This is a genomic window from Metabacillus indicus (assembly GCF_046603695.1).
In the GTDB taxonomy this organism is placed as follows: Bacteria; Bacillota; Bacilli; order Bacillales; family Bacillaceae; genus Bacillus_P; species Bacillus_P indicus.
The window spans coordinates 572762-803447 of the sequence record NZ_CP176757.1; the positions used below are offsets into that span (position 1 = coordinate 572762).

General features: G+C 44.8%; 204 protein-coding genes, 17 tRNA genes, 3 rRNA genes and 2 riboswitches (1 of these 226 only partly in view). Of the genes, 163 read left to right on the plus strand and 61 right to left on the minus strand.

What is annotated here, in order from left to right:
* Positions 1-147 precede the first annotated feature (147 nt).
* Positions 148-960, plus strand: coding sequence for a recombination regulator RecX (recX, locus tag ACK1LH_RS02980; RefSeq protein ID WP_203289555.1), 813 nt, complete (start codon positions 148-150; stop codon positions 958-960).
* 5 nt (positions 961-965) lie between these two features.
* Here the strand turns inward: recX and ACK1LH_RS02985 are convergent, their stop codons facing one another.
* The gene (locus ACK1LH_RS02985) at positions 966-1622 is read right to left on the minus strand and encodes an SDR family NAD(P)-dependent oxidoreductase (RefSeq protein ID WP_411334447.1); all 657 of its coding nucleotides are present in this window, start codon (positions 1620-1622) and stop codon (positions 966-968) included.
* Positions 1623-1693: 71 nt separating this feature from the next.
* Between ACK1LH_RS02985 and ACK1LH_RS02990 the strand changes: the two genes are divergently transcribed.
* Complete coding sequence (locus ACK1LH_RS02990; protein WP_203289557.1) at positions 1694-2035, plus strand: YfhH family protein; 342 nt, start codon at positions 1694-1696, stop codon at positions 2033-2035.
* 37 nt (positions 2036-2072) lie between these two features.
* Here ACK1LH_RS02990 and ACK1LH_RS02995 read toward each other — a convergent pair whose 3' ends face one another.
* Both ACK1LH_RS02995 and ACK1LH_RS03000 read right to left on the minus strand, forming a co-directional pair.
* On the minus strand, positions 2073-2231 hold the full coding sequence (locus tag ACK1LH_RS02995) for a YpzG family protein (protein ID WP_081414247.1): 159 nt from the start codon (positions 2229-2231) through the stop codon (positions 2073-2075).
* A gap of 32 nt (positions 2232-2263) precedes the next feature.
* Positions 2264-2425: a small, acid-soluble spore protein K gene (locus tag ACK1LH_RS03000; protein WP_029285938.1), complete on the minus strand. Its 162-nt coding sequence runs from the start codon at positions 2423-2425 to the stop codon at positions 2264-2266.
* 99 nt (positions 2426-2524) lie between these two features.
* Here ACK1LH_RS03000 and ACK1LH_RS03005 point away from each other — a divergent pair, with 99 nt between their 5' ends.
* Positions 2525-2794, plus strand: coding sequence for a YfhJ family protein (locus ACK1LH_RS03005; protein WP_029285940.1), 270 nt, complete (start codon positions 2525-2527; stop codon positions 2792-2794).
* A gap of 34 nt (positions 2795-2828) precedes the next feature.
* On the opposite strand, the gene ACK1LH_RS03010 is transcribed toward ACK1LH_RS03005, so the two are convergent.
* Positions 2829-3809 (minus strand): metal-dependent hydrolase, encoded by a 981-nt coding sequence (locus ACK1LH_RS03010; protein ID WP_411334448.1) that lies wholly within the window; start codon positions 3807-3809, stop codon positions 2829-2831.
* Positions 3810-4045: 236 nt separating this feature from the next.
* Between ACK1LH_RS03010 and mutY the strand changes: the two genes are divergently transcribed.
* Entirely contained in the window at positions 4046-5140 is a 1095-nt protein-coding gene (mutY, locus tag ACK1LH_RS03015; protein ID WP_411334449.1) for an A/G-specific adenine glycosylase, read from the plus strand.
* Between the two features lie 28 nt (positions 5141-5168).
* Here the strand turns inward: mutY and ACK1LH_RS03020 are convergent, their stop codons facing one another.
* Positions 5169-5393 (minus strand): hypothetical protein, encoded by a 225-nt coding sequence (locus ACK1LH_RS03020; protein WP_029285946.1) that lies wholly within the window; start codon positions 5391-5393, stop codon positions 5169-5171.
* An 89-nt stretch (positions 5394-5482) separates the two neighbouring features.
* Between ACK1LH_RS03020 and fabL the strand changes: the two genes are divergently transcribed.
* The 5 genes from fabL to ACK1LH_RS03045 all read left to right on the plus strand — a co-directional run bounded on the left by fabL (position 5483) and on the right by ACK1LH_RS03045 (position 9250).
* Positions 5483-6235: an enoyl-[acyl-carrier-protein] reductase FabL gene (gene fabL / locus ACK1LH_RS03025; RefSeq protein ID WP_282034263.1), complete on the plus strand. Its 753-nt coding sequence runs from the start codon at positions 5483-5485 to the stop codon at positions 6233-6235.
* 83 nt (positions 6236-6318) lie between these two features.
* Positions 6319-6504 carry a gamma-type small acid-soluble spore protein gene (locus ACK1LH_RS03030; RefSeq protein WP_029285950.1) on the plus strand — a complete coding sequence of 62 codons (186 nt, stop codon included), beginning with the start codon at positions 6319-6321 and terminating at the stop codon, positions 6502-6504.
* A gap of 1228 nt (positions 6505-7732) precedes the next feature.
* The gene (locus ACK1LH_RS03035) at positions 7733-7900 is read left to right on the plus strand and encodes a hypothetical protein (RefSeq protein ID WP_161781223.1); all 168 of its coding nucleotides are present in this window, start codon (positions 7733-7735) and stop codon (positions 7898-7900) included.
* Complete coding sequence (locus ACK1LH_RS03040) at positions 7881-8090, plus strand: hypothetical protein (protein WP_411334451.1); 210 nt, start codon at positions 7881-7883, stop codon at positions 8088-8090. The genes ACK1LH_RS03035 and ACK1LH_RS03040 overlap by 20 nt, the downstream gene beginning before the upstream one ends.
* Before the next feature lie 239 nt (positions 8091-8329).
* Positions 8330-9250 (plus strand): glycerophosphodiester phosphodiesterase family protein, encoded by a 921-nt coding sequence (locus tag ACK1LH_RS03045; RefSeq protein WP_411335060.1) that lies wholly within the window; start codon positions 8330-8332, stop codon positions 9248-9250.
* 227 nt (positions 9251-9477) lie between these two features.
* Here the strand turns inward: ACK1LH_RS03045 and ACK1LH_RS03050 are convergent, their stop codons facing one another.
* Both ACK1LH_RS03050 and ACK1LH_RS03055 read right to left on the minus strand, forming a co-directional pair.
* Positions 9478-10986 carry a phytoene desaturase family protein gene (locus ACK1LH_RS03050; RefSeq protein ID WP_411334452.1) on the minus strand — a complete coding sequence of 503 codons (1509 nt, stop codon included), beginning with the start codon at positions 10984-10986 and terminating at the stop codon, positions 9478-9480.
* 21 nt (positions 10987-11007) lie between these two features.
* Positions 11008-11559, minus strand: a complete 552-nt coding sequence (locus ACK1LH_RS03055) for a methyltransferase family protein (protein WP_411334454.1) — start codon at positions 11557-11559, stop codon at positions 11008-11010.
* A gap of 210 nt (positions 11560-11769) precedes the next feature.
* Between ACK1LH_RS03055 and ACK1LH_RS03060 the strand changes: the two genes are divergently transcribed.
* The 10 genes from ACK1LH_RS03060 to ACK1LH_RS03105 all read left to right on the plus strand — a co-directional run bounded on the left by ACK1LH_RS03060 (position 11770) and on the right by ACK1LH_RS03105 (position 22169).
* On the plus strand, positions 11770-12021 hold the full coding sequence (locus ACK1LH_RS03060) for a YgaB family protein (RefSeq protein WP_411335061.1): 252 nt from the start codon (positions 11770-11772) through the stop codon (positions 12019-12021).
* A 137-nt stretch (positions 12022-12158) separates the two neighbouring features.
* Positions 12159-12689 (plus strand): DUF402 domain-containing protein, encoded by a 531-nt coding sequence (locus ACK1LH_RS03065; RefSeq protein ID WP_029285964.1) that lies wholly within the window; start codon positions 12159-12161, stop codon positions 12687-12689.
* Between the two features lie 132 nt (positions 12690-12821).
* Positions 12822-14564: an ABC transporter ATP-binding protein gene (locus ACK1LH_RS03070; RefSeq protein WP_411334456.1), complete on the plus strand. Its 1743-nt coding sequence runs from the start codon at positions 12822-12824 to the stop codon at positions 14562-14564.
* A 323-nt stretch (positions 14565-14887) separates the two neighbouring features.
* Positions 14888-15892 (plus strand): ABC transporter ATP-binding protein, encoded by a 1005-nt coding sequence (locus ACK1LH_RS03075; protein WP_411335062.1) that lies wholly within the window; start codon positions 14888-14890, stop codon positions 15890-15892.
* Positions 15873-16841 (plus strand): ABC transporter ATP-binding protein, encoded by a 969-nt coding sequence (locus tag ACK1LH_RS03080; RefSeq protein WP_411334457.1) that lies wholly within the window; start codon positions 15873-15875, stop codon positions 16839-16841. The genes ACK1LH_RS03075 and ACK1LH_RS03080 overlap by 20 nt, the downstream gene beginning before the upstream one ends.
* Before the next feature lie 50 nt (positions 16842-16891).
* Positions 16892-18502, plus strand: coding sequence for an ABC transporter substrate-binding protein (locus ACK1LH_RS03085; RefSeq protein ID WP_203289567.1), 1611 nt, complete (start codon positions 16892-16894; stop codon positions 18500-18502).
* A gap of 143 nt (positions 18503-18645) precedes the next feature.
* On the plus strand, positions 18646-19647 hold the full coding sequence (locus ACK1LH_RS03090; RefSeq protein WP_029567064.1) for an ABC transporter permease: 1002 nt from the start codon (positions 18646-18648) through the stop codon (positions 19645-19647).
* A gap of 17 nt (positions 19648-19664) precedes the next feature.
* Positions 19665-20561, plus strand: a complete 897-nt coding sequence (locus tag ACK1LH_RS03095) for an ABC transporter permease (RefSeq protein ID WP_029285976.1) — start codon at positions 19665-19667, stop codon at positions 20559-20561.
* A gap of 383 nt (positions 20562-20944) precedes the next feature.
* Positions 20945-21484, plus strand: coding sequence for a thiol-disulfide oxidoreductase ResA (gene resA / locus ACK1LH_RS03100; RefSeq protein ID WP_411334459.1), 540 nt, complete (start codon positions 20945-20947; stop codon positions 21482-21484).
* A gap of 127 nt (positions 21485-21611) precedes the next feature.
* On the plus strand, positions 21612-22169 hold the full coding sequence (locus ACK1LH_RS03105; RefSeq protein WP_411334460.1) for a YdhK family protein: 558 nt from the start codon (positions 21612-21614) through the stop codon (positions 22167-22169).
* Positions 22170-22209: 40 nt separating this feature from the next.
* On the opposite strand, the gene ACK1LH_RS03110 is transcribed toward ACK1LH_RS03105, so the two are convergent.
* From ACK1LH_RS03110 to ACK1LH_RS03120, 3 genes are all read right to left on the minus strand, one after another.
* Positions 22210-23292 (minus strand): aromatic acid exporter family protein, encoded by a 1083-nt coding sequence (locus ACK1LH_RS03110; RefSeq protein ID WP_282034257.1) that lies wholly within the window; start codon positions 23290-23292, stop codon positions 22210-22212.
* 939 nt (positions 23293-24231) lie between these two features.
* Positions 24232-28704, minus strand: a complete 4473-nt coding sequence (locus ACK1LH_RS03115) for a glutamate synthase-related protein (protein WP_411334462.1) — start codon at positions 28702-28704, stop codon at positions 24232-24234.
* A gap of 313 nt (positions 28705-29017) precedes the next feature.
* Positions 29018-30313, minus strand: a complete 1296-nt coding sequence (locus ACK1LH_RS03120) for a glutamate-1-semialdehyde 2,1-aminomutase (RefSeq protein ID WP_411334464.1) — start codon at positions 30311-30313, stop codon at positions 29018-29020.
* A gap of 116 nt (positions 30314-30429) precedes the next feature.
* Between ACK1LH_RS03120 and modA the strand changes: the two genes are divergently transcribed.
* The 6 genes from modA to perR all read left to right on the plus strand — a co-directional run bounded on the left by modA (position 30430) and on the right by perR (position 34528).
* Positions 30430-31200, plus strand: coding sequence for a molybdate ABC transporter substrate-binding protein (gene modA / locus ACK1LH_RS03125; protein WP_411334465.1), 771 nt, complete (start codon positions 30430-30432; stop codon positions 31198-31200).
* The gene (gene modB, locus ACK1LH_RS03130) at positions 31190-31852 is read left to right on the plus strand and encodes a molybdate ABC transporter permease subunit (protein ID WP_411334467.1); all 663 of its coding nucleotides are present in this window, start codon (positions 31190-31192) and stop codon (positions 31850-31852) included. Before modA ends, modB begins: the two co-directional genes overlap by 11 nt.
* Before the next feature lie 79 nt (positions 31853-31931).
* Entirely contained in the window at positions 31932-32336 is a 405-nt protein-coding gene (locus tag ACK1LH_RS03135) for an ion channel (RefSeq protein WP_029285991.1), read from the plus strand.
* A 63-nt stretch (positions 32337-32399) separates the two neighbouring features.
* A complete protein-coding gene (gene bcp / locus ACK1LH_RS03140; protein ID WP_320154853.1) occupies positions 32400-32867 on the plus strand; it encodes a thioredoxin-dependent thiol peroxidase in 468 nt (155 codons plus the stop codon).
* 153 nt (positions 32868-33020) lie between these two features.
* The gene (locus ACK1LH_RS03145) at positions 33021-33974 is read left to right on the plus strand and encodes a D-2-hydroxyacid dehydrogenase (protein WP_411334468.1); all 954 of its coding nucleotides are present in this window, start codon (positions 33021-33023) and stop codon (positions 33972-33974) included.
* A 116-nt stretch (positions 33975-34090) separates the two neighbouring features.
* A complete protein-coding gene (perR, locus tag ACK1LH_RS03150; protein WP_029285997.1) occupies positions 34091-34528 on the plus strand; it encodes a peroxide-responsive transcriptional repressor PerR in 438 nt (145 codons plus the stop codon).
* Between the two features lie 93 nt (positions 34529-34621).
* Here perR and ACK1LH_RS03155 read toward each other — a convergent pair whose 3' ends face one another.
* Complete coding sequence (locus ACK1LH_RS03155) at positions 34622-34975, minus strand: YgzB family protein (RefSeq protein ID WP_029285999.1); 354 nt, start codon at positions 34973-34975, stop codon at positions 34622-34624.
* A 203-nt stretch (positions 34976-35178) separates the two neighbouring features.
* On the opposite strand from ACK1LH_RS03155, the gene ACK1LH_RS03160 reads away from it, so the two are divergent.
* The 20 genes from ACK1LH_RS03160 (at position 35179) to ACK1LH_RS03255 (ending at position 42815) form a co-directional block, all read left to right on the plus strand.
* Positions 35179-36051: a nucleotidyltransferase-like protein gene (locus ACK1LH_RS03160; protein ID WP_029286001.1), complete on the plus strand. Its 873-nt coding sequence runs from the start codon at positions 35179-35181 to the stop codon at positions 36049-36051.
* 243 nt (positions 36052-36294) lie between these two features.
* Positions 36295-37832: ribosomal RNA gene (locus tag ACK1LH_RS03165) — 16S ribosomal RNA — on the plus strand.
* 203 nt (positions 37833-38035) lie between these two features.
* Positions 38036-40966 (plus strand): 23S ribosomal RNA (locus ACK1LH_RS03170).
* Between the two features lie 129 nt (positions 40967-41095).
* A 5S ribosomal RNA gene (rrf, locus tag ACK1LH_RS03175) occupies positions 41096-41211 on the plus strand.
* The 16S, 23S and 5S rRNA genes sit together here with 16 tRNA genes alongside, the layout of an rRNA operon.
* Before the next feature lie 16 nt (positions 41212-41227).
* Positions 41228-41302, plus strand: a tRNA-Asn gene (locus ACK1LH_RS03180).
* A gap of 4 nt (positions 41303-41306) precedes the next feature.
* Positions 41307-41396: transfer RNA gene (locus ACK1LH_RS03185), tRNA-Ser, on the plus strand.
* 9 nt (positions 41397-41405) lie between these two features.
* A tRNA-Glu gene (locus tag ACK1LH_RS03190) sits at positions 41406-41480 on the plus strand.
* 15 nt (positions 41481-41495) lie between these two features.
* A tRNA-Val gene (locus tag ACK1LH_RS03195) sits at positions 41496-41571 on the plus strand.
* An 82-nt stretch (positions 41572-41653) separates the two neighbouring features.
* Positions 41654-41730: transfer RNA gene (locus ACK1LH_RS03200), tRNA-Met, on the plus strand.
* A gap of 3 nt (positions 41731-41733) precedes the next feature.
* Positions 41734-41809, plus strand: a tRNA-Asp gene (locus tag ACK1LH_RS03205).
* Positions 41810-41819: 10 nt separating this feature from the next.
* Positions 41820-41895, plus strand: a tRNA-Phe gene (locus ACK1LH_RS03210).
* Positions 41896-41908: 13 nt separating this feature from the next.
* A tRNA-Thr gene (locus ACK1LH_RS03215) sits at positions 41909-41984 on the plus strand.
* Positions 41985-41993: 9 nt separating this feature from the next.
* Positions 41994-42078, plus strand: a tRNA-Tyr gene (locus ACK1LH_RS03220).
* A 17-nt stretch (positions 42079-42095) separates the two neighbouring features.
* Positions 42096-42169: transfer RNA gene (locus ACK1LH_RS03225), tRNA-Trp, on the plus strand.
* A 27-nt stretch (positions 42170-42196) separates the two neighbouring features.
* Positions 42197-42269 (plus strand) — tRNA-His (locus tag ACK1LH_RS03230).
* Positions 42270-42302: 33 nt separating this feature from the next.
* A tRNA-Gln gene (locus ACK1LH_RS03235) sits at positions 42303-42377 on the plus strand.
* Positions 42378-42435: 58 nt separating this feature from the next.
* Positions 42436-42510, plus strand: a tRNA-Gly gene (locus ACK1LH_RS03240).
* A 9-nt stretch (positions 42511-42519) separates the two neighbouring features.
* Positions 42520-42593 (plus strand) — tRNA-Cys (locus ACK1LH_RS03245).
* A 21-nt stretch (positions 42594-42614) separates the two neighbouring features.
* A tRNA-Leu gene (locus ACK1LH_RS03250) sits at positions 42615-42700 on the plus strand.
* Positions 42701-42734: 34 nt separating this feature from the next.
* Positions 42735-42815: transfer RNA gene (locus ACK1LH_RS03255), tRNA-Leu, on the plus strand.
* A 333-nt stretch (positions 42816-43148) separates the two neighbouring features.
* On the opposite strand, the gene ACK1LH_RS03260 is transcribed toward ACK1LH_RS03255, so the two are convergent.
* From ACK1LH_RS03260 to ACK1LH_RS03270, 3 genes are all read right to left on the minus strand, one after another.
* Complete coding sequence (locus ACK1LH_RS03260) at positions 43149-43568, minus strand: hypothetical protein (protein WP_411334469.1); 420 nt, start codon at positions 43566-43568, stop codon at positions 43149-43151.
* 63 nt (positions 43569-43631) lie between these two features.
* Complete coding sequence (locus ACK1LH_RS03265) at positions 43632-44402, minus strand: hypothetical protein (RefSeq protein ID WP_411334470.1); 771 nt, start codon at positions 44400-44402, stop codon at positions 43632-43634.
* Positions 44403-44880: 478 nt separating this feature from the next.
* Entirely contained in the window at positions 44881-45552 is a 672-nt protein-coding gene (locus ACK1LH_RS03270; protein WP_411334472.1) for a hypothetical protein, read from the minus strand.
* A 226-nt stretch (positions 45553-45778) separates the two neighbouring features.
* On the opposite strand from ACK1LH_RS03270, the gene ACK1LH_RS03275 reads away from it, so the two are divergent.
* The 7 genes from ACK1LH_RS03275 to ACK1LH_RS03305 all read left to right on the plus strand — a co-directional run bounded on the left by ACK1LH_RS03275 (position 45779) and on the right by ACK1LH_RS03305 (position 53685).
* Positions 45779-46594 carry a cupin domain-containing protein gene (locus ACK1LH_RS03275; RefSeq protein WP_411334473.1) on the plus strand — a complete coding sequence of 272 codons (816 nt, stop codon included), beginning with the start codon at positions 45779-45781 and terminating at the stop codon, positions 46592-46594.
* Between the two features lie 320 nt (positions 46595-46914).
* Positions 46915-47811, plus strand: a complete 897-nt coding sequence (locus ACK1LH_RS03280) for a carbohydrate ABC transporter permease (protein WP_174435448.1) — start codon at positions 46915-46917, stop codon at positions 47809-47811.
* Positions 47811-48638, plus strand: coding sequence for a carbohydrate ABC transporter permease (locus ACK1LH_RS03285; RefSeq protein ID WP_029286338.1), 828 nt, complete (start codon positions 47811-47813; stop codon positions 48636-48638). The genes ACK1LH_RS03280 and ACK1LH_RS03285 overlap by 1 nt, the downstream gene beginning before the upstream one ends.
* An 80-nt stretch (positions 48639-48718) precedes the next feature.
* On the plus strand, positions 48719-50002 hold the full coding sequence (locus tag ACK1LH_RS03290) for an ABC transporter substrate-binding protein (protein ID WP_411334475.1): 1284 nt from the start codon (positions 48719-48721) through the stop codon (positions 50000-50002).
* A 158-nt stretch (positions 50003-50160) separates the two neighbouring features.
* Positions 50161-51969, plus strand: coding sequence for a sensor histidine kinase (locus ACK1LH_RS03295; RefSeq protein WP_411334476.1), 1809 nt, complete (start codon positions 50161-50163; stop codon positions 51967-51969).
* Positions 51950-53491, plus strand: coding sequence for a response regulator (locus tag ACK1LH_RS03300; RefSeq protein WP_411334477.1), 1542 nt, complete (start codon positions 51950-51952; stop codon positions 53489-53491). The genes ACK1LH_RS03295 and ACK1LH_RS03300 overlap by 20 nt, the downstream gene beginning before the upstream one ends.
* Before the next feature lie 120 nt (positions 53492-53611).
* Positions 53612-53685 (plus strand) — tRNA-Gly (locus ACK1LH_RS03305).
* Between the two features lie 88 nt (positions 53686-53773).
* Here ACK1LH_RS03305 and ACK1LH_RS03310 read toward each other — a convergent pair.
* A complete protein-coding gene (locus tag ACK1LH_RS03310) occupies positions 53774-54439 on the minus strand; it encodes a B3/4 domain-containing protein (RefSeq protein WP_411334479.1) in 666 nt (221 codons plus the stop codon).
* 78 nt (positions 54440-54517) lie between these two features.
* On the opposite strand from ACK1LH_RS03310, the gene queG reads away from it, so the two are divergent.
* The 8 genes from queG (at position 54518) to ACK1LH_RS03350 (ending at position 63382) form a co-directional block, all read left to right on the plus strand.
* The gene (gene queG, locus ACK1LH_RS03315) at positions 54518-55651 is read left to right on the plus strand and encodes a tRNA epoxyqueuosine(34) reductase QueG (protein WP_411334481.1); all 1134 of its coding nucleotides are present in this window, start codon (positions 54518-54520) and stop codon (positions 55649-55651) included.
* 65 nt (positions 55652-55716) lie between these two features.
* Positions 55717-56613, plus strand: coding sequence for an amidase domain-containing protein (locus ACK1LH_RS03320; RefSeq protein ID WP_411334482.1), 897 nt, complete (start codon positions 55717-55719; stop codon positions 56611-56613).
* Between the two features lie 46 nt (positions 56614-56659).
* Positions 56660-57145, plus strand: coding sequence for a tRNA (uridine(34)/cytosine(34)/5-carboxymethylaminomethyluridine(34)-2'-O)-methyltransferase TrmL (trmL, locus tag ACK1LH_RS03325; RefSeq protein ID WP_411334484.1), 486 nt, complete (start codon positions 56660-56662; stop codon positions 57143-57145).
* Between the two features lie 375 nt (positions 57146-57520).
* Positions 57521-59416, plus strand: coding sequence for a PrkA family serine protein kinase (locus tag ACK1LH_RS03330; RefSeq protein ID WP_411334485.1), 1896 nt, complete (start codon positions 57521-57523; stop codon positions 59414-59416).
* A gap of 119 nt (positions 59417-59535) precedes the next feature.
* On the plus strand, positions 59536-59697 hold the full coding sequence (locus ACK1LH_RS03335; RefSeq protein WP_158001677.1) for a hypothetical protein: 162 nt from the start codon (positions 59536-59538) through the stop codon (positions 59695-59697).
* A gap of 345 nt (positions 59698-60042) precedes the next feature.
* Complete coding sequence (yhbH, locus tag ACK1LH_RS03340; protein ID WP_029285444.1) at positions 60043-61215, plus strand: sporulation protein YhbH; 1173 nt, start codon at positions 60043-60045, stop codon at positions 61213-61215.
* A 131-nt stretch (positions 61216-61346) separates the two neighbouring features.
* Positions 61347-61847: a fasciclin domain-containing protein gene (locus tag ACK1LH_RS03345; protein WP_411334486.1), complete on the plus strand. Its 501-nt coding sequence runs from the start codon at positions 61347-61349 to the stop codon at positions 61845-61847.
* Positions 61848-61993: 146 nt separating this feature from the next.
* Positions 61994-63382: a M48 family metallopeptidase gene (locus ACK1LH_RS03350; RefSeq protein WP_411334487.1), complete on the plus strand. Its 1389-nt coding sequence runs from the start codon at positions 61994-61996 to the stop codon at positions 63380-63382.
* 791 nt (positions 63383-64173) lie between these two features.
* Here the strand turns inward: ACK1LH_RS03350 and ACK1LH_RS03355 are convergent.
* From ACK1LH_RS03355 to ACK1LH_RS03370, 4 genes are all read right to left on the minus strand, one after another.
* Positions 64174-64737 (minus strand): DUF4256 domain-containing protein, encoded by a 564-nt coding sequence (locus tag ACK1LH_RS03355; protein ID WP_411334488.1) that lies wholly within the window; start codon positions 64735-64737, stop codon positions 64174-64176.
* Between the two features lie 112 nt (positions 64738-64849).
* A complete protein-coding gene (locus tag ACK1LH_RS03360) occupies positions 64850-66610 on the minus strand; it encodes a sensor histidine kinase (protein ID WP_411334489.1) in 1761 nt (586 codons plus the stop codon).
* Positions 66607-67323 (minus strand): response regulator transcription factor, encoded by a 717-nt coding sequence (locus ACK1LH_RS03365; protein ID WP_029285434.1) that lies wholly within the window; start codon positions 67321-67323, stop codon positions 66607-66609. The genes ACK1LH_RS03360 and ACK1LH_RS03365 overlap by 4 nt, the downstream gene beginning before the upstream one ends.
* 62 nt (positions 67324-67385) lie before the next feature.
* The gene (locus ACK1LH_RS03370; protein WP_411334490.1) at positions 67386-67562 is read right to left on the minus strand and encodes a hypothetical protein; all 177 of its coding nucleotides are present in this window, start codon (positions 67560-67562) and stop codon (positions 67386-67388) included.
* Between the two features lie 157 nt (positions 67563-67719).
* On the opposite strand from ACK1LH_RS03370, the gene ACK1LH_RS03375 reads away from it, so the two are divergent.
* From ACK1LH_RS03375 to ACK1LH_RS03395, 5 genes are all read left to right on the plus strand, one after another.
* Positions 67720-69126 carry a spore germination protein gene (locus tag ACK1LH_RS03375; protein WP_411334491.1) on the plus strand — a complete coding sequence of 469 codons (1407 nt, stop codon included), beginning with the start codon at positions 67720-67722 and terminating at the stop codon, positions 69124-69126.
* Entirely contained in the window at positions 69123-70304 is a 1182-nt protein-coding gene (locus ACK1LH_RS03380) for a Ger(x)C family spore germination protein (protein WP_411334492.1), read from the plus strand. Before ACK1LH_RS03375 ends, ACK1LH_RS03380 begins: the two co-directional genes overlap by 4 nt.
* A gap of 12 nt (positions 70305-70316) precedes the next feature.
* On the plus strand, positions 70317-71438 hold the full coding sequence (locus tag ACK1LH_RS03385; RefSeq protein WP_411334493.1) for a GerAB/ArcD/ProY family transporter: 1122 nt from the start codon (positions 70317-70319) through the stop codon (positions 71436-71438).
* Positions 71431-71643 carry a hypothetical protein gene (locus ACK1LH_RS03390; RefSeq protein WP_411334494.1) on the plus strand — a complete coding sequence of 71 codons (213 nt, stop codon included), beginning with the start codon at positions 71431-71433 and terminating at the stop codon, positions 71641-71643. The genes ACK1LH_RS03385 and ACK1LH_RS03390 overlap by 8 nt, the downstream gene beginning before the upstream one ends.
* Positions 71644-71708: 65 nt before the next feature.
* Entirely contained in the window at positions 71709-72134 is a 426-nt protein-coding gene (locus ACK1LH_RS03395) for a ferritin-like domain-containing protein (RefSeq protein ID WP_411334495.1), read from the plus strand.
* A gap of 63 nt (positions 72135-72197) precedes the next feature.
* On the opposite strand, the gene ACK1LH_RS03400 is transcribed toward ACK1LH_RS03395, so the two are convergent.
* On the minus strand, positions 72198-72647 hold the full coding sequence (locus tag ACK1LH_RS03400; RefSeq protein WP_029285408.1) for a hypothetical protein: 450 nt from the start codon (positions 72645-72647) through the stop codon (positions 72198-72200).
* A 159-nt stretch (positions 72648-72806) separates the two neighbouring features.
* Here ACK1LH_RS03400 and ACK1LH_RS03405 point away from each other — a divergent pair, with 159 nt between their 5' ends.
* The 12 genes from ACK1LH_RS03405 to ACK1LH_RS03460 all read left to right on the plus strand — a co-directional run bounded on the left by ACK1LH_RS03405 (position 72807) and on the right by ACK1LH_RS03460 (position 83637).
* Positions 72807-73634 carry an alpha/beta fold hydrolase gene (locus tag ACK1LH_RS03405; RefSeq protein ID WP_029567203.1) on the plus strand — a complete coding sequence of 276 codons (828 nt, stop codon included), beginning with the start codon at positions 72807-72809 and terminating at the stop codon, positions 73632-73634.
* A 121-nt stretch (positions 73635-73755) separates the two neighbouring features.
* On the plus strand, positions 73756-74766 hold the full coding sequence (locus ACK1LH_RS03410; RefSeq protein WP_411334496.1) for a LacI family DNA-binding transcriptional regulator: 1011 nt from the start codon (positions 73756-73758) through the stop codon (positions 74764-74766).
* A gap of 97 nt (positions 74767-74863) precedes the next feature.
* Positions 74864-76102, plus strand: coding sequence for an ABC transporter substrate-binding protein (locus ACK1LH_RS03415; RefSeq protein WP_411334497.1), 1239 nt, complete (start codon positions 74864-74866; stop codon positions 76100-76102).
* A 41-nt stretch (positions 76103-76143) separates the two neighbouring features.
* Positions 76144-77010 (plus strand): carbohydrate ABC transporter permease, encoded by an 867-nt coding sequence (locus ACK1LH_RS03420; RefSeq protein ID WP_029567206.1) that lies wholly within the window; start codon positions 76144-76146, stop codon positions 77008-77010.
* Positions 77007-77828 (plus strand): carbohydrate ABC transporter permease, encoded by an 822-nt coding sequence (locus tag ACK1LH_RS03425; protein ID WP_029285398.1) that lies wholly within the window; start codon positions 77007-77009, stop codon positions 77826-77828. Before ACK1LH_RS03420 ends, ACK1LH_RS03425 begins: the two co-directional genes overlap by 4 nt.
* Positions 77829-77910: 82 nt before the next feature.
* Positions 77911-78633 (plus strand): ThuA domain-containing protein, encoded by a 723-nt coding sequence (locus tag ACK1LH_RS03430; protein ID WP_029567207.1) that lies wholly within the window; start codon positions 77911-77913, stop codon positions 78631-78633.
* An 814-nt stretch (positions 78634-79447) separates the two neighbouring features.
* A complete protein-coding gene (locus ACK1LH_RS03435; protein ID WP_411334498.1) occupies positions 79448-80212 on the plus strand; it encodes a hypothetical protein in 765 nt (254 codons plus the stop codon).
* Between the two features lie 574 nt (positions 80213-80786).
* Positions 80787-81317: a GNAT family N-acetyltransferase gene (locus tag ACK1LH_RS03440; protein WP_411334499.1), complete on the plus strand. Its 531-nt coding sequence runs from the start codon at positions 80787-80789 to the stop codon at positions 81315-81317.
* 108 nt (positions 81318-81425) lie between these two features.
* On the plus strand, positions 81426-81608 hold the full coding sequence (locus ACK1LH_RS03445; RefSeq protein ID WP_411334500.1) for a hypothetical protein: 183 nt from the start codon (positions 81426-81428) through the stop codon (positions 81606-81608).
* A 525-nt stretch (positions 81609-82133) separates the two neighbouring features.
* A complete protein-coding gene (locus ACK1LH_RS03450; protein ID WP_029567214.1) occupies positions 82134-82646 on the plus strand; it encodes a DUF6843 domain-containing protein in 513 nt (170 codons plus the stop codon).
* Positions 82647-82837: 191 nt separating this feature from the next.
* On the plus strand, positions 82838-83182 hold the full coding sequence (locus ACK1LH_RS03455; protein WP_411334501.1) for a MerR family DNA-binding transcriptional regulator: 345 nt from the start codon (positions 82838-82840) through the stop codon (positions 83180-83182).
* On the plus strand, positions 83179-83637 hold the full coding sequence (locus ACK1LH_RS03460; protein WP_029285368.1) for an SRPBCC family protein: 459 nt from the start codon (positions 83179-83181) through the stop codon (positions 83635-83637). The genes ACK1LH_RS03455 and ACK1LH_RS03460 overlap by 4 nt, the downstream gene beginning before the upstream one ends.
* A 101-nt stretch (positions 83638-83738) precedes the next feature.
* Here ACK1LH_RS03460 and ACK1LH_RS03465 read toward each other — a convergent pair whose 3' ends face one another.
* Together ACK1LH_RS03465 and ACK1LH_RS03470 are read right to left on the minus strand one after the other, a co-directional pair.
* Positions 83739-84425, minus strand: a complete 687-nt coding sequence (locus ACK1LH_RS03465) for a response regulator (RefSeq protein WP_411334502.1) — start codon at positions 84423-84425, stop codon at positions 83739-83741.
* A complete protein-coding gene (locus ACK1LH_RS03470) occupies positions 84426-86003 on the minus strand; it encodes an ATP-binding protein (RefSeq protein WP_411334503.1) in 1578 nt (525 codons plus the stop codon).
* A gap of 102 nt (positions 86004-86105) precedes the next feature.
* Between ACK1LH_RS03470 and ACK1LH_RS03475 the strand changes: the two genes are divergently transcribed.
* From ACK1LH_RS03475 to ACK1LH_RS03490, 4 genes are all read left to right on the plus strand, one after another.
* Positions 86106-87137, plus strand: a complete 1032-nt coding sequence (locus ACK1LH_RS03475) for a DctP family TRAP transporter solute-binding subunit (protein ID WP_411334504.1) — start codon at positions 86106-86108, stop codon at positions 87135-87137.
* A 1207-nt stretch (positions 87138-88344) separates the two neighbouring features.
* Complete coding sequence (locus ACK1LH_RS03480) at positions 88345-89607, plus strand: dicarboxylate/amino acid:cation symporter (RefSeq protein ID WP_029285360.1); 1263 nt, start codon at positions 88345-88347, stop codon at positions 89605-89607.
* A 203-nt stretch (positions 89608-89810) separates the two neighbouring features.
* On the plus strand, positions 89811-90431 hold the full coding sequence (locus ACK1LH_RS03485; RefSeq protein WP_029285358.1) for a DUF47 domain-containing protein: 621 nt from the start codon (positions 89811-89813) through the stop codon (positions 90429-90431).
* An 11-nt stretch (positions 90432-90442) separates the two neighbouring features.
* Positions 90443-91441, plus strand: a complete 999-nt coding sequence (locus ACK1LH_RS03490) for an inorganic phosphate transporter (RefSeq protein ID WP_029285356.1) — start codon at positions 90443-90445, stop codon at positions 91439-91441.
* Positions 91442-91515: 74 nt separating this feature from the next.
* Here the strand turns inward: ACK1LH_RS03490 and ACK1LH_RS03495 are convergent, their stop codons facing one another.
* Both ACK1LH_RS03495 and ACK1LH_RS03500 read right to left on the minus strand, forming a co-directional pair.
* Positions 91516-92295, minus strand: a complete 780-nt coding sequence (locus ACK1LH_RS03495) for an alpha/beta hydrolase (RefSeq protein ID WP_203289591.1) — start codon at positions 92293-92295, stop codon at positions 91516-91518.
* Entirely contained in the window at positions 92295-93533 is a 1239-nt protein-coding gene (locus ACK1LH_RS03500) for a M14 family metallopeptidase (RefSeq protein ID WP_411334505.1), read from the minus strand. The genes ACK1LH_RS03495 and ACK1LH_RS03500 overlap by 1 nt, the downstream gene beginning before the upstream one ends.
* 121 nt (positions 93534-93654) lie before the next feature.
* Between ACK1LH_RS03500 and ACK1LH_RS03505 the strand changes: the two genes are divergently transcribed.
* The 3 genes from ACK1LH_RS03505 (at position 93655) to ACK1LH_RS03515 (ending at position 98084) form a co-directional block, all read left to right on the plus strand.
* Positions 93655-95163 (plus strand): methyl-accepting chemotaxis protein, encoded by a 1509-nt coding sequence (locus ACK1LH_RS03505; protein ID WP_411334506.1) that lies wholly within the window; start codon positions 93655-93657, stop codon positions 95161-95163.
* 59 nt (positions 95164-95222) lie between these two features.
* Positions 95223-95813: an NAD(P)H-dependent oxidoreductase gene (locus ACK1LH_RS03510; protein ID WP_411334507.1), complete on the plus strand. Its 591-nt coding sequence runs from the start codon at positions 95223-95225 to the stop codon at positions 95811-95813.
* Positions 95814-96164: 351 nt separating this feature from the next.
* The gene (locus tag ACK1LH_RS03515) at positions 96165-98084 is read left to right on the plus strand and encodes a S8 family serine peptidase (RefSeq protein ID WP_411334508.1); all 1920 of its coding nucleotides are present in this window, start codon (positions 96165-96167) and stop codon (positions 98082-98084) included.
* Between the two features lie 682 nt (positions 98085-98766).
* Here the strand turns inward: ACK1LH_RS03515 and ACK1LH_RS03520 are convergent.
* Both ACK1LH_RS03520 and ACK1LH_RS03525 read right to left on the minus strand, forming a co-directional pair.
* Entirely contained in the window at positions 98767-100533 is a 1767-nt protein-coding gene (locus tag ACK1LH_RS03520; RefSeq protein ID WP_411334509.1) for a glycoside hydrolase family 66 protein, read from the minus strand.
* A 60-nt stretch (positions 100534-100593) separates the two neighbouring features.
* Complete coding sequence (locus tag ACK1LH_RS03525; RefSeq protein ID WP_029285342.1) at positions 100594-103128, minus strand: glycoside hydrolase family 31 protein; 2535 nt, start codon at positions 103126-103128, stop codon at positions 100594-100596.
* A 473-nt stretch (positions 103129-103601) separates the two neighbouring features.
* Here ACK1LH_RS03525 and ACK1LH_RS03530 point away from each other — a divergent pair, with 473 nt between their 5' ends.
* Positions 103602-104000 carry a DoxX family protein gene (locus ACK1LH_RS03530; protein ID WP_029567225.1) on the plus strand — a complete coding sequence of 133 codons (399 nt, stop codon included), beginning with the start codon at positions 103602-103604 and terminating at the stop codon, positions 103998-104000.
* Between the two features lie 20 nt (positions 104001-104020).
* On the opposite strand, the gene ACK1LH_RS03535 is transcribed toward ACK1LH_RS03530, so the two are convergent.
* The gene (locus ACK1LH_RS03535) at positions 104021-104860 is read right to left on the minus strand and encodes an EcsC family protein (RefSeq protein WP_411334510.1); all 840 of its coding nucleotides are present in this window, start codon (positions 104858-104860) and stop codon (positions 104021-104023) included.
* Positions 104861-105003: 143 nt separating this feature from the next.
* Between ACK1LH_RS03535 and ACK1LH_RS03540 the strand changes: the two genes are divergently transcribed.
* The 3 genes from ACK1LH_RS03540 to ACK1LH_RS03550 all read left to right on the plus strand — a co-directional run bounded on the left by ACK1LH_RS03540 (position 105004) and on the right by ACK1LH_RS03550 (position 107312).
* Positions 105004-105834: an aldo/keto reductase gene (locus ACK1LH_RS03540; RefSeq protein WP_411334511.1), complete on the plus strand. Its 831-nt coding sequence runs from the start codon at positions 105004-105006 to the stop codon at positions 105832-105834.
* A gap of 450 nt (positions 105835-106284) precedes the next feature.
* Positions 106285-106872: a class D sortase gene (locus ACK1LH_RS03545; protein WP_411334512.1), complete on the plus strand. Its 588-nt coding sequence runs from the start codon at positions 106285-106287 to the stop codon at positions 106870-106872.
* 17 nt (positions 106873-106889) lie between these two features.
* A complete protein-coding gene (locus ACK1LH_RS03550) occupies positions 106890-107312 on the plus strand; it encodes a GNAT family N-acetyltransferase (protein ID WP_411334513.1) in 423 nt (140 codons plus the stop codon).
* A gap of 42 nt (positions 107313-107354) precedes the next feature.
* On the opposite strand, the gene ACK1LH_RS03555 is transcribed toward ACK1LH_RS03550, so the two are convergent.
* The gene (locus ACK1LH_RS03555) at positions 107355-108266 is read right to left on the minus strand and encodes an RluA family pseudouridine synthase (RefSeq protein ID WP_411334514.1); all 912 of its coding nucleotides are present in this window, start codon (positions 108264-108266) and stop codon (positions 107355-107357) included.
* Positions 108267-108431: 165 nt separating this feature from the next.
* Between ACK1LH_RS03555 and ACK1LH_RS03560 the strand changes: the two genes are divergently transcribed.
* Positions 108432-108824 carry a DUF5365 family protein gene (locus ACK1LH_RS03560; RefSeq protein WP_234703469.1) on the plus strand — a complete coding sequence of 131 codons (393 nt, stop codon included), beginning with the start codon at positions 108432-108434 and terminating at the stop codon, positions 108822-108824.
* A gap of 48 nt (positions 108825-108872) precedes the next feature.
* On the opposite strand, the gene ACK1LH_RS03565 is transcribed toward ACK1LH_RS03560, so the two are convergent.
* Both ACK1LH_RS03565 and ACK1LH_RS03570 read right to left on the minus strand, forming a co-directional pair.
* Complete coding sequence (locus ACK1LH_RS03565; RefSeq protein WP_029285324.1) at positions 108873-109337, minus strand: thioredoxin family protein; 465 nt, start codon at positions 109335-109337, stop codon at positions 108873-108875.
* Position 109338: 1 nt separating this feature from the next.
* On the minus strand, positions 109339-109776 hold the full coding sequence (locus ACK1LH_RS03570; RefSeq protein WP_029285322.1) for a disulfide oxidoreductase: 438 nt from the start codon (positions 109774-109776) through the stop codon (positions 109339-109341).
* Positions 109777-109957: 181 nt separating this feature from the next.
* On the opposite strand from ACK1LH_RS03570, the gene ACK1LH_RS03575 reads away from it, so the two are divergent.
* The 10 genes from ACK1LH_RS03575 to ACK1LH_RS03620 all read left to right on the plus strand — a co-directional run bounded on the left by ACK1LH_RS03575 (position 109958) and on the right by ACK1LH_RS03620 (position 122617).
* Positions 109958-110620: an HAD family hydrolase gene (locus ACK1LH_RS03575; protein WP_029285320.1), complete on the plus strand. Its 663-nt coding sequence runs from the start codon at positions 109958-109960 to the stop codon at positions 110618-110620.
* Positions 110621-110721: 101 nt separating this feature from the next.
* Positions 110722-112227, plus strand: a complete 1506-nt coding sequence (locus tag ACK1LH_RS03580) for a GNAT family N-acetyltransferase (protein WP_406818037.1) — start codon at positions 110722-110724, stop codon at positions 112225-112227.
* 398 nt (positions 112228-112625) lie between these two features.
* Positions 112626-113186 carry a glycerol-3-phosphate responsive antiterminator gene (locus ACK1LH_RS03585; protein ID WP_029567229.1) on the plus strand — a complete coding sequence of 187 codons (561 nt, stop codon included), beginning with the start codon at positions 112626-112628 and terminating at the stop codon, positions 113184-113186.
* 162 nt (positions 113187-113348) lie between these two features.
* A complete protein-coding gene (locus ACK1LH_RS03590) occupies positions 113349-114164 on the plus strand; it encodes an MIP/aquaporin family protein (RefSeq protein ID WP_282034955.1) in 816 nt (271 codons plus the stop codon).
* Between the two features lie 24 nt (positions 114165-114188).
* Complete coding sequence (gene glpK / locus ACK1LH_RS03595; RefSeq protein ID WP_029285312.1) at positions 114189-115679, plus strand: glycerol kinase GlpK; 1491 nt, start codon at positions 114189-114191, stop codon at positions 115677-115679.
* Positions 115680-115826: 147 nt separating this feature from the next.
* Complete coding sequence (locus tag ACK1LH_RS03600) at positions 115827-117497, plus strand: glycerol-3-phosphate dehydrogenase/oxidase (RefSeq protein WP_411334515.1); 1671 nt, start codon at positions 115827-115829, stop codon at positions 117495-117497.
* Positions 117498-117727: 230 nt separating this feature from the next.
* Positions 117728-119458 carry a phospho-sugar mutase gene (locus tag ACK1LH_RS03605; protein ID WP_411334516.1) on the plus strand — a complete coding sequence of 577 codons (1731 nt, stop codon included), beginning with the start codon at positions 117728-117730 and terminating at the stop codon, positions 119456-119458.
* An 840-nt stretch (positions 119459-120298) separates the two neighbouring features.
* Positions 120299-121420, plus strand: coding sequence for a GAF domain-containing sensor histidine kinase (locus ACK1LH_RS03610; protein WP_411334517.1), 1122 nt, complete (start codon positions 120299-120301; stop codon positions 121418-121420).
* 13 nt (positions 121421-121433) lie between these two features.
* Positions 121434-122075: a response regulator gene (locus ACK1LH_RS03615; protein ID WP_029285304.1), complete on the plus strand. Its 642-nt coding sequence runs from the start codon at positions 121434-121436 to the stop codon at positions 122073-122075.
* A 14-nt stretch (positions 122076-122089) separates the two neighbouring features.
* Positions 122090-122617, plus strand: a complete 528-nt coding sequence (locus ACK1LH_RS03620; protein ID WP_411334518.1) for an NADPH-dependent FMN reductase — start codon at positions 122090-122092, stop codon at positions 122615-122617.
* Between the two features lie 671 nt (positions 122618-123288).
* On the opposite strand, the gene ACK1LH_RS03625 is transcribed toward ACK1LH_RS03620, so the two are convergent.
* Both ACK1LH_RS03625 and ACK1LH_RS03630 read right to left on the minus strand, forming a co-directional pair.
* Positions 123289-123540, minus strand: a complete 252-nt coding sequence (locus ACK1LH_RS03625) for a YhdB family protein (RefSeq protein WP_029567235.1) — start codon at positions 123538-123540, stop codon at positions 123289-123291.
* Between the two features lie 214 nt (positions 123541-123754).
* Positions 123755-124408, minus strand: a complete 654-nt coding sequence (locus tag ACK1LH_RS03630; protein ID WP_411334519.1) for a M23 family metallopeptidase — start codon at positions 124406-124408, stop codon at positions 123755-123757.
* 204 nt (positions 124409-124612) lie between these two features.
* Here ACK1LH_RS03630 and ACK1LH_RS03635 point away from each other — a divergent pair, with 204 nt between their 5' ends.
* The 9 genes from ACK1LH_RS03635 (at position 124613) to ACK1LH_RS03675 (ending at position 134399) form a co-directional block, all read left to right on the plus strand.
* Positions 124613-125965, plus strand: coding sequence for an acyclic terpene utilization AtuA family protein (locus ACK1LH_RS03635; protein WP_411334520.1), 1353 nt, complete (start codon positions 124613-124615; stop codon positions 125963-125965).
* Positions 125962-126273, plus strand: coding sequence for a DUF4387 domain-containing protein (locus tag ACK1LH_RS03640; protein WP_411334521.1), 312 nt, complete (start codon positions 125962-125964; stop codon positions 126271-126273). Before ACK1LH_RS03635 ends, ACK1LH_RS03640 begins: the two co-directional genes overlap by 4 nt.
* Before the next feature lie 11 nt (positions 126274-126284).
* Positions 126285-127181, plus strand: a complete 897-nt coding sequence (gene rbsK / locus ACK1LH_RS03645) for a ribokinase (protein WP_411334522.1) — start codon at positions 126285-126287, stop codon at positions 127179-127181.
* Positions 127174-128073 carry an ABC transporter permease gene (locus ACK1LH_RS03650; RefSeq protein WP_029285291.1) on the plus strand — a complete coding sequence of 300 codons (900 nt, stop codon included), beginning with the start codon at positions 127174-127176 and terminating at the stop codon, positions 128071-128073. The genes rbsK and ACK1LH_RS03650 overlap by 8 nt, the downstream gene beginning before the upstream one ends.
* A gap of 2 nt (positions 128074-128075) precedes the next feature.
* Complete coding sequence (locus tag ACK1LH_RS03655) at positions 128076-128954, plus strand: carbohydrate ABC transporter permease (RefSeq protein ID WP_029567239.1); 879 nt, start codon at positions 128076-128078, stop codon at positions 128952-128954.
* Between the two features lie 25 nt (positions 128955-128979).
* On the plus strand, positions 128980-130437 hold the full coding sequence (locus tag ACK1LH_RS03660) for an extracellular solute-binding protein (RefSeq protein ID WP_029567240.1): 1458 nt from the start codon (positions 128980-128982) through the stop codon (positions 130435-130437).
* A gap of 126 nt (positions 130438-130563) precedes the next feature.
* A complete protein-coding gene (locus tag ACK1LH_RS03665; RefSeq protein WP_411334523.1) occupies positions 130564-132669 on the plus strand; it encodes an ADP-ribosylglycohydrolase family protein in 2106 nt (701 codons plus the stop codon).
* A gap of 15 nt (positions 132670-132684) precedes the next feature.
* Positions 132685-133821: an ADP-ribosylglycohydrolase family protein gene (locus ACK1LH_RS03670; protein ID WP_029283432.1), complete on the plus strand. Its 1137-nt coding sequence runs from the start codon at positions 132685-132687 to the stop codon at positions 133819-133821.
* A gap of 119 nt (positions 133822-133940) precedes the next feature.
* A complete protein-coding gene (locus ACK1LH_RS03675) occupies positions 133941-134399 on the plus strand; it encodes a hypothetical protein (protein ID WP_051827411.1) in 459 nt (152 codons plus the stop codon).
* Positions 134400-134574: 175 nt separating this feature from the next.
* Here ACK1LH_RS03675 and ACK1LH_RS03680 read toward each other — a convergent pair whose 3' ends face one another.
* Complete coding sequence (locus tag ACK1LH_RS03680) at positions 134575-136476, minus strand: alpha/beta hydrolase (RefSeq protein WP_411334524.1); 1902 nt, start codon at positions 136474-136476, stop codon at positions 134575-134577.
* A 115-nt stretch (positions 136477-136591) separates the two neighbouring features.
* A complete protein-coding gene (locus ACK1LH_RS03685) occupies positions 136592-137026 on the minus strand; it encodes an Rrf2 family transcriptional regulator (RefSeq protein WP_029283436.1) in 435 nt (144 codons plus the stop codon).
* A 185-nt stretch (positions 137027-137211) separates the two neighbouring features.
* On the opposite strand from ACK1LH_RS03685, the gene hmpA reads away from it, so the two are divergent.
* From hmpA to ACK1LH_RS03745, 12 genes are all read left to right on the plus strand, one after another.
* Positions 137212-138423, plus strand: a complete 1212-nt coding sequence (gene hmpA, locus ACK1LH_RS03690; protein WP_411334525.1) for an NO-inducible flavohemoprotein — start codon at positions 137212-137214, stop codon at positions 138421-138423.
* A gap of 212 nt (positions 138424-138635) precedes the next feature.
* The gene (locus ACK1LH_RS03695) at positions 138636-139838 is read left to right on the plus strand and encodes an MFS transporter (protein ID WP_203289619.1); all 1203 of its coding nucleotides are present in this window, start codon (positions 138636-138638) and stop codon (positions 139836-139838) included.
* 773 nt (positions 139839-140611) lie between these two features.
* Positions 140612-142021, plus strand: a complete 1410-nt coding sequence (locus ACK1LH_RS03700; protein ID WP_029567244.1) for a SpoVR family protein — start codon at positions 140612-140614, stop codon at positions 142019-142021.
* 111 nt (positions 142022-142132) lie between these two features.
* A complete protein-coding gene (locus tag ACK1LH_RS03705) occupies positions 142133-142582 on the plus strand; it encodes a MarR family winged helix-turn-helix transcriptional regulator (protein WP_411334526.1) in 450 nt (149 codons plus the stop codon).
* A gap of 62 nt (positions 142583-142644) precedes the next feature.
* On the plus strand, positions 142645-143988 hold the full coding sequence (locus ACK1LH_RS03710; protein ID WP_411334527.1) for an FAD-dependent oxidoreductase: 1344 nt from the start codon (positions 142645-142647) through the stop codon (positions 143986-143988).
* 22 nt (positions 143989-144010) lie between these two features.
* Positions 144011-144211 (plus strand): hypothetical protein, encoded by a 201-nt coding sequence (locus tag ACK1LH_RS03715; protein ID WP_411334528.1) that lies wholly within the window; start codon positions 144011-144013, stop codon positions 144209-144211.
* 12 nt (positions 144212-144223) lie between these two features.
* A complete protein-coding gene (locus ACK1LH_RS03720; RefSeq protein WP_411334529.1) occupies positions 144224-145468 on the plus strand; it encodes an MFS transporter in 1245 nt (414 codons plus the stop codon).
* Between the two features lie 133 nt (positions 145469-145601).
* On the plus strand, positions 145602-145949 hold the full coding sequence (locus ACK1LH_RS03725; protein ID WP_411334530.1) for an ArsR/SmtB family transcription factor: 348 nt from the start codon (positions 145602-145604) through the stop codon (positions 145947-145949).
* Between the two features lie 15 nt (positions 145950-145964).
* Positions 145965-147260 carry an arsenic transporter gene (locus ACK1LH_RS03730; RefSeq protein WP_411334531.1) on the plus strand — a complete coding sequence of 432 codons (1296 nt, stop codon included), beginning with the start codon at positions 145965-145967 and terminating at the stop codon, positions 147258-147260.
* A gap of 39 nt (positions 147261-147299) precedes the next feature.
* Positions 147300-147719: an arsenate reductase (thioredoxin) gene (gene arsC / locus ACK1LH_RS03735; protein WP_411334532.1), complete on the plus strand. Its 420-nt coding sequence runs from the start codon at positions 147300-147302 to the stop codon at positions 147717-147719.
* A gap of 21 nt (positions 147720-147740) precedes the next feature.
* Positions 147741-148172 carry a dual specificity protein phosphatase family protein gene (locus ACK1LH_RS03740; protein WP_411334533.1) on the plus strand — a complete coding sequence of 144 codons (432 nt, stop codon included), beginning with the start codon at positions 147741-147743 and terminating at the stop codon, positions 148170-148172.
* Between the two features lie 57 nt (positions 148173-148229).
* Positions 148230-148715 carry a GNAT family N-acetyltransferase gene (locus tag ACK1LH_RS03745; protein ID WP_411334534.1) on the plus strand — a complete coding sequence of 162 codons (486 nt, stop codon included), beginning with the start codon at positions 148230-148232 and terminating at the stop codon, positions 148713-148715.
* Positions 148716-148739: 24 nt separating this feature from the next.
* Here the strand turns inward: ACK1LH_RS03745 and ACK1LH_RS03750 are convergent, their stop codons facing one another.
* Genes ACK1LH_RS03750 through crcB (ACK1LH_RS03760) form a run of 3 tightly spaced genes read right to left on the minus strand, consistent with a single transcriptional unit; the run spans position 148740 to position 150609 of the window.
* Positions 148740-149825: a M42 family metallopeptidase gene (locus ACK1LH_RS03750; protein WP_411334535.1), complete on the minus strand. Its 1086-nt coding sequence runs from the start codon at positions 149823-149825 to the stop codon at positions 148740-148742.
* 38 nt (positions 149826-149863) lie between these two features.
* A complete protein-coding gene (gene crcB / locus ACK1LH_RS03755; protein WP_411334536.1) occupies positions 149864-150217 on the minus strand; it encodes a fluoride efflux transporter CrcB in 354 nt (117 codons plus the stop codon).
* A complete protein-coding gene (gene crcB, locus ACK1LH_RS03760; RefSeq protein WP_411334537.1) occupies positions 150214-150609 on the minus strand; it encodes a fluoride efflux transporter CrcB in 396 nt (131 codons plus the stop codon). The genes crcB (ACK1LH_RS03755) and crcB (ACK1LH_RS03760) overlap by 4 nt, the downstream gene beginning before the upstream one ends.
* 573 nt (positions 150610-151182) lie before the next feature.
* On the opposite strand from crcB (ACK1LH_RS03760), the gene ACK1LH_RS03765 reads away from it, so the two are divergent.
* The 4 genes from ACK1LH_RS03765 (at position 151183) to ACK1LH_RS03780 (ending at position 155267) form a co-directional block, all read left to right on the plus strand.
* Positions 151183-151857, plus strand: a complete 675-nt coding sequence (locus tag ACK1LH_RS03765) for a response regulator transcription factor (protein ID WP_411334538.1) — start codon at positions 151183-151185, stop codon at positions 151855-151857.
* Between the two features lie 3 nt (positions 151858-151860).
* On the plus strand, positions 151861-153258 hold the full coding sequence (locus ACK1LH_RS03770) for a sensor histidine kinase (RefSeq protein WP_411334539.1): 1398 nt from the start codon (positions 151861-151863) through the stop codon (positions 153256-153258).
* Positions 153259-153332: 74 nt separating this feature from the next.
* The gene (locus tag ACK1LH_RS03775) at positions 153333-153488 is read left to right on the plus strand and encodes a lmo0937 family membrane protein (RefSeq protein ID WP_139015520.1); all 156 of its coding nucleotides are present in this window, start codon (positions 153333-153335) and stop codon (positions 153486-153488) included.
* Between the two features lie 132 nt (positions 153489-153620).
* Positions 153621-155267, plus strand: a complete 1647-nt coding sequence (locus tag ACK1LH_RS03780; protein ID WP_411334540.1) for a ribonuclease J — start codon at positions 153621-153623, stop codon at positions 155265-155267.
* 21 nt (positions 155268-155288) lie between these two features.
* Here ACK1LH_RS03780 and ACK1LH_RS03785 read toward each other — a convergent pair whose 3' ends face one another.
* Together ACK1LH_RS03785 and ACK1LH_RS03790 are read right to left on the minus strand one after the other, a co-directional pair.
* Complete coding sequence (locus tag ACK1LH_RS03785) at positions 155289-156596, minus strand: MFS transporter (RefSeq protein ID WP_411334541.1); 1308 nt, start codon at positions 156594-156596, stop codon at positions 155289-155291.
* A 115-nt stretch (positions 156597-156711) separates the two neighbouring features.
* Complete coding sequence (locus ACK1LH_RS03790; protein WP_411334542.1) at positions 156712-158184, minus strand: SulP family inorganic anion transporter; 1473 nt, start codon at positions 158182-158184, stop codon at positions 156712-156714.
* 362 nt (positions 158185-158546) lie between these two features.
* On the opposite strand from ACK1LH_RS03790, the gene ACK1LH_RS03795 reads away from it, so the two are divergent.
* From ACK1LH_RS03795 to ACK1LH_RS03810, 4 genes are all read left to right on the plus strand, one after another.
* On the plus strand, positions 158547-159464 hold the full coding sequence (locus tag ACK1LH_RS03795) for a proline dehydrogenase family protein (protein WP_411334543.1): 918 nt from the start codon (positions 158547-158549) through the stop codon (positions 159462-159464).
* A gap of 28 nt (positions 159465-159492) precedes the next feature.
* Entirely contained in the window at positions 159493-161034 is a 1542-nt protein-coding gene (gene pruA, locus ACK1LH_RS03800) for an L-glutamate gamma-semialdehyde dehydrogenase (protein WP_411334544.1), read from the plus strand.
* A gap of 182 nt (positions 161035-161216) precedes the next feature.
* Entirely contained in the window at positions 161217-162671 is a 1455-nt protein-coding gene (gene putP, locus ACK1LH_RS03805; RefSeq protein WP_029283485.1) for a sodium/proline symporter PutP, read from the plus strand.
* A 128-nt stretch (positions 162672-162799) separates the two neighbouring features.
* Entirely contained in the window at positions 162800-164020 is a 1221-nt protein-coding gene (locus ACK1LH_RS03810) for a PucR family transcriptional regulator (RefSeq protein WP_029567254.1), read from the plus strand.
* Positions 164021-164276: 256 nt separating this feature from the next.
* On the opposite strand, the gene ACK1LH_RS03815 is transcribed toward ACK1LH_RS03810, so the two are convergent.
* Complete coding sequence (locus ACK1LH_RS03815; protein ID WP_029283490.1) at positions 164277-164684, minus strand: YkvA family protein; 408 nt, start codon at positions 164682-164684, stop codon at positions 164277-164279.
* Positions 164685-164816: 132 nt separating this feature from the next.
* On the opposite strand from ACK1LH_RS03815, the gene ACK1LH_RS03820 reads away from it, so the two are divergent.
* Positions 164817-165497: a zinc metallopeptidase gene (locus ACK1LH_RS03820; protein WP_029283492.1), complete on the plus strand. Its 681-nt coding sequence runs from the start codon at positions 164817-164819 to the stop codon at positions 165495-165497.
* A gap of 52 nt (positions 165498-165549) precedes the next feature.
* Here the strand turns inward: ACK1LH_RS03820 and ACK1LH_RS03825 are convergent, their stop codons facing one another.
* Positions 165550-167556 (minus strand): sigma 54-interacting transcriptional regulator, encoded by a 2007-nt coding sequence (locus ACK1LH_RS03825; protein WP_411334545.1) that lies wholly within the window; start codon positions 167554-167556, stop codon positions 165550-165552.
* Positions 167557-167834: 278 nt separating this feature from the next.
* On the opposite strand from ACK1LH_RS03825, the gene ACK1LH_RS03830 reads away from it, so the two are divergent.
* The 8 genes from ACK1LH_RS03830 (at position 167835) to ACK1LH_RS03865 (ending at position 178048) form a co-directional block, all read left to right on the plus strand.
* A complete protein-coding gene (locus tag ACK1LH_RS03830; protein WP_411334546.1) occupies positions 167835-169262 on the plus strand; it encodes a YfcC family protein in 1428 nt (475 codons plus the stop codon).
* Between the two features lie 35 nt (positions 169263-169297).
* Positions 169298-170473, plus strand: a complete 1176-nt coding sequence (gene iadA / locus ACK1LH_RS03835) for a beta-aspartyl-peptidase (protein ID WP_411334547.1) — start codon at positions 169298-169300, stop codon at positions 170471-170473.
* A 56-nt stretch (positions 170474-170529) separates the two neighbouring features.
* The gene (locus ACK1LH_RS03840) at positions 170530-173055 is read left to right on the plus strand and encodes a cyanophycinase (RefSeq protein ID WP_411334548.1); all 2526 of its coding nucleotides are present in this window, start codon (positions 170530-170532) and stop codon (positions 173053-173055) included.
* 527 nt (positions 173056-173582) lie between these two features.
* Entirely contained in the window at positions 173583-174248 is a 666-nt protein-coding gene (locus ACK1LH_RS03845; RefSeq protein WP_411334549.1) for a type 1 glutamine amidotransferase domain-containing protein, read from the plus strand.
* Between the two features lie 141 nt (positions 174249-174389).
* Positions 174390-175370, plus strand: coding sequence for a zinc-binding dehydrogenase (locus ACK1LH_RS03850; RefSeq protein ID WP_411335063.1), 981 nt, complete (start codon positions 174390-174392; stop codon positions 175368-175370).
* 21 nt (positions 175371-175391) lie between these two features.
* Positions 175392-175679 (plus strand): putative quinol monooxygenase, encoded by a 288-nt coding sequence (locus ACK1LH_RS03855; RefSeq protein WP_411334550.1) that lies wholly within the window; start codon positions 175392-175394, stop codon positions 175677-175679.
* A 123-nt stretch (positions 175680-175802) separates the two neighbouring features.
* Positions 175803-176660, plus strand: a complete 858-nt coding sequence (locus tag ACK1LH_RS03860) for a LysR family transcriptional regulator (RefSeq protein ID WP_411334551.1) — start codon at positions 175803-175805, stop codon at positions 176658-176660.
* 61 nt (positions 176661-176721) lie between these two features.
* Positions 176722-176825, plus strand: a riboswitch (purine riboswitch).
* Between the two features lie 188 nt (positions 176826-177013).
* Complete coding sequence (locus tag ACK1LH_RS03865; RefSeq protein ID WP_203289637.1) at positions 177014-178048, plus strand: PTS sugar transporter subunit IIC; 1035 nt, start codon at positions 177014-177016, stop codon at positions 178046-178048.
* Positions 178049-178119: 71 nt separating this feature from the next.
* On the opposite strand, the gene bla is transcribed toward ACK1LH_RS03865, so the two are convergent.
* Entirely contained in the window at positions 178120-179046 is a 927-nt protein-coding gene (bla, locus tag ACK1LH_RS03870) for a class A beta-lactamase (RefSeq protein ID WP_282034908.1), read from the minus strand.
* A 261-nt stretch (positions 179047-179307) separates the two neighbouring features.
* Here bla and ACK1LH_RS03875 point away from each other — a divergent pair, with 261 nt between their 5' ends.
* The gene (locus tag ACK1LH_RS03875; RefSeq protein ID WP_051865797.1) at positions 179308-181110 is read left to right on the plus strand and encodes a BlaR1 family beta-lactam sensor/signal transducer; all 1803 of its coding nucleotides are present in this window, start codon (positions 179308-179310) and stop codon (positions 181108-181110) included.
* Positions 181091-181471 carry a penicillinase repressor BlaI gene (gene blaI / locus ACK1LH_RS03880; protein ID WP_411334552.1) on the plus strand — a complete coding sequence of 127 codons (381 nt, stop codon included), beginning with the start codon at positions 181091-181093 and terminating at the stop codon, positions 181469-181471. The genes ACK1LH_RS03875 and blaI overlap by 20 nt, the downstream gene beginning before the upstream one ends.
* Positions 181472-181617: 146 nt before the next feature.
* On the opposite strand, the gene ACK1LH_RS03885 is transcribed toward blaI, so the two are convergent.
* Positions 181618-183009 carry a sigma-54 interaction domain-containing protein gene (locus ACK1LH_RS03885; RefSeq protein ID WP_411334553.1) on the minus strand — a complete coding sequence of 464 codons (1392 nt, stop codon included), beginning with the start codon at positions 183007-183009 and terminating at the stop codon, positions 181618-181620.
* 193 nt (positions 183010-183202) lie between these two features.
* Between ACK1LH_RS03885 and ACK1LH_RS03890 the strand changes: the two genes are divergently transcribed.
* From ACK1LH_RS03890 to ACK1LH_RS03900, 3 genes are all read left to right on the plus strand, one after another.
* Positions 183203-184405 carry an ornithine--oxo-acid transaminase gene (locus tag ACK1LH_RS03890; protein ID WP_203289639.1) on the plus strand — a complete coding sequence of 401 codons (1203 nt, stop codon included), beginning with the start codon at positions 183203-183205 and terminating at the stop codon, positions 184403-184405.
* A gap of 31 nt (positions 184406-184436) precedes the next feature.
* On the plus strand, positions 184437-185717 hold the full coding sequence (locus tag ACK1LH_RS03895; RefSeq protein ID WP_411334554.1) for a Glu/Leu/Phe/Val family dehydrogenase: 1281 nt from the start codon (positions 184437-184439) through the stop codon (positions 185715-185717).
* A gap of 130 nt (positions 185718-185847) precedes the next feature.
* A complete protein-coding gene (locus ACK1LH_RS03900; RefSeq protein WP_411334555.1) occupies positions 185848-186414 on the plus strand; it encodes a GNAT family N-acetyltransferase in 567 nt (188 codons plus the stop codon).
* A gap of 47 nt (positions 186415-186461) precedes the next feature.
* Here ACK1LH_RS03900 and ACK1LH_RS03905 read toward each other — a convergent pair whose 3' ends face one another.
* A complete protein-coding gene (locus ACK1LH_RS03905) occupies positions 186462-187112 on the minus strand; it encodes a phosphatase PAP2 family protein (RefSeq protein WP_029567269.1) in 651 nt (216 codons plus the stop codon).
* Between the two features lie 117 nt (positions 187113-187229).
* Between ACK1LH_RS03905 and ACK1LH_RS03910 the strand changes: the two genes are divergently transcribed.
* Positions 187230-188042: a YihY/virulence factor BrkB family protein gene (locus ACK1LH_RS03910; RefSeq protein WP_035207743.1), complete on the plus strand. Its 813-nt coding sequence runs from the start codon at positions 187230-187232 to the stop codon at positions 188040-188042.
* 857 nt (positions 188043-188899) lie between these two features.
* Here ACK1LH_RS03910 and ACK1LH_RS03915 read toward each other — a convergent pair.
* Entirely contained in the window at positions 188900-190171 is a 1272-nt protein-coding gene (locus ACK1LH_RS03915; RefSeq protein WP_411334556.1) for a uracil/xanthine transporter, read from the minus strand.
* A gap of 199 nt (positions 190172-190370) precedes the next feature.
* Here ACK1LH_RS03915 and ACK1LH_RS03920 point away from each other — a divergent pair, with 199 nt between their 5' ends.
* The 5 genes from ACK1LH_RS03920 (at position 190371) to chrA (ending at position 194608) form a co-directional block, all read left to right on the plus strand.
* Positions 190371-191264: a LysR family transcriptional regulator gene (locus tag ACK1LH_RS03920; protein ID WP_411334557.1), complete on the plus strand. Its 894-nt coding sequence runs from the start codon at positions 190371-190373 to the stop codon at positions 191262-191264.
* Between the two features lie 2 nt (positions 191265-191266).
* Positions 191267-192484, plus strand: coding sequence for an amidohydrolase (locus ACK1LH_RS03925; RefSeq protein ID WP_081414261.1), 1218 nt, complete (start codon positions 191267-191269; stop codon positions 192482-192484).
* A gap of 81 nt (positions 192485-192565) precedes the next feature.
* Complete coding sequence (locus ACK1LH_RS03930; protein WP_029283539.1) at positions 192566-193006, plus strand: FixH family protein; 441 nt, start codon at positions 192566-192568, stop codon at positions 193004-193006.
* 127 nt (positions 193007-193133) lie between these two features.
* Positions 193134-193436 carry a PadR family transcriptional regulator gene (locus tag ACK1LH_RS03935; protein ID WP_320155107.1) on the plus strand — a complete coding sequence of 101 codons (303 nt, stop codon included), beginning with the start codon at positions 193134-193136 and terminating at the stop codon, positions 193434-193436.
* Positions 193436-194608, plus strand: a complete 1173-nt coding sequence (chrA, locus tag ACK1LH_RS03940) for a chromate efflux transporter (protein WP_029283543.1) — start codon at positions 193436-193438, stop codon at positions 194606-194608. The genes ACK1LH_RS03935 and chrA overlap by 1 nt, the downstream gene beginning before the upstream one ends.
* Positions 194609-194696: 88 nt before the next feature.
* Here the strand turns inward: chrA and ACK1LH_RS03945 are convergent, their stop codons facing one another.
* The 6 genes from ACK1LH_RS03945 to ACK1LH_RS03970 form a co-directional block, all read right to left on the minus strand.
* Positions 194697-195560 (minus strand): DUF6612 family protein, encoded by an 864-nt coding sequence (locus ACK1LH_RS03945; RefSeq protein WP_029567273.1) that lies wholly within the window; start codon positions 195558-195560, stop codon positions 194697-194699.
* Between the two features lie 265 nt (positions 195561-195825).
* Positions 195826-196791, minus strand: a complete 966-nt coding sequence (locus ACK1LH_RS03950) for a cation diffusion facilitator family transporter (RefSeq protein WP_411334558.1) — start codon at positions 196789-196791, stop codon at positions 195826-195828.
* Between the two features lie 60 nt (positions 196792-196851).
* Positions 196852-197976, minus strand: coding sequence for an AI-2E family transporter (locus ACK1LH_RS03955; RefSeq protein ID WP_029283549.1), 1125 nt, complete (start codon positions 197974-197976; stop codon positions 196852-196854).
* A gap of 99 nt (positions 197977-198075) precedes the next feature.
* The gene (locus tag ACK1LH_RS03960; protein ID WP_411334559.1) at positions 198076-198447 is read right to left on the minus strand and encodes a DnaJ family domain-containing protein; all 372 of its coding nucleotides are present in this window, start codon (positions 198445-198447) and stop codon (positions 198076-198078) included.
* A gap of 88 nt (positions 198448-198535) precedes the next feature.
* Positions 198536-199279 carry an STAS domain-containing protein gene (locus ACK1LH_RS03965; RefSeq protein ID WP_029567274.1) on the minus strand — a complete coding sequence of 248 codons (744 nt, stop codon included), beginning with the start codon at positions 199277-199279 and terminating at the stop codon, positions 198536-198538.
* Positions 199272-199913 carry a B12-binding domain-containing protein gene (locus tag ACK1LH_RS03970; RefSeq protein ID WP_029283554.1) on the minus strand — a complete coding sequence of 214 codons (642 nt, stop codon included), beginning with the start codon at positions 199911-199913 and terminating at the stop codon, positions 199272-199274. The genes ACK1LH_RS03965 and ACK1LH_RS03970 overlap by 8 nt, the downstream gene beginning before the upstream one ends.
* 314 nt (positions 199914-200227) lie before the next feature.
* Between ACK1LH_RS03970 and ACK1LH_RS03975 the strand changes: the two genes are divergently transcribed.
* The 6 genes from ACK1LH_RS03975 to ACK1LH_RS04000 all read left to right on the plus strand — a co-directional run bounded on the left by ACK1LH_RS03975 (position 200228) and on the right by ACK1LH_RS04000 (position 205221).
* Complete coding sequence (locus ACK1LH_RS03975) at positions 200228-201697, plus strand: potassium/proton antiporter (RefSeq protein WP_411334560.1); 1470 nt, start codon at positions 200228-200230, stop codon at positions 201695-201697.
* 69 nt (positions 201698-201766) lie between these two features.
* Positions 201767-202384, plus strand: coding sequence for a DedA family protein (locus ACK1LH_RS03980; protein ID WP_029283558.1), 618 nt, complete (start codon positions 201767-201769; stop codon positions 202382-202384).
* Positions 202385-202387: 3 nt separating this feature from the next.
* A complete protein-coding gene (locus ACK1LH_RS03985) occupies positions 202388-202864 on the plus strand; it encodes a hypothetical protein (RefSeq protein ID WP_029283560.1) in 477 nt (158 codons plus the stop codon).
* Positions 202865-203038: 174 nt separating this feature from the next.
* A complete protein-coding gene (locus tag ACK1LH_RS03990; protein WP_203289648.1) occupies positions 203039-203611 on the plus strand; it encodes a copper resistance protein CopC in 573 nt (190 codons plus the stop codon).
* Positions 203612-203617: 6 nt separating this feature from the next.
* On the plus strand, positions 203618-204688 hold the full coding sequence (locus ACK1LH_RS03995; RefSeq protein WP_411334561.1) for a copper resistance D family protein: 1071 nt from the start codon (positions 203618-203620) through the stop codon (positions 204686-204688).
* A gap of 80 nt (positions 204689-204768) precedes the next feature.
* A complete protein-coding gene (locus tag ACK1LH_RS04000) occupies positions 204769-205221 on the plus strand; it encodes an OsmC family protein (protein ID WP_029283565.1) in 453 nt (150 codons plus the stop codon).
* Positions 205222-205253: 32 nt separating this feature from the next.
* Here ACK1LH_RS04000 and ACK1LH_RS04005 read toward each other — a convergent pair whose 3' ends face one another.
* A complete protein-coding gene (locus ACK1LH_RS04005) occupies positions 205254-205823 on the minus strand; it encodes a thioredoxin family protein (protein WP_029283566.1) in 570 nt (189 codons plus the stop codon).
* 221 nt (positions 205824-206044) lie between these two features.
* Here ACK1LH_RS04005 and ACK1LH_RS04010 point away from each other — a divergent pair, with 221 nt between their 5' ends.
* The 5 genes from ACK1LH_RS04010 to ACK1LH_RS04030 all read left to right on the plus strand — a co-directional run bounded on the left by ACK1LH_RS04010 (position 206045) and on the right by ACK1LH_RS04030 (position 209895).
* Complete coding sequence (locus tag ACK1LH_RS04010) at positions 206045-207133, plus strand: mechanosensitive ion channel family protein (RefSeq protein ID WP_242524663.1); 1089 nt, start codon at positions 206045-206047, stop codon at positions 207131-207133.
* Between the two features lie 36 nt (positions 207134-207169).
* Positions 207170-208009, plus strand: coding sequence for a pyrroline-5-carboxylate reductase (proC, locus tag ACK1LH_RS04015; protein ID WP_411335064.1), 840 nt, complete (start codon positions 207170-207172; stop codon positions 208007-208009).
* A 335-nt stretch (positions 208010-208344) separates the two neighbouring features.
* Positions 208345-209232 carry a YitT family protein gene (locus ACK1LH_RS04020; RefSeq protein WP_029283574.1) on the plus strand — a complete coding sequence of 296 codons (888 nt, stop codon included), beginning with the start codon at positions 208345-208347 and terminating at the stop codon, positions 209230-209232.
* Between the two features lie 264 nt (positions 209233-209496).
* Complete coding sequence (locus ACK1LH_RS04025; RefSeq protein ID WP_087946378.1) at positions 209497-209607, plus strand: YhdX family protein; 111 nt, start codon at positions 209497-209499, stop codon at positions 209605-209607.
* A 102-nt stretch (positions 209608-209709) separates the two neighbouring features.
* Positions 209710-209895 (plus strand): hypothetical protein, encoded by a 186-nt coding sequence (locus tag ACK1LH_RS04030; protein WP_342826414.1) that lies wholly within the window; start codon positions 209710-209712, stop codon positions 209893-209895.
* 54 nt (positions 209896-209949) lie between these two features.
* Here the strand turns inward: ACK1LH_RS04030 and ACK1LH_RS04035 are convergent, their stop codons facing one another.
* The 5 genes from ACK1LH_RS04035 to ACK1LH_RS04055 all read right to left on the minus strand — a co-directional run bounded on the left by ACK1LH_RS04035 (position 209950) and on the right by ACK1LH_RS04055 (position 220930).
* Positions 209950-215892 carry a lamin tail domain-containing protein gene (locus tag ACK1LH_RS04035; protein ID WP_411334562.1) on the minus strand — a complete coding sequence of 1981 codons (5943 nt, stop codon included), beginning with the start codon at positions 215890-215892 and terminating at the stop codon, positions 209950-209952.
* 212 nt (positions 215893-216104) lie between these two features.
* Entirely contained in the window at positions 216105-216866 is a 762-nt protein-coding gene (locus tag ACK1LH_RS04040; protein WP_411334563.1) for an anti-sigma factor domain-containing protein, read from the minus strand.
* Positions 216859-217422: an RNA polymerase sigma factor gene (locus tag ACK1LH_RS04045; protein WP_029283581.1), complete on the minus strand. Its 564-nt coding sequence runs from the start codon at positions 217420-217422 to the stop codon at positions 216859-216861. Before ACK1LH_RS04045 ends, ACK1LH_RS04040 begins: the two co-directional genes overlap by 8 nt.
* A gap of 176 nt (positions 217423-217598) precedes the next feature.
* On the minus strand, positions 217599-218642 hold the full coding sequence (locus ACK1LH_RS04050; RefSeq protein ID WP_411334564.1) for a ribonucleotide-diphosphate reductase subunit beta: 1044 nt from the start codon (positions 218640-218642) through the stop codon (positions 217599-217601).
* A 17-nt stretch (positions 218643-218659) separates the two neighbouring features.
* The gene (locus ACK1LH_RS04055) at positions 218660-220930 is read right to left on the minus strand and encodes a ribonucleoside-diphosphate reductase subunit alpha (RefSeq protein ID WP_411334565.1); all 2271 of its coding nucleotides are present in this window, start codon (positions 220928-220930) and stop codon (positions 218660-218662) included.
* A gap of 184 nt (positions 220931-221114) precedes the next feature.
* Positions 221115-221299, minus strand: a riboswitch (cobalamin riboswitch).
* A gap of 206 nt (positions 221300-221505) precedes the next feature.
* On the opposite strand from ACK1LH_RS04055, the gene dat reads away from it, so the two are divergent.
* A complete protein-coding gene (gene dat, locus ACK1LH_RS04060) occupies positions 221506-222363 on the plus strand; it encodes a D-amino-acid transaminase (RefSeq protein WP_029283587.1) in 858 nt (285 codons plus the stop codon).
* A 37-nt stretch (positions 222364-222400) separates the two neighbouring features.
* Here dat and nhaC read toward each other — a convergent pair whose 3' ends face one another.
* Both nhaC and ACK1LH_RS04070 read right to left on the minus strand, forming a co-directional pair.
* Complete coding sequence (nhaC, locus tag ACK1LH_RS04065) at positions 222401-223777, minus strand: Na+/H+ antiporter NhaC (RefSeq protein WP_029283589.1); 1377 nt, start codon at positions 223775-223777, stop codon at positions 222401-222403.
* 217 nt (positions 223778-223994) lie between these two features.
* The gene (locus tag ACK1LH_RS04070; protein ID WP_051827417.1) at positions 223995-224510 is read right to left on the minus strand and encodes a universal stress protein; all 516 of its coding nucleotides are present in this window, start codon (positions 224508-224510) and stop codon (positions 223995-223997) included.
* Between the two features lie 187 nt (positions 224511-224697).
* Here ACK1LH_RS04070 and ACK1LH_RS04075 point away from each other — a divergent pair, with 187 nt between their 5' ends.
* Complete coding sequence (locus ACK1LH_RS04075) at positions 224698-227025, plus strand: transglycosylase domain-containing protein (protein WP_081870258.1); 2328 nt, start codon at positions 224698-224700, stop codon at positions 227023-227025.
* A 552-nt stretch (positions 227026-227577) separates the two neighbouring features.
* Here the strand turns inward: ACK1LH_RS04075 and ACK1LH_RS04080 are convergent.
* Both ACK1LH_RS04080 and ACK1LH_RS04085 read right to left on the minus strand, forming a co-directional pair.
* Positions 227578-227733 (minus strand): hypothetical protein, encoded by a 156-nt coding sequence (locus ACK1LH_RS04080; protein ID WP_168713779.1) that lies wholly within the window; start codon positions 227731-227733, stop codon positions 227578-227580.
* Positions 227734-227903: 170 nt separating this feature from the next.
* The gene (locus ACK1LH_RS04085; RefSeq protein WP_411334566.1) at positions 227904-228218 is read right to left on the minus strand and encodes a hypothetical protein; all 315 of its coding nucleotides are present in this window, start codon (positions 228216-228218) and stop codon (positions 227904-227906) included.
* A gap of 506 nt (positions 228219-228724) precedes the next feature.
* Between ACK1LH_RS04085 and ACK1LH_RS04090 the strand changes: the two genes are divergently transcribed.
* Positions 228725-230482, plus strand: a complete 1758-nt coding sequence (locus ACK1LH_RS04090) for an ABC transporter ATP-binding protein (RefSeq protein ID WP_411334567.1) — start codon at positions 228725-228727, stop codon at positions 230480-230482.
* A protein-coding gene (locus ACK1LH_RS04095; protein ID WP_411334568.1) for an ABC transporter ATP-binding protein crosses the window boundary here: on the plus strand, positions 230479-230686 show its 5' portion. 1811 nt of this gene lie beyond the right edge of the window; the window shows 208 of its 2019 coding nt (coding positions 1-208); the start codon lies at positions 230479-230481; its stop codon lies beyond the right edge, outside the window. Before ACK1LH_RS04090 ends, ACK1LH_RS04095 begins: the two co-directional genes overlap by 4 nt.

Sequence of the window (230686 nt, forward strand, 5' to 3'; positions counted from 1 at the left end):
TATTCTCTTTCCTTATAATTCAGCACTCAAACCCCAATAATCCTTTTTAATATGCTCTGGTCCGGAAAGTTTTTTGTCCAATGTGCAGCAGTTCTTTTTAAAAGGTGCAAAAAGGGAAATGTGATAAAATAAAGGGGAGGTGTTCCTATGCCAACAATATCGAAAATAACGACTCAAAAGAGCAGTGAAGAACGGTTTAATGTGTTTTTAAATGATGGCAAAGGTGAAAAATTCGCCTTCAGCGTCGACCAGAACGTTCTATTGAAGTTTGGCCTTAAAAAAGGCCTTGAACTGGATGAGATGGAAATCCTCGAGATCCAGTACGGGGATTCGGTCAAAAAGGCGTTTAACAAAGCGATCGAATTTCTCGGATTCAGAATGAGATCAGAGAAGGAAACGGCCGATATGCTTTTGAAAAAAGAGTACCCTGAATCGGTTGTGACTGAGGTTATCCATCAGCTTCGGCATTATAAATACGTTAATGACAGTGAGTTCGCGGATGCATTTGTGCGGACGCACTGGAAAACCGGGGGTAAGGGACCGGGCGTGATTAAAAGGGAGCTTTCCTTAAAAGGAATTGATAAAGCAACGGCGGAAAAGGCTTTGGAGCAGTATACAAAAGAGGATCAGATTGAACAAGCAATGGTCCATGCGGAGAAAACAGTGAGAAAAGAAGCGAAAAGCTCTACTGTTCAGACGAAGCAAAAAATTGAGCAGACCCTGCTTCGAAAAGGATTCAATTTCGACGTGATTTCAATCGTCACGGAAGAAATGACATATGAGAACAATGATGATGAAGAATACCAGTCTCTGGTGAAGCAGGCGGAAAAGCTGCAGCGGAAGTACGCCAAAGAAAAGCCGTCTGCATACCGTCTCAAAATGAAGCAGGCCCTATACAGAAAAGGGTTCCAGATCGACATGATTGAACGGTTCCTGAATGAAGAAGAGGAGCAGGACTGAACGCCCTACTCCACAATGATTTCAGATCTCCCGTCATCAAGACTGTATATTTTTTCAGCAATAACGTCGGGTGATCGGAGCCGTGATTTATCTTTAATATGATCGCTTTCGTTCCAGAACGGTGTGTCCATGCCGCCCATGTATGCTCCTGACAGAACGATGCCAGTTCCCTCATATTCTTTTACGAGGCTCTCAGTAAAGCCTCTCAGGGCAAATTTGGAGGCGCAGTAGGCACTTTCATTCACTTTTCCTCTGAGGCCTGCTGTTGAGATAATGTTCACGATTTTTCCTTTTTCTTTGTATTGCTTCAGGAATGCCTGTGTTAAAAGAATGGTACCGAATACGTTAGTATCCAGCATTTCTTTGATCTGATCAGCCGGCATGTCCGTGATTGGACCAAAGTGGCCCACTCCTGCGTTATTGATCAGCGCAGTGACAGGATGACGGCTGAAGAGGGTGTCTGTCAGCCGTTCAATCTCCGCATGAGACCTGATGTCAAGCTCATATGTAAATACCTGCTTATCAGGCAGCAGCTGTTTTGTTTCCAGCAGCTTTTCCGTGCTGCGCCCGAGAAGAATGATCTCGGCAAAATCTTTGCTGTAGGCCAAGGCGAGTGAGCGTCCGAGTCCTGAGCCTGCACCTGTGACGACTAGTGCTGTCATAAAATCACTCCTATAGATGTCATACATTTATTTTATCCTTTTAAAGGGCAAAAAAGAAAGGAAGTACCATCATGCAGACAAAACGCTACAGCACGATGACAGAATATGAACTGAAAACAGAAATCGCCGCTCTTTCCGAGAAAGCCCGTAAAGCTGAGCAGCTTGGCATGGTCAATGAATTTGCGGTGCTTGACCGCAAGATTACGATGGCAAAGGCCTATTTGCTTAACCCTGATGATTTTAAGCCTGGGGAAGTGTATGAAATAGAAGGTGCACCGGGCTCATACTTTAAAATTGACTACATGAATGGTGTATTTGCGTGGGGGAACCGTCTTGAATCCCCGGACTTAGAAGAGGAAGGCATTCCAATTTCGATGCTTGGCCGAAAAAAAGAAGAAAACGAACCACGCTGAATCTGATTCATTCAGCATGATTCGTTATGCGTTTAGCCTATGATCTTTTTCTTGTCTGACGCTCGAGAATGATTAAGTCCTGAGTCTGCTGCGTCTGCCCGTTCACCTGTGCATGCGCATGCTTTGGGTTGGCCCAAGGCTGCTGAAACGGATTAGCCATTCGATTTTCAAAAAACTTTTTGTGTGTTGACCCCATTATAAGCACCTCCGCAAAATGTGTGCAGTCTTTTAAAACTGATTTTCGCGCTCGCCGGAAGCTCTCATGCGTTCCTGCGGATGTGTGTTGATGGTTCCGTCGGCCCGTTTGGACGCGAAATCATCTTTTGCTCGTGGCTCTCCTTCAAACTTATTGCTTGACTGGATCGGAAAGTCTTTCGCTTTGTTCCGCATTCGTATGACCTCCAATGGGTTTAAACTAGCTTCATTAGAAGCCTACTTATAGTATGTGATGCTTCCGCAAAAACTATAAACCGAACGGGGTGATGAAAAATGGAAATGTATCACGACCGGCTTGCCCGGCTGCTTATGGAAAAAAATCCTGCCCTGTCCTATGACAAGGCGAGAACGTGGGTTGAACTGCTGTGGGATGACTTTGAGACAACGTACGCCAAAGCGGGGGAGAAGTACCGCGGGAAAAACATGACAGAGAAGATTGTCACGCAGTGGATTGTCAACTACGGTGACAAACTGCATCAATTTTTGGCGACGAACCCGAAATACAGCCATCTTCTGAATGACAGCGACGGCATGCTCCATTAAAAAAACTTGGCCCCATTCTTGGGAGCCAAGTTTTTTATTCCGGCAAAAGGTCTAATTTTTTCCGTAGCTTTTCTTCACTGAAAATCCAGCCTGTATAGGAGCTGACAATATTCAGGTTCTGATCGAGCTGGACGATCGCGACAAAGGGGTAATGGCCTTTGCTTCTGTATCTCAGGTCGATGAATTTTACTTCATAGTGGTCTGTATACTCATCCACTTCCCACCGGTACACGGGAGAAAAAGACAGAAAGGCCGAGATGTTTTCATCCTCTTCAGCTGCCTGAATGATTGCCGTCTGAGGGACGGGAACACGGTCATACTCGTCAAGAATCGTTAATTTGCCGTTCAGCGACCGTCCCACATAGAAATGGGATTTTGTAATAATCGCCACGCGCCAACGTCTGAATTTCATCGTCGGGGAAATGATGATTTTTTCCACTTCGCTGTATTTTTCATGGATTTTTTTCACAATGCTTCTTTTCATAAAGAAGCGTAAAATGTAATAGAAAAAGACGACGATAAATACGGTCAGAAACGTGTACCCGGCAGGTGTGCCGAAAACCCAGAACAAGATGCCAACGCAGTAAATGGCAAACAGGATCGGGTCGAACGTGTTGATCATGCCGAGCGCCACCCATTTGTGGGAAAAAGGCCGCAGAGCCTGTGTGCCGTATGCGTTGAAAATATCAACAAATACATGCAGAACGACTGCAATTGTTGTCCATATCCCGAGATGCAGCAAATCAGAGCCGGGGTAAAACCAGTACAGCAAGCCCGTGATCAGCACCGACCAGAGAATCACCGCCGGAATGGAATGAGTAATGCCGCGGTGATTGCGGATATATTTTGCGTTATTTCGGAATTTGAGTATCGTATCAAGATCAGGAGCCTGTGAACCGGCAATCGCTCCGATCATGACTGCCTGAGCTGTTACCGGGTCAGTACCGACAGCGGGATCCAGTGTCGCAAGTCCGCCAAGGGCAATGCCCATCACAACGTGTGTGCCTGTATCCACTTTGCAAAACCTCCTGTCACATTCTTATGAAGACTGAGCTTTTCCTATCCCTTTCTAAAAAAGAATAAGTGTGCTCTTTATGGCATTTTGCATGGAACGGCATGAAAGAGTCAAACACTAACATGCTTTCCCTTTTTAAATACGGATAAATGCTGTATGATTTCTAAGTTGAAAAAAAAGATACCCTTTTATTTTCCCAAATATCCAATAAAAATAACATGAGAGGAAAGATAAATATGCTTGATGCAGCCGACAAGAATCTGCACTCATTACATATAGAAGATTTCAGGCGCGATTTAATCTCATGGTACCTGCGCGAGAAAAGAGATCTGCCGTGGAGGCTTGATCAGGATCCCTATAAGGTGTGGGTTTCTGAGATCATGCTGCAGCAGACAAGGGTGGATACGGTCATTCCTTACTTCCTGAACTTCACCGAGAAATTTCCGACCCTTGAAGCACTTGCAGCTGCCGATGAGGAAGATGTGCTGAAAGCGTGGGAGGGACTTGGCTATTATTCACGTGTCCGGAATCTCCAATCTGCTGTAAAAGAAGTCGTAAGTACCTACGGAGGCGTCGTGCCGAATACGCCTGAGGAGATCAGCAAGCTGAAAGGCGTCGGTCCCTACACAAAAGGGGCTATCCTGAGCATCGCATACGGGGTGCCGGAGCCCGCTGTTGACGGAAATGTGATGAGAGTCATGTCGCGGATTCTTTCAATCTGGGAAGACATCGCGAAACCGAAGACAAGAACCATTTTTGAAAAGATTCTTTATGAGGTCATTTCAAAAGAACAGCCGTCTGAATTTAATCAGGCACTCATGGAGCTTGGTGCAATCGTATGTACGCCGACATCCCCTTCCTGCCTGATCTGTCCTGTAAGAGAACACTGCCAGGCGTTTGAAGAAGGCGTTCAGACAGAACTTCCGGTAAAAAGCAAAAAGAAAAAGCCAAGACCGGTATCGATGGCAGCGGCTGTTTTGAAAGATGATGCCGGAAATTTCTATATCCACAAACGCCCGTCATCCGGTTTGCTCGCAAATTTGTGGGAGTTCCCAAATTGTGAAACGGAAGTTGGGCTGATTTCTCAAAAAGAACAGCTTGTTAGGTACTTGCATGAGGAATATGAAACAGATGCTGAGCTTGAGCCCTTGTCAGGAACCATTCAGCATATTTTTTCCCATCTCGTCTGGAATATCTCTGTCTATGCAGGAAAGCTGAAGCCGGGCAGCAGCCCCAATAACCTTCTAAAAGTAACAGAAGCAGAAATGCAGAAATATGCCTTCCCCGTTTCCCATCAGAAAATTTATCAGTTGACGGAGGCACACAAATAAAATCCGGCCGGATGCGGCCGGATTTTTCTCAATCATAGCTCACTCTGGTTCCGTGCGTGTAATCCGCCTCACCGCGCTTCAGGCCTCCGCGGGCTTCAATCTCCTCGATGATTTCGCGGTGGATCGTCTGGCCCTCGGCGTTTAAATATGGCATCATCTGCTGAAGCCCGTGGTGAAAGTATGCAAGCTCACTGTCTTTCCATTCGTGTATGGACATCATTGACAGTTCCGTCATATCTCTGCCTACGTACATGATGAACTCCTCCTCTACTACTCGCTTTTCCTATTGTTTGATACAATAAGGGCAACTATACGAACTACTGCATTGAAGGAGATGTCAATATGAACCAGAACAAAACCGCTCTAATTACAGGAAGCAGCCGCGGCATCGGCAAGGCAATCGCCCTCCGTCTTGCCAAGCAGGGCTATAATATCGTGATCAACTATGCACGCAGCAAAAGCGCCGCCCTGCAGACAGCGGAAGAAATTGAAGCACTTGGTGTAAAAGCGCTTGTTGTGAAAGCGAATGTGGGCAAGCCTGACAAAATCAAAGAAATGTTTGCCGAAGTCGATGAGACGTTCGGCAGACTTGATATTTTTGTTAACAATGCGGCATCCGGCGTTCTTCGTCCTCTTATGGAGCTTGAAGAAACGCATTGGGACTGGACAATGGATATTAACAGCAAGGCCCTTTTATTCTGTGCCCAGGAAGCGGCCAAGCGCATGGAGAAAACGGGCGGAGGAACAATTGTGAGCATCAGCTCCCTCGGCTCCATCCGTGTCCTTGAAAACTATACAACTGTAGGCGTTTCAAAAGCTGCGCTGGAATCATTGACGCGCTATCTGGCTGTAGAGCTTGCGTCCAAAAACATCGTGGTCAACGCCGTATCTGGAGGGGCGGTCGATACAGAAGCACTCAAGCATTTCCCAAATCGCGAAGAATTGCTTGCTGATGCAAGAAGAATGACCCCTGCCGGAAGAATGGTCGACACGGAAGACATGGTCGATGCCGTTGAATTCCTCTGCTCGGAAAAAGCCTCGATGATCAGAGGGCAGACCATTATTGTAGATGGCGGCCGTTCTCTTTTGATGTAAATCGATCCTGAAAAAAAGATCGAAAAAAAAGCGGATATAAAAATCACCTCCGGGACATGATAAATTTCGTGGAGGTGATAAACATGGCAAACCAACAACAACCAAACAAATCACAAGCAGGCACAAGCGCACAACACGTGAAACAACAAAACGCTCAAGCTGCTCAAGGTCAACAACAATACGGTGCTGAGTTCGCAAGCGAGACTGACGCTCAACACGTAAAGAAGTACAACCAGCAAGCTGAAGCTAAAAAGAACCAAAACTCATAATCGAACCGTTTAAAAAACGAAAAGAGACACTTCTCCCCTTGTGTGGAGAGGTGTCTTTTTTTGTTGTGGGGGGAGCGGGCTGAATAAATGAGAGCTGAAGGGTCAAAACAGGATCGCATGTGACTCTTCAGAGCAAATCAAAGGAGATGAAGGGTCAAAACAGGGTCGCATATGACCCTTTAGAGCAAACCAAGAGAGCTGAAGGGTCAATACAGGATTGCATATGACTCTTCAGAGCAAACCAACAGAGGTGAAGGGTCAAAACAAGGTCGCATATGACCCTTTAGAGCAAACCAAGAGAGCTGGAGGGTCTAAACATGATGGCATATGACCATACAGAGCAAACCAACAGAGGTGAAGGGTCAAAACAGGGTTGCATATGACTCTTCAGAGGAAACCAACAGAGCTGAAGGGTCAATACAGGATTGCATATGATTCTTCAGAGGAAACCAATAGAGTTGAAGGGTCAAAACAGGATGGCATATGACTCTTCACAGCAAACCAATAGAGCTGAAGGGTCAAAACAGGATGGCATATGACCCTTCACAGCAAATCAAAGGAGATGAAAGGTCAAAACAGGAACGCATATGACCCTTCACAGCAAACCAACAGAGCTGAAGGGTCAAAACAAGGTTGCTTATGGTCCTTCAGAGAAAAGCAGCGGATATCGCTTAGTTCGTTGTACTTATCGGGGAGAAAGGAACCATCAACAGCGGATTTTGTATGGTTGGTGGTACTTATCAGGGAGAATGGAACCAACAACAGCGGATATCGCTTGGTTGGTGGTACTTATCGGGGAGAAAGGGACCCTCAACAGAGGATTTCGTATGGTTGGTGGTATTTATAGAAGAGAATAAGACCACCAACTGCGGCTCTCGCTAGCTCGGTGGTACTTATGTCAGAGAATAAAACCATTAACGGAGGATTTCACTTGGTTGATGGCAGTTATTGCAGAAAATAAAAACACCAATGTATATCATTGACTTATACCAAACAAAACGTTTGTAATTAGTTATACTAATTTAATGAACGTTTGTTATACTGTTTGTCGAAAAGGTGAGAACATTGAATGAGCAATCAAAATAGAGCATTATACGAACTAACAATACATTTCAATTCAATATTTTATGGCAATTGCTAGAATATCACATTGCTTCACTTAATTTGTGGTGCAGTTTTTTAAAAGGTATTAGGGAATAGTGGACCGTAAACCCGATGGAAGTGAGTATTGGATAAAAAAGTAATGGGAAGCAGCAGGTGGAGATCAACGAAAAGGAAAAAAGAGCTAAAACAGCAACTTAATGAAACTCCGCCTGAAGCAGCTATTTATCAAATTAGAAATAAGAAAGAAAGTTACAAAAAGGAGGGAAATTCAATTGGAATTTCAGGTATCTGAATTAGTTGAAGCAAAACGTCAAATTGAATCAACTATACACAAACTAAAAGAAACAGTAAAAACGCTGGAAGGCAAAGAAAATCCTGACCGATATAAATCTCAAATTACCCTGGCTAAAAGACGGTTAGAAGCATTTAGTATTTCAATATCTCTTATTGAAAGAGAAATAAGTGATCTTGATAAGAAATAGTTAAATCATCACTCGCAAAGTTTTAGCAAACTGCTCAAGGATTGTTGTTAATCGATAAAGGAGCTAATCGTATTCTCCTTTTGTATGACGAAAAATGATTATTGTTTATTATTCTACAGCTATTGAGGTCATTTTGCTCTCGACAACTCTTAGCATATAAATGAGAGGGTTATAATCAAGTGAACGTTAAAAAAATAGCAAAAAGAACTTTATTCATTATATTATTACTGGCTTTGTTTATGTTTGTTAATAATAGTTCACTTTTTACAAAGGAACGTAGTGGCGAGCCTATGCTTTTAGCGCATCGTGGATTAGGACAGACCTTTCGCATGGAGGGGATAACGGCAGAAACCTGTACGGCGGAAAGAATGTACGAACCAGAACATCCATATCTCGAGAATACCATTCCTTCTATAAAAGCGGCATTTGAAGGGGGCGCAGACATCGTTGAAATTGATGTCCAACCTACTTTAGATGGAGAGTTTGCGATTTTCCATGACTGGACTCTTGATTGTAGAACGAATGGTAAGGGCACCACTCGGGAACATACGATGGAAGAATTGAAACAGCTGGATGCAGGATACGGATATACGGCTGACAACGGAAAATCCTTTCCTTTTCGGGGCAAAGGAGTAGGGTTAATACATACACTCGATGAGGTACTGGAAGAGTTTCCAAACGGATCTTTTCTTATTCACATTAAAAGCGATGATCCAAAAGAAGGAAGTCAACTAGCAGATTATCTCTCAAAATATCCTGATGATAGGTTAGAACATCTTTCAGCATACGGCGGTGATCAGCCTATTGCTACCCTAAAAAAAGCCATACCAGACATGCGGGTAATGTCCAAAGAAACATTGAAAAGCTGCCTGCTCACATATATAGCAGCCGGCTGGACTGGCTATATTCCAGCGGCGTGTGAAAATACGCAGTTACACATACCAGAAACTTATTTTTCTTACTTGTGGGGGAGTTCAGACAAATTCCTCAATAGAATGGATAGTGTCGGTACGAGAGTTATCTTAGTTGCAGGTAGTGGCGGATGGTCAGAAGGGTTTGATGAAGAACAAGATTTAGAGCGTCTGCCAAAAGGATATACTGGTGGGATCTGGACAAATCGTATAGATATTATTTCTAAAGTTATTCAGGAAAGAGATTAGCTAATAGCTGGATGTAAGTTAGGCAACAATCAATAAATTCAAAAATAAAATGATCATTTCATACAAATTTTCAGGTTGCATAAGCGAACAAATCGAGACAGCCTGGGGTGTAGGGGACTGTTTTAAAGCTAATAATTTCATCAAAAAAGAGCGCATGATATCTTATGCGCTCTTTTTTGATAGGAAATTTAGCCGGATGGGATTCAATGTTAAATCTCTGAGATAACCTATTTCACAGCAGCAAGCTCATTTTCTTTAATCAAATCCGCGGTCAGCTGGCCGGAGAGGGTGACCATCGGCACGCCTCCGCCGGGGTGGGTTGAGCCGCCGACGAAGTATAGGCCTTCGTACAGCTGGCTTTTGGACGGGATTTTGAAGCCGCTGTTTTTCTTCTTATCAGATGCGACTCCATAGATGGATCCGCCGTTTGGACCGTAAAGCTCTTCAAGGTCCTCAGGGGTAAAGCGGTATTCAAATTCAATGGAGTCCCGGAGTCCGGTCATGCCCATGCGCTCGAGTTTGTTCAGGACAAGTTCTCTGTATTCATCCCAGTCGATGCTTGTTTTTGCTCCTTCTTTAAGAGGAGGGACGTGCGTCAGCACAAAGAGGTTGTCTTTTCCTTCAGGCGCCTGGCTTGCGTCAGACCGGGCAGAGATGCCGATGTAGATGGTTGGGTCATCTGCCGGTACTCCCTGATCAAAAATTTGCTGGAATTCTTTTTTCGGATCTTCTGAGAAGAAGAAGTTGTGGTGTTTTAAGTTTTCAAACTTCCGGTCTGTTCCAAGCAGAAGCACGAGTCCGGATACGCTCGGTATGAATGACTTGCCGAGTTTTTTCACTTCACGCTTCACTTCTCCTGTTGACGGGGCGAGGTTCCGGTAGGCCGGAATGGCTTCAAGGTTTGAAATGACGACATCGGCACGGTAAACATCTCCGCTCTCTGTCACAACGCCCGTTACTTTTTTGCCTTCGAGTTCAAGGTGGGCAACAGGTGTGTCTGTTTTCACTTCGATTCTCAGTTCGTCCATGACTTTCTTCATGCCTTCTGCGATCTCGTACATTCCGCCTTTTACGTAGTGAATGCCGAGGCCGAGCTGCACATAGATCAGCTGATTCAATATCGCCGGGGCGGAGTATGGGTTTGAGCCGACGTACATGACAAAGAAGTTGAAGAGCTGCTGCAGGTGCTTGGAATCCAGGTATTTCTCTGTTCCGTCGGCAACCGTGCTGAGCGGGTCCATTGCCAACAAGTCTTTCAGTGTGTGGTGTTTTTTCAAATCCTTCAAATCTTCAAGGCTGTATTTGTAAAAGCTTTTCAGACAGAGGTCATACATTTTTTCGCTGTAGGAAAGAAGGCTGCTCATGCTGCCGTGCGGTTCGTTCGACACCTTTGCCATCTCGGCAATCATCGTCGGCAGGTCGCTTGATACATCAATGGACGTGCCGTCTTCGAAAAAAGTGCGCCACTGCGGTTCGACACGCACGACGGTTATGTAGTCTTCAAGGTGCCTGTTGACGCTTTTAAAAAGCTTCTCAAGCACCCACGGCATTGTCAGGATGGAAGGGCCTGTATCAAACGTGAAGCCTTTCCCGGACCTGCGGTTAAGCTTGCCTCCGACATTGCTGTTTTTCTCTAAAACGGTAACATCATAGCCGTCTGCCGAAAGTCTGATTGCAGCAGACATGCCTCCAAGTCCTGCTCCGACTACAACGGCTTTCTTTTTCTGATTTAACATGCAAGCACCTCCAGGTAATGGTTAATATATAGGCGGAACAAGGCGGTATCTTTTCTCTGCCCAGCTCCGGTATTCCTCTCCGTAAGCTTCAATCAGCATCTTTTCTTCAATGCGTATCCGTTTAAGAATGCCAAGTGCGGCGGCTGTCCCGCCTGCTCCTGCAAGTACAGCATTGCCGAGAGAAAGGCATATGCCGATGATAATGAGCAGGAGTCCTGTATAGAGAGGATGCCTCAGCCTGCGGTACGGGCCGGAGCTGACAAGCTCATCCCCTTTGCGGAATGAAACATGGCGGGTAAACTGCTCTTTCAGGTGAAAAATACCCCAGTATCTCAGAAAAACCCCAGATGCATATAGAACTATGCCCGCCGCATGAACAAGGGTGCTGCCGACATAAAAGATGTTCCATTCCCTCATCAGGACAGCCATTGTAATCGTGAGGGCAATGACCAAAAGCAAAAAAGGGTAGGAGCGCCTTTCCTGCATTTCACCCTCAGAAGTTCCCCTGTTCCGGAAAAGAATGAATTCTGCCATCCAGCTGACGGTGATTACTAAAAAGAGAACAGAAATCAAAGAGCGGCTCATCTCCTTTATATGGCATTACAACTTTTATCCAATTCCCCTATTCTATGACCGGCAAACCAGTTAAAACGCATGGAATGTGCTAAGCCGCCCATAATTTTTCCGACAAAACCTCTGATTCCTCAACAGATTAAGTCAAAGGAGAAGCGCCTTGAAAAACGAATTGGTATAGCGGACAAATAAGCGGAGGTGCAAATGAACTTGAAGGAATTTGATGCATTGGTGGGCCGCCAGCTTGAGACAATGGATAAGCTGCTGGATCTTCAGGGAGAGATTGAGAGGTGCCAGGAGCTGAAAGAGCAGCTGAACAATCTCCCGGGTGAGGCGTGCGGGGAGATTCAGGCAGAGATTGAGATTATGAAGGAAGAGCTGCAGTCCATTCAAAAGGTATTTCAAAAACAGACAGAAGAGGTTATCCGGTCCTATCAGATCAAGGAGCCTCTGCATAAATAACAGACAATGGGAGTCTCCGGTATACGGACGGCTCTTTTATTTTCTTTTTTAAACGGCAGGCGGTATAATGGTAAAAACGAAAAGTTGACAATCTTTGCTTATTTGCGGAGCGGCGATATAGAAAGTAGGGGAGCAAAATGGGATTTCCCAAGGAAGGAGACAGCATACAGATACATAGTTATAAACATGACGGGCATATCCACAGAATCTGGGATGAGACCACTGTCCTGAAGGCAAGCGGTCACTGTATCATCGGCGGAAACGACCGGACGATTGTAACGGAATCTGACGGAAGAACATGGATTACCCGGGAGCCGGCCATCTGTTACTTTCATACAAAATACTGGTTCAATGTAATCGGCATGATCCGGGAAGACGGAATCTACTATTACTGCAACATCAGTTCGCCATTTGCATGGGATGATGAAGCCCTTAAATATATTGACTATGACCTGGATGTGAAGATTTTTCCCGATATGACGTACATCATTCTTGATGAAGATGAGTACGAATATCACCGTAAGAAAATGAATTATCCGAATGTGATCGACTTGATATTAAAAAGCAATCTTGAGAAGCTGCTTCGCTGGATCAGACAGCGGAAAGGTCCTTTCTCGCCTGACTTCATCGATGAGTGGTACGAGCGCTATCTGACTCATGTGAAATGACAGGCACAAGACAAATGAATGGGTTGTTTTTTTAAGAGCCTGTTTTACGGAGCAGGCTCTTTCTGCATGGGGTCGGCATGAACTCCGTGCAAAAGCACAGAATAAAAAGAAATGAGAGGGGGAGACAAAACCTTGAGTTCAGTTAAACGCTACATGAAATTTGTTAAACCCTACAAATGGCAGATTACAGGGACAATCGCAATTGGAATCATTAAATTTTCCATACCTCTTCTTACGCCCCTGCTTCTTAAATATGTAGTAGATGACATTCTCGGCGGAAACATGTCCGCTGATGAAAAAACGGGAAAGCTGTTCACGATTATGGCCGTCATGTTTGCGATCTTCCTGCTTGCAAGACCGCCGATTGAATATTACAGACAGTACTTTGCGCAGTGGACAGGCAGTAAAATCCTCTATGATATAAGAGACAGTTTGTTCACCCATCTTCAAAAACTGAGTCTGCGCTACTACGCGAATACTAGAGCGGGAGAAATCATCTCCCGTGTCATCAACGATGTGGAGCAGACGAAAAACTTTGTCATCACGGGTCTTATGAACGTATGGCTCGATATCTTTACGATTGTGATTGCCGTCATCATTATGTTCACAATGGATATTAAGCTGACACTTGTCTCCATCGTACTGTTCCCTCTGTACGGTTTTTCGGTGAAATATTTCTACGGAAGACTGAGACATCTGACAAGAGTGAGGTCGCAGGCGCTTGCTCAGGTTCAGGGCCATCTTCATGAAAGAGTGCAGGGGATGCCTGTCATCCGGAGCTTTGCGATTGAAGATCATGAACAAAAAGAGTTCGATAAGGAAAACCATAACTTTTTAAGCAAAGCCATTGATCATACTAGCTGGAACGCAAAGACCTTTGCCGTGGTGAATACGATTACGGACGTTGCACCGCTGCTTGTCATTGCCTTTGCAGCCTACCAGGTCATTCACGGGAACATGACAGTCGGAACCATGGTGGCGTTTATCGCCTACATTGATCAGCTGTACAATCCGCTGAGACGCCTTGTGACATCTTCCACAACGCTGACGCAGGCTCTTGCTTCTATGGACCGCGTGTTTGAGCTGATTGATGAAAAATACGATATTACAGACAAGCCCGATGCGAAGGAAGCAAAAGACATCAGCGGCACCATTAAGTTTGACCATGTTTCCTTTAAATACGATGAGAAGGAACCGATGATTCTTGAAGATGTATCGCTTGAGGTGAACAGGGGAGAAACCGTTGCGCTTGTTGGAATGAGCGGCGGCGGAAAGTCCACATTCATCAGTCTGATCCCGCGGTTTTACGATGTTACGGAAGGGAAGATTCTCCTGGACGGCACAGATATTCGCGAGTACCGCGCTCAAAGCCTGAGAGATCAGATCGGCATGGTGCTTCAGGATACGTTCTTATTCAGTCAGTCTGTGAAAGAGAATATCCTGATCGGCAAACCGGGAGCCACCGATGAAGAAGTGTTTGAAGCTGCAAAAGCCGCGAATGCACACGACTTTATCCTTGGTTTTCCTGAAGGCTACAACACAAAGGTCGGCGAGAGGGGAGTCAAGCTTTCGGGAGGGCAGAAGCAGCGCCTTGCCATTGCGAGGGTCTTTTTGAAAAATCCGCCGATTCTTGTGCTTGATGAAGCAACCTCGGCGCTGGACCTTGAAAGCGAACATCTAATTCAGGAAGCTCTCGAGAAGCTTGCTGAGGACAGAACGACCTTCATTGTCGCTCACAGGCTGTCGACCATCACACATGCCGATAAGATTGTCGTGATGGAAAACGGGAAGATTGTCGAAGAAGGGACCCACGCCGAATTAATGGAAAAACAGGGCCACTATTATTCCCTGTTCCAGATTCAGCAGCTGGATTAACCCATATTTTTCTATCATAATAAAAATACTTTTCAGCAGATATAAAATGCTAAATTAAGTAAAAATAAGCAGTCCTTTGAGGACTGCTTATTTTTTATGCTTCAAATGACATGAATTTCACCATATTCACCGTCTTATGGAAAAGATAGGTACGGATGGAAATAGGAAGAATGAACTATTTTAATATTTAGAATTTTTAGTCTATAATTTGTACATATCCAAATTTTAAGTAGTTTTAATAGTATCTTACAGAAATAACATGACATAGCGGGTCACCCGGCATCATATGCTGCTTCAGGGTGTCCAAACTGGGGGTGAGCGGTCTGTCGCGGGAAAAGATTTTAGAAATCAAAGATTTGAGCATTACGTTCCTGCAGGGAAAAGAAGAAGAAACGCGTGTCGTTGATTCGATCAGGTTTGACGTACATAAAGGGGAAGTTCTCGGCATTGTCGGGGAATCCGGCTGCGGAAAGAGCGTAACCTCCCTATCCATTATGGGGCTGCTGCCCAAAAAAACTTCAAAGCTTTCAGGTGAGATCCTGTTTCAGGGGAAAGATCTGCTGAAGCTGAACGAAAAATCGCTGCGCAAACTGCGGGGAAATGAACTGGCGATGGTTTTTCAGGAGCCAATGACTTCTCTTAATCCGCTGTTTAAAATCGGGAATCAGCTTGAAGAGTCTCTCCGCGTTCATTTAAGCCTGACGAAAAAACAGGCGAAAGAGCGGGCGATTCAAATTTTGAAGCTCGTCGGCCTGCCGCGCCCTGAAGAGCTTTACGGGGAGTATCCGCATCAGCTTTCAGGCGGAATGAGGCAGCGCGTCATGATTGCCATGGCGATGATCTGTGATCCGAAGGTGCTGATTGCAGATGAACCGACAACGGCGCTTGATGTGACGATTCAGGCTCAGATCCTGAAGCTGATGAAGGATCTGAACAAAAAAATGGAGACCTCGATTGTCTTTATCACACATGACCTCGGAGTTGTGGCGGAAATGTGCGACCGCGTCATGGTCATGTATGCCGGACAAGTTGTGGAGGAAGGCAGCGTCAAAACCATCTTTAAAAATCCGAAGCATCCGTACACAAGGGGCTTAATGAAATCTGTTCCGGACATCCGGAAGAAAAATGAACGGCTGTATTCCATCTCGGGCCAGGTGCCGCGTCCGGGCACTGTGCAGACAGGCTGTCTGTTTGCAGGCCGCTGCGAGTATGCGATGGCAGAGTGCGTGAAGCATTCGCCTCCGCTGTATAAACTGCAGGATTCGCACCAGTCGAGATGTTTTTTAGCGAGAGAGGAGGCTTTAGAGCATGACGAAGCCTTTGCTTAAAGTAGAAAAGCTCACAAAGCATTTCCCGATTACGGGAGGGGTTCTCGGCAGAAAAGTGGGAGCGGTAAAAGCGGTCAATGACCTGTCCTTTGAAGTGTTCGAAGGAGAAACTCTCGGGATTGTCGGGGAATCCGGCTGCGGCAAATCAACGATGGGGCGCCTGTTGCTTAAATTGATTGAGCCGACAGACGGATCAGTCGCCTTCCGCGAGGAGCAGCTGCTGACGAAATCTCCCAAAGAAATGAGAAAAATGAGGCGGGAGCTGCAGATGGTCTTCCAGGATCCTTATGCTTCCCTGAATCCGAGGATGACCGTTGAACGAATTCTTGAAGAGCCGCTCATTGTCCATGGAATCGGAAGCAAAGAAGAGCGCCGCCAAAAGGTGAAGGAGATGCTCGGGATTGTCGGACTTGATGAAGCCTACGGAAAGCGCTATCCGCATCAGTTCAGCGGAGGGCAGCGCCAGAGAATCGGGATTGCAAGAGCGCTGATGACCAATCCTAAGCTCATCATTGCAGACGAGCCGGTTTCTGCCCTTGATGTATCCATCCAGTCGCAGATCCTGAATCTGCTGAAGGATCTGCAGAAGGAATTTTCCCTGACGTATATCTTCATCTCCCATGATCTCGGGGTTGTCCGCCATATTAGCGACAGACTCGGAGTCATGTATTTAGGCAGTTTAGTAGAGCTTGCAGACAGTGAAAAGGTGTATGCAGATCCGCTGCACCCGTACACGAAGGCGCTTCTGTCCGCTGTGCCGCTGCCTGACCCGGAAGCGGTAAAAGAGCAGATTGTGTTAAAAGGGGATCTTCCAAGCCCGTCTGACCCGCCAAAAGGGTGCGCGTTTCACACGAGGTGCCCGGCATGCTTTGAACCATGCACGGTCAAGAAGCCTGCCTGGAAGGAAGTTAAAGAAGGTCATTATGTTGCGTGTCACCTGTATGAGTGACACAAGGCGTGATTGATAGATTCATCACTAGAAAATAGGGGGATGTATGCGTGAAAAAGAAAAGCCTGTTAGTCTCAATTATGTTTGTGCTGCTTTTATCAGCGGCCTTGATGGGCTGCAGTTCTGACAGCTCTTCATCAGATGGCGGCTCAGATGGCGGAAGCAGTGAAAAGAAACAGGACAGCCTCGTTTTTGGACGCGGCGGTGACTCTACTTCGCTAGATCCGATTACAACAACTGAAGGGGAAGCCTTCAAAGTAACAGTCAACGTTTTTGAAACACTCTTAAACTATGGTGAACAGGATACAACGGTGCAGGAAGGCCTTGCAACGAAATGGGAAGTGTCAGAGGATAACCTGACTTACACGCTTACTCTCAGAGAAGGCGTCAAATTCCATGACGGCACAGACTTCAATGCAGACGCGGTTGTCTTCAACTTTGAACGCTGGATGAACGGGGATGCAGACAAATTCCCTTACTACACAATGTTCGGCGGCTTTAAAAAGGACGAAGGACACGTCATTAAAGAAGTAAAAGCAGACGGCGATTATAAAGTTGTTTTCACATTAAAACGCCCTCAGGCTCCGTTCTTAAAGAACCTTGCCATGTCTCCTTTCGGCATTGCGAGCCCGGCAGCTATCGAGAAGCACGGCGACAAATTCAGAGAAAATCCAGTTGGAACTGGCCCGTTCAAATTTGTAGAGTGGAAGCCAAACGACAGAATCGTTCTTGAAAAGAATGAAGACTACTGGATGGAAGGCTATCCGAAATTAAATCAGGTTATCTTCAAATCAATTCCTGAAAACTCAGCACGCTTAAATGCCCTTCAAACAGGCGAAATCGACTTAATGGATGGTGTAAACCCATCTGATACGAAATCTATTTCAAGCAACAGCGACCTTCAGACGTTCGAACGTCCGTCTATGAACATTGGCTACGTTGGTTTGACAACAAACCGCAAGCCGCTTGACAACAAGCTTGTGCGCCAGGCACTGAACCATGCTGTTGACAAGCAAGGCATTATCGATTCATTCTACGGCGGACTTGCAGAGCCTGCAAAAAATCCAATGCCTCCGTCACTGGAAGGATATAACGATGACATTGAGCCATACCCGTACGATCTTGAAAAAGCAAAAGCCCTTCTAGCAGAAGCAGGCTTCCCGGATGGATTCAAAATGGAGCTTTGGGCAATGCCTGTACCGCGTCCATATATGCCTGAAGGAATGAAAGTAGCCGAAGTCATCAAATCAAGCTTTGCCAAAATCGGCGTTGAAGCAGAAATCAAAACGTACGACTGGGCAACTTACCTTGACAAAGCGGCAAAAGGGGAAGCTGACTCATTCATGCTTGGATGGACAGGCGACAACGGAGATGCCGACAACTTCCTTTACACGCTTCTTGACAAAGACAGCATCGGCAGCAACAACTACACGTACTACAGCAACGACGAGCTCCATGACATTTTAATTGAAGCACAGTCCAATGCTGACCAGGAAAAACGTAATGAGCTATACAAAAAAGCACAGGAAATCATTAAAGAAGATGCACCTTGGATTCCACTTGCGCACTCTACGCCAATCCTTGCGGGAAGCAGCAAGCTGACGAACTTCAAGCCGCATCCAACAGGTTCTGACATCCTGACAAAGGTCGAATTTAAGTAATGAGTTGGGAGGAGGACCTGTCCTCCTCTCTTTTTTAAAAGGTGAAAACAATGGCGCAAGGGTGCCAAGCTCAGGAAGCAGGAAGTTTTTATCTGGAATGTCTGAAGCGGCGCTTACGCTTTTCGAATGAAAGAGGTGAAAGAATGGTTTCATACACAATTAGAAGAATCGGTCTGCTCATACCTGTTCTGATCGGGATGACGCTCGTTGTCTTTTCCATCATCAGAGCCATACCGGGGAACCCGGCACAGGTCATTCTCGGGCAGCGCGCAACACAGGAGGCCATTGAAAAATTAACACAGCAGCTTGGACTCGACCAGCCTTGGTACATACAGTATTTTGACTATATCGGCGGACTTCTGACGGGTGACCTTGGACAATCGATTCGGACAGGTGCCGCCATCAGCAAAGAGATGACGCCTTATCTTGCCGCTACAATGGAACTGACTTTTTTTGCGATGGTCATTGCCATCGTTGTCGGCATTAATGCGGGGATCATTAGTGCGTGGTTCCGCAATTCATGGTTTGATTACTTGGCGATGATCATTGCCCTTATTGGTGTATCAATGCCGATTTTCTGGCTTGGCCTGATGGAGCAGTACGTGTTCTCGATCAAGCTTGGCTGGCTGCCGACAACAGGCAGGGAGGAAATTAGAAATCCTGTAGACAGCATCACAAATCTGTACCTGCTTGATACTCTTCTTCAGGGAAGGTTTGATCAGTTCGTTCAGGTGCTGAAACACATTCTTATGCCGGGAATTGCCCTCGCTACAATCCCGATGGCCATTATTGCAAGAATCACAAGATCAACCATGATTGAAGCGATGGAATCTGATTTTATCAGAACAGCCAGAGCGAAAGGCCTTCATATGTTCTGGGTTGTGTACAAGCACGCTTTGAAAAATGCAGTCATTCCAATTTTAACGATTATAGGTCTTCAAACAGGACTTCTTCTCGGAGGAGCGATCCTGACAGAAACCATCTTCGGCTGGCCGGGGATGGGCAGGTATATTTTCGATGCCATCAGCTACCGGGATTATCCGGTCATCCAGTCAGGCATTTTGATCATTGCCGCCATCTTTGTTTTTATCAATCTGATCGTCGATCTCTTGTATGCAGCCATTGATCCGAGGATTAAATACTAGAAAAGGGGGAGAATGCCATGTCACTGCCGGCACTTCAAGAAGAAAAGACAGCCATCATCAAACAGGAAAAGGTCATCACCCCTTTTCAGCAGAAACTCCGTTTGTTTCTGCAAAATAAACTCGCGATCGCAGGAAGTGTTCTCGTTTTATTCTTTGTCTTCATTGCAATAGCTGCTCCGCTCATCGCATCGCAGGGCATTGATGAACAGGAGCTCTCAAAGCGCCTGCTTCCTCCATCATCCGAGCACTGGTTCGGAACAGATGACTTCGGGAGGGATATTTTCTCAAGAGTATTATTCGGGGCGCGTATTTCCCTTTGGGTAGGATTTTTCTCGGTCCTTGGATCCGCTTTGATTGGAACGCTGCTTGGAATCCTTGCAGGATACTACGGACGCGTCATTGACAGCATCATTTCCAGACTGTTTGACATCATGCTCGCGTTCCCAAGCATCCTGCTTGCCATCGCAATCGTAGCCATCCTTGGGCCATCCCTTCAAAATGCCCTGATTGCCATCGCCGTCATCAACATTCCGAACTTCGGGAGACTGATCCGGGCAAAGGTACTCAGCGTTAAAGAGGAAGAATATATCATGGCCGCCAAAGCACTTGGCACAAGTGATACCCGGATCCTGCTCGTGCACGTCCTGCCAAACAGTCTTTCGCCGATTATTGTACAAGCCTCCCTGGCCATCGCAACGGCCATCATCGAGGCAGCGGCCCTTGGCTTCCTTGGACTCGGAGCACAGGCACCAAACCCGGAGTGGGGGAAAATGCTCGCCGACTCCAAACAGTACCTGGTGCAGGCGCCATGGACCCTGTTCTTCCCGGGCCTTGCGATCATGCTGACGGTTCTCGGCTTTAACCTAATGGGTGACGGGCTGCGTGATGCGCTTGATCCTAAGGGGAAGCATTGAGGGCAAGTCGTTGCTCATATATTTTTTCACTTGTGAAACGGTTAATCTAGAAGGACGCTGACTCAGTCAGCGTCCTTCTATTGTTTAATGCGATAGTTTAAAGAAACTCTAGAATGATATTCTTCTTAAAGAGCGTTAACCATTGCTGCTAAAATCTCTTTGATTTCATCAATACGATATACTATTTGAAAACTGTTCCAAGCTAATAGAACAAGACTTATAGCAATAATCGTATTTATAATGTTCTTGTACATATAATCATTCCATTCTATGAAGTTTATATAAATTATAGTATAAAAGGGTTTTTATGGATATTATTAGACGGAGTCTACTGTATAATATTTATGTACCTCAGCAACCTAAATGACAATAAGGAGCTATTTATGAACAGAGTAAAAACAAGGTTATGGATAAGAACAGTAATACTCGGTATTCTTCTGGGCGCTGTGATTTATACAATCTATACGAATATCATTCATAAAGATCCAAATAAGACAGTAGTGATGGCCGATGCAGAAGCCCCCGACTTTATACTTCCAAATTTAAATGGAGACTTAGTCAAATTAAGTGATCTTCGCGGAAAGGCTGTACTTGTGAATTTCTGGGGGAGCTGGTGTGGACCGTGTAAGAGGGAAATGCCTGCCTTACAGGATTCCTATAATCAGTATAGAGAACATGATTTTGAAGTGATTACTATAAACATAGAAGAATCAAATTTCGCAGTAGAGAATTATTTTGAGGAAAATAATCTTTCTTTACCTGCAGTGTTGGATAAAGAGGGTCAAGTCTATGATGCGTATGGAATATATAATCTTCCTGCTTCTATCTTTATTAAAGCCGATGGTACAGTAGAAAGAACTTACATAGGGGAAATGAGCAGGGGTGATATTGACAAATGGGTTAAAGAAATATTACCAAAATGATAAATTGATGTTCATGAAGACAATTGAGTTTCTCTGATTCGTTAAGAGAAGGCTGTACATTTTATGCACAATTTCTGCACAATCTACCTTTAAAATGACTTTAGACGATGACGAAAGGATGATTGAGATGAAAAGATCAATGATGCTTGCTCTTGCTGCAGCTTTTTCGCTGACGCTTGCGGGGTGTGCGAATGAAAATGAAGGGCAGAAGAAGGAGGAGTCTTCTGAGCATGCCGGTCACGAGGGCATGAATCACTCAGGTTCGGGCGAGGTGCCGGAGGGATTGAAAGAGGCTGAAAATCCAACGTTTGAAAAAGGAAGCAAAGCAATCATGAACGCTGATCATATGGAAGGCATGGACGGTGCAGAGGCGACAATCGCAGGTGCATATGACACAGTTGTTTATACCGTGTCTTATACGCCTGAAGGCGGGGGAGAACCGGTCACAGACCATAAATGGGTCATTCACGAAGAAATTAAAGATGCAGCTGAAGAGCCATACAAAGAAGGAGACAAAGTGACCCTTGCAGCCGATCACATGGAAGGCATGCAGGGAGCTGAGGCAACGATTGACTCAGCCGAAGAAACGACGGTCTATATGGTAGACTTTGTGCCTGCAGACGGCGGCGAAGAAGTGAAAAATCACAAGTGGGTGACAGAAAGCGAGCTTTCTGCCGCTGAATAACATAAAAAGGACTGAACGATTTCCGTTCAGTCCTTTGTGTTTAGCTAGGTTCTTCCTGCTCCGATATCTGAAGCTCATTTTCTTCTTTATGATAACTGTGGAAGCTGTTAATCAGCGTATCAAGGTGCTCCAACTGTTCACTGTAATCGATAATGATAGCGATGAGCGGCAGCAGGTGGTAGAAGCACTCCTGGTCAATGCAGTTTCCTTTAAAATCCATGAAGGTATCAACAAGCTCCTGTTTATTGAACTGCCCTTCTTTAATAAACTCAACCGGTGCCTCAGGCTTGATTTTCCCGATGAATTTCAGCAGGCTTCGTTCGTGAAAATCAACGAGATAGTCCAGCTCATTTGCAAGAATGCTCTGAAATTCCTCCGGCAGGTGATGGAGTTCGTTTTCCAGGCGGTGCAGCTTTTTCAGGGTATCAAGCGACCTGTTCGTAGTCACCAGCATTTGCCTGAAAAGTACCAGCTTGCGTGATTTTGCATAAATATTGCGCTTGAAATAGGCGCGTTCTTCCTTATACATGAGATAAAGCTGATCGAGCTTCATCATTTTTTCTTTCAGTCTTTCAATGTCCGTTTTGAGCTCCGTATATTCCGACACCTGTCTCGTGTTAAAACGGATCCACTTAATGATTTCCTCTGTATTATCCACAATTCGGTAATACAGCTTTGTTTCATATTTTGGCGGAATGAAAATCAGATTCACGATAAATGCTGATAAGACGCCGAGGAGAACCGTTCCAAAGCGGATCAGGGCAAATTCGATGAAATCTTCGCCGGGACTCTCCAAAATCGCAATAACGGTCACGACTGAAACCGGAATTGTATTTTCAATCTTTATTCTTAAATTAATCGCAATGACGATAATGACAGTTAAACCGATAACAAACGGATGGGGACCGAAAATCAGCCCGAATAAAATGGCAAAGGCTGCTCCGATGACATTTGCCTGAACCTGCTCGATAACAGAAAGATAAGAGCGGTAAATGGTAGGCTGTATCGCAAAGATAGCTGCGATACCGGCAAAGGCTGGAGACGGTATGTTTAAAAGAGTGGCCAAAAACAGAGCCAGTGTAATGGCAATCCCCGTTTTGATAATGCGGGCACCAAGTTTCATTGGGTGTGTTTCTACATTCCCTTCTTTACTGATATGATATTGGACCTTATGACAGAAAAATCTGTCTGGTAAACAAGTAATGACTATACAATGTTAAAAGAAATTATTCAAGTTACTTTTTCCCGTTTTTGTGAAAAAAATAAGCCTTTTTCAAAAGATTTTCTGAAAACATTTATATGTATGCAACGGTGATGAGATAGATGTTCTTTTGGGTATCTTTACTTGGAAAATTTGTGGACCAAAATCCGCGCTCCACTAAAAAAAGGTCATCTCAAAGTCTCCAATCGAGCTAACAATCCAAAAAGCCTCTCTAACAATCGCAACGGCCGGTCTAACGATCCAAATTGGGCATCTAACAGTCCAACACGCGATTCTACACCAACTCTCAATAAAAACACCAAACAACGGCAGCAAAAAAAGCCGGAATGCCTCTTTTCTAGAAACCTTGTGACCAGGATCCGCGCTCCACTAAAAAAGAGGTCATCTCAAAGTCCTCAATGGAGCTAACAATCCAAAAACAGCGTCTAACAATCCAAATACCTTGTCTAACGATCCAAAAAAGATGCCTAACAGTCCAAATCGCATTCAGCTCCAATTCTCATCAAAAACAGCAATCCCCTGCAGTAAAAAAAGCCGGAAAGCCTCTTTTTCTAGAAACCTTGTGACCAGGATCCGTCTCCCGCTAGAAAAAGAGGTCATCTCAAAGTCCTTAATGGGGCTAACAATCCAAATACAGCGTCTAACAATCCAAACCGCCGCCCTAACAAGCGAAACACGGTGTCTAACGATCCCAACTTGATGCCTAACAATCCAAACGCCATTTCCGGTCGGTCCAGCTTCGAGCAGAAAAAAGACCCGTCACCACATCCAGCAATAAAAAAATCCGAACTGGCATAAATACCAGTTCGGATTTTCAAATGGTTCAAATCTAAGCCGCAATCACTCAGTCGATACAGATGGATCGGCCTGTTCTTTAACTGGAACTAGCTGAATGAAGTGATCTCCGACTGCGTTCAGCAGCGTCTTCAGTTCATTTGCTTCATCTTGCTGTCCGTGTTTTTCAAGTGATTCGATATAAGTTGTCAGAAGCTCTGTTACATCTGATTTGCCTTTGGTATTCAGAGATGAGATCTCGATTTTGGCGCCTTTGGCTACACGGCGCTCGAGCGCTTGTTTTGTTAAGCCGAGCTCAGGCTGGTGTCTGACATACACGACGCCGCCGGTCATGCCTGCACAGATCCATGGTCCAGGATCGCCGAGGACAAGTCCGCGTCCGTTCGTCATATACTCAAATGCAAATCCTTTTATGTTGGCATTTACCCCGATATTGCCTTTTTCCTCTGCCGGAATCGGTTTGGTGATTTTACCCCCGATGATCATGTCGGCACCGGATAAGCGGATGCCTGCACGTGCGTCTGCATTCCCCTGAACAAGAAGGAGGCCGCTCTGTGCGCCGTACCCGAAGCCTTTTCCGACAGAACCGTTGTAGTAGTTTCCGTCTGCTCCTTTTGATTTGAAGACCTGAATCGTACCGCCAAAGGACGTTTTACCCGTGCCGTCCTGGGCGCCGCCTTCTACACGGATATTGATGCCGCTTGAGTTGTAGGCGCCAAGTCCGTTGCCCGGAATAGAACCTTCTTTGTAGTGAAGCTCAATGTCATCAAGTTTGCGGTATGAACCGTCAAGACGTCCGCGGACCCTGTGACAGGAAACACGGCTGCCGAGAATGCGCTGCTCGGATGTAACGCTTGAGAATTCTCTTGAGCTGTGAAGTTCGCTGTCGTCGTAATCAAGGTACTCTGCTCCTGCAGCAACGGCAAGACGCTTGCTTTCAAGACTTGCTGCCACTTCTTTATGTGAGAGGTTCTGAATTTCAAGCGTCTCAAGGAGAAGGGACAGGTCCATCTCATCCTTGCCTCGGGTCTGTTCAAGAAGATCAGAGCGTCCGACAAGGTCCTGGAGATTTGTAAAACCAAGGGAAGCAGTCAATGTCTCGAGCTCAGAACCGAACGCGCTGAACAGGTTCACAAGCCCTTCTACAGACGGGTCGTACTTTCTTGGGACAAATCGGCGGAGACCGTGCTCTTTCGCCTGTGCTTCTGATTCAATCTGGGTTGCGATTCCCACATGGCATGTATCCAAATGACAGCCGCGGCATGTTGTACAGCCGATGGCAATCATCGAAAGGGTGCCGAAGCCGACGCGGTTTGCGCCGAGCAGCATGACCTTCATGACATCCATCGCACTCTTGATGCCGCCGTCTGCCCAAAGCTCCACTTTTTCGCGGAGACCGGCTTCAAGCAGGGCGTTGTGCGCCGCCTTTACCCCGATTTCAACAGGAAGACCGACGTGCTGAAGGGCATGAATACGCGCCGCACCTGTTCCGCCGTCAAATCCGCTGAGTGTGATGATGTCAGCGCCGGCTTTTGCAATTCCCACTGCGATTGTCCCGATGTTTGGAACAACAGGAACCTTAACAGAAACCTTTGCCTGATCGTTGGCTGTTTTCAGCTCTGAAATCATCTGCGCCAAATCTTCAATCGAATAGATGTCATGGTTGTTTGACGGAGAAATAAGGTCAGAACCGATTGTAGCATTCCGTGATTCAGCGATCTTGGCTGTTACCTTTGAGCCTGGAAGATGTCCGCCTTCACCAGGCTTTGCACCTTGGCCTATCTTGATTTCAAGCAGGTTTGACGAGTTCAGAAGCTCGGCGTTTACGCCAAATCGTCCGGACGCAATCTGCTGGCCGCGCGTGCGCGGATATTTGCCCAGCATATCTTTGATTTCTCCGCCTTCACCGTTTAAGCTCACCATGTTCAGCTGCTCTGCCGCTTCTGCATATGCGCGGAACGCGACTTCATTTTGAGAACCGAATGACATGGACGCGATGACAAACGGAAGACTGTGATCGCCGACGCCAATATTGACTTTATCTTTAGGTACAGAAGACTTTCCTTTTTTCAGATCTGTCAGATGACGAATCGTGATCGGATTGCTTTCTTCCTGTTCCGTCAGCTTTTCGCGGTAGCCTTCGTAATCTCCTGATTTCGCGACATCGCCGATTGCTTTCCAGATCCGCGGGAAGATGTGGAACGTCTTGCTCGGACGTGCTTTTTCATTTTCAAAATCACTGCTTCGTTCTACAGCATCTGCCTTCATGCTTTCAAAATTGAATTTCAAAGAAGGAGAGCCAAGGAAGTTGACGATGTTCAGTTCTTTTTCAATTTCTTCATTTAAGCCGATGGAAGAGAAGAGTCTGCCGTATCCGCGCAGCTCATGAATTCCGATCGTTGAAATGACCTTTTCAAGGCCTTTATTTAATGACTCATACAAGTTGACCGCAGGCTTCGCTGAGTCTTCTTCAGCAACCGTCGCAAACAGAATGTAAGGGCTGATCAGGTTCGCACCAAGGCCGTAAGCCACCATAATGTCATGCAGAGATCTGACCGCACCTGTGCGAAGAAGAATCGAACAGTTTCTGCGCAGGCTTTCCTTTACAAGAGCCTGATCAATCACCGATGTCACTAAATGCGGATCAATCCAGAGCTTGCCGTTCTGATGTGCTTCTCTGTCATCAAGGACAAGAAGGACAGCGCCGTCATTTACTGCATGAATGGCTTCAAGCTTCAGGCGGTTAAGAGCGTCTTTCAGAGTTTCATCTTCTGTGTAAACCGCTGAAAGGACGTGAAGCTGCTTTTCTTTTGAAAAATAGTCTATCACTTCTTCATATGGCAGCTGGTCAATCTGCTCAGAAGCCATAATGCCAAGCTTACCTTCGAGCAGAAGCGGTGACGGCAGTTCAATCATCGCCGTTTTATCATGCTGCTCTGTCAGAGAAGGACGTTTGCCGACTACTGAGCGGATGGAAAAGTGCTCGGACTCACGGTCACGGTCAATCGCAGGGTTTGTAACAACCGCAACACTTTCTTTAATGAAGTCTGCTATGTTTTTCCGGTCAGGATGGATGGCTGCAAGCGGTCCGTCGTGTCCAAGCGAGCGGATTGGCTCAGCGCCTTTTTCAGCCATCTGCTCAAGCAGCTGGATGTGCTCGCGGTCCCAGCCGAATGCTGCATAATGTCCGTTATGGACTTTGAAAATAGGCGAAGCAGAGCATTTGCCTTTGCTGACAGGGTGCAGCAACCGTTCTCTGTAGCCGTCCACATCAAGTCTGCTTGAGAAACGCTTGTAGACTTCTTCCTGTAGGGATGGATATTCAAACAGCTCCATCTCATCTTCCTTCCACTTAAGGCCGAGTTTTTCCCCGGGTCCAAGCGGCTTTGGTTCCCCCGCATAGAGGGAGTTCGGAATGATTCCCGGCTCTGATGCGAAAATATAGGAAGAAACAGATTCTACTTTCCAAAGCGGTCTGAGGCCGAGTGCATCAACACTGAAGACAGCTTCATCGGCAAATCTTGAGATAATGCCCGCAGGTCCCTGTGCAAAGTGTCCCCACGCCTCGCGGATATACGTGTACAAATCCTTCAGGTGCTCAGGATAAGCTTTGATTTCATTAATAATAGGAGGGAACAGAACATCAAGTGCTTCAAAGAGGCTGTATCCTTCTCTTGCAACAAGCATTTCAATCGTTCTGTTCAGATCCTGGGAATCACTGCCTCCGTCTGTAAGCGGGACATCCATGATTCTTGCTTCATCGCGAAGCTTGGCAATCGTATTGATTTCTCCGTTGTGGCCAAGCAGGCTGAATGGCTGCACGCGAAAAAAAGTAGAAAGCGTATTCGTAGAATACCTGTTATGGCCAAGAGTCATTGTCGACGCTGCAAGCGGGTTTGCAAGGTCATGATAGAACTTCGGAAGAACATCTCCTGCTCCCATTACTTTGTAGACGGCTGCATGCTGGCTCAGCGATGCCACATGCACATGGTGATTTTTCTCGATTTGAATGGTTAATTCAAAGAGATCCTTATTAAGGGAATCAGGGTTTCCAGCAGGAATCACGGCAAATTGCCAAAAGAGAGGTTCTTCTTGTAAAGCGATGGGTCCAAGTGCAGATGAAGTTGTTACTTTGTCAGTTTCAAATAGAAGTTCGAAGTTTTTATCAGAAAGAAGCTGCCTGATTTCTTTTTTTAGTGTATCCGGGTTTTCGTTTTTGGATAGAAACAGGTGGCCGACAATGAAATCTTTGCGTTCGGCAAGCGCCGGGTCAAGGCCTGCATTCTCAAGCTTTTCCTTCCAAAGAGCTCTTGGAATGTCGATATGGATGCCGACTCCGTCACCTTCGCCATTGATGAAACCTGCACGATGGTTCATCGTCACGAGGGCATCAATACAGAGGTCGATATTTTCTTTTGTCGGAACTTTCCTTTTCTCAATGACTGACACAATGCCGCAAGCGTCATGCTCTGCGTTGTGAAAATCCTTAAACTTACTTGGGCTCCAGTTTTCTCTCATAAAAGCGGCTTGAAAGGGGAATTCGTTTCCCGCTTATAGCCTTCACCTCCCGGGTAAAATATGAATCTATCATGTAAAAACATAGATTTCTTTGTGAGATTTAATAACAAAATTTTCAGAAATGTAATACTTATCATATCATTTAGATTATGAAAATTCAATTATTTATACATTTTTTTGGAGGAGTCATACATGGCAGAAAAGTTTAAATATTCATACAAAACGCTTAATAGCTTATTTGTAAACGTTTTCAAACACGTTCAAAAAAAGAAAAAAACAGGGAGTGAAATCCCTGTTTGAATAAATTGTATATTTATACAGTCCTTAATTGTTTAAATGAACGCTCCACCGCTGCGAGTGTCTGTTCGATGTCTTCTTCCGTGTGAGCTGTAGTGAGGAACCACGCTTCATATTTGGACGGAGCAAGGTTGATGCCTTCATGAAGCATCAGCTTGAAGAACCTGGCGAACATTTCACCGTCCGTTTTTTCAGCCTGGTCATAGTTTACTACTTTCTCAGTCGTAAAGTAGATGGTGAGGGCTCCTTTTAACCGGTTCATCGTAATCGGGATGCCGTGTGTTTTTGCATGTTTCAGGATGCCTTCTTCAAGCATCTGCCCAAGTCTGTCCAGTTTCTCATAGACGCCTTCTTCTTTCAGAACTTCAAGACAGGCAATGCCGGACAGAATGGACGCCGGGTTTCCGGCCATGGTTCCTGCCTGATAAGCAGGTCCAAGCGGGGCAACCTGTTCCATGATTTCTTTTTTGCCTCCGTAGGCGCCGATTGGGAGGCCTCCGCCGATGATTTTGCCTAAGGCAGTAAGGTCAGGAGTGATGCCGAGCAGGTCCTGCGCTCCGCCGTACATGAAGCGGAAAGCTGTTATGACTTCATCATAGATGACGAGCGCTCCTGCATCGTGTGTCAGGTCATTCACTGCTTGAAGGAATCCAGGCAGCGGCTCGACGATCCCAAAGTTGCCGACGATCGGCTCAACAAGCACAGCGGCGATTTGATCTCCCCATTTTTCAAGTGCTTCTTTAAAAGGTTCGATATCATTAAATGGTACTGTGATGACTTCATTTGCAATGCTTTTCGGCACGCCTGCAGAATCGGGGGTGCCAAGTGTAGAAGGACCGGATCCTGCTGCAACTAGCACAAGGTCGGAATGTCCGTGATAACAGCCTGCGAATTTAATGATTTTGTCGCGTCCTGTATAAGCGCGGGCTACACGGATGGTCGTCATGACCGCCTCTGTACCTGAGTTGACAAAGCGGACTTTATCCATGCCCGGCATCGCTTCTTTCAGCATCTTTGCAAATTTCACTTCATGCGGAGTCGGAGTTCCGTAAAGGACGCCGTCCTCTGCCGCTTTTTGAATCGCTTTTGTAATATGAGGATGGGCATGTCCTGTGATGATCGGCCCGTACGCAGCAAGATAATCAATGTATTTGTTGCCGTCCACATCCCAGAAATAAGCTCCGTTCGCTCTCTCCATCACAACCGGCGACCCTCCGCCAACCGCTTTATAGGAACGGGAAGGGCTGTTCACCCCGCCGACAATATGTTCTAATGCTTCTGAATGAAGCTGTTCAGATTTTGTGAAATTCATAGAATCCTCCTGAAAAATAAGTCTGCTGTCTATTCTAGCACGTTTAAATAAGATGAAAAACGTCAGATGACACTAGTATAATAGAAATAATGAACCTATGAAAAGGATGGGCACCTGTGCGCAAAAACTATCTCTTGATTTTATTATGCCTTGTTCTTGCTGCCTGCGGGGGACAGGCACCCCCCGAAAAGAAAACCGTGCTGCTGATTTCGGCTGCAGCGAGCCTGAAGGAATCCCTGCAGGAGGTAATAGAACAGTTTGAAAAGGAAAATCCTTCTATTGAAGTACAAATGAACTTCGGCTCAACCGGTTCCCTTCAGAAACAGATCGAACAGGGTGCTCCCGCAGACCTGCTGATATCTGCATCTAAACCATTTTTCACAGAGCTGAGCAAAAAAGGATACATAAGCCCTTCCCTGCAAATGGACTATCTGGGAAATGAACTTGTTATGGTTACAGCCAAGGAGGACATGGAAATGAAGGATTTGCCCGAGGCAGGAAAAATCTCAATCGGCATTCCTGAAACCGTGCCGGCGGGAGCTTATGCAAAAGAAGCCCTTGAATATCACGGGATATGGGACATGGTGGAAGCGAAAACCGTCTTTGCTAAGGATGTCAGGCAGGTTCTCTCATATGTAGAGACAGAAAACGTGGATGCAGGGATTGTCTACAAAACAGATGCCATGCAGTCCGAAAAAGTGAATCAGGAAAGCCTTGATCCTGAATCCTATGGCGACATTGTCTATCCGGCAGGTGTTCTGGAGAGAACGAAGCACCAAAAAGAAGCAGAAGTTTTTTATGAATTTTTAAAAACAGACAGGGCAAAGCAGGTATTTGAAAAGTACGGATTTACCGTCCTGCCTGCAGGTGACGAACATGTGGACTGATGCAAGCGGACCGGTCCTGCTGTCTGTTCAGGTTGCGGTGATTTCAACGATCTTTGTGGCCGCAGCAGGGATTCTCGCTGGGAGACTGATGGCGAGAGCTTCGTTCAAGGGGAAGACCCTCCTTGAAACCGTCCTGATGCTGCCTCTTGTCCTTCCGCCTACCGTTGTCGGCTTTTTGCTGATTGTCGCATTCGGTGTGAACAGTCCGGCAGGCAGGTTGATTGAACGGGTCATGGGATCTCCGCTGATATTTACAGTGTGGGCTGCTGTCATCGCTGCAGGAGTGGTCTCTTTTCCCCTTATGTATCAGGCGGCAAAGCTCGGTTTTCAGATGGTGGACAGGGAGATCGAGGATGCATCCAAGGTGGACGGGGCTGGAGGAATGCAGACGTTTCTGCATATTACTCTGCCACTGGCTGTTCCGTCTCTTATAACCGGAGTGGTCCTTTCTTTCACAAGAGCCCTGGGGGAATTTGGGGCGAGTTTGATGTTTGCGGGAAATATCCCGGGTCAGACCCAGACGGCGGCAACGGCGATTTATATTGCCATGGACTCGGGTGATATGAACCTTGCATGGCTTTTAACGGGAGTCCTGATCTTGCTGTCGTTCAGCCTGTTATTTTTCGTTCAGATGCTGAAGAGACAGCCGTAATTTTCAGACAGGCCGAATAAACAAAGCCTTCCTGTATATATTGTATCATTACCTGTTTTGGACATGGGGTGCTGCATACATGGGAGGGCTTTTTGCGGTAGCTGTAACGCTGTGCCTGCTGATGAGCTTCAACATTTTCATCCGGACGTTTTCGAGAAAAAACTTTCTCTCCATTGATACACTGCTGATCGTGATCTTTCTATATCTTTCGATTTTGATCGGTTTTAGCATGATGTACCTGATCCTTGACGCAAGCGGTTTTGAGGTGCTGGTGGATAACGGTGTTATTTTGGAAGGAACGTATCTTGAACGGCTGCATACATGCTTATATTTCAGTGCTGTGACCCTGTTTTCCCTCGGATACGGGGATGTTGTGCCCATCGGGTTTGGCCGGCTGCTTGCCGTACTTGAAGCGCTGATCGGCTATGTTCTTCCGGCGGTGTTTGTAGCAAGAACCGTATGGGGCATGGATAAAGTGTCATAAGTTGTATCCTGCCGCTGAATTGGGTAGTCTTTAAGTAAACCTATTTTAGCGGAGGATGATAAGATGACAATCGAAGCCGGCCAAATGGCTCCTGATTTTGAACTGACAGCAGATAACGGGGAAAAAGTGAAGCTGTCTGACTTTAGAGGGAAAAACGTAGTCCTTTATTTTTATCCAAAAGACATGACGCCTGGCTGCACGACTCAGGCGTGTGATTTCAGAGACCAGCACAAAAGCTTTGAAGAAGTGGATGCCGTCATTCTTGGCGTAAGCACGGATCCTCAAAGCCGTCACGAAAAATTCAAAGAGAAATACGATCTTCCGTTTCTCCTGCTTGTGGATGAAGAACATGAGGCTGCAGAAAAATTCGGAGTATGGAAGCTTAAGAAAAACTTCGGCAAAGAGTACATGGGGATTGAACGCTCTACTTTCATCATCAACAAAGACGGCGAGATCGCCAAAGAATGGAGAAAAGTGAAAGTAAAGGGACATGTAGAAGAAGCGCTGCAGTATATAAAAGAAAATATGTGAACATTGAGGCAAACGTCCAGACAGAACCATTCATCCGTGAGTATGCTGTATGGAAGGCATAACCTCCTCATTCGTTAGCGCAATGTACGTGCAGGAATTCAGATTCCTGCACGCTTTTTATTTTGGTAAACTAACAAAAAAGGGGGATAAACAGTGAACGTATTTTCTACAGTGAAATTGCCAGTACATATGAAAGAAGACCTACTAAATGGATTTCCTGAAGCGCAGTTCAGCTTTGACAACAAAATAGAAGAAGCTGGAGATGAACTGCGCAATGCGGAAGTTATTTTAACCTACGGGGAAGATTTAACGGCTGAAATCATTGCAGAGGCGTCTTCCCTGAAATGGATCATGGTCGCATCTGCCGGAATGGACAGAATGCCGTTTGAAGCATTGCGCGATAAAAAAATTCTCGTGACAAATGCTAAAGGTGTACATAAGATCCCGATGGCTGAATATACACTATCAATGATGCTGCAAATCTCAAGAGACGCCGCCAAGCTTTCTGAAAATCAGCAGAAACGAAAGTGGGACCGAAGAGTCGTGATGAATGAAATTCACGGAAAAACCATTTTTGTTCTGGGAGCGGGAGCGATCGGCACGGAAATCGCAAGGCTTGCTAAGGCTTTTGGCATGACGGCAGCGGGAATGAACCGCTCCGGCAAGTCTGTGGAATTTTTTGATGAGATTCTGACGTTTGAAGAGATGAACCGGGGTCTTCAGGAAGCGGATTTTGTGGTATCAGTCCTTCCGAGCACAGGAGAGACAAGGCATATCCTTAACCTGGATGCTTTCAGGCAGATGAAGAAGGAAGCGGTTTTCATCAACATCGGGCGAGGGGATGCCGTTGTGGAAGTGGATTTGATCACAGCCCTTAATGAAGGTTCCCTGAAGCATGCTGTTCTGGATGTATTTGAAGAAGAGCCTCTTAGAGAAGATCATCCGTTCTGGGGGATGGAAAAGGTGACGGTTACGCCTCATTTGTCTGGAATTACGAAGAACTACCTTCCAAGAGCAATGGAGATCTTCAAGAGAAATTTAAGGCACTACCTGGACGGGGACCCATCAGCGTTTGAAAACCCGGTTGATTTAGAGAAGGGATACTGAGCCATCTTTTAAAGGAATTCCCGGGGCATCTGATTGACAAAAGTCCCAGACACACTGTACACTAATTATAAATATTATAAAGTAAGAATGTTTTTCAGAAAAGAGGTGCATAGCGGATGTCAGAACATCAGTTAAAAGAAGCCCTTGACACGCTGAAGCAGACTGGAGTAAGAATCACACCCCAGCGGCATGCCATTTTAGAATATCTTATCCAATCAATGACCCACCCTACGGCAGATGATATTTATAAATCCCTCGAAAGCAAATTTCCGAACATGAGCGTTGCGACTGTCTATAACAACCTTCGTGTCTTCAGGGAAGTTGGCCTTGTGAAGGAGCTTACCTACGGAGATGCCTCAAGCAGATTTGATTTCGTCACAACAGAGCACTACCACGTGATCTGCGAAAAGTGCGGCAAGATCGTAGATTTTCATTATCCGGGACTGGACGAGGTAGAACACCTTGCTTCTCACGTGACAGGCTTTAAAGTCAGCCACCACCGTATGGAAATATACGGCGTGTGCGGAACCTGCGAAAAGAGAGAGACTCATTAATCGTACTGAATGCTGCATGTGGCATTCAGTTTTTTCTTTCTATACGAATAAAAGCGGAGGGCTGTCGCTCTCCGCTTTTGTGTGTAATTTTTTTTATTCCACTGTCTTCCGATTGTATTTTTCATCAAAGTCTTTGCCTTCAAGGTTCGGATCAAGCGTCAGCGGTTCATTGCAGTACATGCACATGTCTACCCTTCCGAGGATCTTCGTGGTCTTCCCGCAGGACGGGCAAGTGACCTGGACGGCTTTAGTGGAAAGCATGCCGATCCAGAAATAAACAACCGTGCTTCCTACTATTGATAATAATCCAAGCATCATGAAGATGGTCATAATGATCGGAGATGTTCTAAAGAAGATACCGATATACATAATGAAAAAGCCAATAAAGATGAGACTGAGCGCGAACGTGCGGATTTTATTAATCTTGCTTGAATATTTCAGTGCCATTATTCCGACCTCCTATTTACCAATATAGCACAAATGTAAGGGATTTCGGACAACTTACCTGAAGCTTTTGACGAGAAAATATCAGAAAACGATAGATTCTCTTTCTTCCTTCCCTTATAATTTTGAAGTGCTGAATGCAAAAGGAGTTTTTTCGCCTTTGTAGAATTGTGATATATAGTCATAAATATAATGGGGGAATACCAATGGAAAATCTTCTCCGTCCTATTTATCAAGAAAGAGCGAGCCATCCGGATACGCTTGCAATCGTCATGATTGAAAAAAGAAACCAGACATCACCGCTTACTGATAATTTGGATGTCGCGCTGCTTGTCATCGTGAAAGAGGCGAAGCAGCCTGTTTTTATTAAACACTATGAATTTGACGGACAAAAGGCTTCTCTTACGATTGTTTCAGATCAGCAGGTGCAGGAGTGGATCCTGCTTGGAACAAACCGGAGAATGGTCGACTGGATCCTGAACGGAAAAGTATTATTTGACCGCAATGAGTATTTAGGCGAGCTTGTAGACCGCCTGAAAGTATTCCCGTTCTCAGAGCGCAGGCTGAAAATCGGCCTTGAATACGGCAAGCTGATCAGAAGGTATCTGGAAGGAAAGGTCTTCTTTGAATCAAGACAATTTCTTGATGCCTACAATCATATCGTCCATGCTCTTCATCATCTGGCAAGACTTGAAGTCATCGACCGCGGATTTTATCCCGAAGTAACGGTATGGAACCAGGTCCGCCAAATGGAGCCGCAGGTGTACAAGCTCTACAAAGAACTGGTTGAAAGTGAAGAATCTCTAGAAAAAAGACTTGAGCTGCTGTTTTTGGCGAGTGATTTTCTTATCCATTCCAAGTCGGAAATTGGAGCGGGGCATCTTCTTGGCATTCTTTCAGAGAAAGAAGTATGGCTGTATGCCGATCTGATGGAGCATCCGGAAGCGCGCTATTATTCAGTTGATTTAAGTGTTTTACTTGAGTTTCTTGTTGATAAAGAATTCGTTGAAGTCGTGAAGATTGAAACGAAGGGACAAAGAATTTTCCATCGCGGATATTCTGTTACAAAAAAGTATTGACTTTGATATTTTACGGTGATATATTAATAAGCGTCGCTGCTGAAGCAAGTTCACTTTTGACGGCGCAGACAGCGACTTCTCATAAAAAAACTTCTTAAAAAAGTTGTTGACACTGAGTTAACGAAATGATATATTAAGAAGGTCGCTTCAAGAGCGAAAATGATCTTTGAAAACTAAACAAAACCAAAAGCGTACCAAACGTTTTAAATTTTTAAGTCAGCAACATTTATGAGTCACAAATTTTCTTCGGAGAGTTTGATCCTGGCTCAGGACGAACGCTGGCGGCGTGCCTAATACATGCAAGTCGAGCGGACCTCTTCGGAGGTCAGCGGCGGACGGGTGAGTAACACGTGGGCAACCTGCCTGTAAGACTGGGATAACTCCGGGAAACCGGAGCTAATACCGGATACTATGTCAAACCGCATGGTTTGACATTCAAAGACGGTTTCGGCTGTCACTTACAGATGGGCCCGCGGCGCATTAGCTAGTTGGTGAGGTAATGGCTCACCAAGGCGACGATGCGTAGCCGACCTGAGAGGGTGATCGGCCACACTGGGACTGAGACACGGCCCAGACTCCTACGGGAGGCAGCAGTAGGGAATCTTCCGCAATGGACGAAAGTCTGACGGAGCAACGCCGCGTGAGTGATGAAGGTTTTCGGATCGTAAAACTCTGTTGTCAGGGAAGAACAAGTGCCGGAGTAACTGCCGGCGCCTTGACGGTACCTGACCAGAAAGCCACGGCTAACTACGTGCCAGCAGCCGCGGTAATACGTAGGTGGCAAGCGTTGTCCGGAATTATTGGGCGTAAAGCGCGCGCAGGCGGTTTCTTAAGTCTGATGTGAAAGCCCCCGGCTCAACCGGGGAGGGTCATTGGAAACTGGGAAACTTGAGTGCAGAAGAGGAGAGTGGAATTCCACGTGTAGCGGTGAAATGCGTAGAGATGTGGAGGAACACCAGTGGCGAAGGCGACTCTCTGGTCTGTAACTGACGCTGAGGCGCGAAAGCGTGGGGAGCGAACAGGATTAGATACCCTGGTAGTCCACGCCGTAAACGATGAGTGCTAAGTGTTAGAGGGTTTCCGCCCTTTAGTGCTGCAGCTAACGCATTAAGCACTCCGCCTGGGGAGTACGGTCGCAAGACTGAAACTCAAAGGAATTGACGGGGGCCCGCACAAGCGGTGGAGCATGTGGTTTAATTCGAAGCAACGCGAAGAACCTTACCAGGTCTTGACATCCTTTGCCACTTCTAGAGATAGAAGGTTCCCCTTCGGGGGACAAAGTGACAGGTGGTGCATGGTTGTCGTCAGCTCGTGTCGTGAGATGTTGGGTTAAGTCCCGCAACGAGCGCAACCCTTGATCTTAGTTGCCAGCATTCAGTTGGGCACTCTAAGGTGACTGCCGGTGACAAACCGGAGGAAGGTGGGGATGACGTCAAATCATCATGCCCCTTATGACCTGGGCTACACACGTGCTACAATGGATGGTACAAAGGGCTGCGAGACCGCGAGGTTTAGCCAATCCCATAAAACCATTCTCAGTTCGGATTGCAGGCTGCAACTCGCCTGCATGAAGCTGGAATCGCTAGTAATCGCGGATCAGCATGCCGCGGTGAATACGTTCCCGGGCCTTGTACACACCGCCCGTCACACCACGAGAGTTTGCAACACCCGAAGTCGGTGGGGTAACCGCAAGGAGCCAGCCGCCTAAGGTGGGGTAGATGATTGGGGTGAAGTCGTAACAAGGTAGCCGTATCGGAAGGTGCGGCTGGATCACCTCCTTTCTAAGGATATGAGGTCGCTTTTGGTTTTTGTTTAGTTTTGAGAGATCATTCTCTCTATATGAAAGAAGGCGATCATTTCTGATCTGCCGGTTGTTCTTTGAAAACTGGATAACGTAATTGATAACAAGTAATTCACTGAGATTTACGCTTACCATAGTGATTTTCTTAGACTTTACAGTCTAAACAAACGATTGACCAATTTTGGTTAAGTTATGAAGGGCGCACGGTGGATGCCTTGGCACTAGGAGCCGATGAAGGACGGGACTAACACCGATATGCTTTGGGGAGCTGTAAGTAAGCTTTGATCCAGAGATTTCCGAATGGGGAAACCCACTGTTCGTAATGGAACAGTATCTTTACCTGAATACATAGGGTACTGAAGGCAGACCCGGGGAACTGAAACATCTAAGTACCCGGAGGAAGAGAAAGCAAATGCGATTTCCCAAGTAGCGGCGAGCGAAACGGAATCAGCCCAAACCAAGAGGCTTGCCTCTTGGGGTTGTAGGACACTCTATACGGAGTTACAAAGGAACGGGGTAGATGAAGCGGCCTGGAAAGGCCTGTCATAGAAGGTAAAAACCCTGTAGTCGAAACTTCGTTCCCTCCAGAGTGGATCCTGAGTACGGCGGGACACGTGAAATCCCGTCGGAATCCGGGAGGACCATCTCCCAAGGCTAAATACTACCTAGTGACCGATAGTGAACCAGTACCGTGAGGGAAAGGTGAAAAGCACCCCGGAAGGGGAGTGAAAAGATCCTGAAACCGTGTGCTTACAAGTAGTCAGAGCCCGTTAACGGGTGATGGCGTGCCTTTTGTAGAATGAACCGGCGAGTTACGATCCCGTGCAAGGTTAAGTTGATGAGACGGAGCCGCAGCGAAAGCGAGTCTGAATAGGGCGAATTAGTACGTGGTCGTAGACCCGAAACCAGGTGATCTACCCATGTCCAGGGTGAAGTTCAGGTAACACTGAATGGAGGCCCGAACCCACGCACGTTGAAAAGTGCGGGGATGAGGTGTGGGTAGCGGAGAAATTCCAATCGAACTTGGAGATAGCTGGTTCTCTCCGAAATAGCTTTAGGGCTAGCCTCGAGTATGAGAGTCTTGGAGGTAGAGCACTGATTGGACTAGGGGCCCTCATCGGGTTACCGAATTCAGTCAAACTCCGAATGCCAAAGACTTGCTCCTCGGGAGTCAGACTGCGAGTGATAAGATCCGTAGTCAAGAGGGAAACAGCCCAGACCGCCAGCTAAGGTCCCAAAGTATACGTTAAGTGGAAAAGGATGTGGAGTTGCTTAGACAACCAGGATGTTGGCTTAGAAGCAGCCACCATTTAAAGAGTGCGTAATAGCTCACTGGTCGAGTGACTCTGCGCCGAAAATGTACCGGGGCTAAACGTATCACCGAAGCTGCGGACTGTTCTTACGAACAGTGGTAGGAGAGCGTTCTAAGGGCGTCGAAGCCAGACCGGAAGGACTGGTGGAGCGCTTAGAAGTGAGAATGCCGGTATGAGTAGCGAAAGAGGGGTGAGAATCCCCTCCACCGAATGCCTAAGGTTTCCTGAGGAAGGCTCGTCCGCTCAGGGTTAGTCGGGACCTAAGCCGAGGCCGAAAGGCGTAGGCGATGGACAACAGGTTGATATTCCTGTACCACCTCCTCACCATTTGAGCAATGGGGGGACGCAGGAGGATAGGGCAAGCGCGCTGTTGGATATGCGCGTCCAAGCAGTTAGGCCGGGAAGTAGGCAAATCCGCTTCCCATATAAGGCTGAGCTGTGATGGCGAGGGAAATTTAGTACCGAAGTTCCTGATTCCACACTGCCAAGAAAAGCCTCTAGCGAGGTGAGAGGTGCCCGTACCGCAAACCGACACAGGTAGGCGAGGAGAGAATCCTAAGGTGAGCGAGAGAACTCTCGTTAAGGAACTCGGCAAAATGACCCCGTAACTTCGGGAGAAGGGGTGCTTTTTAGGGTGAATAGCCCTGAAAAGCCGCAGTGAATAGGCCCAGGCGACTGTTTAGCAAAAACACAGGTCTCTGCGAAGCCGCAAGGCGAAGTATAGGGGCTGACGCCTGCCCGGTGCTGGAAGGTTAAGGGGAGAGGTTAGCGCAAGCGAAGCTTTGAACCGAAGCCCCAGTAAACGGCGGCCGTAACTATAACGGTCCTAAGGTAGCGAAATTCCTTGTCGGGTAAGTTCCGACCCGCACGAAAGGCGTAACGATCTGGGCACTGTCTCAACGAGAGACTCGGTGAAATTATAGTACCTGTGAAGATGCAGGTTACCCGCGACAGGACGGAAAGACCCCGTGGAGCTTTACTGCAGCCTGATATTGAATTTTGGTACAGCTTGTACAGGATAGGTAGGAGCCTTGGAAGCCGGAGCGCAAGCTTCGGTGGAGGCATTGGTGGGATACTACCCTTGCTGTATTGAAATTCTAACCCGCAGCCCTTACCGGGCTGGGAGACAGTGTCAGGCGGGCAGTTTGACTGGGGCGGTCGCCTCCTAAAATGTAACGGAGGCGCCCAAAGGTTCCCTCAGAATGGTTGGAAATCATTCGCAGAGTGTAAAGGCACAAGGGAGCTTGACTGCGAGACCTACAAGTCGAGCAGGGACGAAAGTCGGGCTTAGTGATCCGGTGGTTCCGCATGGAAGGGCCATCGCTCAACGGATAAAAGCTACCCCGGGGATAACAGGCTTATCTCCCCCAAGAGTCCACATCGACGGGGAGGTTTGGCACCTCGATGTCGGCTCATCGCATCCTGGGGCTGTAGTCGGTCCCAAGGGTTGGGCTGTTCGCCCATTAAAGCGGTACGCGAGCTGGGTTCAGAACGTCGTGAGACAGTTCGGTCCCTATCCGTCGTGGGCGCAGGAAATTTGAGAGGAGCTGTCCTTAGTACGAGAGGACCGGGATGGACGCACCGCTGGTGTACCAGTTGTCTTGCCAAAGGCATCGCTGGGTAGCTATGTGCGGAAGGGATAAGTGCTGAAAGCATCTAAGCATGAAGCCCCCCTCAAGATGAGATTTCCCATCACATTTGTGAGTAAGAACCCTGAAAGATGATCAGGTTGATAGGTCTGAGGTGGAAGCGCGGTGACGTGTGGAGCTGACAGATACTAATCGTTCGAGGACTTAACCACAGTCTAACTAAGTGTAAGTTGCATGTGAATCTTGTTATCAAACGTTATTCAGTTTTGAAAGAATAACTTCTTTCAAAAAAAAAGCTTGAAATCTTCGGATTTCATAGTATAATAATTTTTGTCACTATGTCTGGTGATGATGGCAAAGAGGTCACACCCGTTCCCATGCCGAACACGGAAGTTAAGCTCTTTAGCGCCGATGGTAGTTGGGGGTTTCCCCCTGTGAGAGTAGGACGTTGCCAGGCTGGTGAAAATTATTATTCCGCAGTAGCTCAGTGGTAGAGCTATCGGCTGTTAACCGATCGGTCGTAGGTTCGAGTCCTACCTGCGGAGCCATTTTGGAGAGCTGTCCGAGTGGCCGAAGGAGCACGATTGGAAATCGTGTAGGCGGTAACCCGTCTCAAGGGTTCGAATCCCTTGCTCTCCGCCACAACTTTATGGCCCGTTGGTCAAGCGGTTAAGACACCGCCCTTTCACGGCGGTAACACGGGTTCGAATCCCGTACGGGTCACCAACATATTTTCACTGCGGAGGATTAGCTCAGCTGGGAGAGCATCTGCCTTACAAGCAGAGGGTCGGCGGTTCGAGCCCGTCATCCTCCACCATGAAAATTTAAAGCAGCAGCGTAACGGTCAAGCAGGTTTAACACCAACTTATCGGGACGAAAAAGAATTACCTTATTATTATCGCGGGGTGGAGCAGTCTGGTAGCTCGTCGGGCTCATAACCCGAAGGTCGCAGGTTCAAATCCTGTCCCCGCAACCAAATGGTCCCGTGGTGTAGCGGTTAACATGCCTGCCTGTCACGCAGGAGATCGCCGGTTCGATCCCGGTCGGGACCGCCATTTTTATAAAGGCTTGGTAGCTCAGTCGGTAGAGCAAAGGACTGAAAATCCTTGTGTCGGCGGTTCGATTCCGTCCCAAGCCACCATTTACACTTATATGCCGGTGTAGCTCAATTGGTAGAGCAACTGACTTGTAATCAGTAGGTTGGGGGTTCAAGTCCTCTTGCCGGCACCACTGAAATGTGGAGGGGTAGCGAAGTGGCTAAACGCGGCGGACTGTAAATCCGCTCCCTCAGGGTTCGGCGGTTCGAATCCGTCCCCCTCCACCATTTTTAAAAAAGAATACAGGGGTATAGTTTAAAGGTAGAACAGAGGTCTCCAAAACCTCCGGTGTGGGTTCGAGTCCTACTACCCCTGCCAATTTAATTAATCTTATATAGTATAATGGCGGCTGTGGCGAAGTGGTTAACGCACCAGATTGTGGCTCTGGCATTCGTGGGTTCGATTCCCATCAGTCGCCCCTTTTTACTTAATAGGGTTTTTATTTTTGTTTTGGGCTATAGCCAAGCGGTAAGGCAACGGACTTTGACTCCGTCATGCGCTGGTTCGAATCCAGCTAGCCCAGCCATTTTCACTTTAACAGTCATCTTTGTGCACCAGCTGCATAAGATACAATTACGGCGAATGCGGAAGTAGTTCAGTGGTAGAACACCACCTTGCCAAGGTGGGGGTCGCGGGTTCGAATCCCGTCTTCCGCTCCAGAATCTTAAGGCGGCATAGCCAAGTGGTAAGGCAGAGGTCTGCAAAACCTTTATCCCCGGTTCAAATCCGGGTGTCGCCTCCAATTTTTATGAACTCACCCTTAGCCGGGGTGGCGGAACTGGCAGACGCACAGGACTTAAAATCCTGCGGTAGGTGACTACCGTACCGGTTCGATTCCGGTCCTCGGCATCAACCAGTATCCAGTTCAAAAAATGATCAATTTGCCGGTGTGGCGGAATTGGCAGACGCGCACGACTCAAAATCGTGTTCCTCTGGAGTGTCGGTTCGACCCCGACCACCGGTATCTAAAATAGCTATAGAAATCAAGACTTCAACGGTTATGTTGAAGTCTTTTTTTTGCGTTTATTTTCGCGACATAAATAATATAATATCGTGTGCGTAAGAGGTTGGTGTGGGTAGAAGAGAAAAACTTTCAGATGAAGAAGCACGAATTATTAAAAAGAAAATTACGGATGATTAAGCTTACGAATTTTTCTTCAAAGATTGTTATTTGAGAAATTTAAAATAAAAAAGGACCTTAGTGGTCCTTTAGCTCCTTCACTAAAGCTATTTGAAGAAGATTATATATTATGGTAATAGAATAGAGCTGTTTACTCCTATTTTCATACCCAAAACCCTATAGTTTTATTGAAATATTTGGAAATGATAGTAAAGCAAAGACAACTACAATTAAAACAGGTAGGTAGAATATTAAAAGTGTCTTTGAAATGATAGCTTTAAACCAATTACCTGTTTTCCCTTCAAAAGGTTTTGTGCTCATCGAAAAATTTATTTCCGTTTCTTTTAGAGTAACAGCATGTTCATACAGCTTCCTAAATAACCACTCTTGATGAATAAAAAATCCATCCAATAACCAAAAGAAGAATACAGGTACCAATGCTAAAATAATATACTTCGTATTCATTTCATCAATATTAGCGAAAGCAAGTAATCCAACTACTAGGGTAACCGTCCAACCTTTTAATAAAAATGAATTAGATGCCATACGCGTTATTACATTTTGGATCATTTCAAGATAACGTATTTTGCTTTCCATACAACATTCCTCCTACTGATAAACAAGTTAATGATTCAGTACTTTTCTTTAGAAAATACTCAATTAAATCTTGACTTGAATATCAATTAAATCATGTTTTTCATACAAAACATCTAAGGCATGTGAATCACCATTCGGATTATAAGCCTTTTCCCATTCTTGAAGGTCATTTTGAGATATTTCACAAAGATGTCCTATATCCAGCTTATACTTTATGTCTAATACTTGAGCATGTTTAAGATAATACCCTTTTTTTATTAAACCGAATCTAATAGGGTCCTTTTTTCTGATAGATTGTGTCATAGCTAATTCATAATAAATCCAAGGAGATTTTGTTTGTTTAATCACCTCGTTTGTTACAATGGAATTTGGAGTATTTAAAAAAAGGACACATTCAGTTTTATCTATCATCTTAGTTAGTGCCGTTGACAGCATCATATAAACATGGCTTGTTGAAAAATTTCTTTTTTCATAATTGTAAGTATTGCTGTCTTTATTTTTACAATAAATGTCATCTATTTTTTTTAGAAGGTTTGCAGCATATCCCCACACACAAGAATCAATGAAAACTGTTAAACCGAATTTTTCATATAGCCAACCAGCCACTGCAATAGCTTTCTCTTTATCTGCATGAGAGTGAGAAATAAAAACATCAGCATTTATTTCTGGAAACCAATCGTTTTGCATCTTTGTTCCATCTATGCTTCCATCACTGAGCAAAAAGCTATCAAATTCTTTTTCTATATGTTCTTTATTCTCTTCTAAAATAGTGTTACCTATATTACTATAAGAAAGAAACTCGCTATTCATCTTTAAATTAAATCCAGCAAACATTATTTATTCCTCCTTTATTTCCTATCTATATTCAATAAAATTATCCATCTATAATTTACCAAATGTTCTTCATTTTGTCAAAAAAGGTCAAACTTTTAAAGATACTTATTAGACGATCAAGATTAATCGCTGATAAATAAGATGTGTATTCTTCAATTATTCTGCCCTGTTAGTTCAATAAGATAAAATTCTCATTTTATTATATGGTTTTTCTAAAGAGCTTCCGTTGCATTAATCTTTTTCTTTATGAGTGATAATATTTTATGTGCAAAATTAAGACTGATATGGTTAAAGGCAAAGCCATTGCCATGCGACAAGCGAAGCTTGATCGTAATAAGTTTTTTCTCTTAATAGGAAGTTAAAAATAAACCAGTGTTGATTCTATTTATTAATATATAGAATCAACACTGGTTTATTTTTATTGGTACTTACTCGAGTGGGCTTTTACAAAACTAAGGCACAAGTTTGTACTGCTAATTTAAGAACTACAATTATCATCTTCTTTTACAACTGCCACCTGTTTATTAGTTTCTTCATTTAGTTTCAAAAATATATCAATCTTCCCAGTCAAGATTTCACTGTACTCGATTTGTTTATTAAATGCCTCTTTTAACAGGTGGTTCTCCTTATCTAAAGTCTTATGATGAAAATGTAAGGATTCTTTTACTTCTTCTATAATTTGATTTTGTTTATTCAATTTAGTTAGTATAGCCTCTTGTTGTTTCCCCATGTGTATAACATCTTTTTTACGCCAAAAAAGAGACACTCCAAAAATAAAGATGGTTATAGCTAAGGATACATATGAAAGTAAGTTAAATATTCTAGAATCTAATTCTTCTTTTCTTTGTTTGGTTATTTTATCAATAATAGATAACTTTTCAATTTGCATTTCACGTAACTTGGAATCAATCTCTCTTTGAATTATCTCTTTTTTTGTCGGCTCATTTTCTAATTTAAATTGAACTTTTTTAATACTTATAGAAGTCATTTCTAATGATAATGATAAATTTGCTAAATTTTGCTGAATATCATATTTAGCATTAATATTTATTCCTTGTTGTTGATAATCTTTAAGACCAACAAATAAAATGAAAGTTGCTAAAACGAAAACAATAATACCAGCTAAAGAAATCCTTCTGATTTTTTCCATAAATCTCTTTTCTCTCCAATCTTTAATATTAAACTACAACAATTATCTATAGAAAATATTTACAAGTTAATTTTACCACCAAATAGGCCATGACTTGAAACTTCATTTTCATATTTCATGAATAATATCCTTTTACACTTGTTAATTCTTTGATAGAAGTGTTCAAGTACCCCCGCCCACCTCCCTGCATATAATGCTTTCATATGCGCTGAAAGGGTGGAGAAGAATGTATTATTATCCGAATCACTGGTATCCAAATCCTTATTATCCTCAGGTTCATGCACCGATGAACAGTTATTACAGAGAACCGGTCTATTGGAATTATCCAGGCAGCTACCCCTCTGAAATGAGTGAGTACAGACTCTCATTAAAGGATTATGGGCCAGAACCGTTTGTTATTAATATTAATGAAGCGACGCTGCAGAACAATACTTTCCGTACGGCCTTATGGACAGGAACTCACCTGCAGCTTACGTTAATGAGTCTCAATCCCGGTGAGGATATCGGTTTGGAGATGCATCCTGATGTTGATCAGTTCCTGCGGGTTGAAGAGGGGCAGGGGATTGTTCAAATGGGCAAGAGCAAGGATCAATTGCCTTTCATGAGGAACGTCTTTGATGATACGGCGATCTTCATACCTGCTGGAACATGGCACAATGTCACCAATACAGGAAAGTCTCCGCTGAAACTTTATTCAATCTATGCTCCTCCTAACCATCCGTTTGGTACGGTTCATGAGACGAAAGCGGATGCGGAGGCTGCTGAAGAAGGCTACGGCAAAAATGGCGGGAAAACGGTGATTGATGGCAAGACTCCGGATGAGTGGGTAAAGCACACGGAGTTTTTGGTGAAGGAAGGGCTTGAGGATGTGAAGAGAGGGATCAATGCGGTTCACATTCTTCAGGAGTTTATTTTGATGGGCGTGCTTGTCGGGAAGGGGTACACTCCTGAGAAAGCATATGAAACAGTGGAAGAGTGGGAGCGTACGGGAGAGTCGAAGCTTCTGCAGCAGAGCAAAAAAATGGGGGGACAAAGCGTATAGAGATTGTTGTACCCTTGAGTATTCGTATAGCAATGAGGAAGAATCTGGAGCTCACCAGGTTCTTTTTTTTGCTAAAATACATTTATTACAGCTGTTGTTGTGCATTTCTTAAGCATATATATGATTTTTGAACTGTCATACAAAAAAAGGACAAGCCTTTCTCCCCACATCTAGTCAAAATAGTGCACCTTCTTCGTCAATTGAGTATCCCCTTTTTAGTAAGCGCTATCATTATAATAAAAGAAAGCGATTACAAACTAAGGGTGGTGAGACGGTTGGAAACGAAAATTCAAACGGGGCCTGTGAGCACGAAGGCTCAGATGCAGACCGTTCCTAAGAAGAAGTTTAAGGTGAAGAGCCTGCTTGGATATGCCGCCTTTGTAGGTCCGGCGCTGCTGTTCTTCCTTGTGATCCAGATACTGCCGTTCTTAATGGGGCTTTATTATTCGTTTACTTCATGGAATGGAGTCAGTTCGGCTGTTGAGTGGGTAGGTTTGGAGAACTATCTGAAGATCTTTACGAACGATCCGGCCTTTTTTAATTCTTTCATTTTCACAACGAAGTTTATGTTTGCGGCTGTTATTATCAGTAATGTGATTGGGTTTGCTTTTGCACTGATGCTGAATGCAGCGCTTAAAACGAAGAATGTTCTGCGGACTGTCTTTTTCCTTCCGAACGTCATCGGGGGATTGTTGCTCGGATTTATCTGGCAGTTCATTTTTGTAAAAGGTTTTGCATCACTCGGAAATATGACGGGTCTTGAGTTTTTCAAAATGCCTTGGCTTGGCGATGAGACGACTGCGTTTTGGGGAATCGTCATCGTGTTTGCCTGGCAGACGAGCGGCTATATGATGGTCATCTACATTGCAGCTCTTCAGGGTGTGGATACTTCCCTGCTTGAGGCGGCGAAAATGGACGGAGCATCTGCTTGGACGCTTCTGACGAAGATTATTGTTCCGCTGATTCTTCCGGCGTTTACGATTTGTCTGTTCCTTACAATATCAATGGCGTTTAAGATTTTCGATCTGAATATTTCTCTTACAGGCGGCGGGCCGTTCAACTCGACTCAGTCTGTAGCGATTAATATTTATCAGGAAGCCTTCCAGAATAACCGTTACGGTCTTGGTACGGCGAAGTCAATTCTGTTCTTTGTGGTTGTTGCCATCTTTACAACCGTTCAAGTAATGATGACGAAGAAGCGGGAGGTTGAGGCGTAATGGGCAACCGGTATACAGGCAAAACATTTGTCCTTGAAATCATAGCAATCGCGATTGCGCTCATCTTCCTGATTCCGTTTTACTTCGTTCTCGTAAACTCAGTTAAGCCGTTTGCAGCTATTTTAATAGATGCTGCAGCATGGCCGAAGGAATTTATGTTCTCTAACTACGCCAAAGTGTGGGAGGTTATCAACTTCCCGCGGGCTTTTTGGAATTCGCTTATCATCACGGTTTTCAGTAATATTGGGTTAGTGATCATCAGTTCGATGGCTGCGTGGAAAATGGTCCGCACGCCGGGCAGATTCAACAAAATCCTGTTTGTTCTGTTTGTAGCGGCAATGGTTATTCCGTTCCAGACGGTGATGATTCCGCTGATGAAGCTTGGAGGTACCCTTGGTCTGACAAACAGTATTCCAGGTCTGATTATCATGTATTTCGGTTTTGGTGTTCCGCTTTCGCTGTTCCTTTATCACGGGTTTGTGAAAACAGTGCCTGTTGAAATTGAAGAGTCAGCGAAGATTGACGGCTGCAGCGAGTTCGGCGTGTTCTGGAGAATTGTTTTCCCTCTTCTGAAGCCGATCACGGTAACGGTAGTCATTCTGAACACGCTTTGGATCTGGAATGATTATCTGCTTCCATTGCTTGTTCTGCAGGATGCGGAGCTGCGCACGATTCCGCTTGCGGCAAGTTCATTCTTTGCCCAGTACACGAAACAGTGGGATATGGGACTCGCAGCGCTGGTGCTTGGCATCACGCCGGTCGTCATTTTCTTCCTGTTCCTGCAAAAGCACATTATTAAGGGAATTGCATCAGGTTCAATCAAGTAGATATAAAGTTTCTGCATTCTATAGATTAAGAGTGCAGAAATTTATATAAAATAAAAAGATTCAAGGAGGTCAATCCATCAATGAAACGCTTTCTGTTATTATGTATGTCATTCGTTTTCGTATTCGGCATTATGGCGGGCTGTTCGTCTAAAGAATCATCATCAGGCGGAGATTCAGGCAAGGATTCAAAATCAGGCGATGAAGTGGTAACGCTTAACTTCTTCCAGTTTAAAGTAGAAATTGCTGACCAGCTTCAGGCAATGATCAAAGAATATGAAGCAGAGAATCCAAACATTAAGATCAAACTTGAAACGGTAGGCGGCGGTGCTGACTACGGCGCGGCTCTTAAAGCGAAATTTGCATCAGGCGAAGAGCCGGATATTTTCAACAACGGCGGTTTTAAAGAGCTTGAGCTCTGGAAAGAAAAGCTTGCTGATCTTTCTGGCGAGCCATGGGTTGAGCATGTTCTTCCAATCGGAAAAGTGCCAATGACAGATGCAGACGGCAAGCTTTACGGAATGCCTGTCAACCTTGAAGGATACGGCTTTGTTTACAACAAAGACCTGTTTGAAAAAGCAGGCATCACTGAGCCTCCTAAAACAATCGATGAGCTGAAAGAAGCGGCTAAAAAGCTTGAAGCTAAAAAGATCACTCCATTCTCTGCTGGATACGGCGAGTGGTGGGTAATCGGGCAGCATTTACTGAACATTCCATTTGCACAGCAGGAAGATCCTGAGAAATTTATCGCAGGTCTTTATGACGGATCAGAAAAATTCACTGACAATGAGCAGTTCAAGCAGTTCAAAGAAGTTCTTGATACAGAGCTTAAATATGCAAACGACAATCCATTAACAACAGACTACAATACACAGGTTACACTTTTCGCTTCTGGCGAAACAGCTATGCTTCAGCAAGGAAACTGGACAGAGAACATGATCACAGAAATCAATCCTGAGATCAACATGGGCTTCCTTCCAATTCCGATCAGCAACGACGAGAATGCAAACAGCCTTCCAGTCGGCGTACCGAACAACTGGGTACTGAACAAAAATTCAGAGCACCTTGAAGAAGCGAAAGCATTCTTGAACTGGATGGTTTCCTCTGAAACAGGAAAACGCTTCATCACAGAAGAGTTCGCATTCATCCCGGCATTCGATAACATCGAGCCAGCTGGACTTGGCGATCTTGGAACTTCGATTCTTGATTACTCTAAAGAAGAGAAAACAATCCCTTGGACTTGGTTCAAATGGCCGGACGGAGCGAACAAAGAATTCGCTGCTGCCATGCAGGAGTATGCTGCAGGCAAAATCGACTATGATACAATGCTTGAGCGTTTCCAGACTTCATGGGATAACTTGAAGTAATAGATTGATAGAGAAAGCATGCCCTCATGGGTGTGCTTTCTTTTTGTATCCTTTTGCAATCCCCCCAAGGTATTTGAAGGAAGATTCCAAAAAGTGCTTTCAAGCCTATGAAACTGGCTATATACTAAAGAATAAGCTAGTCCTGGAGGTCAGACCCCATGCTGAAACGAAGCATCCGCAACAAATTGATTGTTCTTCTGATGATTACGACCATCGTGCCGTTCGGCAGTTCTATTTTAATTACGTACCTATATACAAAAGAGTCGCTTGAAGACCAGGTTGTGAAAGAAAGCAGCAACCTGCTGTATCAGGGGAAAATAAACCTCGAAAGCTATCTGAATGAGCTGAACGGTCTTACACTCTCCCTGTACAACAATCCGGATTTTATTAACTATCTCAGAGCGCCTGATGATAAAAACGACTATCAGAATATCGGCATTGTGAAAAATATTATGCAGACCATTCTTTATACGGGAGATACGATTAACGAGGTGAAGATCTCGTTTGCCAAAGATGACAGGGTGATTTCTGCTACTAAACGGTCGACTGTTGTCTTTTCAACGAGTATTGAAGATGAAAAAAATGAGGCCTTCAACAGCGCTGAGCGCAGCCCCTACAACATGTATATCGAGCCCATGTACGCAAGCCATGAGGACAGCCCCAGAAAGGGAAGAGACATCGTGATGATGCACAGGGCGCTTACGAATGTGCCTGGGAGTGATGTGCTTGGATATATCACTCTCGGTATTTCGCCTGATACGATCATTGATATGAGCCGGAATCTGTACAACCGGGAATCAGAGGAGTTTTTCCTGCTGTCATCAGAGGGGAAGATGATTTACAGTTCAAACGCCGAGATTCCGGACGGGTCGAATCAAAAATGGATTGAGACCGTGATGGATGCGGATACTGCATCAGGAACGTTTGAGTGGGAAGAGGATTCTTTTAACGGAGTGATGATGTACGACAGGCTTTCTGAATCGTCCGGAGGCTGGATACTGGTCAAGCGTGTGCCGTTTCATATCCTTTATGACAGCGCATACAGCGTCGCTAAAATCAATATTCTTTTTGGCGTGATCGGTTTGTCGCTTGTGGTGCTTGCTGTTCTGTTCGTTTCCTTTAAAATGACCTCCCCAATCAGAATTCTGCTTCAGAATATTGAACAGGTTGAAAAAGGGAATATGAAGATTGCCTCCCAGTCCTTCGGATCAGATGAAATCGGGATTCTGGGCTCCCGTTTTCAGCAAATGATCGAGCGGATCAATCAGCTGATTACGAGAGAGTACAAGCTTGAGCTTGAAAATAAGACAAACCAACTTAAAGTGCTGCAGTCTCAGATCAACCCGCATTTTCTTTATAATGCGCTGCAGTCCATCGGAACGGTTGCCCTTAAAAATAACGTTCCGCAAATCTATTCTCTGATCACCCACCTGTCAAAGATCATGAGATACGGGATGAATATGGAGGAGGATCTTGTTCCTCTGAGGAAAGAAATTACCTACACCAATGCTTTTCTATTCCTGCAAAAAGAGCGGTTTGGCGAGCATCTGCAGGTGCATGTTGAAGTTGATGAGGATGTCCAGGATATTCCCGTGCCGAAAATGATTCTGCAGCCCGTTATTGAAAACTACTTTAAGCATGGCTTTGATATCCGTGAAGGCATTGGGAGCATCGAGCTGAAGTGCTTCAGGGACGATGATGAACTGGTCATGGTAATCAGCGACAACGGTATTGGCGTCACGCCGCAGAGGCTGAATGAGATACATGAGCATTTCAGAGCCGAGGCGCTGAATAGAAAGGGACCGGGGACAAATATAGGTCTGAAAAACGTTTATTCACGGCTGAAGCTTTATTATGATCACAAAGCAAAGCTTTTTCTGGAAAATAAAGAGGACGGCGGCTTCATGGTGACGATGAGGCTGCCGGTCATGCTGGAGGGTGAGACGGGTGAAAGCAATCATAGTTGATGATGAAAAGCATGTAAGGGAAGGGCTCATGCTGCTCGCTGACTGGGAAAAGCACGGGATCGATCTCATTATGGAAGCGGAAGACGGCGAAGAGGCTGCAGCGCTCATTAAAGAACACAATCCTGAAATCATTTTTACAGACATGAGAATGCCGAGGCGAGACGGGATCAGTCTTTTAAAATGGCTTCATGCAGAGAACACGGCAAGCAAAACCATTGTTGTGAGCGGGTATGATGACTTTGAATATATGAGGCATGCGATCACTTATAAGAGCTTCGATTATATATTAAAGCCGATTGAGCCCGATGTGCTGAACGAGACGCTTGAGCGGGCTGTTCTTGAATGGCGGGAGCAGGCGCTATCAAAGTCTGCTCAGGCTGAAGAGAGCCGCGTCATCAATGAAGTCAGGCCCCTCTATTGGGATCAGCTTTTTTCAGGGCTTTGTCTGAAAAAAGAACTCTCAAAGGATGCTGAAGAAAAAATACAGAAAGAATACGGAGTGCATTTTTCAAGCGTTCAAAAAACGGCCGCAGTTCTCTCGCTGAAGGCATGTGAGGGAGACCGGGAAGCTGCTGCGGCCTCTATATCAGGCCTCTGCAGCGAACATTTGAAGGACGGGGTCTGCTTTAAAAACGTAAATAAAGAGGATGAACTTGTTCTCCTACTATGGAAAGAAAAAAATCCCCTTGGTGCTGCGGAAGAATTCATCAGGCTTGTCAAACAGAAGCTTAAGCTGAACGTGCTTGCTGCAGCGGGCAGCACCGGTTTTCAAATGAATGAAACGTACGGAGAGGCGGAGGCGGTTCTCCTCACACATGATCTCCGCCTGAAAAAAACGCTTGCCGTACCAAGGGATAAAGGAGATAAACCGCTGCTTCACCTGTTTGACTTTTCAAATGAGCTGAAGTGGGCCGTGCAGTCAGGCAGCATCCCTCAAACGGAAGCTCAGCTTGTAAAGATATTTGCAAAGCTTGAACAGCAGCATCATCTTTCCCTTGAGCAGATCACGCTGTGGGAAAAACAGTTTGAGCTCCTGCGAAGCAACTGGATCAAGGAATATGAAATCAGCCACAAGGAAGGCTTTTATTCGGGAAAAGCGTACTGGGATTCAGACGGACATTTTTCCATGGCGAAATTTAAGGAAGAAAAAACAAAGGAATTTACAGAGCTGATCAACATTCTTTCCACCGTAAAGTACCAGAAGGAAAAAAACAACATGCAGCAGATTGAAGAATATCTTCAGCAGCATTATCAGGAGGACATTACGCTCCAGGAGATTGCAGATAAATTCTATTTAAGCAGGGAATACATCTCCCGAAAGTTCAAGCAGGATTACCAGACAACACTAACGGACTATTTGACCGGCATCCGCATGGAAAAGGCAAAATCGCTGCTTGAAAATCCTTATCTCAAAATCTATGAAGTTGCATACGGCGTCGGCTACCAGAACGAAAAGTACTTCAGCAAAGTCTTCAAAAAGTACACTGGCCAGACGCCGAACGAATACAGGCAGACGAAATAAGGGGTCAGTCCCGCTCCGCTTTAACGCGGTGCGGGACTGACCCCAATTTTCGACAAAAATTTTGATTTTGTGTTGAAGAATGGTTAAGAATTTGTTAAGATATTTTTATCGCTTCTTCTTGCGGGTGTAGTTTAATGGTAAAACCTCAGCCTTCCAAGCTGATGTCGTGGGTTCGATTCCCATCACCCGCTCCATACATATACAACGCAGTGTTTCGTTTGTCAGAAAAACGGGGCATTGCGTTTTTTCATGTTCAAAAAAATCCCTCCGGAAAAGAGGGATTTACTGTATCACTTTATAATCTCCCGTCCCGCCGTGAATTTGCGTGAACATTTTCGTTAAAGATGATAACATCTCGAGTGCCTGTTCTTCATCCATGCCTGGTCTTAAGTAGATCAGATGCAGGGCATTGTGCGTGTTCTCCGTGACAGCCGTTCGCCTGGAGTCAACAAATGGGCTCCCAAACGGTCCGTTCTCATCCGCAGATACAAGTTTGCCGGCCATGTTTACTTCCCGTCCGTTGATGGCAAGATAGGAATCATCTGCAGCCCCAACCTTGATTTCAACCGGACCCGACAGTTCATCTGCATCGTAAATGCCAAAAGGGATCTGATGCTGCAGCGAGAAGAAGTTATTCAGGTCGACTGCAGAATGAAACGGTTCAAGGTACTGCTGCTTTTGGATTCTGCGGTACAGCGCCTCGCTTGAAGGACGGTAGCGCCCTGGATCTGTGCCGAGTTTTTTGAAAATGGCCCGCCACTCTTTAATCGGTTCAAGATCCTGGACTTTTTTATCTTCCATTTCAAAGAAGATTGACTCCTGGAACAGACGCATTCTGCCTTTCAGCATTTGCGGCGATTCTGATACTTCAATGTTTGCATAGGAGATCACGCCGATTTTAAAACCGGGTATCTCGCGGGTGATTTCGGGACTGATTGAAGTTTCCATCATTTTATCCTCCACATTTTAATGACATTATTTTACCATAGAAGAAGTGACCAATCGAACGGAAAGGAGGGATAGACCATGAATGCAGCCGAGTTAAAGCAAGATTTAATTGCATACAGCAAGAGCATCGGCATTGATAAGATCGGATTTGCGCAGGCAACCGTTTTTGAGGAGCTGAAGCAGCGCCTGATTGTGCACGAGCAAAGAGGCTATATGTCAGGCTTTGAGGAGCCGGATATTGAAAAAAGAACGAACCCTGATTTGCTTGTGCCCGGAGCAAAATCGATCATATCGATCGCCCTTGCGTATCCTTCAAAGCTGAAGGACGCCCCGAGAAGCACGAAAGAAGACAGACGGGGAATATTCTGCCGCGCATCCTGGGGACAGGATTATCATGATGTGCTGAGAGATAGGCTAAAGAAGCTTGAAGCCTATATCCTTGAGAAACTGCCGGATGCAGAGCTCAAGTCCATGGTTGATACCGGCGAACTGTCTGACCGTGCGGCCGCTGAGAGAGCGGGAATCGGCTGGAGCGGGAAAAACTGCGCGATTATTACACCCGAATTCGGGTCGTATGTCTACCTTGGTGAAATCATCACAAATATCGCTCTCCCTCCTGATACACCGATGGAGGACCGGTGCGGCAGCTGCTCGATTTGTGTAGATGCATGCCCGACAGGTGCCCTTGTTCAGGGCGGCCAGCTTGATTCATCCAAGTGCATCGCTTTTTTAACGCAGACTAAAGGATTTCTTGAAGAAAGATACCGCAAAAAGCTTGGAAACCGCCTGTACGGATGTGATACCTGCCAGACGGTCTGTCCGGAGAATAAAGGCAAGGACTTTCATCTGCATGCCGAAATGGAACCGGACCCGGAAATTGCAAAGCCGAAGCTGAAACCGCTCCTTACGATGAGCAACCGCGAGTTTAAAGAGAAGTTCGGTCATGTGTCAGGCTCCTGGCGCGGGAAAAAACCGATTCAGCGCAATGCGATTATTGCTCTTGCTCATTTTAAAGATACGACGGCTGTTCCTGAATTAACGTCATTGATGCAGAAAGATCCCCGCCCTGTAATCAGGGGAACGGCAGCCTGGGCGCTTGGTGTAATCGGTGAAAAAACGAGTCTTCCTGATTTGGAGAAAGCTCTTCAGCAAGAACAGGATGAAGAGGCGCGCGGTGAAATGGAAAAAGGGCTGACGCTTCTTCAGCAGTAGAGTTCATACTTCCCGGCCGGTTTTCATAGAGTCTTACTAAAGACACTTATGGCGGTGAGGCGTATATGAAAAAGGAACTTGCGGCTGCAGTAAAGAGCAAACTGGAGATGCTGGTCAACAGCAGAAGTGCAAGGGATCTTTATCTTATCGAAGACAGTGAAACGCTGCTCAGAAAAAAGCAGATCTTAAAAGACCGGGAAGTGGAGCTACTTAAAGGAAGAGCGGATGTGCAGGTGATTCAGGTTGAGAACGTCACGGCCGAAGAAATGCACGTGACGTATAAGTGCCATTATAAATATTTTCATAACGACCGGAAATCGTTCTATATGGAAGAAAAAACCGAAGATCGGATGGCCATTTTTCAAAATGGCATGATTGTCAGCGATGATAAGATTGAAGTGAACCGCGAAGATGAGATAGATGAAAACAGGGAAGACGAGTCAGATGAAAGGGTTTCGTTCCGGTATGACAGGCTCGCTGCGGTTCAGTATGCAGAGAGATGGTGGAACACGCACAATCCGAAGTATAAAAACTTTGATGTGAACTGCACAAACTATGTCTCACAATGCCTCCGGGCCGGAGGAGCACCGATGCGCGGCTATCCCGGTCGCTCAGCCGGATGGTGGATGCAAAACAGCAACTGGAGCTACAGCTGGACAGTTGCCCATTCCCTTACGATGCATCTCGGACATTCGAAAACAGGGCTGCGCGCATCAAGAGTCTACAAACCTGAAGCGCTTATGCCAGGCGATGTGATTTGCTACGACTTTCAGGGCGACGGCAGATTTGACCATACAACGATTGTCGTATCAAAAGATAAATCAAACATGCCCCTGGTCAATGCCAATACGTACAACAGCAGAATGCGCTATTGGGATTATGAGGATTCCACAGCCTACACGCCAAACATTGCCTACAGGTTTTATCATATTGAAGATGATGCAGGCTCAAAGAAACAATAATGAAGTGGTATAATAAAGGCAACAGATTTAGATGAGGTGAAAATAAGTGGCTTTACATGTCGTACTCTACCAGCCGGAGATCCCGGCTAACACAGGAAACATCGCACGCACCTGCGCGGCAACCAACACCGTTCTGCATTTGATCCGTCCGCTTGGATTTTCAACAGACGACAAAATGCTGAAGCGTGCAGGACTTGATTACTGGGAATTCGTCACCGTCGTGTATCACGATTCTCTCGACGAACTATTTGAAGCCTACCCCCAAGGCGATTTCTACTTTATCTCGAAATTCGGCGAACAGCCCCATACAACCTTCGACTACAGCAGCGTGGAAAAAGACACGTTCTTCGTGTTCGGAAAAGAAACGACCGGCCTGCCGAAGGATCTCATTGCAGCCAACATGGAAAAATGCCTGCGCCTGCCGATGACCGGCAACGTGCGCTCTCTTAACTTATCCAACACCGCTGCCATTTTGATTTACGAGGCATTGAGACAGCAGAATTATCCTGGCTTACTAAAAAAAACGACCTAAGCGGCCGTTTTTTTTTATTATTTTTTCACGCCTGGCTTATCATTGTACCCTGCAGTAAATATCGAAACTAAAAATGTAATGCATACCCCTAGCACTAATGCTGTTTTCATCGCGGCAATTCCTCCCTTTTATGTAAATGATGACCCTTACATAGATAGTCTCATTATAGCTTATCCCTATAGGCATGTGAATAAAAATGGGGGGATTTTGTGAAATATCTTTAAATTGGTTTCATTTTTTTAGGTATTTCTTATCTGACTGAAAGGGTTGAACAGTTGTCTGTGCTTTTCTAATTAATTTTAGAATGTTAAAGGACATCCTCGCATAAAGTGTATTAATCGCGCTCAAGTATCACCAATGATGGAGGAGGTCCTTATGGATATCTTAAAAAAAATTGAAAAGTACAGAGAAGATGAACAGCGACTGAAGTGGGAAGGAACCTTCGTTGAGTATTTAGAGATGCTGAAAGAGAAACCATGGGTTGCACAATCGGCTCATTCACGAGTTTACAATATGATCAAAGATGCCGGTATAGAGGAAGAAAATGGGTCAAAGCGCTATAAGTTCTTTGATCATAAATTGTTTGGGCTTGAAGACTCTCTTGAACGCCTTGTGGAGGAGTACTTCCATCCTGCTGCCAAACGGCTGGATGTCCGCAAGCGGATCCTGCTGCTGATGGGGCCGGTCAGCGGCGGTAAGTCCACGCTTGTAACGATGCTGAAGAGAGGTCTTGAGTCGTATTCCCTTACTGACCGCGGTGCTGTTTATGCCATTAAAGGCTGCCCGATGCACGAGGATCCTCTGCATTTAATTCCCCATCATCTGAGAGAAGACTTCTTTGACGAATACGGCATACGGATCGAAGGAAATCTTTCGCCTTTGAACCTGATGAGACTTGAGCAGGAGTACGGCGGACGGATTGAAGATGTGACGATTGAGCGGATCTTTTTCTCGGAAGACAAACGGACCGGAATTGGAACGTTCAGCCCATCTGATCCAAAATCCCAGGATATAGCTGATTTGACAGGGAGCATTGACTTTTCGACGATTGCGGAATTCGGTTCAGAGTCTGATCCGCGCGCGTACCGTTTTGACGGGGAACTGAACAAGGCAAACCGAGGAATGATGGAATTCCAGGAGATGCTGAAGTGTGACGAGAAGTTCCTCTGGCACTTGCTTTCTCTGACACAGGAAGGCAATTTTAAAGCGGGAAGATTTGCCCTTATTTCGGCCGATGAGCTGATTGTTGCACACACGAATGAAACAGAGTATCGCTCCTTCATTTCCAACAAGAAGAATGAGGCACTGCATTCACGGATTATCGTCATGCCTGTGCCGTATAACCTGAGGGTTTCTGAAGAAGAGCGAATCTATGAAAAAATGATTATGGAAAGTGATGTTTCAAATGTTCATATTGCACCGCATACGATGCGGGTTGCTGCGATGTTTACCATATTAACGAGATTGAAAGATCCAAAGCGCGGAGATATTGATCTTGTAAAGAAGATGCGCCTGTACGACGGCGAAAATGTGGAAGGCTACAACACGGTCGATGTGGAAGAGCTGCAGAAGGAGCATGTGGATGAAGGGATGAGCGGAATCGATCCGCGGTATGTCATCAACCGGATTTCCTCTACCATTATCCGCAAGGAAATCCCGTCGATTAATGCGCTCGATGTCCTCAGGTCGCTGAAAGAGGGGCTGGATCAGCACGCATCGATTTCGAATGAAGACCGCGAACGATACTTGAACTTCATCTCTGTTGCGAGAAAAGAGTATGATGATCTTGCGAAAAAAGAAGTGCAAAAAGCGTTTGTCTACTCGTACGAAGAGTCTGCAAAAACATTGATGGATAACTACCTCGACAACGTGGAAGCTTACTGCAACAAAAATAAGATCCGCGATCCGCTGACTGGCGAGGAGATGAATCCGGACGACAAGCTCATGCGCTCAATTGAAGAGCAGATCGGCATTTCCGAAAATGCGAAAAAGGCGTTCCGTGAAGAGATTCTTATCCGGATTTCAGCTTATGCCCGCAAAGGGAAACGATTTGATTACAACTCGCATGAACGTCTCCGTGAAGCGATACAGAAAAAGCTGTTTGCCGATCTGAAGGATGTAGTCAAGATTACAACATCTTCGAAAACGCCGGATGAGCAGCAGCTGAAGAAAATCAATGAAGTCGTTAAGAGACTCATTGATGAGCACGGCTACAATTCTACGTCTGCAAATGATCTGCTGCGGTATGTAGGAAGTCTCTTAAACAGATAAAGGGAAAAGCCGGGCATGGGAGTCCGGCTTTTCTGTTTTGAAAAAGAGAAAGAGGATGCAGCCATCATGTTTCAACTTTTCCTCCGGCGGGAAAACTAGAAGCATCGGAGGTGGTTTTCATGACAAAGAAGACTGAGACGGAAACAGAAAACGGCACAATGGTGCGCGACATGAAGGATTTGGTCGAGCACTCCAAAATTATGGAACATATGAAAACGAACAAAGAACTTGAGAAGGAAGGCAAAAGGCCTGATCCGGTTCAGCACAAAGAAGACAAATAGAACTCTCTGACACATTTGTGCCAGAGAGTTTTTTTTCTGTCCTTTATCTCGCTCATTCCGATCAGTTTACAAAAATATGCAGGAAGATTTGAGAGGAATACCGGAATACGGCGACCGTTGTGAATAGTGACAAGGTGTATGTAAATAATTATGCATCATGAGACTTGTCTATTTTTAACAGGGTCAAGCCTAATTTTCTAAATTATTTGTCAATTATCTCTTTTTTCAGCATAGGATAGAGTAATCTAAACAACACCGGAAATCGACCCAAAGCTATTGTATGTATATAGGTGCAGTTTGGTGAAGAATCATTCCAAAATAATTTTTGGAGGGGGAGAGTAGAAGATGAGTATAGGAAATGGGCGCAACTTTGTCATTTCGAATGAAGATTGGTCCCTCCACCGCAAAGGCCATGATGATCAGAAACGTCACCAGGAGAAGGTTCAGGAAGCGATTAAGAGCAACTTGCCTGACTTGATTACAGAAGAAAATATCGTGATGTCAAACGGCAAAGATGTAGTGAAAATTCCGATCAGGTCACTGGATGAATATAAAATCAGATACAATTATGATAAAAACAAACATGTCGGCCAGGGGGACGGGGAAAGCAAAGTCGGGGATGTTGTCGCACGCGACGGTTCTCCGCAGAACGCGAACGGTCCGGGCAAAGGCCAGGGCGCAGGAGACCAGGCAGGCGAAGATTACTACGAAGCAGAGGTCAGCATGCTGGAGCTTGAAGAAGCTCTTTTCAGCGAACTTGCGCTGCCTAATTTGAAGAGAAAAGAAATGGATCAGATTATTGTAGAAAATATCGAGTTTAATGATATTCGAAGAACAGGGCTGATGGGGAATATCGATAAGAAACGAACCATGCTTTCTGCGTACAAACGGAATGCGATGTCCGGCGCACCGAAGTTTCATCCGATTTACCCGGAGGATCTGAAGTTTAAAACATGGAATGAAGTATCAAAGCCCGAATCCCGTGCCGTTGTCATCGCGATGATGGATACGAGCGGTTCGATGGGAATCTGGGAGAAATATATGGCCAGGAGCTTTTTCTTCTGGATGACAAGATTTCTCCGCTCGAAGTATGAGAAGGTCGACATTGAATTTATCGCCCATCATACAGAAGCGAAGGTTGTTTCAGAGGATGATTTCTTTTCTAAAGGGGAAAGCGGAGGGACCATTTGTTCATCTGCCTACCGGAAAGCACTTGAGATCATTGAAGAGAAGTATCAGCCAAGCCGCTATAATATTTACCCTTTCCACTTTTCAGACGGTGATAACCTGACTTCCGACAACGCCCGCTGCGTAAAGCTTGTGGGTGAGCTGATGAAGGTTTCCAATATGTTCGGCTACGGGGAAGTCAATCAGTACAACCGCCACTCTACTCTCATGTCCGCTTATAAAAATATCTCTGATGAACGTTTCCGCCACTATATCCTCAAGCAAAAAGCCGATGTGTTTCACGCGATGAAAGGCTTCTTCAGAAAAGAAGAAGAACAGATGTATGCCTAAAAAAGAGGACGAATTCCGTCTTCTTTTTTTGTTCCAATTTTTGTATAAAATCCTCCCTGTGAAAAATAATACTCATGGCGGCACTTACAGACGTAAGCTGGCAGATGTATTTATTAAAAGGAGGAATGGTTATGAAAAAGAAGTGGTTTGGGATCGTGATGATTCTCACGATGGTCTTTTCGTTTTCGACAGGTGCGTTTGCTGCTGAAACAGGCGGCGGTGGCAGCGAGAAGGATATCGTGGATACAGCGGCAGCGGCAGGCGATTTTAAGATACTTGCGGCAGCACTGGAGAAAGCGGGTTTGGTCAGCACCCTTAAGGAAGCAGGGCCATACACAGTATTTGCCCCTACAGATCAGGCATTCGAAAAGCTTCTGAAGGATTTGAATATTACTGCGGAGGAATTATTGAACAGAGAAGACTTAAAAGATATTCTTCTGTATCATGTTCTCTCCGGAAAAGTTCTTTCAAGTGATCTGAAAGACGGCATGAAAGCGAAAACTCTTGCAGGGAAAGAAGTGACAATTACTCTTGACCCTGTGAAGGTGAACAATTCCACTGTTGTAAAGCCGGATATTGAGGCATCAAACGGGGTTATTCATGTTATTGATACGGTATTGATACGGTATTGATTCCTTAGGTGCAAGCTTTCAGGTAAAAGCATTTCTTCTAACAGGAGAAGTGCTTTTTATTTTGAACGGGAACCAAAAAGCTCTTCCCATATTCTTGAAATCTAGGTAAAATAGGATAGTCCATAACACATATAACGGAGGAGAAAATGTCAGTCTACGTTCATAGAAAAGAAGAGATTTACTTTATATTGCTGCTTTTAGTTACAATTCCAATGTACTTATTGTTTATTTTCACAGGTGTAGGACTCCTGATTCTGCTTCCTTTCATCCTTATTCCTCTGATTGCCCACTGGATCAATACAGGTATCATTCGAGGGAATGGTGTGAAGGTTACAGAAAAGCAGTTTCCTGAAATCCATGCAAGGGTGAAGGAAATCGCTGAGGTCATGCAGGTGAAAAAGCTGCCGGATGTTTTTATTGTTCAGTCAGATGGAATGCTGAATGCATTTGCCACCCGATTTTTCGGCAAGAACATGGTGACTCTCTACTCTGGAATAGCCGATTTGCATGTGAAAGGTGCACAAAAGGAACTTGATTTTGTCATTGCGCATGAGCTTGCCCATATTAAAAGAAATCATATTTTGAAAAATTTCCTTGTGCTATTTGGAAATTGGGTTCCGTTTTTCGGAAGTGCCTATTCAAGAGCATGCGAGTATACGTGTGATGCGATGGCACATGCCTGTACAGAAGATCTTGGCGCTTCAAAACGTGCTCTGACGTTTCTTGCCGCGGGACCTGAGCTATACAAACATGTGAATGAAGAAGCCTATCTGGAAGACAGCAGCAGGGAGAAACATTTTTTCGTCTGGTTCAGTGAAAAAATTTCAACACATCCAGCTCTGCCAAAGAGAATTTACCGTTTGAATCAGGTATTTGGCGGGATGAATCCTGCTGTATCGTTTAAAACGACCGCTCTTTTTAAAGCAGGTCTGGCCGGTGCCGTTGCTCTTGTTCTCCTTCTTGGAGCAGGCGGGGCCGTTCTATTCAGTTTTCTTTCTACTACGAGTCTATACAGCGACTTCGTTCTTGACAGCGAGGGAACAACCGAGCTGATGGCAGCTGCTTCTGAAAATGACTACGACCGTGCTCGCGAACTGATTGAGCAGGGAGAGGACGTCAATGTCCAGGATGAGTCCGGCATGACGGCTCTCATGTATGCCGTTTATGCGAACTACGACCTTGAATTTGAAGAAGAAGCCGAAAGCTATGATGATATGATTGCCCTGCTTCTTGAAAACGGAGCCGATCCGGACCTGAAGTCGGATGAAGGAGATATTGCCACTGTGGACATCATCTCACTTGGGAATCTTGATCTCGCCAACCTGCTGATTGAAAAAGGTGCAGACATCAATCAAGAAGACGGCTACGGACAAACACCCCTGACCACGGCAGTATACCAGGAAGATGCAGACATGGTTGAGCTACTGATTAAAGCCGGAGCCGATCCTTTTTATGTCACGAGTGAAGACGAATCTGCCCAGTCCATTGCGGAGGATGCGGAACTGACTGAAATTACGGCTCTTTTATATCAATAGACTGTTAGATTCATATAGAAAAATTGGAGTGCAAATCGCAGAGGATTTGCGCTCTTTATTATGGGAAATGCGCGGGGAATAATAGGTATGGAGAGCAATCGTACCCTGCTAAACTGTAAAACGATTTGGGAGGGTAAGCAAACGCCGGAATCGTACCCTGCGAAACCGTAAAACGATTTGGGAGGGTAAGCAAACGTTGGAATCGTACCCTGCGAAACTGTAAAACGATTTGGGAGGGTAAGCAAACGTTGGAATCGTACCCTGCGAAACTGTAAAACGATTTGGGAGGGTAAGCAAACGCCGGAATCGTACCCTGCGAAACTGTAAAACGATCTGGGACGTTATTATGGACACTTACTCTCACCCCACCACCCTTGAAAGTGCTCCAAAGCCCGGAATAGAACACTTACTCTCACCCCACCACCCTTGAAAGTGCTCCAAAGCCCGGAATAGAACACTTACTCTCACCCCACCACCCTTGAAAGTGCTCCAAAGCCCGGAATAGAACACTTACTCTCACCCCACCACCCTTGAAAGTGCTCCAAAGCCCGGAATAGAACACTTACTCTCACCACTCCACCCTTGAAAGTGCTCCAAAGCTTCGAATAGAACACTTACTCCTCACACGCCACCCCGGAAAGTGTTCCAAAACCCCGAATAGAACACTTACATCTCACCTTCCAATCTAAAAACTGCTCCAAAGCTCGTTAACGAATCTCCACATTATTAAAGCCCAAACCCCAAAAAAGACCATCTTCACGCAGATGGCCTTAATCATGTATTCTTTAATCTCAAACCTTCAATAACCCGCGAAATCCTCTCGCAGCATAGTAGGAATCTGCACCGTTATGGTACACAAAAACATGACCGTAGCGGTAATCGCAGAATAAGGCGCCTCCGAGATTGCGAATAGCAGCCGGTGTCTGGATCCAGCTTGATGTTTTTCTGTCGAAAGGACCAAATTCCTGCAGGCTGCGGTACTGCTCTTCGTTTAATACTTCTATGCCCATGGAAGCTGCAAGGTCCATGATGCTGTTCTCCGGCTTGTTCTTTTTGCGTGCATCAAGGGCTTTACGGTCATAGCAAAGGCTTCTTCGGCCAGTTGGACTTTCAGCTGAGCAGTCACAGAAGTGGTACTCACCATCCTCAAACGCAATCACATCCGGCTCTCCGCCTGTTCGTTCCATTTCATGCAGCGACCACATTTTTTCAGGACTTGCAGACAGCTTTGCCTGAACGGCTGCCCACTCCAGACCGGGATGCCTGTTCATGTTTTGCTCGAATCGTTCAGTCAGAGTTTCAAGCAGAGTGCTTTCTTCTTCTTGCGACAATTCCTTTTTCACTGTTTCTGTCATACGGTTTCCTCCTTATTTGAGTTCCTGTTTTCAGCTTACAGCAAATTGCCAGGAGAAGTAAATTTTTTATTAAAAAAACACGCCGTTTAAAAAAACAGCGTGTTCCAATATATTACCGATCCTGCTCCTCTTTTTTCTTATCAGGAGACAGAGGGAATTCTAGGTGAATCACGGTACCTTTGCCGGTTTCGCTCCAAACGCTGATTGTGCCGTTGTGTGCGTGGACGAGCTGTTTGGCAATTGCAAGGCCTAGGCCTGTGCCTTTCGTGGATTCTTCTGTATTGGTTCCCCTGAAATAGCGGTCAAACAAATTGTTCCGGGTGGCCTCATCCATCCCGACTCCTGTATCTTTTATAAAGATAGAGAAGGAATCTTCTCCTTTTTTCAGGGAGATTTCCACTTCTGTTGATGGAGGATTATGTTTATATGCGTTGGCGGCAAGGTTTTCAATTATGCGATGAAACCACCGTTTGTCGATCGGGTAAAAAATCTCTTCTTCTGAAGCCCGGTAATCGATTTCGCGGTCCTGATACATCGGATCGTTCAGGAAATGCACGATGGATCTTCTGATCGTCTCATTCATTTCCTGTTCTTGTATTTCAAGCGGCAGGGCATTGTTTTTCAGTCTGTACGTCAGATTAAAATCTTCGATCAGGGATGTCATGTAGCTTGCTTTGTCTTTCATAATACCGGCAAACTCCCGGACTTCCTCTTTTGACCAGTCATATTGCTGTGATTCCAGCATGTATGCATAACCGTACAGGGAGCTCAGCGGTGTTTTTAAATCATGGGAAAGGCCGGTAATCCAGTCTTCTCTCTTTTCATCCATCAGCGCTCTGTCTTTGTCTTTCTGTATGAGGTTGGAGGTCAGGACGTTCAGTGAGTAGATAATATCATGATAAATCTTAAATGATTTTCTCAGCTTCCCGTTTTGCTTGGAGCTTGCCCGGATGCCCTGTTTGGTCAGAGGCTCGGCGTATTTGCCGGTCGCCAGGTTTTCAAGCCAGAGTATTATATGGAGCAGCGGTTTGCCGAGTTTATTCGAGTACCAGATGGAAATCAGGATAAACAGAACGGCAGTAAAAAGAATAAAAATGATCATCCACTTTAATAGTGCTGTCATCAGTGAATTGTCATATTGCTCATCCGGGAAATATTCCTTATTCGGCGAACCGATAATGTATTTAAATCCGGTTGAAGGGTCGGCATAGGTTGAATAGGACGTCTTGTGGTTCCAAGGTTCTTTCTTGTATGCCATCACTTCAAAATAGCGGGGAAGCTTCTTGCCTTTGTCATTATAGGAATAGATCAGATTGGATGATGAATCATAGACGGCGAGCCATGCTTTTTTGCCTGAAAAAAGGCTGCGGACTTCCTCGGCAAGATCTGGTTTTCCATCTGCAGGGATCCCGCCTTCCACAAGCTTTGTCATCAGGTGTGCATTTGCGGAGTGCTTGCCGTAAAGCACAATATACGATTCCTTCTCCTGGTTAAGCACCCAGTAGGTCTGGTCATAATGGAATGCTTTATCAATATCGTCAAAGAAGTTTTTTAGAGAATACGATGCCGGCACGTTGTCAGGTGTTAAATACGAGTAGACGACCTTGCCTTTTTCATTAATGACCTGCAGCCATCCGTTCTGATTTTTTATGGCGTTTTTGGCAGAGTCGTCAAGAGCGATTTTATCATCTGACATTTCAAAGATATCTCCGATATAGAGGGGGTCCATCCGCTTAACTTCTTTTTCGAGCATGTTGTTAAAATCCTGCGTGATCAAAACGGCAAGCGAAATGCCGACAAGTGTCATAAAGAGGAGAAACCAGACAATCATATGAAAAATAAAAAAACGGGTAAGCTTTCCTTTTAAATTCATTGTCTTCGCCCATCATCAACAAATTTATAGCCAAGTCCCCGGATGGTTTTTATGTAGGAGGGCTGGCTTGGATTTTTTTCGATTTTTTCACGAAGCTTGCGAATATGCACCATGACGGTATTGTCATCGACCATATAATGCTCGTTCCAGACATTTTCATAGAGCTGATGTTTTGTAAAAACCCGGTTGGGGTGCTTGCAGAAAAAGATCAGCAGCTGAAACAGCTGGGCTGAACAGTCGACAGGCTTTTGGTCAACGAATAGCTCGGCTGATGACACATTGACGGTGAAGCGGTCATATTCATAGATTTCCTCAATTGCCGTTTTCTTAGCGGTCTGCGGCATCGTCCGTTTTAAAAGAGCTTTTGCGCGGGCTGCAACCTCAAGAGGATTGAACGGTTTTGTAATGTAATCATCTGCTCCGTAGGCGAAGCCGGAAAGTTTATCAAGGTCACTGCTCTTGGCGCTCAGAAACACGATCGGCGTATTCGTTTTCTGTTTGATCAGCGGACACAGATCAAATCCGCTGATATCAGGCAGCATGATATCAAGCACGATCAAGTCATATTCCTTTGTTTCAACGGCCTGCAGGGCAGCTGCGCCTGACAGGCATTCATCTATATGTGTAAATCCTTCTTTTTGCATAACGGTCCGGACGAGCTTTAGTATTGCTTCTTCATCGTCGACCAATAATACTTTGCAGTTCTGAAACAATGAATGTCCCCCTTTCTTTCTCTCATTACCATAATGCATTACCGGGTGTTTGTTAAGAAAAATTATTTGGCAGGCACTTTTCTTTTTTCAGCAGCCCAGAAGAGGAACTGACCAAGAAGTGCAGCGATAAAGACAGAGGCAATCCACCAGTAATAATCATTTACAAATGACAATCCAACATGTCTTGATAACAGCAGCAGACACGCTGCAGTCGATACCCACCATAAAAAATTCTTCAAAAGATCCAGCTCCTCATCCATTTTCATACAGTCTATCACTCCAAGCTTTCTCTCCCGTTATGAAAACCTTAAAGTTCTCTTAATTGTTAAAAACAGGGTATCTGTACATAACTTAGCAGGAAAAACACATACTAACGAAAAAAAATGCGGTGGTTACATGACCATAAAAGAAGGATCCATCTCAAGCGTTTTAAAAGAAAATATGGATTATATCGAGTCATTTGCCAAAATCAACGCTGACTTGATCATCCATAGAATTCAATCGTTTCAGCATTCCGGCATAAGCGGGGTCATGCTCAGGATTGAGGGCATTTCCGATGACCTTAAAGTGTATGAATTTATGCTGAAGCCGCTGATTGATTCGCTTGCTGCCAAACAAAAGTACGCATCAGCTGAATTTGTGAAAGAACTGAAGGAATCCATTCTTGCCATTGATTCCATTAATATCGAAACAAAGTGGGAGAACATCATGCAGGAGCTTCTTGGCGGAAACACAATCCTGCTGTTTGATCAAATTGCTCTCGGCTTAACTGCAGCGACTGCAGGAGGGGATAAGCGGGAAATCTCCGAACCTACCTCCCAAACGGTTATCCGGGGGCCGAAAGACAGTTTTATAGAAGAAATCCGGGTAAATACGTCCCTGATCAGAAAGCGGCTGAAAAGTGCAGAGCTGTGCCTTGAAAAGCTTGAAGAAGGAAAGTACTCCCATACAAATGTGGAGCTGATGTACATACATGACAAAGTGGATCAAAAAGCGCTGAAGTCCCTAAAAGAAAAACTTGAGGCGAAAGATCCCAATATTATTATCGAGTCTGCTTATATTGAAAAGATGATTCAGAACAAACAGATGACCCCTTTTCCCGTCATCAGCCACACAGAGAGGCCGGATGAAATTGTCACTAATCTTCTGGAAGGAAGAATTGCGATTTTTGTTGACGGGACGCCGTTTGTTTTATACTGTCCAGTCGAATTCAGAAGTTTTTTTCAAACGACTGAAGATTACTTTCAGCAGTTCAATATCGATAAAATCATGCAGGGCCTTCGTTATTTCGCTTTTTTCCTGTCCCTGTTTGCACCATCCATTTATATTGGTCTCGTTACCCATCACCAGGCACTGATCCCAAACAGCCTGCTGCTCAGCCTTTATGCACAGAGAGAGGGCATTCCTTTCCCATCTTTGATTGAAGCGCTATTCATGGAAACCACCTTTGAAATCTTGCGGGAGGCAGGGATCCGGATGCCAAGAGCCATCGGCCAGGCCGTATCAATTGTCGGCGCGCTTGTTATCGGCCAGACAGCTGTTGAAGCGGGTCTTGTGTCGACTGCTGTCGTCATCGTTGTATCCATTACGGCGATTTCAAGCTTTACAACGCCAAATTACAGCCTGGCTACTACTGCAAGGCTGCTGCGTTTTATCTTTATGTTCGTTTCATATTTTCTCGGGTTCTACGGTCTGCTTCTTGCCATGATGGTTCTTTTTGGACACTTGATGAGCTTGAAATCACTCGATAAACCGTATTTTACCTACCAATCATCCAATAAAGTCGGGAAGAATGTTCTATGAAAAAGGTGATGATCATGTTCTGCTGTCTTTTGCTGCTGACAAGCTGCGGAACGCAGAGAGAATTGAATGAGCTTGCCCTGATTCTTTCTTTGGGAGTGGACGTTTATGAGGACACAGGATATCAGGTGACCATGCAGATTGCTGATCCAAGTGAAATCATTACAATAACCGGTGCTACAAGCGGCACTTCATCCATTCCGATTGTTAACTACACAGGTGTCGGGCCAACCTTTGTAGAAGCACTCGAAAATGCAGCAAGACAAGTGTCCCGGACAGCGTTTTACACGCATATAGCCCTGATTGTTGTCGGGCAGGATCTTGCAGAAAGAGGGATTTTTCCTCTGCTTGATACCCTTGAACGGGAAACGGAAATCCGAGAAAACGTTCCGATTGTAATCGCAAAAAAAGAATCTGCTTTTCATATTCTGAATTCACTCACGATGATTAACAAGCTTCCTGCTTATTCTATTAAAGGGAAGCTTAAAATGAACGAAGAAGGCTTTGGAACGACGATGACGGTCACTATCAAAGATTTTCTCGTGAAAAAAGACAGCGAAGCTACGTTCCCTATCATCAGCGGTGTCATCTCTCCTCACTATACAGAAAAAACATCAACAAAAGAAAATCTGGAGCAGGCAGCTCCTAAATCAAGTCTTGTGTCAGGTCTTGCTGTTTTTGACCAAGGCGGAAAATTACTGTACTGGATGAAGGATGAGCATAAGCGCAGTGTCCTGTTTCTTGAAAACCGGATTAAGCAGGCTTTTGTCATGCTTCCATGTGATGAAGAAAATCAGACAGCCATCAAGATCATGTATGCAAAAACCAAAAAAGAAACTTCAGTTGAAAAAGGCAAGGCAAAACTGAGCATCTCCATAAAAGCTGAGGGAGAGATTGACGGTCTGGGCTGTCCGAATAAGGAGATGACTAAAAAACAAATCATTACGGGCTATGAAAAAGAATTGGAAAAAAAGATAGAGGAAGAAGTCGAGGCTGCTTTAAAAGAGGCTCAGGAACAGGAGACAGACATATACGGGTTCAACGATGTGCTTTACAGAAGCAAACCGGATCAATGGAAACGTGTAAAGGATTCGTGGCCAGAACTTTTCTCTGAGGCGGAAGTCCGTGTAGAAGCAGAGGCGGAAATTAAACGTACAGGCAACATTACAAATTCAAACTAAAGGATCGATACTATGCAAAGGCCTTCGATTACAGCTAATCAGCTGCTCGTTACTATTTTTATATTTGAAATCGGAAGCGCCATCTTGCTTGATGCGGCGAAGGGAGCCAAGCAGGATGCGTGGATTGCCATTCTTCTTGGCTTTACTTTGTCCATACCGGTCATTGTCCTTTACCTGGTCCTAATGAAAAAAAATCCCGAACTGACCTTGTCAAACCAGCTAAAAAAGGGCTTTGGAAAATATGCGGGCATGGTCTTCAGTTTTGCTTATATGCTTTATTTTCTGTACATATCTGCAAGGGTTCTCAGAGATTTCGGGGAGCTCCTGATCATTTCCGCCTACGACGATACATCCATGATCGTAATCAACAGTTTTATGATCCTGTGCGTCATCTACTTCTCCTTAAAATCGTTTCAAGTTGTTGCTAAGCTGAACATCATTCTATTCGTTCTCATTTGGGCGCCGTTTGTTGTGATTATTCTCTTTGAAGTTCTATCAAACCTGGTGCATCTCGAGTATGTAAAGCCTGTCCTTGGAAACGGATGGATGCCTGTCTGGAATGCTGCATTTCCGACTGTTTTAACATTTCCTTACGGAGAAATGGTTGTTTTTCTAATGATTTATCCTCTTCTCGACAAAAAACATAAGGCGGTAAAACTGACATTCGTATCCCTGCTCCTTGTAACATTCGTTTTAACAACGACAGCTTTTCTGCATGTAGCCGTTCTTGGGCCGGCGATGGTTGAAAGATCAATGTTTCCAATTCTTACAAGCGTATCGCTTGTCAGCATTTCCGATTTCATTGAGAGACTGGATTCGTTCGTGGTCATCCTGATGATTGTCACAGGATTTATGAAGGTATTTATCTTTTTTTACGGAGCAACGAGAATTGCCGAGGAGACGATGCCCACACTGACGATGAAGCAAATTTCCCTGACATTCGGGATTTTCGTCATCCTGCTTTCCGTGCTGATTGCGCCTGATTATATCGAGCATATAGAGGAGGGAATCAGGGTCGTGCCTTATTACCTTCATCTCCCGTTTCAGATTGGACTTCCGGTTTTGCTGCTTGCATCTCTCCTGATAAAAGATTTCCTTGCAAAGCGGCAGGCGGCAGGTGGCAAAAGTGGTTAAAAAAATCCTTTTTGGCTTGCTCAGCTTCTGCGGATTATTCGGAATGGCCATTGGACTGGATCTGCTGCAGGGTATAGACCTGTCAGATTTTTTAAAAGAGGCTAAATTTTACTTTGGGACATTGAAGCTTGATGATTATTTTTCTCTGAGCCTATGGGCGGTCATCATCGGCTTCTACCTCTACAAAGTCCCGAACGATCTTTGACAGGCATAATCCCCCATTTGAAAAATATATTATGAACAGTGACCTTCTAAGGGGGAGAGGGAGTTATGTATTACTACGATTATTACAGGCAGAATCAGGATGAAATCAAGAATATCGCTAAAGCGCTGGAAGGCGAATACAATGCCATCCAGTGTTATGAAAAGCTTGCCATCCAGGCAAAAACACCTGAAGAGAAAAAGACAATTCAGGAAATCAGGCAGGATGAGGCAAAACACTATCAGACCTTTGCAGGCATCTATCAAAGTCTGACCGGCCAGCCATACAGTCCGAAACAAACCGAAGAATGCCCGGCAGATTACCTTTCAGGACTGAACGCTGCAATTAAAGATGAACAAGAAACGGTCGACTTTTACCACACAATTTCAGACAGCGGCAGCACGCCATACATTAAAGAAGCATTTAGAAGGGCTGCTTTTGATGAGCAGAATCATGCTGTCTGGTTTCTGTATTTTCTGACGCAGAACAAATAAACAGAGCATATATTTGCATCAAATAAAAAATCCGGCTGCTTTCTGCCGGATTTCATGAATTTTCTATTTCAGCTCATATTCAACTTTGCTGTAAAGCCTTGTGCCGTTATGAAGGCCAAGTTCTTTTTCCTGTTTTTCATTCAGGCCGCTGATGCTGACGACGATTTCGTCGCCGCGGAGGGAAATGGTCCCTTCGACAGGTTTTTCGAGAGCAGGAACTTCAATCGTAAACGGGCCATCGCCATTGCCGCGGATGGTCGTTTTTGTTTTGTGCTCCTTGAGAATTTTGCGGTCCTTCGATTTTAAACCGAGAGTTAGTTCAGCAAGCTGGCCCCCGTCCTCAGGGAAGTTCACAATCAGAAAATTACCTTCTTCCTTTACTTTCACTCTGTCGACCCATGTTCCATTATAAATGCTCTGCATGCTGTATTCTTCATTATTCATCTGCGGGCGGTTGCAGGCAGACAAAATCATAAAAGCCATAATCAGCAAAGCTGCAGTCCGTTTTTTCATAGCAAATACCTTCCTCTTTCAAATCTTTCTTTTATTATCGCCTAAAACAGGCGAAAGAAGCAAAAGATAGTGGTTAGCGTCAGGATGAACCTTCCAGTTTATGCGCATGCAGCCTGGGGTATATTTTAACCTTACAGCCAGGTCAAGAAAGGACTTTTTATGACTTCTAAAAAAAATATCGCTTTATTCGCAGCAGCCGCCATTCTTTTAACAATCCTGATCATTCAGGTGCTGGGCCCGGACGAGCCTACCCGGGCGAGCGACGAACAGACGCCGACTGTCTTTATACACGGATACAGAGGAACCGTGAATTCGTTCGAGGGCATGCTCGACCGCTTTCAGTCAGACTATGAATGGGGTGAAAAAACGCATATCTGCACATCCAAAAAAGGGACGGCAGCATGTACACCTCTAAACATCACAAAAGCTGAACGCCCTATGATACAGGTGTACTTCGAGGATAACGACGCCGATTTTGAAAATACGAGTGTTGAGCTCGGTAACATCATGAAGCTGCTGAAGGAAGAATACGGCTATGACAAGGTCAACATTGTCGCTCATTCTATGGGGGGCCTCGTTTCAGTCAATTATATTCAGGAAACAAAGCAGGAAAAAGAATTTCCGAAAGTTGAAAAGCTTGTGACCATCGGAACGCCGTTTAAAGGCATTGAGAGGGAAGTGTTTGAAAAACGGTACAACGAAAAAGAACACGATCTGATTGCAGGTTCAAAAGCCCTGCAGGAGCTCTATGCAGAAGAAAATGCTTTCGATCCCCGCACTAAGGTTTACTCACTGGCAGGAAAAATCAGTGAAAAAGAAGATGGCGACGGACTCGTTTCTGTTCAAAGTGCTACAGCCTTTGGCGATTATCTTAAAAAGAGCCAGTACCGGGAGCATGTTGTCGTTTCAAAAAAAGCAACTCATAATGGTCTCCATGAAAACAAACAGGTGGATGCAGAAGTCGGCCGTTTTCTATGGGAAAAATAAGGGTCCTTTCAAAGGGCTCTTTTTCATGTAAAAAAAAGATATTGTAAATGCTTTCATTTGATGGTACGATCATTTTACGAAAACGTTTACTCTTAAGGCAGAGCGGGAGAGAAGGTGGGAAATGGCTTATACCATAAAGGATGTTGCAAAGAAGGCAAATGTCTCAATTGCAACGGTATCCAGAATTCTCAACAATCAGAAGGGCTATTCAGAACAGACGAAGAAAAAAGTCCTCAAAGCCATTGAGGAGCTTGATTATCATCCAAATGCGATTGCAAGAGGGCTGATCAACAAGAAAACCTCGACCATCGGCGTTCTTTTTCCCGCGCTCTCAAGCATGCTTGCTACAGAGCTGCTGGCAGGCATTGAGAAGACGGCACACGAGCTTGGATCGAGTGTGATTGTCTGCCATACAGAATCAAACGGTCTAAAAACGATGAAATATTTGCAGCTGCTGAATGAAAAACGTGTAGACGGCATTATTTTCACAAGTGAAATTTTAAAAGAAGAATACTACGAGTTTATTCAGAAGATGAATATTCCGCTCGTGCTCCTCTCTACAGAATCGCGGGCATATCCCGTGCCTTATGTAAAAGTGGATGACAGGCGCGCGGCCTATGCGGCTGTGCAGTATTTGATTAAACAAGGCCATAAACGGATCGGAATGATCAGCGGCAATGATCAGGACATGATTGCAGGGAAGCCGAGAATTGAAGGCTACCTGGATGCCATGAGCGATTACGGGCTTCCCGCTGATGACAGCTTTATAGCACGAATGAAAGGTTTTAAGTTCTCGGACGGAACAGAAGGGCTGAAACTGCTGAAGAAGCAGCTTCCTGATGTAACAGCTGTTTTTGCAGCAAGCGACGATATCGCTGTTGGTGCGATTTCTTCCGCCTACCGGCTTGGAATACGGGTGCCGGATGATCTTTCCATAATCGGCTATGACAATTTAAAGATTGCAGACATGACGATTCCGCCTCTTACGTCGCTAGCCCAGCCATTTTATGAAATGGGGGAAAAAGCGGCTCAAATGATTTTTGATTTGATGGATGGCGATGAACTGATTGAAAGCCGGATCATGCCGCATTCCATTGCTGAGAGAAACAGCGTTTTGAAACTGGAGAGCTAGCTCTCTTCTCTTTTTTACACCATTACGTAAACGTTTACGTTTCTTTTTTTGGAGGATTGAGTAAACGTTTACTCAAATTAGTTACTACGGGGAGGCGATGGGAATTAGAAAGAAATGGACGATTTTTGCAGCTGGCATTGCGCTCAGCGCATCTATCCTTGCAGGTTGTTCATCGGGTGAAAACGAGGACGGAAAAACGACGCTCACCCTCTTTTCAAATAAGTCAGAGAACATCAATACATATAAGGGTCTGATTGAAGAATTTGAATCAGAAAATCCAGATATCAACGTTAAATTCGATTCTCCTCCTGAGGCAGAAACCGTTCTGCGCACAAAGCTGATCAAAAACGATATACCAGATGTGATGCTGATTGCGGGGAACGCGACTTACGGGGAGCTTGGGAGAGCGGGTGTGCTTGAGGATTTCAGTGATTCTGACCTGATTGATTCCGTTCAGCCCTCTTACCTTGAGATGATCGACAGGCTTGTGGGACCCGAAAAAGACGGTGTTTACGGACTTCCTTATGCGACCAATGCAAATACGGTCATTTATAACAAACAGAAATTCGAAGAGCTAGGCCTCCAAGTTCCAAAGACATGGGATGAATTTATCTCCGTTCTTGAAAAATCAAAGGAAGCTGGAGAGATTCCGATCTACTTTACGCTTAAAGATGCCTGGACCGGCATGATCTCCCTCAACTCACTTGGCGGGGTGCTTGCGGGTGAAGAGTTTGCCCAGGAAAAAAGCTCAGGAAAAACGTCTTTTGTCAAAAGCTATGACGAAGTGGCGAATAAACTGCTTACTCTTACCGAATACGGCCACGATGATAACTTCGGTACAGCTTACGGCGATGGAAACAACGCATTCGCAAATGGCGAGGGCGTCATGTACATCCAGGGAAACTGGGCCATCCCGGAGATTTTAAAAGCAAATCCGGACATGGAGCTTGGCGTATTCCCGATGCCGGTAACGAACGATTTTGAGAAAAACAAGCTGATTTCAGGAGTTGACGTCCTGCTTTCTGTGAGCAAGGACAGTGAGCACAAGGAAGAAGCAGAGCGGTTCCTGCAGTTTATGCTGGAAAAAGAAACAGTGAAGAGATACATCGATGAACAGAAGGCCTTTTCAGCCATTGATGGTGTCTACCAGGAAGACCCCGTGTTTGAGGGAATCAAAGAAAACTTTGAACAGGATAAAATCACAAGCTTCCAAGACCATTACTATCCTGCTGGAATGGGAGCAGAAAACATTCTTCAGGAATTTTTAATCAGCAAAAAGAAAGACGCATTCCTGAAAAAGATGGACAGAGAATGGGAGAAGGTTGAGGACCGCTAAAAGCGGGACCCGAATCTTAAAGCATTGGAGATGAAACCAAAATGAGCAACAAAGAAAAAGTGTTTATGATCATGACCATACCGGCCGTTCTCCTGTTCTTCATTTTTCACACGTACCCTGCGCTCCAGGGGATCTTCTACAGCTTCACCGACTGGAGAGGCTACGGAGAATGGAATTTCGTCGGTCTAAAAAACTACTTGAACGTCTTTAAGGATGAACGGGCGCTTCACGCATACGGCTTCACGTTTCAGTTTGCGATCATCTCAACGATTCTTGTCAACTTCTTCAGTCTTTTGATCGCGATGGGGCTGAATGCAAAAATTAAGTTCCGCAAAACGCTGAGAGCCGTGTATTTTATGCCTTACATCCTCAGCATTCTGATCGTCGGATTTATCTTTAATTTTATTTTTACCCACTTCCTGCCTGATATCGCAGGAGGGCTCGGAATAGAAGCACTGTCCAAAAACATTCTTGGTGATCCTAACCTTGCCTGGATTGGAATCGTCATCGTGGCGGTCTGGCAGGCAATAGCTTTTAATACGATTCTTTATCTTGCGGGTCTTGTTACGATTACAGAAGACCTGTATGAAGCTGCAAGTATTGATGGAGCAGGGATCTGGACGAAGTTCTGGAAAATCACGTTTCCGCTCATTGCGCCGTTTTTCACCATCAACATGATTCTTTCCATGAAAGGCTTCCTGATGGTGTTTGACCAGATCATCGCGCTTACGGGCGGAGGTCCGGGTCAGTCTACGGAATCGATTTCGCTCCTGATTTACAGAGGCGGATTCCAGGGCGGGGAATTTGCGTACCAGTCGGCAAATGCCGTGATCTACTTTATCGTCATTGTCGTCTTTTCCATCTTCCAGCTTAAAATTCTTGAAAAAAGAGAGGTGGGGAACGGATGATCAGCAAGAAAACGAACTGGCCAGTGACCATCCTATTGATACTCGGTGCCGTGTTTATCCTGTTTCCGCTGTATCTGACGGTTACAATTGCCTTTAAAACCCCGCAGGAGCTTGCCGGCAATCTGCTTGCTCTGCCGCAGAACTGGTCGCTTTCAAACTTTGCCCAGGCGATTGAAATGACGAATTTCTTCAATGCATTGAAAAACAGCGTGTTTGTCACTGTGCTCGTCGTGATTTTCACGGTACTCACAAACTCCATGGTCGCCTATGCGATTGCACGCAACATGCATAAGAAGTTTTATAAATTTACGTTTTACTATTTTGTGAGCGCCATGTTTATTCCTTTCCCGATTATCATGCTGCCGATTGTAAGGCAGACAGCGCTGTGGAATATGGATAATCTGATTGGACTTGTGATTCTGTACATTGTCTACAATTTATCGTTTAACATCTTTATTTATGTAGGCTATATCAGGTCGATTCCAAAGGAACTTGAAGAGGCTGCGATTGTGGACGGGGCATCAACCTGGGGCGTGTTCTGGAAAGTTATTTTCCCGCTGCTTGCTCCGATGAACGCAACGGTTGCAATCCTGACGTGCCTTGGCGCCTGGAATGACTTCCTGCTGCCGCTTGTCGTCCTGAGTGACAGCGATATGGCGACACTGCCGCTTGTACAGTATATTTTCCAGTCGCAGTTCAGCACAGATTATAATCTAGCATTTGCATCATACCTTCTGGCTCTTGTTCCGATGATTCTCGTTTATGTATTTGCACAAAAATGGATCATCAGCGGAGTCATGAAAGGATCAATAAAATAATTTTTCTCTATTAGGTGAAATTATTGTATATTGGAAAAAGAAAGATTTAATTAACTACTCAAAAAATAAGGAGATTACTACTATGAAAATCACAGTTTGGAACGAAAACAGACACGAACAGAAAAATCCGGTTGTAGCAGACATCTATCCTGAAGGCATTCACGGAGCCATTGCCGGGTTCTTGAAAGAAAACGGTTACGACGCTTCGACTGCTACTCTTGATGAGGCTGAGCACGGATTGACAGAAGAGGTATTAAACAGCACGGACGTTCTTTTCTGGTGGGGACATCTTGCACACGACGAAGTATCAGACGAAATCGTTGAACGCGTACAAAAGCGTGTTCTTGAAGGAATGGGACTTGTCGTTCTTCACTCAGGCCACTTCTCTAAAATCTTCAAAAAGCTTATGGGCACATCCTGCGACTTGAAATGGCGCGAAGCAGATGACAAAGAGCGCCTATGGGTCGTTGATCCATCTCACCCGATTGCAGAAGGCATCAGCGAGTACATCGAAATCGAAAAAGAAGAAATGTACGGCGAGCACTTCGACATTCCGGCACCGGATCAACTCGTATTTGTCAGCTGGTTCGAAGGCGGAGAAGTCTTCCGTTCAGGCTGCACATACCAAAGAGGAAACGGTAAAATCTTTTACTTCCGCCCGGGACATGAAACATACCCGACGTACCACAACAAAGAAGTACAAAAAGTGCTCGTAAACGCAGCAAAATGGGCAGCACCTGTGAAACGTGACTACCCGGTTTACGGAAATGCGAAGCCGCTTGAGAAGATTACTGTAAAAGCGTAAATAGAATAGACTTTCTGCTCCATTATCTTAAATGAGACTGGGGAAAAAGGGAGTTGGAACAAGAAAAATCCGGACTGGAATAGGTCCGGATTTTTTTGTGCGAGTGGCAATAATTTCTTCTCGGAGTGATGCCACTTTTTGCGTGATGGGTTTGCCAATTGTGGTGTCATTGGCCGTAGTGTTGCCACTTTTTGCGTGATGGGTTTGCCAATTGTGGTGTCATTGGCCGTAGTGTTGCCACTTTTTGCGTGATGGGTTTGCCAATTGTGGTGTCATTGGCCGTAGTGGTGCCACTTTTGCCTGATGGTTTCTCTATTTGTGGCGTCATTCGCCGTAGTGGTGCCACTTTTCGCGTGATGGGTTCGCCAGTTGTGGCGTCATCGGCCGTAGTGGTGCCACTTTTGCGTGATGGTTTCTCTATTTGTGGCGTCATTCGCCGTAGTGCTGCCACTTTCCGTGTGATGGTTACTCCATTTGTGGCGTCATTCGCCGTAGTGCTGCCACTTTCCGTGTGATGGTTACTCCATTTGTGGCGTCATTCGCTGTAGAGCTGTTGAGTTCTTCTTATTCTTACATGTATTTTAAAGAAATCTAACAAACCAGTTTTTCCTAAAGGGTTCAATTCAGAAGTGAAAACTGAAAATCGTAAAGTAATTCTCACATATATTAACTATTAAAGTGATGTGTTAATTCATTTAACATATTTAAGCGGAACGAAGTTTGATTGTGTTAATATGGAAATATTAGTTATTCCGTTAAAGGGCAGTTTAATTGAACAACATTATGGGTCTAATATTTTATGAGGAGTATGAATGTGACAAAAAAATTATCTGTTTTTATCATAGGCGCAATTTTGTTTTTAACTTCACTTCCGACTAGTACAGAACTGGTTATGGAGTTTATACATACCAGAAAAATGAGTGAGCAATATGAAATTGTTGATGTTAGAGAAATAGAAGAAACACCTGATTCCTACCAGCCACCGGATTCAATCTTTAATTTTAATGGTCGTTTAATAGAGATTAAAGAAACTATAAAAGAGTCGAAAAGTTACATAGATCCTTGGGGAAACCAAATAAAATCTGCTGACTTATCGTTGGAGCTGGATGGAAAGGTACTTGCTAATTTAAAAAACCATCCAATAAGAGTAGATGATATAGGTTTAAATAGATATTATGGTGAGGTTGCATATATAACTTTATATGACAGAAAGAATAATAAAAATCAATTTATAATACTGTTAAAGAAAACGAAAGAAACAATAAGGGAAATGCCCAATGGAGATTTAGTTGGATGGGTACCAGAAGAAAAATTAAATTACTTACTTTATGCTATAGATGAAGAAGGAAACGTTGAAAGTGATTCTTTTAGTTTTACCGAACGAGATGCTTTGCAAACTGAGTTGCTTAACGCAGGAGGAGTTGTTCCTTACTACATCGGTTTTTACACAAATGATTTAAAAGCGTATCCTACAATATTCTTTCCTCTAATATTTCCATTTTTAACTTTTATAATAGGATTGATTTTAACCATCGTTTATTTTCCAATGAGAAAGAATATTAAGCGGCAGTCAATGTAAATTCCTCGATTATACTCGACAATCGGGGGCGATTGCAGCAAAGCGGATCGCCTTTTTTTGAAGCAATGGGTAGCTAAATGGAATAACTGATTAGGATAAGTTTATGATTTTATAAGAGGTCAGCTTTGACTAAATATAATTCTATAATGGTGGTGTAAAGGGTTGAGTACAATAATGCAAGCAATTATAGGTTCTGTAATTGTTCATTTGATTTATTTTCTAATCACGTTTGTAATGGGATATATAAAAACTAAAAGATATGTCCCAGATATAGATAGTGCGTGGGAGAGTGTTAATGAACTTCCAAACGAAGTAGAGTTTGGGAGAACAGTCTCACCGGTATTTTTCTTTGGGTCTTTCGTGGGAGTATCGGTAATTTGTGGCTTAATAATTTTTGTACTGAAACAAGCTCTTATCTAACTGAACTAAAATGAACCACTCTCTTCGATTATAGGGGGCGATTGCAGCACAGTGGATCGCCTTTTCTGATTGAGTAATTGTGCAGTTTAAATGAATAACTCATTAGAGGAATTATTTCTTAAAAGAGTGTAAATAGAGATGGGGAAATGCTATTATGTTGTTTCATAATGAGAATTTAAAAGTTAGGAAATTAGAAGATGGAGATAATGTCTTGTTAGCAAAATGGCTATCAGACCCGTCGGTTCTTGAGTTCTATGAAGGCAGGGATAATCCTTTTGATTTAAACAAGGTGAAAGAAATTTTTTATGCTACTGATGATGAAGAAGTTAAATGTATTGTAGAGTATGAAGGCAAAGTAATCGGCTATATCCAATACTATCAATTAGATGATAAAACTAAAAAAGAATATGGATATTTAAACGAAAATGTTTATGGAACAGACCAATTTATTGGAGAAATAGATTATTGGAACAAAGGAATTGGAACATTACTTGTTACATCAATGATTAGATTTTTGCTCGAACAACAAAAAGCAGACCGAATAGTTATGGACCCTCAAACAAGAAATAATAGGGCGATAAAATGTTATGAGAAATGTGGATTTAAAAAAGTAAAGGTACTTCCAAATCGAGAACTTCACGAGGGGATTTATCAAGATTGTTGGTTGATGGAGTACCATAAATAATATATTAGTTCTTCAAGTAAAGGGGGCATTAATTAAAGAACGATTAATGCTCTTTTTGTTGAAATTCAAAAAAATAAAAAATGAGTAAGACATCAGGAGGAAAATACTTTGAGTAATGAGGAAAAGGTTAAAATAATTTTTGTTTTTGCATTATTTAGTTCAATTGGTACTTTTATAGTAGGTGAAATTGGACTTTTCTTAGGAGTTATTATAGGGACTCTGTATATGATACTTATTGAGCTATCTAAAATTTCTTCTTATTTAAAGGAACTATCTTCTAAAGATTTTTAGATTATTGCCTTGGAATATAAATCAAATCCTTATTACACAATCGGGGGCGATTGCTTATTAAAGTATCGTCTTCCTTTATTGGAAGGGTCGTTTACACTTAGTGCCAGTTAATTAGGAAAGACAATTACAAATGAATGAGGTGAATTGATGAACGTCATAAATCTAATTAAGAAAACTGAGAGGCAGTTTAGATTCACTTTGTTAATCGTGTTTCTAACTTTGATTATTCTGCATTACACTACTTTTAATTTCTCACCTGAAGTGATTTCATCTATTGTAGGAACAATGTTCATTGGTACATTTTTGGCTGAGTATTTCTATTTTAGATTACTTAAAAAATTAAAGGACCTAAAGTGAAATTGCCCGTGCATTTTGAATCCCATAACTATTCAACAATCGGGGGCGATTGTGGAATAGCAAAAGAATTTTTTGGTTTTAAAAGTGATTGTTTTAACTAACGAGTAAATTAGTTTGGTTTCACAACAATCTTAATATAATTAGAGAAAAAATGAAAAGAGTGAAAAAGTGAAACTGTTATTCGCGTTTTTATTAGTAGGAACATTAAGCGGTTGTTCAATTTTTGAAAAAGAGAAAACTTCCGATAACATTTACCTTATTCCAGAAGGCTTTGAAGGTTCTATTACGGTTTTCTATGATGTACCGAATGAACCAAAACTAAAAAAAGAGGGAAAGTACACAGTTGTTCCAGTAACTGAGTTAGCTCTAGAGGCACTAAAAGACACTGATATTTATATATATGGAGCTTCATTCACTTCAACACCAAATGTGTCCTATGGAGTTGTAACCGACAAATATTATTATGTCGATGAAAACGGAAAAAGAACGCCTATAGATAAGCAATGCGTTCATCAAAGTGGAAATGGGTCTTTTTCGGGTGCAAGCGAGATAGAAATTATATACAGTGAATTACAAATAACAAAGACACATTGTAATCAGTCATTTTGGACTGATGGTATAGAGAGATATCACTCACAACAAAGTGAAGTGTTAGGATTCTGGATGAATAAGTATGATTAGGTGAAAAATGCGGAATTTTCTTTTTCGACAATCGGGGGCGATTGCAGCAAAGTGGATCGCCTTTTCTTATTGAAGAATTGGGCAATTTTTTTTGATGAAGGATTGGATGTACCGAAAAAAGAAATAATGAAAAATAATTATTGACCGTGTGGTGTACCACACGGTTTATTATATATCCGAGGAGGATAAGGATGTATAAAATAAGTGAGTTTACCGAGATGACTGGATTAAGTAAAGAAACTTTACGATATTATGCAGAAGTTAAATTACTCGAACCTGCATTTATAGATCCGAATAATAACTATCGTTATTACGATGATGGGAGCTACTTCCTTGCAATACTATTAGTAAAACTGAGAGGATTTGGTTTTACAGTACAGGAGATGCTTTCTGTGATGGAGGATGAGTCATTCGCTCATTTAGAAGATTTATTAATCCAAAAAAGAGAAAAGATAAAGATGCAGATTGAAAATCTTCGTCAACGAATCGAAGAGATTGATGAATTTCTTGTATCTGGAAAGGAGGAAAATGGATGATTCAATGGAAAGAAGAAATGACTATTAAAGCTAATATTGAAAAGGTGTGGGAACTGTTTTCAGATAAAAACATTAAGAAAATTATGCCGAAAGTCGAAGAACATAAATTAGTTGAGAAGATGGAAGGAGAAGTGGGGGCAAAACATCAGCAGAAATATCGTGAAGGAAAACGTGTGGAAACCTATATTGTCGAAACATTAGCCTATGAAGATTATGAGAGCAAGAAATTGAAGAAAATTGCCTTTGTATTAGGAAATGCATTTGAAATTACTCTTACATTTACATTAGTTAAGGTTGATGATATGCACACGAAATTTATTTATGAGGGCCAAAACAAAGGAGTTAATTTTGTTGGCAGAGCTATGTTAAAACTCAGCAGCCAGAAAAATAATAATCAGGTGGTACAAAAATTTATGGAATTGGTTGAGCAAGAAGCAATGAGATCTACTTATTAAATAGTTTTACCGAGATTTTAACTGAAAAAAGAAAGCGGCTCAATATAATAAAAACTTACCAATCTAATTGTTAATAAAGAAGCGGGGAGCCACCTCCCCGCCTACCCGTTTCCAGAAACCACATACTTATTAACAGGCCGTCCGACTCCGCCATACTGAATATCAAGAGAAAGGACACCCTCTTTTTCCAGATGCTCCAGATACCGTCTTGCTGTGACTCTCGCAGTTCCGACATGTGAGGCTACATCCTCTGCAGATACAGGTTCCTTTTGACCGGATAGGAAGCCGAGTATTTTTTGAAGAGTGACTTCATGAAGCCCTTTTGGGAGATCCTGCACCGCTTTCGGCTCATCCCGCTGAAAGCGGATGGCATCCAGTTCTTTTTGGGTCAGCTGTACTTTTTCATTGATCATCTTGCGGTACTGCAAATAACGCTCCAGCGCTTCTTTGAGCCGTTCAAATTTAAAAGGCTTCATGAGGTAGTCGGCAGCGCCGTGCTGCAGGACCTGCCGGACTGTCTCCATATCGCTTGCTGCCGTAATGGCGATGATGTCAGCTCTGTGGCCTTCCGCACGAATGGCTTTGATCGTGTCGAGCCCGTTCATCTTAGGCATGTACATATCAATCAGCACAAGGTCAGGGGAAAGCTCCTTGACAAGATCCAGTCCTTCCGCGCCATTTGAGGCCATGCCAACCACTTGAAATCCATTTATCCGGTTTAAAAATTCACGGTTCACTTCCTGCACCATTAAATCATCTTCAATCAGCAGAACGTTCACTTGATCCACTTACATCTCCTCCATCCGAAAAGTGACAGTAAAGCTTGTTCCCGCACCTTCTTCTGATTCTGCCTGAATGCTGCCGTCTGCCTGGCGGATAAGCTGCCGGACCATATAGAGTCCAATGCCGCGCTCACTTCCCCCTTTTGTTGAAAAACCCTGATCAAAAATAAATGGAAGGTCCTGTTCACGTATTCCGCTACCATTGTCCTCTAGAATAAGGATCAGCTGCCCTGAAACTTGTTCCAGGCTGACAAAAATCCGTGGCTTGGAACACTCTCCGTGCTGAAAAGAGTCAAACGCATTTTCTATTAAGTTTCCGATAATAAGAACAAGATCGTGATGATCGATCCGGGGAGGAAAATGCTCGAACCTGCTGCTTCGGTCAATTTCTACCGCAATGCCAAGTTCTTTTCCGCGGCGGATTTTGCTGAGCAGAAGACCGGCAATGCTTTCATCCTTTATATGACTGCTCAGGAATTGAATCAGTTCGTCCTGTTCTTCGGTCGTTTGAAAAACAAACTGCAGCGCCTTTTCATAATTGCCGAGCTGGATTAAGCCTGCAATCGTATGAAGCTTATTGTTATATTCATGATTCTGAACACGTAAAGCGTTTACAAAAGCCCGTACGCCCGTCAGCTCTTCCGCCATTTTTTTCACCTCTGTACGGTCCTGAAAAATAGCGACTGCGCCAATGGTTTCCCCGTTGACTTTAATTGGCACGCGGTTGCTCAGAATGTTCAGGTTGTGAACCGTGAGTTCCTTGCTGTAGATCCCATGGTCAAGCTCAAGTATTTCCGGCAGTGCGGTGTCAGGTATGACATCACGGATGGACCTGCCTGTCACGTCACCTTCAATCCGCATCATGCTCCTTGCTTTCTTGTTGAAGATGGTGATGTTTTCATCCGTATCAATGGCAATGACGCCTTCATGCATCGCGTTGAAGGTTTCCGTCCGTTCTACAAGGAGTCTCGCAATCTCATGCGGCTCAAGCTTAAACATCTGCCTTTTGATTTGCCTGGCAAGAATCCATGCGCCCCAGCCTCCAAACAGAAGCGAAAGCCCTGAAGTAATCGCAATTTCAAACGCCAAGTTTTCAAGTACCTCAGCGAACGATGGTACTTTATAGCCCGCCAGTACGACGCCAATCTGTTCATGCGCATCATTCATAACAGGCACAAATGCCCTCATCACAGTTCCAATTTCGCCCTTTGCTTTTGACGTATAGGAGTGCTCGGCAAAAGCGGGTCCCTCATCAGCCCCTTCAGAAGCGGTGCCGATCCTGTCATGTACTGGATGCGTCAGTCGGATGCGGTCCATATTTAAAACAACAATGTAATTTGCGTTGTTGATGACTCTCAAGCGGTCGATCACTTCATTCAAACCGCCGTCACCCTGTTCAAGAGCTTCTTTTACTTCAGGAAGCTCTGCGATTGTCTGAGCCGTAACAAACGAACGGGCCTTCAGTTCCTCTTCCTTTCCGCTGATGTAATTTCCAATCAGTACGATGCCTGCGAGAAAAAGAGAGAATCCAAGGATAAAGAAAATCAGCCCTGTAATTTTCCATAGAATTGATATGCGTTTCATAGCGGCTCCTCACTTTCAGAACAGTAAAATATCTTTTATTTTAACATGAGGAAAAAACTCGTGATACAATGAATCTACTAAATGACTGAAATGGTGAAAAAAATGAAATGGTTTATTAGTGCAAGTGTGCTTACTGTGCTGATCTTGATTGCCGTGTTCTCTCATGACTCCATGGAAGCGCTGCAGGAAGATGATGAACAGAAGGGGCTGAGCGACCAGATTGTGATCAAGTTCAGTCACGTTGTGGCTGAAAATACCCCAAAAGGACTTGCAGCGGAAAAATTTGCAGAACTCATTGCCAAACGGACGGACGGGAAAATCAAGGTAGAGATCTTTCCAAATGAAATCATGTATTCAGACGAACAGGAGCTTGCCGCGCTGAAAAGGGGAGACGTGCAGATGATTGCGCCTTCCTACTCAAAAATGACCGAGGTTATCCCTGAGTGGCAGGTGCTCGACCTTCCTTTTCTTTTCAGGAGCGAAGAGCATGTAGAAGAAGTTTACACAGGAGAAATTGGACAGCGTCTCCTCAGCAGGCTGGAAGAGGAGAACATGAAGGGCCTTGCTCTATGGGGGAACGGCTTCAAACAGATGACAAGCAGCAGCGGGACACTGATTCAGCCGGAGGATTTCGCCGGACAGCGCTTCAGAATTATGCCGAGCGATACCATCGCGAAACAGTTTGAACTCCTCGGCGGAATCCCTAAAGCCGCCTCATTTAATGACGTGTACATTGCGCTTGAAGGAAACGAATTTGACGGACAGGAAAACACAATCTCCAATATTTACTCTAAAGGCTTTTACCGCCTCCAGAAAAATATGACCCTTTCCAATCACGGGTACCTGGGCTATTCCGTTCTCATGAACAAAGAATTCTGGAACAGCCTCGACCCCGAACTGCAGATTCAGATTGAAAAAGCCATGAACGACACAACAAAGTGGATGCTCTCAGAATCAAAAGAAATGAATGAAACCCAGCTCCGCAGAATGAGGGAAAACTCAAAGCTCGGCATTCATGAACTCAGCCCGGATGAAAGAAAAGAGTGGGAAAAAGTGTTCGAGCCGCTCTATCAATCTTATATTGAACGGTATGGAGATGAGTGGATAGAGGATATACGGAAGGCTGGAAAATAGATAAGAAGTGGACGTCCTAATAGGGGCGTCTTTATTTTGCGTTTGAAACCTGGTCAATAGTTCCATCAAAGGGTTGTGGATGGATGGTTGATGGTTCTAAAGCGGGTTAATAGTGCCATCAAGGGGTTGGGGTTGGTAGTTTGATGGTTCTAAACCGCGTTAATAGTGCCATCAAAGGGTTGGGGTTGGAGGATTGATGGTTCTAAAGCGGGTTAATAGTGCCATCAAAGGGTTGGGGTTGGTAGTTTTTTGGTTCTAAACCGCGTTAATAGTGCCATCAAAGGGTTGGGGTTGGAGGATTGATGGTTCTAAAGCGGGTTAATAGTGCCATCAAAGGGTTGGGGTTGGTAGTTTTTTGGTTCTAAACCGCGTTAATAGTGCCATCAAAAGGTTGGGGTTGGAGGGTTGATGGTTCTAAAGCGGGTTAATAGTGCCATCAAAGGGTTGGGGTTGGAAGATTGATGGTTCTAAAGCGGGTTAATAGTGCCATCAAAAGTGTGAGATGGTCAGCTTGATGGTCGCAATCCGGATTGAAGGGCAAGGCCGGCCTTTCTGGTCAATTTCTTATCTGACTCCCGGAGCTAAACGAGCGATTCTGCTTTTCGTATTGTCCAGCTCCGCCTCCTAGTCCTTCTGTCAGAACAAAATCCATGAAAAAGTCAAACCCGGACTTTTCCACGGATTTCTTATCTGACTGCCAGGCATAAACAGTCGGCTCCGCTTTTCGTATTGTCCAGTTCCAGGGCCCAACTCCTCGGCCAGAACAGATCCGGCGAAAAAAGCAAACCCGGCTTTTTCCGCCGGATCCTTTTCTGTCCTTCGGAGCTAAACGGGCCCTTCCGCTTTTCGTATTGTCCAGCTCCATCGCTCAACTCCTCTGTCAGAACGGAACCATCGGCAAAGGCAAAAAGCGCCTTTACCGATGGTTCCTTATCTGACTCCCGGAGTTAAACGAGCGATTCCACATTTCTCATTGTCCAGCTCCATCAGCCAGCTCCTCCGCCAGAACAAAATCCCCCAAAAAGTCAAACCCGGACTTTTCGGGTGATTTCTTTTCTGTCTGTCGGAGCTAAACGGCTGATTCCGCTTTTCGTGTGACCACAAAGACCAAAACGAACTTTACGTTCTAAAGCTTTTGTTGTGGAAATGTTCAGTTATTATAAGGGGTATGTTGTAAGCGCTAACAAAGATGAAGGGGTGGGTGCAGGTGAAGGTTAATTTCAGGAATTTGACGGTTCAGGTTGTGATCGGGATCATCTTGGGGATTACGGTTGGGTTTTTGTTTCCGGCTTTTGGGATTGAGCTGAAGGTTCTGGCTGATGTGTTTATTAAGATGATCAAGATGGTGATTGCGCCGATTATTTTCTTTACAGTGGTCATCGGAATCGGCAGCATGGGTGATTTGAAGAAGGTCGGAAGGATCGGCGGAAAGGCTCTTTTGTATTTTGAAATTGTGACGACCTTTGCGCTTGCAATCGGGATTATCGTCGTCGGGATTGTGAAACCGGGGGAAGGCTTTAATACGGACGCGGTTGAAGGCGGGGATGTTTCCCAGTATACGGAGCAGGCGGAAGAGACGAGTCACGGTTTTGTGGATTTTGTGGTTGGCATTATTCCTGAGAACGTAGTAGGCGCCATGGCGGAGGGGGAGCTTCTTCCTATTTTATTCTTCGCTGTTCTGTTCGGGGTATCGATGGCAGCTGTTGGTGAAAAGGCAAAGCCGGTTGTGCAGCTTTTTGAGAGACTGACAGACATTTTCTTCGGAGTCGTCAATATGATCATGAAGGTTTCGCCGTTTGCGGCTTTCGGGGCGATGGCATATACGATCGGACAATTTGGGATTGGCTCGCTTGTTGCTCTCGGCAAGCTGATGGGGTCCGTTTATATCACGATGTTCCTGTTTATCATTCTTGTACTCGGAGCCATTGCAAAATATTACGGCTTCAGCATCTTTAAGTTTATCGCTTTTATTAAGGAAGAAATTCTTCTTGTTCTCGGTACATCTTCATCAGAATCAGCACTTCCGAAAATGATGGAGAAGATGGAAAAGTACGGCTGTTCTAAATCAGTCGTCGGTCTTGTTATCCCTACAGGGTACTCATTCAATCTTGACGGTACATCCATCTACCTCTCAATGGCAGCGATGTTCATTGCCCAGGCATATGGCATCGACTTGAGCATCTGGCAGCAGCTGACTCTTCTAGGAATTTTGATGCTTACATCAAAAGGAGCCGCAGGAGTAACAGGTTCAGGGTTTATCACACTCGCAGCAACTCTCGCAGCCTTCCCGATGATTCCTGTTGAAGGAATGGCACTCCTCCTTGGTGTAGACCGCTTTATGTCTGAAGCGCGTGCGATTACGAACCTGATCGGAAACGGAGTAGCTACAGTAGCTGTTTCAAAAATGGAGAATGAGTTCCATCCTCCAAAAGATCAATCAGGTTCAGCTCCGATTTCTATTGCAAAGTAAAAAAAAGCGGACATGTTCCGCTTTTTTTTTGCATATCAGAAAAACATAACATATGAATACTTTACCAATATTAATCCTTTGTAAAGAAATTGTTAAAATTAACGACAAAGTCTTTTCTGATTCGACATAAAGTTATATACTTTCTAAGTTGCAAATAGAGAGATAGAGAAAACAACCAATTTGGCTCCTTGGAGGAAAAAGAAATGGCTATTAAGAGAAAAAAAGATAAGTTCTCTGAAATGTTAAGTCAAATATCTGAGAACTTAAAAGAAACAGGTCAATACTTTTATGATTACAAAATCAAAAACGGAAACGACCTGAAAGTGTTCTCGGAAACAATCAAAGAATATGAATCAAAAGGTGATTCATATGTTCACACCATTATTATGGAGCTTAACAAAGCTTTCATCACACCAATTGAGCGCGAAGACATTCTTCAGCTTGCGATGATAATGGACGATGTTTTGGATGGCATCGAACATTCAGCTGCGCTTTTTGAAATGTATTCTGTCACACAGCCTACTGAGTATATGGTTAAGTTTGTTGACACAATCAATGAGTGTACAATTGAAATTGCAAAAGCGATTGATCTGCTTTCAAATAAAAAGCTGATTGATATCCGCACACATGCTATTAAATTGAAAGAACTTGAATCAAACTGTGATAACTACCTGCGCACAGCTGTTAAAAACTTATTTGCAACAGAAAAAGATCCGATTAAAATTATTCAGCATAAAGAGATTTATGAAACGTTAGAAGAGATTGCTGATAGCTGCCAGGGTGTAGCCAACACACTTGAAACTATCATCATGAAAAACGCGTAAGAGGCGATTATATGGATACAATTCTGATTCTTACCATACTTATCGTTATTTTTGCCCTGGCGTTTGACTTTATTAACGGATTCCATGATACGGCGAATGCAATCGCGACTTCCGTTTCGACGAAAGCTCTGAAACCAAGACAGGCGATCATTCTGGCATCAGTCATGAACTTCGTAGGTGCGATGACTTTTACAGGTGTTGCGAAAACAATTACGAAAGACATCGTTGATCCATTTACCCTTCAAAATGGTTCGGTCGTTATTCTTGCAGCATTGATTGCGGCCATCACTTGGAACTTGATCACATGGTATTACGGAATTCCAAGCAGTTCGTCCCATGCGATTATCGGTTCAATTGCCGGTGCTGCTATTGCAGCTGCGGGTTTCAGCTCCCTGAACTATACCGGTTTCCTGAAAATTCTTCAGGCCCTGATTCTGTCTCCGATCCTTGCTTTTGTTGTAGGTTATATCGTTTACAGCATTTTTAAAGTCGTTTTTAAAAACAACAACCTGACAAAAACAAACCGAAACTTCCGTGCGATCCAAGTGGCAACAGCAGCGCTGCAGTCCTATACTCACGGAACAAATGATGCTCAGAAGGCAATGGGTATCATTACAATGGCTCTCATTGCGGGAAATCTTCAGAGCACTACGGATATCCAGTGGTGGGTTCAATTCTCATGTGCACTTGCCATGGGTCTTGGAACAAGCGTCGGCGGCTGGAAAATTATTAAAACCGTTGGCGGTAAAATTATGAAAATTCGTCCAGTCAACGGAGTTGCAGCTGACGTTACAGGAGCTGCCGTTATCTTTGGCGCTTCTCTTATACATTTGCCTGTAAGTACAACACACGTTATCTCATCTTCCATCCTGGGTGTAGGTTCTGCACACAGACTGAAAGGCGTTAAATGGGGAACGGCTAAAACAATGGTGATTACATGGTTTATTACTTTGCCGATTTCAGCCACACTTGCAGCAATTTCTTACTTCATTCTGAATTTATTCTTTTAATAGATGATGCCCTCCAGCGTTCTGGAGGGCTTTTTATGTACAGTCAAAAATGAAAAAAGCATGAATCCGCAGATTCACGCTTTTTTATCAGAGTATAGGTAATCCAATATCTCCGGCACCCGTTTTCTCCACGCCGCTTCATTATGCTCAGCGTCCTGTACGATGTCGTACCGGCAATTTTCAATCCGTTCTTTCAGCAGGGCGTAAACGCTGTTGCTTGAATCTATGTAATCCTGCCAGCGGACAGAAGCTGTGCCCTCTTTCGTGCCCACGTCCATATAAAAACGTTCAATAGAAGAGAGGTCACTTTCTTTAATCAGCTCTTCAAGCTCGGTCTGGTTAAACCAATAGGCAGAAGAGACCGAGGCGATTCTTTTGAAAATGCGAGGATATTTGCAGGCGGCATATGTTGAAATGAGACCGCCCATTGAGCTTCCAGCCATCGCTGTTTCATCCGGCCGTGTCCGGTATTTCCCGTCTATGAGAGGCTTCAGCTCATTTACGATGAAATCAATATAGGCTTCTCCTTTTCCTCCAAGCTCACCCGGTTCCCCGATGAGATCCTTTGCAAGGGTATGATTCACCCATGGTCCGTACTCATCAAAACGTCCATATCCTTCATGATTGCAGTCAATGCCCACAACAATCAGGTTCATGCCACTCTCTTCAAGGTGCTCTTTCAAGCCCCAGCTTACCCCAAAGCTTGCTTTGCTGTCTTCAAACAGGTTCTGTCCGTCGTGCATGTAGAGGACTGGGTAGGAATCGCTGCCTTGACGATAGGATTCAGGCAGAAAAACAGTGACTTGTCTCTCTAAATCAAAGTCGGAAATGGATACTTTAAATGTCTCGATCATTATTCTATCTCCTCTTCACGCAAAATTTTCTTATAAGCTAAAACGCCATTAACAGCATCTTGGAAATCGGCAGCTGCTTTTTTCCTCCACTTTTCTTCAGACGGATAAAACAGTTCCAGGTAACGATTATGTATAATATCTTCTGACTTTTTGCTGCCGGATTGATTAAAATAAAGCTGATTTTCTTCAATTGTCCGTTTAAGAGACTGAATGGAAGCAACGGTCCCATCTCCAAGTGTACCAAATTCAAAAGTAGTGGAGTAGAGCTCTTTTTCTGGGGAAAGGTCTTCTTTTAATCTGTAAAAATATTCCGTCATATCACCGTTTGTCACATAGTAATCTTTCGAATCCGGGGTGAAAACGAGTGGATAATTGAATGCTTTCTCCGCTTCTTTTTCTGTCATTGTTTCTTTTGATGAGCTGAAAATGCTCATTTGATAGCGGGGACCGTAACCTGTATGAAGATCAATGTGAACAATTTTTTTATAGCCGCTTTCCAAATTATCTTTAAATAAACCTTTCATATAGGCTGTAGAAGGTTCGTCTTTCGTTCCGCCGTAATAGACACCTTTAGGATATGCATACTGGCCTGTAAGAAGGGCCTGTTCAATCGCAGATGTTCCGCTCGTCACAGCCCGCGCTGCAACCCTGGAATAAAACCCTGCATCATGAAGCAGCATGTGCCCAACCCTTTTTTCACGTTCAAAAAACTCATTCAGCTCCTCATAGTTTCTATTCTGGCTGAGGTCAAAGCTGTTCCAGTCATAGACAAAATTTCTGTTCAAATCAACGTTGTGTTCATTATAGCGGCGTTCATTTTTCATTCCCCATGGGTTTACGGCATGGACGATATGCAGGCCGGTTGTCTTTTCATTCAGCTGTCCTGCAAGCTCTCTGACAAAAATGGATTGCATCGCGCTCCCTGCGTACCCTTCGATGCCGTGCACGCCTCCGGTGAGCATAATAAGGTTTTCTTTTTCTTCTGTTGCATCAGCCTTGATTGAATCTATCGTATCTTTTTCATTCAGGCTGAAGGAATCGTGCCGGACATTCGTCCATTTAGGCCTCAGGACGTTCTCATATGATAAAAAAGTCTGTCTGGATTCATCATACGACTTTGGAAAAACGTCTTCCATAGAGTGGGTGTCCCGCTGATTAAGTGATTGAATCGCGAACGGATAAATGAAAACGAGTAAAAAGGCTGCTCCTGTTAGAATCATTATTCCTTTTTTTATCATAGTACCTATTCCTCTTCCTTTTTTTCTGACTCTATCATTATATTGGAAAATTTTCTGAAAGAGTAGAAGTTTGGAAAAATATGACGAAATATAAGGGAGAGAGGTCAGAAGGAGGAAAAAGATGAAGAATTCATCCTTAAAGAAGAGCAATGAAGAAAATGTAAATGCAACTCTGGTAAAGGTGTTTGTGGCTGCGGCCATTGTACTTGCAATAAACAATATCCTGCAGATTGTTATGTACGGATTGCCGGATCTGACGGTTATTAATATAGCTTACCAGCTGTTCTTTTCATTATTTTTAATACCTGTCATTTATTACAGGGTTTCTGAAAAGAAAGAACGATTCAAAGACCTGTCAATCGGCAGTATGATCATATTTGCCTTTGTCCTGCATACTGATTCGTGGGTAAACGTGCCGTTTGTCTGGCTTATACCGCTTGGAGTTGCCGGTCTGTATGCGGATTTTCAGCTTATGAAAAGAACATTTATCGTTCTGATTCCGCTTTTGCTTGGTGCCCAGTTTTCTCATCTTTGGCTGGCTGACAAACTTGTCATTGAAACAAGTTTAAACCGGTCTGTGCTGACAGCTGTTTACTATGGCATTCAATTTATCCTTATCGGGATATTATTTTTAAATAGTACAAAAAGGTTTTCAGTGATGCTGGATGAAAGTGAAGCTTTAAAGGGTCAGCTTAATGGACTGCTTGATTCCGTTCAGGAGTCTGCATGGCAGCTTTCAGAGCATGTTTCCCACTTAAATCACACCGTTTCAGATTCCAACAGCGGTGTCATCGAAGTCAACCAGTCCATCCAATCCATTCATCAGGATTCACAGCATTTGTATAAAACAATGGATGGTGCGGTGTCTGAAGTCAGCAGCATGTATGAGCAGCTTGAAAATTCGCTGACGTTTACACAGCAGCTTGACAGCAATGTAGACCTTGCGATGGAAATGATTGAATCCAATAAAGTTAATTTGAATAAAACGGTGGAATCAATTGATAAAATCAAAGATTCATCTGCTTCATCGATGGATAATGTCCAGCTCCTTGCCCGGAAGACAAACGAAGTAGAATCTGTGATGGAACACATTCAGGCAATCGCGGATCAGACAAATCTGCTTGCATTGAACGCAGCGATAGAAGCTGCGCGCGCGGGCGATCATGGCAAGGGATTTGCAGTAGTGGCAAATGAGGTCCGCAAGCTTGCCGAACAGTCATCTGAATCCTCCGTCATGATTCAAAGCATTCTTCAGGAAATCCTTGCTGCAAAAGATAAAGTAATTGGAGGGCTTCATCATACAGATTCTATCGTTAAAAGCAGTGTAATTTCTATTTCAAATGCAGCAAATGACTTTGACCGGCTGATTTTAATTCAGGAAGGAAACAATCAGCATCTCCATGAACTGGTAAGAATTATTGAGGAGCTTCAGCATAATGGCAACAGTGTGAGAATTGGCATAAATCAGCTCAGGTCACAGTACAGTGGAAATGAGGACAGAATTTCTGAAGTGGCATCTGTCATGGAACAAATGAGTGCATCTCTTCAGGAAATCGCCTCATTTGCTGAAGGAGTTGATGAAAAAGCGGCAATGCTGCATGCCGCAGCAGAAGAAAAAACCGCAGGTTAAAATTCATACTTTTTTATTCTCTAGTAAATACTAGTAAAAAAGCTATTCAGGAGAAAAAAATGAATGTATTGATTATTCTTGCGCATCCAAATCCGGAAAGCTACAATGCGGCTATTTGCGACGCTGCCGAACAGGAGTTCAAAGACAAGCAGTATAATGTGCGCAAACGCGATTTGTACCGGATGAATTTTAATCCTGTTTTAACTGAAAACAGCTACTCGCACTTTTACCAGGATAAAATACCTGCCGATATACAGGATGAACAGAAAGACATTACCTGGGCTGATTTTCTTGTTTTTGTTTATCCTACATGGTGGTCTGGAATGCCAGCGATCATGAAAGGCTATTTTGACAGAGTGTTTACGAACGGATTTGCATTCAGATATTCTGATGAAGGGCCGGTCGGACTGCTTAAGGGCAAACAGGCCCTCATTTTTCAGACAACCGGACTGCCTGAAAAAGTGCTTAAGCCGCCTCAAATTACCATGGCCATGCAGGCGGCGTTTGATATCGGTATTATGGATTTCTGCGGTATTGAGGTCCTTGCCCATAAGTTCTTGTACAGTGTCGAATACATCGATGAAGAAACGAGAAAAGTCATGCTGAATGAAGTGAAGGAAGTTGTTGAAATGGTGGGACAGCAGCAGTAGGGAAGGCCTCTTCTATAGGAGGTCTTTTTTTCGTGTACACATAAAAAAAATCTTTCCACGCAAGCATTTTCCTCTTAAAAACCCAAAACTCGTCATGAGCATAAACCTTTTGTCCAGCTGAACATCGAATGGAGATTCTCTTTATCTGTCTAAAGTCTCAGTCATGTCTTCTGCAACAGGTTCTGCAGTAGGATTTTTATGTTGTGAAAACCTTTGCAATATACTTCTATTATTTTTAAATATAGAGGTCTATTTCCCAATAAACAGTTCTGCTTTCATGTGATAGATTAGTAGAGTATAGAAGAGCAAGAAAATTCTTCTAGAATAGGATTGTTGAGGAGCTGAGCGAGTTTGGGGAAGAATGTTAAAATGACGGCTTTGGCAGTATCGGTTTGTTTGGCGGGAAGTCTTGTATTTTTGCCTGACGGAAATGCGTCTGCTGCACAAATGAACGGGCAGCTGCAGGAATTAAAAGCAAGTCAGGTATCATCGTACAGCAGTGAGTACCGGACAGGCGGCAAAGCGATGTTCAAGATGGACAGCTATGCAGACAAGCTTCCAAAGAGCGTTTTAAAGAAGCTTGAGGCAAGTGCAAAAAATTCGCTGTATGTGGTTCAGCTTAATGGACCTGTGACAGAGGCAGACCGTGCGGCTATTACGGATGCGGGCGCCGAAATCATGGAGTATGTGCCGGATTTTGCATTTGTTGTGAAAGCAGAGAAGAGCGCAGTAAAAGCTTTAAAGAAAAAGCAGGAGATTTCATCGATTACAGCCTATCTCCCATTATATAAATTGGATCCCGCTCTCGTTGAAGAGGGATTTGGAAAGCTCCTTGATGTTGAGCTGAAGGATACAGCTAAAAATAAGAAGAAGTTTGCAAAAAGAACGCTGAATGAGATTATTGAACTGGCAAGCCGCGAGGATACCCTGTTTGTCGGCAAGTCAAATACATTTCAGCTGCACAATGATGTCGCCGCAGGCATTATGAAAACAACAACTGCAAGCAGCACATACGGTTTGTCAGGTGCAGGCCAGACGGTTGCGGTTGCAGATACGGGTCTTGATACAGGACGAAATGATTCCTCGATGCACGAAGCATTCCAAGGCGGGAAAATCAAAGCTCTGTATGCCCTCGGCAGAACGAACAATTCAAGTGATCCGGACGGCCACGGAACGCACGTTGCAGGATCTGTTCTTGGAGATGCACAGTTTAAAGGGATGGCACCAAAAGCAAGTCTTGTCTTCCAGTCTATTATGGATGCAAGCGGCGGGCTCGGAGGACTTCCGAGCAACCTGAACACGCTGTTTTCACAAGCCTACAGTGCAGGTGCGCGCATTCATACAAATTCATGGGGAGCTCCTGTAAACGGCGCGTATACGCTTGAATCAAAGCAGGTGGATGAATATGTCTACAATAATGACGATATGACTGTGCTTTTTGCAGCGGGCAATGAAGGTCCCAATGCGAAAACGCTAAGTACACCGGGAACAGCTAAAAATGCGATTACGGTCGGTGCTTCTGAAAATAACCGTCCTTCGTTCGGAACGTATGCGGACAACATTAACCACATTGCCGCGTTCTCATCAAGAGGATTAACTTCCGACGGACGTGTAAAGCCTGACATCGTGGCCCCTGGAACGTTTATTCTTTCAACACGTTCTTCACTTGCGCCGGATGCAAACTTCTGGGCGACGTATAACAGCAAGTATGCCTATATGGGAGGAACGTCAATGGCGACACCGCTCGTTGCGGGAAATGCAGCTCTTCTCCGCGAGCATTTTATTAAAAATAAAGGCATCACACCGAAGCCTTCTTTAATAAAGGCTTCCCTAATCGCAGGTGCACAGGACACCGGTCTTGGCTATCCTAACGGCAATCAGGGCTGGGGACGGGTAACGATGGACAAGTCTGCACAGGTTGCGTTTGTTAATGAAACAAAAGTGCTTAGAACAAGCGAGAAAGCCGCATACAGTTTTAATGCAGTCAGCGGAAAACCGCTAAGAATTGCGCTTGCGTGGACGGATTACCCTGGTAACCCTTCTGCTTCGGTTTCCCTCGTGAACGATTTGGATCTTGTCATCAAATCTCCGAGCGGAAAAACATATACAGGAAACGATTTTACGTCTCCGTATAACAGTGAGTGGGATGGAAGAAACAACGTGGAAACAGTCATCCTTCCAACTGCTGAAGCGGGAACGTATACCATTGAAGTTCAGGCATACAACGTGCCGACGGGAACACAGGATTTCTCTTTTGCTGTTGTTCAATAAGAATTAAATACGATGCTGGGATATAAAAAGGGTGAATTTGAGTACTAAGCAAATTCACCCTTTTTTTATTTTATTCTATTATTTAAGGTGAAACGTTTTATAATCTGTTAGCAGGCTTCTACAGAGAATGTTTCACGCGTTATCGTACGGTATAATCAGCTGCCGGTGCTCGGATAGCATAAGCAAGCCGCGTTATTGTACGGTATAAATAGCTGCTGGTGCTCGGATAGTATAAGCAAGCCGCGTTATCGTACGTTATAATCAGCTGTTGGTGCTCAGATAGCATAAGCAAGCCGCGTTATCGTACGGTATAATCAGCTGCTGGTGCTCGGATAGCATAAGCAAGCCGCGTTATCGTACGGTATAATCAGCTGCCGGTGCTCGGATAGCATAAGCAAGCCGCGTTATCGTACGGCATAATCAGCTGCCGGTGCTCGGATAGCATAAGCAAGCCGCGTTATCGTACGGTATATATAGCTGCTGGTGCTCGGATAGCATAAGCAAGCCGCGTTATCGTACGGTATAATCAGCTGCCGGTGCTCGGATAGCATAAGCAAGCCGTGTTATCGTACGGTATAATCAGCTGCCGGTTCTCAGATAGCGTAAGATACACGCCTGTTCATACGTTATAGTCCATAGAGGCAACTATTTAGCATAGGATGCGTTTTTTATTTAGTGCTCGTTAACTGCTCTTATCATATTCAATCACAGCCATGCTCCAATATTTCAGAGAAGGCAAAGTTATGATGACATTGTTGCCTTTCTGAGTAAAAGAAACAGTCTGGGACATGCCTTCTTTCGCGTCAGGACTTGCCATCCAGATGCTTTTTATTTTCCTGGGTTCAGATAAGCGGATGGACACGTTTTTGCGAAGCGCAGGCTCCGGCTGCGTGCCTGATGTATCCCGCCATTCCAAGGAATCCGCTTCCGTAAAATTAATAAAATGGAGCATCTTCTGATGGCGGTTTTGTTTGGCAAACGACCAGACCGCTCCTTTTTCCGGAACAGAGGTAATCTTTACATCCGAACGGCTCTCAATCTCATTTTCCGTTTCTTTTAAATCCCGGCTGCGGAGAAGAGTCTGATAAGCTGTGAGAAAATCATAATAACGAATTAAGCCTTCTGAGAGCTCATGATCACTTTTCAGCTGATGATGGGGGAAATATTCTTTTGACAGCATATGCTCGCCAAGCTCCAGATGGGCTCCGCCGCTTGCGAAAATGACGCTGTTTGTTAAAAAGATGCCTGGCGGGTTGAATGTGCCTTTATTATCCGAAAGGTCATAGTTCATGTAGGCCGCAAGGACGGTGTTCATTCTGCTGTCTGACATTGTTCTGTTGTCGTCAATGATTTTCTTCAGATCACCATAGTACTTATAAGGATCCCAGACTTCTGTGTATAAAAAATCTGCTGGAGCAGACGATATATTCTCCTGGCCGAACTGATTGACCGCATTCATCACAATTCGTTTATCAGGGGATTGTGATTTTGCGTAATGCAGAAATTCATCAAAGCCGTCTGCAAGATTAACAGATTTCCCTTGAGAATCATACACTGCTCCGCGGTCCCCGAGCTGGTCGATGTGCCAGCCGTCAAAATCAAGAGCCTGATAGACTTGCTTCTGCCTGCCGATCACATAATCCTGCCAGCTGCGGTCATTGGAGTTTGCGAGGATGACATCACTTTTCCAGTCATCAGGGAGAGGGTGAAAGTCAGGTTCTTTTTGATGCGGATCCTTAAACAGCATCCATTCCTTTTTGACACCGTCTTCTTCTGCTCCTCTGAATGCTCCGTACAGCAAATTATAGGCCATGGCATTCATTCCGTATTCATGAGAAATTTCAATGTAATTTTTAACCGTCCCGAGCTGAACGTTTCTTCCTGCAATGTCCTGCCATTCAGGCGAAGGTCCGTTTTCTGTCATCTTCAGCGGCTGATGATGTTCATAATGCCAGTCGTAAAACTGAATGCCGTTTATATGATGCCGGTTCAGCTTTTTCAGCACAGAAGCTGCTTCTTTTTCACTGACATTGCCGAATTCGGATAGAAATCCGTAGCGGGGAAAAACAGACCAGCTGCTTGAAACGTCAACTGCGATGGTTTTAGACTCTTTTTCGGACTGCACCTTTACAAGGTAGCCTGTAAAATCATCCTCGGGAGGCTGCCAGGACCAGACGGCTTTTCCGTTTTCAGCATTTACGGTTTGGGTTTGGATTTTCTCATTCAGTTTCATATAGGTAATGGTAAGGCTGCTGCCGGAGCGTTCTGCAAGTGATGCCTCAAATTTGACAGGCTCTCCGGGTTTGTATCTTGCTTTGTCTGTGTGAATATCAGTGATGTCCGCTGTTTCCTTCTTTTCCGGAACCGGAGTGCTCTGGTTATTCTTATAGAGGAAAATAGCCAAAAGACAGCACAGGAGAGACAGCAGCAAAAGAATCTTTTTTCTCATGTTTTCACCCTTAATAGAAAAGGAGACCGGCTAATGATCAGCCAGTCCCCCTTTTTTAATTTATTGCTTGATTCTTACATCCCTTTTTTCTTCAACCGGGATATTTACATAGAGCTTTTTGGCTTTTGCATCATAGAAGTATGAACGGGACGTTTTTGTCATTTCATCCATGCTCGCAGCTGCTTTGTATTTTGCAGAGCCTGCTTTTACTTCTTTAGGTTTAGCCGTGTTATTCAGCTTCAGTGTGTATTTCTCAAGCTTAGAGTCATAGTTTTCAACAAGTTTCTTCTGCTTGAAGAGGATGTCTTTTCCGCGTTTTTCCACTTTCAGGCTTGTTTCGTTGTACTCGCCGTTTTCGTGGTCAAGTGTTTTGCCGTCATCCTCATAGAAACTGTACTCTGCTTCATCAGTCAGGTACGTATCAAGAATCAGGTCCGTAAGCGGCTTTTCGTCTGTGTACTGCTGTACATCGCGGTTTGGAACGATCGAGTTTTTCTTCACAAAGATCGGAAGGTGCTCAAGCGGAGCAGAAACGCTGATCGTTTGGCCGCCTTTGTATTCTTTTCCAGTCCAGTAATCAACCCATGTTTCATTGTCAGGAAGGTAAACGTCACGGCTTGTCTGTCCTTGTTTTACAACAGGTGCAAGCATCAGGGAGTTTCCGAACATGAACTGGTCGCTGATGTCATATGTGTTTTCATCTTCCTGGAACTGATAAACAAGAGGCTGCTGAACAGGTGATCCTGATTCTGCAGAATCTTGGAATGCGTTGTACAGGTAAGGAAGGAGCTTATAGCGCATTTCAATGTATTTCTTGCTGATGCCTTCAACTTCAGGTCCGAAAGCCCAAGGTTCCTGCCCTTGCTTCACTTCTGCTTTTGCATCACTATCGTAATGAATGCGTGAGAATGGAAGGAATGCTCCAACCTCAATCCAGCGTGCGAAGAGCTCTGCATCAGGACGCTGCGCAAATCCGCCGATGTCATTTCCTACAAAAGAAATACCGGACATCCCGATGTTCATGTTCATAGGAAGAGACATTTCAAGATGTTCCCAGTTACTTACGTTATCGCCTGTCCATAGAGCAGCATAGCGCTGTGATCCTGCAAACATGTCACGAGTTAAAACGAATGGACGGGTGTTTGGCTTGTGTTTTTCCCAAGCGCGGTACGTAGCGTCTGCTTCGTCGTGTCCATAAAGGTTATGGTATTCAGTATGAAGAATTTTGCTGTCATCATAGCCGAAGTATGTGTCAAGCGGCATTGTATGGTTGTGTCTTTCATCATCAAGGAATACGGCAGGTTCATTCATGTCGTTCCAGATGCCGTCAATTCCCTCGTCAAACAGAATGTTGTGCTTGCCTGCCCACCACTCGCGCACTTCTTCTTTAGAGAAGTCAGGGAAAGCTGAGTCACCAGGCCATACAGGTCCGATGAACGGAGTGCCGTCAGCATTTTTTGCCCAGAAATCATTTTTTGTGCCTTCCTGGTACATTTGATAGTTTTCGTCTTGCTTCACTGCCGGGTCGTTGATGGCGATTGCTTTGAATCCAGGCATTGTTTTTAATGTTTTAAGAGCGTTTTTGTACTCTTCACTCCAAGTGAAGACACGGTATCCGTCCATATAGTCGATGTCAAAATGCATCGTATCAAGCGGAATTTCTTTCTCGCGGTATGTTTTTGCTACATTCAGAATTTCGTCAGCTGTGTAGCCCCATTTACTTTGGTGAAGGCCGAGGGACCATTCTGCAGGAACGTCCATTTTTCCTGTCAGTTCTGTGTAGCGGTCAAGAACGTCAGAAATTTCCGGGCCGTTCATGAAGTAATAGCTCAAGTTTCCGCCGTTAGCGTAGAAGTAGTAGTAGTCATCAGATTCAGAGGCCATTTCAAAATAAGAACGGTGGGAGTTGTCAAAAAGAATTCCGTAGGCACGTTCATTTTTCAAGCCGATAAAGAAAGGAATCGTTGTGTATAAGTATTTTGTATCTTTGGTATAGGCGTAGGCATCTGTGTTCCACATTCCGATGCTTTTGCCGCGTTTGTTGACTTCAAGGCCTGACTGTTCGCCGAATCCGTAGAAGTTCTCGTCAGGATTTGTTTTCTTCATCACGTACGGCTTTCCGTTTTCATAGCCGGCCGAACCGTTGTTCATGTAGTCTTCATTGATGACATTGCCTTTTTCATCCATGAATTTAACGCCGAATTGAGATTTTTTAATATGAATAATAAGTTCTTTTGTTCGAAGTTCGTAGTGATCTTTCTTGTCTTTTACAGAGAATCTTGGAGTTTTCCAGTCTTTTTTGGAGATGGCCGGAGTTTCCTTTTCTTTTTCGCCTTTTTCAAGGACGGTTACCTTTGCGAGATCTTCATCAAGGATACGTATGTATGCATCGTTTGTGCCAAGATCAAGCTTTACGCCGTTGTTCAGGCGCTTCATGCTTTTAACAGCAAGCTTTTGAAGGTTTTCTTTGTTCAGCGGCGTGTCAGCTTCCGGCTGAGTTACGGCTGATGCGCTTGGTGCAAGGCCTGAAACTGCCATGACTACTGCAAGTGCAGAAGCAAATACAGTACGCTTCATATTTTTCGAATGTTGCATCATGTCACCTCTTTGAAATTTTTGTGTGTAAGCACATGAAAACTATAGAGAAAAGTTGTATATACAGGCAACCCCCATAAAACGTTAAACCTGAGAGAGTCCATGTGCCCAGGCACGTTGCTGCTACTGGAATGTAAGCGATATTGAAACTTTGTGAAAAGGGTAACATAAAAAAGTGAAAATGAATCTAATCGTCTAGGCTGTATACTTGTGTTACAGAAAGCAGGACATAACGATCATGAAATGCAACAAATGTAACATAGAGCGTTTACAAGCGTGCTTTTCAAAAAAATAATCCTCAGGAAATTTACAAAACGGATTGACAGTATGACAAATTGGTCATATAATTACTTTGAATTCAAGATATTTTAATTAAAAGTATTATTCGTCTCTGAGCCGCATATATGGTAAGGAAGGCAAATTTTTTTAGCTATATATCTCGAATTAAAAATAATTTGTGAAGGATGATTAGCATGCTTGATTTAGGACTTTTACTGATTCGTCTTGTTGTCGGATTATCATTTATGGCCCACGGGGCACAAAAACTGTTCGGTTCTTTCGGGGGACACGGACTGAAGGGGACAGGGGGATTTTTTGAATCGATCGGCATTAAGCCCGGCGTTGCTATGGCGCTGCTTGCGGGACTTGCAGAATTTGCAGGAGGCGCTCTCTTTGCAGCCGGCTTGTTTACACCGCTTGCAGGTGCTGCGCTGGCAGGAACGATGCTTGTTGCGATATTTAAAGTTCACGCGCCGAATGGCTTCTGGGCTTCAAACAACGGCTATGAATTGAACCTGACACTTCTTGCGGTGGCTGTCGGCGTTGCCCTTACAGGTGCAGGTGCGTATTCTCTGGATGCCCTTTTCTTTTAATGCGGCATGCAAAAAGGAACTCAAATTTGAGTTCCTTTTTCATTTTCTATAACGAATGGAGATTCTGTTTCCAGTCTTTCAAGAATCCTTCTTTTCTGATAGAGCATAATGCCTGCTTCAGCAATGTCTTTGATCATTGACCGGTTAGTATAGGCGCCGAAAAGCATCCCGGCTACAGGGACCATCTGCAGAAGTTTTTTCAGGCCGAAATGGTCACGGTACGTGTAGACAACCTCCCGCCAGCCCTGCAGTTTTGAAAGCATGTCCGCAGGTTTTGCGCTGCGTCCGTAATAGCCTGAAAGTTCGTTTAGAATCGCTTCTTTTCCAACCACGTCTGCAGAGGCGAACTGCAGGCATTTCACGATGAAAATGCGCTCCTCTTTTTCATCAGGATCATAGCCGTAGATGACCGCTATTTCCTGCAGGGTTTTCAGTGAAAGGCCAAGGATGACAGGGATATCCACTGCAAGAGTGAAAACTCCGCCAAACCCGGTCGTTGCTCCCTGAACCGTTGCGACATTTCCCCTGTTTGTTTTCAGGTCGCCGCTTACAATGTTCATGACATTCAATGGGACGGTTTTCAGGTCATCAATCGTTTCAATCGTTTTATCAGGAACGAGCTGCTGCACCTTTTTCAGCATGCCGTTTTTCTGTGTTAAGTATTTTCCGCCTCCCTGGATGAAGCTTCCGAGCTCATCAAGTAGAACGCCGATTTTTTTTTGAATAAATGCAGGCGTCAATTTATCAAGAATCTTAAAAGGAATCCGGCCGATTTTCTCCCAAAAAAACAGGCCTTTCTGATCGTCTTCCCATTCCTCAATTTCTTTTAAACGTGCAAGAAGCTGTTCCTTTGTTTCCACCGTTCACCGCGCCCTTTCCCTGGCTTTTTCTTCATTTTAGCAAAAGGGAACAGGAAAAAGAAAAAATGAAGCATATTTTTTGGATTTTGCCGAAGTTTATCAGATAATAGGTTTATTCTGAGTTTCAGAAAGGAGATACAATAATGGCAAAAAATCTGCAGGATACAACAGCTTTACATAATGGAGTGAATATGCCTTGGTTTGGCCTTGGCGTCTTTAAAGTGGAAGACGGAAATGAGGTTGTAAACTCTGTTAAATGGGCAATCGAAGCAGGCTATAAAAGCATCGATACCGCTGCTATTTACGGAAATGAAGAGGGAGTGGGACAAGCCATCAAAGAAAGCGGCGTCGCGCGCGAAGAGCTTTTCATCACGACGAAAGTATGGAATGCTGATCAGGGCTATGATTCTACCCTTAAAGCATTTGACGAAAGTATGAAAAAGCTTGGTCTTGAGTATCTTGATCTTTACCTCGTTCACTGGCCGGTTAAAGGCAAGTACAAAGAAACATGGAAAGCTCTTGAAACACTTTACAAAGAAGGAAAAGTAAAAGCAATCGGCGTAAGCAACTTCCAGGTTCACCATCTGAAAGATGTCATGGAAGACGCTGAAATCGTTCCTATGGTAAACCAGGTGGAATACCATCCGCGCCTGACTCAAAAAGAGCTTCATGCTTTCTGCAAAGAAAACAGCATTCAGCTTGAAGCGTGGTCACCGCTTATGCAGGGCAAACTGCTAGACGACGCGACACTGACAGAAATTGCAGAAAAACACGGCAAGTCTGTCGCTCAGGTCATCTTGCGCTGGGATCTTCAAAATGGCGTAGTCACCATTCCAAAATCAGTGAAAGAGCACCGCATTTACGACAATGCAGCCATCTTTGATTTCGAACTGACACAAGAAGACATGGAACGCATCGACGGCTTAAACCGCGACGAGCGTGTAGGTCCGGATCCGGATAATTTTGATTTTTAATTGTATGCTGAATGAGGCTGTTCTTAATGAACAGTCTTTTTTTATGCTTTTTTTGGAAATAATGTTTCGTGTAAATTCGGTAAACTCCAGTGGATTACAGCGGAAGGCACTTGACTCCTTGTCCAGCTGCAGCGCTCACGCTCCTCTGTCAGAACAAAATCCCCCAAAAAGTCAAACCCGGACTTTTCGGGTGATTTCTTATCTGACTGCCGGAGCAAAACGGGCGCTTCCGCTTTTCTAAGGGATGAAGAGGGCTCTGAAGATCCCGCAAACGCAGTGAGGAGGCTCCCGGTTCTCCCCGCGGAAAGCAAGTGACTGGAGCGGAAAGGAACGGGTAGCGCAAAAACACAAGGCGCTCTCTTGTAAAAATTGAGAAAAATCCATGTCCGAATTTTTCAAATTTGATATAATCAAAATGGATGAAACAGTAAAAGGAGACGTGCCGGCTATATGAAGAAATTATCATTTTTTCCGATTCTATTAATTGCTGCCGGACTTTGTTTAACAGGCTACGGGGGCTTTCAGATTGCAGAAACCCACCTTAAAACGAATCAGTCTCTTGCGGATGCGGAAGCCATCATCAAAGCCTCTGCAAGCTCCAAAACGGAAATGCCGACTCAGGAAAACCGGTACGAGGCTGAAACAGGCGATGCTGTCGGCATTCTGAAAATTGACCGGCTTGACGCCGAGCTGCCAATTGTTGAAGGGACAGACCCTGATGACCTGGCCAAAGGAGTCGGACACTACAAAGGCAGCTATTACCCGAATGAAACCGGGCAGATTGTTCTTTCCGGACACAGAGACACGGTCTTCAGAAAAGCCGGGGAGCTGAAAATAGGCGACTCGCTTGTCGTTGCCCTGCCTTACGGAGAATTTGAATACCGAATCAAATCGACAAAAATCGTAGATGCCGATGACCTCAGTGTGATTACTCTTCAAAATGAAAAAGAAGAACTGATCCTGACAACGTGCTATCCATTCAGTTTCGTCGGAAGCGCACCGGAGAGGTATATTATTTATGCTGAAAAAGCGGAATGAGATTGGAGAGAGGCAGCTTGATAATTAGAGAATTGAAAACAAATGCAGAATTTAAAGAAGCCTATCCTGTCATGTCCCAGCTGAGGGTGAATCTGAGTGAAGAGGATTACCTGGGGCTGCTTGAGCCTATGCAGAAGCAGGGCTACAGGCTGCTTGCCCTGTATGATGAAAATCAGATAAAAGGACTGGCAGGCATTATTGAACTGACGAACTTCTATAATGAAAAGCACATTTACGTCTATGACCTTGTGACGGACGGAGCTTCAAGATCCAAGGGGTACGGGGAAAAACTTCTTCACCATATAGAAGAGCTTGCGAAAGAATCCGGCTGCGGCATGATTTCACTGAGTTCAGGCAATCAGCGGAAGGACGCACACCGGTTTTATGAAGAAAAGATGGGCTTTGACAGAGTAAGTCACGTTTTTAATAAAAAGCTGTAAAAAAATGCTCCGGACAAGGTATCCGGAGCATTTTTCATGTTGTTAAAGAAACTCCAGCCGCACAAGCAGGTCTCTCATATCCTCAGGAAACGGAGCAAAGACATCAATTTCTTCACCTGTGAATGGATGCATGACGGATATTTCCGATGCATGAAGCGCCTGTCTGCGAATAAGATTCTGATTGCCGCCGTACAGGACATCTCCCGCAATCGGAAAGCCGATGTGGCTGACATGGACACGGATTTGGTGTGTTCTGCCTGTATCAAGCTGCAGCTTCAATAGTGATACATCAAATTTACGGGTATATCCTTCGCGCTTAAAATGCGTAAGAGCTGGTTGTCCTCCCGGTGAAACTCTCCTGCGGGACGGGTGGTGCCGGTCTTTTCCGATTGGATGATCGATGCTGCCTTTTTTCTGCTTCACTTCGCCTTGGACAACGGCCGTATAGGTTCTCTTTACTTTTCGTTCTTCAAGCAGCCGGTCAAGTACCGCATGCGACAAGGCATGTTTCGCAAAAACGACGGCACCTGATGTATCCCGGTCGAGTCTGTGAATATGCCTGATTTTCCGCGATAAGCCGTTCATCTGAAAATGGGAAGCGATCCCGTTTGCAAGAGTCCCCGTTTGAGACGGCTCATTCGGATGAGTGTCCATCCCTGCCGGCTTGTTCACAATAAGGAAATGATCATCCTCGTATAAAAAATCAAGCTCCATATATTCAGCAGCGGTGCCGCAATCCTCTTCATGAAAAACCCGAATCATAACGGAGTCCGATTCTTTCAGCTGCTGCGTCCAGTCCGGGTCTTTCTCATTCACTTTGACATCTTTGTTGATTCTGAAACTATGGGCAAGTCCTTTCGGAACATGAAGTTTTTCTTTTACCATTTGCTGAAGTGACATTCCCGCCCACTCTTGCTTGACAGGTAATATCAGCCATTCGCCTTTGCGTTTCATTCTTTGTCCCCCAACTGTGAGTAGTTCTTCAAGTATACTAAACGATCTATTTGGATGTCCAAGCTATAAACGGAAACACTTACCTCTGCTTAGCGGTTTGGAGCTATGTTAAAGTTGTAGTAAGACAAAGAGTGAGCAGCAAAGAGGTGAATAGATTTGAGGATTGTGTTTGCATCAACTGAGGAACAGGAGCATTACATTGAAGAGCTGATTCAAACGATGTACGAAGACATTTTTCCGAGGTATTTTTCAGATGAAACGATTGATCAGCTTGATGAGCTTTCTGTACTGAAACCCCATTCAGAAGACCTTCAATATAATGGAACTCTGAAAGAAGCCTTTCAGATCATGTCGAGTCTTCAGGCGCTGACGGCGCTGCTGGATCATTTGGATGATCAGCAGGGGGAAGAACAAAGGAATCTGTATAACCGCAATATCAGCATTTTAAAAAAGTACGGCTACAAACTTCCGCTGACATTTGATCATTTTCTGGCTTCAAGGGAAAAGGCCGAGGAAGTGAGCAAGTACGGAAAACCGGCGAATAAGTGGATTGTGTAAGGAATGAAAAAAGGGGACACGGTTGTGTCCCCTTTTTGCGTTGATCGTTTATTTCCATTCGCTGAACAGGTCTTTAAAGAAAGCCCCGTCATTATATCCAACTACACGGTCAACTTCTTTTCCGTTTTCGTATTTAACGAGAGTAGGCGTTGATTCGATGCCGTATTTTTGCCAGCCGTCTTCGAATTCAAGAAGGTTGAACTGTCCGATTTCAACACCTGCATCATCAGCTGCAGGCATAAGTTCAGGAGTTGTCCGTTTGCAGTGTGAGCATGTCGGGCTGAAATAATAAACGATGAAATCTTCTTTTTTGTCCATTTTTTCATCTACTTCTTCAGGAAGAATGATACTTTGATAGTTTGGATCGTCAAGCTGATCAACCGTTGCGGAGTTCAGCTCATCCTTGCCGTATGGATTGCCTTCTGATTTTTCCGATTGCTGATAGGTTGTGACAAAGGCCAAGCCTCCGAAAATGACTAAGAAAATACCTGCAAATATCAAGATTTTTTTCATATTATCGACCTGCTTTCCATTTTCTGTGTATCGTAAAGCTTGCTGCAAAAATAATTGAAAATCCGATTAATGCGAGAAACGGGATCGTAATAAATCCAAGCCAGTTAATATACTCACCAGTACATGGGACAATACCGCAAGCGGCTGAATTCTCCCCGATAAAATCAATCTTCTGGACGGCGTAGTGGTAAATGGAGATTGCTCCGCCTATGCCTGATAAAATCATCGTGTAAAAGGCAATCTGATAATCTTTTTTAATGACGGCAATCCCAAGGATCACGACCAGCGGGTACATGAGGATCCGCTGATACCAGCAGAGATTACATGGAACAAAATCGAGAATCTCTGAAAAATATAAGCTGCCGAGCATCGAAATGAAGGACGCTCCCCAGGCGGTAAACAAAGCATTTTCTATGTATTTTTTCTCTTGTTCAGACACACTATCGCCTCTCCATCAATAAGGTTACACGACATATTATAGTTGCCGGGCCCATTCTTGTAAAATGAAAGCGCCTTTTGATAGGGTGCGCCCCGGATATCACTCCCCAAACACTCCCCATTTTCTTTCTTTTTAAAATCCGTTATATAATGAACATACTACTTGATAGGAGGGGCACACAGTGATCAAAGCAATCGTTTTCGATTTTGACGGACTGATATTGGATACAGAAACGCACGAGTATGAAGTGCTCCAGGAAATTTTTCAGGAGCATGGGAGCGACCTTCCGATGCAGGTGTGGGGGAAAGTCATTGGTACATCCTCAGATTTTAACCCGTATCAGTATTTAGAAGAGCAGATTGGGAAAACGCTGGTGCATGAAGACCTGGCGGCTCTGCGAAAAGAAAAATTCGCTAAAAGAATGGAAACGGAAGGTCCGCGACCAGGCGTTGAAGCCTATTTGCTTGCTGCACAGGACCTTGGACTGAAAATCGGTCTGGCCTCAAGTTCCAGTTATCAGTGGGTTTCCACCTATCTCAAATCTCTGAACTTATTTGATTATTTTGAGTGCATCCGCACCTCTGATGATGTGGAAAAAGTAAAGCCCGACCCGGCCCTTTACATAAAAGCGGCAGAATGCCTTGGCCTGAAGCCTGAAGAGTGCCTGGCTTTTGAAGACTCAGCAAACGGGGCACTTGCAGCAAAACGTGCGGGAATGTTCTGCACCATTGTTCCAAACAGTGTGACGGCCCATATGGAATTTGCAGAGATTGACCACAGGCTGGAATCAATGGCAGAGATGGAGCTTGCAGAAGTGATCAGAAAAATTGAATTAAATCGTTAACATGTTTTAAACCGGTTTCTAGCGGGAATAAATTGCTGGTAAGAAATAAAGGAGCGATTTTTGTGACAGATACAATTGACTTATCGAAATTTGAGAAAAAGATGATTATCAGAAATATTGAAGACAAAGACATAGATGAAATTCTGGCTATGCAGGCGCTTTGTTTCCCGGGCATGGTTCCGTGGAAAAGGGAGCATCTTGAAAGCCATCTTGAACATTTTCCCGAAGGACAGTTCTGTGCTGAATTTGAAGGCAAAATCATCGGATCGTGTTCAAGTTTGATCATTAACTTTGATGAGTATGACGACAGACACACATGGGATGATATTACAGACAACGGCTATATCACCAACCACAATCCGGACGGATACAATATGTACGGCATCGAGGTCATGGTGCATCCGGATTACCGCCGGATGAAAATAGGCCACAGACTTTATGAGGCAAGAAAAGATCTTGCGAGAAGACTGAACCTGAAAAGTATTATTATCGGGGGGAGAATCCCGAACTATCATAAATTTGAAAAAGAGCTTTCGCCAAGGCAGTACGTACAGGAAGTGAAGCAGCATAAAATTTATGATCCTGTTCTGTCTTTTCAGCTGCTGAATGGCTTTACACTGATGAGGATCAACCCGAACTACCTGCCTGATGACAGAGCTTCGGGCAAATATGCCACGCTGATGGAATGGAACAACGTTGATTACCTTCCAACCTCAAAACGCTATTACAAAACAGCTTTTCCGGTTCGCATCTGCGTGGTCCAATATCAGATGAAGCAAATCAATTCGTTCGAAGAATTTGCGACACAGGTTGAGTATTATACAGACGTTGCTTCCGATGCTTCCGCTGATTTTGCGGTATTCCCGGAGCTGCTTACGACACAGTTAATGTCGTTCCTGGATGAAAAATCACCGAGCAGGGCCATCCGGAGGGTAACGGAATATACAGAGGAATACATCAGCCTGTTCACAGAGCTTGCTGTAAAATACAACGTGAACATTATCGGCGGTTCCCATTTTGTAGAAGAAGACAACGGGAAAATTTTCAACGTGGCCTATCTTTTCAGAAGAGACGGCACCATTGAAAAACAATACAAAATCCACATTACGCCGAATGAGCGCAAATGGTGGGGCATCAGCAGGGGCGACGACATTAAAGTATTTGATACCGACTGCGGAAAAATCGCCATCCAGATCTGCTATGATATCGAGTTTCCTGAGCTTGCGCGGATTGCTGCAGACAAAGGCGCAAAAATTATCTTTACGCCTTTCTGTACAGAAGATCGTCAGGGATATCTCCGTGTCCGCTACTGTTCACAGGCACGCGCTGTAGAAAACCAGATTTACACGGTGATTTCCGGAACGGTCGGAAACCTGCCGCAGACAGAAAACATGGATATCCAGTATGCGCAGTCAGCCATTTTCGCGCCGTCTGACTTCGAATTTGCAAGAGACGGCATCGTCGGGGAGTGCAATCCAAATATAGAAATGGTCGTCATCGGAGATGTTGACCTCGAGATCCTCCGCAGACAGCGCCAGTCCGGTACAGTCAGACAGCTTAAAGACAGAAGACATGACGTGTATGGAATCCGTTATAAGAAGAACTGATTTGGATTTATTGGAGACAGAGATTTTCTTTGTCTCTTTTTTATGGAAGACTTTTAGAACACTTTCCAGATGCCAGAGCTGAGACAAAGTGTTCTAATCGGGTCTTAAGAACACTTTCCAGATGCCAAAGCATAGACAAAGTGTTCTAATTGGATCTTAAGAACATTATCCAGATGCAAAAGCAAAGGCAAAGTGTTCTAATCGAACTTTAAGAACACTTTCCAGATGCCAGAACACAGATGAAATGTCCTAAACAAAACGGTAAGCCCACTTTCAAACAAAAGTGAAAAGAAATCATGTCCCACTCACTGCCCCCTTGAGTTGTCATCCCGTATATAGTACATTCCTTGTATGTCATTATTCATAAAAAAAACTAAAAAATGGAAGGAGGACACTTTATGAGTTTTGAAGGCCAGCAAATTCTGCCTGCAATCCGCAATATGAAGCAGTTTGAACGGTTTCTCGACAGTCCTTATACATACGGCGTGCTTCTTGATACACACCTCGGACAGGTGCGGAATATTGTCCGTCTTGCCAATTCTTCAAACAAGAAAATGCTGATACACGTGGATTTGATTCAGGGGCTGAAGCATGATGAGTATGCTGCGGAGTTTATTTGCCAGGAGGTTAAGCCTGCCGGGTTGATTTCGACAAGGTCTAATGTGATTGCCAAAGCCAAGCAGCGCGGGATCTATGCGATTCAGCGGCTGTTTTTGCTTGATTCGAGTGCACTTGAAAAAAGCCTTGAGCTGATTGCGAGGACAAAGCCGGATTATATTGAGGTTCTTCCGGGGCTTGTTCCTGGCTTGATTGCAGAGATTAAGGAGAAAACAGGCATTCCGATTTTTGCAGGAGGCTTTGTGAAAACGTCAGACGAGGTGCATCAGGCGCTGCAGGCAGGGGCTACGGCAGTTACTTCATCTGAAATGGATTTATGGAAAAACTATCAAAAACTATAAGAAATTTCTGTTGACACCGCTTTCATTAGCATGTACCATAAGGGCAAGTTAATAAATGTGACGGAGAAACGGAGATCCACAGCAGTACTTTACATTTTTGTAGAGGTATTTGCTGTGGATTTTTTTCTTTCCCGTGCATTTAAAGAATTGGAGGAATTATAAATGACTGCTTTTTGGGGAGAAGTTATCGGTACAATGATTTTAATCGTGTTTGGAGGCGGTGTCTGCGCCGGTGTCAGTCTTAAAAAATCATTCGCCCACCAGTCAGGATGGATCGTCATCACGATGGGCTGGGGATTTGGTGTAGCAATGGCTGTATATGCCGTTGGCGGTATAAGCGGCGCGCATTTAAATCCGGCAGTGACATTTGCACTTGCTTTTTCGGGATCATTTGAATGGAGCCAGGTGCCATCATACATCGTTGCACAGTTGCTTGGAGCATTCCTTGGGGCAGTGCTTGTGTACTTGCAATACTTGCCGCACTGGAAGGAAACAGAAGATCCAGGGGCGAAGCTCAGTGTCTTTTCAACAAGCCCTGCAATTCCGAATTATTTTGCGAACTTTATCAGTGAAGCGCTTGGAACATTTATTTTTGTCCTTACATTGCTTGCCATCGGAGCGAATACTTTTACAGAAGGCTTAAATCCGCTGATTGTTGGATTTTTGGTTGTTGCCATCGGACTGTCGCTTGGAGGCACAACAGGTTATGCCATCAACCCGGCCCGTGATCTTGGACCGAGACTTGCACATTTTATGCTTCCGATAGCAGGAAAAGGGAGCTCGAACTGGAAATATGCATGGATACCGGTTGTAGCGCCGCTTGCAGGAGGTTCATTTGCCGCAGTCTTTTACAATTACGTTTTTAAGGGTACTATGAGTACTGCATTCTGGTATGTAGCTGCAGCATTAGTTTTCATGCTTTGCGTCGTTTATGCGATGACGAAAAAACAATCCGCACAGCGTTCAGCCGTTTATTAAAACTTTTGAGGGGGAAAATGTATCATGGAAAAATACATCTTATCTTTAGATCAGGGAACAACAAGTTCAAGAGCTATTTTATTTAACAAGCAAGGCGAAATCGTTCACATTGCTCAAAAGGAATTTAAGCAGTATTTTCCTAAGCCGGGCTGGGTTGAGCACAATGCCAATGAAATCTGGGGATCAATTCTTGCTGTTATTGCAACATGCCTCAGCGAAACAAATGTAAAGCCTGAGCAGATTGCAGGGATCGGAATTACCAACCAGCGTGAAACAGCAGTTGTATGGGATAAAAACACATCACAGCCTGTCTATAACGCAATTGTATGGCAATCACGCCAGACTGCAGGCATCTGTGAGGAACTGAAAGAAAAAGGCTACAATGATACATTCAGAGAGAAAACAGGATTATTAATTGATGCTTACTTCTCTGGAACAAAAGTGAAATGGATCCTTGACAACGTGGAAGGAGCAAGAGAAAAAGCTGAAAACGGCGATCTTTTGTTCGGTACCATTGATACGTGGCTAATTTGGAAGCTTTCGGGCGGAAAAGCGCATGTTACGGATTATTCAAATGCTTCCCGCACACTTATGTACAACATCCATGAGCTGAAGTGGGACGACGAGCTGCTTGAATACCTGACTGTGCCGAAATCCATGCTGCCTGAAGTGAAACCGTCTTCAGAAGTATATGCCAATACGATTGAATATCATTTCTTCGGCCATTCTGTACCAATCGCAGGTGCAGCGGGAGATCAGCAGTCTGCCTTATTCGGACAAGCATGTTTTGAAGAAGGAATGGCTAAAAATACGTACGGAACAGGCTGCTTTATGCTTATGAACACAGGGGAAAAAGCCATTCGCTCTGAAAATGGCCTGCTGACGACAATCGCATGGGGCGTTGACGGAAAAGTGGAGTATGCCCTGGAAGGAAGCATTTTCGTTGCAGGATCAGCTATTCAGTGGCTGCGTGACGGTCTCCGCATGTTTAAAGATGCAAAGGACAGCGAGGCGTACGCAGAACGTGTCGAGTCTACAGACGGCGTATATGTCGTTCCTGCATTTGTCGGACTTGGAACTCCTTATTGGGACAGTGACGTGAGAGGTGCCGTCTTCGGCTTAACGCGCGGTACGTCTAAAGAGCACTTTGTCCGCGCTACACTGGAATCCCTTGCTTATCAGACAAAAGACGTTCTGACTGCAATGGAAGCTGATTCAGGCATTTCCCTGAAAACACTCCGTGTAGACGGCGGTGCGGTGAAAAATAACTTCCTTATGGATTTCCAGAGCAATATGCTTGGAGTGCCGGTAGAGCGTCCTGAAGTAAATGAAACGACAGCTCTTGGCGCTGCCTATCTTGCAGGACTTGCAGTCGGCTTCTGGGAAGACAAGTCGAATATTGAAAAGCAATGGAAGCTTGATAAGCAATTCGAGCCTGATATGGAAGATGAAAAGCGTGATGAGCTTTACAGCGGCTGGAAAAAAGCAGTAAATGCAGCTCAGGCTTTTAAATAAACAAAAGCTGTGATATACTAAGGTCAAGTTAATAGAACGGTTGGAGATTTGGAGAGGCCACAACACTGGCGCATGCATGTCATGCTGCACCAGCTTGTTGTGGTCTCTTTTTTATCCCCTTCTGGAAAATAATAGGAGGTACTAAATATGACTTTTTCAAGCGATAAACGACACGATGTCTTAAATAAAATGACACAGGAAACATATGATGTATTTGTAATCGGCGGCGGTATAACAGGTTCGGGAATTGCACTGGACGCAGCTTCCAGAGGAATGAAAATTGCCCTGGCAGAAATGCAGGACTTTGCAGCAGGAACATCAAGCAGATCCACGAAGCTCGTTCATGGAGGACTGCGCTATTTAAAACAGTTCGAAGTGAAAATGGTTGCCGAAGTCGGAAAAGAAAGAGCCATCGTATACGAAAATGGACCGCACGTCACAACGCCTGAGTGGATGCTTCTGCCTATGCATAAAGGGGGAACTTTTGGACCGTTCTCAACATCCATCGGTTTGCGCGTTTACGATTTCCTTGCTGCTGTCAAACGCGGCGAAAGAAGAAAAATGCTGAGTGCTAAAGATACTCTGGCTAAAGAGCCATTAGTTAAAAAAGACGGTCTTAAAGGCGGAGGATACTACGTTGAATACCGCACAGATGACGCAAGACTGACAATTGAAGTAATCAAAGAAGCGGCGCGTTTTGGCGCAGATGCCGTCAACTATGCAAAAGTGGAAGGCTTCATTTACGATAAAGGAAAAGTAGTAGGCGTTCATTTAGTTGATACGATTTCAGGGAAACAATATGATGTCTACGCAAAAAGAGTCATCAATGCTGCAGGCCCGTGGGTTGATACATTAAGAGAGATGGACAAATCAAAAACAGGCAAATCCCTGCAGATGACAAAAGGAATTCATCTTGTGTTCGACCAGAGCAAATTCCCGCTGAAACAGGCCATCTATTTTGATACGCCGGATAAGCGCATGGTTTTCGCCATTCCGCGTGACGGCAAAACGTATGTCGGCACAACAGATACGGTTTATAAAGAAGATCCAAAAAACCCGCGCATGACAGTGAAGGACAGGGATTATGTCATTGAATCGATCAACTATATGTTCCCTGATCTGAACATTAAAGCTGAAGATGCCGAATCAAGCTGGGCCGGTATCCGCCCTCTTATCCATGAAGATGGAAAAGATCCGTCTGAGATCTCCAGAAAAGATGAAATCTGGACGTCTGAAACAGGTCTCATGACGATTGCAGGTGGTAAGCTGACAGGCTACAGAAAAATGGCAGAGCACATCATCGACATGATTGTGAAAGATTTCAAAGCAGCGGGAATGAAAGACTTCGGTCCGTGCAAAACGCGTAATATGCCTATCTCCGGAGGGCACGTTGGAGGTTCTGGAAGCCTTGAGACCTTTGTTAAAACTAAAACGCAGCAGGGAATGTCCCTTGGCCTGACTGAAATGCAGGCAAAGCATCTTTCAAGAAGATATGGGTCAAATGCAGATGCTCTTTTCGAAAGAGTGGAAGCATTAAAATCTGAGGCTGATCAATACGGGCTGCCGGTTTACATCCTTGCTGAGATTGATTACAGCATGTCAGAGGAAATGACGGCAACTCCTTCAGATTTCTTTGTCAGACGAACAGGTGCTGTGTATTTCGATATAAACTGGGCGAAGCAATACAAAGATGCTGTGATCAACTACATGGCTGATAAACTGAAGTGGACTCCTGAGCAAAAACAAACTCACACAAGCATTCTTGAAAAGCAAATTCATGATGCAGTCGTACCTGATGAAGTAAGAAAAGCGAATTAACAGCTGAAGCTGCAGCCCGGTACGGCTGCAGTTTTTCTTTGTTATTTTCTAAAATTTAACTATTTTGAAATTGAAATTTTTTACAGAAATTAAAAGTCAGACAGGTTCAATATATGTTAAAATAAGCGGAGAAATCGACGTATTTCTATTTTTTACATACGAAATCAGGCAGGATTTGTCTGAAACATGAAGAAAGTGTTACATACAAATAAAATTACTGGAGGTACGTTATGAGTTTTGAAAAAAGCTATCAGCGCTGGAACAGCAAAACAGATTTAGATTCAGAATTAAGACTGCTTTTATCCGGTTTGGAGAGTGACGACAAGGCGCGCGAGGATTGCTTTTATAAAAACTTGGAGTTTGGAACGGGCGGAATGCGCGGAGAAATTGGTCCAGGTACAAACCGCATGAATGTCTATACGGTCCGCAAAGCTTCAGAAGGACTGGCTCTTTATATCGAATCTTTCGGTGAAGAAGCCAAAAAGCGCGGAGTGGCGATTGCCTACGATTCACGCCACAAATCACCCGAGTTTGCCATGGAAGCAGCAAAAACTCTTGCAAGCCACGGCATTCAGACGTATGTTTTTGAAGAACTGCGCCCGACACCTGAACTTTCATTTGCTGTTCGCCATTTGAATGCGTTTTCCGGCATCGTGGTTACAGCAAGCCATAATCCTCCTGAATATAACGGCTATAAAGTATACGGCGAAGACGGCGGACAGCTGCCGCCTGCTGCCGCAGATGAAGTCATTGCGAAGGTCAACTCGATTGAAGATGAACTGAGCATTGAAGTAAAGGACGAAGCTGAACTAAAAGAAGCCGGCCTCATCAAAATGATCGGGGAAGAAATCGATGCTGCCTACACAGATAAGCTCGTTACCATCTCTGTAAACCCTGATCTGTCAAAAGAAACAGATCTGAAAATTGTTTTCACTCCGCTCCACGGCACAGCCAACAAGCCTGTCCGCCGCGGACTTAAAGCGCTGGGCTATGAGAATGTAACAGTCGTTGCAGAACAGGAACAGCCGGATCCAAACTTCAGCACGGTCAAATCGCCAAATCCGGAAGAGCATGCAGCATTTGAATATGCCATTCAGTATGGCCAGAAAAACGACGCTGACTTATTAATAGCAACGGATCCTGATGCAGACCGTCTCGGCCTTGCCGTTAAGAATCTCGACGGTGAATACGTCGTTCTGACAGGAAACCAAACAGGTGCCATTCTGCTTCACTACCTGCTTTCCCAGAAAAAAGAAAAAGGCAAGCTTCCTGAAAATGGGGTTGTGCTGAAGACAATCGTAACCTCTGAAATTGGCCGTGCCGTTGCTGAGTCATTCGGTTTAGACACGATCGACACGCTTACAGGCTTTAAGTTCATTGGAGAAAAAATCAATGAATATGAGCGCACAGGTCAATACTCATTCCAGTTTGGTTATGAAGAGAGCTACGGCTATCTGATCGGCGATTTTGCCCGCGATAAAGATGCCGTTCAGGCTGCCATCCTCGGAGTAGAAGTTGCTGCCTACTATAAAAAACAGGGCAAAACGCTGTACGAAGGCCTGCTTGACCTTTTTGAACAGTACGGCTACTACCGCGAAGGCCTTGAGTCATTAACCCTCAAGGGAAAAGACGGAGCAGAGCAGATTCAGAGAATTCTCGCTTCCTTCCGCAGCACGCCGCCTGAAACGCTTGCAGGCTTGAAGGTAACAGTTGTTGAAGATTACAAAGCGGGAACCCGTTTAAACATTTCATCTTCTGAAACAGAAGAAATCACACTCCCATCTTCAAACGTCCTGAAATACTACCTTGAAGACGGCTCATGGTTCTGTCTGCGCCCATCCGGCACAGAGCCTAAAGCAAAATTCTATTTTGGTGTGAAAGGCAAAACCCTGTCAGAAAGCGATCAAAAACTTGAAGAAATCTCTTCAGATCTAATGAAAAAAGTGCATGCATTGATTTAAGCAGAAAGCTGAAAAGGTATTTTCCTTTTCGGCTTTTTTATTTGCGGTTTCTTGGGTGCTTATCCGTCTTATAAGTGCCCTCAATTTATGATTTTCGAGTTTTGAGGGTGCTTATCTGTCTTATAAGTGCCCTCAATTTATGATTTTCAAGTTTTGAGGGTGCGAATCTGTCTTATAAGTGTCATCAATTTTTAATTTTGAAGTTTTGAGGGTGCTTATCTGTCTTATAAGTGCCCTCAATTTTTGATTTTGGGGTTTTGAGGGTACTTATCTGGGTTATAAGTACCCTCAATTTTTGAATTTCGAGTTTTGGGGGTGCTTATCTGTCTTATAAGTACCCTCAATTTTTGATTTTTGAGTTTTGAGGATGCTTATCTGTCTTATAAGTGCCCTCAATTTTTGGTTCTGAAGTTTTGAGGGTACTTATGTGTCGTATAAGAGCCCTTAATTTTTGATTTTTAAGTTTTGGGGGTACGAATCCGGTTGAGGTATTTTCCTGACCGCCTGAGCTAAACGGCTGCTTCCGCATTGCGCATTGTCCAGCTGCGCCTCCCAGGTCCTCAGTCGGAACAAAATCGCCGATCGGACCTAAACGGTCGGCTCCGCTTTTCGCGTTGTCCAGCTCCGCCTCCCAAGTCCTCAGTCGGAACAAAATCCCCGAAAAAGTCAAACCCGAACTTTTCCGGTGATTTCTTATCCGCCGATCGGACTTAAACGGTCGGCTCCACATTTCTAGTCTACATCCAAAGTCGTACTCAAAATCAGTCACATTTACAAGGGAGCAGATGGGAAAAGATTGATATACTGGTTCTATAGACAACGCAGGTGAGGGTGAGGAAAATGGCTTTAGATGAAAAAAGGATTTTTGAGCTGCAGGCTTTGAAAACCATTGCTGAAACGCTTAATCAATCGAACGACCTTATTCAGATGCTGGATGATGTGCTCGGCAAGCTTTTAGATGTGACAGGTCTTGCGACTGGCTGGATTTTTCTGATCGACAGCGACAAGCAATACAGGCTTGCGTCATATCATTGCCTTCCGCATGCTCTTGAAGCATGCGGGAAAAAAGCGATGTGCGAGGGCGACTGCTGGTGCATCGATAAGTTTCATGACGGCAGGCTGAACAAAGCGGCCAATATTATTAACTGCAAACGCCTTGAGGATGCGGAGGAGTTTAAGTGGGGGGATACAAACGGCATTACCCATCATGCGACTGTTCCGCTTCGCACAGGGGATGAGAAAATCGGACTTTTGAATGTGGCTTCTCCTAATAAGACGCATTTTTCTTCAGAAGAGCTTGCTCTGCTTGAAGCTGTTGCTCTCCAAATCGGCACAGCCATGAAGCGCATGAAGCTTGTTGAGAATGAGCAGCGTCTGGCATTAATTGCAGAGCGCAACAGGCTTGCACAGGATCTGCACGATTCTGTTAACCAGCTGCTATTTTCCATCATGCTTACGGCAAGAGGCGCAAAAGAAATGACCCAAGAAGAACAGATGCAGGAGATGCTTACATATGTTGGCGACCTTTCGCAGGAAGCTCTGTCAGAAATGAGAGCACTGATCTGGCAGCTCAGGCCGCAGGGACTTGAAAACGGCATTGCCTCCGCTCTTATGAATTATGCGAAAGTGCTCGGCCTAAAGCTCCAAGCAGACATTCAAGGGGTCCAGACTCTGCCTTGCTGCACAGAAGAAGAGCTGTGGCGAATCGGGCAAGAAGCGCTGAATAACTGTAAAAAACATTCGGGAGTCAAAGAGGCGTCCATTTCCATATTCAGATGCAAAAACGAAGTAACCATGACAATTAAGGATCAGGGTACAGGGTTTTCTTACAATGAAAAACTCCCGCTTCCTTCACTCGGTCTTCAGGGCATGAGGGACAGAGCTCATAAGGTGAAAGGGTCATTTGCGGTCCGGACGGATATCGGCAAAGGAACCGAAATAGAAATCAGACTACCAATTTAGGGGGATACGGGCAATGGGAATTCGCCTGCTGATTGCAGATGATCATAAAGTCGTCCGCAGAGGATTGCATTTTTTTCTGAAAACACAAAAAGACATTGATATTGTGGGAGAAGCCGAAAACGGGCAGGAAGCCGTGGAGCTTGTCCGTTCCTTGAACCCGGATGTCATTTTAATGGATCTCTCCATGCCGGTTATGGACGGCGTTGAGGCAACGAAGGAAATCCGCACGTTCAACCAGGAAATCAAAGTCATCATCTTAACGAGCTATGCCGATCAGGACCATGTCATTCCAGCCATTCAGGCCGGTGCATCAGGTTATCAGCTGAAGGATGTCGAACCTGATGAACTAGTCCATACGATCAGGGAAGTGCTCAATGGGGAAAGCAAGCTACATCCAAAAGTCACATCCCACGTCATGTCCCACTTGATGCAAACGAATCAAAAAGAGCAAAAGCCATTGACACCGCTTACCAATCGGGAAAATGATGTATTAAAGGAGATTGCAAAAGGCAGGAGCAACAAAGAAATTGCAGCAGCTCTCTACATTACTGAAAAAACGGTAAAAACACACGTATCCAACATCCTTTCCAAGCTGGAGCTTGCAGACCGGACACAGGCGGCACTCTATGCGGTGAAGAATGGATTGGATGAATGAAAGGAAGATGAAACATGAAATTGCTTGTTATTAACGGAAGCCCAAGAAAAACTGGAAGAACGCGTCTTGCAGCTGCAGCGATTGCAGAAAAATCAGGAGCAGATCTGATTGACTTAAGCGTGCTGAATCTCCCGCTTTTTAACGGAGAAGAAGAGCAGGAAACCATTGAAGCAGTTAAGGAACTCAAAACGAAAGTCAAAGAAGCTGACGGAATCGTCCTTTTATCTCCTGAATACCACAGCGGGATGAGCGGCGCTTTAAAAAATGCGCTTGATTTTCTCGGCAGTTCTCATTTTGCCCGCAAACCTGTCGGACTGATTGCAGTAGCAGGCGGCGGAAAAGGCGGAATCAACGCTTTGAATAACATGAGAACCGTCATGAGAGGCGTCTATGCAAATGCCATCCCGAAACAGCTTGCCCTTGATCCGATTTGCTTTGATTACGAAAAAAGAAAGCTGCTTGAAGACTCTGAAGTCCTTGTTAATCAGCTGATTGAAGAACTGAAAATGTATGTAGATTTTTATGTGCAGAAACAAAAATAATCAGGAGGGGATTTGATCCCGCTCCTGTTTTTGTTTTGGCTTCAGAGCCCGAATCTGGCGTTGGACTGTTAGGCGCCTGATTCGGATTGTTAGACAGGGTATTTCGCTTGTTAGATGTGCAATTTGGATTGTTAGGCACTTAGTTTGGATTGTTAGCTCGATTTATGCCGCGAAATGAGCTCTTTTTTAAGGTCGAGCTGCCATTTTGATTACAAGGTTTTTAGAAAAAAGGCATTTTTGTCTTTTTTTACGGCTGACTGCGGATTATAAAGTTGTCAGGGCTAAACGGTCGGCTCCGCTTTTCTGCATTGTCCAGCTCCATCGCCCAACTCCTCGGCCAGAACGGCTCCGCCGTAAAAAGCAAACCCGGCTTTTTTCGTCGGATCCTTTTCTGTCCTTCGGAGCTAACCGGGCGATTCCGCTTTTCTCACTGTCCAGCTCCAGCGCTCAGCTCCTCTGTCAGAACGGAACCATCGGCAAAGGCAAAAAGCGCCTTTACCGCTGTTTCCTTATCTGACTCCCGGAGCTAAACAGCTGATTCCGCTTTTATACATTGTCCAGCTCCGCCTCCTAGTCCTTCTGTCAGAACAAAATCAATGAAAAAGTCAAACCCGGACTTTTCCATTGATTTCTTATCTGACTGCCAGGCCTGAACAGTCGGCTCCGCTTTTCTATGTCAAATAAGCATATTCCGCCTCTTCGTGCTCGTGGCCGGTTTCGACGGCGTGGTCTATATAGCGCAGGAGCGAGTAGAGTTTCTTTTCGACTTCTGCGTAGTTGTTTTCAAAGTTGTAGGCGTGCAGGAACTGCTCGATTCTTTTTGAGAGCAGGTCATCTTTTGTGCGCACCATCAGGATCAGCAGGTTGTCCCACTGCGAGCGGTGCGTGTAGTACAAGGCTTTGTCGTAATCGACTGTCTCCACATTCATTCCTCCTTTGAAGGAGATATGAATAGTGTATGTGGTTAGGGGGGCTTTTTTCTGTGTAAAAGTTGGAGGGGGCGAAGGCAGTGGGTGGGAGTGTTTTCCCGGGATAAAGATCCGGTGAGTTAAATGGTTCTGTTCAGGAAAAGATAAGTGCATAAGAACTTGCAGCCGGAATGGCCGCAAGTTCCAATTAAGAAAATGAAAGCCACAGTCAGTTGATAAATGGCAGGTCATCTTCAGACGATGACTGGTAGCCGTCATCGACAATCCAAATACTTTGGTTATCAGGGTCAGATACTTTTGTGTACAGGACACTCCGCGGTGAGAGGACAGTTCCGGCGGTGCCTGCTTTTATGATATTTGAACTGGAGGCAAGGGTTGGAGAGTACTGATAGTAAACCGTGTCTGTGTCGATTTCAAAATGCAGGTGAGCCCCGGTAGAATACTTTCCGGTGTTCCCGTAGTTGCCCAATCTGGAATCTTTCGTTACACGTGTTCCTTTAGAGACAGCGATTGAATCCAGGTGATTATATCTGAAAACCAAATCTCTGGTTTTCCCTGTAGAATGAATATAAGCATCTGGATATTTTACGATAACAGTATTGCCGAGTACGTTGTCATAGCCTGTTGCAAGGACTGTTCCGCTGCCGCTTGCCCATACAGCCCGGCTGCCTGATGAAGAAGTCAGGTCCCATCCATAGTGTTTGAATCCAAACCGCTGTTCATACTTCGCATTTAAATATCCTGCAGTGATATAGGCGTTGTTGACAGGCTGAATTAATTTTTGAGCCGCCGAGGCAAAAGAAGGGACCGAGAGCACCAGCAAAAAGACGAGAGTTGCGACACTGAATACATTTTTTCTCATTTTTTTCCTCCTTTGTATGATGGTACCTAATATAAAGAATATTCCGCCTGAAGTACACCGGAATTTTACAATCTGTAAAAAAAAGGAGTATTTTCCTGAGTCGTAAGGGCTGTGCATTCCTTCCGCCAAAAGCAGGTATCACTCATACAATGAAGAAGTCTACATATATTGAAAGTACCTAATAGATGGACAAGGGGGGATGAAATGGAAAGGGAGATACGAATTCTGTCGCCATGCGGCATGCTCGGGTACGGTTTTCCGCATGAGAGTTTCTTGAATGGACTGAGTTTGAAACCGCACGTGATTGCAGTGGATGCAGGTTCAACTGACGCCGGGCCGCATAAACTTGGCGCGGGAGTTGGAATTGTGTCAAGACGTGCTGCTAAACGGGATATCCAGCTGCTGATAACTGCAGCGATTGATCATAAGATTCCGCTGATCATCGGTTCTGCAGGCGGTGCCGGTGCAAAACCGCACGTTGAGTGGACAATGGATATTGTTCATGAAATTTTGAACGAAATCGCGGCTGAGCCGAGAATCGCCGTCATATGGGCTGATATTCAGCACCAATCTGTCATGGAGGCCCTTGAAGAGGACCGCCTGAAGAAAATGAGCCCGAATGTTCCTGATGTAACGGAGCAAACACTCAATGAAACCTATTCGATTGTTGCTCAAATGGGGCATGAACCTATCGTTCAGGCACTTGAGCAGGGGTGTGACATCATTATTTGCGGAAGGGCGTTTGATCCATCCGTCTACGCAGCAGCCGGCATCTTTTTTGGAAAAGATCCCGGCCTTTCGTATCACCTTGGAAAAATTCTTGAATGCGGAGCCCTGTGTGCAGAACCGGGAACCACGAAAGACTGCATTTTAGGCACGATAAAAGAAGATTCTTTCACGGTACAGGCACTGAATCCGTCCAGAATTTGCACTGCGGCAAGCGTGGCCGCCCATACCTTTTATGAAAAAGACCACCCATACCTCCTGCATGGTCCCGGTTTTATGCTGGATTTATCCGGGTGTACATTCCACGATGGGGGAAGCGGCATTGTAGAAGTATCAGGAAGCAGGTACATCCCGTCAAGTGAATACTGGATTAAGCTGGAAGGCGCACGCAAGACGGCATATAGAACTTTTGTGATTGCCGGTGTACGCGATCCGCTGCTGATTGAAAAAATCGAGGAAGTAGAAGAGGCTGTAAAACAGGATGTCTTGTGCCACTACAAGGAAATACCTGCTGACTCCTATCAGATCCAGTTTTACAACTACGGCAAAAATGCTGTTCTGGGCGAGAATGAACGGGCTGTTTTTTCGGGGCATGAGCTTGGCATCCTATTTGAAGTGACCGCTGTTACGCAGGAGATGGCGAGCAGCGTTTGTGCGTCACTCCGCTCTACGTTTTTGCATTATGGCTATGAGGGGAGAAAGTCCACGGCCGGAAACCTGGCTTTTCCTTTTGCCCCGAGTGATATTGATTTCGGCCCTGTTTATGAGTTTTCCGTCTATCATCTTATGAAACTTGAAAAAGAGCCGCCTTTTCGGCTGGAGGTTTTATGACATCACTTGGAGAATATGCAAAAATCCTCAGAAGCAAAAACTCAGGTCCATTTGAGATTACACTGGATGTTTTATTCAGCGACAAAGTGACCTACGATTATGTGAAAAATTCCGGTAAAATCAATAAGGAAACCATCTGCAGACTTTACCTCCTGAAAAAGGAGCAGCTGAAAAGCATTGTTTTTTATGATCAGGCACTGGGCTTTAAAGTGACGTTTTACAGAAACACTTCATCGGGGGCAGTCTTTGACCGCGATGTTTACGGTGCCCAGCAGCATGCGCCGCTTATGAACCTAGAAATAGATTAGGAGATTGAAAGATGAAGAAAATTGCTGTTATCGGAAGTTTGAATATGGATTTGGTCGCCGTTACGGAAGTGTCGCCAAAGATGGGAGAAACCGTATTCGGCAAAGACTTCAGCATGTTTCCCGGCGGCAAGGGAGCGAATCAGGCAACGGCAGCAGGCAGACTTGGAGCGCAGGTCATGATGTTTGGCACTGTTGGAGACGACGATCACGGGAGGTCCCTGCTTGCCGAGCTTGAGAAAAATCATGTTGATGCCGTGCATGTAGTTGAGCGGAAGGATGCACCTACAGGCTGTGCGCTTATTGAGAGCTGCAGAGGCCAAAACAGGATTATTGTGATACCAGGTGCAAACAGCAAAACAGATAAGAGCTACCTTGAGGATAAGATGGAAGCAATCCTTCAGGCGGATGTCATTCTGCTTTCCATGGAAATTCCATTGGCATCCATTGAATATGCAGCGGAAACACTCAGCCATCATGGGAAGACCGTCATCCTGAATCCGGCTCCGGCGGTTCCCATTCCGGAATCACTGATTGATAACACATCCTACATTCTGCCGAACGAGCATGAAGCCGCCATTCTTTTCAACATGCCGGAGGAAGAAGCGTTAAGGAAATATCCCAACAAGCTGCTGATTACAAAAGGAGAGCATGGCGTCGTCTATCATGACGGCGAAAAGCCGGTTCATATACCTGCCGCAGAAGTAAATCCGGTTGATTCCACAGGGGCAGGAGATACATTTGCCGGAGCGTTTGCAGCGGCGTCAGCGAAAGGGATGGTTCTAAAGGAAGCTGTTCAGTTTGCTGCAGCTGCAGCTGGCCTGAGCGTGGAAAAACACGGCGCACAAAGCGGCATGCCGACGGATAAAGAACTGGAGGCATTCAGAAGCAGGGGCAAAAGCAATGAGTAGAGAAAAGCTTGCCTTTATCAAGCGGGACTGGATTTTGTACGTGATGTTTCTGCCTGCGCTGATCTATTTCAGCCTGTTTCATATTGTGCCGCTGATCGGGATGAAGCTCGCCTTTCAGGATTACCGCATTATTGGTGACAATGTGTGGGTTGGATTGAAGCATTTTCGTGTTTTGTTCGATTCGCCCGCGTTTTTCACTGTGCTGAAAAATACGATTATCATCAGCACAATGAAAATCATTTTTGTTTTTCCGATTCCCATTATTCTGTCGCTTCTTATTAATGAAATCAGGCACGCTTCTTACCGGAAGTATGTTCAGTCTGTTGTCTACCTTCCCCACTTTCTCTCATGGGTTGTCATCGCAGGCATCTGGATCAGCCTGCTGAATCCGGTTGACGGGGGAGTGAATATTATTCGGAATGTATTCCAGCTTCCTTCGCTTGATTATATGACGAGCAAAGATCAGATTCGCTGGGTCCTTGTGTTTTCGGAAATGTGGAGAAGCGCGGGATGGGATTCCATTATTTATCTGGCTGCGATTATGAAAATCAGCCCTTCTCTTTATGAAGCGGCAAAAATGGACGGGGCCTCGGGACTTCAGCAGATGAGGTATATTACGCTCCCTGAAATGAAAAGCACGGTCATTACCGTATTCATTTTAAATCTTGGATTCTTTATGAATGCAGGCTTTGATCAGGTTTTTAACTTCATGAATGATTCAGTCATCAGTGTTGTAGATATTCTGGATACATATGTATACCGAATCGGAATTCTGAACGGTCAGTATGCATATGCGACCGCCGCAAGCCTTTTCAAAGGAGCAATTGGCGTTGTGCTGATCTTTGGAACACACTTTCTCGCCAAACGCCTGACCGGGAAGGGAGTGTGGTGAGGATGAAAACGATGAAATGGCCGGTCGTGATTCTATATACAGGTTTGTTTCTTGTGACGTTGACGATGATTGTGCCGATCCTGAACCTGCTGGCACTATCGCTGACAGCACCTGAAAACGCCCATAAAATGACCGGGTTGTCGCTGTTTCCGAAAGGTTTTTCTCTCGTAAACTATGAGATTCTTCTTTCCAATCCGCTGATTGTGAAGAGCTTGTTCAACTCCCTTTTTATCACTGCTGCAGGAACGCTGCTGAACCTTCTTTTGACAGCGCTTTCAGCTTATGTTCTGACAAGGAAGCGGCTGGTTGGAAGAAGACTGTTTATGGTGCTGCTCATTGTCATCATGGTGTTTGAACCCGGTCTAATTCCAGAGTACCTGGTGGTTAAAGACCTGGGACTGCTGGATTCTTACCTTTCTTTAATCCTTTATAAGGCAATTAATGTTTATTATTTGTTTATTATGATGCGGTTTTTCGAAGATGTGCCTGAAAGTATTCTGGAGGCTGCCAGGATGGACGGGGCCGGGCATTTAAATATCTTCTTCAGAATTATGCTTCCGCTCTCTAAGCCGGCACTGGCGACGCTTGGTCTTTTTTACGCCGTTTTTCACTGGAATGAGTTTTTCCGGGCTTCAATTTACTTGACGGACCCGGGGAAGTGGCCGCTGCAGCTCGTACTTAGGCAGTTTGTAGTGGAGAGGGACAATGCTTCGCTCGTCGGTGTACAGACCCTTCTTGAGTACAAAAGTGTGGCGAGCCTTGATTTTGCGTCGCTTCAGGCAGGCACCATCATCATTGCCATTGTGCCGCTTTTGATCATGTATCCCTTCATCCTCAAATTTTATGCAAAAGGTGCGCTTGAGGGCGGAGTGAAAGATTAACTTAAAAAAGAAAAGGGGAATAAACGTGAGAAAATGTCTTCAACTGCTACTTGCTGTCTTTCTTATCACGGCTGCCGGATGCTCTGAAAAAACGGAAACCTCTGAGAAAAATGAGGACGGGTCAACAACAGTCCGAATTGTCATGAAGGATGAAAACCCCTCAAATCCTGCTTCTGTCAAGTATTTTGAGGCGCTCGAAAAGGGATTGAAAGAAGATGAGAAGCTCAATGTGAAATTTGAGCTTGTTGAGATGCCGCAGGGCAATTACGCGGAAAAATTAAACCTGCTCCTTATGAGCGGGGATATACCGGATATGATTTATTTTCAGGGTGGAGACCAGCAGATAGCAGATCAGGATCTGCTTGAAGATCTGACGCCTCATATTGAAAAATCGAAGTACATTAAAGACAAACTCGAACCATGGAATAAGAAACGTCTTGAAAACTATCCGTACCTGCTCTGGATCAAGCCGCTGTCCCAAAAAACACCGGTGATCAGGGGTGACTGGTTTGACAAAATGTCTTCATCAAAAGCACTGATGGACGATCCGACGATTGACAATTACTATGCGTTCTTCAAAGAACTGAATACAAATCCTCCGGGAGGCGAGGGAAAGCCTTCGTACGCCTTTACAGCAGCAGGTGATATAGAAGAGCTGAATGCCATTTTCAACATGTCCTTCGGGCTCACTTCCTCCTGGTTGAAACAAGACGGAGGCTTTGTGTATCACAAGGTATCAGCTGAGGAAAAAGAGAAGCTGGCCTTTTATCAGAAGCTCTACAAAGAAGGTCTTTTGGATCCCGGCTATTTGACAAAAGAATGGGATACAAAAGAAAAGGCATTTTATGATGGCGAAGCAGGGGTAATTACCGGTACGGCAGGTAAAGTCATCGATATTTACAACGGGAAAATGATGCAGACGAACGGAGACGAAGCGGCAGTGAAAGTTCTTCCGCCGGCTAAAGGAAAAGGCCAGGGTTTCGGGGCTGCAGATGTGACAAAAGAAGCCCGCGGAGTTGCGATTTCCTCGCAATCAGAGAAAAAAGAACTGGCCTTTAAAATTCTTGATTACCTTGCAAGCCCGGAAGGACAGATGATTGACCGCCTCGGTTTTGAAGGGGAGCATTACACCACTGACAGCGGAGAAATTGACTTAACAGACACTTACTACGAGCAGTGGTTTGCAAGATTCTGGGAGCCGTCAGAATTCACGCCTGACATGCCGCTGAAAAAGCCGCTCCTGAGCAAAGAAGCAGAAACTTCACTGAAGCTTGTCAACGATTTCTATCAGGAGGATAACCTGTTTATTTTACCTGAAGAGTACATTGCAAACTGGGATGCCATGGAAAACCTCTATAAGGAATACTCCACAGACATCATTACAGGCAAACGCCCACTCGACGACTTCGATGCGTTCGTTAAAGAGTGGGAGGCTGCCGGTGGGAAAGAAATTACGGAATATGCGAATGAACAATTAAACTAATGTACCTCTTAATGAGAGATTCTATTTATAGAGTCTCTCATTTTTTAAGAAAAGCAGAATGATTGCCCCTCCCCAAACGTATGGTAGAAAGAATAGCTTGTACAGAAAACAGGGGAAGGGGAATGCATGTTGATTCCTGAAGATTATCTGGAGCGGGTATATGCAGGGTTTCTCGGCATGAATGCGGGAATAAGACTCGGGGCGCCGGTTGAGCCGCTTGAGTGGACATATGAACGGATACATGATGTGTACGGTGAGATAAACGGCTATTTAAAAGAGTATAAAGTCTTTTCAGCAGACGATGATGCGAACGGGCCGGCATTTTTTATAAGAGCCCTTTATGATGACGCGAAGGATCGGGAACTGACGGCTGAAGATGTTGGCCGTGCATGGCTGAATTATACCCGCAGCGGCATCGGAATGTTCTGGTGGGGCGGTGAAGGGATCAGCACGGAGCATACGGCGTATCTGAATCTTGAAAAAGGCATTCAGCCTCCGTATTCCGGTTCGGCAGAAAAAAATGGCCTCACGCTGGCCGAACAGATCGGCGGGCAGATTTTCGTGGATACCTGGGGACTGCTTTTCCCCGGAAATCCGGAAAAAGCGGCCGATTATGCAGCAAAAGCAGCGAGTGTATCACATGATAAAAACGGTATTTACGGGGCCAGGTTCATCGCGGCCTGCATTGCGGCGGCCTTCAATGCTTCGGACATTCACGAAGTGATCGCCAGAGGTTTAAAAACAATTCCAAAAGATAGCACGTACGCCAAAATTGCAGGCGAAGTCCTGGATTTTCATTGGGAACATCCGGGTGATTTCCGGGCATGCAGAGATTTTCTTGAGGTGAACTGGGGCTATGACAAATACCCCGGAGTGTGCCATATTATCCCCAATGCGGGAGTGTGCATCCTTGCCATGCTCTACGGAGAGGGTTCCTTTGCAAGAACCATTGAGATTGCCACGATGTGCGGGTGGGATACAGACTGTAATGCCGGAAAAATCGGAACCATAGCAGGCGTCCTCTACGGAACCCGCAGCATTCCTGATTATTACCGAAAACCAATCAACGACTCTATCGTCCTGTCCAGTGTCTCGGGCTATTTGAACATCATGGACATTCCTTCTTTTGCAAAAGAGCTTGCGCTGCTTGGCTGCAGACTGGCTGGGGAAGAAGCGCCGGACATGCTCGTGAAAAGCTATAAAAAAGAAAATCTCTATTTCGATTTTGTCCTTCCTGGATCGACTCACGGTTTTCAAACGGATTTTCCCTTTAAGCTTTTTCTCAGGCACTGCCCTGATATCGGCTGTATGACAAAGGGTTCACTTGAGATCTTCATTGACCGGATGATTGAAGGAGAGGCAGGAAAAGTATTTTACAAGCCGTTCCACCGCAGAAAAGAGTTCAATGACGAAAAATATAAGCCTGCTTTTTCTCCTAAAATCTGCAGCGGCCAGACTATCAGTATGAAGGTGTTTTCAGATAAATGGCAGGGGGAAGATGTGGTTTTGACGCCTTATGTCAGAAATACGTTTACGGAAGAGAATCTGAAGCTGCAGCCGGTCAAACTCGTCAATGGGGCCTGGAATGAGATTTCATTTATCGTTCCTGATACACACGGTGCGGTTATTGATGAAGCCGGATTTATGATAGAAAGCCCTTCTCATCTGCTTGAAAGGGCGTTTGGAAAACTCTATCTTGATGAATTTGAAGTCAGCGGAAAGGCTGATTACACAATTGATTTCAGAAAACAGGCAATGGAGTTTCAGTCCGTTATGCCTTTTGCCCATCATAAAGGCAAAGCAGTCCTTGAGAACGGCAAAATGAAATGCTCGTCTGATGAAGAATGTTCCTCGTTTACGGGGAACTATTATGCTCGGGATTATACGGTTTCAGCAGACGTGGAGCCGGTCAGCGGCGGCTGTCACATGATGATTGCCAGAGCGGAAGGTGTATACCGCCATTACAGGGCGGGGTTTGACGGCCATAACAAGGTGTCCCTGCATCTAATTGATTTTGGAGTGAAGAAATTGGTGGAAGTTCCTTATGAATGGAGTCATACCGAAACATACAGATTCGAGGTCACATGCACAGGCAGTCAGATTTGCTTTTCCATTAATGATGAAAAGATTTTTTCTGCAGAAGACAGCCGCTTTGCATCCGGCATGTTCGGTTTTTCTGTGCTTGGAAAAGGCGAGGCGCTGCTTTCGAATGTTGCGTGTAAAGAGCTGTAGAAGGAGGGAAAGGATATGAAGGCAAAGCTGCTTGATAAAATCGAAGGCGCCATTTACGGCGGGGCTGTCGGAGATGCGATGGGATCACCTACTGAAGGGCTTGTTCCGGCGGTCATCAGAGAGAAATTCGGAGTTGTGACAACCTTCCGGGAACCTGCAAGCAATGCCTGGAAGGAGCCTGGAAACATGCGGCCTCTTGAAAAGGGCAATGGCCATATTACGGATGATACGCTGATGGTAGAAGCGCTTCTCAGGGTATATGAAAAAAAGCAGAGACATCTGACAGCCTATGACATTGCTGAATGTCTTGTAGAAGAAATTGCAGAGCACAAGGTCTACATTCCTGAGCTGAAAAAAGAGGCACCTGTCATTACCCGTCTTTATTACCCGGAGCAGTATTTATTCCTGAGACACAGGCTTGCAAACGTAGATCCGCGTGAAGCTGGACAAGGCAACATGGTGAACTGCGGGGCGGCGATGTACATGAGTCCGGTAGGCATCATGAATGCGGGTGATCCGGAGCGTGCCTACCGGGAAGCGATTGACCTTGCAGGTGCCCATCAGACAAGCTACGGCAGGGAAGCTGCGGGAGTCATGGCAGCGGCCATTGCAGAAGCGATGAGCATGGATGCAAGCGTGCAGAGCATTCTCGCTGCAGCTAGAGATCTTGCCAAAGATGGAACAAAGCTTGCGATAGAAGCTGTTCTTGACGCGGCAGCGGGACACCTTGATGTTTTATCGGCACGTGAAGATATACGGACAGCGATGGAACCTTTTGATACCGTAAAATCCTTTTCAGACCGGAAAAAGCAGGGAAAAGGAAATGCGAACATTCCAAGCCGGATCCATGCCATTGAAGAGCTGCCAGTTGCTCTCGCTCTTTTTTCCATTGCAGGCGGCGACACAATGAAGACCATCATTGGCGGTGTGAATTACGGGCATGACGCTGATTCCATCGCAAGCATGGGAGGAGCCATTGCAGGAGCACTCTGCGGAGCGGCATCTATACCGGAAGAGCTCAAGGAGGAACTTGATGCCGTCAATAAGCGTTCCTTTAAACAGCTTGCCCAAACGGCCTTTAAGACGCTGACACCCATTTTGGAAAGTGACCTGGCTAGCCATCAAAAGCGATTTTCCCGAATTGGCAGGTAGGACAGCAGTGGTATTTTCCAAAATTCCTTAAGATTAACAGTAAATGGTTGTAAATAAACGTGTAATTCTTGTTAAGAGCGGGTAAAGAATAATACAAACTCATAGAAAGAGGTACAGCGATGAGACAACCTACCATTTACTTTCTGTCCTATTTCAACTCATGCAGGAGCTTAATAGCAGAAGCCTGGGCAAAGAAATTGTTCTCCAGTAAATGGCAAATTAAAAGTGCCGGCCTTGCCAAAACTCAAGTCGATCCTGTCTGTGTGAAAGCAATGAAAGAAGTGAACATGTCCATGGAAGACTCTGACTCTGAGAAAATTGACCTTGGCCTGTTAAATAAAGCGGATATCGTTGTTCAAATGTACGATTACAAACAGGAGAAAACGCCCCCTGTAGACGGGGAAACAGAGAACGTGCTTTCATGGAACCTTCCAAACCTTTCCCTTTACGCATTTGACAGCGAGGAGGAGGAGTTTGCCCACTACCAGGAGCTTTGCGATGATATCGCAATGAGGGTAAAGCGCTTGTATGAATCGATGGAAGGAAAACAAGCTGATCATACGGTTTCTGCTGTGTAAAAGTAAAAAAGCTTGGCGGATGCCAAGCGTACATAACCATTTTCCCGCTGCCTCTTTCATGGATATCTCCATTATCTCTCACAATCTCCACTCTTTTCTCTGGCTCGTTCCATTAATCTATATACCAAACAAGAACTGCGTCTGATGGACGCAGTTCTTGTTATTTTTTGCATTTTCAGTTTCCAGCACCCTGTTCAGCCGAAGACAAACCATTTTCAAACATATACATCAGTCCCTGTTCAAAGCCTGCTGCCCAGACGGACATGCCGTGCCCTCCGTTAACAATTCTAAGCTCCGCCGGGCTACCTGGTACAGGGCTCCATTTTTCAAAAGGCCTGTTAAATACATTGGATCTGTGAATCCGCTCATAGGACGTGACGGCCTGGACTTCCATGTTGTATCTCCAAGCGTCAGGTGGAAGGTCTTCTTTTTCGCTTAAATGGTTCCAGTCATCATCTCCCGCGATGATAAAAAGAGGTACTTCATGCGGCTGGTTTCCGTAAGTTTCGAGCGCCCGCGGATAATTCAGCTGCTCCCAGCGTTCCCGGTTAAAGGGCTCTCCGAATGAGCCGCGCTCAACTGCCCCTGACGTGCTTGGCGCTTCATCTGACTGAATGGCCGGACTCAGCAGGGAAGCAGCTCCAAACAGATCGGGGTACACAAGTGAATAGCGCAGGGCTCCGTATCCTCCCATTGAATAGCCGACAAGCCCGCGTCCGCTCCGGTCAGCAATGGTCCGAAACTGTGCATCAATTTCCTCCAGCAGGTCCTGTGTGACGGCTGTTTCCACATCACCGTATTTCTCTGAGTTCACCCAATAGCTGTTTCCCGTTACCGGCGCTGCCGCAATAACAGGTTCGATTTTTTTCTCTTCAATCATTTTGTCTAAAATCGGCCAGAATGAATCCCAGCTTTTTTCATTTCCATATGACCCGTGAAGCAGATAGAGAACGGGATAGCGTTTAGTCGGGTCTTTTCCGTATTCTTCCGGGGTGTACACAACATAGGACAGATCTTTTGATAAGCTGTCAGAGTGAAACGTGCGGCTCTGAACGGCTCCATTTTTTGAGCTTATATAATCATCCGGACGGTAGACAGGCGAGAATTCAGTGCCTTCCGGCTTGCCGAACATGTACTTGATACCTTCTTCAAACCCTTTCAGCCATACATCCAGCCCATGCCCGCCGTTTACAATTCTGAGCTCGGCCGGGCTTGATGGAACATCCTCCCACTTTGGAAAATCAAGACCGAACAGGTTTTTTCTGTGAAGCTCCTGATAAAGCTGCACAGCCTGAACCTCCACATTGTATTTATGCGCATCAGGAGGCAGGTCCTCTTTTTCACTCAGATGATTCCAGTCGTCATCTCCTGAAACGATGTACATCGGAACCCGGTGCGGCTGGCTGATGTAGTGGCGGATGGCTGCAGGATAATTGAGTGCATGCCATTCAGAGAGATCAAACGGTTCACCAAAACTGCCCCTTGTCACAGCCCCTGATGTAACCGGAGGTTCTCCATTTTGAATAGCGGGGCTCAGAAGAGTGGCTCCTGAAAATAAATCTGGATACATGAGTGAGTACCGTAGAGCACCGTATCCGCCCATGGAATAGCCTGAAATAAACCTTCCGCTGCGGCTTCTTTCTGTATTGTACTTTTTATCAATATGGGGAATGAGATCTTTAATGATAGCGCTCTCAAAATCTCCGTACTTTTTTGAATTTACCCAGTAGGAATTTCCGGAAGAAGGGACGACGGCGATGACAGGTTCAATTTCTTTTTCCGCAATCATTCTGTCAAGCGTTCCAAAAAAATCATCCCAGCTGTGTTCATTTCCTCCGCTGCCGTGCAATAGGTAGATGACGGGATAGCCGGCTTTCCGTTTTTTATCGTATCCTTCAGGCAAATAAAGTTTGTAGGTGAGTTTGTGGTGATGCGGGCGGTCATCCTTTTTTAGTGCTTTAGAGGCAATGGTTTCAACAACGGTCTTACTTCCGGTTTTGGATGCTTCGGGTGCAGACGGAAAGGCAATCATAATGACAGCAAACAAGATCAGCAGCAAAATTTGTTTGGTTTTCAAAAGCATTCCTCCTCTGAAATAAAGCAGATAATACCAGTATATTTGCATTTCAATTATTATGTAACAAAATGGGAACTATTTTTGGACAAAAGAAAAAACCGCCCATAGGCAGTTTTCATTGCTTCAGCAATTCTGAAAGCATCGATTTATTTTGAACGAGGTCAGCAAGTGTATAGCCGTCAAGGACTTCAAGGTATGCTCTTAAAGCTTTATGCAGGACACCCTTCAGCTTGCATGCGGGTGAAATGGCGCACATATTGCGCTCCGGATCAAAGCATTCCACAAGATTAAAGTCATCCTCTGTCTGTCTGACAATTGCGCCAATGTTTATCTCTTCTGGACTTAATGCCAGACGGATGCCGCCGCCGCGCCCTCTGACTGTCTCAATCACCTTCATTTTTCCAAGCTCGTATGTGACCTTCATCAGATGATTTTTCGAAATGCGATATGCTTCAGCTATTTCTTTTATATTGGACAGTTCTCCCTTTTCTTTAGAGGCAAGATAAATCAGCACCCTCAGAGAGTAATCTGTGTAGTTGGTCAGCCTCATGTCTCATCGCCCCACTGCAAGAAGTACGTTTATCTTACCACAACAGTCTGTCCTTTAATAAAAGAAAGGCTCATTTGTGACAGATCCGTTAAAGATGTATTTTATATATTGCTTTAAATGGGAAGCGGGAGTACGATAAAGATGTATTTGAAATACCACTTTAATTGAAAAGGGGAGCATCTCTTATGCTTACTCAAAAAACCATTGAAATTATTCAATCTACTGTGCCTGTTTTAAAAGAAAAAGGGGTAGACATTACAACACGTTTTTACAGCAATTTATTCAAGGATTATCCGGAACTATTGAATATCTTTAACCATGCGAATCAAAAAAAGGGCCGGCAGCAGACGGCGCTTGCAAACACCGTCTATGCAGCGGCTCTGCATATTCACCAGCTGCACATGATTTTGCCGGCAGTTGAACAAATTGCCCACAAGCACCGCAGTCTTGGCGTAAATGAAGAACATTATCCAATCGTAGGGGAGTATCTGCTCGGGGCGATAAAAGAAGTTTTGGGAGATGCAGCCACACCTGAAATTCTTGAAGCATGGGGCGAAGCGTACGGCGTGATTGCCGGCGTCTTTATCAATGCAGAAAAAAATCTCTACAGCAAAGCTATATGGGAAGGCTTCCAGCCGTTTACCGTTACACGGATCGAAAAAGAAAGCGATGCAGTTACATCTTTCTACCTTGAAAATAAGGCGATAAAACCACAATTTAAACCGGGTCAATATATAACAGTAAGAGTTAAAATACCTGGAGAAACGTATACGATGAACAGGCAGTACAGCCTTTCAGGAGGACCTGAAATGCCTTATCTCAGAATTTCGGTCAAGCGCGAAGAAAAAGGACTGGAATCAGGAAAAGTATCAAACTACCTTCACAGTCACATTCAAGCTGGAGATACGCTTGAAATCAGCGCTCCGGCAGGCGAGTTTATACTTAACGAAGAGGCTGAAACTCCTGTAACCCTTATCAGCGGTGGAGTCGGCGTAACACCTTTCATGAGCATGCTTGCGTCACTTGCTGCAAAACAGCGTGACCGTGAAATGACCTTTATTCATGCCACGCAGAACAGCGGAACACATGCCTTTAAATCTACAGTGGCGGCTCTCTGCTCAAACATGCCAAACAGCAGTGTCTACACCATTTACAGCAATCCGCTGAACGAAGACTGCACAGAACGGAACTTCTTTAGAGAAGGACAGATCGAGAAGAAGGATCTGGAGAAAATGCTTCAAACGAAAAATGGAGATTTTTATGTTTGCGGTCCGGTCGGATTTATGAAGTGCGTCATCGACATGCTTGCTGAGCTCGGCATCAAAGAAGAGCAGATCCATTCTGAGTTTTTTGGGCCTGCTGTTGATATGAAGAGTCTTCCTGAAACAGTCTCCTAAATTCGTCAATGGTTTAAAATGACATCAAAATGTTGATAGTAAACCGGGAGAAAGTCAACCAGATTTTCTCCCGGTTTTTTCTGTGATGCAAAACAGTACGAGGCGGGGGTGCTTTCCATTGACAATGGGGCAGCAAACAATTTAACATAGTTAAGTATTTGCTGAAATAATGCTTACAACATTCGTTAACTATAGAAAGCGGGGCTGTCATTTTGTCTGCAGAACAAAAAAAGAAAATGTTTATTTTGATGGTCAACATGTTTATTGCCATCGGCAGCTTTGGGATTATTATTCCGATCCTGCCTGCGTATCTTGAATCAATCAATCAGGGCGGAACTGCCGCAGGATTGATGATTGCCATCTTTGCCGGCGCTCAGCTCATTTTTTCCCCGATAGCTGGGAAATGGGCAGATCAGTACGGAAGAAGAAAAATGATTATTTACGGGCTGGCAGGATTGACGTTATCCATGTTCGTTTTTTACGCCGTTGATTCGATCTGGTGGCTTTATGCTTCCCGTGTGATCGGCGGAATCGGTGCGGCTCTGCTTGTTCCTGCCATTTTTGCCTATGTGGCGGACATCACGACGATGGACCAGCGTGCAAAAGGGAACAGCTTTGTTTCTGCTGCAATGTCTCTCGGGATTGTCATCGGACCCGGCATCGGAGGATTTCTTGCGGATTTCGGGCTGAAAATGCCGTTTCTGATTTCTGCGATTGTTTCGTTGGGAGCCGTTATCTTCTCGATTGTGCTGCTTGAAGACAGTGAATCAAAAATGACGACAGCTGCCATGATGCCTCAGGACAATGAATCCATGGCGCGTAAAATGGTGCGCTCGGTGAAAATGCCTTACTTTGTGCCTCTTATCATTACGCTTGTCATGAGCTTTGGCCTCATGGCGTATGAATCTGTGCTTGGCCTGTTTGTTGACAATCAGTTTGGCGCGACGCCGCAGGAGATTGCGCTGATGATTACATCAACCGGGATTATCAGTGTCATTGTCCAGCTGTTTGTTGTAGACCGTGTTGTCAGACGCTTCGGTGAAGGAATTGTGCTCAATATTTTCCTTGCGGTTGCAGCTGCAGGATTCCTGCTTTCACTGTTTGCAACGAGCTATGTCTTGTTCTTCGGAATTACGCTGCTTATCTTCCTTGCAACTTCGATCCTGCGCCCCGTGCTCAACACCCTGATTTCTAAAATGGCCGGAAACGAACAGGGCTTTGCAATGGGGATGAACAATGCCTATATGAGTATTGGAAACGTGCTTGGGCCGACGATTGCAGGCATGCTGTATGATGTCCAGATTCTGTATCCCTTTGTTCTCGGACTCGTCTTCCTCGTTGTCACACTGGTGATGACAATGATCTGGCAGAAGCGGTCATTGAAGCGGGAAATGGTTGTTAAAACTGAACATTAATGAGAAAACATGAATCCTTTGGGGTTCATGTTTTTTTGTGGGCTCTTTTTTAGATTCCCGGAGTTCTTCTTACCCTGCCAGAACGAAAAACGGTTCTCGAGGGGAAGGAAAGGAGCGAATCATACCCAGCTAGACCGAAAAAACGGTTGGGGTGGGTAAGCAAAGGTGTGAATCGTACCCAGGTAGACGGAAAAAACGGTTGGGGTGGGTAAGCAAAGGAGGGAATCGTACCCAGGTAGAGCGAAAAAACGGTTGGGGTGGGTAAGCAAAGGTGTGAATCGTACCCAGCTAGACTGAAAAAACGGTTGGGATGGGGTAAGCAAAGGTGCGAATCGTACCCAGGTAGACGGAAAAAACGGTTGGGGTGGGTAAGCAAAGGAGGGAATCGTACCCAGGTAGAGCGAAAAAACGGTTGGGGTGGGTAAGCAAAGGTGTGAATCGTACCCAGCTAGACCGAAAAAACGGTTGGGATGGGTAAGCAAAGGTGCGAATCGTACCCAGGTAGACGGAAAAAACGGTTGGGGTGGGTAAGCAAAGGTGTGAATCGTACCCAGGTAGACCGAAAAAACGATTGGGGTGGGTAAGGAAAGGAGCGAATCATACCCAGGTAGAGCGAAAAAACGGTTGGGGAGGGTAAGGAAAGGAGCGAATCATTACCTTTTCAACAAAAAACATCGATTCGCCCTAAGAAAAAGGACCGGAACGCAATGTCTGTTCATGTTTTTCCCTTCCCGCTCATACATTGTCTTAAAGACGAGATAGGGGGAAAACGTGTGAACGAAGCCTACCGGAAATCACTGGAATATGCGATTGCGGAGATTACGGAAATTGCGGATGGATTTGGGCTCGATTATTATCCGATGCGGTACGAAATTTGTCCTGCTGATATTATTTATACATTTGGCGCTTATGGAATGCCGACCCGTTTTTCACATTGGAGCTTTGGGAAACAATTTTTCAAGATGAAACTTCACTATGATCTGGGGCTGAGCAAGATTTACGAGCTTGTCATCAACTCGGATCCCTGCTATGCGTTTTTGCTGGATACGAATTCGCTCATCCAAAATAAACTGATCGTGGCGCACGTTCTGGCCCACTGCGATTTTTTCAAAAACAACAGCCGTTTTCAGAATACAAAGCGTGATATGGTTGAGAGCATGGCTGCTACGGCCGACAGAATCAAGCAGTATGAAATTGAGCATGGCAGAGCCGAGGTTGAAACATTTCTTGATGCGGTGCTTGCGATTCAGGAGCACATTGATCCTTCGCTTATGCGTCCAAAGCTGTCTTGGACGATGGAGGATATAGAGGAAGAGGATGTGAAAAAAGCATCACCTTATGATGATCTTTGGGGGCTGGATCAAAAGGACAAACCTAAGTCTGAGCGGGCAAAGAAAAAGAAAAAATTCCCTCCAGCGCCTGAAAAGGATATCCTTCTCTTTATTGAGGAGTACAGCCGTGACCTCGAAGACTGGCAGCGTGATATTCTGACGATGATGCGCGAAGAGATGCTTTATTTTTGGCCGCAGCTTGAAACGAAAATCATGAACGAAGGCTGGGCATCCTTCTGGCATCAGCGGATCTTGAGGGAGCTTGATCTTTCTACAGAAGAATCCATCGAGTATGCCAAGCTCAACGCGGGCGTTGTCCAGCCGTCCAAGACGGGAATCAACCCTTATTACCTCGGTCTCAAAATCTTTGAAGACATCGAGGAACGGTACAATAATCCGACAAAGGAAATGATCAGACGCGGAGCAGAACCGAACTCCGGCCGGGAGAAAATGTTTGAGGTGCGAGAGGTCGAATCAGACCTTTCCTTTATCCGAAACTATTTAACGAAGGACCTTGTCACCCGTGAAGATATGTATCTTTTCCAGAAGCAGGGGAGAGATTACAAGGTTGTCGACAAAGAATGGGAGCACGTCCGCGACCAGCTGATCAATATGAGAGTAAACGGAGGATTCCCGTATATTACGGTGAATGACGGCGATTACCTCAAAAACAATGAGCTGTACTTGAAGCATTGGTTTGAAGACATTGAACTTGATTTAAAATACCTGGAAAAAGTGCTGCCGTACATTCACCAGCTCTGGGGCCGTGCGGTTCATATGGAGTCAGTGCTTGAAGGCAAACCGGTACTGTTCACGTATGACGGGAAGGCGATTCACAGGAAGTATTTATAAGTGCAGGGACTGGCCGAAAAGACTAATCGTCTTGCAGGCCAGTATATTTTTTGAAAAACACTTGCATTTTACAAGTAATAAGCGTATAAATGAAGTATGAGGTGAGAAAAAATGGAAAACACGCGTGAATTGTTTCAAATCATGACCCGCCGTTTCGGGCTGCTGAACAAGAATTGCTGTACAGCAGGAGGAATTGAGATTTCTTTAATACAAAGCCATATCCTTTATGAAGTTGATAAGATGCCCCGGCCTTCTATGCAGGAAGCGGCCGAAGTGCTTGGCACGGATATAACCACTTTCAGCAGACAGGTCCAGTCATTGGTAAAGCTGAATTTGCTGAAAAAAACCCCTCATCCGGATGACCGCAGAGTTCATATCCTGTCACTGACAACAGAGGGGAAATATGTAGCCACAACGATCGACCATCAGATGAATACGTATTTGAACGAGGTTTTTTCGCATATGAATGAGTTTGAAAAAGAAACGGTTATCCGCTCGATTAAGCTGTTAAATAAAGCAATGGCGAAGTCCAGCGTATGCTGCACCACTCCTTTGGGGTGATTTCTTCAGTTTGATACTTGCATTATGCAAGTAATGATAAAAATAGTTCAGGAGGGTTTTAAATGAAACTTGATGTAAAAGTGAACACATGCTGCAATGCCACGGAAAAAGCGCCCATTATAAAGGAAAAGAAACTGCCGGTTGCCATCATAGGAGGAGGGCCAGTGGGCCTTGCAGCTGCTGCACATTTGGCTGAACGGGGAGAAGCCTTTTTCCTGCTGGAAGCAGGGGAAGCGGGGGCAAACGTATTGTCCTGGGGGCATGTGCGATTATTTTCTCCGTGGCGTTATAACATTGATAAAGCTGCGGCCGCACTGCTTAAGAAGCATAACTGGCAGGAGCCTGAACTTGATGCACTGCCTTATGGAAAAGAGCTTGTTGATCACTACCTGGCGCCTCTGTCGAATCTTCCTGAAATAAAACCTTTTATCCACTCGAAAACAAAGGTTATATCAATCGCGAAAAAAGAGATCGATAAGATGAAATCCGCAGGAAGGGAAAAAGTGCCGTTTGTCATCTATGCAGAAAAAGAAGGAAACCTTCAAATTTTCGAAGCAAAAGCAGTCATTGATGCAGCAGGAACATGGGGAAATCCAAACCCTGCTGCTTCAAGCGGCATCTGGCACAGCGGAGAAAAAGCATTGAGCGGTCAAATCTATTACGGAATCCCTGATATTGCCGGAAAAGAAAAGGAGCGTTATGCAAAGAAGCGGACAGCTGTGATCGGCGGAGGGCACTCGGCAGTCAATGCGCTGCTTGAACTGGCAGAACTTAAGGTAACGCATCCTGAAACGGATATTGTCTGGGTGATGCGCAAGCAGAAAGCGGAAGATGCATACGGCGGAGAAGAGAAGGACGCGCTTGCTGCAAGAGGGGCTTTGGGAAGCAGGGTTCATCAGCTTGTCAATGCCGGAGTAATCGCAGTCCAAACACCGTTTTTCATCCAATCTATGAAAAAGTCGGATCATGGAATTGACATCATCGGAACGCAATCTGGAGAAACAAAACAGCTGTTAGGCTTTGATGAAATCATAGTCAATGCGGGAAGCAGACCGGACCTCAGCATCATCAGCGAGCTGCGGACATCAATCGATTCTGCAACAGAAAGCGTTTCCGCTTTATCCCCGTTAATCGATCCTAACGTGCACAGCTGCGGAACCGTCCGGCCGCACGGTGAAAAGGAATTGCGCCAGCCGGAGAAGAATTTTTATATGGTCGGTGCAAAAAGCTATGGGCGTGCTCCAACCTTTTTAATGGCAACAGGATATGAACAGGTTCGCTCAGTAGTTGCACACCTGTGCGGAGACTATGCTGCAGCAGAAAAAGTGGAACTCGATCTTCCTGAAACAGGCGTTTGCAGTGTGAATTTTTCAAAAAACAGCAAGACAGAATCCTGCTGTTCTTAAACCGAAAGGCGGAGTGATGGGAATGGTCATTAATCATGCAGGTGCACTGCGGAAAGAGTACTTTACTGCATATATGAATTTGATGAAGAATGCATTTGGATACACGGATGAGGAGGCTTTCGACAAGACCTTTCAACGCCTATTTCAGTCACAGGAAACGTATTTGGGAAATGAAAGCTATCAGCAGTTTCTGCTCGCTTTTGATCAGCTGAAAAAGAAGTAAAGAGGTGGCAGCATGGCCAAACCCGGCACGCCAAAAAATCAGAACATCATCACACTTACAGCTCTCATTACGGCACTCAGTCTGCTGGGAGATTCCATGCTGTATATTGCTCTTCCGATTTTCTGGAAGGAAGCGGGACTTGATTCCATCTGGCAGGTTGGCATTCTGCTTTCCATTAACCGGTTCATCCGTCTGCCTGTCGGACCCGCAGTAGGCTGGCTGTACAAACGAATACCGCTGAAAACCGGCTTGCTTATCGCTGTGTGTATTGGTGGACTTACTACGCTTGGGTATGGGCTCTTTAAAGGATTCATTGCCTGGGTTATCCTCAGAAGCTTGTGGGGAATTGCATGGTCGTTCTTCCGGATCGGTGGACTGTCCGCTGTTGCGCTGTACTCAGATGAAAACCGCAGGGGAGAAGCTATGGGCTCATACAACGGCATTTACCGTCTAGGCAGTCTGGCTGGAATGCTTATTGGCGGCCTGCTCGTTCCATACTTCGGCTTAACAGCGGTTTCTATTGTTTTCGGATTCATCACTTTAATTGGTATCCCCATCATTTTGCTCGGTTTTTCTGAGAAAAAACAGGCGGAAAAAGAAAAAAAGATTCAGAATATCTCTTCTTTTTGCTTTGAATATAGGCAAAAGCTTTTGATCATCGTCAGCGGTTTTTTCATCACGCTTCTCATACAGGGAGTTCTTACAGCCACCTTAAGCTCACTAATCAATCATCATTTTGGAAAGGAAATTTCTCTGGCAGGACTGATCATCAGCGTCACTTTTTTATCCGGATTGCTCCAGTCTGCAAGATGGATGTGGGAGCCGTTGCTGGCGAAGAAAATCGGCAGGTGGTCTGATCATAAATCAGTCAGGAATCCTTTGTTCATAGGGTCTTTATTCTTTAGCTCGCTGTCGTTTTCCCTTATATCATATAACCTGCCTGCTGAAGTCTGGATTGTTGCTGCCGTTGCTGTTCTTCTATGTGCGACAGCTGTTACCACTTTATCCGATACTCTTGCGATAGACGCAGCCAAACACACCGGCACTCTCAAGTTTCTAACCTTGTACTCGGTCATTCAGGATGCAGGCGCTGCGCTTGGACCATTTCTCGGCTACATAGTCATTGAGCTTGAGAACGGATTTTCTTATCTGTTTTGGGGAGGAGCTGCTGTTTTTTCTTTGATGGGTATGCTTTGGATTTTTCTCCATGCTGAAAAGAAATCAGTATTGGCCGGCAAGTCTGAATCGGCCCTTTGACTTGGCTTGGATCATATCCAGGCTTATTTTTATTGGAGCGCAAATCGTACATTTACACACTTTTTACATATAAGCTCTTTATTATATAAGTATTTTATTATATAATGATTTTCGACATGGAGGTGTTGGCAAATTGGAAGTGACTTCAACAATTGAGATTGAACGGGTTTCTCAAATACTTAAGCTTCTCGGAGACAGAACACGTCTTACCATGATGAAGCTTCTTGAGACGAACGAATGCTGCGTCTGCGAATTTACGGCTATCTTTAAAACGAGCCAGCCCGGAATCAGCCAGCATTTGAGGAAGCTCCGCGATGCCGGCCTAGTGAAGGAAAACCGAAAAGGTCAATGGATTTTTTATTCAATTAATAAAGATAATGACGTTTATCCTTTTCTGAAAGGTTTACTGCAACACCTGCCGGAGCAAAATAACTTACTGGCAGATTTAGAAACACAGGGTCTTCGTATATCATGTGAATAGAGAGGGGAAGAAAGATTGACTTCAGTACTTTTAGCATCCAGTATTTTTCTTTTAACTCTCATCTTGGTGATCTGGCAGCCGAAAAATCTTTCCATAGGGTGGTCAGCCTGCGGAGGAGCTTTAGCTGCATTATTGGTTGGAGTAGTTGATTTTGGTGACGTTATTGACGTTACATCGATTGTCTGGAATGCAACTTTGGCATTTATTGCAATTATTATCATCTCTCTGATTTTAGATGAGATTGGGTTTTTTGAATGGTCTGCCCTTCATATGGCCAGAGCAGCGCGGGGGAACGGCCTCCGAATGTTTGTTTATGTATCGATTTTGGGAGCACTAGTGGCTGCGTTTTTTGCAAACGACGGCGCAGCGCTCATCCTGACGCCTATTGTCCTTGCAATGGTGCGGAACTTGAATTTCAGTGAAAAAATGGTATTCCCGTTCATCATGGCGAGCGGATTTATCGCTGATACGACATCGCTGCCGCTGGTTGTAAGCAACCTGGTAAACATTGTGTCCGCCGACTATTTTAATATTGGCTTTATCGAATACGCTTCGCGGATGATTGTGCCGAACTTCTTTGCTTTAGGAGCGAGTATTCTTGTCCTGTACTTGTACTTCCGCAAAAGCATCCCGGCAAATTATGACCTGGCGGATTTAAAAACACCTAAAGCTGCCATTAAAGACGAGAAAATGTTCCGTCTTTCCTGGTTCGTACTCGGTATTCTGCTTATCGGATACTTTATCAGCGAGTTCCTTCATATCCCTGTATCCATTGTTGCAGGTGTTGTCGCCGTTTTCTTCTTGTCCATGGCCAGAAGAAGCCCGGCCGTGCATACGAAAAAGGTTTTAAAAGGAGCTCCGTGGGCAATTGTATTCTTCTCGATCGGGATGTATGTCGTAGTGTACGGCCTCCGGAATGCAGGATTAACAGCCGTTCTGGCTGATGTCATTCAGGCAGCGGCTGATCAGGGTCTGTTTGCCGCAACTATTTCAATGGGCTTTATTGCAGCCATCCTGTCTTCTATCATGAACAATATGCCGACGGTCATGATTGATGCATTGGCCATTGCTGACACAAATACGACAGGAACACTTAGAGAAGCATTGATTTATGCCAATGTGATTGGTTCTGATTTAGGACCTAAAATCACCCCGATTGGATCCCTTGCTACCCTTTTATGGCTCCATGTATTGAGCTTAAAAGGAGTTAAAATATCCTGGGGCACCTATTTCAAAACAGGAATCATTTTAACCATTCCAACATTGTTTATCACACTTGTCGGACTTTATCTGTGGCTGCTCATTATTTAACATACAATCTAAATACTTACTTAAAAGGAGACTGCACCTATGTCTAAAAAAATAATTTACTTCTTATGTACTGGAAATTCATGCAGAAGCCAAATGGCTGAAGGCTGGGCAAAGAAACATCTTGGTGAGGATTGGATTGTAAAAAGCGCAGGACTTGAAGCGCACGGACTAAATCCTAACGCTGTAAAGGCGATGAAAGAAGCAGGAGTCGATATTTCTAATCAAACTTCAGATGTCATTGATCCTGAAATCCTTAACAATGCTGATCTGATTGTTACTCTATGCGGGCATGCAGCAGACAATTGCCCTGTAACGCCTCCTCACATTAAACGCGTTCACTGGGGATTTGACGACCCTGCTAAAGCAGAAGGAACAGATGAAGAGAAATGGGCATTCTTCCAGCGTGTTCGTGATGAAATCGGCGAGCGCATCGAGCGTTTTGCTAAGACTGGTGAATAATTGAAAGAGGGTGCTTCGCGAATGCAGTCAAAAAATTACCATGAGCTAATTAAAAAACGTGTTTATATTGGAGGTGCTGCAGATGCATCCGCAGCGGCTGAAAATGAACAGACAGATGTTGTGTTTGACTTGAGGTCTGAGTCAGATGATTCCTCAGCAGCCGGATACCATCGTATTCACAGCCCTATTACAGATGACATAGAACGACAGGATGAATCTGTGAAAAATTCAATTCATCAGGTTGTACATGCTTACAATGAAGGAAAGAAAATCTACTTTCATTGCGGAGGCGGCAGCAACCGCACAGGTACTGTGGCAATCGGTACACTCCTGTCACTTAACATGGCTTCTTCTATTGAAGAAGCAGAGCGCACTGCTAAAGAAGTCCGCCCGAAAATCCAGGTTAAGCCGGAAATGAAAGAAACGTTAAAACGGCTGTATCCAAATGCATAAAGCAGAATAGGTCTCAGAGATGAGGCCTTTTTTGTATTAAATGGGGGAGGGAGCTTCATGTACGAGATCAAAAAGTTGACCGTTCTTCACTGGAAACAAGTAAAAGAAATTTATCTCGAGGGCATCTCGACCGGCAACGCCCCTTTTGAAACGGAAGCACCTGAATGGGAAAAATGGGACGGCAGCCATTCTAAAGAATGCCGGCTTGTTGCTGAACATGGCGGAGCAGTCTATGGTTGGGCGGCACTGAGTCCGGTATCAGGAAGATGCGTTTATTCAGGGGTGGCAGATGTGAGCATCTACATAGCCGGTGCTCATAAAGGAAAGGGGATTGGAACAGCTCTGCTGCGTGCAATCATTGAACTCAGTGAGCTGGAAGGCTTTTGGACCCTGCAGGCAGGAATTTTCCCGGAAAATACTTCAAGCTTGAAGCTTCATGAAAAGGCCGGATTCAGACGAATCGGTGTAAGGGAAAAAATCGGAAAGATGAATGGCGTTTGGAGAGATGTGGTGTTTTTGGAAAGACGGAGCGGCAAATTGTAAAAAGAGAGCTTTGCGCTCTCTTTTTTAATGCAGATTTCCATCGATTTCAGTCAGCTGTCTGACCGTTTTTTCATCCAGCTGTTTAATCACCTGAAAAAGAAGCTCGGCGGCATGGTCGAGGTCATCTCTGTGAACAACGGATACATGGCTGTGAATATATCTAGCGGGAACACTTACAACCACAGTAGGAACACCTTCATATCCGAGATGGAATTTTCCGCCGTCGGTCCCGCCTCCTGGCATAATATCGATTTGATAAGGGATGCCATTTTTATCGGCAATGCCTGTTACAAAGTTTCTTAGCTTCAGATGGGGAATCATGCTGGCATCGAAAAAGCCGATCAGCGGTCCTTTTCCAAGCTCTGTATGCCCTTCATCTTTCATCCCCGGTGTGTCTCCTGCAACACCAACATCAAGAGCGAAAGAAATATCAGGCTTTACTGTATTGACGAGTGTTTGAGCGCCTCTGAGCCCTACTTCTTCCTGGACGGTGGCTCCGGCATATAAGATATTTGGATGCTTCTTGTCCGCAGCCGCTTTTTCAAGGGTTTTCAGCGCCACATAACACCCGGCGCGGTTATCCCAGTTGCGGGCAAGCAGGAGCTTTTGATTTGGAAATACTTCAAATGGGCAGATTGTCGCAATGGGGTCGCCGACCTGCACGCCGAAGCTTTCCGCTTCTTCCTTGCTTGAGGCGCCAATATCAATAAACATATTTTTGGTCTCAAGGACGTTTTTCCGTTCATCAATCGTCAGAACATGCGGCGCTTTTGAACCGATGACTCCTGTCAGATCTCCTTTTTTTGTCATGACTTTTACACGCTGTGCAAGCATGACATGGCCCCACCAACCCCCAAGTGTCTGAAACTTCAGGAACCCGTCCTTGGTTATGGCTTTCACCATAAGCCCGACTTCATCCATATGCCCGGCAATCAGAATCTTTGGTCCTTTTTTGCCCGTAACTCCTGTGATGCTCCCCAGTTTGTCTTTAACTAAATCAGGGGTGAAGGCCTTGATTTTTTCTTCAAGAACCTTGTGAATTCTCGCTTCAAATCCCGAAGGACCTTCCGGATCCGTCACGTCTTTTAATAGCTGCAGGTCTTTATCCATTATACATCCCTCCAGTAGGTAGGATGCCTTTCTTGCCTTTAGCTCATACCAATCATAATGCCGGCAAAGGCTGATAAAATTCCTCCGGTATAGCTGATGAAAAGGTAGGTAATGAGAACACGGTGATTTTCTTTTTCTCTGAGCTGAATGTTCTCGAGCTTGAAAGTGGAAAATGTCGTGAATGCTCCCATAAATCCGATGCCAAAAAGAGAATACAGTCCTTCTGACAGCCCGTATCCTGTCATCAGGCCGAGGAGAAAGGAGCCGGCAAGATTCACAGTCAATGTGCCGATTGGAAAACCTGTTTTGCTTTTGTTGTTCATCCAGGAGCTTAAAAGAAAGCGGGCTATAGCACCGAGAAATCCTCCTGCAGCAATCAATAGCAGGTTCATAGCGCGGACTCTCCTTTCCTTTTAAAAGAACGTCCCAGTGAGTATCCGTACCACGCGAGGAAAAGACCCCCGAAAAGGCTGAGCAGCACATATAAAAGGGCCAGTGCAAACATGCCGTCTTTCATCAGCAGCACCGTTTCAACGCTGAAGGTGGAAAAGGTAGTAAAAGAGCCGACCAGTCCGGTGCCAAGACCCGCGAGAATATGGGGATGAAAGACTTTCAGTTTGACGATGCTGTTTGTAAACCATCCCAGAACAAAACAGCCGATCAGATTGGCAAGAAGCGTGCCGAGCGGGAAGCCCCCGCTGTACCAGGTATGTGTCACCAGTCCGAGCCCATATCTGAGGAGGCTGCCGGCGACTCCTCCTGCGCCTATAAGCAGATAATTCATTGTAGTAGTCCCCTTACTTTCTTTATAAACTTTCGCGGGCAGTAAAGAAGTATCAGCCGATGTTATAACCCTTATTTTAAAATCCGACTTTATTCTTTACAAGCTGTTCATTGATTACGTGAAGAAAATGGTGCCCTATAAAATGGCACTCCAGGAATATAGGGTATCGAAAAGCGAAAATGGTACCCTATAAACCGGTACTCCGGAAATATAGGGCATCAAAAAGCAAAAATGGTACCCTATAAACCGGTACTCCGGAAATATAGGGCATCAAAAAGCAAAAATGGTACCCTGTAAACCGGTACTCCGGAAATATAGGGCATCAAAAAGCGAAAATGGTACCCTATAAACCGGGGATCCGAGAATACAGGGCATAAAAAAGCGAAAATAATACCCTATAAATCGCCCCTCCGGAAATATAGGGCACCAAAATTCCAAAATGGTACCCTATAAACCTGCAATGCGCGAATATAAGGCACCAAAACCCAAAATAACAAAAACCTCATAAAAATTTCACATCCTTCAGGTAAAATAGGAGGTAATATATAGACAGGCAAAAGCGAGGTAATTCTTATGAGCACAACAACGGTGATGGTACTTGATGATGAAGAAGCAATGCGGTCTCTGATCAGAACGTTCCTGGTTCAGGAAGGCTACAGGGTGATTGAAGCGGCAAATGGTTCTGAGGCTCTTGATCTTTTGAAAAGAGAGGTGCCCGATCTGATTATTGCAGATGTTATGATGCCGTATATGGACGGGTTTTCTTTTGCAGGGGAATTAAAAAAGGCGTATGAGATTCCGCTTATTTTCCTGTCGGCAAAAGGGGAAGAGTGGGATAAGATTCAGGGCCTGAAACTTGGCGGGGATGATTATATCGTGAAGCCGTTCCACCCCGGAGAACTGCTTGCGAGAGTGGAGTCTGTTCTCAGAAGAGCAAGGCAGAGCACGTCTGCAGGCAGCAGGGCAGCGGTGGGGCCGCTTGTTTTGGATGCTCTTTCTTATAAGGCGATGATTGGAAGCGAAACGCTATCGCTGACGCTTAAGGAGTTTGAGCTTTTGTCGATTCTCGCGAGAAATAAAGGAACGGTTTTTACCAGAGAACAGCTTCTTGAATCGGTATGGGGCTCCAATTATATTGGCACAGGCAGAACGGTGGATACGCATATTAAAACATTGAGGCTGAAATTAAAGGACCATGCGCATCTTATCCAGACCGCTTGGGGCGTGGGCTATAAATTTGAGGTGTAAGGGTTGATTAAGCGATTAAATTTAAGTCAGAAAGTGCTGATGCTGATTGGTGCCTGCATTCTTTTCAGCATTGTGTTCTCTTTTTTCTTTCTGCATTTTCTGTATAAGGAGCTTTATTTTAACAGTGTGAAAGAGTCTGTGATTTTTCAGGGAGAGAGAACGGCTGCACATTATCACTCAGGGACGCTCAGCGAAGACCTCGCAGAGAAAATCCACTGGTACAACATGGTGTCTGAATATGAAGTGATTGTCCTTGATGAGATTGAAGATCTGTCTTCTTATTTTCCGTACGAGATTAATCATCAGGCTCTCATCACCCGGTCAGACAGAAAAAGGCTTGAGAATGAAGAGTTTATTGTTAAAGATGGATATGTAGAAGAGTTCGGGCGGGAAATCATTGGAGCCGTTTTCCCTGTTGCCGGAAAAAGCGGTACAGAAAGCTATATTTACATCTACGTGCCTCTGGCTGATCTTCAGGAAGTGTTTGAGGGAAGCATTCCGATTCTTCTGTTTGCAGGATCCATGTTTTTTATGATTCTGTTTCTTGCTGTCAATCAGATTCGGCGTTCCCTGTTTCAGCCGCTTCAGGAAATCCGGCTTTTTTCAAAGGAAGTGTCCAGAGGGAATTACTCCAACCGGCTGCAGATTTCAAAGCGGGATGAAATCGGAGAACTGGCAAGAGCGTTTAATTCAATGAGCGAATCCCTTGAGAAGCAGGAGGCGCGCAAAAAAGAGTTCCTTGCGAATATTGTCCACGAGCTGAGAACACCTCTTACTTATATTGGAGGATACAGCCAGGCGCTGTCCCATCAGATGTACAAATCTCCTGAGGAAGCTGAGCACTACGTAAAGACGATTGAGCGGGAAACGAACCGGGTCAACAAGATGATTCATGACCTGATTGACCTGGACGTCCTTCAGGAGAGTATGTATACGCTAAAGACAGAGCCAATCGCCATTGCGCAGCTGTTTTTGGATACGTTTGCTTTGTTTGAAATCAGGCTGCACGAAAAGAACCTGCAGACGAAGCTTCATTTGCATGAGGATCTTGTGATCATGGGCGATCCGAAACGTATTCAGCAGGTGTTCTACAATCTGATTGACAATGCGATAAAGTACGCAGAAGAAGGAAGTGTGATCCGAATTTCTTTCTCAGAAGAGAAGAACCGGTTTCATTTCTGCATCCATAACGTTGGAAGCGAGCTTTCGGAACAGGATCTCGTTCATATCGGCGAGCGGTTCTTCCGGACGGATAAAGCACGCAGCCGCCTGACAGGAGGAACGGGACTTGGACTTTCCATTGTAAAGGAAATTGTCAGGCTCCATGAAGGTGAACTCAGGATTGAAAGTGACGTTTCAACAGGGACTGCGGTAACCGTTATGCTGCCGGCACTTCTGTAAAAAAAAGGACCTGTTTATTTCTGCAGATTTAAGGGAAACTACTACGTAACTAAACGAGAAAGTAGGGACCCGCTATGTTATGGACGATTATTGGACTTTTAATCTTATTTTGGATTCTCGGGCTTGTTTTCAAGGTTGCTGGAGGAATTATTCATATTCTTCTTGTCCTTGCTTTGATTGTGTTCCTGTATAATTTCTTCATGAAAAGAAAAGGCAGGGCACGGGGATAAGTGCGGAAGACCGGCGGAAGCGTATGCTGACTGCTGGTCTTTTTTTTATGATGTTATGTTACAATGAAAAGATAGTTCACTATGTGAAGAAACGATACTAAGATAAGCAATCAGCTTGCTGGGAGACTAAATATGACTAGAGAAAAAAATGTAAAAATCATACCGCTTGGCGGGATGGGCGAAATCGGAAAAAATATGTATGTGGTTGAGTATGGCGGAGAAATCGTCATTGTTGATGCGGGTGTTAAGTTTCCGGATGAAGAATTAAGGGGCGTTGACTACATCATTCCTGATTACTCGTACCTTGTGAAGAATGCCGGGAGAGTAAAAGGCCTGTTCATCACTCACGGACATGAAGATCATATCGGCGGAGTGCCGTTTTTATTGAAACAATTAAATGTGCCGGTTTATGCCGGGGGACTGGCTATGGGCTTTATCCGGAACAAGCTTGAAGAGCATGGGCTGCTGAGAGAAGCAGAGCTGCACGACATTACGGAGGAGAGCTTGATTGAACTTGGTGAATTGAGCGTGTCCTTTTTCCGTACAACACACAGCATCCCCGATTCATTCGGAGTTGTGATTCATACACCGCAGGGCAACGTGGTTCACACGGGTGACTTTAAATTTGATTTAACACCGGCAGGTCCTGAGCAGGACTTGTCGAAGATTGCAAAAGTCGGGCAGGACGGGGTCCTCTGTCTTTTATCTGACAGTACCAACAGCGAAATTCCCGGGTTCTCTGTTTCTGAGAAGAAAATCGGCCAGAATATTTTGAACGTAGTCAGAAAGCAGTCCGGCCGAATTATCGTCGCTCTGTTTGCATCAAACGTGTTCCGTCTTCAGCAGGTGATTCAGGCATCTGTCGCATGCGGAAGAAAAGTTGCCTACACAGGGAGAAGCATGGAGAGAGCAATTGGCATCGGTCTTGAGCTCGGATACATCGATGCTCCAAAGGGCACGTTTATTGATCCTAATGAAATCAGTGCCTATAAAAACAGCGAGCTGACCATTCTGTGTACGGGAAGTCAGGGAGAGCCATTTGCTGCCCTTTCCAGAATTGCAGAAGGAAAGCATCGCCATATCCATATTGAAGAAGGTGACACGATTATCTTCTCATCTTCTCCTATTCCGGGGAATGTTCTCAGCGTGAACCGCATCGTCAACAAGCTGATGAAAGCGGGGGCGGATGTCATTGATAACAAGCTTTATGACATTCATACATCAGGACACGGCGGCCAGGAAGAGCTGAAGCTGATGCTTAAGCTTCTGAAACCGAAATTCCTGGTGCCGATCCACGGGGAGTACCGCATGCAGAAGATGCATCAGACGCTTGCCCTGGACTGCTTTGTTCCGGAAGAAAACATCTTTATTCTCGACAACGGGCAGGTTCTCAATGTCTCAAAAGAAAAAGCTTACCAGGCCGGCAGAGTACCGGCACGGTCTGTCTATGTAGACGGCCACGGAATCGGTGATGTTGGAACATCTCTTCTAGGCGAACGCAAGCAGCTGGCTGACAGCGGGATTTTATCAATTCTTCTTTTCAAAGAAGGGGAAGAAATCATCCGCAAGCCGCAAATCATTTCGAGAGGCTTTGTCTATTTAAGAGAATCAAGCAGCTTTATGGGAGAAATCGAAACGAGGGCAGCCGCTCTTGTTGATCAGCATCGGGCAGATGATATTGAACGGAAATTAAGTTCGGCTATCTCTGATTTCATCTACAAAAAATTAAAGCGGTCTCCAATTGTTGTGACGAAAGTCATTGATGTGACAAGGGGATAATGAAAAAAGCTCTGACATGTTTCAGAGCTTTTTGCTTTTTACAGAAATCTGTTCAATATCACCTAGAACGACGGTGTAAAAAATCAAGCCGATGACGAGCACGGCCGCCGCAATGATGAAAGCAAGATCAAATGACCCTGTTGCGTCAACTATGTACCCTGTCAAAAAGGTCGCGATGATCCCTCCGAAAAGGTTGTTCGCAAAATTGACCATTGAGCTCAGGATTGCTGTTGTGCCGGGCGGTGCAAGCTTTGCTGCAATGGTCCAGCCGATTGGGGCTGTTGCGGATATTCCGGCGAGGCCAACGGAAATGAAAATCATCGACAAGACCGGGCTTGATGTAAAGATCGACCCGATAAAGATAAGGCCGATAAGAAGTCCAGCCGCAATGATGTTTTTATATACTCTGTCAGGGGCGTATCCTTTCTTGATCAGGCTGTCGACAAGCCACCCGCCAGCGAGAATCCCTGAGAGAGAGGCAATCAGCCAAGGGATGGCCGTATAAAGAGCGGAGGAAAGCAAATCCAGCTGAAACTGCTCCTTAAAGAACGTAGGAAGCCAAAGAAGCAGCAGGTTAAAAGTATATCCGTATCCGGTAAAACCGATCATCAGCCCCCAAGCCTTTCTGTTTGTAAAAAACGATTTCAGCACAAGTGCCGCTTTATAAGAAGGAAGGTCTGAAGAATCTTCGTACATATGAATGTAGTTGATTTCTTCTTTTGATATGCTCTTGTGAGTGTCCGGCTCGTCGTAATATTTCCAGAAGACAAAGGTAAACAGCACGTTAATCGCCCCGATTGCCAAAAAAGCGGTTTTCCAGTCATAAAGGGTGATCAATATCGCTACAAGAGGCCCGCCGATTACATTTGAAAGTTTGGCAGAGGAATCAAACAGGGCATTGGCAAGTCCTCTCTCATGAAAAGGAAACCAGCTGGCTGTAGCTTTTGCTGCGGCAGGAAAAGCAGACGCGCTGGTGATGCCTGTGAAAAAACGGATGATGTATAAAAGAAGAGTGCCTTGAATAAAGACGAGGCTGATCGTCAAAAACGTCCAGATGACCATGCCGGTCCTTGTCACCCAGCTGACTCCCCACCTGTCGAGCATACTGCCGATCGGAAGCTGCATAAGGGTATAGGCATAGTTATACACCGTAAAAACAAGCCCCATTTCAAAAGCGCTCAGCGAAAAGGCTTTCTGAAGTTCAGGAGCAGCGGCAGCAAGGGCAACCCTGTCAAAGTAATTCAAGATAATGAACGTGCTTAGAAGAGCAGATATTGTCCACCTTGTATTTTTTCCCGCGGGCCGGGCTATTTCTGTTTCATTACTCAACTATCACACCTGCCTATCGAAAAGAAATCTATGCTTTAGGTTTCCTCAATTATGCAGCATCATGCTAATAGAAAAACAAAAAAGAGAGATGCACGACGGCATCTCTCTTTGTTTATTAGTGATTTACTGCTTTGGCATCCGGTTTATCGTAAAGAGCTAGCTTTTCTAAAAGACTGCTGCTGTCGTCGTTTAGACCGGTTAGTATGACTTCTTTGCCGTGCTGTCTGTATTTCATGATGATTTTATCAATTGCTCCTGCTGCCGAATCATCCCAGAGGTGGGCGCTGCTTAAATCAAGATAAATGGTGCGGGCTTCTTCTTTAAAATCAAAAGCAGCTACAAGGTTTTGGACGGAAGCAAAGAATACCTGCCCGTGCACTTTGTATGTTTTTGCCATCGTCCGTTTATCTGTAAACGATTCGACGTGCACCTTCGATATTTTAGCGGCAAAGAACAGAGCGCTTAAAACAACCCCGGCCAGCACACCTTTGGATAAATCATGTGTAGCGACGACGGTAACGACTGTGACAACCATGACTGCCGCATCTGACTTCGGCATCACATGAAGCTTTGTGAGCGAGGACCAGTCGAATGTGCCGATTGACACCATAATCATAACCCCGACAAGGGCTGCCATTGGAATCTGAACGAGCAGATCGTTCAGTAAAACAATAAGAACCATCAGGAAGACACCTGCCACAAACGTTGAAAGCCTGCCTCTTCCTCCGGACTTCACATTAATGACGGACTGGCCGATCATGGCACAGCCTGCCATACCGCCGAAAAATCCATTCACAATGTTAGCGATGCCCTGTCCTTTGGCTTCTTTATTTTTATCACTTTCCGTATCTGTCATATCATCGACAATCTGAGCTGTCAGCAGGGATTCCAATAATCCTACAAGAGCAAGCGCAAAGGAATAAGGAAGAATGATCTGCAGTGTTTCGAATGTTAATGGTATTTGGGGGATTAAAAACATAGGCAGCTCCTGCGCCAATTCACCCATATCACCGACTGTGCGCACACCGGCACCCGTCATAACCGCAATGACCGAGATGACAACAATGGCAACGAGCGGAGACGGCACGGCAGTTGTGAATCTAGGCAGAATATAAATAATGGCCAGTGCTCCTGCTACCATCGCATACATGATCCAGGATTCTCCCGCAAAATGTGGAAGCTGAGCCATAAAAATGAGTATAGCCAAAGAATTAACAAAGCCGACCATTACAGATCTCGGAATAAACCGCATCGCCCTTCCGAGTTTAAGTGCACCCATGACATACTGAATGATGCCTGTGAGCACAGTAGCGGCAAGAAGATACTGAAGACCATGTTCAGCAACGAGCGTCACCATCAGAAGTGCCATCGCCCCGGTTGCAGCCGAAATCATGCCGGGCCTTCCCCCGACAAATGAAATAACCACCGCAATACAAAATGAAGCGTAGAGTCCGACCATTGGATCTACTCCTGCAATAATGGAAAAGGCAATGGCCTCCGGAATAAGCGCCAGAGCAACAACAATGCCGGATAGAATATCTCCGCGTATGTTGCCGAACCATTCCTGTTTAATTGTCTGTACGTTCAAATCAAAAAACACCTCTTTTTATTTTTTTATGGCTTTCAACTCTCATGAAAGCCGGGTCCGTTAGTAACCTGAAAATTATATCATCATACGCCATAAAAGGGGTAATGTCATGTAAGCGTCAACAAGAGGTGTTTACTTTTAATTGCTTACTTTTTCATGAGTTTAGTCTTGGATGGCAAAAATGGTGATCAGTTTGTTGAAATGGTTTCATCTCTATCCAGAAAATACCGGATTATGGATTGTATTTGTCTAAAACCAACAAATAAAGCGCTTGAATATTGTTTTTTTAGAACGTTGTGAAAATTGTCGACAGGACGTAAGATGAGGGTGTAGAACAACTTTTATGAGGGGGTGCATGTAAAGTGGAAGCGATTACAAGAGACTTTTTCCTCTTCTTATCAAAGAACCATTTACTTAACAATATAGCTAAAAAGCGCGGAGGCAGTTTTGCAGCCGGCAAAATTATCGGCGGAACTGATTTTAAAAGTTCCATAAAGTTCATCAGACAGCTGAATGACAGCGGATTATCTGTAACAGTCGATCATCTTGGCGAATTTGTAGATTCAGAGGCCGTTACACGCGAGCGGACGGCAGAATGCATCGAAACCATTGAAATGATCAGCAGAGAGAAGCTTGATTCTCAGGTGTCACTGAAAATGACATCGCTCGGTCTTGATATCGACCGGAAGCTTGTGATTGAAAACATGACAAAGATTCTGGATACGGCAGAAAGACACGGCGTCATGGTCACCATTGACATGGAGGATGAAGTGCGCTGCCAGGCAACTCTTGATATCTTCAAAGAGTTTAAAGCAAAATACAGCTGCATCAGCACGGTGCTGCAGGCATACTTGTACCGCACAGAAAGAGATTTAAGCGACCTGGCTGACTATCAGCCGTTTCTCCGTCTTGTAAAAGGCGCATATAAAGAATCACCGGAAGTAGCGTTTCCTGAAAAGAAAGATGTAGATGAAAATTACAAAAAGCTGATTGAACAAAGCCTGCTTAACGGCAACTATACAGCTATAGCATCCCATGACGATCAGATCATCGAATATACGAAAATGTTTGCCAAAAAGCATCATATTCCTAATTCGCAATTTGAGTTTCAAATGCTCTACGGCATGAGAAGCAAAACGCAGCTTGACCTTGTGAAGCAGGGCTACAAGATGCGCGTTTATGTTCCATACGGTCTTGACTGGTATGGCTACTTCATGAGAAGACTTGCCGAAAGACCTTCAAATATCGCATTTGCATTTAAAGGTATGGTCAAAAGCTAACCAATTTTATTAAAGGGAGAGGATCTGCATGATTCCATACAAACACGAACCATTTACTGATTTTTCAAACGAGGAAAACAAGAAAGCATACCTTGAGGCGCTTGAGCAGGTAGAAGGCTACCTTGGCCAGGATTATCCGCTTTATATTGGGGCAGAAAAGGTAACGACTGAAGACAAAATCACGTCTTACAACCCGGCTGATAAAGCTCAGGTAGTCGGACGCGTTTCAAAAGCAAACCGCGAGCTTGCTGAAAAGGCTATGCAGGAAGCATCTGCAGCATTTGAAAGCTGGAAAAAAGTAAAACCTGAAATCCGTGCTGACGTTCTTTTCAAAGCAGCAGCCATCATCCGCCGCCGCAAGCATGAGTTTTCGGCTCTTTTAACAAAAGAAGCGGGTAAGCCTTGGAATGAAGCAGATGCGGACACAGCTGAAGCGATCGATTTCCTTGAGTTTTACGCTCGTCAAATGCTGAAGCTAAAAGACGGAGTGCCTGTTGAAAGCCGTCCTGGTGAATACAACCGCTATGACTACATTCCGCTTGGAGTAGGCATCATCATCTCTCCATGGAACTTCCCATTTGCGATCATGGCAGGAACGGCTGTTGCTGCAATCGTAACAGGAAATACGATTCTATTAAAACCGGCTTCAACAACTCCGGTCGTTGCAGCTAAATTCGTTGAGGTTATGCTTGAAGCGGGTCTTCCTGCAGGCGTTCTGAACTTTGTTCCTGGAAGCGGAGCGGAAGTTGGCGACTACCTTGTTGACCATCCGAAAACTCGCTTTATCTCATTTACAGGCTCACGCGACGTAGGTCTTCGCATCTTCAACCGTGCTTCACAGCTGAATGACGGCCAGATCTGGCTTAAACGTGTGATTGCTGAAATGGGCGGTAAAGATACAATTGTAGTAGACAAAGAGGCAGACCTTGAGCTTGCTGCTCAATCTATTGTAAAATCTGCATTTGGCTTCTCGGGACAAAAGTGCTCTGCATGCTCGCGTGCGGTCATCGTTGAAGATGTATACGATCAAGTTTTGAACCGTGCGGTTGAACTGACGAAAGAGCTGACAGTAGGAAACCCGACTGAAAACCACTTCATGGGTCCTGTTATTGATCAGGCTGCTTTTGACAAAATCATGAGCTACGTTGAAATCGGAAAAGAAGAGGGCCGCATTCTATCTGGAGGCGAAGGCGACAGCTCAAAAGGCTTCTTCGTTCAGCCGACAATCGTTGCTGATGTAGATCCAAAAGCGCGCTTAATGCAGGAAGAAATCTTCGGACCGGTTGTGGCATTTGCTAAAGCAAAAGACTTTGATGAGGCGATTGAAATTGCCAACAACACAGAATACGGCCTGACTGGCGCCGTTATCACGAAAAACCGTGAAAACATGGAAAAAGCACGCGAAGATTTCCATGTAGGAAACCTTTACTTCAACCGCGGCTGCACAGGCGCCATTGTCGGCTACCAGCCATTCGGCGGATTTAATATGTCCGGCACTGACTCTAAAGCGGGCGGACCAGATTACCTTCAGCTTCACATGCAGGCTAAAACAACGTCTGAAACGTTCTGATTTAGGAACCGAGATAAACAAAAGGGATAAAAAGAAGGAGGAAGTGACCAACCAAGTTGCTTCCTCTTTTTAAAGGCTGATTTCGCATGAAAATGCAGGAAGCTGCATTAAAAAAGAAAGCAGCCTCTATAAAATAGAGAGATATTTGGCGGGAGAGGGGTACTTTTATGATAGACTATGCACTGCTTACATCGATAGGCATTTACATGGCAGGTATGCTGCTGATCGGGTATTTTGCCTATAAACGTACTTCGAATTTAAATGATTACATGCTTGGCGACCGCGGTCTCGGGCCTGCTGTTACGGCACTCAGCGCAGGAGCAGCCGATATGAGCGGATGGCTTTTGATGGGTCTTCCGGGGGCAATGTATGCGACGGGCTTAAGTTCCATATGGATTGTCATCGGGCTTACGCTTGGTGCTTATGCAAACTGGCTGTATGTTGCACCGCGCTTGAGAACGTATACAGAAATTGCGAATAATTCCATCACCATTCCGTCCTTCCTTGAGAACAGGTTTGCAGACGGATCCCGGATTCTAAGACTGATTTCGGCTTTAGTTATCTTAATATTCTTTACCTTTTACGTATCTTCAGGAATGGTTTCCGGGGGAGTGCTGTTTGAAAGCACGTTTGGACTTGATTATCACACAGGTCTTTGGGTTTTAACGGGCGTTGTCGTCGCCTATACGCTGTTTGGAGGTTTCCTTGCAGTCAGCTGGACTGATTTTGTTCAGGGAATTATTATGTTTGTTGCACTTATCCTGGTTCCGATTGTCACGGTGATTCATGTGGGAGGGTTCGGTCCTGCATTTGAAACGCCGGGAACAATCAATCCGGCTTTACTTGATATTTTTAAAGGGACAAGCTTCCTTGGCATCGTTTCACTCTTTGCGTGGGGACTCGGCTATTTCGGTCAGCCTCATATTATCGTCCGCTTTATGGCGATCAGCTCTGTGAAAGAAATTAAAAAGGCACGCGCAATCGGGATGGGATGGATGATTTTTTCCAGCATCGGCGCGATGCTTACCGGATTTTTCGGCATCACTTATTTTGCGGGAGAGGGCACAAAGCTTGAAGATCCCGAGACAGTTTTCATTGTCCTTGGAGAAGTATTGTTTCATCCTTTTATCACCGGATTTTTAATCTCGGCAATTCTCGCTGCCATCATGAGCACAATTTCTTCGCAGCTGCTTGTAACAGCAAGCTCGCTTACGGAGGATATGTACAAAACCTTCTTCAGACGTTCGGCATCAGATAAAGAGCTCGTCTTTTTAGGCAGAATGTCCGTCCTTATGATTTCGATTATTGCCCTGTTTCTTTCATGGGAGCAAAATGATACGATTCTTGGACTTGTCGGGTATGCGTGGGCAGGCTTTGGTTCTTCATTTGGACCGCTGATCCTCCTGAGCCTTTTCTGGAAACGCATGACGAAGTGGGGTGCACTCGCCGGAATGGTTGTAGGCGCAGCAACGGTCATCATCTGGTCAATGGCCGGATTGTCAGACATGCTTTATGAAATGATTCCGGGATTTGCCGCAAGTTTAATTGCCATTGTGGCAGTCAGTCTGATCACACCTCAGCCTCCGAAAGAAGCGGGAGAGCAATTTGATGAATTTGAACGAGTGTTGAAGCAGTAATATTCAGCAGGAAGTCCCTATATGCGGACTTCCTGTTTTTTTATAAATCCCCGGCTATTCCATTCTTCTGAATAAAAGGTATATAATTAGGTTCATCATTTACCTAAAGAATCGGGGGGCCGATCTGCATGATCCTTGAGAAGATCCAGACCATTACAAACATTAATGACATTACGGATATGGTCAGCACCTATTTGAAAAAGCCGGTTGTGATTGAAAATGATCAATTTTCTCTTTTGTCCTACAGTTCGTATTACATCGATCAGTTTGATCAGGCGAATCAGCAGACCATTTTCACGAAACACTGGCCCATTCCCATCTTGGAAAAATTTATGGACGAGGGAATTGTGGAACAGCTGAAGACCATTCCCCATCCGTTCAGAGTGAAACAGATTGCAGACATTGGCCTGAATCAGCGTGTCGTTGTAAGCGCTATTTATAAAGACCAGGTTTTTGGCTATATATGGGTCCAGGAGACAGAGCCTATGTCAGAGGGGGATCTCGATTTTCTCCATGAAGTGTCCCGTCATATCGGGAAGCTACTCTACCAGAAAAATCAGATTAACCTCAGGGAAAACGAAGAAAAAAATGAATTCTACAAAAAGATCATCGGGGAAGCCTTTCAAACGGAAAACCAGATCAGATGGGAAGCGGCAAATCACAGTATCATGATACCTGAGACGTTTATTGTCACGATCTTTACGGTTTCCCAAAGCGAGGAGGAGCAGCTGGAGGAACTGACGGAGACGGTCAGGCTGTTTGCAAATGCCCTGAATCATTTTGCGCACGTCTTCACCGATCAGCTGAAAGTGGTTGTCATTATCGGAAGCAATGCAAAAGTATCCGATCAGCTCGCGGCAAGTGCAGCAGAACTGACTTCGACGGTCATTTCCCAGCTTGGCGGCTATAAGATATATGCCGGGATCGGCAATTCGTATTCCTCCATCCTGCAGCTCAGAAAATCTTACTATGAGGCTCTTGAAGTGATTAATGCAGCCAAGTTTATCGGCTCTTCTGAAAAACTGCCGTTTACATACAGCAAGCTCGGCATTTTCAGATACCTGGAGACCATTTCAAAGCACCACAGTATTACCGGCTACAACAATACGAGCCTGCAGATCTTAAGGAAAAAAGATGAAGAAAGCCAGACAAAGCTGATCCATACGCTTGAAATTTATCTTCTTAATAACTGCAAGCTGAAACCAACCGCTGAACAGCTGTTTGTACACACAAACACCCTCAAATACCGGATTAATCAAATCCAGGAGCTGACAGCCATCGATTTTGATGATTTTTATACGAGGATCCAGCTGTATATTGATCTGCAGCTTTTGAAAAAAGAGATCTAACCGGGGGTTGAGGCGGTTATTTTTCAGGCACTTATAATGATTGGCGTGTTACCCGGCCGAATTGGATTGTTAGACCGGGAATTCGGATTGTTAGCGGACCGGATTGGATTGTTAGACCGGGAGTTCGGACTGTTAGCCGGCACAACTGGATTGTTTGACCTTGAAATTGGTTCGCAGCCCTGCTGAAGAGTTCATAAAAGTCATTTTTCACATAAAAACGTCTGTTCCAAAGCGGAACAGACGTTTTTTATCGCACTTATTTTATTTTCTCGTCAATGGCAGCCGTGTCGACAGAAGGTCCGAACCATTCCGTCAGCTTTTCTTTCGCCTGGCTTTTAATATCATCATCAATATACATTGCTACCTGAAGGAGGGCGAGGCCCAAAGCCCCGAGGTCATCGGTGTAGCCCACGCCTGCGGCAAGGTCCGGTATAAGGTCAAGCGGCAGGATGAAGTAGCCTAAGGCGCCGATGATGATGGCTTTTGTTTTGGCGGGCACTTCAGGTTTTTGAAGGGTATAGTACAGCAGAAGGACGGCGTACACGACAGATGATCCGGCTTTTTTGCCGAATTTTTTTAATTTATCCCAAAACTTTGAGTCGGAATAGTGTTTTTCCGCTTTCTGCAGTTCCTCAAGGGTATTCTTTTCCTGCTTGATGGTCATGCTTTCACCTTCGTTTCCATGTGGTATGCCATTATTTTACTACAAGATGAGCACATCATGATAGCACTTCGCTGTTTATTAACAGATGCTTCAAGGAAATATAACAGTAAGACTTTACTCAGGAGGCGCTATATGTTTTTTCATCCGATGGATATTCTCATTTTTGCCGCGTTTGGGCTTGCCCTGTGGGCGCAGGCCAAGGTAAAAAGCAATTTTAATAAATGGTCCAAAGTTCAGGCGTCATCAGGACTTACCGGCATGGAGGTTGCACGGAGAATTCTTGATCATCACGGTCTACACGATGTTCCGGTAGAACCGGTCAGAGGAACTCTTTCCGATCATTATGATCCGACGAAAAAAGCGGTTCGCCTTTCCGAGCCTGTCTATGCGGGTCATTCGATTGCGGCCATTTCGGTTGCGGCACATGAAGTGGGCCACGCCGTTCAGCATAAAGAAGCATACGGGGCACTGACGTTAAGGCATAAAATGTTTCCGGTTGTAAGCCTGTCCTCCGGGGTGGCACCTTTTCTGCTGATCGGAGGATTTTTGCTCGGTTCAATGAATCTGATCGGACTCGGCATCATTTTCTTCTCGGCAGCTGTCGCCTTTCAGCTGATAACGCTGCCTGTAGAGTTTAATGCAAGCAACAGAGCAAAGGATTTTATGATTGCAGAAGGCATCATCCGGAATGAAGAGGAGCGCGGAGTGAATAAAGTGCTTGGAGCAGCCGCCCTGACATATGTGGCTGCCGCACTAATTTCTCTGCTTGAGCTGCTGAAGTTTGTATTAATTTTTACACAGAACAGAGAATAGACAGAAGCCGGACCTTGTAAAAAAATAGCGTCCGGCTTTTTTGTGCTGCCAGTTAATTCACGGAAGCCGCACTCTCCAAATATTTCATCCCCGCCTCCGTAATTTTCGTTCCGCCGCGTCCTTTCCGTTTTTGGATCCATCCTTTTTCCTCCAGGTCGTCAAGCCGTCTGCGCACTTGCTGAGGGGTAAGAGGCATGATCCATTCTTTTGTTTTTTCCGAGATCAAATCTCTGCTTGCCGCTTTTCCTGCCAGGTTGCATTCTTTCACAATCGACAGGATGGCGTCGTGCTCTGACTGTTCACCGCTTGCTGCTTGTGGAATGCCTGATGAAAACGAATGAGGAAGGTCGTTTATTGTTAGAACAGACCCATCGGCAACTGTAATCATATAATCGACCGTGTTTTTAAGTTCTCTTATGTTGCCGTCCCATTCGGCTGATGCAAGCAAGTTCATTAAAGCAGGTTCCACCTTAAGCCATTTTCCGTTTTTCGTAATGAAATGGTGAATGAGAAGCGGGATATCCTCTTTTCTTTCCTTCAGTGACGGAATGGAGAGGTTAAGGACATTCAGACGGTGAAACAGATCATTGCGGAATGTCTGCTCTTTCATTTGCTTTTCAATCCGTTTATTTGTGGCAGAGATGATTCTGACATTAATGGGGATGATTTTCGTTCCGCCGATTCTGCGGATTTCCTTTTCCTGAAGCACCCTCAGCAGCCGGGACTGCATAGAAAGACTGATGTCGCCGATTTCATCGAGAAAAATCGTCCCATTGTCAGCAAGCTCAAACAATCCTTTCTTTCCTCCGCGCTGAGCACCCGTAAATGTTCCTTCTTCGTAGCCGAAAAGCTCGCTCTCAAGCAGGCTTTCAGACAGAGCACTGCAGTTGACAGGCAAAAACGGTCCGTTTTTTCTCATGGAATGCTGATGAATGGCGTGTGCAAATAATTCTTTACCTGTTCCTGATTCACCCTGTATTAAAATCGGATGTTCAGATAGAGCCAGTTTTTTCGCAATCTGCTTCAGGTTTTTCATTCCGGTATTCTCGCAAATGATGTCATCAAAGCTGTATTTGGCAAAAAAGCCTTTTTCGCGCAGCTTCCGCTGGGCTGCTTTTTCAATTTCAAATGCCTGATTTACGCTTTTGAAAACAGCAACGGTCGTCTGTTCTAAAGCCATTTCATAGCGAAAAACGACAACGTCAACTCCGTGAATACTGAACAGGTGACTTTCCTCTGCGCCATTCTGAATAAAAGAAACCACTTCTTTCTGCAGACTTGATGCATCGATTGGACAGTTGATGATGTCAGATCCTTTAACTTGAAACAGTGCTTCCAGTTTTTCATTAAAAACGGTAATTTCTTTTTTTTCATTCATGGCAAGAATGCCGTCATCCACCGTGTTGACTACATTCTCCAAGTGTTGATAAATCGCTTTTGTCTGCTTTTGCGCAGCCATCAACTTTTGCTGCAGCTCAATCATGCTGCGGATGTACCTCTCTGAAATGTGGAGAGCTGCATTTTCAGGCAAGCTGCAGTAGTCCGCGATTTTTAAAATCGTGGTCATATCAAACAGGCGGACGCCGATATCAAGAATAAGCGGGATATAAGAGGGGACGAGTTCGATTTCGCCCGGTGAAACGGCTGCATCGATTTTCTCGTGAAAAGTCTGATTCTTTTTAAATGGAATAAACCGGACATGGCTGATTCCCAGCTGATAGAGCGACTGAATCAGCTCCATTGTGACATTGTATTCATCGTTGACGACAAGGACGGTTGAACCTTCCGGAATGGAAAGGAGTTTGTCGAGGTAGTCATGATGAACGGTTCGCTTGCCAATTATAACTTTTTCTGCATCTATATTCTTTATGTGGTTCAATTCATCTTTGAGGGCTTCAGAGGAAAAAAGGATAATATCAGCTTTCAAATTCGCAGGGAGACCTTCATCAGCAGCATAGCTCCTTATCGAAAGGTCATCGCCCAAAAGCTGAACGAGCTGATGGTGAAGCGTTTTCTTTGTTTTCACACCGCCAGTCAGAAGAATAAGAGATCGTTTCATAAATTCTCTCCTTTTGGTTCTATTGGTTTTATAATACCACAATGAACCACCAATAAAAGACCAAAAACGATTGGATTATTAGAAATTTTAGATAATAACTCTTTATGCAGAAAAATGTATATGAACTCTTGAAGAAAAGATGATTTTGAATGATACTTACGTATGACTGGCATCGCGCTCAGGTAATAAAAGCATTTTCTCTTCTTTTTTTCATCTTGGCACACAAATTGCATTTATGATATCAAACGCATCAAAAGATAAAAGGGGAGAAAAAGATTATGGCTCTTGCAGAAAAAGCTTATGAACCAAAGGGAAAAGAAGTGAAACCAAAAAAGGAAAGAAAGATCAATGTGTTTGCCCTTCTCCTGGGTGTATTGGTTGTCGCAACTCTATTAACCTATGTATTGCCCGCTGGAGACTACGCCAGGGTAGAGGTTGACGGAAGAACAGAGATTGATCCGGATACGTTCACGTCTGCTGAAAATACGCCGGTCAGTCCATTCGGCATGGTAAAGGCCCTTCATACAGGAATGGTTGAAGCGGCAAACATTATTTTCTTTGTGTTGATCATTGGGGGATTTTTTGGAGTATTAACTGCTACAGACACAATTAATTTGCTCATTACGACTCTTGCAAAAAGGCTGGCCTCAAGGGAAAAGCTCTTGATTCCGGTGATGATGCTGTTTTTTGCAGTCGGCGGATCGCTTATGGGTATGGCTGAGGAGACGCTTGCTTATATTCCGCTGCTCATTCCGCTTGCGCTTGCTTTGGGATTTGACGTCCTTACGGGAACGGCCATTGTTATTCTAGGCGCAGCTGCCGGTTTTACTACCGCGGTCATGAATCCATTTACGGTAGGCGTCGCTCAGGGAATAGCTGAGCTTCCAATGTTCTCTGGAATGGGATACAGATTGATCTTGTTCGTTATCGTCTATGCGGTTTCCGTCATCTTTGTATACCGTCATGCGATGAAAGTCAAAAAGGATCCTTCAAAAGGGTTCTTCGGAAAATATACGAGGGAAGAAGCGGATGTGCTGCTTCATTCAAAAGACAGGCTTCAAACAAAGCACAAGCTGATTTTGGGGGCATTCCTGTTAAACTACGTGGTTCTTGCTTTTGGGGTTATTAAGTTTCAGTGGTACATCACCGAGATTGCCGCACTGTTTGTTGTTTTAACCATCGTGATCGGTATCATTGGCAGACTTTCTGCTGACCAGATTGCAAAATCCTTTGTGGAAGGGTCTTCGCTTTTGATTGGCGGAGCTCTGATTATCGGGGTGTCAAGAGCGACACTCGTCGTTTTGAACGAAGGGCATATCATTGACCCGATGCTTTTTGGAGTGTCTGATACGCTTAAGAATATTCCTGCTTTCTGGAGTGTTATCGGAATGTACAATTTCCAGGCTCTCATCCATTTTATCCTTGCATCAGGCAGCGGACATGCAATGCTGACGATGCCGATCATGACGCCGCTTGCTGATTTACTTGATATTACCCGTCAGACTGCTGTGCTCTCCTTCTCATTTGCAGATGGAATCGGAAATATTATTTTCCCGACAGCAGGCACGCTGATGGCCGGACTTGCAATTGCGGGCATTCCTTGGACAAAGTGGGCAAAATGGGTGCTGCCGCTTGTTTTGATTCAATATCTGATTGGCCTCGCAGCCGTTGTGATTGCTCACTTAATAGACTACGGACCGTTTTAAACGACGGATCATCCAGATAAACAGGAGGTTTACACTTGCTTACACTTATAAAAAATACAGAAGTTTACGCGCCGCATTATTTAGGCAGGAAGGATGTTCTTCTGACTGCGGACAAAATCGGCTATATCAAAGACAAGATTGACCTTGATCTTTCAGCACTTTCCGTTCATGTGATTGACGGAACCGGGAAACTTCTTGTTCCGGGCTTCATCGATTCACACGTTCACCTTATTGGCGGAGGGGGAGAAGGCGGATTTAAAACCCGTACTCCAGAGCTGAACTTGACAGATGCTACTAAAGCAGGCGTTACAACAGTTGTAGGAGTGCTTGGTACAGACGGGACGACAAGAAAAATTGAAAGTCTGCTTGCAAAAGCTCATGCCCTGGAAGAAGAGGGCATCACCGCTTATTTGCACACAGGGTCCTATCAGACTCCCGTCAAAACGCTGACCGGAAAAATTGAAGAAGATCTTATTTTCATAGATAAAATGATCGGAGTTGGAGAGATTGCGATATCCGATCACCGTTCATCAGAACCGACGTTTGAAGAGCTGTCCAAAATTGCCGCCGCCGCAAGAAACGGAGGTCTGATCACTGGGAAGGCCGGCGTCCTTGAAATCCATGTCGGCGACAGTGAACGCAAACTCGACCTGCTTTTTGAAATCGCAGAAAAAACGGATATCCCGATTCATCATTTCCACCCGACTCATATTAACCGGAACGAAGAATTGTTTGAAGAAGGCATCAGGTATGCAGAGATTGGGGGGTACGTGGATTTCACAACAAGTACAATTCCTCAATTTTTGGAAGAGGGGGAAGTGAAGTGCAGCCGGGGGCTTAGACTGATGCTTGAGAAAGGGGTGCCTGTCACACAAATCACCTTTTCATCAGATGGCCAGGCAAGTCTTCCTTATTTTGATGAAAACGGTGATTTTGCTGGACTTCAAGTCGGAAAAGTTTCTTCCCTCTATCAGGAGGTGCGCTCGGCTGTGCTTGATGAAGGGGTTGAACTTGAGACGGCACTGCAGGTGCTTACCTCAAACCCGGCAAGGATTCTGAAACTCAAGAAAAAAGGAGAAATCCGCGAACAGCATGACGCAGATCTTGTCTTGCTTGAAAAAGATTCGCTTACAATCGATACGGTCATTGCAAAAGGCAAAATAATGGTTGAAGAAGGCGTCCCGCTTATCAAGGGAACCTTTGAACAATAAACGAAAATCAGCCTGCGTATACAGACAAACATCCAACACTAAGAGGGGGAATTGGAGTGAAGAAACGTATCAGCATGCTTGCTGCAGCCTGTCTTCTGGCGTCAAGCTTCAGCATTCCGGCAGGAGCCGCCGGCAAAGAGGAAATCAAAGGAAGTCTCGTTATTGCGGGGGGATCTTTGGGAAGCAGCAACAAAGCTGTTTATGATGCTTTCATTGATCGTGCTGGAGGCGCCGGAAATGCTAAAATCGGAATCATACCAGCAGCGAGCGGGAAGTTGAAATCATCGAACGAGTTTAAAGCAGATCTTGTGAAATACGGTGTTGATCCTGCAAATGTCGAAATCCTTCCAATCTCGGACCATGATTTCAGCGATACAGATTATGATGAAAAGAAATGGAAGGCAAATGTGAATAAAAAAGAAACCGTCAAACAAATAGAAGAGCTGGATGCTATCTGGTTTGTCGGCGGAGATCAGCTGAAGATCACGAGCACCCTTTTTCACGGAAAAGGAAAACGGACAAAAGCGCTGGATGCCATCTGGGATATTTATAAAAAAGGTGCAGTCATCGGAGGGACAAGCGCAGGTGCTGCCATCATGAGTGATGTGATGATTACAGGCGGCGACAGCCTTGGCGGACTAAAAGGCGAGTTTACAACAAAGGATCAGACTGACCCGGATAAAGAATATGCCCCTGTCTACATTGAAAAAGGACTTGGCTTTTTCCAGCACGGGATTGTGGACCAGCACTTCGATGAGCGTGCTAGACTGGGACGTCTTGCTGCAGCTGCTGTGAAGTATGAAACACAAAAGAAAACGAACTATTCATATGGAATTGACGAAGATACGGCATTAATCGTAGACAACAAGACAAAAACAGCGGAGATTGCCGGCCGCGGCGGCGTAACGGTTGTGGATACAAGCAAGGCGAAGCCTGCGCGAAAAAATCTGCACCCTGTAAACAATGTGGAGCTGAGCTTTTTGTCGCCTGGGGATAAGATCGATTTGAAAACGAAAGCTTTTACTTTCAGAAGCGACAAGCTGGACACTAAAGGCTACGAATATTATTCGTTCAAACCGCTTGATGCTACTGGCGTTTTAACGTCATACGGAAGGCTAAAGCCGTACCTTTCCTACTCGCTTGTTGATAATAGTTCAACAGATTCAGTGAAAAGCTACTTATATGACAGCGAAGGAAAAGGGTTCGCTTTAACCTTCAGCAAAACGGATGAAACAAACGGCTACTGGGGCTATCAGGACGGACAGAAAGATGACTATTCAATCATGAAGGTCAAAATGGATGTCTCTCCGGTGAATGTTTCATTTAAGAAGGATGACAAGGCGTTTAAAGACTATAAACCTTCTAACTTTACGGTGCCAAGCAAACAGGACCGCGGTGATATCAAAGGAAATCTGGTCATTGCAGGCGGTGCTCTAGGATCAACAAACGAATCGGTTTACAAGTCGTTCATCGACCTGGCAAAAGGGAATGCGGATGCAAAGTTCGGAATTATTCCTGCAGCGAGCGGAACGCTGAAGTCTTCTGATACCTTTAAAAAGGATCTGGTTCGCTACGGAGTAAAAGAAGAAAATATTGAAATTCTGCCTGTCACAGTTTCGAATTACAAAGATACACCGCAAAATGATACAGCTGAATGGGAAAAGATGAAAAACACGGATGAATTTGCTGCCAAAATTAAAAACCTGGACGCCATCTGGTTTGTAGGCGGAGATCAGACAAATATCACAAAAGCACTTCTTAACGCTGATCAGTCCGAATCAAAAGCGCTGTCGGCCATCTGGGACATCTATAAAGACGGTGCCGTCCTTGGAGGAACGAGTGCCGGGGCAGCCATTATGAGTGATGTAATGCTCGCAGGCGGAGGAAGTCTTGACACTCTTGCAAAAGGGTTCACTGACACCTATGACGGCATGCAGCAGCAGGAAGGCGGACCGGGCTATCTCGAGCGCGGACTTGGCTTCTTTCAATATGGAATCATTGACCAGCATTTTGACAACAAAGCCCGTCTGGGAAGACTGATTGCAACAGCTTACGAAAAAGGTGACCGCAATCAGCTCTCTTACGGAATTGATGAAGATACAGCCATGGTCGTCCGCAACGCCGAGAAGAAAATAGAAGTAGTCGGCCGTGCAGGGGTTACAGTGGTTGATTTGTCAGAAGTTAAGACGAGCCCGGCGGCTCAAAGCCAATATAAAAATATTCAGCTGTCCTCACTCGCAGAAGGTGACGCTGTTGACCTTAAAACAAAGGAATTCAGCATCAGCGAACACAAAGTCAGCACAACAGGATACGAATACGGAGATTACCAGGCAGCGCCGCACTCAGGCGTACTGACTCCGCATGGCACACTCAGCAAATTCATTTCCTACAACCTAGTTGACAACTTCGGAGAAAAAGAAGTGAAAAGCTATGCCTTCAACCAGGGAAAAGGCGTTGAACTCACATTCAGAAAAACAGAAAAAACCGATGGATTCTGGGGATACAAAGACGGCGGGAAAGATGATTACTCATTTGTAAATGCGGTCCTCGATATCCAGCCTGTTTCTGTTAAAGTGAAATAACCTTTCAGACCAAGCCGCTTTTGGCTTGGTTTTTTTGATGCTTGTAACGAACATCCAAAACTGAAACACCAGTGGATTGCAGCGGAAGGAACTTGACTCCTTGTCCAGCTGCAGCGCCCAACTCCTCTGTCAGAACAAAATCCCCCAAAAAGGCGGGACCCAGACTTTTCGGGTGATTTCTTATCTGACTGCCGGAGCAAAACGGGCGCTTCCGCTTTTCTAAGCGATGAAGAGGGCAAGGGAGACCCCGCAAGCGCAGCGAGGAGGCTCCCGGCACTCCCCGCGGAAAGCAAGTTCCTGGAGCGGAAAGGAACGGGTACGACCTGAAATTTCTATTCAGCATATAAACAGCGTGCAGAGGTTTGTAGGGTTAATCTTTTAACTGGTGCGGAAAGGAACTGAAAGAGTCTTATCAATAAATATATTTATACAAAAACAACAATTATCTAATTTGTATTATGGATAACATCGAGCTAAACTAGGAATTGTTAAACAAATAAACCAACACACTCAGGAGGTAACATATTATGAGTAAACATATACTAATGGTCGTGACAACGGCAGACAAAATGAACGAGGACCACGCAACTGGCCTTTGGCTTTCAGAATTCGGAGAAGCTTACGTTGAATTTAAAAATGCAGGCTTTGACATTACGGTTGCAAGTCCCCTTGGCGGTAAAGCGCCTGTTGATGCACGCAGCTTAGAGGGCGGAGAAACTCCTCAGGAAATTCTTGACACAGCTCAATACCTTGAAAATACAGTAAAGCTTGAAGACGTGAAAAATGCATCTGCTTTTGATGCGATTTTCCTTCCAGGGGGACACGGAACGATGTTTGATCTTCCGGATAACGTGAAGCTTCAGGAACTGATCCGTGACCTCTATGAAGCAGATAAAATTGTAGCTGCCGTATGCCACGGTCCAGCAGGTCTTGTAGGCGTGAAGCTTTCAGACGGCACACCGCTTGTCGCAGGCAAAGCCGTTACTGCTTTTACGGATGAAGAAGAAAGAGCCACAACACTTGACCGTTTCATGCCGTTCCTTCTTGAAACTCGCATGCGCGAGCTTGGAGCAAAATTTGTGGCAGCTGAGAACTGGACAGACCATCTTCAGGCTGACGGCCGTCTTATTACAGGACAAAACCCGCAGTCTACAATCAGCGTAGCTAAAGAAGTCGTTAAACAATTAAGCTAACTCACGGCGGAAGCCTGTAAACTGCGGTTTACAGGTCTTCTTCTTTTATGTGAGGTTCTTTTTGACGCAAAAAGAGAAGAACTTTTTTAAAACTCTGGAAAAACTATTTGATGAACTAAAACATAAGGAGTGTCAGAAATGATGAAAGCATTACTGCTTAACGGCAAAAACGAATGGAAGAACATGAAAATCGAAGAAACGGAAAAACCGGCACCTCAAAAAGGCGAGGTTGTAGTCGAAATCCATGCTGCGGGTCTGAATCCAGTTGATTATAAAACAGGAACAAACGGCAACCCGAACTGGACATTCCCTCACATTCTAGGTCTTGATGCAGCAGGGACAATCCATGAGGTTGGAGAAGGAGTCACCGAATGGAAAAAGGGTGACCGTGTTGTGTACCACGGAGATTTCAATAAAAAAGGTGCATTTGCAGAATTCGGCGTGACGACGGCCCATACGATTTCACGCATACCGGACGGCATCTCTTTTGAAGAAGCGGCAGCTCTTCCAACAGCAGGATACACGGCGTACCAGGCCCTGTTCCGCAAGCTACCGATGAATGCCATCGAAACAATCTTGATTCACGGCGGTGCAGGCGGAGTCGGCGGCTTTGGCATTCAGCTTGCAAAAGCGGCGGGCAAAACAGTCATTACAACGGCATCTGAACGCAACCATGACTATGTGCTTTCACTTGGGGCAGATCATGTCATTGATTACACAAAAGAAGATGTAAAAGCGAAGGTAATGGAGCTGACAGACGGACGGGGAGTGGACGCTGTCCTCGATACAGTCGGAAGAGACAATGCAACAGCATCACTTGATTTGATTGCCTACAACGGGCACATTGCCCATATTGCCGGCGCACCTGATTACTCACGTGTGAAACCATTTACCAAGGTCATCTCCTTCCATGAAATTGCTCTGAATGCGATTCATCATCACAATGATGTAATCTCAGAGCGCGATCTTGCAAAAATGGGTGATGAGCTTCTGAAAATGGTTGCTGAGAATAAAGTTTCACCATTGCTAGAGAGAGTCATCTCACTGGAAGAAGTGCCGCAAACCCTTGAAGAACTTTCTAACCGTCATGTAAAAGGAAAAATTGTTGCAAAAATAAAATAAGGCAAAGGGGAAATTCCATTTATGCTGCCAATTACAATCACAGCGATATTAAAAGCCAAAGAAGGTAAAGAAGGGGAACTGAGAGCAGAGCTTCAAAATGTGCTTGCCCCGTCGCGTGCTGAAGAAGGGTGCATGGAATACACGCTTCACGAATCTGCTGAAGATGAACGTGTATTCGTCTTTTACGAAACGTGGAAAGATGCGGAGGCCCTGCAGCAGCACATTGATTCGGCACATTATCAGGCCTACAGAAAAAATACGGCAGATTTAATGGAAAGCCGGCAAGTGCTCAAACTGAGAAAACTGTAACGAACGGCAGCCAGACACCGACCGCTTCATTTGTCGGTGTCCTTTTTTATATAATAAAAGAATACTTCATAGCAATTACGATAAAAATTTTTATAAAAGAACTAAAGGGAGAGAGCTTGAAAAATGATTGACTTTGAATGGTACCGGAGCTTTATCAGCATCTACCAGCACAGATCTGTTTCCGGAGCTGCAAAAGCCCGTATTCTTACTCAGCCCGCGATGAGCCAACACTTGGCAGCACTTGAAGCCGAAGTCGGCGAACCGCTGTTCACACGGGCTCCGAGGAAGATGATCCCGACAGAGAAGGGGAAGGAGCTTTACACAAAGCTCGTGCCGCTGATTGAAAATCTTGAGAAAATGACGCTGTCGATCCGGTATGCTTCAGCATCAGCATCTTCAGCGCCGCTGATTCGGATAGGCTCGCCAACAGAGTATTTCACAAAAGCAGCCTTGGCAAAGCTGTCAGGCATGGACATCCGGATGTCGGTTCACTTTGATGTGGCGCCTATTCTTCTGGATGCTCTGCAAAAAGATGAGACGGATCTCATCTTAACGACTCAGAAGGTGCAGGTAGCGGGCATTGACTATGAAAAAATAGAGGACGAGCACTTTGTCCTTGTTGCTCCTGCGGGTTATCCTGAAGCGGAGGAAACAGAAGACTGGATGAAACGCCAGAAATGGCTCAGTTATGGTCTTGAACTCCCGATTATCAGAAGGTTTTTCAGGGTGCACTTTGGAAAGCGTCCGGAAGTTCAGCCGCACTGCGTTTTTCCTGATTTACGAACCATTCTTGAAGCAGTTGAACTGGGAATGGGGATCAGTGTTCTGCCGGAATATTTGATAAAGGACTCCCTGCATGCAGGGAAAATAAAAATTCTGTTTTCCGAACGTAAAGTGGATAATACGATTTTTGCAGCATATAAGGTTGAAAATAAAGACAATCCGTATCTCGGTGAAGTACTGAAGGTGCTGAAAAAGTAAACAATTCTGAACTTTTTCCGGCTGTTGTTAGAAGTGCCATTATGAGTTATACTTTTACGTATTATTCAAAATTTTTTATTCTTGTATAATTTCAGGTAAGAGGGTCTGAACGTTTCTACCTGGCAGCCGATAAAATGCCAGACTACAAGAAAGTGTGTACAGCAAAAAATGAGTTTATACGGATGCTGCAGTCTGAAGCCTTTCGGATTGACCGTGTCCTTTCCATGCTCTTATTTTGCCATGCTTTCTGTCTAGCGGCTGATGGTGTGGGAAAATAGGGGTTTTTTAATTGATTTTATGCAGATTACGTAAAAGAGCAACATGGCTCTTTTTCAGCCGGAGGAGAGAGACAGATGGATTTAGTAAAAGGAACAGTGCTCTTATTAGTCGTACTAGGTTTATTTTCATTATTCAGCTATAAAGCTCCAAAGGGCATGAAAGCGATGGGAGCTCTCGCGAACGCTGCAGTGGCGGCCTTTTTGGTTGAAGCCTTTCAGCGGTTTGTCGGAGGAGATCTCCTGAAAATTGAATTTCTCGGAGAAGTAGGAGATGCGGCCGGCAGTATGGGCGGAGTTGCAGCTGCAGCTCTTGTCGCACTTGCGCTTGGGGTTTCGCCGGTTTATGCCCTGATGCTTGGTGTATCCTGTGCGGGACTCGGTTTGCTGCCGGGATTTTTTGCAGGCTATGTTGTGGCGTTTCTGGTTAAATGGATTGAGAAAAAAACGCCTGCCGGACTGGATTTGCTCGTTACAATCATTGTCGCGGCACCGCTTGTCCGGTTCATCGGAAACGGTCTGACGCCGGTCGTTGATGCGACGCTTCTGAATATTGGCGGCATTATTACGGAAACGGCCAACAGCAATCCGGTACTGATGGGGATTATCCTTGGCGGAGTCATTACTGTGGTTGCCACTGCGCCGCTTAGCTCCATGGCTCTTACTGCGATGCTTGGACTTACAGGTCTGCCAATGGCAATCGGAGCCCTTGCAGTCTTCGGGTCATCCTTTATGAACTATGTCCTGTTCAGCCGTCTGAAATTCGGCGACAGACGGACAACGATTGCAGTTGCCATAGAGCCCCTTACACAGGCGGATATTATTACCGCGAATCCTGTGCCTGTTTATGTGACGAACTTTTTCGGCGGGGCTGCTGCAGGAGTCGTTGTTTCCCTGTTCGGACTTGTCAATGATGCGACGGGAACAGCAACACCGATTGCAGGTCTTGCTGTTATGTACGGCTTCAATGATCCAATGACCGTTACAATCGCAGCTGCACTATGCGCCATTGCCGGCGGAATTGCAGGGCTGCTCGGTTCCATCGTGTTTAAGAATTTCAAAATTAAAACAGTGTCAGAGATTAGAAAAAACAGCCTGAAAGAGGCTGCATAAAAACAATATAAGATTCCTTCAATGCAATAAAAAGAGGAACTCCAGCTGAAACTGGGGTTCCTCTTTTATATCTATTTATTTTTGTCTTTAAGCGCTTTAATTGCTTTTTCTGTTGCTTCAGCAATAAGCTTGTCGTTATATTCAGCATCTTTTTTATCACGGCTTGAAAGGACAGCAAGCACAATAGGATCTCCTTTTGATGGCCAAATGATGGCAATGTCATTCCGCGTACCGTATGATGCTGATCCAGTTTTATCAGCTACTTCCCATCCTTCCGGCACTCCAGCCCGAATTAACGCATCTCCAGTAGTATTCCTCTTCATCCAATCTATTAAAAGTTCACGTTTCTCGGGTGGAAGTGCATCTCCCAATATAAAAGCCTGAAGACTTGCAGCAAGTGCTCTCGGGGTACTCGTATCATGAGTTTCACCAGGATTGACTTCATTCAAATCTGGCTCAAAACGCTCAGGGCTTGTCGTGTTATCTCCAATATCCTCCAGTGCTTTCTTAAATCCTGCCGGCCCGTCCAATTGTTTAAGGATAAGGTTCCCTGCAGTATTGTCACTGTATCGAAGAGAAGCATCAGCAAGCTCCTTAAGAGTCATCCCCGTATCAATATACTTTTCTGTAATCGGATTATAATTAACTAGATCCTCGCTTGTATAAGCAATTCTTTGATTAAGATCTTCTAAAGATTTCTGTTGTAAAAGGACTCCTACAGCCAGAGCCTTATGAGTAGATGCATAAGCAAAACGCTCATCTGGATGATAGCTTACTGTTTGGTTTGTGCCAGTATCCAACGCAAAGACACCAAGTTTGGCATCATATCTTTCTTCAAGCTCAGCAAAATCATGATGATGGGCATTTTCTTTTTCCTTGGTTTTAGTTAAATTGGTATGAATATCGTTGTTTGAACAACCTGCAAGAGCTGCACATGAAAGAAATAGTACAGGGACAATTTTTCTAAATGTGAAAGTACTAAAGCTCAATGATTTCATTAAAATTCAACCTCTTTCTGAAAAATATTTGTTATGTATCTTCTCTGATAGCAACCGCACCTTTAGTTCTTGATGTAGAATGAAGACCATCTAAGACTATTAAAAGATTACATTTGTAGTCCGACTACATCTGTAGTAAAGTATTACATATGTAATCAAACTAAGTCAATCCTTAATTTTTGTTATCATCAAGCCACTATGAGTATGCTATATTCCTGTATTTTAAAAATTTTATAGTCAAGAGAGGTGGTTTTGAAGGACATGATTTTAACTCAGTTTATAATAGGTCTATTGGTGTCTTCCTTTTCCGTTACTGTGATCTTGCTTATAAGAATGTGGTTCCGAAGACAATTAACGGCAAAATGGACCTATCATTTGTGGATGCTGCTTTTTTTTGCTCTAGCACTTCCATTCATTCCTGCTAGTTTGTATAATTTTAGTTCTCTCTTTAGCAGTGGGGAGACGTATCAGACTAATGCGCCCGGCTCTAATACTGGAAAAAATGGAACTCAGAGTCTGCACCTTTTACAAGATTTTTCTGAATCTGTCAACCGGCCTGACCTGTCTTTCCTTAATATGAGTGTGATGGGCTTATGGATGTCAGGGGTGCTTATACTTACCTTTATGATGCTGCGCGGATGGATCAAACTTAGAAGGATAAAGAAGGAATCTTCTTCGTTTGGCAATAAAGAAGTTCTCGTCCTTTTCGAAGAATGCAAGAAAAGACTGCAGATTAAAAAATCAATTAAGATTGTTCATTCGAAGAGTGTCCAATCTCCAATGATTTTCGGACTTTTTCAAACATATATCGTGTTACCTTTTCAGCATGAACACTGGCTTAGCTTGAAAAATTACGAGTATATCTTTCTTCATGAACTGAGTCACTATAAAAACAAGGATTTGCTGACAAATGTCGTGATATTGTTCTATCAAATCATTTATTGGTTCAATCCCCTTATCTGGCTTGCTTTTAAAAAAATGAGATTCGATCGGGAAATTGCATGCGATGCATCTGTCTTACAGTTACTGGATGATCACTCTATTAGTGATTATGGACATACAATCATTAACTTTCTGGCTCTTTCAAAGCGGTCAAGTAAGCTGCAGTTAGTGACGCAATTAGACGGTTCGAAGGTCCAAATTAAAAAACGAATTGAGCAAATTTCTGCCTACAAGAATTCCGCAAAAAAACCAATCAGAAAAAGCATCTTTATTTATGTTTTGGCCAGTGTCATACTAACGATTCAGTTACCTTTCGTTTCTGCATTTTCTACGGAAAACGACCGATACTATTTCAGTAATGACAGAGCAGCGTATAAAGATTTGCATCAATTCTTTCGTGGGTATGAAGGAAGCTTTGTTTTATATGATCATAATGCACAGCAATATCACATTTATAATGAAGAGAAAAGTACGCTGCGGGTGTCACCTGATTCCACATACAAAATTTACAGTGCCTTATTCGCACTGGAATCAAATGTAATCTCACCTGAAGAATCCACTCTTGCATGGGATGGGAAGGAGCAGCCCTATAACGCTTGGAATGAGGATCAGGATCTCTCATCTGCTCTTCAAAAATCTGTAAGCTGGTATTTCCAGGAAGTAGATCGCAGAACAGGATTTGAAACTATACACTCCAATCTAAAAGAGATAAACTATGGAAATTCTGATATATCAGGGGGAATGGATGAATTTTGGCTAGAATCCTCATTGAAAATATCTCCTGTCGAGCAAGTTAAACTGCTGCATTCCTTTTATTACAATAAATTTGGATATAATGAAAAGCATATCAAAACTGTGAAAGAAGCACTGCTCATAGAAAATCATGAAGAAGCCCGCCTCTCGGGAAAAACTGGTACAGGAACAGTAAATGGAAAAAATATCAATGGCTGGTTTATCGGTTATGTAGAGACGAAGGACAATACATACTTCTTTGCTGCCAATATACAAAACGAAGTTAATTCAACAGGAAGCAAGGCGGCAGAAATCACATTATCAATCTTACAAGATTTAGGAATCTATAAAGGGAATGGAGGGGTGGAATATGGAGAAAAGCATACCTAGTATTTCAGAATCAGAATGGGAAATCATGAACGTACTTTGGGACAAAACCCCTCGAACAGCGAGTGACATCATATCTTCCTTACAGGAAAGTTCCAACTGGAAGCCGAAAACAATACGCACTCTTCTCGATCGATTGGTTCAAAAAGATGTAGTAGGTGTCAATAAAAATCTGAGAGTTTACACCTTTTACCCGCTTTATACGCAGGAAGAATGCCAGCGTGCCGAGACTGAATCATTTATCAACCGCATCTACGGAGGGACCCTAAAATCCATGCTTGTCCAATTTATTCAGGAAGATACACTATCTGATGATGATATTAATGAACTTCGCTTTATGTTAAATAAGAAACCTGAAAAGTAATACCAAAAAAGTCGATTTGGAATGTTTCCAAATCGTTTTTTTGTTTGGATCGCACTACAAGAAGCACACCATTAATAAATGATGTGCAAGTTTTAGATTTATTTAATTGCATTTCTAAACGTAATGGGCGCAGCTAAGAAAGTTTTTTATGCCTTTATACCAAGCTTCTTCATCCTATACTGCAGGCTCTGACGGCTCAGCCCGGCATCTGCCGCGGTTTTTGTGATGTTGCCCCGGTTTTTTTTCAGCATGGAGCGGATATAGCCTGCTTCTGTCCGCTCCAAATGCTCTTTCAGCTGTATGTCTTCTGTCCCTTCCTCGAGGTGTATCTCAAAAGGTGCGGCAGAGGAAGATGTTCTCGTAAATGACTTTGAGCGGAAATGCATGGGAAGGTGGCTGAAGCGGATCGTATCTTCATCTGCCATCACATTCATCGCACCTTCAATCATATGCTGCAGTTCCCTTACATTGCCGGGCCAGTCATATGTGATCAGCATGTCCATGACCTCCTGATCAACACGCCGCACGTCCATTTGGAACAGCTCATTATATTTTCTGATAAAGCGCTGAATAAGAAGAGGGATATCTTCGGTTCTGTCTCTCAGAGGAGGGACAAAAACAGTGACTACGCTTAATCGGTAATAAAGGTCTTTTCGCATCCGGTCTTTCGTGATGGCTTCAACAGGATCTTCGTTGATGGTAGCGATGATCCTCACATCAATCGGAGTGTCTTTCGTATCGCCGATTCTTCTGATCGTTCTCTCCTGCAAAGCCCGAAGCAGCTTGGACTGGAGGTTTGGATTCAATGAGTTGATTTCATCAAGCAGCAGTGTTCCGCCTTCTGCCTGTTCAAATAAACCCGGATGATCAACTGCCCCTGAAAAAGCCCCTTTTTTTGTGCCGAACAGCAGGCTTTCAATTAAGTTGTCCGGAAGTGCGGCGCAGTTCTGGGAAATAAACGGGGCGGCTGATCGGCTGCTTCCATTGTGTATGCTTTGAGCGAACAGCTCTTTGCCTGTTCCGGTTTCGCCGACTATCAGAACAGAGGAGGTTGTCCTTGTCGCCCTTTTTGCACCTTCAATCACATCTTTTATAGCAGAACCCTCTCCGATGATACTGTCAAACGTATAAGATGTTCCGCTTCTTCCTTTTATCGTGTTCTTCATCAGACTTTCTATCTTGGTCATGTCTTTGGCAATTTCGACCGCGCCAATAATCTCATGGCCGTTTTTGATTGGAAAAGTGTTATTGACCGTTGTAATCTCCTTGCCCCTGTTGTTGAAGTAAGTCTGTTTGCTGTTCTTTGTTTCCGTTCCGTTTTGGAGCGCCTGCACAAGTGTGCTTCCTTCCTTTGAAAACATAAAGACGTCAAGGAGGTTTTTGTGCATCACATCTTTGCTGTCCATTGATTCAAGCTGGGACATTTTTTTGTTGTATAGAATGGTGGTGCCGTTTTTGTCTATGACATGGAGCCCGACATCTATTTCATCGATGATGGCTTCCATGAAAAGCTGCATGTATTCTATGTTTATATTCATCATATTTTCTCCGGATTTTTCTTCTATTTTACTCTCATTCTGAATGGAGTGCAAAATTTTTTTGCTTTTAATAAGCAAAAAAAGTTGGCGGTGCAAAATGACTTTGCACATCAAAGCTGATTCTTTCAGCGAATGAACGTTGGCACAGAACTTGCATTTACATGTGTAAGGAAAGTATGAAGGAGGAAACAAAATGACAACTTTGACAAAATCACAGGAACTGATCCAGCAGACATCCAAGTTTGGAGCAAACAACTACCATCCGCTGCCGATCGTAATTTCTGAAGCGCTCGGTGTATGGGTGAAGGATCCTGAAGGAAATGAGTACATGGATATGCTGAGCGCATACTCTGCTGTGAATCAGGGTCACAGACATCCGAAAATCATCAAAGCCCTGAAAGATCAGGCAGATAAAATCACCCTGACATCCCGCGCTTTTCACAATGACCAGCTCGGACCGTTTTATGAAAAAGCGGCAAAATTGACGGGGAAAGAAATGGTTCTGCCGATGAATACGGGGGCAGAAGCAGTAGAAACGGCCATAAAAGCGGCACGCAGATGGGCATATGACGTGAAAGGCGTGGAAGAAAACCGCGCTGAGATCATCGCATGCATCGGGAATTTTCACGGCCGTACAATGTCAGCCGTGTCCCTGTCATCAGAAGAAGAATACAAGCGCGGCTTTGGTCCGATGCTGCCAGGCATCAAACTGATTCCTTACGGAGATCTTGAGGCATTAAAAGAAGCGATTACCCCAAATACGGCAGCGTTCTTGATTGAACCGATTCAGGGAGAAGCAGGGATTGTCATTCCGCCTGATGGATTCTTGAAGCAGGCATCTGCGCTTTGCAAGGAACAAAACGTCCTTTTTATTGCTGATGAGATTCAGTCAGGTCTTGGCCGGTCGGGGAAAACATTTGCATGTGACTGGGAAGATGTTGCTCCTGATATGTACATTTTGGGCAAAGCACTTGGCGGCGGGGTATTCCCTATCTCGTGTGTTGCTGCAAATAAAAACATCCTGGGTGTGTTCAATCCGGGCTCGCACGGTTCCACGTTTGGCGGGAATCCGCTGGCATGTGCTGTTTCGGTGGCTGCGCTTGAGGTGCTGGAAGATGAGAAGCTATCAGAGCGTTCACTGAGACTGGGAGCTTATTTTAAAGAAAAGCTTGCAGAAATAAAGAATCCTCTCATTAAGGAAGTGCGGGGGAGAGGCTTATTTATTGGGGTAGAGCTGACAGTTCCTGCGCGTCCATACTGCGAAAAATTAAAAGAAGAAGGCCTGCTCTGCAAAGAGACGCATGAGACGGTCATCCGCTTTGCACCTCCGCTTGTGATTTCAGAAGATGATCTCCAGTGGGCAATTGAAAGAATTACAAGAGTACTATCTAAGTAGAAAGCTATTATCATATCAATGGGGTGGAATCATGGGGATTATTAAGGACGTACAACAGGCAGATAAAGAAAAAGAAAGCTTAAACTTATTTCAGTCGACGCAGACAATCATCAAAGAGGCTTTGGGGAAATTAGGCTACTCAGAAGAATTTTATGAGCTGCTGAAGGAGCCTGTGAGAATGCTGACTGTCCGCATTCCGATTCAGATGGACGACGGCTCGGTCAAAGTGTTTACAGGCTACCGTTCCCAGCACAACGATGCCGTCGGTCCGACAAAGGGCGGCGTGCGCTTTCATCCGGAAGTAAATGAAGATGAAGTAAAAGCCCTCTCCATCTGGATGAGCTTAAAATGCGGCATAGTCAATCTTCCTTACGGCGGCGGAAAAGGCGGCATTATCTGCGACCCGAGAGAGATGTCATTAAAAGAGCTTGAAAGACTGAGCCGCGGATATGTCCGTGCGGTCAGCCAGATTGTAGGTCCTACAAAAGATATCCCTGCCCCGGATGTGTTTACAAACTCCCAGATTATGGCGTGGATGATGGATGAATACAGCAGACTGCGCGAGTTTGATTCACCGGGTTTTATAACAGGCAAACCGCTTGTCCTTGGCGGTTCCCACGGAAGAGAAACCGCAACAGCAAGGGGAGTGACAATTTGCATTGAGGAAGCGGCAAAGAAAAAAGGAATCAGTCTTGCAGGGGCTAGAGTAGTCATACAGGGCTTTGGCAACGCAGGCAGTTTCCTCGCCAAATTCATGCATGATGCTGGGGCAAAAGTCATCGGCATATCTGATGCGTACGGCGCCCTGCATGATGCAAACGGGCTTGATATTGACTACCTGCTTGACCGCCGTGACAGCTTTGGCACTGTAACAACTCTCTTTACAGATACCATTACAAACAAAGAACTGCTTGAGCTCGACTGTGACATTCTTGTGCCTGCAGCCATCTCAAACCAGATCACAGCTGAAAACGCCAGTAAAATTAAAGCATCCATCGTCGTAGAAGCAGCAAACGGGCCAACCACGATTGAAGCCACCAAAATCCTCACACAGCGCGGAGTCCTGCTCGTTCCGGACGTCCTGGCAAGTGCGGGAGGGGTAACCGTTTCCTACTTCGAATGGGTGCAGAACAATCAGGGCTACTACTGGACCGAGGAAGAAGTCGCTGAGCGTCTGCAGAAGGTCATGGTCGATTCGTTTGAAAACACGTTTCAGACTGCACTCATTCACAGAGTTGATATGAGACTTGCCGCCTACATGATCGGAAGCCGGAAAATGGCTGAAGCATCACGGTTCAGAGGGTGGATTTAATACAGAGCAAAAGACACAAACCCGAATGAGGGTTTGTGTTTTTTTATGAAACGGATGCGGAAGCCTGTGATAAACTTAAATAGAGAAATAATGGAAAGCACAGAAGAGCCAGTTCAAGGGGGATACAGCATTGAAAGAGACAGAAGAAGGATTTCAACTTGCTTCAGAAACAGAAAGGTTAATCATAAGACCGTTGCAAAGATCCGATTATGAGAATTGGCTGAATGAATTTGAAGCGCGGCATCCATCACAAAACCGGCACGACAGCGGAAAGTTTGATATGAGTGAATGCACAAGAGAATGGTTTGATCAGCTTGTAGACAAATATCAAAAGCTGGCCCTTTCAGATACTGCCCACGTTTTTGATGTTTTTAGAAAAACGGACGGCAGACACATAGGCACGGTTGATTTTTCAACCTTGGCAAGAGATGATTTTCAGTGGGGCAGGATCGGGTATACCATCCATAATCAGCACTGGAAAAAGGGATACGGCAGCGAAGCGGTGAAAGAAGCTCTGACAATCGCTTTTCAGCACCTGAAGTTCCACCGTATTGAAGCTCATATCAATCTTGATAATGCTGCTTCCGTCCGATTAGCCGAAAGGGCGGGCATGGAATATGAATGCACGCGAAAAGCATTTATATATGAAAACGATGAGTGGACGGATCATTTGATTTATGTCAGAACCGCAGACTGATTTTTATAAAACGAGGGACCCCAAAATCATTGGAGTCCCTCGTTTTATTATCTTTGAAGTTTGTACTTTAATGCAGCAATGCATATGACAAGCCAGGCACAGCCTGCTGCAAACCCTGCGATGACATCGCTTGGATAATGAACACCCAAATAGATGCGGCTGAAGCCTATTAATAGAATGAGAAGCATCGACAGGGTCAGAATCAGGACTTTCATGCTCTTTTTTCTGACCATGGTCGTCAGCAGGTAGGCTAAGATTCCGATAAAGGAAAAGGACACCATGGAATGGCCGCTTGGAAAGCTGTAGCCGCTCTCATCTACAAGCGGATTAAAGGTCGGACGGTCTCTCTTAAACAGCCATTTCAAATAATAGTTCAGAAGAGACGAGCCGGATACCGATACGATCAGAAACAGACCTTCCCACCATTGTCTTGCGATCAAAAGAAAGATCAGGGCAATGGACATGCCGATCATGATGCCTGTTACAGATCCGAGGGAGGTAACGGCGGACATGATCTCGCCGAACAATGGAGTGCGGAAGCCGTGTATGTACTGAATGATAGGATTATCAAAGGATTTAAGCTCCATTTCAATAACTTCATCGGCAAATTCGATAAAGACAAAACAGCATGCGCCGATGAGAAGGATGGAGTACATGATGAATGATTTGGACAGGCGCTCTTGTGCTTCGTTTTTCATGAACATGCTCCTTATGCGTTTAATTGTAGGAATACCACGTTTCACAAGCAAGCAAACATGTGGTTTCAATTGCAGGATTTTAGGAAATTAGAATACTACAATTGGAGGTGCTGCACAATGATAAAAGAACTGATAAAACGCATTCAGCTGCATGAAACTGGGGATCAGGCAGCCGTCCTGTCCCATTTCTTCCTGCTCTCATTATTTCCGCTGCTGATTTTTCTTGTAGCACTGCTTCCATACCTGCAGATTGAGACAGCGACAATCGTGGATGTTATTAAGCAATATGCGCCGGCTGAGGCGGGATCCATGCTGACGGACCACTTGACCGGTCTCATGAATGAGCCAAACGGCGGCTTGCTTTCATTCGGTCTTCTTGCCGCCCTCTGGTCTGCTTCTAATGCAACAAACGCCTTAATCCGTTCACTGAACAAAGCGTTTATTGTCGAGGAAACGAGGCCGTTCTGGAAAATCCGCCTTCAGGCCATCATTATGACGGTGGGACTTGTCCTGACGTTCGCTTTGACACTCGTCCTCCCGATCTTCGGAAGCGCCATTATAGAATTTGTCGGCAACTACTTTTCTGTCGTGAGCGAAAATGAAATCTTCTTAAATGTCTTGAGATTCATTATTTCATTTTTTATGATGTGTGCGGTGCTGATGGTACTCTACTATCTTGCACCTAATGAGGATATGACATTGAAAAGTGTATACTTCGGTGCCATCGTCGCCACTGTGATCTGGCAGGTGATTTCTCTCGGATTTGCCTTTTATGTTTCGCAGTTCGGCAATTATAATGCTACATACGGAAGTATCGGGGGCGTCATCGTGCTGATCATGTGGCTGTATTTATCAGGCTTTGCCATCCTCATCGGAGGAGAGATCAATGCGATTAAAGCCTGTGAGAAGAATGGGAAAAAGTGTGTTTAAGAGAGACTGAAAAAAACTCCAATCGGTTGGGATTGGAGTTTTTTTGTTTATCATTTCTTTGTCTGGCGTGTTGACAGCAGCGTGAATCGTACCCTCGGAAACCGAGAAACGATCTGGGAGGGTAAGCAAAAGCGTGAATCGTACCCTCGGAAACCGAGAAACGATCTGGGAGGGTAAGCAAAGCACTGAATCGTACCCTCGGAAACCGAGAAACGATTTGAGAGGGTAAGCAAACGTGTGAATCGTACCCTCGGAAACCGAGAAACGATTTAAGAGGGTAAGCAAACCACTGAATCGTACCTTCGGAAACCGAGAAACGATCTGGGAGGGTAAGCAAAAGCGTGAATCGTACCCTCGGAAACCGAGAAACGATCTGGGAGGGTAAGCAAAAGCGTGAATCGTACCCTCGGAAACCGAGAAACGATCTGGGAGAGAAAGCAAAAGCGTGAATCGTACCCTCGGAAACCGATAAACGATTTGAGAGGGTAAGCAAACGTGTGAATCGTACCCTCGGAAACCGAGAAACGATTTAAGAGGGTAAGCAAAGCACGGAATCGTACCTTCGGAAACCGAGAAACGATTTGGGAGGGTAAGCAAGCGCGAATCGTACCTTTGAAAACCGAGAAGTGGAATGGCGGATAGCACCAGAACAAAATCACCGAAAAAGGCAAAACCGGCCTTTTCCGGTGATTTCTTTTCTGCCTGTCAGGCCTGAACAGTCGGCTCCGCTTTTCGTATTGTCCAGCTCCATCGCTCAACTCCTCTGCCAGAACAAAATTGCCCAAAAAGGCAAACCCGGCCTTTCTGGTCAATTTCTTATCTGGCTCCCGGAGCTAAACGAGCGATTCCGCTTTTCTTTATTCCCACTTCACAAACGCCTCCAACAAAATCGACAGCAAAATCCCCATCATCAGTCCGTTTGAAAGCAGCGGTGAGATGTAGACGGAAAGATCCCGGAACACGGCGGGATCTGTGTTCATGATGCTGACGCCGATCAGGAGCGGGGCGGCGATCCGGAAGATGGTTTTTGAATCGAATGCTGTTCCCTGTATGCTTTTCAGCGCAGTTCCGAAAAGCTGAAGGTAGGCGACAAACAGGACGGCGTTGCCCACAGTTACCGGGAGAGTAACCAGAATGGATACAAGAGGCGGGAAGATTCCCATAATCGTGATCATCGCTCCGCCGATCAGAAACGGCTTGCGCTTGAAAAGCTGAGTGCTTTCCAAAAAGCCGATGGTAGAGGTAAAGGGAGCATACGAAACCAGCCCAAGTACCGAGGCGAAAGCGGAATAAGAGCCTGTAAGGAAAAAGGACCTTCTGAAGGATGCAGGTTCAGGTTCGTCCTGATAAAGCTTCGCAGCCGCCTGGATGGAAGCGATCGTATTGCTTAAGTTCATCATTCCGCCAAGAAAGGCAATTAAGACAATGCCCCATTCCAGGTTTGGAAGGCCAAGCGGGAAGAAAATGGATCCTTCAGGAGAAACGGATTTGGCTACAGTTTCGCCTGGGAAGAGGATCAAATAGAGAATCCAGCCGACCGCAATTCCAAGCAGAATTGAAAAGTTTCCGAGAAAGGCATTACCTTTTATTTTAAGGAAGCTGACAAACAGAACGAGCAGGATGGAGAATAAGCTAACAGCCACGTTTAGCGTTCCGTCATCTTCTATTTTCAGCATCCCTTTAAAAAAGGTGAGAATCAGCTGAAAGGCAAGCAGGAATAAATAGACGCTTGCAACCATTGGCGTGAAGATCTTCTGAACCACTGAAGTCAAGTTGAAAGCAGCAAGGATGATGGTGACAATGCCCGCGAGCAAAATGCCGGAAGCAATCCCGCCTCCAATTTGGGTAAAACTCATCCCAAGAGAGGATGCAGACATGCCGAGGTTAAGAATCAGTCCCCAAATAATCCCTGAATGGCCTTCCATGATCGGGTATCTGTGGCCGATCCACCCCTGAAGAAAACAGGCGATACCCGTAAAAATCAGGGAGCTTCTGAGTGTGACGGCAATCTGGTCCGGAGTCAGATCAAAAGAAGTGCCGACTGATATCGGAACCACAATCGTATTTGCAAATATAAAGAACAGCCACTGCACGGAGGCAAGCGGTGTCGTGAATTTAGAGTTGTTCATGTTTCAATCGATCCTCTCTGACATACTTCAGTATCTAGTCTATCAAACATCATTTTTCAGTTGGGAACGGCAAGTAGATTTTTAAAAAACACCCATCTTCAACCATTCAATTTATGCTATCATACAGTCAGGTATATGGAAAATATTTATATGATCGTTAAAGTATATGTAAATCATATGATAGTAAGGAGGATTGCATATGGATATCAGACAATTGAATTATTTTATTGCAATAGCTGAAGAAGGCCAGATCACAGCTGCTGCAAACAGACTCAAAATGGCCCAGCCGCCCCTCAGCCAGCAGCTGAAGCAGATGGAGACAGAGCTTGGACTTATTCTTGCCGAGCGAAAGGGGAAATCACTTGAGCTGACAGATGCCGGGGAAAAACTTTACCAGCATGCATTAAAAGTAATAGATGCAATGGAAGAGGCCCTTTTTGAAGTGAAAGAAACAGGTACAGGAAAAAAAGGGAAGCTGTCCATTGGGGTGAACACACTCTCAAACGATAATCTGCCCAGTTTATTAAAGGATTTTCAAAAGAATTATCCTGATGTAACTTATAAAATTCAGCAGAATGATTCAGCCCAGCTTTGCAGGCTGTTAAAGGAAAAAGTGCTGGATCTTGCCATCGTCAGACTGCCGCTCGATCTGAATGATTTTCACGTCATTCACCTTGAACCTGAACCTTTTTACTTTGTCTCTTCAAGCCCGCTTGATTCTGATCAAAGAACCGTTAGAGCAGAGGAAGCCATAAAGGTTCCTCTCATTATTCCAAGTACAGAAGGACTTGGTCTTTACAGCAAGATTTTATCTGTTTTTACATCAAGAGACTTGGAACCTGACGTCATATGCGAATGCTCGGATGTCACCATTCTCTTTGATCTGGTCGCAGCAGGTTTTGGCGCAACGATTGTACCTGAGACGGTCATCAGATTAAAACCGCCTGAGGGTCTTCACGTTTATCTGATGGAAGAAACGGAGGGGTTGGGAGAATCAGGACTCATTTATTTAAAAAATCACTACCTGCCGAAAACGGCACAGAACTTTATTGATCTTCTGCAAGAAAAGAAAAAGGGACAGATGGAGGGGTAATTGTGAAGAAAACGCTTGTAAAGAATGTGATGATTGAAAAGGGCTATGCTTTTAATGAATTGGGAGATGTCACCGCTACAAAAACAGACATGGCTGATTTCATTCTTTCTGACGGGAGAATCGAAGAAATTGTTCCTGCCGGTTCAGAAGTATTTGAAGATTATGAGCTGTTCGATGCAGAAGGCGCATTGGCACTTCCTTCGTTTGCGGAAATGCATATCCATTTGGACAAGACCTATTACGGAGGGAAATGGAAAGCTCCGACTAAGGCGAAATCGATTTTTACGAGAATAGAAGAGGAACAGATCCTGCTCCTTGAACAGCTGCCCTCCGTGCAGGAACGTGCAGAAAAGCTGCTTGAGCTCCAGCTGATGAACGGGACCGGATTTGTCAGAACACACTGCAATGTCGATCAGGTTGTGGGTGTGAAGCATATTGACCTGCTTCAACAGGCATTTAAGACATATGAAAATAGGCTTGAAGGTGAGATTGTCGCTTTTCCCCAGCACGGTTTGCTCAGAAGCAGCAGCGTTGAGCTTGTAAAAGAGGCGATGAGAAACGGAGCACAGTTTGTCGGAGGTGTTGATCCGGCTACAGTGGATGAAGATATTGAAACGTCACTCTCTTCAATGGTAGAGATAGCTGTGGAATTTGGGGCAGGAATTGATCTGCATTTGCATGACAGAGGACACCTTGGCATTTATACAATTAAACGTTTATTGAGCATGCTGGAAGATGCGAAGTTCAAAAAGCCTGTGACAATCAGCCACGCATTCGGACTTGCTGCCCTTTCAGAAGGCGAAGCACGGGAGCTCGCGCTCAGATTTGCAGAACTTGGAGTCAGCCTTGCTTCAACCGTACCCCTTGATTTTAAGATGCCGCTTGCTTTAATGAAGGCTGAAGGGGTAGACGTTTATCTGGGCAATGACAGCATTACAGACCACTGGGATCCTTTTGGTACCGGGGATATGCTTGAGAAGGCAAACGTGCTTTCACAGGTAAACCGGTGGAAGGATGAGCTTGCCTTGAGTCAGTCGCTGGGCTACATCACAAAGGGAATAACTCCGCTGTCAAAAGAAGGTGAGCAGCTTTGGCCAAAACCGGGAGACCGCGCGGATTTTCTTTTAACGGAAGCATCCTGCTCTGCGGAAGCCATCGCGAGAAGAACAAAAAGAAAGGCCGTGTTCTTTAGAGGAAAGGCTGTATATGAAACAGAATAACCATGAAGGCCGAGTTGTGCTTGTTCATTGAAGCGGTTACAATAATGGAAGCTTTATTTTTTCATAGGAGATGAATGGAAGATGAAACGAGTTGCAGCGGGGATTTTGCTGATGTCAGTTTTTTTTGTTCTTTTTGCCTGTTCAAAAGGCGAAAGCGAGGCAGAAGGTTCACTGATGGTTCATGCCGAAATCAGCGTTCCTGAAAAGATCAGCCTGAATACGGAAGAAACCCTTTCCGTCTCTGTCACACAAGGAAATCAGGCTGTGGAAGATGCTTCTGACGTGCAGTTTGAAATCTGGAAAGCAGACAGCAAGGAAGAAAGTGAAATGATCAGAGCGGAGCACACAGGTGACGGTATCTATGAAGTTAAGAAATCGTTCAGTGAAGAAGGCAGCTACTTTGTGCAGACTCATGTCACGGCCCGTGACTTGCATGTTATGCCCAAAAAAGAATTTGTTGTCGGCAAAGGGACTCTCACGGATAAGTCAGAAGATAAAAAAGAAGACCATTCTCATCACTAAAAGCTTCCAGCGGAGGCTTTTTTTTATAGTATGAAATTCTTCAATCTTTACATAGAATTAATCATTCTTTGTTACAATATTGATTAGCGATATCGAATTTCGATATCAAGAAAGGTGATGGTCAATCGTGCGTGAATTTATTTTAGGCGCCATTAAAATTCACATTCTGTACCATGCGAAAATCGAGCCGATCTACGGGTCCTTCATGATTGAGGAGCTTAGAAGCCACGGATATGAAATCGGTCCGGGAACACTCTATCCGTACCTGCACAATCTTGAAAAGGCAGGCTACTTAACGAGAGAAGACCGCAAGGAAAACGGCCGGATCCGCAAATACTACAGCATCACAAAAGAAGGAGAGCAAGCGCTCATCGATGCGAAGAGAATGCTGAGAGAGCTTGCAAAAGAAGTGTTGAGGGAGGAGTATTAATGCTTAAAACGTGGATTGAAATTCTGCTGGTGTCAACGAGGCTTGGCCTCACTTCATTTGGCGGGCCAGTGGCTCATCTGGGTTATTTCAGAGATGAATATGTGAAAAAGAGGCAGTGGCTTGACGAACGCAGCTATGCAGATCTTGTGGCGCTCTGCCAGTTTCTGCCCGGTCCTGCGAGCAGCCAGGTAGGCATATCCATAGGGATCGTCAGAGGGGGATTGGTCGGAGGCTTTATCTCCTGGTTTGGATTTACAATGCCGTCTGTCATTGCTCTTATCCTGTTTGCCTACTTTGTTACCGGTTTTCAGGCTGAAGACGCCGGGTGGATCACGGGTCTGAAGATTGTCGCAGTTGCGGTTGTAGCACAGGCGATTATGGGAATGGGGAAAAATCTCGCACCTGATCGGCCGAGAATTGCCATCGCTGTGATTGCCGCAGTATGCGCCCTGTTTTTCCCGACAGCGATCGGTCAAATTGCCATCATCATCATTGCCGGCGTGACCGGTTACATCATGTACCGGAATCAGGATGTTCCAAAGGCTGATAAACTCGCTATTTCCATAAGTAAAAAGACAGGAGCTGCAGCCTGGATTCTATTTGCCGGACTGCTGATCGGACTTCCGCTGCTCCGCCAGCTCTTCCCGTCTATTTGGATGGCGATGTTTGATACGTTTTACCGTGTCGGATCGATCGTCTTCGGCGGAGGGCATGTCGTTCTTCCGATGATTGAGAGAGAGGTCGTGCCTCCAGGCTGGATTTCTGAGGAAACCTTCCTTGCCGGATACGGTGCGGCCCAGGCGGTTCCAGGACCGCTGTTTACGTTCGCGAGTTATCTCGGGGCGTCAATGAACGGAGTGACAGGAGCCCTTGTTGCGACAGCTGCCATGTTCCTGCCTTCATTCCTATTGGTTGTCGGCATGCTTCCGTTTTGGAACTTTCTTCGGGAGAAAAGCAGCGTGCAGGCAGCACTGATGGGAGTGAATGCCGCTGTTGTCGGTATCCTTCTTGCTGCACTCTACGATCCGGTCTGGACAAGTGCGATTAAATCAACAGGAGACTTTGCACTTGCCCTGGCAGCATTCGCCTTGCTTGTCTACTTTAAACTGCCTCCATGGCTTGTCGTGCTGCTGGCTGCTGCCGGCGGTATCGTTCTTGGGCTAATTGGATAGCAGTTGAATGATGAAAAGACCTTCTTTTGGAGGTCTTTTTTCTGTTTAATATAAAAAATCACCCGGGAAAATCCCGGGTGATTTGCAATTAACCTCCTGGCTGCACCTCTACAGCTTGATCCAAGACTTCTTGAGGAATACTGAAGCCTTCAAGCTCGTTCATTTCTGAGAATTTGGTAGAGATAGCCTGCTGCAGTTCCACTTTCTGTTCGTTTTCCGTAACGAACATTTTAATCACCATATCCAGGGCTTTCGGATAGTGGGTTTCTTTATCAAGTGTGTACGTATAATCAATTTGTTCAATGTCCATTTGGTCCATAACAGCCTGCATATTCGGATCAGAGCCCATCATGTTTCCAGTCAGGCTCATCAGTTTTTCTCCATTACCTTTTACGCTCAGGATATATTCAGTGTCTGTTTCTTCAAGCTGAATGTCATCAGCCATTGCTTCCATTTGCTTAATCTGGTCTGCAGGCGTCATTGTTTTAGCCTGATTCATCATTTCTCCCATGCCCGGTCCTGCCTGGCTCATTTTGATCCAGCCTCCTGAAGCAGGATCGTTCATGTATATGTACTGGTCATCCATATACATTTCAATGGAAGTTGTCTGTCCTTCAGCTGACATATTCATTGTCTGCTGCATGACAAGCGGCTCGATATTCGTTTTTGTCTGCATGTCGGCCGTTGTTTCCATTTTTCCTTCACTTGATGTAATTGTCATATCCATTGTGCCGTCCATAGCGAAGTTTTTGAGATCAGCTGATTTCTCAGCAGCCGATGCAAGGACTTCTTCAGCTGTAGCTTCTTTCTCGGTATTTTCTGTTTCAGTCGTCTCCGTCTCCGCTTTTTCTGCTTGCTTGTCTTCTTTCTCCTCATTTGTTGCAGCACTCTGTCCGCATCCGGCCAAAACGAGTGTTAACAGTAAACTGATCAATAAACCCCATTTTTTCAAAATAAACAAGCTCCTCTCAGGTTTGGTCTATCAAGCTGTACATACTTATAAACGTTTGAAATCTCTTAAAGTTTCACTTTTTTTACCCCCTGACACTACCTGTAAATCATTTGAACTTTTCCCTTTGTTATCCAATTTAAAACCATTAAATAGGAAAATAGCAGGAATAGAACACATCAGGGATTCCATTGCCGAAAAAGGCCTTCCTTTCCATAAAAAAATCCGAACTGGCTAACCCAGCTCGGATTTTATTTAGCTTTAATACTTAAACGGTAGGTTCGTCGCCCCATGTTTTGATTCCGTCAGATTCAAAAATGCCCAGCGTGACATCCGCGATATCAGGATCTGTATATAGCAGGTCCCGTACTCTGATTTTAATATCGTCGGCTATGGCAAGGGATAATCCCGGTTTCAGCTCAAGGTAGCTTTCAACATGATACTTCCGGCCTTCCTGGAGTATGCGGAGGTTTTTAATGTCCTCAACGTCCGGATCAGTCAGGATTAATTCGGCAATCCGGTCTTCCACATCTTTCGGTGCAGCAACCCCGATCAGGCCGATCGTATTCTCATAACCGATTTTAACGGCGATGACAATAAGCAGGATTCCAATCAGCAGCGTGCCGATCCCGTCAAGCACATAGAGGCCGGTGAAATAAGAAACAACAATGGATACCAGGGCAAGAAGCGCACCGAACGTTGCAATAATATCTTCATAAAAAACAAGACGGGTCGGGGGAGAGGCAAGGCTGACATTTTTGAATGCATTTGATGCGAGCGCAAGTCCTTTTCCTTCCGTTCTTGTTTCGTGCGCAATTTCCTTCATTGCTTTTATCAGAATGAGTCCGTCAATGATAACGGCAATCACAAGGATACTGGCATTCAGCACGATATTTGTGGTTTCTTTCGGATGCTGAATCAGCTCCCATCCTTTATGCAGCGTCTCATAAGCCATAATGGATATAACAATAACCGCTATCAGAACAAAAAGATTCACTACCCGGCCAAAGCCTGTTGGAAACCGTTTCGTCGGAGCCTTTTCTGCAAGCGCGCTTCCCACAAAAACGAAGCCCTGATTGATTGCGTCTGCCGCTGAATGGAGAGTAGTTGCAAACATCGTTCCATTGCCGCTTATGAAGGCGGCAATCCCTTTAATAATAGTCAAAGCCGTATTTCCAAGAGCGGCAATCCCTGATGATTTGTTTCCCTTTTTCAATAGTTGAAAAAACGACATAGTCCACCTGCCCATTTTTATTTGGTCATTTCCTATTACTATCCTGCAAATGCGTAAAAATTACTCCATTTCAATGTCAATTGCTGAGTTGCGGAGCGGATCCTTCTTTTCTTTTCTGAGCAGATACAGCCTGTATGAATGACTGACTATGACTTTTAAGATGGCATAAGTCGGAACGGCAAGCAGCATGCCCAAAAGGCCGCCCATGCTTCCTGCGACAATCAGGAGCAGGATAATCGTCAGCGGATGAATATCCAGTCTTTTCCCCATGATCAGCGGGGATGTAACGTTGCCGTCGATTTGCTGGACGATAATGACCACAATCAGAACCTGTATGACCATAAATGGCGAGTCCAAAAAGCCTACAATCACGGCAGGAATCACCGCAATAAATGGTCCGAGGAAAGGAATAACGTTCGTCAGCATCGCAAAAAGAGCGAGGAGAATGGAGTAATCAAGGCCGATAATCAGGTAGCCAATATACATCATGACCCCGACGACAAGGCTGACAAGAGCCTGCCCCTGAATATAGGAGCTGAGGGCATGATCCATGTCCTTTAAAATCAGCTTTGCTTCTTCAGCTTTTGTGTATGGAAGAAAGCGAAGCACTTGTTTCGGTGCATGGTCCCCGTCTTTCAGCAGATAAAAGACGATAAACGGAACGGTCACAAATATGGTTGCTATGCTTGTCAGAATGCCGATAAACCCTGTAATTCTGCTCCCGATATTGCTGACGTTTGACTGGAAATAATCTGTTACAGAAGCCGTCATTTTTTCAAACGTCATGATGTCATTCTGTTCAAAGCGGGCAAACCATTTGTTTTCCCTCAGTGCTAGAAGGTTGTCCTGCAAGGTCTGGACAATTTGCGGGAAGTTGTTGATCAGCTGCTGAAACTGCTGTTGAATCGGCGGGCCAATCAGGAAAACAGCGAGTGTGCCAAGTCCAATCACAAGCAAGTAAATAATGATGATGGAAATGGTATTTGGAACACCTTTTCTTCCGAGGAACCTTACAATGGGCCGGAGCAGATAAAAAATGATGCCCGATACAAGAAACGGAAAGAAAAGTGTCGTGAAAATGATTTCAAGAGGCCTGAAGATGAAATCCACTTTCGTTGATAAAAGAATGATTGTCAGAAAAATAATAATGCCGTATCCGATTTTAAACATTTTGTCTTTCGGCAAATAGATGCACCACTTTCTGTCGTATTTCTCACTTTCATGAGCTTCGGCAATTTGCCATAATCAGCTTTTCCCGAGAAGGGATTGAATGAAACCATGTGATTATTCCCACTGCTTGTACTGGCTCTCAAGCTGGTCTGCTGAAAGCTTATTTTTCTGGAGAGCAGGCGGACATATCCGATTATAGCTGATAATGTCCTGATTGATTTTCTCAACTTCTTTTATACGCTGATTTTTATCTTTAAGTTTCATTGCCCTCTCAATCTGCTGTCTGATTTCTTTTTGACGCTGCAGCCATGGGGGCAGATAGTTAGCATTTTTGACGATTTTGGAGAAAATATCCCCTTCGAGAGCACTTTTTGGCAGGGGCTTTCCCATCCCCGGCAGTTTTGCAGCACCGCCTTTTTTCTCAAAGTCACCGTAAATCGAGCTCATCAAATCTCTGTTCTCTTTATTGTGTGGTTCTTTTTTCATCGCAGCCTCCCGTATTGCCTTCTTTTAAGAGAACTTCTGTATCCATTCCCAAATTCCTTGCATGTACGAAGATAAAAAGAAAAACCTATCATAAAAGATAGGTTTCAAGCGCGGAACTGAGGCTGCTGACATATGTGGCATCAAGTGTTGTATGGCTGCTGTAAACTTGTTTCGCCTGAACCGGATTCAAGCTTGCAAAACAGGTGGAAGCTCCCATCAAAGTGAACTCCTTCACGAGATTTGCAAGAGCCTTCATGCCGGTTTCAGTAATGGATCCTACACCATGAAAATCAATCGTGACTTGCTCTGCACAGGTTTCCTGGAGAAGATTTAAAAGTCTTCCGGCATTAGCTGAAACCAGCTCTTCGGTCAAATCACCGTACAAGGGGAGAAGGGCTGTCTTTTTCGTGAGCATAATAAATGGGCACGAAAGCTCAATGATTTTCCTGTATGCGTCCTCTGCCTCTTCTTTTTTTGCAAGCAGCTGCAGGTCTGTTTCCGCAAGTCTTCTGCGGTGAAGCTCGACCTGCTGAACAAGCATCTCCATTTTTGAGTTTTGCTCAGTAAGAATCAGATACAGAAATTCATTATCTGTATTTATGTTCAATTTAAACAGAGCAAGGGGAGATTGTAAGGTTCTGAGTACAAGCTCTGAGTCGTTTTTTCCGGAAGATAACACTTTCTCGGCTTTTCTTCTGCTGTCCTCATCAGCCAGATCAAGAAAGCTTTCCTTCTCTGCAAACAGCTTGCCGGCTGCAAGAGAGCGTTCAAGGATACGGAATTTTTTATCTAATTTAAAGAAAGGAAGCGGAAGGTGTCTGCCGTCAAGCATAGCTGTTTTCCTTCAGCAGCCAGTCATTTGCTGCAGATAGACTGGAGAAAAGCTGGGTGTTTGATGAACAGATGTTCTTGAAGTCATACGAAGCAACCAGTCTTCCTCCCACAATCACCTGAGGAGAGTGATCAAGTTTTTCTATTTCATCTATATAGTGTGACAGACGTTCAGAGTTTTTACGGAGTGAAAAAGAAAGTCCGACAACATCCGGCTTCCATTCTTCTGCGTATTCAAGAGCGTATTCCAGCGGCAGACTCGCTCCAAACAGCCTCGTCTGATAACCGTGCCATTCAAACAAAATAGAAACCATCTTCAGCCCCAGGTGATGAAGTTCATCTTCCAGGCAAAGAAACATGGCTTTTTTTTCGGTTTTTGGTATTTGCTTTAAACTGTATTCTTTATACCGCGACAGAATAAAGTCGCAGGTTGTGGTTGCAAGGTGTTCATCAGCTACAGAAATCTCATCTTCTTCCCACAGCAGGCCAATCTTTGCCATAGAAGGAGTCAGTAGCTCCTGCATAACCGCCAGAGGATGTGCACCGTCATCGTGGCTTTTTTTTAAGATATCCCACGCGCCATTCTGATTGCCGTCAAGCAGCAATCTTGTAAAAGCAGCAGTATCTATATTCATTCTGTCACCTCAGAATCCATCAATTAAATGTTATGACCCGATTTCTGCCATCTTCAACCTATCTTACCATATTGGGGCTGATTTAGAGGAGGAAGAAGCATCCATCAGCTTTGAAAAGAAACCCCATTTCCCGGTTCAAATATTAGACTGTACTGGCTGAAATACTATAAAATAGACTTATTCCCCTAATTAGAACCTTTAAAACCGAATCAGCATTGATGGTTCTTCCAGAAATTCCTTTATACCAGCCCCAGGCTGACATCTTCATTTAAAACACTTTTTACCATAAATCTAAATCTAGAGGTGAGGCCATATTGACATTTTCTGTAGATAACATCATTCTCATATTCGCTGTTCTCCTGACAATCGGAGTTATGACCGCAAAGTTTTCCTCGCGGCTTGGATTGCCTTCACTTGTCTTCTTCATTGCTGTCGGAATGGTGCTGAGCCATTATATTTACTTCGACAATGCAAAGCTTGCCCAGCTTTTTGGGGTGATTGCCCTCATTATCATTATCTTTGACGGAGGTCTCCAGACGAAATGGACGGATGTACGCAAGATCATCGTTCCGTCTTCAATGCTTGCGACAATCGGCGTTTTTGTCACAACCATCATCATAGGGGTATTTGCTAAATATGTTCTGGGTCTGACGTGGCTTGAAGGGCTTCTGTTCGGTGCAATTGTCGGATCAACGGATGCAGCAGCTGTTTTTGCCGTGCTCGGCAATAAAAACATAAAGAAACGGCTGACTTCAACACTTGAAGCAGAATCCGGAACAAACGATCCAATGGCTGTTTTTTTAACCGTTACCATCATCCATTTAATTGGCCAGCCGGAAACGGGATTCTTCGGCCTTATCCTGCGCTTCTTCTGGGAAATGGGCTTTGGGCTTGCTGCAGGATTGCTTTTTGGTAAACTCGCTGTTTGGGTCATCAACAAAATCAATCTGGATTCTTCCGGTCTTTATCCGGTTCTTTCACTAGCGATGGCTGTCCTGACTTACGCTCTGACTACCGCAGCAAATGCAAGCGGACTGCTTGCGGTTTATGTGATGGCGGTTATTGTAGGAAATTCAGACCTTACTTTCCGTCATTCCATTATCCGCTTTAACGAAGGCCTAGCTTGGATGATGCAGATTCTGATGTTCATTTTACTTGGTTTGCTTGTTTTCCCGAACCAGCTTGTTGATATCGTTTGGGAAGGACTGCTGCTCTCCATCGTTCTGATGATCGTCGCGCGTCCGGCAGGAGTGTTCCTGAGCATGATAGCCTCCAAGTTTTCAGTGAAAGAAAAACTGTTTATTTCGTGGGCCGGACTGAGGGGCGCCGTTCCGATTGTCCTCGCAACCTATCCGATGCTCGCGGGGCTTGAAAACAGCCAGCTGATCTTTAACGTCGTCTTTTTCGTCGTTTTGACATCTGCGCTGCTTCAAGGAGCGACACTGACGCCTCTCGCAAACAAATTAAAGCTGTCTGAAAGCAAGAAAAACTCTGTGCCGCATTCGCTTGAGCTGATTTCAATCGGGAGGACGAACAATGAAATGGTTGAACTGGAGGTCGGAGAAGGGGCTGCCGTCTCAGGAAAAGAACTGAAGGACATTGAGCTTCCGAATGATGCGCTTATAACAGCTGTCATCAGGAACGAAAAACTTCATACGCCGCGGGGGGAAACGAATATTTTCTCAGGTGACACCCTGTATATTCTTGTTTCGAAAAAGAACCGCGAAAAAATTAAAGCGATCTTTCAGGGAGATGGCCATGAAGCAGCCGAGAGTTCTGAGTAGGAATCAGAACTCCGAATTTCATTTCCTTAGAATAATCAGGCTCACTTAAATGAAAGGGCAGTGAAAAACATGGAGAGTTCGGAGCTTCTTATTTTTATGGAGGAATACGGATATGTTGCCCTTTACGTCATGCTTTCAGCGGGTACCTTCTTTATTCCCCTTCCTAACGAAGTCATCATCATGATGGGAGGATTTGCATCTTCACACGGGATCCTGCATCCGGTTCCTGCTTTTTTCACCTCATATTTGGGTATCATGACTGCCCTTACATGCTGGTTCTTGATCGGAAAAAGTTTTGGCGGGCTTGCCCTTTCCATTCTTGTCAGAAAAGAAAGAGCAAAGAGACGGTTTGAACGATTTCAGCACCGCTTCTCAAAATACGGAGAATATACGCTTGGAATCACTTATTTTTTTCCGCTTCTGCGTCATTTAGGCCCTGTGCTTGCAGGGATGAACAAGGTAAAGTTCTGGAAATTCGCGCTGCTTGCATACGGTTCTGCATTTATATGGGCTCTCGCGTTTTTTTGGCTCGGAAACCGGTTTGGCGACTCGGCTGAAACAGTTAATGCCCTGTTCAACCGTTTTGGCCCGGCTTTTATAGCTGCAGGCTGTGCACTATTTGCAGGAATGATCCTGCTGCGCTACGTTCAGAGAAAAAGAATAAAATCACAGCAGCATGGGGGTTAGGGAATGAGTACTGAAACGATGGATGTGTTTCATAAGAAAACGGCAGTAACCTTATTTAATGGAGTTTGGGACCTGATGGAAAAGGAAACGAGGAGTCAGCAGGAAACCGATGCGATGATTCATATGGCTCATGCATCCCGCTACCACTGGGAGCAGGCTGGAAATGCTCTTAATCTCTCAAGGGGAGAATGGCAGATCTCAAGAGTTTACGCCATTTTAGGAAGAGCTGAGCCGGCACTGTATCATGCGCACCGAAACTTGGAGATCTGCCTTTCGAATGAAATCAGGGATTTTGATCTTGCTTATGCATATGAAGCCCTCGCGCGGGCATATTTGACGGCTGGTGATGGCACTAAATACAGCGAGTATATGGAGACTGCAATTCTTGCTGCTGGACAAATTGAGAAAGAAGAAAACCGCACTCTCCTTGAAAATGATTTAAATCAGCTGAAACTTCATGCAGCAAAACTTGGATGGTAGGACATATCCGGGTTTTTTTGTTTGTGTAAACAAACATCCAAACTTATAAAAAACGCGTTCTCTATGTAATCAGGGCTGACAGAAGTTTAGAAAACTGTTGAAATTAGGCGAATGTCCCGCCGGTATACCGTGATAAGATACAGTGGATGATATAAGTGAAAGGAATTGATCGAGATGAAAAAATGGATAAGTATAGCGGTAATGGCCGTTTTGCTGATTTTCCCCAATGCCGTCATGGCGCACACACATATGACTTCTTCTCTTCCTGAAGAGGGTTCAACTGTTACAGAACCTTTGAAAACAATAGAATTGACATTTGATACACAGATAGAACCCCTAAGTTCGATGAAGCTTGTGAAAGATGGATCTGAGGTGCCTGTTGAGGTTAAAGCAGAAGGGGAAAAGCTGGTTGGCACGCCTCAAAATGAGCTTGAAAACGGAGCTTACACAGCTGAATGGAAAATTATCGGCGAAGACGGACATGAAATGGAAGGAACGCTTTCTTTCAATGTTCAGCAGGAGGCTGAAGAAGCTCCGCAAACAGATGAGGAAGCCCCGCAAACGGAAGAAGAACCTGAAGACAGCGGGAAATCTGAAGGGGAAGCTGCAAAGGAACAGCCGGCTGATGAGCAGACCGGAAGTGCTGAAGCTTCCGAGGAAAACTCTCCGGTTATGCCAATAGCCCTTGCGGCAATTGGCGTTCTGGCGGTTATTTTCATCATTTCTCTCATGAGAAAAAAACGGTAAAGAGCTGTGAATATCCTAATACCCATCGGAGAAGGAATAACCTATATTCTTTTCTCCTTTTTAATTGGCCATGTGGTTCTGCAGCTTGTGCCGGCCAAAAAAAAACCTGAAATGGCTGTTCCTAAGAAATATTTGCTGCTGTCTGTTGTGCTGATCATCGGGCTCACATTTCTGCCTGTGTTAAAAGTAATCCTGAGCTTTTATCAGGCGGCAGGAATCAGCCAGACCGTGCAGTCTGTGCTGATGGATTTCCAGATTGGACAATCCTGGATGATGACAGCGGCTGCAGCCATTGTCTTATGGCTCGTCCTATATATGGACGGCCCGAGAGTCATTCAGGGGATGCTGCTGCTGTTTATAATCTTTGCACTTGGCTATGCAAGCCACGCTGCGTCCTTGTCGTTTTGGGCGGGCATGGCTTCGCACAGTATTCATTTTCTTGCTGTGGCTCTATGGGCGGGTGTTTTACTGCATGCTGCCTGGTTTACGGTCCATCCTGAAAACTTGCAGTCCTTTTTAAAGTGGTTTACGCCTTTTGCGGTTGTCTGCTTTTCTGTCCTGACTGCAGCGGGTCTGTTTGTAATGAACATGATGGTTGATTTACGGGACTATGTGCAGGCATGGCCGCTGTCATATGGACAGGTGATCTTGCTGAAGCATTTAAGCATTATTCCCCTGCTTGTTTTTGCTTTTCTAAATGGCTTTGTAAGAAAGAAGGCGGGAGAAACGGTAACATTCGCGTGGATCAGAGCGGAGAGTCTGATCATTGGCGCTGTATTTTTTCTGACAGGCTTTCTTGGAACACAGGCCCCGCCTCACGACGTGAATGTGACGCTGCGTTCAGAAGGAGCAGCTCCCCTGTTTGAGTGGGTCAAGGGCACAATAGAGCCTCAGGGAACGGTAAGCCTTCATTTTTCAATAGATGGCATCCTTCTATTATTTATGGCAGGTCTTTTTCTAGGAATGATTGTTTTAAGTTTTATGAAAAAAAGAAACGCTTATGCAGCGGTTGTTCTTGCTTTGCTTTTTATTGTCTCAGCCTATTTGGGACTGATGTCAGGTGTGTCGGTTTCCTGACTGAGCACAATTTCTGACATTCCGGTCTGCTGAAGCTATACTTTAATGGTGAGATGCACATTATTTTTGGAGGGATCTATATGGCTGAACATTCTTTTTATCTGAAAGCCCATTGGCCCGGACTCAGAAATGACGTTGGGGAAATCGAGAGCGGACAGCTGAAAACAAAGGTTTCCATTCCGCCTGAAATGGATGGGCCGGGTGTCGGAACGAATCCTGATGAAATGCTGCTCGGCGCTGCAGCAACGTGCTACATTATTACGCTTGCGGCCATGATGGAGCGCAGCCGCCTTGATAAAGAGGATTTAACGATGGAATCTGAGGGGATTGTTGAAGTGGTAAACGGGGTCATCACCTATAAGCGAATCGTGCATCGCCCTGTTATCACGTTAACAGCTGCAGCTTCAGAAAAAGATATAGAGCTCGCGAAGAAACTTGCTGAACGTGCTGAAAGCTCGTGTATGATCAGCCGTGCGGTTAAAGGGAATGTGGAAATTGAACTTCAGGCAGAAATCAAGAAAGCAGCCGCTTAAGTAACGGCTGCTTTGCTGTTTATTCGGATTGATTATACATGCAATCTTCGTTTTTTGAGCGTTGTAATGATGCTGTATGAAACTTCTTTCCAGAGCGATTCGTCTTCTTTATAGGAGGCAGTCAGTTTTTGGATCATCTCTGTCTGCTTTTCTTTAAAATCAGGGTGATCTTTTTCAGGCAGATGTTTTCTGAGCGAATCAACAAGCTGCTGGATTTTCGGGGCGCGCGGACCCCAGACCGCTTTTTCATTTCCGTCCCGGTCGATGAAGATGAAGATTGGGATGGCACGGGATGTACCGTTTGTTAAGTACTGATCCATTAAGTCAAGGTTGGAGTCGCGAAGCAGAAAACGCACGTCCATTCCTGCCTCTTCGGCAATTTTCAAAAGAATCGGGTTGTTGAGCATGGCGTCTCCGCACCAGTCTTCTGTCAGGATGATGACGCGAAGAGACTGGCTTCTCATGCTTTCGAGAATGGAGATGTCGTCTTCATCCAGTGAAAATCCCTCGTGAATAATCGTCATTTCTTCTTTGTTGACATTCATTTGCTCCATGTATTCCTGTGCTGTTAACCCTTTTGCAAACCAAGCGTTTAGTGACATTGAATGTACCTCTCTCTGGTTTTTATGATAACGGTATCAGAATCTCAGGGAAAAATCCAGAAAGTTGTTCTGAGCCGGATTGATTCATAATCCCTTAAGGGAAGCTTAAGAAAAATGTCTTTTAAAATAGGGACCAAAAGACCATGAGGATCTCGAAGAGTTTAGTATAATAGTATTTTGTGAAAAATATAAGGGATAGAAATATAAGGGAGAGAAACGTATTGCTTGAAAAATATACCTCAACTGAAAGCCTGATTGAGATCGCCGTCAGTATAGGGATTTTCGTTCTGTTCATGGTTCTCCGCAAGCTGTTTACGAAATATGTGTTTAAGATGATTCTTAAATTCAGCAGCAAAACACCGACGGATTTGTTCAGAAATGTCCTAGTTGCCTATGAAAAACCGCTGCGGATGTTTTTTATTCTTATCGGATTGTATTTGGCGATTTTGTATTCTCCTTTTTTGGACAATCAAAGGGACATACTCAGCCAGTTTTACCGTTCTTCCATTGTTCTCACACTGGCGTGGGGACTGTATAACCTTACAGCATCATCATCCCTGCTTTTTGATAAAGTAAACAAGCGGTTTGAGCTTGAGATGGATGATATTCTTGGGCCGTTTTTATCCAAAGTCATGAGATTTGTCATTCTGGCTCTTACTTTCAGCATCATTGCCCAGGAATTTAATTATGATGTGAACGGGTTTGTCGCCGGACTCGGTCTTGGAGGTCTTGCTTTTGCCCTTGCAGCCAAAGAGACGATCGGCAACTTTTTCGGGGGCATCATTATTATCACAGAGAAGCCGTTTACCCTTGGTGACTGGATCAAAACACCAAGTGTAGAAGGAGTTGTAGAAGACATATCCTTCAGAAGCACAAAAATCCGGACATTCGCTCAGGCCCTTGTGACGGTTCCAAACTCTACACTTGCCAATGAGCCGATTACAAACTGGACGAAGATGGGGAAAAGGCAGATTCAGTTTACGCTTGGGGTCACTTATAATACAACGCAGACACAGCTTAAGACGTGTGTGAAAAGAATTGAGCATTTGCTTGCAGAGCATGACGGCGTTCATGATGAAACAATCAACGTTGTTTTTAACGCTTTTGGCGACAGCAGCCTCAATATTTTCCTGAATTTCTTTACGAAAACAACCGCTTATGCCGACCATTTAAGCGTGAAGCAGGACATCAACTTTAAAATCATGGCAATCCTGGAAGAGGAAGGCGTCGATTTCGCATTTCCAAGCCGGACCATTTACGTTGAAGAAGCCAAACAGGAAGTGAAAGAAAAAGAAAAGCAGTACAGCTAAAGCCGGTGCGGATGCACCGGTTTTTCTGGTACACTTATTACACTACATAAAGAGAGGAAGAACGCTTTGAAGAAACAGACAATTCTTTTTATCGGTGCAGGCCGGATGGCAGAATCCATTATTTCCGGGCTGGTAAAGTCGCCGAATATCGAGGATATTTATGTATCAAATCATAGAAACAGAGAAAAGCTCCTGTATCTTGAGAACAAGTACGGCATCAGGCCTTCGCTTAGCTGGAGCAGTGATGCTGAAAAAGCGGACATGATTCTGCTGGCTATGCCTCCTGAAGCTCACCCAGAATTTCTGAAGGAGCTTAAGCCGGTCTTAGCGGGGCAATTTGTTGTGACGATTGCAGCCGGAATCGGCCCGTCTTTTCTTAAAGAACATCTTGGCCAAGACGTGCCTGCGGCATGGATCATGCCAAATACAGCCTCTGAAATCGGCGAGTCGATGTCACTTGTTGCTTATGGTCAGGCAACTTTAGAACATCATAAGCTGATGCTGAAGGATGTACTGGATGCGATAGGTGAATCAGAAGTTTGCACAGAGGAACAGGTTCATCAATTAACGGCCATTACGGGAAGTGCCCCTGCATTTCTGTATGCATTTGCGGAGAGCCTGATCGAACAGGCAGAGACGTACGGCATTTCACATGAACATGCAGTAAAGCTTGTCTCCCAAATGATGGCCGGTTCCTCTGCCATGCTGAAGCTGAAAAAAGCGCCGAAGGAACTTAGAGAACAAGTGACAACACCAGGAGGAGCTACAGCGGAAGGAATAAACGTTCTTGTAGAGGGTGGATACAGCCGTCTGATTAAGGAAGCGGTTATCGCGACCAATCGAAAAGCATTGGGCAAGTGGCAGGAAAATCAATAGAAAATGAAAAGAGGCTGAGGACGTTCAGGCGCGCTTGGAATCTTTAATTGTTGTCTGGCGCTTGCCCGTCCCATTACAGAGGGTGCAGGTTTTCTTGAAAAAAGGCAGCTTGGATCTGATTTTTCCTTTTCCATTGCATTTCAAACAAATGTTGACCAGTTTCATCCGCATCACCGTCCGAATTTTCTTTATTTTTATTTTATCACAGAGATTTGCAGCAATCACCCGGATAAAGGGTGGTTTTTTTTTGCTCATTAGTCATGCCGCGCTCATTCTCTACTTATATTTAATATATAAATCCACAAGAAAAAGAGTGACTAAAAGGAGGAGGATAAATGGAGCCCCATCAAGTTTCCTTGATCAAACAGCATAAAAAGCTGCCAAAAGCAGAGATTGGAAAGCGGATGGTGCTCATTTGTTCGGGTGCGGTCCTTATGGCTGTCGGTCTTGAGATTTTCCTCGTTCCAAATCGCATCATTGACGGCGGAATTGTGGGAATCTCAATTATTCTGTCTCACCTGACAAATATGAAGCTGAGTCTTTTTCTCTTTTTTCTCAATGTCCCTTTCCTGTTCATCGGCTACAATCAGATCGGAAAAACATTTGCTCTTTCCACTCTGTTTGGGGTTGTCGTGCTGAGTTTTGCAACGGCTCTTTTGCATCCTGTTCCTGTTTTAACCGAAGATCTGCTTCTCGCGTCTGTTTTTGGAGGGATTATTCTCGGTATTGGCGTTGGTCTTGTCATCAGATACGGCGGCTCGCTTGACGGTACGGAAATTCTCGCTATTCTCTTTAACAAGCAGTCTCCTTTTTCTGTAGGGGAACTGATTATGTTCTTTAACCTTTTTATCCTTGGAAGTGCAGGATTTGTTTTTGGATGGGACCGGGCCATGTATTCGCTGATTGCATATTTTATTGCCTACAAAACGATAGATGTCGTCGTTCAGGGGCTTGATGAATCAAAATCTGCCTGGATCATCAGTGAAAATCCAGATGAGGTCGGTCAGGCTATTCTTGCCAGGCTTGGACGGGGAGTCACTTATTTAAACGGAGAAGGCGCCTATACAGGTGAAGGAAAGAAAGTCATATTCTGCGTGATTACAAGACTTGAAGAAGCTAAGCTGAAACTGATTGTCGAAGAGCTCGATCCTTCCGCATTTTTGGCAGTAGCAAATATTACTGAAGTCAGAGGAGGAAGGTTTAAAAAGAGGAGCATTCACTAACATGACACAGTCCGGAAAAAAACATCATCAATTGATGGAATAAGACATTTCCTGCATAAGTCATTAGTCCTTTTTTTGGACGGTTCGCCAAAATGTACGTCTAAGTGGATTTTCAACTGAAAAAAGTCGAAACTTTGCCGACAAAGTAGGATGAACTTTCCTATCCTTTTACACAGACTTCAAAAATTCGTCAAATAAATAGGGCGAAATTATTATTTACTAAATTTTCAGATTAATTATGATATCAATAAAGGAGGAGATAAAATGGGTAAAGGAAGAATTCGTGTGGAAGAGAGCATTAAAGTGCAGACTGATGAGGAAATGTATGAAGCGACTTTAATTGAGAAAGCGGAAGAAGAAGCTGTAAAGCCGTAAATCCTGCTGCCATGTGAATCCTTGACACATTTGTCTCTTGAAAAGGCAGATCATCCGGAATATAGTTAGAACATACCTTAAAATGGAAACGGGGGATGAGCAATGCCGCTCTGGGCTTGGCTTCTGGCCGGATTTCTCGTACTTGTTCTTATAGGATGGATCAGTGACCTGCGATCAAAACGAAGACGAAAGCTGAATGTTTATCACTCCGACCCTAAAGCTGAAGCAATGAGAGCTGAACAGCAGATTCATAATCATAACCGCGATATGGATCATTTTGGGCTATAAACTAAAAGGAGGCGATCACGCTGGATCGTCTCCTTTTTATTGTTCGAGGTTTTCTTATGAAACGCTTCTTTTTCTTCTTTGGTAAAGCAAAACTGATGCTCCGGCGAAGATAAATAAGCCTCCTGCAGCAAGCAGGTTGTACATGTCTGTTGCAGTGGAAGGCAAATGGCTTCCTTTAGCTGCATCATTGCTGTCCTCTGGTGTACTGTCATGATCACGTGCCGAATCCTCATTGTCTGGAACCCGGGGATTTTCAGACTCCTTAGCCTGGCCGTTTTTATCTGGGGAAGCACCAGGGCCGTTATTGCCGCTGTCTTCTCCCGGATTACCGCCGTCAGCAGGAGGATTTCCAGTATTCTCTCCGCCGCCCGCAGGAGGTGCAGAAGGGTCTTCTTCATCAGGAACCGTTACTTTCTCTCCTTTTGTGAAGGACCAGATGTCAGAAACGGTGTTTCCTGTAAACGAATCTTCGGCTGATGCGTACCAGAAATAGGTTTGGCCGGTTTCAAGGCCTGTCCAGATTGTTTCTGCAATCGAGCCGCTTTCTATGTTTTCATCCGAGCCGATTGCCTGATCGGTATAAACATTTACTGAGAAAGAATCGGTGGCAATTCTCTTCTCGGCAGGGGCAAGGTCAAGACTGATCTCAAACTCATCCATTTCAGGGAATTCATCCGTATCGTAATAGTTATAATCATCTAAATAAGGTGAATACGTATTGACAAGTATTCTGTTGTTGTCCTGATCAAAATGAAGCAGCCTCATATATCCCTGCCCGCCTTCAGGGCCTGCCTGATAATCAGCAAGCATTTGAGTAACCGTGCGGTCAGGCGTGCCGTCGCCGTTATCGTCAATTTGATCAATGTACGTTTTTGCGGCATGATAGTGGCCGCTCAGTACAGCAAATACGTTTTTATTTGGAACGACTACTTCATTATATAATTTCTCTCCCAATGGGTGACGTGTGCCGCTTGCCAGTAAATACTCATGGAAGCTTAAGATGGCCTTTCGTTCAGGGTAGGCGGAAAGAACATCATTCATCCAGGCTATCCCTTCATCTGTTACTCCCCAGCCAAGATAAACCATGATGTAGTCATTGCCTCCGGCTGAAATTAAATCGTAGTGGCCGCGGTTGTTAAGATAGGAGCCGCCGTAATAATCTTTTGATTGAAAGCGGTCCTCTCCAAAATAACGATAGTAATCGGTATAGTCGTTTGATACCTGATCAACATCATGGTTACCGGCCAGCACCCCGTACGGGATGTTTTGATCGTCAAGCACCTTCATTGACGTATCGGCATTTTTCCACTGCTTTTCATCTGTAGAGATATTGACAAGATCTCCGGTATGGAAGACATACTTAATCTTTAACTCTTCCTGTTTTTGGGCAATCCATTCTGTCTGGCGCTGGTAAATATGCGGGTAGCTTTCCGAATAATACTGCGTGTCGGACATCCAGGCAAATGTGTAATCATACTCTTCCGGACTTTTTGGAATCTCATCTTGTACAAGAACATTGATTTTTGAGCCTTTTACAAATTCTCCTGCTTGCACGCTTCCGGTAAGTTCGAAGTCCTCTGTCCCTGCAATTTCAACATCTACCAAGGACCAGTTCTTTTGCTTATGGCTCCAGGCATACATGGATACTTTTCTGCCTTCTAATGAATTTCCGTCCCATTTAAGCTCAATGTGGTCACTATCATCCACAGCCGGATCAACAGTTACATCGAATCTGTGATAAGGGAACTGGGTGCTTGAATCTGTCGTCAGATAAGTGCCGTCTTTTTTTGACGTCAGCTGTATATCTTCAGACGTAAAAGCCTGTTCGCCTGCCGGTGCTTGCTGCTTGGGCGGTTCTGTGTCCGCTGCATGTTTGAATGATTTAACACTGCTGTCAGACGGTGTATATTGATACCCTTTATAAAAGGAGACGTTCATGCTGTCGTTTGAAGGGTCCGTTACCTTTACCTGCAGCTTCGGATCGCCTGCAGGAAGTCCTTTTGCACCGTCTGCCGGTCCAATCAGTTCAATTTTGTCTGGATTTTCGTTTGCCGTTTTAAATTTGATGACTTTCTCAGCGTGATTTCCTGCCTTATCTGCTGCTTTAACTGTTAATTGATGGTCACCGGGCTTCATCTTCCCGGAGGTGGTGCTGTACGGAAGATCAATTTTTGCACCATCAAGCCATGTCTCTGAAGAAGCAATGCCTGCTATTGAATCCTCGATCCCCGCATTGATTTCAAATAAACCTTTGTATTCTTTGCCTTCATCAATTGAAGGAGTGATAACCGGAGCCGTATTGTCTACTTTAACAGCGGCTGTCACGGCATGATTTAAATGTTGTACAGATATGATATGGTCTCCGTCAAACGAAGATTTTGTATTCCATTTATAGGTTTTGCTTGCTGCAAGTTCATCTGCAAGCTGGAAAGAAAAATCTTCAAACGGGTGAGCATCATTCATGGTCATAATTTTCTTTTCATCTGCGAAATTGTCCGGTCTCAGGACAGTGCCGTCGGATAAAACAAGTCTTACGTTACGAATTGTATAATCATCACGGTTTTCCTCTGATTCAAGATCAAATGGCGACGCTTTATTTCCGGAACGGACTGTGAGAATATTTTCGCCTGTCTGTATTCTCTCAGGATCAATCGGAACGGTGTACGTTTTCCAGTCTGTTAACCAATCCTTGTCCATTAAATAAAGGATGTCCTCGCCCATCGTAACAGCGTTCTGGAAATACGTGTTGAGACCGTTCGCCTCAAATGCGAAATACGCGGTGCGCTCAATAGAACGGTAGGTTTCCTCTGCCTCTTTACCGTCAATTTTAATGGAAATCTGATCAGGATTTCCCTCTTTTGCTGTAGCTTTTATGACTTTTTCTCCGCTTAGAATCTGTCCGTTTTCAAGATTCAACCGAAGATCGGCACCATCAAAATCACTTGTAATGGCAATTTTCTTTTTGCCGCTGACTGTTTCATTCATTCCGTCTGAGACAGTAAAATAATATTCGACTGATTTTCTTCCAATCAGGTCCGGTGAGTAAATAGTATGGTGATAAAGCATATCATCATAATTTTCTTTTAAGATCGCGCTTTGGTAGTCTGACTGGTTATCGACTTTATAAAAAAGGCGGACAGATTTAACGGATTGATCATCCTTGGCATCTGCCAGAATATGAATATCTTCTTTTTGATCGATTTTAGTCAGATCGGTCAGGTCCTGAATGGACGGTGGATTCTTATCCTGTTTCAGGGTGACGGGCTTTTTTGGGATCTGATAGTCTTCTACCGTTCCTGGAGCTGCCTGTTTCATCCCTGCACTTACCTTTACTTGAACAGTTGAGCCGTCAGCCGGGTATGTGTACAAGATTCCTTTGTCTGCAGCAGTGTCGTCTTTTCCTGTTTGCTCATTGTAGTAGGCAACGGAAATTTCTTTATTTGTATTCGTAGAAACAACGAGTCCGCGGGCACTTCCATTCGCCATTCCTGCACTGTAAATGCGGACAATATCTTTATTCTCTTCTAAGCTTGTACCGTAATTTTTGTTAAAGTCGGATACAGTGCTGTTTTTGTTTTCTTCGTTGATCATCCAGAAAACAAGCGTCCTGCCTGAAGGGATGACAATGTCATCAGGGACCGATGCCCAAACGACATCAGTTGCCGCCTCCATGCCGTAGCGGTAATTAATCTTGTAATCTTTGAAATTCACGGCCTGATTTGTATTGTTGTAGATTTCAATAAACTCATAGCCGTCAGCTGAGCCGACATTTGTCGAATCCGGCACTACCTCTGTTACAAGGAATGGAGGGAGCTTTTCCGTATCAGCATCAGGAATGTTTACTTTGATTTTGAATTCTTTCGTTGCTGCTGTGTTGGTCCCGTCTGATGCCTCGATATAGTAAACAAGATCCGAGAGAACATCTGAACCCGGAATAATGGCTTTGAACTGCTCTGGCTTTGCTGCATCTGAGTTCATTGGAATTGAGATAAATGTGCCGTCTTTATCTGATTTGTAATAAAGCGTGGCAAATGGAGCGGCTTTATCGTCGGTTACTTCAGCCGTCATTTCAATATCTTTAAATCCTTCTGCTTCTTTTAGCTGTGTGTGTGTAATTTCGGGCTTAACCGTGTCCACGGCTTTTTCAGGAACTTTCACAGGCTGAGCAGGTACCTGACTTGCAGAAAAGGCTCCGGGATCAGGGTCTGCGAGAGTCTGCAGCTTGACCATCTCAGTACCTGTTTCAGGGTACTTATATTTTACGGTTTTTCCGTTATTATCGGTTTCATTGGCCAAGTATGAGGCAGAGATGATTTCCGCTCCTGTACGGTCTTTGATGGCAATGCCCCTGTTTCCGCCATTTGCAAAGCCTGGGAATGTGTCTTTAAAGGATGCAAGGTTTTCAGTGCCCAGTGAAGTTCCAAACTGCCTGTTAAAATCATCTGCTTTCAGATCACCATTATTAAACCATAGGACAAGTGATTCCTGGGGGCTGATGGAAAGACCTTCAGGAAGCTGAAAAGGCAGTTCATTTCCTGTGTCTGTATAACGGTAGATAAATGAGTAGTCAGAGAGGGACTGCATTTGGTCTGTATTGTTGTAGACTTCGAAATATTCATAGTAATCCGTTCCTGCACCTGCAGAGTTTGGAGAAATCTCGGTGATCAAAAGGTGAGGAAAGGTTTCAAAGTCTTCCGGATTATCAGGCTGCGGTTCTTCCGGCGGGTCTTCAGGATTTTCAGGTTTCTCAATTGAAACCTCATAATCAGCTCCGCTGTTGTTCAAAATCACCCTGTTGTTGGGATCGGTGATTTCTATGTAATAGAAAAAGCTTTTGCCGGTCAGTTCTTCTTGTGGTACGGATGCACTGAAAACATCGCCTTCAGCAGTCATGGGCAGTTTAATGTAGTCTTCTGCCGTTTTGTAATAAAGGGTTGCCTTATGATCAGCCGTGTCATCTTTTATAACTGCAGAGATGCTGGCCGCACTTCCTGCAGCTGCAGATTTTAAGGGCTCGTGACTTGCTGACGGGGCAGCATTCTCGGGTGTCTCCACAATTTCCAAAGGAGCCTGGGATTCAAGGATGGTTCCGGGAGTCGGGGCCGCTTTTGCTTCAAGTTTTTTCATTTCGGTGCCGGTTTCCGGGAATGTAAAATGGACAGACCTTCCGCTGCTGATATCTTCGCCAAGATATGCGGCTGATATGATGTCTCCGTTTTGTCCTGTAATGGCAAAGCCGCGGCTGCCGCCATTTGCAAAGTTAGGTGTGCCTGTAAATTCAACGACCTGCTCTTGTGTTAATTGCACGCCGTATTTCTGATTGAAGTCTTCAAGGGTTTTATTTGACAGGTTCAGCCAAAGTACCGCTGTCTTTCCTGACCCTACTTCAAAAGGGCGGAACACCGCAGGTTTATCAGGGCTGCTGCCGTCTGTGTAGCGGAGAGAAATGGTGTAATGATCAAGCATGATTGCTTTATTTGTCGGGTTGTGAACTTCTATGTACTCAAATTCGTCAGCACCGGTATTGTCGGGCATGATTTCCGTGATGAGAAGCGGCAGGGCAGTTGTCTTTGCTGCTGGGCTTTCTTGTTCAGCAGCTGCCTGTTCAGGGGCTTTTTCTTTTTCATCTGCTGCTTGTTCAGGTGAAGCGGGATGTTCTGTTTCTTTTTGCTCGGTTTGAGGGGTTTCCGCTTTTTGAGGTTCAGCCGGCTCCTCGTTCGTCACCGCTGCGTCTCCATGGCCGGGAACTTCAGCCTGCTGATTCCCTTTGTCTGCAGGCAATTCGTTTTCACTCTCTGGCTGCTCAGGAATTGGGGCAGGCTCTGATGGAGGTTCTGTTTCAGTTGTTTCTTTCTGGTCAATTACGATGGCTTCAGTCCCGTCAGCATTATTTTCTGCATAGACCATTGACGGAGCAAAAGCCGTTAGCAAATTTGAGGCAAGCATGACAAGAATGAAGGGAATAATGAGATAGGTCTTTCTTTTTTTGCGGGTCATGACAATCTCCTTTTTTACAAATTATTTACACAAATTCCATTTTAGATGGATGATGTAGTACTTAAATGAATTTTCTGTAAATTTATTGTAAATATTAGAGTTTATTGTTTAATTTTGGTGGTTTTTGCCGAAAAGGGCAGCGGCAAAATACGGAGAAAGGGGGTTTAAGCACAAAAAAAAGAGGGTACGGTATTACCGTACTCTCTGGGGGACTATAGCTGTGACGCAAGTACAACAGCGCCTTCAGGAGCTTTATTTCCTGCTTTTGGTTCAATCGTTATGGCTATCGTATCCCAGTTGAATCCGCCTTCCAGATTCATTTCGTACATGACGGCACCATGTCCGGATGAATCTGGAACGAATGAACCTGCCGCTACCGGCTTGTCATTTTCTATCAGCCATACCTGATATACTTCGCCTTCATTCAACTGCTTCAGCTGCTCGGCCTGAAGGAAGACCATTTCTTTAGAGTCTTTTTTCATCAGGGCTGCCATAGCTGTTGATTCGCTCAGCTGATCATCAACAGGTGCAAGTGCAACCTGTTTTTTTAGATCGTCCATACTGAAAGCTTTTTCCTGAGGTGGTTCATTCTCCATCTGAGTGACAAAATAAGCATTTCCAAGCAATGATGCAAAGAGCAGAGCTGCAACAGACGGGAGGACAAATCGGTTTGGCCGTTTTTCGGACTTGATTTGAACCGGAGTGTAGACCATCTTCTTTTGGTCATCTTTATTTTGCTCAACCACAGCAGAATCAGATTCAAACACATTTCCAAGAATGCGCTGCTTCATTTCCCGGGGAGGCTGCACAGGCTCAGAGAGATAAGGGAGGTCTTCGGTCAGCGAGGTTAATTCCTGAAATTCTTCTCTGCAATCAGGGCAGGACTCCAAATGAGCTTCAAACTCGGCCTTTTCTGCCGGTGTCAAATTTTCACTAAAATAATCATACAGCTTTTCACACATTTGGCTACTCATCCATAACCCTCCCTTCTTTTTCAAGCATGCTCCTCAGGTGTTTCAGCGCAAGCCTTATTCGTCCTTTCACTGTTCCAAGCGGTATCTGGTACACATCCGAGATCTTCTGCTGGGTAAACCCTTTAAAATAGAAAAGTTCTATCATCTGCTGCTGGTCCTTTTTCAGTTTGGACACAGCTTCTCTTAAAATCTCGCCTTTTTCCATCCATTCAACCTCATGTTCGACGGATTGTTCCGGAGTGGAAACAGAGTCCTTTTCTAATATTTCGACGGTGTCCGCCTTTTTATGTTTGCGAATCAGGTCAATGGCCTGATTTCTTGTGACGGTTAATAGCCAGGAGGTGAATTTTCCTTTGCTGCTGTCGTAGACACTTTTCCCGTGCCACAGCTTCATAAAAACATCCTGAAGAACTTCTTCAGCGAGAGTATGATCATGAGTGATGCGGAAGGCAAAAGAGTAAAGCAGTTTTTCGTAGCGGTCGTACATAGCTTCCAGAGCATCCTTGTCTTTCCTCAGGATCCTTTCGTACAACTTAGCGTCGTCGTTTACTGTCATCTCCTAATCTCCTCTAATTTAATCAGACATTCGTCTAAATTAAAGAATATCATTTATTGTCGCATATTGGAAAGCGGGAGACGGTTTATTCCTGCTGTAAAGCTAACGGATTAAATATAATTTTGTATCACATTTCCAAAAAAAAAACGCCGTAGTGGCGTTTTTTTACAAATGATTTACAAATCATCAAATCCGTTGTCAATTGAGTTGACCTTTGTATACTGTCTTGACTTCTGCTCGAAAAAGTCTGATTTTCCGAGGTCAACCTCTTCGTAGGCCTTGATCCATTTCAGCGGGTTTGTCCGGTTTGCTTCAAACGGACGCTCAAAGCCCAGCTGATTGCATCTTACGTTTGCATAAAATTTAATATAATCTTCCACATCCTGCATATGGATGCCGTCGATTTTGTTCCCGATAATGGTGCGTCCCCACTCGATTTCAAGGGTGGCTGCTTCTTTAAAGGTTTTCTGAACGAATGCTGCCAGCTCAGGTGTATTATACTCCGGATATTCGCGGAGAATTTCCTTGAAAATTTTCACGAACAGATCCACATGAATTTGCTCATCCCGATTAATATAGTTAATCATCGTGGAGGTGGCGACCATTTTTTGATTACGCGCGAGATTATAAAAATACGCGAATCCCGAGTAGAAAAAGAGCCCTTCAAGAATGACGTCATACACAATCGATTTCAGCAGGTTCAGCACATTCGCTTCCTCCGCAAACGCCTGATAGCCGTTTGTCACAAATTCATTTCTCTTCCGCAGCGTCGGTTCGCTGCGCCAGTATTCAAACACTTCATCCTGAACATGCTTTGGAACGATGCTTGATAAAACATATGAGTAGGAATGGTTGTGGATGACTTCCTGCTGGGCGAGCATAATCATCAGGGCATTGATGCTTGAGTCTGTGATATACTCCGCTACTTTTCCGGCATAATCAGTCTGGATGCTGTCAAGAAGGGCGAGAAGGCCGATGATTTTAAGAAATGCCTCCTGTTCGTCACCTGAAAGTTCGGGAAACTGTTTTATGTCCCCCGACATGTTGATCTCAAACGGCGTCCAGAAATTGGAGAGCATTTTCTTGTATTTTGCATAAGCCCAGGGATAGGATACGTCGTCCCAGTTTAAAACATTGGAGCTCCTTCCATTAATGATGGAAGTTGAACGGTTTGGTGCAGAAGCGTCCATGATCGGACGCGCGTTCAATGAATGTGTCATATACGATCTCTCCTTTATCAGCTTGCGCAGGATTCGCAGTCTTCGATATCGCTTGATGTTGACCGGACGTAGTAAGTGGTTTTAAGACCCGCTTTCCATGCTGTCAGGTGCAGGTCGAGCAGCTCTTTTGCTTTTATGGTGTTGCGGACGTAAAAGTTAAATGAGACAGATTGATCGATGTGCTTTTGTCTGGCTGCGTTCTGTTTAATGCTCCACATCTGGTCAATCAAATAGGCTGACTTATAAAACCAGGTGGTTTCTGCATTCAAGTCCGGTGCAGTAACAGGTATTTTGTAGTCTTTTTTCTCTTCAGAGTACATTTTTTGAAAAATAGGATCGATGCTTGCCGTGCTTCCCGCGAGAATCGATGTTGAAGCATTCGGGGCAACGGCCATTAAATATCCGTTTCGGATGCCGTTTACTTTAATCTTTTCTGAAAGCTCATCCCATGGCATAGAGTCAGATGTATAGTTTCTGTTCTTAAAGTAGTCGCCGGTATGCCAGCCTGAACCTTCAAAGACAGGATAGGCGCCTTTTTCTTCCGCAAGCCTCATGCTTGCCTGAATCGTGTAAAAGGCTATTTTTTCATAGAGTTCATCCGCATACTGAACGGCTTCTTCGTCTTCCCAGCGCAGACGCTTAAGAGCAAGAAGGTGGTGCCATCCAAAGGTTCCGAGGCCGACTGCCCGGTACTTTTGGTTTGTGAGCTTAGCCTGAAGAACGGGAATGTCATTTAAATCGATGACGTTATCGAGCATTCTGACCTGAACGTGGATCAGCCGCTCAAGCACATCATCTGACACAGCGCGGGCAAGGTTGATGGAAGAGAGGTTGCACACAACAAAATCTCCCGGTGTTTTAACAGTAATGATTTTGCCGTCTTCTGTATACTGTTCATCCATTGTTGTCGGGCTTTGGTTCTGAGTGATTTCTGTACAGAGATTGCTGCAGTAAACCATTCCTTTATGCGCATTGGGATTTTTCCGGTTCACTTCATCCCGGTAAAACATAAAGGGGGTCCCTGACTCAAGCTGGCTTTTCATAATGCCCTTCATAATGTCAATTGCAGGAACGGTAGTTTTTGAGAGTTCCGGATGATTGGCGCATTCCCAATATTTTTCGCGGAACGACCCTGCGCCTTTTTGCTCATCATAATAATCTTCCAAGGAGTAACCCATGACTTTCCGAACTTCATGAGGGTCGAACAAATGCCACTCTCCGCGGTTTTCAGCCTGTTCCATGAAAAGGTCCGGCAGGCAGACGCCGGTGAAGAGGTCATGTGTGCGTAAACGCTCATCCCCGTTGTTCAGCTTGGAATCAAGGAAGGAATAGATATCCTTGTGCCAGACGTCGAGGTAAACGGCGATCGCACCTTTTCTTTGCCCGAGCTGATCCACGCTTACCGCCGTATTGTTCAGCTGCTTCATCCACGGTATGACACCGGACGATACTCCTTTAAAGCCTTTAATATCACTCCCGCGGCTGCGGATTTTCCCGAGATAAACGCCGATGCCTCCGCCTGATTTTGAAAGATTGGCAATGTCTGTGTTGCTGTCGAAGATGCCCTGCAGACTGTCATCAACTGTATCAATAAAACAGCTGGACAGCTGTCCGACAGGCTTTCCTGCGTTTGACAAAGTCGGAGTCGCAACGGTCATATATAAATTGCTGAGTGCCCAGTACGCTTCTTTTACAAGCTGGAGGCGGTGTTCCGTTTTCTCCTTTGCCATCAGCGTCATGGCGATGACGAGATACCTCTCCTGGGGAAGCTCATAAACCGACTTGTCATAATCTCTCGCAAGATACCGGTCAGAGAGTGTCCGGAGCCCGATGTATGTAAAAAGCTTGTCTTTGTCATGGTCAATGACTTCTGAAAGCTGTTCAATTTCTTCTTCGGAATAAGAGTCAAGAAGGTGTCTGCTGTAGATGCCTTTTGCTGTAAGGGTTTTAATCAGCGACAGAAAGGTGCCGCCTCCTGATTCCCTGTTATATGCCGCTTCTTTATACAGCTTTTTTAGATAAATCCGGGCACAGAAAAAGGTCCATTCCGGCTGAAGCTCACTGATATTTGAAAGGCCTTCGAGAATGAGCAGGTTGGTCACCTGAGAGGCAGAACAGACAGTCCGGCCTTCCATGCTTTGAACAGCTCTTTCGGTGTATGTATGGAGGTCAAGCTCTTTAAAATCTTTTCCGGTTTCAGAAATAAAGTCAGTCAGCCGCTGCGGTGAGAACGGGGCTTTTTCGTTTGTCAGTTCGTTTACGATGACAGTGGTTATTTTGGTTGCCATAAGACATCCTCCTCATTTATAGTTCGGATTTCCGTATAACGGTCATTGATCTTTCAGGAAAAAAACTGCGGAAAATCAAAAAAACCGCCCATGAGAACATGAGCGGATCAAACGATAGAATAAGAGGGTGCACGCATCCCTGTTACTGGCCATCGTTTCATCTCCTCAGTCCCCGAAGAATTCGAAACTTCTGCAAATCTAAGGCAGGTCTCCTGACTTGTGATCACTCTGCGCTGAGTCCTTCCCATACATTTCTCTCGTACAGTGGTATTCCCAGTTCGTCACACTTACAGTTGCGGGGACAGTTCCGGATTTGCACCGGATTCCCTTTTAAGCCAACATGTTGGCACCTTGATTCGCTGATTATTTCAATATGTGGTATGTAGTTTTAGTAGTAAAATCAATATGTTGTGTTGTTTGATATTCTCATCATAAATGACATGGGTTATAATTTCAACTGAAATCTATGAAAATGTCGAAAGAAAAATAGAAAACCATTTTACAGTTCAGCGTGTTTCATCATACCATAGGTTAAAGGGAAGGTTACACTAAGTCTTATAAAAAGGAGATTTATCATGTACATACTTGTTAACGGCGAATATAAAAAGCGTGATGAAGTAGCGATTGATCTTGAAGACAGGGGCCATCAGTTCGGTGACGGGGTTTACGAGGTCATCAGGGTATATGATGGGGCATTTTTTGCGATGAAGGAGCATATGGAGCGGTTCATTCGAAGCGCAGAAGAAATCAAAATCGACCTTCCATATACGATAGGGGAGCTGACAGATCAGCTTGAAGAACTTCTCCGCCTGAATAAGACAGAAGACGGCGGTATCTATATGCAGGTTACAAGAGGAGCTGCCGCAAGAAAGCATCTGTTTCCTGGCAAGGGTACGGTTCCTGAATTAACGGCCTATCCAATTCCATGCTCAAAACCGGCAAAAGAGCAGGAGGTAGGGATTTCTCTCAGCCTGCTTGAAGACGTGCGCTGGCTCAGATGCGATATTAAAAGCCTGAATCTGCTGGGCAATGTCCTAGCAAAACAGGAGGCACATGACCGCGGGGATTATGAGGCGCTCCTTCACAGAAGCGGTATGATTACAGAGGGTTCTTCCTCCAATTTCTACGGGGTGAAAAACGGAAGTGTGTTTACTCATCCTGCGAATAACCTGATCCTGAATGGTGTTACGAGAATGAAAGTAGAAGAGCTTTGCAGACAGAACGGAATTGAGTTTCTGGAAGAAAGATTGAGCACTGAAGGTCTTGTCTCTCTTGATGAAGCATTTATCACATCTACGACCAGTGAAGTGATTCCTGTCATAAAGGTTGATGAAGGAAAGATTGGAGAAGGAATTCCAGGCCCGGTCACAAGAAAGCTTCAAAAGCTGTTTGATGAACTGATCGCAAAAGAAACGAAAGTGGTCGAGAAATAATAATAAAAATCCCGCCTGGTTTAGGCGGGATTTTCTGCTAGAGTGTATGTTTCCTGACAGGCAGGAATCCAAAAAGGACAGAAAACAATGGAGACAGGTAGAGAAAGAACGCAAATGGCAGGTACGCTATGACGTCCACACCGAGTGTCTGCGCGAAAAAGGCTCCGCTTACTCCCCAGGGAATAAGGGGATTGATCAGTGTTCCGGCATCTTCAAGGGATCTTGATAAATATTTCTTTTCAACGTTCAGTTTTTCATAGGCCGGTTTAAACGACTGACCGGGAATGAGTATGGACAAATACTGCTCTCCCGTTACGAGATTAACTCCGATTGAAGAAGAAATAGTTGCAAGGATCAGCTGCCCTTTGACTTTAATTCTCTCAATCAATCCGTTTAATAAAGTCTGGATCAGCTGCATTTTATCCATCAATCCGCCTAAAGCAAAGGCGATCATAATCAGCGAAATGGACCACATCATAGACTGAAGCCCGCCGCGGTTAAGCATTTGCTGGACGGTTTCCTGCTGAATATCAAACGCTGTTCCATTTTGCAGAACGGCTAAGAAACCGGAAAGATTTGTCCCGTCCTGAATGAGGAGACCTGTGATGCCGGCCGTTGCAATGCCTGCTGCAAGAGCAGGAATAACAGGAACCCGTGAGATGGCAAGTCCAATCACAATCAGAGGAGAGATCAAGGTCCATGGACTGATTGTGACGTGCTCTTTCATGACCGTCATAATTTCCTTAATGTTATCAAGTGTTGCTCCGTCAGCAGAAAGAGTTGTCCCCATATACCAGAAAAGTGCTGCTGTTATCGCATAAGCGGGAATCGTCGTTTTTGCCATATGGCGGATATGAGTAAAAATATTGACTTCAGCCACACCTGAGGCAAAATTCGTTGTATCTGACATCGGCGACATTTTATCCCCGAAGCATGCCCCGCAAATAACAGCCCCTGCAGCCCATTCAACGGGAACTCCTGCGGCAATGGCCACTCCCATAAGAGCAACTCCGACTGTACTGACCGTTGTAAAACTGCTGCCCACAAGACTTGAAATAATGGTGCAGCATAAAAGAGTCAAAATCAGGAGGTACGCGGGATCTATGATGGACAAAGCGGCCATCATGACAGTAGGTATGGTTCCGCTGAACATCCAGGCTCCAATAAGAATCCCGATTAAAGCAAGAATAATAATAGGCTGAACACCGGATTGAATGCCTTTTACAATCCCGTCCTCAATTTCCTTCCAGGAGTACTTATAAAGAATGGCTGCGCCGCTTAGAAAAACAAGGCAAAGCATCAGCGGAAGATGCGGTTCTGTTTTTAAGTAAAATAAACTGATGAAAATAATGCCGATCATCGATAAAAATAGAATCACTGAACCAGTGAATGAAAGTGATTTTGATTGACTCATAAATTGAAATTCCTTCCTTTTATACTTAAACGCTTTTATGCTTTTGTGCATAAAAGTATTATATCAGTCTATTGATCTATGTCAACTGGTGATAAAAGTAAATGGAACAGGATTAAGCAAGGGACGAAAAAACCCCTGAAACTTTGTTTGTGTCAGGGGTTTTTAAGTGTTTAGCTCTCAAAAAAACGGATGCTTAAAAAAGCACCCGTTAGCACATTTATTTTGCAATCAGCACTGAAATATTTGACTGATGATGCACTTTATCGCTTACTCCGCCGAAAAGCAGTTTTTTAAGGCCGCCTGAATCACTGTTGCCCATAATGATGAGGTCAGCTGCATGTTCATCGGCAAATGAAAGGATGGCATCTGCCGGGGAGCCTGACAGAATCTCAACGTCTCCGGTTGCCTGGTTCTCATCAAGCTTCATTCGGATCCTCGACGAGACCTCATCAGAATGGTCGAAGTGGTCATTTTTAGGCTGATCATCAAACTGGCGTGCCGCATCAGGGGCAACCGGATAGTTCTGAAGGTTATCAGTCAGGTAACCGTTTGCAGGAGCACTCGGAATACCGGGTCTGACGCCTCCAGTATTCATGGCATGCTCTGCCTGATAGACGTGAACAACCGTTAATCGTGTTCCGAGCTGCTTGCTCAGCTGAATTCCTTTAGTTAGAGCTGCTGAACTTTCATCCTGTCCGTCATAAGCTACTACAATGTGGTGAAATGTATCCAAGTTCATTCATTCCTTTCTTTTGGCAGATGATTTCATATTTTTGAAATACCCTGATATTTCCTTGGGAAAACGTTCATCTGTCAGAAATTTAGCTTAGGCGGACAGATTTTTTCATAATTAGGCGTACACCTGTTGTAATTGGGGTAATAAAAGATAGGATTTATTTTTCTATATCAGGGGGTTATCCATGTTTAAGTCACTATTTTCCATAAAGGGTGTGTTCATGAAACTGCTCATCTTCGTGCTGCTTTCAGTCATCCTTGTCTTTATGGTGCACAACTCAGTTATTGCATCGCAGGATGTCAGCAAATTAGAGGAACGAGCAAACGCCCCGACCATTATTTATGATCAAAACGGAGAAATCGCAAGCAAGATCTCAAGCTCCAAACAGGAATGGGTCAAGTATGAAGATGTGCCCGAACACTTTTACGCGGCGCTTCAGGCAACAGAGGACCAAAATTTCTACAAGCATAACGGGATCGATTATATCGGAATTGTCCGCGCTGCATTCAAGAATGTGCTGGCGGGAGGAGTTGTCGAGGGAGGAAGCACGCTGACACAGCAGCTTGCCAAAAATACCCTGCTTACTCACGATCAGACATTTAAACGGAAATTTGATGAGTATTTTATCTCGCAGAAAATTGAAGATGAATATTCAAAGGAAGAAATCCTGGAACTATACGTAAACAAAGTTTATTTCGGAGAGGGTGCCTGGGGACTTAAGCGGGCTTCAAAAGTATATTTTGGAAAAGAGCCTGCAGATTTGACCCTGAACGAATCAGCGATTCTTGTCGGTCTGATTAAAGCCCCGACGAATTATTCACCAGTCAAGAATATGGAAAAGTCTCTCGACCGGAGAGACGTCGTTCTGAAACTGATGAAAGAAGAAAACGTGATTACTGAAGAAGAAATGAACGAAGCGAAAAAGGAAAAAGTCGTTCTTGAAAGAAAAGAACTGGATCAATATAAAGGCCGCTACCCTTCGTACGTAGATCACGTAATTGAAGAAGCGATCAAAAAATACGGATTGACGCAAAATGAAATCCTTGCCGGCGGGTTTGAGATTCATACCGAACTGCGCCAGGACATGCAGTCATCGATCGAAAATGTGTTTAAAGATGATGCGAACTTCCCTGACCTGGGAGGAGATCAGCTGGTGCAAAGCGGTGCCGTTCTCCTGAACCCTAAAACAGGAGGAGTCCAGGCGCTGATCGGCGGCCGCGGAGAACATTCATTCAGGCAATTCAACAGGGCTACACAGCTGAAGAGGCAGCCGGGTTCGACGATGAAGCCGATTTCGGTTTACACGCCCGCTCTTGAAAACGGAATGACCGTTAATTCCAAGCTTGAGGATAAACCTCTGGATATTGACGGATATCAGCCAAAGAATTTTGATGGATCGTACCATGGCGAGGTTACCATGTATGAAGCTTTAATAAAGTCTCATAATGTGCCCGCTGTCTGGACATTAAACGAAATAGGCGTGGCTAAAGGTGTAGATGCAGCCGAGCGCTTCGGACTGCCGATTACCGAAAATGACCGCAACCTGAGTCTTGCACTTGGAGGACTTGATAAAGGGGTTGCACCGCTTAACATGGCCGAAGCCTATTCCGCTTTTCCAAATGACGGCACGCGCGTAGAAGCTCATGCGATCACGAAAATTGTTGATGTGCAGGGCAACACCATTGCGGAATGGAAAAAGAAAGAAACAGAAGTAACGACTAAAGAAGTAGCTCAAACGATGACACACATGATGCTTGGGGTTGTCAAAGAAGGAACTGGTAGAAAAGCTGCTCTCGAAAAGCATGAGCTTGCGGCGAAAACAGGGTCCACCCAGCTTGGCATCGACGGCATCGATGGGACTAAGGACCAATGGGTTGTCGGATATACACCGAACGTAGTTGGTGCGCTATGGCTCGGCTACGATCAGACAGATGAAAATCATTACCTGAAAACATCAAGCAGTGCAACAGCTGCACCGCTTTATAAAGTCATTATGGATGCAGCCCTGAAAAACGAAAAGCCTGAAGACTTTAAACTCGCTCCAATAAAGAAAGAAGAAAAGAAACCCGTGAAGAAAAAAGATACGGGCAAAGAGGAAAAAGAAAAGAAACGGGCTGAAGAAAGAAAAAAAGAAGCTGACAAAAAGGCAGAACAAGATGCCAAAGCAAGAAAAGAAGAACAGGAACGGCTGAAGCAGGAAGAAAAAGCAAAAGCCGATGAAGAAAAGAAACAAGCAGAAGAGAAAAAGCGCCAGGACGAAGAAGCTAAAAAAGCAGCACAAGAAGAAGCGAAAAGAGCAGAAGAAGAGGCGAGGAAAGCAGAAGAAGAAGCACGAAAAGAAGAGCAGCGAAGAAAAGAAGAAGAAAAGAAAAAAGAAAAAGAAAAGCCGGCTGAGCCGCCAGCTGAGGAACCGGAAGAGCCAGCCGAGCCAAGTGAGCCGGCCGAACCGGAAGAACCGCCAGCTGAACCTGCTGAGCCTGCCGAACCTCCGGCAGACAGCGGAGGCGGTTAATATCAGACCGAACAGGAAGACTCCTGTTCGGTTTTTTTGCATGTCATGTGGAATAAAGCCATCAAACCGAAAAATGAGCGGCTTGATGGCACTGAACAGGCAGAATAGAACCATCAAAACCGAAAAATGATCGGCTTGATGGCACTGAACAGGCGGAATAGAACCATCAAAACCGAAAATGAGCAGCTTGATGGCCCTAAACAGGCAGAATAGAACCATCAGAACGAAAAATGAGCAGCTTGATGGCACTGAGCAGGCAGAATAGAACCATCAAAACCGAAAATGAGCAGCTTGATGGCCCTAAACAGGCGTAATAGAACCATCAAAAGCGTGAATCAAAAGCTTGATGGTTCTAAAAGGTCGTAATAGAACCACCAACATCATGAATCAAAAGCTTGGTGGCACTAATCAGGCGTAATAGAACCATCAAAAGCATGAATCAAAAGCTTGATGACACCAGCTCCCGTCACAGCCAGCACAAAACAAAACGAAAAACTAAACACAACAAAAAACCGCATCCATTTACGAACGCGGGTTTTCAAAACTTCTATCTTAAAACATTGGCATAATATACGTAATTAAAAACCATATAATTCCGAAGAAAATAACAAGATATGCTGTGTATTTAATAAAAGTGGCGCCAAGAAGGCTGTTGTTTGTCTTATGCTCTTCTTTTCGTTCAACATTTACTTGTTTGTGCTCAGACATAAGGTTCCTCTCCCTTATTGGTTTTATAGGATAACGTTTAACAGCCAGCCTATTACGACGATTGCTCCAATTACGATTAAAATAGTTCTGATCATAGCAGCGGTCTCCTTTTCTGTGGTGGATTGAAAACAGGGTGTACTGACATTATCTTTTGTAAAAACCCTGCAGCTTTATACCTTTACTTTTTCAGCTGTATTCAGAAAGCTTGATGTAAAGCGTGACTCTGTTGAGCAGATGTCATCCATTTCAGCAAGAAGCTCGCTTGGATTTTCACCGTCAATTAAAACTTTTATCTGATTGGAACTTGACGTCATAAGAGAGAACGTTATCAAAGAAGGAAGTTTTGAAACATCCACAATGCTTCGTCTTCCAGCTATGAAATACACCTTCCCGCTATAATTTTTGGCAAGCTGATTCAAACTGATCAGCTGGTCCATTCTGAATGGATTATGAGTACAAAGACTTGTGGATACTAACTGGCTCATCATGTTCCTCCTTTGATTTTCCTATGTCGTTTGATAGTGTTCTTTACCTTATTTTTAAGATGTTGAAACCTTTCTTTATAAAAATGAGAAAAATAGCGAAAAATCTTAATTGACAAAATAATGAAACGAGTGGTAATCTATTTTAGGAATAATATCAAAAAATTGGTAAAGGAGGGGTACAACATGAAAAAGTTCATTGCACGTCCGTTCGATCGCAAAAACCGTTTTTATGCAGCCCCGCCTTGCCTTACGGCTATTTAGAGTTTTTCTCTAAATATAGATAAGCAAAAGGCACGGGGTATGCTGCACTGTATACTCATGTGCCTTTTTATGTTTGTGTAAAAAGGCAGATCTCTGACGGAGATGTGCCTTTTTTATATTTTTTAAAACAAAAGAAGGAGGAAATGAAATGAATGTTTGGGTAAGCAAAGCTGAAAAACGCGTGAAGAAAGGCGATCCGGAAAGCGGCTAGTTACTTAAAAGGAAGTTTTAGGGGAGATGAAAGCATGTTTGCAGTTTTAGTGAAATTAGGATGGTTTTTTAAGAAGTACTGGAAGCGCTATACAGCAGCGATTATTCTGCTGCTCATTGTAAATGTTCTGGAGATTATTCCTCCAAAGCTGCTTGGAAACGCGATCGATGATATTCAGACAGGGAATTTTACGAGCGATTTGCTCGTGGAGTACATTGTATTATTTATAGGTCTTGGTGTACTTGTCTATTTTTTATCATACTTCTGGATGTACAGTTTATTTGGCGGAGCCCATCTCGCTGAGAGGATTTTGAGATCCAAGCTGATGGGCCAGTTTTTGGTCATGACTCCGCGTTTTTATGAAAAAAACAGAACGGGTGACTTAATGGCCCGTGCGACAAACGATTTAAAAGCAATTTCGACTACAGCGGGCTTTGGGATCCTGACACTGGTTGATTCAAGCATGTTCATGCTGACGATCCTTTTGACAATGGGGATTCTCATCAGCTGGAAACTGACATTAGCAGCGATTCTCCCTCTGCCGATCATGGCGATCGCCGTGGGAATCTACGGGAAGAAGATCCATATGAGGTTTACGGCTGCTCAAGATGCATTTGGCGATATGAACGATCAGGTGCTGGAGTCAGTGTCTGGTGTCAGGGTAATCCGCGCGTATGTTCAGGAGCAGGCTGATGTGAACAGATTCAACGAGCTGACTGATGATGTTTACAAAAAGAATGTTCATGTAGCCAAAATTGATGCCTTGTTTGAACCGACAATTAAGCTGCTTGTCGGCATCAGCTACTTAATTGGTCTCGGATACGGAGCGTACCTTGTTTTCCATAATGAAATTACACTTGGTGAACTGGTGTCATTCAACGTATACCTTGGCATGATGATCTGGCCGATGTTTGCGATTGGCGAGCTGATTAATATTATGCAGCGCGGCAATGCCTCTTTGGACAGAATCAATGACACTCTTTCCTATGAGCCGGATGTGAAAAATGCCGATCATCAGGTGCAGGTAGGTTCGCCTAAATCCATTGAGTTCAAAAATGTCACATTCCGTTATCCATCATCAAATGTGGGGAATTTAAACGCCGTCAGCTTCTCAGTCAAGCGGGGAGAGACAATCGGGATCGTCGGCAAAACCGGCAGCGGCAAGACAACGATTGTCAAACAGCTTTTGAGACAATATCCTTCAGGAAGCGGCGAGATTTTGATATCCGGTGTTCCGATTGAGAAGATCCCTCTTGAAACGCTGCAGCGGTTTATCGGGTATGTCCCGCAGGATCATGTTCTTTTTTCAAGAACGGTAAGAGAGAACATTCTTTTCGGGAAAAAAGACGGATCAGATGAAGAACTGAACAAAGCCATTGATCTTGCGTTTTTCAGAAAAGATCTTGAGATGCTTCCAGAGGGGCTGAACACGCTCGTCGGAGAAAAAGGAGTCGCGCTGTCAGGAGGCCAAAAGCAGCGGATTTCCATTGCCCGTGCTCTTCTGATAGATCCTGAAATTCTAATTTTGGATGATTCGCTGTCAGCCGTAGATGCAAAAACGGAAACGGCCATTATCTCGAATATCCGCAGCGAGCGTGCCGGAAAAACAACCTTTATTACAACGCACCGCCTGTCTGCGGTTGAGCATGCGGACTGGATTATTGTCCTTGATGAAGGAAAAATCATCGAGGAAGGCAGGCACGAATCGCTGCTTGCCAAAAACGGCTGGTACAAGGAGCAATTTGAACGCCAGCAAATTGAAGCTGAAAATGAAGGCGGGGTGGGAGCATGAGCACAGGAAAGCGATTATTCCGCTATGCAGCCCTTTATAAAAAAACGCTGATCGCAGCTCTTCTGATGCTTACGGTTGCCGTAGGCGCAGAGCTGACCGGTCCTTTTATCGCCAAGAAAATGATTGATGATCATATTCTAGGCATCGAAAAAACATGGTATGAAACAGAAAAAGGAGAGCAGACGGCTGCCTATAAAGACTCCT

Excerpts from the sequence above, each read along its gene's own strand:
- recX (WP_203289555.1), top strand. The coding sequence starts at position 148 with ATGCCAACAATATCGAAAATAACGACTCAAAAGAGCAGTGAAGAACGG.
- ACK1LH_RS02985 (WP_411334447.1), bottom strand. The coding sequence starts at position 1,622 with ATGACAGCACTAGTCGTCACAGGTGCAGGCTCAGGACTCGGACGCTCA.
- ACK1LH_RS02990 (WP_203289557.1), top strand. The coding sequence starts at position 1,694 with ATGCAGACAAAACGCTACAGCACGATGACAGAATATGAACTGAAAACA.
- ACK1LH_RS02995 (WP_081414247.1), bottom strand. The coding sequence starts at position 2,231 with ATGGGGTCAACACACAAAAAGTTTTTTGAAAATCGAATGGCTAATCCG.
- ACK1LH_RS03000 (WP_029285938.1), bottom strand. The coding sequence starts at position 2,425 with ATGCGGAACAAAGCGAAAGACTTTCCGATCCAGTCAAGCAATAAGTTT.
- ACK1LH_RS03005 (WP_029285940.1), top strand. The coding sequence starts at position 2,525 with ATGGAAATGTATCACGACCGGCTTGCCCGGCTGCTTATGGAAAAAAAT.
- mutY (WP_411334449.1), top strand. The coding sequence starts at position 4,046 with ATGCTTGATGCAGCCGACAAGAATCTGCACTCATTACATATAGAAGAT.
- ACK1LH_RS03020 (WP_029285946.1), bottom strand. The coding sequence starts at position 5,393 with ATGTACGTAGGCAGAGATATGACGGAACTGTCAATGATGTCCATACAC.
- fabL (WP_282034263.1), top strand. The coding sequence starts at position 5,483 with ATGAACCAGAACAAAACCGCTCTAATTACAGGAAGCAGCCGCGGCATC.
- ACK1LH_RS03030 (WP_029285950.1), top strand. The coding sequence starts at position 6,319 with ATGGCAAACCAACAACAACCAAACAAATCACAAGCAGGCACAAGCGCA.
- ACK1LH_RS03045 (WP_411335060.1), top strand. The coding sequence starts at position 8,330 with ATGTTTGTTAATAATAGTTCACTTTTTACAAAGGAACGTAGTGGCGAG.
- ACK1LH_RS03050 (WP_411334452.1), bottom strand. The coding sequence starts at position 10,986 with ATGTTAAATCAGAAAAAGAAAGCCGTTGTAGTCGGAGCAGGACTTGGA.
- ACK1LH_RS03065 (WP_029285964.1), top strand. The coding sequence starts at position 12,159 with ATGGGATTTCCCAAGGAAGGAGACAGCATACAGATACATAGTTATAAA.
- ACK1LH_RS03080 (WP_411334457.1), top strand. The coding sequence starts at position 15,873 with ATGACGAAGCCTTTGCTTAAAGTAGAAAAGCTCACAAAGCATTTCCCG.
- ACK1LH_RS03090 (WP_029567064.1), top strand. The coding sequence starts at position 18,646 with ATGGTTTCATACACAATTAGAAGAATCGGTCTGCTCATACCTGTTCTG.
- ACK1LH_RS03095 (WP_029285976.1), top strand. The coding sequence starts at position 19,665 with ATGTCACTGCCGGCACTTCAAGAAGAAAAGACAGCCATCATCAAACAG.
- resA (WP_411334459.1), top strand. The coding sequence starts at position 20,945 with ATGAACAGAGTAAAAACAAGGTTATGGATAAGAACAGTAATACTCGGT.
- ACK1LH_RS03105 (WP_411334460.1), top strand. The coding sequence starts at position 21,612 with ATGAAAAGATCAATGATGCTTGCTCTTGCTGCAGCTTTTTCGCTGACG.
- ACK1LH_RS03110 (WP_282034257.1), bottom strand. The coding sequence starts at position 23,292 with ATGAAACTTGGTGCCCGCATTATCAAAACGGGGATTGCCATTACACTG.
- ACK1LH_RS03115 (WP_411334462.1), bottom strand. The coding sequence starts at position 28,704 with ATGAGAGAAAACTGGAGCCCAAGTAAGTTTAAGGATTTTCACAACGCA.
- ACK1LH_RS03120 (WP_411334464.1), bottom strand. The coding sequence starts at position 30,313 with ATGAATTTCACAAAATCTGAACAGCTTCATTCAGAAGCATTAGAACAT.
- modB (WP_411334467.1), top strand. The coding sequence starts at position 31,190 with ATGTGGACTGATGCAAGCGGACCGGTCCTGCTGTCTGTTCAGGTTGCG.
- ACK1LH_RS03135 (WP_029285991.1), top strand. The coding sequence starts at position 31,932 with ATGGGAGGGCTTTTTGCGGTAGCTGTAACGCTGTGCCTGCTGATGAGC.
- bcp (WP_320154853.1), top strand. The coding sequence starts at position 32,400 with ATGACAATCGAAGCCGGCCAAATGGCTCCTGATTTTGAACTGACAGCA.
- perR (WP_029285997.1), top strand. The coding sequence starts at position 34,091 with ATGTCAGAACATCAGTTAAAAGAAGCCCTTGACACGCTGAAGCAGACT.
- ACK1LH_RS03155 (WP_029285999.1), bottom strand. The coding sequence starts at position 34,975 with ATGGCACTGAAATATTCAAGCAAGATTAATAAAATCCGCACGTTCGCG.
- ACK1LH_RS03160 (WP_029286001.1), top strand. The coding sequence starts at position 35,179 with ATGGAAAATCTTCTCCGTCCTATTTATCAAGAAAGAGCGAGCCATCCG.
- ACK1LH_RS03260 (WP_411334469.1), bottom strand. The coding sequence starts at position 43,568 with ATGGAAAGCAAAATACGTTATCTTGAAATGATCCAAAATGTAATAACG.
- ACK1LH_RS03265 (WP_411334470.1), bottom strand. The coding sequence starts at position 44,402 with ATGTTTGCTGGATTTAATTTAAAGATGAATAGCGAGTTTCTTTCTTAT.
- ACK1LH_RS03270 (WP_411334472.1), bottom strand. The coding sequence starts at position 45,552 with ATGGAAAAAATCAGAAGGATTTCTTTAGCTGGTATTATTGTTTTCGTT.
- ACK1LH_RS03275 (WP_411334473.1), top strand. The coding sequence starts at position 45,779 with ATGTATTATTATCCGAATCACTGGTATCCAAATCCTTATTATCCTCAG.
- ACK1LH_RS03280 (WP_174435448.1), top strand. The coding sequence starts at position 46,915 with ATGCAGACCGTTCCTAAGAAGAAGTTTAAGGTGAAGAGCCTGCTTGGA.
- ACK1LH_RS03285 (WP_029286338.1), top strand. The coding sequence starts at position 47,811 with ATGGGCAACCGGTATACAGGCAAAACATTTGTCCTTGAAATCATAGCA.
- ACK1LH_RS03290 (WP_411334475.1), top strand. The coding sequence starts at position 48,719 with ATGAAACGCTTTCTGTTATTATGTATGTCATTCGTTTTCGTATTCGGC.
- ACK1LH_RS03295 (WP_411334476.1), top strand. The coding sequence starts at position 50,161 with ATGCTGAAACGAAGCATCCGCAACAAATTGATTGTTCTTCTGATGATT.
- ACK1LH_RS03310 (WP_411334479.1), bottom strand. The coding sequence starts at position 54,439 with ATGGAAACTTCAATCAGTCCCGAAATCACCCGCGAGATACCCGGTTTT.
- queG (WP_411334481.1), top strand. The coding sequence starts at position 54,518 with ATGAATGCAGCCGAGTTAAAGCAAGATTTAATTGCATACAGCAAGAGC.
- ACK1LH_RS03320 (WP_411334482.1), top strand. The coding sequence starts at position 55,717 with ATGAAAAAGGAACTTGCGGCTGCAGTAAAGAGCAAACTGGAGATGCTG.
- ACK1LH_RS03330 (WP_411334485.1), top strand. The coding sequence starts at position 57,521 with ATGGATATCTTAAAAAAAATTGAAAAGTACAGAGAAGATGAACAGCGA.
- ACK1LH_RS03335 (WP_158001677.1), top strand. The coding sequence starts at position 59,536 with ATGACAAAGAAGACTGAGACGGAAACAGAAAACGGCACAATGGTGCGC.
- yhbH (WP_029285444.1), top strand. The coding sequence starts at position 60,043 with ATGAGTATAGGAAATGGGCGCAACTTTGTCATTTCGAATGAAGATTGG.
- ACK1LH_RS03345 (WP_411334486.1), top strand. The coding sequence starts at position 61,347 with ATGAAAAAGAAGTGGTTTGGGATCGTGATGATTCTCACGATGGTCTTT.
- ACK1LH_RS03350 (WP_411334487.1), top strand. The coding sequence starts at position 61,994 with ATGTCAGTCTACGTTCATAGAAAAGAAGAGATTTACTTTATATTGCTG.
- ACK1LH_RS03355 (WP_411334488.1), bottom strand. The coding sequence starts at position 64,737 with ATGACAGAAACAGTGAAAAAGGAATTGTCGCAAGAAGAAGAAAGCACT.
- ACK1LH_RS03360 (WP_411334489.1), bottom strand. The coding sequence starts at position 66,610 with ATGAATTTAAAAGGAAAGCTTACCCGTTTTTTTATTTTTCATATGATT.
- ACK1LH_RS03375 (WP_411334491.1), top strand. The coding sequence starts at position 67,720 with ATGACCATAAAAGAAGGATCCATCTCAAGCGTTTTAAAAGAAAATATG.
- ACK1LH_RS03380 (WP_411334492.1), top strand. The coding sequence starts at position 69,123 with ATGAAAAAGGTGATGATCATGTTCTGCTGTCTTTTGCTGCTGACAAGC.
- ACK1LH_RS03385 (WP_411334493.1), top strand. The coding sequence starts at position 70,317 with ATGCAAAGGCCTTCGATTACAGCTAATCAGCTGCTCGTTACTATTTTT.
- ACK1LH_RS03395 (WP_411334495.1), top strand. The coding sequence starts at position 71,709 with ATGTATTACTACGATTATTACAGGCAGAATCAGGATGAAATCAAGAAT.
- ACK1LH_RS03400 (WP_029285408.1), bottom strand. The coding sequence starts at position 72,647 with ATGAAAAAACGGACTGCAGCTTTGCTGATTATGGCTTTTATGATTTTG.
- ACK1LH_RS03405 (WP_029567203.1), top strand. The coding sequence starts at position 72,807 with ATGACTTCTAAAAAAAATATCGCTTTATTCGCAGCAGCCGCCATTCTT.
- ACK1LH_RS03410 (WP_411334496.1), top strand. The coding sequence starts at position 73,756 with ATGGCTTATACCATAAAGGATGTTGCAAAGAAGGCAAATGTCTCAATT.
- ACK1LH_RS03415 (WP_411334497.1), top strand. The coding sequence starts at position 74,864 with ATGGGAATTAGAAAGAAATGGACGATTTTTGCAGCTGGCATTGCGCTC.
- ACK1LH_RS03420 (WP_029567206.1), top strand. The coding sequence starts at position 76,144 with ATGAGCAACAAAGAAAAAGTGTTTATGATCATGACCATACCGGCCGTT.
- ACK1LH_RS03425 (WP_029285398.1), top strand. The coding sequence starts at position 77,007 with ATGATCAGCAAGAAAACGAACTGGCCAGTGACCATCCTATTGATACTC.
- ACK1LH_RS03430 (WP_029567207.1), top strand. The coding sequence starts at position 77,911 with ATGAAAATCACAGTTTGGAACGAAAACAGACACGAACAGAAAAATCCG.
- ACK1LH_RS03440 (WP_411334499.1), top strand. The coding sequence starts at position 80,787 with ATGTTGTTTCATAATGAGAATTTAAAAGTTAGGAAATTAGAAGATGGA.
- ACK1LH_RS03455 (WP_411334501.1), top strand. The coding sequence starts at position 82,838 with ATGTATAAAATAAGTGAGTTTACCGAGATGACTGGATTAAGTAAAGAA.
- ACK1LH_RS03460 (WP_029285368.1), top strand. The coding sequence starts at position 83,179 with ATGATTCAATGGAAAGAAGAAATGACTATTAAAGCTAATATTGAAAAG.
- ACK1LH_RS03470 (WP_411334503.1), bottom strand. The coding sequence starts at position 86,003 with ATGAAACGCATATCAATTCTATGGAAAATTACAGGGCTGATTTTCTTT.
- ACK1LH_RS03475 (WP_411334504.1), top strand. The coding sequence starts at position 86,106 with ATGAAATGGTTTATTAGTGCAAGTGTGCTTACTGTGCTGATCTTGATT.
- ACK1LH_RS03485 (WP_029285358.1), top strand. The coding sequence starts at position 89,811 with ATGGCTATTAAGAGAAAAAAAGATAAGTTCTCTGAAATGTTAAGTCAA.
- ACK1LH_RS03490 (WP_029285356.1), top strand. The coding sequence starts at position 90,443 with ATGGATACAATTCTGATTCTTACCATACTTATCGTTATTTTTGCCCTG.
- ACK1LH_RS03495 (WP_203289591.1), bottom strand. The coding sequence starts at position 92,295 with ATGATCGAGACATTTAAAGTATCCATTTCCGACTTTGATTTAGAGAGA.
- ACK1LH_RS03500 (WP_411334505.1), bottom strand. The coding sequence starts at position 93,533 with ATGATAAAAAAAGGAATAATGATTCTAACAGGAGCAGCCTTTTTACTC.
- ACK1LH_RS03505 (WP_411334506.1), top strand. The coding sequence starts at position 93,655 with ATGAAGAATTCATCCTTAAAGAAGAGCAATGAAGAAAATGTAAATGCA.
- ACK1LH_RS03510 (WP_411334507.1), top strand. The coding sequence starts at position 95,223 with ATGAATGTATTGATTATTCTTGCGCATCCAAATCCGGAAAGCTACAAT.
- ACK1LH_RS03520 (WP_411334509.1), bottom strand. The coding sequence starts at position 100,533 with ATGAGAAAAAAGATTCTTTTGCTGCTGTCTCTCCTGTGCTGTCTTTTG.
- ACK1LH_RS03525 (WP_029285342.1), bottom strand. The coding sequence starts at position 103,128 with ATGCAACATTCGAAAAATATGAAGCGTACTGTATTTGCTTCTGCACTT.
- ACK1LH_RS03530 (WP_029567225.1), top strand. The coding sequence starts at position 103,602 with ATGCTTGATTTAGGACTTTTACTGATTCGTCTTGTTGTCGGATTATCA.
- ACK1LH_RS03540 (WP_411334511.1), top strand. The coding sequence starts at position 105,004 with ATGGCAAAAAATCTGCAGGATACAACAGCTTTACATAATGGAGTGAAT.
- ACK1LH_RS03545 (WP_411334512.1), top strand. The coding sequence starts at position 106,285 with ATGAAGAAATTATCATTTTTTCCGATTCTATTAATTGCTGCCGGACTT.
- ACK1LH_RS03555 (WP_411334514.1), bottom strand. The coding sequence starts at position 108,266 with ATGAAACGCAAAGGCGAATGGCTGATATTACCTGTCAAGCAAGAGTGG.
- ACK1LH_RS03565 (WP_029285324.1), bottom strand. The coding sequence starts at position 109,337 with ATGAAAAAAATCTTGATATTTGCAGGTATTTTCTTAGTCATTTTCGGA.
- ACK1LH_RS03580 (WP_406818037.1), top strand. The coding sequence starts at position 110,722 with ATGATTATCAGAAATATTGAAGACAAAGACATAGATGAAATTCTGGCT.
- ACK1LH_RS03585 (WP_029567229.1), top strand. The coding sequence starts at position 112,626 with ATGAGTTTTGAAGGCCAGCAAATTCTGCCTGCAATCCGCAATATGAAG.
- ACK1LH_RS03590 (WP_282034955.1), top strand. The coding sequence starts at position 113,349 with ATGACTGCTTTTTGGGGAGAAGTTATCGGTACAATGATTTTAATCGTG.
- glpK (WP_029285312.1), top strand. The coding sequence starts at position 114,189 with ATGGAAAAATACATCTTATCTTTAGATCAGGGAACAACAAGTTCAAGA.
- ACK1LH_RS03600 (WP_411334515.1), top strand. The coding sequence starts at position 115,827 with ATGACTTTTTCAAGCGATAAACGACACGATGTCTTAAATAAAATGACA.
- ACK1LH_RS03605 (WP_411334516.1), top strand. The coding sequence starts at position 117,728 with ATGAGTTTTGAAAAAAGCTATCAGCGCTGGAACAGCAAAACAGATTTA.
- ACK1LH_RS03610 (WP_411334517.1), top strand. The coding sequence starts at position 120,299 with ATGGCTTTAGATGAAAAAAGGATTTTTGAGCTGCAGGCTTTGAAAACC.
- ACK1LH_RS03615 (WP_029285304.1), top strand. The coding sequence starts at position 121,434 with ATGGGAATTCGCCTGCTGATTGCAGATGATCATAAAGTCGTCCGCAGA.
- ACK1LH_RS03620 (WP_411334518.1), top strand. The coding sequence starts at position 122,090 with ATGAAATTGCTTGTTATTAACGGAAGCCCAAGAAAAACTGGAAGAACG.
- ACK1LH_RS03630 (WP_411334519.1), bottom strand. The coding sequence starts at position 124,408 with ATGAGAAAAAATGTATTCAGTGTCGCAACTCTCGTCTTTTTGCTGGTG.
- ACK1LH_RS03635 (WP_411334520.1), top strand. The coding sequence starts at position 124,613 with ATGGAAAGGGAGATACGAATTCTGTCGCCATGCGGCATGCTCGGGTAC.
- ACK1LH_RS03640 (WP_411334521.1), top strand. The coding sequence starts at position 125,962 with ATGACATCACTTGGAGAATATGCAAAAATCCTCAGAAGCAAAAACTCA.
- rbsK (WP_411334522.1), top strand. The coding sequence starts at position 126,285 with ATGAAGAAAATTGCTGTTATCGGAAGTTTGAATATGGATTTGGTCGCC.
- ACK1LH_RS03650 (WP_029285291.1), top strand. The coding sequence starts at position 127,174 with ATGAGTAGAGAAAAGCTTGCCTTTATCAAGCGGGACTGGATTTTGTAC.
- ACK1LH_RS03655 (WP_029567239.1), top strand. The coding sequence starts at position 128,076 with ATGAAAACGATGAAATGGCCGGTCGTGATTCTATATACAGGTTTGTTT.
- ACK1LH_RS03665 (WP_411334523.1), top strand. The coding sequence starts at position 130,564 with ATGTTGATTCCTGAAGATTATCTGGAGCGGGTATATGCAGGGTTTCTC.
- ACK1LH_RS03670 (WP_029283432.1), top strand. The coding sequence starts at position 132,685 with ATGAAGGCAAAGCTGCTTGATAAAATCGAAGGCGCCATTTACGGCGGG.
- ACK1LH_RS03675 (WP_051827411.1), top strand. The coding sequence starts at position 133,941 with ATGAGACAACCTACCATTTACTTTCTGTCCTATTTCAACTCATGCAGG.
- ACK1LH_RS03685 (WP_029283436.1), bottom strand. The coding sequence starts at position 137,026 with ATGAGGCTGACCAACTACACAGATTACTCTCTGAGGGTGCTGATTTAT.
- hmpA (WP_411334525.1), top strand. The coding sequence starts at position 137,212 with ATGCTTACTCAAAAAACCATTGAAATTATTCAATCTACTGTGCCTGTT.
- ACK1LH_RS03705 (WP_411334526.1), top strand. The coding sequence starts at position 142,133 with ATGGAAAACACGCGTGAATTGTTTCAAATCATGACCCGCCGTTTCGGG.
- ACK1LH_RS03710 (WP_411334527.1), top strand. The coding sequence starts at position 142,645 with ATGAAACTTGATGTAAAAGTGAACACATGCTGCAATGCCACGGAAAAA.
- ACK1LH_RS03715 (WP_411334528.1), top strand. The coding sequence starts at position 144,011 with ATGGTCATTAATCATGCAGGTGCACTGCGGAAAGAGTACTTTACTGCA.
- ACK1LH_RS03720 (WP_411334529.1), top strand. The coding sequence starts at position 144,224 with ATGGCCAAACCCGGCACGCCAAAAAATCAGAACATCATCACACTTACA.
- arsC (WP_411334532.1), top strand. The coding sequence starts at position 147,300 with ATGTCTAAAAAAATAATTTACTTCTTATGTACTGGAAATTCATGCAGA.
- ACK1LH_RS03740 (WP_411334533.1), top strand. The coding sequence starts at position 147,741 with ATGCAGTCAAAAAATTACCATGAGCTAATTAAAAAACGTGTTTATATT.
- ACK1LH_RS03745 (WP_411334534.1), top strand. The coding sequence starts at position 148,230 with ATGTACGAGATCAAAAAGTTGACCGTTCTTCACTGGAAACAAGTAAAA.
- ACK1LH_RS03750 (WP_411334535.1), bottom strand. The coding sequence starts at position 149,825 with ATGGATAAAGACCTGCAGCTATTAAAAGACGTGACGGATCCGGAAGGT.
- crcB (WP_411334536.1), bottom strand. The coding sequence starts at position 150,217 with ATGAACCTGCTATTGATTGCTGCAGGAGGATTTCTCGGTGCTATAGCC.
- crcB (WP_411334537.1), bottom strand. The coding sequence starts at position 150,609 with ATGAATTATCTGCTTATAGGCGCAGGAGGAGTCGCCGGCAGCCTCCTC.
- ACK1LH_RS03765 (WP_411334538.1), top strand. The coding sequence starts at position 151,183 with ATGAGCACAACAACGGTGATGGTACTTGATGATGAAGAAGCAATGCGG.
- ACK1LH_RS03775 (WP_139015520.1), top strand. The coding sequence starts at position 153,333 with ATGTTATGGACGATTATTGGACTTTTAATCTTATTTTGGATTCTCGGG.
- ACK1LH_RS03780 (WP_411334540.1), top strand. The coding sequence starts at position 153,621 with ATGACTAGAGAAAAAAATGTAAAAATCATACCGCTTGGCGGGATGGGC.
- pruA (WP_411334544.1), top strand. The coding sequence starts at position 159,493 with ATGATTCCATACAAACACGAACCATTTACTGATTTTTCAAACGAGGAA.
- ACK1LH_RS03810 (WP_029567254.1), top strand. The coding sequence starts at position 162,800 with ATGATCCTTGAGAAGATCCAGACCATTACAAACATTAATGACATTACG.
- ACK1LH_RS03815 (WP_029283490.1), bottom strand. The coding sequence starts at position 164,684 with ATGACCATCAAGCAGGAAAAGAATACCCTTGAGGAACTGCAGAAAGCG.
- ACK1LH_RS03820 (WP_029283492.1), top strand. The coding sequence starts at position 164,817 with ATGTTTTTTCATCCGATGGATATTCTCATTTTTGCCGCGTTTGGGCTT.
- ACK1LH_RS03825 (WP_411334545.1), bottom strand. The coding sequence starts at position 167,556 with ATGAAACGATCTCTTATTCTTCTGACTGGCGGTGTGAAAACAAAGAAA.
- ACK1LH_RS03830 (WP_411334546.1), top strand. The coding sequence starts at position 167,835 with ATGGCTCTTGCAGAAAAAGCTTATGAACCAAAGGGAAAAGAAGTGAAA.
- ACK1LH_RS03845 (WP_411334549.1), top strand. The coding sequence starts at position 173,583 with ATGAGTAAACATATACTAATGGTCGTGACAACGGCAGACAAAATGAAC.
- ACK1LH_RS03850 (WP_411335063.1), top strand. The coding sequence starts at position 174,390 with ATGAAAGCATTACTGCTTAACGGCAAAAACGAATGGAAGAACATGAAA.
- ACK1LH_RS03855 (WP_411334550.1), top strand. The coding sequence starts at position 175,392 with ATGCTGCCAATTACAATCACAGCGATATTAAAAGCCAAAGAAGGTAAA.
- ACK1LH_RS03860 (WP_411334551.1), top strand. The coding sequence starts at position 175,803 with ATGATTGACTTTGAATGGTACCGGAGCTTTATCAGCATCTACCAGCAC.
- ACK1LH_RS03865 (WP_203289637.1), top strand. The coding sequence starts at position 177,014 with ATGGATTTAGTAAAAGGAACAGTGCTCTTATTAGTCGTACTAGGTTTA.
- bla (WP_282034908.1), bottom strand. The coding sequence starts at position 179,046 with ATGAAATCATTGAGCTTTAGTACTTTCACATTTAGAAAAATTGTCCCT.
- ACK1LH_RS03875 (WP_051865797.1), top strand. The coding sequence starts at position 179,308 with ATGATTTTAACTCAGTTTATAATAGGTCTATTGGTGTCTTCCTTTTCC.
- blaI (WP_411334552.1), top strand. The coding sequence starts at position 181,091 with ATGGAGAAAAGCATACCTAGTATTTCAGAATCAGAATGGGAAATCATG.
- ACK1LH_RS03885 (WP_411334553.1), bottom strand. The coding sequence starts at position 183,009 with ATGAATATAAACATAGAATACATGCAGCTTTTCATGGAAGCCATCATC.
- ACK1LH_RS03890 (WP_203289639.1), top strand. The coding sequence starts at position 183,203 with ATGACAACTTTGACAAAATCACAGGAACTGATCCAGCAGACATCCAAG.
- ACK1LH_RS03895 (WP_411334554.1), top strand. The coding sequence starts at position 184,437 with ATGGGGATTATTAAGGACGTACAACAGGCAGATAAAGAAAAAGAAAGC.
- ACK1LH_RS03905 (WP_029567269.1), bottom strand. The coding sequence starts at position 187,112 with ATGAAAAACGAAGCACAAGAGCGCCTGTCCAAATCATTCATCATGTAC.
- ACK1LH_RS03910 (WP_035207743.1), top strand. The coding sequence starts at position 187,230 with ATGATAAAAGAACTGATAAAACGCATTCAGCTGCATGAAACTGGGGAT.
- ACK1LH_RS03915 (WP_411334556.1), bottom strand. The coding sequence starts at position 190,171 with ATGAACAACTCTAAATTCACGACACCGCTTGCCTCCGTGCAGTGGCTG.
- ACK1LH_RS03920 (WP_411334557.1), top strand. The coding sequence starts at position 190,371 with ATGGATATCAGACAATTGAATTATTTTATTGCAATAGCTGAAGAAGGC.
- ACK1LH_RS03930 (WP_029283539.1), top strand. The coding sequence starts at position 192,566 with ATGAAACGAGTTGCAGCGGGGATTTTGCTGATGTCAGTTTTTTTTGTT.
- chrA (WP_029283543.1), top strand. The coding sequence starts at position 193,436 with ATGCTTAAAACGTGGATTGAAATTCTGCTGGTGTCAACGAGGCTTGGC.
- ACK1LH_RS03950 (WP_411334558.1), bottom strand. The coding sequence starts at position 196,791 with ATGTCGTTTTTTCAACTATTGAAAAAGGGAAACAAATCATCAGGGATT.
- ACK1LH_RS03960 (WP_411334559.1), bottom strand. The coding sequence starts at position 198,447 with ATGAAAAAAGAACCACACAATAAAGAGAACAGAGATTTGATGAGCTCG.
- ACK1LH_RS03965 (WP_029567274.1), bottom strand. The coding sequence starts at position 199,279 with ATGCTTGACGGCAGACACCTTCCGCTTCCTTTCTTTAAATTAGATAAA.
- ACK1LH_RS03970 (WP_029283554.1), bottom strand. The coding sequence starts at position 199,913 with ATGAATATAGATACTGCTGCTTTTACAAGATTGCTGCTTGACGGCAAT.
- ACK1LH_RS03980 (WP_029283558.1), top strand. The coding sequence starts at position 201,767 with ATGGAGAGTTCGGAGCTTCTTATTTTTATGGAGGAATACGGATATGTT.
- ACK1LH_RS03985 (WP_029283560.1), top strand. The coding sequence starts at position 202,388 with ATGAGTACTGAAACGATGGATGTGTTTCATAAGAAAACGGCAGTAACC.
- ACK1LH_RS03990 (WP_203289648.1), top strand. The coding sequence starts at position 203,039 with ATGAAAAAATGGATAAGTATAGCGGTAATGGCCGTTTTGCTGATTTTC.
- ACK1LH_RS04000 (WP_029283565.1), top strand. The coding sequence starts at position 204,769 with ATGGCTGAACATTCTTTTTATCTGAAAGCCCATTGGCCCGGACTCAGA.
- ACK1LH_RS04005 (WP_029283566.1), bottom strand. The coding sequence starts at position 205,823 with ATGTCACTAAACGCTTGGTTTGCAAAAGGGTTAACAGCACAGGAATAC.
- ACK1LH_RS04020 (WP_029283574.1), top strand. The coding sequence starts at position 208,345 with ATGGAGCCCCATCAAGTTTCCTTGATCAAACAGCATAAAAAGCTGCCA.
- ACK1LH_RS04025 (WP_087946378.1), top strand. The coding sequence starts at position 209,497 with ATGGGTAAAGGAAGAATTCGTGTGGAAGAGAGCATTAAAGTGCAGACT.
- ACK1LH_RS04030 (WP_342826414.1), top strand. The coding sequence starts at position 209,710 with ATGCCGCTCTGGGCTTGGCTTCTGGCCGGATTTCTCGTACTTGTTCTT.
- ACK1LH_RS04035 (WP_411334562.1), bottom strand. The coding sequence starts at position 215,892 with ATGACCCGCAAAAAAAGAAAGACCTATCTCATTATTCCCTTCATTCTT.
- ACK1LH_RS04040 (WP_411334563.1), bottom strand. The coding sequence starts at position 216,866 with ATGAGTAGCCAAATGTGTGAAAAGCTGTATGATTATTTTAGTGAAAAT.
- ACK1LH_RS04045 (WP_029283581.1), bottom strand. The coding sequence starts at position 217,422 with ATGACAGTAAACGACGACGCTAAGTTGTACGAAAGGATCCTGAGGAAA.
- ACK1LH_RS04050 (WP_411334564.1), bottom strand. The coding sequence starts at position 218,642 with ATGACACATTCATTGAACGCGCGTCCGATCATGGACGCTTCTGCACCA.
- ACK1LH_RS04055 (WP_411334565.1), bottom strand. The coding sequence starts at position 220,930 with ATGGCAACCAAAATAACCACTGTCATCGTAAACGAACTGACAAACGAA.
- dat (WP_029283587.1), top strand. The coding sequence starts at position 221,506 with ATGTACATACTTGTTAACGGCGAATATAAAAAGCGTGATGAAGTAGCG.
- nhaC (WP_029283589.1), bottom strand. The coding sequence starts at position 223,777 with ATGAGTCAATCAAAATCACTTTCATTCACTGGTTCAGTGATTCTATTT.
- ACK1LH_RS04075 (WP_081870258.1), top strand. The coding sequence starts at position 224,698 with ATGTTTAAGTCACTATTTTCCATAAAGGGTGTGTTCATGAAACTGCTC.
- ACK1LH_RS04080 (WP_168713779.1), bottom strand. The coding sequence starts at position 227,733 with ATGTCTGAGCACAAACAAGTAAATGTTGAACGAAAAGAAGAGCATAAG.
- ACK1LH_RS04085 (WP_411334566.1), bottom strand. The coding sequence starts at position 228,218 with ATGAGCCAGTTAGTATCCACAAGTCTTTGTACTCATAATCCATTCAGA.
- ACK1LH_RS04090 (WP_411334567.1), top strand. The coding sequence starts at position 228,725 with ATGTTTGCAGTTTTAGTGAAATTAGGATGGTTTTTTAAGAAGTACTGG.